Annotated in this window: 161 protein-coding genes, 4 pseudogenes and 4 riboswitches (1 of these 169 cut by a window edge); of the genes and pseudogenes, 112 read left to right on the top strand and 53 right to left on the bottom strand. The window is 38.7% G+C overall.

Annotation, left to right across the window (positions count from 1 at the left end; genetic code table 11):
• A partial coding sequence (locus EPL02_RS21110) for a helix-turn-helix domain-containing protein (protein ID WP_131887122.1) occupies window positions 1–142 on the bottom strand: 142 nt, incomplete at its 3' end.
• Between the two features lie 142 nt (window positions 143–284).
• A complete protein-coding gene (locus EPL02_RS04665; RefSeq protein WP_131887121.1) occupies window positions 285–416 on the bottom strand; it encodes an anti-repressor SinI family protein in 132 nt (43 codons plus the stop codon).
• A 26-nt stretch (window positions 417–442) separates the two neighbouring features.
• A riboswitch (cyclic di-GMP riboswitch) is annotated at window positions 443–529 on the bottom strand.
• 251 nt (window positions 530–780) lie between these two features.
• Between EPL02_RS04665 and EPL02_RS04660 the strand changes: the two genes are divergently transcribed.
• The 3 genes from EPL02_RS04660 to EPL02_RS04650 all read left to right on the top strand — a co-directional run bounded on the left by EPL02_RS04660 (window position 781) and on the right by EPL02_RS04650 (window position 3,781).
• Window positions 781–2,322, top strand: a complete 1,542-nt coding sequence (locus EPL02_RS04660) for a histidine kinase N-terminal 7TM domain-containing diguanylate cyclase (RefSeq protein WP_131887120.1) — start codon at window positions 781–783, stop codon at window positions 2,320–2,322.
• A gap of 69 nt (window positions 2,323–2,391) precedes the next feature.
• Window positions 2,392–2,491: riboswitch (purine riboswitch) on the top strand.
• Window positions 2,492–2,536: 45 nt separating this feature from the next.
• Entirely contained in the window at window positions 2,537–3,472 is a 936-nt protein-coding gene (locus EPL02_RS04655; protein ID WP_094912430.1) for a nucleoside hydrolase, read from the top strand.
• 174 nt (window positions 3,473–3,646) lie between these two features.
• A complete protein-coding gene (locus EPL02_RS04650; protein ID WP_076512530.1) occupies window positions 3,647–3,781 on the top strand; it encodes a YjcZ family sporulation protein in 135 nt (44 codons plus the stop codon).
• Between the two features lie 376 nt (window positions 3,782–4,157).
• Here EPL02_RS04650 and katA read toward each other — a convergent pair whose 3' ends face one another.
• Together katA and EPL02_RS04640 are read right to left on the bottom strand one after the other, a co-directional pair.
• Window positions 4,158–5,618, bottom strand: a complete 1,461-nt coding sequence (gene katA / locus EPL02_RS04645) for a catalase KatA (protein WP_094912431.1) — start codon at window positions 5,616–5,618, stop codon at window positions 4,158–4,160.
• Between the two features lie 187 nt (window positions 5,619–5,805).
• On the bottom strand, window positions 5,806–6,099 hold the full coding sequence (locus EPL02_RS04640) for a WXG100 family type VII secretion target (protein WP_025909237.1): 294 nt from the start codon (window positions 6,097–6,099) through the stop codon (window positions 5,806–5,808).
• A 584-nt stretch (window positions 6,100–6,683) separates the two neighbouring features.
• Between EPL02_RS04640 and EPL02_RS04635 the strand changes: the two genes are divergently transcribed.
• From EPL02_RS04635 to EPL02_RS04585, 12 genes are all read left to right on the top strand, one after another.
• Complete coding sequence (locus EPL02_RS04635) at window positions 6,684–8,747, top strand: BglG family transcription antiterminator (protein ID WP_131887119.1); 2,064 nt, start codon at window positions 6,684–6,686, stop codon at window positions 8,745–8,747.
• Entirely contained in the window at window positions 8,748–9,014 is a 267-nt protein-coding gene (locus tag EPL02_RS04630) for a PTS sugar transporter subunit IIB (RefSeq protein ID WP_094912739.1), read from the top strand.
• A 26-nt stretch (window positions 9,015–9,040) separates the two neighbouring features.
• Window positions 9,041–10,309, top strand: a complete 1,269-nt coding sequence (locus EPL02_RS04625) for a PTS ascorbate transporter subunit IIC (RefSeq protein ID WP_131887118.1) — start codon at window positions 9,041–9,043, stop codon at window positions 10,307–10,309.
• 256 nt (window positions 10,310–10,565) lie between these two features.
• Window positions 10,566–12,491 carry a zinc ribbon domain-containing protein gene (locus tag EPL02_RS04620; protein ID WP_131887117.1) on the top strand — a complete coding sequence of 642 codons (1,926 nt, stop codon included), beginning with the start codon at window positions 10,566–10,568 and terminating at the stop codon, window positions 12,489–12,491.
• 52 nt (window positions 12,492–12,543) lie between these two features.
• The gene (locus EPL02_RS04615) at window positions 12,544–13,428 is read left to right on the top strand and encodes a zinc ribbon domain-containing protein (protein ID WP_131887116.1); all 885 of its coding nucleotides are present in this window, start codon (window positions 12,544–12,546) and stop codon (window positions 13,426–13,428) included.
• Between the two features lie 70 nt (window positions 13,429–13,498).
• Complete coding sequence (locus EPL02_RS04610) at window positions 13,499–14,890, top strand: zinc ribbon domain-containing protein (RefSeq protein WP_131887115.1); 1,392 nt, start codon at window positions 13,499–13,501, stop codon at window positions 14,888–14,890.
• Between the two features lie 2 nt (window positions 14,891–14,892).
• Window positions 14,893–16,128, top strand: a complete 1,236-nt coding sequence (nagZ, locus tag EPL02_RS04605) for a beta-N-acetylhexosaminidase (protein ID WP_131887114.1) — start codon at window positions 14,893–14,895, stop codon at window positions 16,126–16,128.
• Window positions 16,129–16,238: 110 nt separating this feature from the next.
• Window positions 16,239–17,588 carry a PepSY-associated TM helix domain-containing protein gene (locus tag EPL02_RS04600; protein ID WP_286175202.1) on the top strand — a complete coding sequence of 450 codons (1,350 nt, stop codon included), beginning with the start codon at window positions 16,239–16,241 and terminating at the stop codon, window positions 17,586–17,588.
• An 18-nt stretch (window positions 17,589–17,606) separates the two neighbouring features.
• Window positions 17,607–18,071, top strand: coding sequence for a FixH family protein (locus EPL02_RS04595; RefSeq protein WP_131887112.1), 465 nt, complete (start codon window positions 17,607–17,609; stop codon window positions 18,069–18,071).
• Between the two features lie 437 nt (window positions 18,072–18,508).
• A complete protein-coding gene (locus EPL02_RS04590) occupies window positions 18,509–20,512 on the top strand; it encodes a sensor domain-containing protein (protein ID WP_094912748.1) in 2,004 nt (667 codons plus the stop codon).
• A gap of 189 nt (window positions 20,513–20,701) precedes the next feature.
• Window positions 20,702–20,827: a hypothetical protein gene (locus EPL02_RS21105; RefSeq protein ID WP_256993394.1), complete on the top strand. Its 126-nt coding sequence runs from the start codon at window positions 20,702–20,704 to the stop codon at window positions 20,825–20,827.
• Between the two features lie 215 nt (window positions 20,828–21,042).
• A complete protein-coding gene (locus EPL02_RS04585) occupies window positions 21,043–21,495 on the top strand; it encodes a GNAT family N-acetyltransferase (protein ID WP_094912823.1) in 453 nt (150 codons plus the stop codon).
• Window positions 21,496–21,597: 102 nt separating this feature from the next.
• Here the strand turns inward: EPL02_RS04585 and EPL02_RS04580 are convergent, their stop codons facing one another.
• From EPL02_RS04580 to EPL02_RS04560, 7 genes and pseudogenes are all read right to left on the bottom strand, one after another.
• The gene (locus EPL02_RS04580; protein ID WP_094912749.1) at window positions 21,598–21,816 is read right to left on the bottom strand and encodes a hypothetical protein; all 219 of its coding nucleotides are present in this window, start codon (window positions 21,814–21,816) and stop codon (window positions 21,598–21,600) included.
• 91 nt (window positions 21,817–21,907) lie between these two features.
• Complete coding sequence (locus tag EPL02_RS04575; RefSeq protein WP_131887111.1) at window positions 21,908–23,161, bottom strand: C40 family peptidase; 1,254 nt, start codon at window positions 23,159–23,161, stop codon at window positions 21,908–21,910.
• A gap of 430 nt (window positions 23,162–23,591) precedes the next feature.
• Complete coding sequence (locus EPL02_RS21340; RefSeq protein WP_483295832.1) at window positions 23,592–24,410, bottom strand: methyl-accepting chemotaxis protein; 819 nt, start codon at window positions 24,408–24,410, stop codon at window positions 23,592–23,594.
• Between the two features lie 123 nt (window positions 24,411–24,533).
• Window positions 24,534–25,304 (bottom strand): annotated as a pseudogene (locus tag EPL02_RS21335) (MCP four helix bundle domain-containing protein); the annotation flags it as partial.
• A gap of 135 nt (window positions 25,305–25,439) precedes the next feature.
• Window positions 25,440–26,258, bottom strand: a complete 819-nt coding sequence (locus EPL02_RS21330) for a methyl-accepting chemotaxis protein (protein WP_483295831.1) — start codon at window positions 26,256–26,258, stop codon at window positions 25,440–25,442.
• 123 nt (window positions 26,259–26,381) lie between these two features.
• Window positions 26,382–27,134: pseudogene (locus tag EPL02_RS21325) on the bottom strand (MCP four helix bundle domain-containing protein); the annotation flags it as partial.
• Window positions 27,135–27,415: 281 nt separating this feature from the next.
• Window positions 27,416–28,267, bottom strand: a complete 852-nt coding sequence (locus tag EPL02_RS04560; RefSeq protein WP_131887108.1) for a TetR/AcrR family transcriptional regulator — start codon at window positions 28,265–28,267, stop codon at window positions 27,416–27,418.
• A gap of 207 nt (window positions 28,268–28,474) precedes the next feature.
• Between EPL02_RS04560 and EPL02_RS04555 the strand changes: the two genes are divergently transcribed.
• Window positions 28,475–31,567, top strand: a complete 3,093-nt coding sequence (locus EPL02_RS04555) for an efflux RND transporter permease subunit (RefSeq protein WP_131887107.1) — start codon at window positions 28,475–28,477, stop codon at window positions 31,565–31,567.
• 161 nt (window positions 31,568–31,728) lie between these two features.
• Window positions 31,729–32,427, top strand: a complete 699-nt coding sequence (locus EPL02_RS04550) for a hypothetical protein (RefSeq protein ID WP_131887106.1) — start codon at window positions 31,729–31,731, stop codon at window positions 32,425–32,427.
• A 57-nt stretch (window positions 32,428–32,484) separates the two neighbouring features.
• On the opposite strand, the gene EPL02_RS04545 is transcribed toward EPL02_RS04550, so the two are convergent.
• Window positions 32,485–33,195, bottom strand: coding sequence for a DUF4261 domain-containing protein (locus EPL02_RS04545; RefSeq protein ID WP_131887105.1), 711 nt, complete (start codon window positions 33,193–33,195; stop codon window positions 32,485–32,487).
• 42 nt (window positions 33,196–33,237) lie between these two features.
• Window positions 33,238–34,389 (bottom strand): hypothetical protein, encoded by a 1,152-nt coding sequence (locus EPL02_RS04540; RefSeq protein ID WP_131887104.1) that lies wholly within the window; start codon window positions 34,387–34,389, stop codon window positions 33,238–33,240.
• A gap of 227 nt (window positions 34,390–34,616) precedes the next feature.
• On the opposite strand from EPL02_RS04540, the gene EPL02_RS04535 reads away from it, so the two are divergent.
• Together EPL02_RS04535 and EPL02_RS04530 are read left to right on the top strand one after the other, a co-directional pair.
• Window positions 34,617–35,213: a hypothetical protein gene (locus EPL02_RS04535; protein ID WP_131887103.1), complete on the top strand. Its 597-nt coding sequence runs from the start codon at window positions 34,617–34,619 to the stop codon at window positions 35,211–35,213.
• 40 nt (window positions 35,214–35,253) lie between these two features.
• On the top strand, window positions 35,254–35,583 hold the full coding sequence (locus EPL02_RS04530; protein ID WP_131887102.1) for a hypothetical protein: 330 nt from the start codon (window positions 35,254–35,256) through the stop codon (window positions 35,581–35,583).
• Between the two features lie 72 nt (window positions 35,584–35,655).
• Here the strand turns inward: EPL02_RS04530 and EPL02_RS20780 are convergent, their stop codons facing one another.
• Complete coding sequence (locus EPL02_RS20780; RefSeq protein ID WP_165932511.1) at window positions 35,656–35,811, bottom strand: hypothetical protein; 156 nt, start codon at window positions 35,809–35,811, stop codon at window positions 35,656–35,658.
• A 314-nt stretch (window positions 35,812–36,125) separates the two neighbouring features.
• Between EPL02_RS20780 and pgaC the strand changes: the two genes are divergently transcribed.
• The 5 genes from pgaC (at window position 36,126) to EPL02_RS21320 (ending at window position 40,831) form a co-directional block, all read left to right on the top strand.
• Entirely contained in the window at window positions 36,126–37,382 is a 1,257-nt protein-coding gene (pgaC, locus tag EPL02_RS04525) for a poly-beta-1,6-N-acetyl-D-glucosamine synthase (RefSeq protein WP_131887101.1), read from the top strand.
• Window positions 37,340–37,801 carry a poly-beta-1,6-N-acetyl-D-glucosamine biosynthesis protein PgaD gene (gene pgaD / locus EPL02_RS04520; protein WP_131887100.1) on the top strand — a complete coding sequence of 154 codons (462 nt, stop codon included), beginning with the start codon at window positions 37,340–37,342 and terminating at the stop codon, window positions 37,799–37,801. Before pgaC ends, pgaD begins: the two co-directional genes overlap by 43 nt.
• Complete coding sequence (locus EPL02_RS04515; protein ID WP_131887099.1) at window positions 37,798–38,664, top strand: polysaccharide deacetylase family protein; 867 nt, start codon at window positions 37,798–37,800, stop codon at window positions 38,662–38,664. The genes pgaD and EPL02_RS04515 overlap by 4 nt, the downstream gene beginning before the upstream one ends.
• Window positions 38,665–38,802: 138 nt before the next feature.
• Entirely contained in the window at window positions 38,803–40,518 is a 1,716-nt protein-coding gene (locus EPL02_RS04510; protein WP_094912763.1) for a putative bifunctional diguanylate cyclase/phosphodiesterase, read from the top strand.
• Between the two features lie 85 nt (window positions 40,519–40,603).
• Window positions 40,604–40,831 carry a YczF family membrane protein gene (locus EPL02_RS21320; protein ID WP_483295830.1) on the top strand — a complete coding sequence of 76 codons (228 nt, stop codon included), beginning with the start codon at window positions 40,604–40,606 and terminating at the stop codon, window positions 40,829–40,831.
• Here EPL02_RS21320 and EPL02_RS04505 read toward each other — a convergent pair.
• The 5 genes from EPL02_RS04505 to EPL02_RS04485 form a co-directional block, all read right to left on the bottom strand.
• Complete coding sequence (locus tag EPL02_RS04505) at window positions 40,826–41,929, bottom strand: GerAB/ArcD/ProY family transporter (RefSeq protein ID WP_131887098.1); 1,104 nt, start codon at window positions 41,927–41,929, stop codon at window positions 40,826–40,828. The genes EPL02_RS21320 and EPL02_RS04505 overlap by 6 nt on opposite strands.
• A 17-nt stretch (window positions 41,930–41,946) precedes the next feature.
• Window positions 41,947–43,137 carry a Ger(x)C family spore germination protein gene (locus tag EPL02_RS04500; RefSeq protein ID WP_094912766.1) on the bottom strand — a complete coding sequence of 397 codons (1,191 nt, stop codon included), beginning with the start codon at window positions 43,135–43,137 and terminating at the stop codon, window positions 41,947–41,949.
• Between the two features lie 24 nt (window positions 43,138–43,161).
• Entirely contained in the window at window positions 43,162–44,676 is a 1,515-nt protein-coding gene (locus tag EPL02_RS04495; RefSeq protein ID WP_131887097.1) for a spore germination protein, read from the bottom strand.
• Between the two features lie 289 nt (window positions 44,677–44,965).
• A complete protein-coding gene (locus EPL02_RS04490) occupies window positions 44,966–45,460 on the bottom strand; it encodes an Imm26 family immunity protein (protein ID WP_094912768.1) in 495 nt (164 codons plus the stop codon).
• 28 nt (window positions 45,461–45,488) lie between these two features.
• Window positions 45,489–45,974 carry a DUF2062 domain-containing protein gene (locus tag EPL02_RS04485; protein ID WP_131887096.1) on the bottom strand — a complete coding sequence of 162 codons (486 nt, stop codon included), beginning with the start codon at window positions 45,972–45,974 and terminating at the stop codon, window positions 45,489–45,491.
• A gap of 213 nt (window positions 45,975–46,187) precedes the next feature.
• Here EPL02_RS04485 and galE point away from each other — a divergent pair, with 213 nt between their 5' ends.
• Window positions 46,188–47,168 (top strand): UDP-glucose 4-epimerase GalE, encoded by a 981-nt coding sequence (gene galE, locus EPL02_RS04480; RefSeq protein ID WP_131887095.1) that lies wholly within the window; start codon window positions 46,188–46,190, stop codon window positions 47,166–47,168.
• Window positions 47,169–47,206: 38 nt separating this feature from the next.
• On the opposite strand, the gene EPL02_RS04475 is transcribed toward galE, so the two are convergent.
• A complete protein-coding gene (locus EPL02_RS04475; protein WP_131887094.1) occupies window positions 47,207–48,241 on the bottom strand; it encodes a LacI family DNA-binding transcriptional regulator in 1,035 nt (344 codons plus the stop codon).
• Between the two features lie 251 nt (window positions 48,242–48,492).
• On the opposite strand from EPL02_RS04475, the gene EPL02_RS04470 reads away from it, so the two are divergent.
• The 12 genes from EPL02_RS04470 to EPL02_RS04415 all read left to right on the top strand — a co-directional run bounded on the left by EPL02_RS04470 (window position 48,493) and on the right by EPL02_RS04415 (window position 61,858).
• On the top strand, window positions 48,493–49,443 hold the full coding sequence (locus EPL02_RS04470) for a sugar kinase (protein ID WP_131887093.1): 951 nt from the start codon (window positions 48,493–48,495) through the stop codon (window positions 49,441–49,443).
• A 9-nt stretch (window positions 49,444–49,452) separates the two neighbouring features.
• The gene (locus tag EPL02_RS04465) at window positions 49,453–50,100 is read left to right on the top strand and encodes a bifunctional 4-hydroxy-2-oxoglutarate aldolase/2-dehydro-3-deoxy-phosphogluconate aldolase (protein WP_131887092.1); all 648 of its coding nucleotides are present in this window, start codon (window positions 49,453–49,455) and stop codon (window positions 50,098–50,100) included.
• Window positions 50,085–51,104 carry a TRAP transporter substrate-binding protein gene (locus tag EPL02_RS04460; RefSeq protein WP_131887091.1) on the top strand — a complete coding sequence of 340 codons (1,020 nt, stop codon included), beginning with the start codon at window positions 50,085–50,087 and terminating at the stop codon, window positions 51,102–51,104. Before EPL02_RS04465 ends, EPL02_RS04460 begins: the two co-directional genes overlap by 16 nt.
• 361 nt (window positions 51,105–51,465) lie before the next feature.
• Window positions 51,466–51,966 (top strand): TRAP transporter small permease, encoded by a 501-nt coding sequence (locus EPL02_RS04455; RefSeq protein ID WP_131887090.1) that lies wholly within the window; start codon window positions 51,466–51,468, stop codon window positions 51,964–51,966.
• A complete protein-coding gene (locus EPL02_RS04450; RefSeq protein ID WP_131887089.1) occupies window positions 51,966–53,264 on the top strand; it encodes a TRAP transporter large permease in 1,299 nt (432 codons plus the stop codon). Before EPL02_RS04455 ends, EPL02_RS04450 begins: the two co-directional genes overlap by 1 nt.
• 26 nt (window positions 53,265–53,290) lie before the next feature.
• Window positions 53,291–55,702, top strand: coding sequence for a glycoside hydrolase family 31 protein (locus EPL02_RS04445; protein WP_131887140.1), 2,412 nt, complete (start codon window positions 53,291–53,293; stop codon window positions 55,700–55,702).
• Window positions 55,703–55,720: 18 nt separating this feature from the next.
• Complete coding sequence (gene uxaC, locus EPL02_RS04440) at window positions 55,721–57,142, top strand: glucuronate isomerase (RefSeq protein ID WP_131887088.1); 1,422 nt, start codon at window positions 55,721–55,723, stop codon at window positions 57,140–57,142.
• A gap of 5 nt (window positions 57,143–57,147) precedes the next feature.
• Entirely contained in the window at window positions 57,148–58,239 is a 1,092-nt protein-coding gene (gene uxuA, locus EPL02_RS04435) for a mannonate dehydratase (RefSeq protein ID WP_131887087.1), read from the top strand.
• Window positions 58,214–59,056, top strand: coding sequence for an SDR family oxidoreductase (locus tag EPL02_RS04430; protein WP_131887086.1), 843 nt, complete (start codon window positions 58,214–58,216; stop codon window positions 59,054–59,056). The genes uxuA and EPL02_RS04430 overlap by 26 nt, the downstream gene beginning before the upstream one ends.
• Before the next feature lie 243 nt (window positions 59,057–59,299).
• A complete protein-coding gene (locus tag EPL02_RS04425) occupies window positions 59,300–59,791 on the top strand; it encodes a sigma-70 family RNA polymerase sigma factor (RefSeq protein ID WP_131887085.1) in 492 nt (163 codons plus the stop codon).
• Window positions 59,792–59,918: 127 nt separating this feature from the next.
• Window positions 59,919–60,386, top strand: coding sequence for a competence protein ComK (locus EPL02_RS04420; protein WP_131887084.1), 468 nt, complete (start codon window positions 59,919–59,921; stop codon window positions 60,384–60,386).
• Window positions 60,387–60,538: 152 nt separating this feature from the next.
• Window positions 60,539–61,858, top strand: coding sequence for a UDP-glucose dehydrogenase family protein (locus EPL02_RS04415; protein WP_131887083.1), 1,320 nt, complete (start codon window positions 60,539–60,541; stop codon window positions 61,856–61,858).
• 19 nt (window positions 61,859–61,877) lie between these two features.
• On the opposite strand, the gene EPL02_RS04410 is transcribed toward EPL02_RS04415, so the two are convergent.
• A complete protein-coding gene (locus EPL02_RS04410; RefSeq protein ID WP_131887082.1) occupies window positions 61,878–62,333 on the bottom strand; it encodes a VanZ family protein in 456 nt (151 codons plus the stop codon).
• Between the two features lie 507 nt (window positions 62,334–62,840).
• Here EPL02_RS04410 and EPL02_RS04405 point away from each other — a divergent pair.
• The 15 genes from EPL02_RS04405 to EPL02_RS04335 all read left to right on the top strand — a co-directional run bounded on the left by EPL02_RS04405 (window position 62,841) and on the right by EPL02_RS04335 (window position 76,578).
• Window positions 62,841–63,611 carry a tyrosine-protein phosphatase gene (locus EPL02_RS04405; protein ID WP_131887081.1) on the top strand — a complete coding sequence of 257 codons (771 nt, stop codon included), beginning with the start codon at window positions 62,841–62,843 and terminating at the stop codon, window positions 63,609–63,611.
• A 231-nt stretch (window positions 63,612–63,842) separates the two neighbouring features.
• A complete protein-coding gene (gene galU / locus EPL02_RS04400; RefSeq protein WP_131887080.1) occupies window positions 63,843–64,730 on the top strand; it encodes a UTP--glucose-1-phosphate uridylyltransferase GalU in 888 nt (295 codons plus the stop codon).
• Window positions 64,727–65,416, top strand: coding sequence for a sugar transferase (locus tag EPL02_RS04395; protein WP_131887079.1), 690 nt, complete (start codon window positions 64,727–64,729; stop codon window positions 65,414–65,416). Before galU ends, EPL02_RS04395 begins: the two co-directional genes overlap by 4 nt.
• 56 nt (window positions 65,417–65,472) lie before the next feature.
• The gene (locus EPL02_RS04390) at window positions 65,473–66,930 is read left to right on the top strand and encodes a lipid II flippase MurJ (RefSeq protein ID WP_131887078.1); all 1,458 of its coding nucleotides are present in this window, start codon (window positions 65,473–65,475) and stop codon (window positions 66,928–66,930) included.
• 25 nt (window positions 66,931–66,955) lie between these two features.
• Window positions 66,956–67,816, top strand: a complete 861-nt coding sequence (locus tag EPL02_RS04385) for a LicD family protein (protein WP_131887077.1) — start codon at window positions 66,956–66,958, stop codon at window positions 67,814–67,816.
• Entirely contained in the window at window positions 67,806–68,240 is a 435-nt protein-coding gene (locus EPL02_RS04380; protein WP_131887076.1) for an FAD synthase family protein, read from the top strand. The genes EPL02_RS04385 and EPL02_RS04380 overlap by 11 nt, the downstream gene beginning before the upstream one ends.
• A gap of 5 nt (window positions 68,241–68,245) precedes the next feature.
• Window positions 68,246–69,607 (top strand): O-antigen polymerase, encoded by a 1,362-nt coding sequence (locus tag EPL02_RS04375; RefSeq protein WP_131887075.1) that lies wholly within the window; start codon window positions 68,246–68,248, stop codon window positions 69,605–69,607.
• 18 nt (window positions 69,608–69,625) lie between these two features.
• A complete protein-coding gene (locus tag EPL02_RS04370; RefSeq protein WP_131887074.1) occupies window positions 69,626–70,750 on the top strand; it encodes a glycosyltransferase family 4 protein in 1,125 nt (374 codons plus the stop codon).
• Entirely contained in the window at window positions 70,728–71,678 is a 951-nt protein-coding gene (locus tag EPL02_RS04365; protein WP_131887073.1) for a glycosyltransferase family 2 protein, read from the top strand. Before EPL02_RS04370 ends, EPL02_RS04365 begins: the two co-directional genes overlap by 23 nt.
• A gap of 3 nt (window positions 71,679–71,681) precedes the next feature.
• Entirely contained in the window at window positions 71,682–72,584 is a 903-nt protein-coding gene (rfbA, locus tag EPL02_RS04360) for a glucose-1-phosphate thymidylyltransferase RfbA (RefSeq protein ID WP_131887072.1), read from the top strand.
• Complete coding sequence (gene rfbC, locus EPL02_RS04355; protein ID WP_131887071.1) at window positions 72,581–73,135, top strand: dTDP-4-dehydrorhamnose 3,5-epimerase; 555 nt, start codon at window positions 72,581–72,583, stop codon at window positions 73,133–73,135. Before rfbA ends, rfbC begins: the two co-directional genes overlap by 4 nt.
• Window positions 73,136–73,141: 6 nt before the next feature.
• A complete protein-coding gene (gene rfbB / locus EPL02_RS04350) occupies window positions 73,142–74,155 on the top strand; it encodes a dTDP-glucose 4,6-dehydratase (RefSeq protein WP_131887070.1) in 1,014 nt (337 codons plus the stop codon).
• Window positions 74,152–75,000 (top strand): dTDP-4-dehydrorhamnose reductase, encoded by an 849-nt coding sequence (rfbD, locus tag EPL02_RS04345; protein ID WP_131887069.1) that lies wholly within the window; start codon window positions 74,152–74,154, stop codon window positions 74,998–75,000. The genes rfbB and rfbD overlap by 4 nt, the downstream gene beginning before the upstream one ends.
• Window positions 75,001–75,122: 122 nt before the next feature.
• Window positions 75,123–75,875, top strand: a complete 753-nt coding sequence (locus EPL02_RS04340) for a YveK family protein (RefSeq protein WP_131887068.1) — start codon at window positions 75,123–75,125, stop codon at window positions 75,873–75,875.
• Complete coding sequence (locus EPL02_RS04335) at window positions 75,865–76,578, top strand: CpsD/CapB family tyrosine-protein kinase (RefSeq protein WP_131887067.1); 714 nt, start codon at window positions 75,865–75,867, stop codon at window positions 76,576–76,578. Before EPL02_RS04340 ends, EPL02_RS04335 begins: the two co-directional genes overlap by 11 nt.
• A gap of 92 nt (window positions 76,579–76,670) precedes the next feature.
• Here the strand turns inward: EPL02_RS04335 and tagU are convergent, their stop codons facing one another.
• Entirely contained in the window at window positions 76,671–77,612 is a 942-nt protein-coding gene (gene tagU, locus EPL02_RS04330) for a polyisoprenyl-teichoic acid--peptidoglycan teichoic acid transferase TagU (protein WP_131887066.1), read from the bottom strand.
• A 180-nt stretch (window positions 77,613–77,792) separates the two neighbouring features.
• Here tagU and EPL02_RS04325 point away from each other — a divergent pair, with 180 nt between their 5' ends.
• The 3 genes from EPL02_RS04325 to EPL02_RS04315 all read left to right on the top strand — a co-directional run bounded on the left by EPL02_RS04325 (window position 77,793) and on the right by EPL02_RS04315 (window position 80,305).
• On the top strand, window positions 77,793–78,572 hold the full coding sequence (locus EPL02_RS04325) for an SGNH/GDSL hydrolase family protein (RefSeq protein WP_131887065.1): 780 nt from the start codon (window positions 77,793–77,795) through the stop codon (window positions 78,570–78,572).
• Between the two features lie 126 nt (window positions 78,573–78,698).
• On the top strand, window positions 78,699–79,466 hold the full coding sequence (locus tag EPL02_RS04320) for a tyrosine-protein phosphatase (protein ID WP_131887064.1): 768 nt from the start codon (window positions 78,699–78,701) through the stop codon (window positions 79,464–79,466).
• A gap of 113 nt (window positions 79,467–79,579) precedes the next feature.
• Window positions 79,580–80,305 carry a CpsB/CapC family capsule biosynthesis tyrosine phosphatase gene (locus EPL02_RS04315; protein ID WP_131887063.1) on the top strand — a complete coding sequence of 242 codons (726 nt, stop codon included), beginning with the start codon at window positions 79,580–79,582 and terminating at the stop codon, window positions 80,303–80,305.
• A gap of 38 nt (window positions 80,306–80,343) precedes the next feature.
• Here the strand turns inward: EPL02_RS04315 and EPL02_RS04310 are convergent, their stop codons facing one another.
• On the bottom strand, window positions 80,344–82,656 hold the full coding sequence (locus tag EPL02_RS04310) for a pre-peptidase C-terminal domain-containing protein (protein WP_131887062.1): 2,313 nt from the start codon (window positions 82,654–82,656) through the stop codon (window positions 80,344–80,346).
• Window positions 82,657–82,898: 242 nt separating this feature from the next.
• On the opposite strand from EPL02_RS04310, the gene EPL02_RS04305 reads away from it, so the two are divergent.
• The 10 genes and pseudogenes from EPL02_RS04305 to EPL02_RS04260 form a co-directional block, all read left to right on the top strand.
• A complete protein-coding gene (locus EPL02_RS04305) occupies window positions 82,899–83,429 on the top strand; it encodes an N-acetylmuramoyl-L-alanine amidase family protein (protein ID WP_131887061.1) in 531 nt (176 codons plus the stop codon).
• Between the two features lie 697 nt (window positions 83,430–84,126).
• Window positions 84,127–84,894, top strand: coding sequence for a tyrosine-protein phosphatase (locus EPL02_RS04300; RefSeq protein WP_131887060.1), 768 nt, complete (start codon window positions 84,127–84,129; stop codon window positions 84,892–84,894).
• A 140-nt stretch (window positions 84,895–85,034) separates the two neighbouring features.
• The gene (locus EPL02_RS04295; RefSeq protein ID WP_131887059.1) at window positions 85,035–85,688 is read left to right on the top strand and encodes a M23 family metallopeptidase; all 654 of its coding nucleotides are present in this window, start codon (window positions 85,035–85,037) and stop codon (window positions 85,686–85,688) included.
• 224 nt (window positions 85,689–85,912) lie between these two features.
• Complete coding sequence (locus EPL02_RS04290; protein WP_131887058.1) at window positions 85,913–86,338, top strand: hypothetical protein; 426 nt, start codon at window positions 85,913–85,915, stop codon at window positions 86,336–86,338.
• Between the two features lie 2 nt (window positions 86,339–86,340).
• Complete coding sequence (locus tag EPL02_RS04285) at window positions 86,341–86,604, top strand: DUF5344 family protein (protein ID WP_131887057.1); 264 nt, start codon at window positions 86,341–86,343, stop codon at window positions 86,602–86,604.
• Between the two features lie 55 nt (window positions 86,605–86,659).
• Complete coding sequence (locus tag EPL02_RS04280; protein WP_131887056.1) at window positions 86,660–88,777, top strand: T7SS effector LXG polymorphic toxin; 2,118 nt, start codon at window positions 86,660–86,662, stop codon at window positions 88,775–88,777.
• A complete protein-coding gene (locus tag EPL02_RS04275) occupies window positions 88,774–89,217 on the top strand; it encodes an SMI1/KNR4 family protein (RefSeq protein ID WP_094913402.1) in 444 nt (147 codons plus the stop codon). Before EPL02_RS04280 ends, EPL02_RS04275 begins: the two co-directional genes overlap by 4 nt.
• Before the next feature lie 715 nt (window positions 89,218–89,932).
• Window positions 89,933–90,799: an HNH/ENDO VII family nuclease gene (locus tag EPL02_RS21100; protein WP_286175189.1), complete on the top strand. Its 867-nt coding sequence runs from the start codon at window positions 89,933–89,935 to the stop codon at window positions 90,797–90,799.
• A 15-nt stretch (window positions 90,800–90,814) separates the two neighbouring features.
• On the top strand, window positions 90,815–91,264 hold the full coding sequence (locus EPL02_RS04265) for an SMI1/KNR4 family protein (protein WP_094913403.1): 450 nt from the start codon (window positions 90,815–90,817) through the stop codon (window positions 91,262–91,264).
• A 724-nt stretch (window positions 91,265–91,988) separates the two neighbouring features.
• A pseudogene (locus tag EPL02_RS04260) lies at window positions 91,989–92,339 on the top strand (MerR family transcriptional regulator); the annotation flags it as partial.
• A gap of 349 nt (window positions 92,340–92,688) precedes the next feature.
• Here EPL02_RS04260 and EPL02_RS04255 read toward each other — a convergent pair.
• Window positions 92,689–93,006, bottom strand: a complete 318-nt coding sequence (locus tag EPL02_RS04255) for a DUF3243 domain-containing protein (RefSeq protein WP_131887054.1) — start codon at window positions 93,004–93,006, stop codon at window positions 92,689–92,691.
• A 224-nt stretch (window positions 93,007–93,230) separates the two neighbouring features.
• Between EPL02_RS04255 and EPL02_RS04250 the strand changes: the two genes are divergently transcribed.
• The 5 genes from EPL02_RS04250 to EPL02_RS04230 all read left to right on the top strand — a co-directional run bounded on the left by EPL02_RS04250 (window position 93,231) and on the right by EPL02_RS04230 (window position 97,376).
• A complete protein-coding gene (locus EPL02_RS04250) occupies window positions 93,231–93,869 on the top strand; it encodes a LysE family transporter (protein ID WP_131887053.1) in 639 nt (212 codons plus the stop codon).
• A 53-nt stretch (window positions 93,870–93,922) separates the two neighbouring features.
• The gene (locus EPL02_RS04245; RefSeq protein ID WP_131887052.1) at window positions 93,923–94,507 is read left to right on the top strand and encodes a DUF2269 domain-containing protein; all 585 of its coding nucleotides are present in this window, start codon (window positions 93,923–93,925) and stop codon (window positions 94,505–94,507) included.
• Between the two features lie 334 nt (window positions 94,508–94,841).
• Window positions 94,842–95,564: a TerC family protein gene (locus EPL02_RS04240; RefSeq protein ID WP_131887051.1), complete on the top strand. Its 723-nt coding sequence runs from the start codon at window positions 94,842–94,844 to the stop codon at window positions 95,562–95,564.
• 200 nt (window positions 95,565–95,764) lie between these two features.
• Window positions 95,765–95,950, top strand: a complete 186-nt coding sequence (locus tag EPL02_RS04235) for a hypothetical protein (RefSeq protein ID WP_062954658.1) — start codon at window positions 95,765–95,767, stop codon at window positions 95,948–95,950.
• 82 nt (window positions 95,951–96,032) lie between these two features.
• Complete coding sequence (locus EPL02_RS04230; protein ID WP_131887050.1) at window positions 96,033–97,376, top strand: NAD(P)/FAD-dependent oxidoreductase; 1,344 nt, start codon at window positions 96,033–96,035, stop codon at window positions 97,374–97,376.
• A 269-nt stretch (window positions 97,377–97,645) separates the two neighbouring features.
• Here EPL02_RS04230 and EPL02_RS20775 read toward each other — a convergent pair whose 3' ends face one another.
• Together EPL02_RS20775 and EPL02_RS04225 are read right to left on the bottom strand one after the other, a co-directional pair.
• On the bottom strand, window positions 97,646–97,795 hold the full coding sequence (locus EPL02_RS20775) for a hypothetical protein (protein WP_165932509.1): 150 nt from the start codon (window positions 97,793–97,795) through the stop codon (window positions 97,646–97,648).
• A gap of 20 nt (window positions 97,796–97,815) precedes the next feature.
• Entirely contained in the window at window positions 97,816–98,475 is a 660-nt protein-coding gene (locus EPL02_RS04225) for a hypothetical protein (protein WP_131887049.1), read from the bottom strand.
• A 238-nt stretch (window positions 98,476–98,713) separates the two neighbouring features.
• Between EPL02_RS04225 and EPL02_RS04220 the strand changes: the two genes are divergently transcribed.
• The 5 genes from EPL02_RS04220 to EPL02_RS04200 are packed head-to-tail and all read left to right on the top strand — an operon-like array spanning window position 98,714 to window position 104,051.
• The gene (locus tag EPL02_RS04220; protein ID WP_131887048.1) at window positions 98,714–99,844 is read left to right on the top strand and encodes an amidohydrolase; all 1,131 of its coding nucleotides are present in this window, start codon (window positions 98,714–98,716) and stop codon (window positions 99,842–99,844) included.
• A 5-nt stretch (window positions 99,845–99,849) separates the two neighbouring features.
• Entirely contained in the window at window positions 99,850–100,680 is an 831-nt protein-coding gene (locus EPL02_RS04215) for a MurR/RpiR family transcriptional regulator (RefSeq protein WP_131887047.1), read from the top strand.
• Window positions 100,681–100,693: 13 nt separating this feature from the next.
• Window positions 100,694–101,518: a GNAT family N-acetyltransferase gene (locus tag EPL02_RS04210; RefSeq protein ID WP_131887046.1), complete on the top strand. Its 825-nt coding sequence runs from the start codon at window positions 100,694–100,696 to the stop codon at window positions 101,516–101,518.
• Between the two features lie 16 nt (window positions 101,519–101,534).
• Window positions 101,535–102,644: an o-succinylbenzoate synthase gene (menC, locus tag EPL02_RS04205; protein ID WP_131887045.1), complete on the top strand. Its 1,110-nt coding sequence runs from the start codon at window positions 101,535–101,537 to the stop codon at window positions 102,642–102,644.
• A gap of 33 nt (window positions 102,645–102,677) precedes the next feature.
• Window positions 102,678–104,051, top strand: coding sequence for a YjiH family protein (locus EPL02_RS04200; protein ID WP_256993354.1), 1,374 nt, complete (start codon window positions 102,678–102,680; stop codon window positions 104,049–104,051).
• Window positions 104,052–104,090: 39 nt separating this feature from the next.
• On the opposite strand, the gene EPL02_RS04195 is transcribed toward EPL02_RS04200, so the two are convergent.
• On the bottom strand, window positions 104,091–104,969 hold the full coding sequence (locus tag EPL02_RS04195; RefSeq protein WP_286175188.1) for an alpha/beta fold hydrolase: 879 nt from the start codon (window positions 104,967–104,969) through the stop codon (window positions 104,091–104,093).
• 269 nt (window positions 104,970–105,238) lie between these two features.
• Between EPL02_RS04195 and EPL02_RS04190 the strand changes: the two genes are divergently transcribed.
• The gene (locus tag EPL02_RS04190) at window positions 105,239–106,714 is read left to right on the top strand and encodes an esterase/lipase family protein (protein WP_131887043.1); all 1,476 of its coding nucleotides are present in this window, start codon (window positions 105,239–105,241) and stop codon (window positions 106,712–106,714) included.
• Window positions 106,715–106,760: 46 nt separating this feature from the next.
• On the opposite strand, the gene EPL02_RS04185 is transcribed toward EPL02_RS04190, so the two are convergent.
• On the bottom strand, window positions 106,761–106,949 hold the full coding sequence (locus EPL02_RS04185) for a hypothetical protein (protein ID WP_131887042.1): 189 nt from the start codon (window positions 106,947–106,949) through the stop codon (window positions 106,761–106,763).
• A gap of 143 nt (window positions 106,950–107,092) precedes the next feature.
• Between EPL02_RS04185 and EPL02_RS04180 the strand changes: the two genes are divergently transcribed.
• Window positions 107,093–108,139, top strand: a complete 1,047-nt coding sequence (locus EPL02_RS04180) for a TcaA NTF2-like domain-containing protein (RefSeq protein WP_131887041.1) — start codon at window positions 107,093–107,095, stop codon at window positions 108,137–108,139.
• Between the two features lie 19 nt (window positions 108,140–108,158).
• On the opposite strand, the gene EPL02_RS04175 is transcribed toward EPL02_RS04180, so the two are convergent.
• Window positions 108,159–108,467: a DUF3784 domain-containing protein gene (locus EPL02_RS04175; RefSeq protein WP_165932508.1), complete on the bottom strand. Its 309-nt coding sequence runs from the start codon at window positions 108,465–108,467 to the stop codon at window positions 108,159–108,161.
• Window positions 108,468–108,617: 150 nt separating this feature from the next.
• Here EPL02_RS04175 and EPL02_RS04170 point away from each other — a divergent pair, with 150 nt between their 5' ends.
• From EPL02_RS04170 to EPL02_RS04160, 3 genes are all read left to right on the top strand, one after another.
• On the top strand, window positions 108,618–108,938 hold the full coding sequence (locus tag EPL02_RS04170; RefSeq protein ID WP_131887039.1) for a DUF1433 domain-containing protein: 321 nt from the start codon (window positions 108,618–108,620) through the stop codon (window positions 108,936–108,938).
• Window positions 108,939–109,093: 155 nt separating this feature from the next.
• The gene (locus EPL02_RS04165; protein WP_131887038.1) at window positions 109,094–110,095 is read left to right on the top strand and encodes a WD40/YVTN/BNR-like repeat-containing protein; all 1,002 of its coding nucleotides are present in this window, start codon (window positions 109,094–109,096) and stop codon (window positions 110,093–110,095) included.
• Between the two features lie 318 nt (window positions 110,096–110,413).
• Window positions 110,414–110,692 carry a DUF4176 domain-containing protein gene (locus EPL02_RS04160; protein WP_025910149.1) on the top strand — a complete coding sequence of 93 codons (279 nt, stop codon included), beginning with the start codon at window positions 110,414–110,416 and terminating at the stop codon, window positions 110,690–110,692.
• A gap of 51 nt (window positions 110,693–110,743) precedes the next feature.
• Here the strand turns inward: EPL02_RS04160 and sstT are convergent, their stop codons facing one another.
• Together sstT and EPL02_RS04150 are read right to left on the bottom strand one after the other, a co-directional pair.
• Window positions 110,744–111,973, bottom strand: a complete 1,230-nt coding sequence (sstT, locus tag EPL02_RS04155) for a serine/threonine transporter SstT (RefSeq protein ID WP_131887037.1) — start codon at window positions 111,971–111,973, stop codon at window positions 110,744–110,746.
• A gap of 285 nt (window positions 111,974–112,258) precedes the next feature.
• Complete coding sequence (locus tag EPL02_RS04150) at window positions 112,259–113,245, bottom strand: LacI family DNA-binding transcriptional regulator (RefSeq protein WP_165932507.1); 987 nt, start codon at window positions 113,243–113,245, stop codon at window positions 112,259–112,261.
• 79 nt (window positions 113,246–113,324) lie between these two features.
• Between EPL02_RS04150 and EPL02_RS04145 the strand changes: the two genes are divergently transcribed.
• A complete protein-coding gene (locus EPL02_RS04145; RefSeq protein WP_131887035.1) occupies window positions 113,325–114,164 on the top strand; it encodes an HAD-IIB family hydrolase in 840 nt (279 codons plus the stop codon).
• 38 nt (window positions 114,165–114,202) lie between these two features.
• Here EPL02_RS04145 and EPL02_RS04140 read toward each other — a convergent pair whose 3' ends face one another.
• Window positions 114,203–114,427 carry a hypothetical protein gene (locus EPL02_RS04140; protein WP_131887034.1) on the bottom strand — a complete coding sequence of 75 codons (225 nt, stop codon included), beginning with the start codon at window positions 114,425–114,427 and terminating at the stop codon, window positions 114,203–114,205.
• Window positions 114,428–114,731: 304 nt separating this feature from the next.
• On the opposite strand from EPL02_RS04140, the gene EPL02_RS04135 reads away from it, so the two are divergent.
• Window positions 114,732–115,475, top strand: a complete 744-nt coding sequence (locus EPL02_RS04135; protein ID WP_131887033.1) for an SGNH/GDSL hydrolase family protein — start codon at window positions 114,732–114,734, stop codon at window positions 115,473–115,475.
• A 26-nt stretch (window positions 115,476–115,501) separates the two neighbouring features.
• On the opposite strand, the gene EPL02_RS04130 is transcribed toward EPL02_RS04135, so the two are convergent.
• From EPL02_RS04130 to EPL02_RS04120, 3 genes are all read right to left on the bottom strand, one after another.
• Window positions 115,502–116,527 carry a DUF3231 family protein gene (locus EPL02_RS04130; protein ID WP_131887032.1) on the bottom strand — a complete coding sequence of 342 codons (1,026 nt, stop codon included), beginning with the start codon at window positions 116,525–116,527 and terminating at the stop codon, window positions 115,502–115,504.
• 196 nt (window positions 116,528–116,723) lie between these two features.
• Window positions 116,724–117,524: an LCP family glycopolymer transferase gene (locus EPL02_RS04125; RefSeq protein WP_131887031.1), complete on the bottom strand. Its 801-nt coding sequence runs from the start codon at window positions 117,522–117,524 to the stop codon at window positions 116,724–116,726.
• A gap of 124 nt (window positions 117,525–117,648) precedes the next feature.
• The gene (locus EPL02_RS04120) at window positions 117,649–118,017 is read right to left on the bottom strand and encodes a PilZ domain-containing protein (protein ID WP_131887030.1); all 369 of its coding nucleotides are present in this window, start codon (window positions 118,015–118,017) and stop codon (window positions 117,649–117,651) included.
• 307 nt (window positions 118,018–118,324) lie between these two features.
• Between EPL02_RS04120 and EPL02_RS04115 the strand changes: the two genes are divergently transcribed.
• Window positions 118,325–118,849, top strand: coding sequence for an SUKH-4 family immunity protein (locus EPL02_RS04115; RefSeq protein ID WP_131887029.1), 525 nt, complete (start codon window positions 118,325–118,327; stop codon window positions 118,847–118,849).
• Window positions 118,850–118,874: 25 nt separating this feature from the next.
• On the opposite strand, the gene EPL02_RS04110 is transcribed toward EPL02_RS04115, so the two are convergent.
• Genes EPL02_RS04110 through nagA form a run of 3 tightly spaced genes read right to left on the bottom strand, consistent with a single transcriptional unit; the run spans window position 118,875 to window position 121,554 of the window.
• Window positions 118,875–119,600, bottom strand: coding sequence for a GntR family transcriptional regulator (locus EPL02_RS04110; RefSeq protein ID WP_131887028.1), 726 nt, complete (start codon window positions 119,598–119,600; stop codon window positions 118,875–118,877).
• A 38-nt stretch (window positions 119,601–119,638) separates the two neighbouring features.
• Window positions 119,639–120,370 carry a glucosamine-6-phosphate deaminase gene (gene nagB / locus EPL02_RS04105; protein WP_131887027.1) on the bottom strand — a complete coding sequence of 244 codons (732 nt, stop codon included), beginning with the start codon at window positions 120,368–120,370 and terminating at the stop codon, window positions 119,639–119,641.
• Entirely contained in the window at window positions 120,367–121,554 is a 1,188-nt protein-coding gene (nagA, locus tag EPL02_RS04100; RefSeq protein ID WP_131887026.1) for an N-acetylglucosamine-6-phosphate deacetylase, read from the bottom strand. Before nagA ends, nagB begins: the two co-directional genes overlap by 4 nt.
• Window positions 121,555–121,758: 204 nt before the next feature.
• Between nagA and nagE the strand changes: the two genes are divergently transcribed.
• The 13 genes from nagE (at window position 121,759) to EPL02_RS04040 (ending at window position 138,722) form a co-directional block, all read left to right on the top strand.
• Window positions 121,759–123,636, top strand: a complete 1,878-nt coding sequence (gene nagE / locus EPL02_RS04095) for an N-acetylglucosamine-specific PTS transporter subunit IIBC (protein WP_131887025.1) — start codon at window positions 121,759–121,761, stop codon at window positions 123,634–123,636.
• Between the two features lie 340 nt (window positions 123,637–123,976).
• Window positions 123,977–124,291 (top strand): hypothetical protein, encoded by a 315-nt coding sequence (locus EPL02_RS04090; RefSeq protein WP_094911687.1) that lies wholly within the window; start codon window positions 123,977–123,979, stop codon window positions 124,289–124,291.
• A 580-nt stretch (window positions 124,292–124,871) separates the two neighbouring features.
• Window positions 124,872–126,560, top strand: a complete 1,689-nt coding sequence (locus tag EPL02_RS04085) for a DUF6583 family protein (protein WP_131887024.1) — start codon at window positions 124,872–124,874, stop codon at window positions 126,558–126,560.
• A gap of 166 nt (window positions 126,561–126,726) precedes the next feature.
• Complete coding sequence (locus EPL02_RS04080; protein WP_131887023.1) at window positions 126,727–127,956, top strand: ABC transporter permease; 1,230 nt, start codon at window positions 126,727–126,729, stop codon at window positions 127,954–127,956.
• The gene (locus tag EPL02_RS04075) at window positions 127,953–129,107 is read left to right on the top strand and encodes an ABC transporter permease (protein ID WP_131887022.1); all 1,155 of its coding nucleotides are present in this window, start codon (window positions 127,953–127,955) and stop codon (window positions 129,105–129,107) included. Before EPL02_RS04080 ends, EPL02_RS04075 begins: the two co-directional genes overlap by 4 nt.
• The gene (locus EPL02_RS04070; protein ID WP_094911683.1) at window positions 129,104–129,832 is read left to right on the top strand and encodes an ABC transporter ATP-binding protein; all 729 of its coding nucleotides are present in this window, start codon (window positions 129,104–129,106) and stop codon (window positions 129,830–129,832) included. Before EPL02_RS04075 ends, EPL02_RS04070 begins: the two co-directional genes overlap by 4 nt.
• A gap of 235 nt (window positions 129,833–130,067) precedes the next feature.
• Window positions 130,068–131,399, top strand: coding sequence for a cytochrome ubiquinol oxidase subunit I (locus EPL02_RS04065; protein ID WP_094911682.1), 1,332 nt, complete (start codon window positions 130,068–130,070; stop codon window positions 131,397–131,399).
• Between the two features lie 11 nt (window positions 131,400–131,410).
• On the top strand, window positions 131,411–132,424 hold the full coding sequence (locus EPL02_RS04060) for a cytochrome d ubiquinol oxidase subunit II (protein ID WP_094911681.1): 1,014 nt from the start codon (window positions 131,411–131,413) through the stop codon (window positions 132,422–132,424).
• 14 nt (window positions 132,425–132,438) lie between these two features.
• A complete protein-coding gene (cydS, locus tag EPL02_RS21315; protein ID WP_373688673.1) occupies window positions 132,439–132,540 on the top strand; it encodes a cytochrome bd oxidase small subunit CydS family protein in 102 nt (33 codons plus the stop codon).
• Between the two features lie 35 nt (window positions 132,541–132,575).
• Complete coding sequence (cydD, locus tag EPL02_RS04055) at window positions 132,576–134,306, top strand: thiol reductant ABC exporter subunit CydD (protein WP_094911680.1); 1,731 nt, start codon at window positions 132,576–132,578, stop codon at window positions 134,304–134,306.
• The gene (gene cydC / locus EPL02_RS04050) at window positions 134,303–136,012 is read left to right on the top strand and encodes a thiol reductant ABC exporter subunit CydC (RefSeq protein WP_094911679.1); all 1,710 of its coding nucleotides are present in this window, start codon (window positions 134,303–134,305) and stop codon (window positions 136,010–136,012) included. The genes cydD and cydC overlap by 4 nt, the downstream gene beginning before the upstream one ends.
• Window positions 136,013–136,130: 118 nt before the next feature.
• Window positions 136,131–137,702, top strand: coding sequence for a bifunctional metallophosphatase/5'-nucleotidase (locus tag EPL02_RS04045; protein WP_165932506.1), 1,572 nt, complete (start codon window positions 136,131–136,133; stop codon window positions 137,700–137,702).
• A 129-nt stretch (window positions 137,703–137,831) separates the two neighbouring features.
• A complete protein-coding gene (locus EPL02_RS04040; RefSeq protein ID WP_131887020.1) occupies window positions 137,832–138,722 on the top strand; it encodes an alpha/beta fold hydrolase in 891 nt (296 codons plus the stop codon).
• A gap of 90 nt (window positions 138,723–138,812) precedes the next feature.
• Here the strand turns inward: EPL02_RS04040 and EPL02_RS04035 are convergent, their stop codons facing one another.
• Entirely contained in the window at window positions 138,813–140,159 is a 1,347-nt protein-coding gene (locus EPL02_RS04035; protein WP_131887019.1) for a hemolysin family protein, read from the bottom strand.
• Between the two features lie 590 nt (window positions 140,160–140,749).
• On the opposite strand from EPL02_RS04035, the gene gloA2 reads away from it, so the two are divergent.
• Window positions 140,750–141,145: an SMU1112c/YaeR family gloxylase I-like metalloprotein gene (gloA2, locus tag EPL02_RS04030; RefSeq protein WP_131887018.1), complete on the top strand. Its 396-nt coding sequence runs from the start codon at window positions 140,750–140,752 to the stop codon at window positions 141,143–141,145.
• A 25-nt stretch (window positions 141,146–141,170) separates the two neighbouring features.
• Here the strand turns inward: gloA2 and lepB are convergent, their stop codons facing one another.
• The 3 genes from lepB to EPL02_RS04015 all read right to left on the bottom strand — a co-directional run bounded on the left by lepB (window position 141,171) and on the right by EPL02_RS04015 (window position 143,758).
• Window positions 141,171–141,725: a signal peptidase I gene (gene lepB, locus EPL02_RS04025; RefSeq protein WP_131887017.1), complete on the bottom strand. Its 555-nt coding sequence runs from the start codon at window positions 141,723–141,725 to the stop codon at window positions 141,171–141,173.
• A gap of 789 nt (window positions 141,726–142,514) precedes the next feature.
• Window positions 142,515–142,838 carry a LapA family protein gene (locus EPL02_RS04020; RefSeq protein ID WP_131887016.1) on the bottom strand — a complete coding sequence of 108 codons (324 nt, stop codon included), beginning with the start codon at window positions 142,836–142,838 and terminating at the stop codon, window positions 142,515–142,517.
• A gap of 191 nt (window positions 142,839–143,029) precedes the next feature.
• On the bottom strand, window positions 143,030–143,758 hold the full coding sequence (locus tag EPL02_RS04015) for a M48 family metallopeptidase (RefSeq protein WP_131887015.1): 729 nt from the start codon (window positions 143,756–143,758) through the stop codon (window positions 143,030–143,032).
• A gap of 265 nt (window positions 143,759–144,023) precedes the next feature.
• Window positions 144,024–144,125: riboswitch (SAM riboswitch) on the top strand.
• A 68-nt stretch (window positions 144,126–144,193) separates the two neighbouring features.
• On the opposite strand from EPL02_RS04015, the gene EPL02_RS04010 reads away from it, so the two are divergent.
• Window positions 144,194–144,442 (top strand): hypothetical protein, encoded by a 249-nt coding sequence (locus EPL02_RS04010; RefSeq protein ID WP_094911670.1) that lies wholly within the window; start codon window positions 144,194–144,196, stop codon window positions 144,440–144,442.
• A 382-nt stretch (window positions 144,443–144,824) separates the two neighbouring features.
• Here the strand turns inward: EPL02_RS04010 and EPL02_RS04005 are convergent, their stop codons facing one another.
• A complete protein-coding gene (locus EPL02_RS04005) occupies window positions 144,825–145,625 on the bottom strand; it encodes a VOC family protein (RefSeq protein WP_131887014.1) in 801 nt (266 codons plus the stop codon).
• A 318-nt stretch (window positions 145,626–145,943) separates the two neighbouring features.
• Here EPL02_RS04005 and EPL02_RS04000 point away from each other — a divergent pair, with 318 nt between their 5' ends.
• Entirely contained in the window at window positions 145,944–146,231 is a 288-nt protein-coding gene (locus EPL02_RS04000) for a hypothetical protein (protein WP_094911668.1), read from the top strand.
• Window positions 146,232–146,383: 152 nt separating this feature from the next.
• Here EPL02_RS04000 and EPL02_RS03995 read toward each other — a convergent pair whose 3' ends face one another.
• From EPL02_RS03995 to EPL02_RS03980, 4 genes are all read right to left on the bottom strand, one after another.
• Window positions 146,384–147,559 (bottom strand): MFS transporter, encoded by a 1,176-nt coding sequence (locus tag EPL02_RS03995; protein WP_094911667.1) that lies wholly within the window; start codon window positions 147,557–147,559, stop codon window positions 146,384–146,386.
• 116 nt (window positions 147,560–147,675) lie between these two features.
• Window positions 147,676–148,977: an NCS2 family permease gene (locus tag EPL02_RS03990; protein WP_094911666.1), complete on the bottom strand. Its 1,302-nt coding sequence runs from the start codon at window positions 148,975–148,977 to the stop codon at window positions 147,676–147,678.
• Between the two features lie 179 nt (window positions 148,978–149,156).
• Window positions 149,157–150,089, bottom strand: a complete 933-nt coding sequence (locus EPL02_RS03985) for a sensor histidine kinase (protein ID WP_131887013.1) — start codon at window positions 150,087–150,089, stop codon at window positions 149,157–149,159.
• 12 nt (window positions 150,090–150,101) lie between these two features.
• Window positions 150,102–150,800, bottom strand: coding sequence for a LytR/AlgR family response regulator transcription factor (locus tag EPL02_RS03980; protein ID WP_094911664.1), 699 nt, complete (start codon window positions 150,798–150,800; stop codon window positions 150,102–150,104).
• Window positions 150,801–150,967: 167 nt separating this feature from the next.
• Here EPL02_RS03980 and EPL02_RS03975 point away from each other — a divergent pair, with 167 nt between their 5' ends.
• From EPL02_RS03975 to msrB, 7 genes and pseudogenes are all read left to right on the top strand, one after another.
• Complete coding sequence (locus EPL02_RS03975; RefSeq protein WP_131887012.1) at window positions 150,968–151,705, top strand: ABC transporter ATP-binding protein; 738 nt, start codon at window positions 150,968–150,970, stop codon at window positions 151,703–151,705.
• Between the two features lies 1 nt (window position 151,706).
• A complete protein-coding gene (locus EPL02_RS03970; protein ID WP_131887011.1) occupies window positions 151,707–152,870 on the top strand; it encodes an ABC transporter permease in 1,164 nt (387 codons plus the stop codon).
• A gap of 422 nt (window positions 152,871–153,292) precedes the next feature.
• Complete coding sequence (locus tag EPL02_RS03965) at window positions 153,293–153,952, top strand: hypothetical protein (RefSeq protein ID WP_094911661.1); 660 nt, start codon at window positions 153,293–153,295, stop codon at window positions 153,950–153,952.
• A gap of 189 nt (window positions 153,953–154,141) precedes the next feature.
• Entirely contained in the window at window positions 154,142–154,582 is a 441-nt protein-coding gene (locus tag EPL02_RS03960; protein WP_094911660.1) for a MarR family winged helix-turn-helix transcriptional regulator, read from the top strand.
• 65 nt (window positions 154,583–154,647) lie between these two features.
• A complete protein-coding gene (locus EPL02_RS03955; RefSeq protein WP_094911659.1) occupies window positions 154,648–156,240 on the top strand; it encodes an MDR family MFS transporter in 1,593 nt (530 codons plus the stop codon).
• Between the two features lie 122 nt (window positions 156,241–156,362).
• Window positions 156,363–156,887: pseudogene (msrA, locus tag EPL02_RS21095) on the top strand (peptide-methionine (S)-S-oxide reductase MsrA); the annotation flags it as partial.
• Window positions 156,888–156,911: 24 nt separating this feature from the next.
• Window positions 156,912–157,325 carry a peptide-methionine (R)-S-oxide reductase MsrB gene (gene msrB / locus EPL02_RS21090; protein WP_286175218.1) on the top strand — a complete coding sequence of 138 codons (414 nt, stop codon included), beginning with the start codon at window positions 156,912–156,914 and terminating at the stop codon, window positions 157,323–157,325.
• A gap of 13 nt (window positions 157,326–157,338) precedes the next feature.
• Here the strand turns inward: msrB and EPL02_RS03945 are convergent, their stop codons facing one another.
• The 3 genes from EPL02_RS03945 to EPL02_RS03935 are packed head-to-tail and all read right to left on the bottom strand — an operon-like array spanning window position 157,339 to window position 161,112.
• Window positions 157,339–158,484 (bottom strand): GerAB/ArcD/ProY family transporter, encoded by a 1,146-nt coding sequence (locus EPL02_RS03945; protein WP_131887009.1) that lies wholly within the window; start codon window positions 158,482–158,484, stop codon window positions 157,339–157,341.
• Window positions 158,485–158,495: 11 nt separating this feature from the next.
• Window positions 158,496–159,581 carry a Ger(x)C family spore germination protein gene (locus EPL02_RS03940; RefSeq protein ID WP_131887008.1) on the bottom strand — a complete coding sequence of 362 codons (1,086 nt, stop codon included), beginning with the start codon at window positions 159,579–159,581 and terminating at the stop codon, window positions 158,496–158,498.
• A 19-nt stretch (window positions 159,582–159,600) separates the two neighbouring features.
• The gene (locus EPL02_RS03935; protein WP_131887007.1) at window positions 159,601–161,112 is read right to left on the bottom strand and encodes a spore germination protein; all 1,512 of its coding nucleotides are present in this window, start codon (window positions 161,110–161,112) and stop codon (window positions 159,601–159,603) included.
• A 236-nt stretch (window positions 161,113–161,348) separates the two neighbouring features.
• Here EPL02_RS03935 and EPL02_RS03930 point away from each other — a divergent pair, with 236 nt between their 5' ends.
• From EPL02_RS03930 to EPL02_RS03915, 4 genes are all read left to right on the top strand, one after another.
• Window positions 161,349–163,004: an alkaline phosphatase gene (locus EPL02_RS03930; protein ID WP_131887006.1), complete on the top strand. Its 1,656-nt coding sequence runs from the start codon at window positions 161,349–161,351 to the stop codon at window positions 163,002–163,004.
• A 355-nt stretch (window positions 163,005–163,359) separates the two neighbouring features.
• Window positions 163,360–164,091, top strand: a complete 732-nt coding sequence (locus tag EPL02_RS03925) for a LytR/AlgR family response regulator transcription factor (RefSeq protein ID WP_256993351.1) — start codon at window positions 163,360–163,362, stop codon at window positions 164,089–164,091.
• A 90-nt stretch (window positions 164,092–164,181) separates the two neighbouring features.
• On the top strand, window positions 164,182–167,202 hold the full coding sequence (locus EPL02_RS03920; RefSeq protein WP_165932505.1) for a PAS domain S-box protein: 3,021 nt from the start codon (window positions 164,182–164,184) through the stop codon (window positions 167,200–167,202).
• A gap of 70 nt (window positions 167,203–167,272) precedes the next feature.
• A riboswitch (yybP-ykoY riboswitch) is annotated at window positions 167,273–167,375 on the top strand.
• Window positions 167,376–167,474: 99 nt separating this feature from the next.
• Entirely contained in the window at window positions 167,475–168,287 is an 813-nt protein-coding gene (locus EPL02_RS03915) for a TerC family protein (RefSeq protein ID WP_094911651.1), read from the top strand.
• A gap of 381 nt (window positions 168,288–168,668) precedes the next feature.
• On the opposite strand, the gene EPL02_RS03910 is transcribed toward EPL02_RS03915, so the two are convergent.
• From EPL02_RS03910 to phaQ, 3 genes are all read right to left on the bottom strand, one after another.
• Window positions 168,669–168,863, bottom strand: coding sequence for an alpha/beta-type small acid-soluble spore protein (locus EPL02_RS03910; RefSeq protein ID WP_094911650.1), 195 nt, complete (start codon window positions 168,861–168,863; stop codon window positions 168,669–168,671).
• A 143-nt stretch (window positions 168,864–169,006) separates the two neighbouring features.
• Entirely contained in the window at window positions 169,007–169,519 is a 513-nt protein-coding gene (phaP, locus tag EPL02_RS03905; RefSeq protein ID WP_094911649.1) for a polyhydroxyalkanoic acid inclusion protein PhaP, read from the bottom strand.
• A gap of 172 nt (window positions 169,520–169,691) precedes the next feature.
• Window positions 169,692–170,120, bottom strand: coding sequence for a poly-beta-hydroxybutyrate-responsive repressor (phaQ, locus tag EPL02_RS03900; protein ID WP_131887004.1), 429 nt, complete (start codon window positions 170,118–170,120; stop codon window positions 169,692–169,694).
• Between the two features lie 382 nt (window positions 170,121–170,502).
• Here phaQ and phaR point away from each other — a divergent pair, with 382 nt between their 5' ends.
• Both phaR and EPL02_RS03890 read left to right on the top strand, forming a co-directional pair.
• Window positions 170,503–171,036, top strand: coding sequence for a polyhydroxyalkanoic acid synthase subunit PhaR (phaR, locus tag EPL02_RS03895; protein ID WP_094911647.1), 534 nt, complete (start codon window positions 170,503–170,505; stop codon window positions 171,034–171,036).
• A 78-nt stretch (window positions 171,037–171,114) separates the two neighbouring features.
• Window positions 171,115–171,230, top strand: the 5' end (the start) of a protein-coding gene (locus EPL02_RS03890) for a 3-oxoacyl-ACP reductase (RefSeq protein WP_094911646.1). The gene runs 628 nt beyond the window's last position; only the first 116 of its 744 coding nucleotides appear in the window; the start codon lies at window positions 171,115–171,117; its stop codon lies off the right edge, out of view.

Raw genomic sequence — 171,230 nt, 5'->3', positions numbered from 1 at the left:
GATACCACTTCATCCACGTTTTTAATTGGGTAGGATTTCGAATGTTTAGTTGTGATAAGACTTCTTTTACAGGTACACCGGCTAATCTCATTTCAATTGCCTTTAACTTTAGTTCGACTGGATAACTGACTCTTGTTCCCATAGAAAAAACACCTCCAAGTGATGGTTAGGTACTACATACCCAGTTTTCAACTTAAAGGTGTTTTTTATTTGTCTCACTTTACGGGGTCAGTCCCAATTTATACCTAAAGGCGCAAGGTGTTATATTGCAATACGAGGACTGTTCATGTGGATTTGTTCTGAAGTAAAAAATCTTTTACCTCTTCAGTTGTGAGACCAATCTTCTTTGCATACTGCATGAGTGAAATCCATTCTTGTACATTTTCTTCTACACTGATTGTTGTTTGGTTTATCATTACTTCAATATCCTCCTCTACCCATTCCAGGGAGCTCAGCCATCATAGTGCTTGTCCACCTTAGATCTGTAGCTTTGCGTCGCTTTCTTTCAAAAGGTTTGCCTTTTTCTGAAGAGAACTATTTTTTAGTATCACTGACAGTATATAATGAGAAAAAAGAAAAAGGTGTCGAAATATGGTATAGTTTTCAATAAAATTGAAAAAATTATCTTATTTATGAGTAAATATACTTATAAAATGTAATATTATAGATTTTTATGGATGGAAAATAGGTAATTTAAACGAAAAATATGTGCTAAGGAAAATGAGCTACGGTATAATAATATAGCGGACGCTAACCTTAACGAAAATGGAGTCATAGGTCATGCATAGTGAACTACTAAAATATGTAGTAATCGTTGGAAGTTCAGGTGTTCTTATTTTAGCTTTAAGTTTATACGGTGCCTTTAAAATTCGCGAGGGCCCCGGTGTTAAGCATTATGTCATTTTAACCTGTATGTCTGCAGTTTTTGCTTTTGGATATATGTTTGAAATGATGAGTACTTCAATTGAAGAAGTGAAGTTTTGGCTAAGCATAGAGTATTTACCGCTTCCGTTTATTCCAGCGTTCATTGTTTTAATGTGCTTTAACTACGTTGGTAAAAAGATTTATCCAGCATTTTATTATCTTTTATTTACTGTTCCAATTATTACAATCTTCACTCACAATACAAATGAGTGGCATCATCTGTATTATAAAAAAGTGGGGTTTCGAAGCGATACGCCTTTTCCAGTAGCAGATTTAGTAGCAGGTCCGTTTCATTATCTCCATTCATTTTATTTGTTTGTCTGCATCATGCTTAGCGTCATTGTACTATTAATGGAACTTCGAAAATCAGCTTTTCAATTTCAAATGCAAATTTTATTAATGGTATTTGGCTTGCTAACGCCTGTTATCGCCAGCTATTTTTATTTAAATAAGCTTAGTCCATACGGCATTGATTTGGGACCTGTTTCCATTGGATTGACCTGCTTGTTTCACGGGGTGGCTATCTTTATGTTCCGTTCTTTTAACGTGGTGCCTATCGCTCGTGATGTGGTATTTGAAACGATGAAAGAAGGCGTTGTTGTACTAAATCAAAAGGGCATAGTGGTAGACTTTAATAATGCCGCTCGTCAAGTTATTCCCATGCTGCATCATAGAATGGTTGGTGAGCATGTTCTATCCATTGTAAAAGAAAATAAAGCACTAGCAACTGTAATTCAAGAAAGGAAAGATTGTGATTACCGTCACGAAACTGGAGTTATTCAGCACTTTCACGTTCAGTTTTCGGAAATATACAGCACGAGCCAAGTATACCTAGGCCAAATGATTACGTTCAGTGACGTAACAGAACGAGTTAACATGCAGGAAGAACTTCGTAAGATTGCCAGTATTGATGGTTTAACGGGAGTGTATAATCGAACATTCTTTGTTCGACAAGCGGAAGAAATGCTCATATCGCTCACGAAACGTGGAGGGTTAGCAGCTGTTATTATGTTTGACATTGACTACTTCAAGACGGTTAATGATACGTACGGGCATGAAATGGGAGACGCTGTGTTAAGAAAAATCAGTGAAGTTGTTCAGAAAAATTTACGACCGACTGATATCGTTGGGCGCTACGGAGGAGAAGAGTTTATTATTTACCTTCCAGCAACTACTCTTTCTGAAGTCTATAGCTTGGCAGAGCAGCTGAGGGGAGCCATTCAGAATACGGTAATCGAAGCTAATGAAGTGAAACAGTATGTAACAGCGAGCTTTGGTATTGCTGCTTTTGATATACAACCAGGAAACACATCATGTACGTTAGATGAATTTGTACGAAAGGCAGATCAGGCACTATATACCGCAAAACGAAAAGGTCGAAATTGTGTAGAGGTTTGATCATTAATTATAGAAGGTTGTTTTGGATAGGGATTTAGGATAAAATAAACTTTAAATACGAACAATTATATAGGGTTTTTTTTTATTTTTCGTATATCCTTAATGATATGGTTTAAGGGCAATACATAGAAACCACAAATTTCTTACTGCGAAAAATATGCTTCTTTAGCATATTTTTCGCAGTTTTTAGTATACCTAGGGGGATGAAAAAGTCATGAAAAAGAAAGTATATTTTAACCACGATGCAGGAATTGACGATTTAGTATCTTTATTTTTACTGTTGCAAATGGATGACGTGGAGCTAACCGGCGTATCGGTTATTCCAGCAGATGGCTATCTCGAACCTGGTATTAGTGCAAGTAGAAAAATTATCGATCGCTTTAGCACTCAACAAGTGGAAGTCGCACGTTCAACGTCAAGAGGGATGTATCCATTTCCAAAAGAGTGGCGCATGCATACGTTTTTCGTTGACGCGCTTCCAATTTTAAATGAGTCAGGCCAAATGAAAGCACCAGTCAGCGATCAACCTGCTCATCGTCATTTAATTGAAAAGGTGCGCGCAGAACAGGAAAAAACAACGCTTTTATTTACAGGGCCACTCACAGACCTTGCTAGAGCGCTTGATGAGGCACCTGATATTGAAAAGAAAATTGAAAAGCTAGTGTGGATGGGCGGAACGTTCCAAGAAGTAGGAAACGTTCAAGAGCCTGAGCACGACGGTACCGCAGAGTGGAATGCATTTTGGGATCCAGAAGCCGTTGATCGCGTGTGGAAAAGTGGATTAACAATTGAGATGGTGGCTCTTGAAAGTACCAATCAAGTGCCGCTAACCATTTCAGTGCGTAACTACTGGGCATCGCTTCGACGCTATACGGGAGTGGATTTCGTCGGTCAGTGCTACGCTGCGTGCCCGCCGCTTGAGCATTTTGAAACCAATTCCACGTACTATTTGTGGGATGTGTTAACAACTGCTTCTGTTGGCAAGCCAGATCTTGTGAAGATGAAAACCGTTTGTAGCGAGGTAGAAACGAAGGTTCCAAGCCAAGGAAGAACGTACGAAACAGCAGAGGGAAGACCGGTTCATGTTGTGTATGACGTTGATTCAGAAGCGTTTTTTCACTACATAACAGAGCTATCTAAAAAGCAATAAATACATGTAAGGTTGAGAAGTCCAAGCCGTCTGGTTTGGGCTTTTTCTTATATGCGCAAGCCTATTAGCCTAAAAGGTGTTCGTGTAAAAGCAAAAGTTTACTTTAGATTTTTTAGGAGCATTTTTTGCATCGGTACATATGATGAGAGTATCAACAAGAGGAGGTGAGACAATATGTACGGTTACGGAAACTGCGGTTACGGTTGTGGTGGTTACGGAGGCGGAAGCGGCTTCGCTTTAATCATCGTCCTTTTCATTCTATTAGTTATTATCGGTTGCGCTTGTTGGGGATACAAAGGCGATTGCTAATAGCAAGTAAATGATTAGTACTTCAACAGTTAAGAGTATGCTCCTCTTCATTCTCCTATTGTAAAGGCCTTAAAGAAGCTAGCGCACCGCTAGCTTTTTTCATGTTTTAATAAGCTGCTTTTCTTCCTTTTTAATCGTACACCGCAGCTGCATAATAACGTATGTTTTAATTGTTTGATTTCAGTCATACATACAGGGCACTGTTTGGCCATTGCTTTTTCATCCTTTCTACATTTGAAAATGACTGCCCACGCCAATTGACGTGGGCAGTAGAGAAATAGAGTTATTGAGAAACGAGAATAATAGTTGAGAATAGGTAGTCTGAATTTTCCTATTCAGTCAAAAGCTCCAATGCCTCTCATGGCTGAACAGTCGCTTACGCTTTTAGGTTAGGAACTTCAAGTCCCAAGCCCCTTGCCACGCCCAAGCCGTATTCTGGATCAGCTTTGTAGAAGTGAGCAATTTGACGAAGTTTAATCTCGTCTTTTTCAACTGGCTTCATCGCTTCTACGATGTTGTTTACTAAGCGCTCACGCTCTTCTGTTGACATTAGGCGGTACAAGTCACCAGCTTGCGTGTAGTGGTCATGATGGTCATACGGTGCATTTTCTGCTACGCCGCTAACAGGGAAAGCTGTCTGCTTGTGTTCAGGCGTTTCAGTTGGACCACCGTAGCTGTTTGGTTCGTAGTAAACGGATCCACCACCGTTGCCGTCAAAGCGCATTTGTCCATCACGCTGATAATGGTGAACGTCTGATTTTGGACGGTTAATTGGCAGGTGATTATGGTTGACACCTACGCGGTAACGATGCGCATCTGCGTAAGCGAATAGACGTCCTTGAAGCATTTTATCTGGAGATGCCTCGATACCAGGAACGAATGCGCCAGGTGAGAACGCTGCTTGTTCAACTTCTGCAAAATAGTTTTCAGGATTGCGATTCAACACCATGCGACCAACTTCAATTAATGGATAGTCTTTTTGAGACCATACTTTTGTTACGTCGAACGGATCGAAGCGGTATGTATCCGCATCTTCAACAGGCATAATTTGTACATATAGCTTCCAAGCAGGGAAGTCGCCTTTTTCAATGGCATTAAATAAATCTTCTGTATGATAATCTGGGTTTTCACCAGCGAGTTTTGCTGCAAGGTCAGTTGGCAAGTTTTTTACGCCTTGCTCTGTCTTGAAGTGATATTTCACCCAAACAGCTTCTCCTTCTTTGTTTACCCATTTAAATGTATGACTGCCGAATCCGTGCATGTGACGGAATGTTGCAGGAATTCCGCGGTCGGACATAAGGATTGTCACTTGATGAAGAGATTCAGGTGATAAAGACCAGAAGTCCCAAACAGCATTAGGATTTTTTAAATGTGTTTGCGGATCTCTTTTTTGGGTATGAATAAAATCAGGGAACTTAATTGCATCGCGGATGAAAAATACCGGCGTGTTGTTCCCAACTAAGTCGTAGTTTCCTTCTTCTGTATAAAACTTTACTGCAAAACCGCGCGGATCACGAACCGTGTCAGCTGAACCACTTTCGCCAGCTACTGTTGAGAAGCGAATGAACATTGGCGTACGTTTTCCAACTTCAGATAGGAAATCTGCTTTTGTATAACTTGAAACGTCGTTTGTTACTTCGAAATAACCATGTGCACCAGCACCTTTGGCATGCACAACACGCTCTGGTACGCGTTCGCGATTAAAGTGAGCTAGTTTTTCTAATAAATGAACGTCTTGAATTAACGTAGGGCCGCGATATCCAGCTGTCATCGAGTTTTGGTTATCACCAACAGGAGCACCCCAGCTAGTCGTCAATTTTTTGTTATTTTCAGTCATAAGATCACCTCGTAAAGTTTTAGTTGATAGTTTGATAATAACATATATCATATAAAAATCAATATTTTTTTATAATAATTATAAATAACTGAAAGTTTTTAATGGGTTTCCTAATTTCATAGATATGGGGAAAGAAGGAAAAACATTAATAAAAAAACGCCCTATCTTTTGATAGGGCGTTTTTTTATTAACCGCGAATTTGGCTAGCGATTTGGTTGTCTGTGTCTTCAAGAACGTTCGCAGAGTCATCAAGCTGCTTAGCGATTTTGTTAAGCAAGTTTGACATTTCAACGAATGATGGTTTTAATTCTTCGTACTGAGCGATGAATGCTTGGCTAGAAGAACCTTCCCACATATCTTGTAATTGGTTTCTCATAGTGTCAAGGCGACCTACTAAATCTTGTACTTGACCACTTTCATTATTATAGCGAGCTGCCATTTCACGAAGTTCAGCAGGCGTTACGCGAATGATTCCTGACATGGAAAAACATCTCCTTTACTATGTATTTTCATTTACTATTTTAAAAAAAAATTCCAGTAACAGTCAAAAGAAATTTGAAAAAATTAGCAAAAACGAATCGATAGTTCTATATAATAGAAGCCCTTATACTTATAAAGAACGATTAAATTTGGTTATTCTGGTCTTTATTCCCACTGGTAAAATAGGTCTAATGTTTCCTGAATTGGAAGAAGTGTGTGCAGGAAGTAAGAGGTAGAACGCACATAAGGAGTGCCTCATCTTGGAAAACTATAAAAACAATTAGTAGTAAGGTTAAGCAAACAACCACAGTTGCTAGACAGCAAACATCTGATTTGCAAACAAATGTTATTCATGACGTGATACGTTTTCAAGAAGTTGTAAATAAAATGAATGCGCAAAGAATGACAATCTACTATGATACTAAATCCAATTCGGATTTTGAATAAAGCAAAGCCCACACAAAAAGTTTGTTACAATAACGGCAGAGTATATTTGTGTGCAGCGGAGAGAACAAGAAAGGGTTTTAGAAAACGTTTTCTTTGTTGATGTTATGGCGTATTGTAGAGATTAAGGAGGAACACAACATGGTTTTAGATGAACGAAGTGCAGCGCTGTTGCAGAACTTGCAGCAGGTAAAAAGCTTAACGATGGCTGAAATTGAAGAAAAGACCAGTCTGACAAGAAGACAAGTTCAGTATGGAATGAAAAAAGCAAATGACTGGTTAGAAGCACACGGCTATGAACCTATTCAGTTTGATCGAAAAGTAGGATACTACTTGATTGCTAGTCTTCCAGTGAAAGATTTACAGGTAAAACTGACAAAGCAGAGCTACGTGTTTTCAGAGAGTGATCGTGAACAAGTTTTCTACCTAATGCTGCTTCTTAGTGAGGAAGAGCTGTCTGTTTATCATTTTCAAAGCGCGGTAGGCGTTTCGCGAAATACCGTGTTGAAGGACCTTCAAAAATTAAAAAAGAAAGCCAAGAGCTACGGTCTAGATATTCACTATTCAAAAGTGAAAGGATATGTCATAAAAGGCGAGCATGAGTCAAAGCTGTATCTTCTTGAGCAAATCATTCATGAGCTTTTGCAAAACGGCAGCAGTCAGCCGGTTGTTACGTGCATTTGGGGAACGAAGCAAGCTCAGCTTGAACATATTCAAAGTGAGCTTGAGGCAGCGGAACATCAGCTTGGCGTGTCTTTTACAGATGAAAGGCTAGATGAGTTATCATTTTTATTTTTAGCACTAGATCAATTAATTTGTAAGGGCGACACCTTGCCATACCAAGAGAGCTGGCGACCTTTAGTTGAAACAAATGAGTACAAGGTAGTAGAAGCACTAACATATAGCCAGACATTTTCACCCGACTGGAGCAAGGATGACAAGCTATATGCAACGCTTCATTTACTTGGAATGAACCGAACAAAAGACGTTTCGCCTTTTCAAGAAAACGAACTGATTGAAACCTGCTTGCTGTCAGTTATTGATGAATTTGAGCGCTTGTCTTGTATTGAACTGCAGGAAAAAGAAGAGCTATATCAACAGTTATTTGTTCACTTTAAGCCTGCATATTATCGCATGAAGTATCAGCTTACGCCTGCTCATACGATGGTTGAACGTATTAAGAATGTGTATCCAGAGCTGTATCACTTAACGAATAAATCGCTTGGGCCGATGAGGAAAGAACTTGACTGCCCGATACCTGAAAGCGAAGTTGCCTACTTTACCGTTTATTTTGGCGGGTGGTTAAGAAAACAAGGAACAACGTTAGATGGTAGGAAGCGAGCAATTGTCGTTTGTCCAAACGGTGTAGGGATTAGTAATATTCTTATCTATACATTGCGCGAACTTTTTCCAGATCTTTTATTTTTGGACGCTTTGTCTGTGCGCGAGATGTCGACGTATTCGTTGAGCTATGATCTTATCTTTTCAACCGTTCATTTACGAACAAACGCACTGCTGTTTGTTGTTCCACCAATTTTAGGCATAGAGGATAAAGAAAAGTTAAAACAGCACGTCATGCAGGAGCTGTACGGATACACTTCCAACCAAGTGAACCTGGAAGCGGTTATGAAGGTCATTGAAAGCTACGCGACGATTCATCAGCGTAAGGAGCTGCAAAGCGCGCTTCAGTCACAGCTGCAGACGCATGTGCAAAAAACAACGAAGTATTCGTTAGAGGAGGTGGAAAAGCCGGTGCTAAAGGAATTATTAACGGCTGAAACGATTCAGCTAAAGCCAAGAGTTTCAAGTTGGCAAGAAAGCATTGAAGAAGCAGCCGCACCGCTTTTGAAGATTGGTGCTATTGAAAAGAGCTATGTGGAAGCTATGGTTACTTCTATAGAAGAAACAGGACCTTATGTTGTTATTACGCCGGGTGTTGCGATTCCACATGCTCGTCCTGAACACGGAGTTCGTTCACTGTCTATGAGCTTATTAAAGTTAGATGAGCCGGTGGATTTTGGAGGGAACAAGCTGGTTCAAATCATCATTGTGCTCGCTGCTACGGACAATGAGTCGCACCTAAAAGCACTCGTGCAGCTGACGCAGCTTTTAGGAGAACCAAGTAACATTGAAGATATCATTGCTAGCTCAAGCGCAGAACATATTTTAACTTATATTAATCAATATTCAGAGGAGGAAATGTAAATGAAAATTATGGTTGTATGTGGAAATGGATTAGGAAGCAGTTTTATTATGGAGATGAACGTAAAGAAAGCGTTAACAGAAATGGGGAAAACAGCAGAGGTAGATCACACAGATCTAGCATCAGCAAAAACGGAAACAGCCGATGTATTCATTGGGGCAGCTGATATTGTTGGGCAATTAAACGACGGTACGCGTCAAATCGTGACGCTGGAAAATATGATGAGCATTCCAGAAATCAAATCAAAGCTAGAGCCAATCGTTTCATAATTCCTGATCAATAAGGGGGTCAGACTATGTTAGACATCATTATGAAAGACATCTTAGGAACACCGTCCATTCTCGTTGGTTTGTTTGCGCTTGTTGGTTTACTTCTTCAGCGCAAGCAAACCGCGGACGTTGTGTCCGGTACGTTAAAAACAGTTATGGGCTTTATCATTATCGGAGCGGGAGCAACCGTATTAACGGGATCGCTTGATATTTTCAGCAATATGTTTGATAAAGCTTTTAACGTGGCAGGCGTTATTCCAAATAACGAAGCGATTGTCGCGGCTGCTCAAAGCAAATTCGGGACATCTACCGCTTTAATTATGGTATTTGGGATGATTGCCAATATTCTATTAGCAAAGTTTACTCGCTTCAAATATATTTTCTTAACAGGACATCACACGCTTTTCATGGCTTGCTTAATTGCAGCAACATTATCAATTGGCGGACTTCAAGGAGTTCCACTCGTGTTAATTGGGTCCATACTTTTAGGGTTATGTATGGTATTATTTCCAGCGCTTCTTCAGCCGTACGTGCGTCAAATTACGGGAAGTGATGATTTTGCCATCGGACATTTTGGAACAATCGGCTATTTCGTATCGGCAAAAGTCGGAAAAATATTCGGGAACAAAGAAAAAACAACGGAACAAATTAAAGTGCCTCAATCTTTAGGATTTTTAAGAGATACGTCCGTTGCGGTTTCGCTGACCATGACAATTTTCTTCTTAGTTGTGGCACTGTTTGCCGGACAAGAGTACATTGAGTCTACTTTATCTGGCGGATCAAACTTTATTGTGTTCTCATTCATTCAAGCTATTACTTTTGCAGCAGGTGTGTACATCATTTTAGCTGGAGTTCGTATGCTGATTGCTGAAATCGTTCCGGCGTTTAAAGGAATTGCGGATAAGGTTGCGCCTGACACGAAGCCAGCCCTTGACTGTCCAACGGTCTTTCCATTCGCACCGAATGCAGTAATTATCGGGTTTTTATTCAGTTTTATTGCAGGATTATTATCCATGTTCTTCTTACCTTTACTAGGTTTAAAAGTCATCGTACCAGGTCTCGTACCGCACTTTTTCACAGGTGCAGCAGCCGGTGTATTTGGAAATGCAACGGGTGGGCGTAGAGGAGCGATGGCAGGAGCGTTCTGTAACGGATTAATCATCAGCTTCATTCCAGCTCTTCTATTAGTATTCATGGGCGACGTTGGGTTTGAAGGAACAACCTTTGGTGACTCTGACTTTGGTGTCGTTGGAATCTTGATTTTAATGATTATGAAACTATTAGGGTTATCGTAAATAAAAAGATACAGACTGAAATATTTTCGGTCTGTATCTTTTTTTGTGCGTTTATATGCTTATATCAAGTATTTAGGGAGTGAAAAGTTCTTTTTTGTTTATGAAAGGTTGTTGACTTGGTTTTTTTAACCTTAAATAGAAAATAAATGATTTAATGTGTGAATATTTATGCTAATATATAAAAATGTGACTCGAAAATAAGTCTTATGTACTGCGTCTTTGTTCTTGGGTCGGAATGGAAAGGGAGGTTATGCGAATGGGATTTTGTAAAGGATGTGGAACAACCAAACAAGAAGGAGCTCAGTTTTGTCAAAACTGTGGAGAACCGTTCGAGCAACAGATAGTTCAGTCTGTGGAGCAAGCAGTAACTACAAACTCACGACGTGAACAAAAGTCACCGATGACGAAAAAGAAAAAGACGGTAGTTATCTCGGTTATTGCTGCCATCGTAGTATTATTCGGTGGGTATCAGTACGGAAAAGCAGTGACTGATAAAAATAAAGTCATCGATGACTTTGAGGGAGCATTGATTAACGAAGACGAGAAGAAAGTTGCTAGTTTTTTAACATCTACAGATCCAAGTTTGAAAATTGGAGAAAAGGATGTCAAAGGCTTTGTAAGCTACTTTAAAAAAAATCCTGATGAACGAAAAGACGTTATTCAGTTTTTAAAGAGACAGTCAGCATCAATGGATGGCTCAGCTGTAAGCGTATTAGGTAATGAACTAGAAGATAGTCCTATTAAGCTAAACAAGAATGGTAAAACAGCTCTTATCTTTGATAAATATTCAGTTCAAGTGGACCCCGTATATGTCAATATTAGCACTAATTATAAAGATACGGACTTATACATAAACGGTAAGAAAATCGACACGGCAACATCGGATGATTTTAAAGACACATACGGTCCTTACTTACCTGGTACTTATAAAATTGAGGGTAAATTAAAAGCTGATTTTGTGGACTTGGTAGCTAAAGAAAATGTAGAGCTTACTAACACAGTAGATACAGAAAACGTCAACCTTTCATTAGACGGCTCCGATGTTACGGTGTATACCGGAATTGAAGAGGCAGAGATTTCATCTAACGTATTGATTGATGGGAAAGACGTTGGCATCAATTTAGCAAAAAACAATACGTTTGGTCCAGTATTAACAGAAGGTTCTATGAAACTTCAAGTAAAAGCAAAACTGCCTTGGGGAGAAGCTACGACTGCTAATCAAGCAATTGATGGGTCAGAGGTGTACGTGAACTTTGGCACCGATAAAAAAACACAAGATACGCTGATTGATACGATTGTAAGTTCAACCAAAGGCTGGTTAAGTGCATACACGGCTCAAGACCCAAGTAAAGCTGTAAATGTAACGGCAAATCAGTTAGCAAGTTTAAAAGAGAACATTAGCTATGATAAAGACATTAGTCGCCTGTATAAAAATAAGTATATTGGCACGACGTTTAACTTAGATGATATGGATATTCGCTATGAAGATGGAGACTGGACGGCAACTGTATACGGGCTTCAAGAATACGAAGAGGATTATTACTATCAAGGTGAAACTCCAGAGATGAGCAAGGAAAATACCTTTATGGAGTACACACTAATTTATGATGAAAAACAAGAAAAGTGGTTAGTCCATGACGCTTCTAGCACATACGGTGAGTTATCGAAAAAAGTAAAAAAAGTCATGGAAGATAAGCCAAAAACGTATCAAACAAGCGTTAGCTCATCATCAAAGGAAGATAGTGAAACAAGCGAAGAAGTAGAGACTGTGACTGAAAGTTCAGAAGAGAAAAATGAAGAAGCGCAAGCAAATTATTCATCTGACGAAATTGCTTCGTTCATGGCCAACTATATGGACGCAACCATTTCTTCTATTAATAACGAAGATTTCTCTATCGCATCACCCTATATTGACCCAAACGGTCCTAAATATAAAGAACAGAAGGATTATACAGCTCATCTAAATGAAAAAGGCATTACAGAAGAGATGCATACGTTTAATGTGAAAGATGTAAAAGAGTTAGGGGATAACTTGTATGAAGTGTCGACATATGAAGAGTATACAATTTCATACGCGGATGGGACTAGTAAACAAGCAAACTTTAATACCGTCCATCAAGTAAAAGATGTAGATGGTGAATTAGCAGTGTATAAGCTGGTTAAAACGACTGAAGCAAAGTAAAAAGAACAATAGCTGATAAATAGCTACTAATATTTAGAGGAGGATTTTATACGTGCAATGTTTAAACTGTGGTCATCAAAATGATGGCGGGAAATTTTGTGTGAAGTGTGGAAAAAAATTAGAAGAGGTGGCTGCTCAACAAGTAGCAGCAGGAGTAGAGACTGTGCCAAATCAACAACAAGCAACACCTAATTATTCACAACAACGAGTGCCACAACAACCGAATCAACACGTCGAAAATGCAAAGAACATTTCAAAAATGTATATCGGCTACTTTATGCAAGGACTAAAAAAACCGACTGCAACGGCTCAAGGAGTACGTGGAGAGCAGTTTATTAATGGACTTATTACAATGATTCTGTTTGCTATCAGCATACCGCTAATGATTTATCTTGGAATTGATTCCATCTTAGATAAAGTGCTTAATAAATTTTCAGTTCTACTATTGCCTTTGCTAGGCTCAGATTTTATAGATCTAAGAGAAGATTTGAAGAATGTAGTTAAGTTGGATTTCACGGATATTGTTATTATTAATGGACTTATTTCTATGTTATGTATTGGTGCAATTGCTCTTGTAACTTTTGGAGCTGTTAAGCTAGCAAAGGTTAATGTTTCTATTCAAGATGTCTTTGCACGTTTTGGTGCATTTTTAATTGCCCCAACAGCGATGATGCTTGTGGGTGTAGTATTCGCTTTATTAAAGATTTCACTATTTTCATATATCTTAGGTTTTGGAATCCTAGGATTATTTCTAACAGTAGCATTTACAATTTTAAGCTTTAAGCACAGTGGCTCAAATGGCTTAGATAGTGTCTATGGTACGCTACTTACTTATATCGTTATGGCAATTTTACTTGTACTTTTTGGACGACACTTAATTGAAGCCGTTGTTTCTAGTCTGGGTTCTAATATTCAGGATACGTTTGGTGACTGGTAACACATTAGAGTAAATCGTAGAAAAAGCATCGTGGCTAGACGGTGCTTTTTCATGTGAAGGAGAATAAAAGATGAGTTATTGTAATAATTGCGGTTATAAAATGAATGAAGAACAAACGTTTTGTCCCGAATGCGGAGAAGTTGTGAATCCTTCCAAAACAGCTACTACTGAAAGTGCACCTCCTGTTCAGAAGAAAGTAATGGGATTAAAAGCAAAAGTTATCACAGCTACTGTTGTGGCTTTAGGTGCGATAGCATTTGGAGGGTTCTACATTGTTGATAAAAAGGTTATGTCACCAACTGCCATTTCAGATACATTCATAGAAGCTGTTCAACATAAAGACATCAAAACGGTTAAAAAGTTTGTGAATGAAGGTCAGATTGAATTAAAAGCTAGTGATCAGCAAGTTGAGCAGTTTGTTAAATATGTACATGACAATCCAAAAATGCTGACAGAAATGTCAAAAGGGTTAAAAAAGGATGCAGATGTATATGAAAATCGTGTGCAAATGGCAACAGGTGATGAAGCTACCTTTTCACACGTTCAAATCGAATCTAACGGCAAGAAATGGATCTTATTTGATCATTATACGATTCGTGTTCAGCCTGCGTATGTGGAAGTAACGTCTAACTTAGAAAAAGCAGATGTTTACATTGATAATCAAAAAGTAGATACTATCAAAAATGCAGATGAATTCCAAACAGTTGGACCATTTTTACCTGGACAACACGAAATGAAATTGTCTACAAAAGGTGATTATGGCACCGTTGAAATGAAACAAACCATTGAATCAACGGATGGCGATGAAGTAACAAGTGCCGATTTTGACTGGGGAAATCATTACGTTTCGTTATACTCTGATTACTTTGACGGAACTGTATTCGTAAACGGGAAAAGTACAGGTAAAACGGTTGAAGAACTTGGATACATTGGTCCGATTAACTTAGATGGATCAGTAAAAATCCATGCTGAACGAAAATTTGGTTCAAAAACAAAGAAAACACCAGCTATCACTCTTGAAGATGATATTGAAGAAGCTGAACTTTACTTTAGCATGAGTGATAATTTTGACGAAGTAAGTATGGAAGATGATGCCTCTGATTCAATTGACGAAGAGACAGATATTGAAGATGCCGTTCGTTCTCACTACGATTATATTACATCGGATAGCTTTGCATCAGCACATGACTTGTTCTCATCAAACCGAAAATCGAAAGTGGATTTAAGCGACTGGAAAAAAGGGCTACAAGCAAACACCGCTGATAATGTAACGAATATCGAGGTTCTTGATGTTAGTGGAAATGAAGCAAGAGCTTACGTTGAAATGACATCTTATGATGATAATGATGACGGAACGGAACTTGTCCAAGAGTGGGAAGGGTATTGGAGCCTTGTTAAGGAAGACGGAGAATGGAAGTTAGATAGCGCTGATCTTGAAAAAGTAGATTCGAGAGTAGAGTAATAATGAAAAAAAAGTATACAGCATTTTTTCTACTTATACTTATTATCGCTGCAGGTGCATTTCTAGCCTTCAACTCTTCCAATGAAAAAGCGAAACCAGCAGTGCAAAAAGAAACAAATCATCAAGTAAAGAAAACAAGTTCCGAACCTAATTCTGAAGAAGCTTTTGGTGCACAAGATGATATTGAACAGCTTGTAGCCAATATGACGGTAGATGAAAAAATTGGTCAGATGCTGGTCGTTGGTTTCCAAAGCGGTGAATTGGATGATCATGCGAAAAAAATGATTGAAGATTACCATGTTGGAGGGATTATTTTATTTGACCGAAACATGGAAAACCCAAAGCAGGTTGCTACGCTCAACCAAAACCTACAGAAGCTCGCTCGAAACCAAGAACATCACATTCCTCTAATTATTAGTGTGGACCAAGAAGGTGGTCAAATTGTACGTATGAAGGAAAAGGTATCTCCTATTCCTGCGCAGCAAGAACTTGGCAAGCAAAGTGATGAAAATAAAGTATATGAATCTGCTTATCATAACGCGCAAGAACTTAAAGCAATGGGGTTCAACGTGAATTTCGCTCCAGTCTTAGATCTGTCTGAAACCGATACAAGATCTTTTGGAACAAATCCACAAAAAGCAGCGGTATTTAGTAAACAAGTGATAAAAGGATTTCATGATGAAAAGATAACGGGAGCGCTTAAGCACTTTCCAGGTCATGGTCGAACGACAGTTGACCCGCATGTGGAAACGTCAGATGTAAAAGCCAGTTCTCAAGAACTTGAAAACCAAGATATTTACCCATTTACAAGTATGATTCATAATGTGGATCATAACCAGTTCTTTGTGATGGTTACCCACGTGAAGTACCCAGCTTATGATAAAGAAAATCCAGCCAGTGTTTCCCCTCTTATCATAACGGATTTACTAAGAAAAAAGCTTGGCTACCAAGGGCTGGTTGTGACAGATGACTTAGAAATGGGCGCTGTAAATAAATACTTTACATATGGAGATTTAGGTGCAAAAGCTGTTGGGGCAGGCGTAGACTTATTGCTTGTGTGTCATACGCTTGAAAACCAAGAAAAAGTGTTTCGCGGAATTAAAAATGCAGTTGAAGCTGGTGAAATTTCCGAGGAGCGATTAGATGAATCAGTTAAAAGGATTTTGAGCTACAAACAACAAGCGATGAATCAAGAAATTGCAAATCCACAAAAAGCAGAGCAGCTCGTTGGGCAGTAACCAAAGAAGAAGTCAGGCCAAATTCGGCCTGACTTCATTTCTTTCTCACAACTTTATGCTATATATGTAAGTACAAAAGAGAGAAAGGGAGAAGGGGCATGGAGGGAAAAATGAAGGCTAGCGAAGATTCCAAGAAGTCAATCTATAAAACAATTTGGCGCTGGCATTTTTATGCGGGGATTTTAATTGCGCCATTTCTTATTGTGTTGGCAATTACGGGCGGCATTTATTTGTTTAAGCCGCAAATTGAACAGGCTTTATACGGTGAATATTATACGGTAGAAGCACAGGGTGAAAAGGTGGCGGCAACTGAACAGATTGATGCCGTAAAAGATGAATACCCGAACGCAATGGTTACAAAGTTTCGTCCTGGAGAGAATAATACGCGCTCAAGCGAGGTGTGGATTTCAACAAACGAAGTGACGAAAACAGTGTTTGTGAATCCTTACGATGGCTCGATCATCGGGGAACTTGACGCAAATGACCGAATTATGGATAAGATTGAAGAGATTCACGGGGAGTTGATGGCAGGAACTGTCGGCGACCGAATTGTGGAGCTTGTTGCCTGTTGGGCGATTGTTCTGCTTGTAACGGGGTTATTTTTATGGTTTCCACGCAAGAAGAAAAAAACGCTCGGAGGCACAGTTATTCCGCGCTTTCATAAAGGAAAGTATACGCTTCGCCGAGACCTTCATGCAGTTCCAGGCTTTTGGATCGCAGGAGGCATGTTTTTCTTAATTATGACTGGGTTACCGTGGTCAGGCTTTTGGGGTACAAACTTTCAGATTTTAGCTACGAATTCAGGAGAAGGTTATCCCCCTTCGGTTTGGGTAGGTAACGCCCCGGCTTCAGATGTAAAAACAAAAGAAATTGCAGAGGTACCTTGGGCTGCTGAGAATTTAGATGTTCCGCTGTCAACTATTAATGGACTTATCCCAGTTTCTATCGATAAAGTGATTGAAACAGCGGACCGGGAAGGTTTGTATCCTGGTTATACGGTTATCATTCCAAGCAAGACAGATGGAGTTTATACTATTTCATCCTTTCCGCCAAAGGCAAAGGATGAAGTTACGATGCATATTGATCAGTATTCAGGTGCCGTATTAGCTGACTATCGCTACGACAACTACGGCTGGCTTGGAAAAACAATTGCATTTGGGATTACGCTTCATAAAGGAACGGAATTTGGACTTATCAATCAGCTCGTTAGCGCACTTATTTGCTTAGGAATTGTATTACTTGCTGTAAGCGGCTTTTATTTGTGGCTGAAGAGAAAGCCGAAAAAAGAACTGGGAGCGCCAAAGGCACCAAGTATTCGTACGATGAAAGCTTTCTTGGCTATCATGATTGTGTTAGGTATTATTTTCCCACTCGTTGGGTTATCACTAATTGTAATTTGGCTTATAGATGTATTAGTTATTCGAAATATTCCAGTGCTCAAAGCGTTTTTAAACGCTTAAGAAAGGAGCAAAAACTCAATGAAAAAGTTAATTTCTGTGCTCATCTTAAGCATAAGCGCACTCAGTGCATGTTCGCTAAAAGAAGATGCAGCTTCTTTATACAAGGCAGAAGAGCCGCTGGCAGCAACAATCACTTTGCCTGAGGAGATGCACCCAAATGAACAACAAATTATTCACGTTTCGTTTACACAAGATAATAAACAAGTTAATGAAGTAGATATGCTTCATGTTCAGATTCAAAAGAAAGATGAGCCAAAACTAAATGATGATGTATTAGTAAAGCCTTTGAGTGATGGTGTCTATAAAGTAAAGAGCACACTGACAGAAAGCGGACTCTATAACATTACAGTTCATGCAGCGAATAACAACTCAACGATTATGCCCACAGAGCAGTTTGTTGTGGGTGAACTGTCTGAAAAAGATCTGAAGTCTATTCAGGAAGGGAAATCGAAATCGTCAGGTCATCATGAACATCACCATTAATTGAGACTCCTATGAGCAGCTTTGTTCATAGGGCTTTTTCGATTGAAGAGATAAAGAATGAAATCTGAAAAAGGTTGTAAAATCCTCTAAATTGAACATCAAATGTGCAGTTGCAATCCTTTTAGGCATTTATTTTGGTACCAATAGATGTGGAAAAATTCGACAAACAGTACATGTTTTTTATATAGTTTTATAGTTTAAGGTAATTAGTATGTAGATAAATCAAGAAGCGGAAAATTGAATTTAAAGGAAAAAACATAGGTATTAAGGATTAAATATATCGTCTAATCGTCTGAAAATCTGTATAATAAGAAAAAAGTATTAGAAACAGAGGCGAGAATTCTAGGCATCTATTGGAACTTTCTTTGTTTTATTGTACTTTAAATTCGACTATTTTTAGAGAAGTGTCACGAATAGACAACTACTGGAGGAACATTATGTATAATGAAGGATCTTTTCGGTTTTTCTTTGATAATATGAAGCAACTTGTATTTTTAATGGAAGTAAGAGAAGACGAATTTTATTATAAAAATATGAACCAATCAGCTATTGAAATTTATGGACGAGAACTGATTGGACAGCCTCTAAAAAAGCTTACCAATAAAGTGTTATATGAGTATATTGTGCATTACTATCAAATTGTCAAAGAAACAAAAGAACCGACTACGTATCGAGATGTGAACATTTTTAACAAGAGTAAAGAAGCATATGAAACAGCATTAACGCCAATATGGGATCAAGAAGAGCAAACGATGTATATACTAGCTGTTACGAGTCACATCAATAACCAGCGTGAAAAAGAAGAAAATTTTGCTTTAATTGAATCATTTCTAGAACACACCTCCGATACCATCATCATCTTTTCAGCGGATGAAACCGTTTTACGTGTTAACGCAGCTTTTGAGCATATGTTTGGTTTCAATAGAAGCGAAGTAATTGGAATGAAGCATTCTGAACTTCCTGTCCTTTCAAAAGACGTTTGTTATCAATCTCAAACGGTTCCAGCAAAAGTTCGAGCAGGACAATCGATGACAATTAATGAAGAAATGAGAATCACAAAGGATGGACAAGCAATTCCTGTTTCGATTAACTATTCACCCATCTATAATTCTAGAGGAGAAGTTGTAGCATATTCGTCGATTTACCGTGACATTACACCTCTAAAGCAACTAGAAGCAGAGGTTGAAAAAGGAAAAGAAAAATATAAATCGCTTTTTACGCACCACAATAGCGGAGTGTGTATTGTTGATTTAAACGGACAGCTAATTAAAGTAAACGAGGCGCTCGAAAAAATGACCGGCCATTCCGCTGAGCAGCTAAAAAGTTTATCTTATCACATGCTTATTAAAAAATTTAGCGTTGTTTTTCATACAGATAAACATTCCAATATTTTTGACGGTGAAACCCATCGAGGCGAAATTACGATGCGCAATGAGGGTGGCGAAAAGATGTTTGTAACCTATAGTATTGTTCCAATCGTAGTGGACGAAAATGTAACCGGATTATTCATTGTTTTACAGGACCATACGAAAGAAACCGAGGCAACAATGCTGTTAACAAAAACGATGAAAGATCTTGAAAATATGAAGCACGCGTTAGATGAATCAGCCATTGTCGTTTCGGTAAATAAAGAAGGATACGTTACGTACGTCAATGATATGTTTGTGGATATATCCGGTTATTCAGAAGATGAGGCTATTGGTTCATACTATGGAGATGTGGGGCTTAACACTGAACACGAAGAGCTTCTTCGTACCATTCGAGGAGGAAGCGTGTGGCGCGGGGAAGTGGCTAATCGGAATAAATATGGTCAGATTTATTGGGTGTATAAAGCCGTGGTACCGTTGAAAAACCTTGAGGGTGATATCGTTGAGTATATTTCTGTGCATACGGATATTACTGAGCGCAAGCATATGGAAAACCAGCTCCATTTTGAAGCATTTCACGACGGGCTAACGAAACTTCCGAACCGTGAAATGCTTTACCAAAACGTAAACAAAGCCATTAGCAAAGGAACACCAGGATTCGTGTTGCTCTTCTTAGACTGCGATAACTTCAAGCAAATTAATGATACGTATGGCCATCAAGTAGGGGATGAGTTTTTAATTAAGTATTCCCAGCATTTACAAAAAACGATTCGCAGCACAGACGCTATTTATCGACTTGGCGGTGACGAATTTATCATCGTGCTTCAAGATACGAACCCACTAAAAGAAGATCAAGTGCATAAGCTTATCCAGCGTATTCAAGAGAACCTTCAAAAACTTTGGCAAGTAGATAAATATGAGCTTAACGTTACCACGACCATTGGAGTTGCGATGTATCCAACGGATGGTACTACGGTACAAGAGCTGATTGAATGCGCTGATATTGCTCTATACGAAGGAAAACGTGCTGGCAAAAATAACGTTACGCTATACGATGATGAACAGCTAGAATAGAGAATAAAAAGCAAGAAGTACAAGGACTTCTTGCTTTTTTTGTGCTAATGCTGTCGAATGGTGTGAATGTGTCAAGTTTTATATCTTTATAGGAGCTTTTGTAGAAAGCATTTCCCTTTTTTGTTAAAACCTTCATAATAAGTTTAAACAACTAAATATTCGGAAAAAACAGTGAAGGGAGAGAGAAAAATGAAGGAAAAGAATGAGTTAACGTTAGAGGATTTTATTACAGAGGATCAGTTTGATTTGGATATATATTTAGACTATCTCTTAAAGCAATCGCGCTATCAACCGCCAATTGAATCAGTGGGTTGAAAGGGACAGGTTATTAAAAAAGCAGATGAGAATTTAAAATAACTGTTAAAAAATAGTTATCTATGTTACTATTAGTCTGAATATTTAAAATAAATGTAGTTTTGTAAAGGAGGCGTTCATTATGACAAATACGTATATGGTTATTTTTGCAATGAAACAGGAGGGAACGTCTGCCTAAACGTATACGTTCCCTTATTATGAAAGGGGAACAAAGAATGAAGCAATCTATTGAATTAGTCGAAATTAATGAAAAGAATTGGTATGAATGTTGCCAACTAGAAGTGATGGAATCGCAGAAAGAGTTTATGGAAAGCAACGCGGTTTCTATTTTACAGTCTAGGTTTGAGCCAACTTTAAAAGCATATGCTATTCATTTTGAAGATAGAATCGTTGGTTTTCTAATGTATAATTCCGTCATGGAAGAGCTTGATGCCCACTGGGTCTATCGCATTATGATTGACCAGCATTTTCAAGGGCAAGGAATTGGTAGGTTAGCCACTGAACGGATGCTTGAACAGATGAAAGAGCTCTCAAGCGTAACAAAGGTAGTGGTGGGCTATCATCCAAGCAACGAAAGAGCGCATCACCTCTATGCATCGCTTGGGTTCATTGATGAAGGAGACCGCTTTGGACGCGAAATGGCGGTTGTGAAATATATTGCACGTTAGGAATGAGAAGAGGAGTTGGGCACTGGCCTAGCTTCTTTTCTATTATTACGGGTAAATAAACATAAGAAAAAACATGAAGAGAATAGATCTCTTCATGTTTTTTTACAGCATAATCGCTGCTAATATGATGAGCCCAAGCGTCACAGCATTAATACTCATCTTGAATTTATCACCTTTTTTAATAGCTGAAAACAGCTCAAATGCGATAATAACTGCTAGAATGACTAACGCAATCCACAGCGGCAGATTAAAGAAATAAACACTTAAAATAATGACAGCATAAATAATACTTAAAAACATGCTTTTCTTTGCTTCGGTCATAAGAAAGCTCCTTAGTGGTTATGTATAATAGATATTCCTATTAAAAAATTTACCATCTTTAGAGGAATTATTCAAATTTCTAGAAGAACTTTTAACTTTCTCGGATACGCTTTGCTCCGTAGTATTTAGGTGCCCAATAGCTATCTGCCTTGATGTTCGTCACGGTTACGCCTTTTGAGGGTGTGACGTGAACAACGTAGTCATTGCCGATATAAATAGCTGGATTTAAAGTGGATGCTTTAAAAAATACGATGTCACCAGGTTGAAGGTTTTCTTTCTCAACTGGTGTCCCTACGTTCCATTGGCTTGCTCCGTAGCGAGGCAAGTCCACGTTTAACGCTTCTTTATACACATACTGTACAAATCCACCTGTATCAAATCCATCAGGAGTTGTCCCGCCGCTTAAGTAAGGCACTTCTCCGATATATTTTGTAGCGATGGATACAACGGGCCCTTCTTTCGGTAGGGATAATCCTTCAAAACGTCGAACTCCCGCAAATTTAGACGTCCAGTAGCTGTTTGAAACGTAGTCAATTGCGACATTTTCACTGCGCTTAGCGTGAATAAACTGATTGCCTCCAATGTAAATTCCAACGTGTGAGATACCTTCGCGGTACGTATCTTGAAAGAAAATAACGTCTCCAACTTGCATATCTTCTTTAGGAATTTCAGTTCCTATCTTCCACTGCTGGTCAGTTGAGCGTGGCAGGTAAACACCTTTAGCTTGCTCAAACACATACTGAACAAAGCTTGAACAGTCCACACCTTCTTCAATAGAGTCACTGCCAAATACATAAGGTGTTCCGATGAGCTTAAGAGCCTCTGCAACGAGCGGATCTTCTTTAGCAATTTCAGGTGAAGACGTAATTCGTTTTGCGGTCACGAACTTCGGTGACCAAAACGAACTATTTGTGAAATCTTGCTGAATTACGCTTCCTTTAGAAGGGGAAGGGTAAATCATCTCACCATTTCCTACATAAATTCCTACGCTTGTTATGCTTCCATTTTCTTGTGAGCTAAAAAATACTAAGTCACCAGGCTTAATTTCTTCACGAGAAATGGTTTCGCCAAGCTTTGATTGTTCTAGTAATGTACGTGGAAGCTTAACATTAATCGCTTGCTTCCAAACATACTGTACGAGTCCTGAACTATCAAACCCTTCTTCAAGCGATTCGCCTCCTGTTGCATGAGGCGCACCCAGCATTTCTTTTGCTTTTTGTGTAAGTAGAGCTGATGCTGTCTCAGTAGCTTCTACATGTTCGGGTGATGATGAAAGGGAAGAAAGCGGTGTAGTTAAAAGGCCAGCGCTAAGTGTTGCAACTAATAAAGGCTTATAGGGTTTCATTTTGATTCTCTCCTTATCATTCTAAATATCTATATTTCTTATCGGAAGAGAATCGAAAAGGATAATAGACTTATATAAAATGGTTTGTAAAATAAGATAAAAGAACTAGTAAACTGGAAAATAAAAAGAAGGTGAGACATAACAAAATAAATTCCCAAAAAGGCGAACACTCTCGTTTCTCCTTCTCTTTACGGTGTCAGAACCAGTTTGTTCCATTAGGTTACGGCCACTCGCTTTCCTCAGGAAGGAACCTGAACTTCCTCGCTGAACTGCTTGATCTCAGTTTTCCCTCTTTATTCCGCTGGAGTCGAGTGTCCTGCGCGCCATTTCATCCTATTTCCAAAGGTTTTTTTCAATCAACAAAAAACCTGAACTCTCAGCTGTTCAGGTTTATCATTGGCTGGATTGCTTATGTCCGAGCCCTTTTTTGCTAGACTTTGAATCGTTGAATTGATTCTTGAAGTTCTTGTGCAAGGCTTGCTAAAGCGGTGGAAGAAGAAGTGATTTCTTCCATTGAAGCGAGCTGCTCTTCGGTTGCTGCAGCTGCATTTTGCGTACTGCTTGCTGCTTCTTCAGCAACGCCGTTTACTTCGAATATAGCTTGTGTCACCTGGGCAGTACCGATCGATAGTTGTTCGACTGTTGCGGTCACTTCTTTAATTTGAGCTGCTAAGCTGGTTACGGTCTTGTTAATCGTGGCAAACGATGTACCGGCTTTTGTCGTCACGTCCATACCTTCTTTTACTTCTTCTAAAGCGGAGTCAATGGATTCGGTTGTTTGCTGTGTTTCACGCTGGATAAGCGTAATAAGCGATGAAATTTGCTCAGCGGACTGAGCAGATTGTTCTGCTAACTTACGTACCTCAGCGGCAACAACTGCAAATCCTTTCCCATGCTCACCGGCACGAGCAGCTTCAATTGCTGCATTTAACGCCAGAAGATTTGTCTGACCAGCAATATTTGTAATTACTTCGTTGATACGCTCAATTTCGTTTGAGCGCTCAGCTAAGCTTTGAAAAACAGTTGATAAACTAATAACCGTATCGTTAATTGAGTTCATTTGTGTATTAACCGTTTGAATGACTGTACTGCCTTCTGCAGATAGATCTGAGGCTTCTTTAGCTGTTGCAGCTGCTTTGTCTATATGATCATATACAACGCTTGAGGACATTGCCATATTCTCAATAACTTGCAGTGACTGTTCAACAGAGCTTGCTTGTTGCGTTGCACCATCCGCTAATTCTTGCATCACGCTTGAAATGTGCTGACTTGCTGCTGTGCTTTGCTGAGCGCTGGCGCTAAGCTGCTGAGAAGAGGCTGCTACCTGTTCAGACGTCATATTGGTAGTGTGAATGACGCGTTGAGTATTTTGAATCAAATCTGTGAATGCATTTGTCAGAACACCAATTTCATCTTTTGATTTGTAAGTGCTTTCGACAGTAAAGTCGCCGTCCGCTGCTTGTAACGCTAATGTACGCAATTCTCGAATGGGCTGTGCAATTAAACGAGCGATAAAGGTACCGATAGTCATTAACAGAAGGAGAGACACACCTAACACAATTACTGTTAAATTGGTTGCTTCCTTAGCATCTTGTTGATTTTGTTTATAGATAACTTCAGCTTGCTGTGTGTTTAATTCTTGAAGCGTTGCTAAATAGCGGTTGGCAAAACTACGAACAGGGGCTACTTCGCTTGTATATAATTCATATGCTTCATCATTTTTATTTGCAGTGGCGAGCTCAATTGCCTGATTGCGTAATTCACGCAGTTCATTAAGCTTTTCTTCATATGATGCTAATGCTTTTTTTTGTTCTGGTAACATCTTAATCTTTTTAAGCTTTTCTACGTTCTTATCTTGCGTGCGAAGGATGCTAGTAATCTGAGCATTTAGTTCTCCGTTACGCCTTGGTTCCTTTGTAACCATCATTTCTAAAACAAACGTATCAAGAGCACGGTTATTGGTCTGGATTTGTTGAACAAGACTATTTGGAATTAATTGTTCCGAATACATAATTTCAGACCCACGAGCAGTAAATTGGGTGGACAAGTAGCCAATTGTTCCAACAATGATGAGAGAAATAGAGGCTATGGTAAGTAAAATGAAAAATTTCAATGAAAGCTTTAAATTACGAAGAATATTCATCCTTTTTCTCCTTTAGAAAATAAAATTAAATGCATAGTGTAGCTACTATATATATCGGACTATTTGCCTGAGAATTTATAGTCATAAAACATTGTCTGGATAAATAAAAAAACCATCCGCAAAAGCGGGTGGCCGTTATACTTTGAAATGCCGAATGGATTCCTGGAGTTCTCCAGCTAGCTCTGCAAGAGAGTTAGCTGAATCCGTAATCTCTTCCATTGAAGCGAGTTGTTGTTGTGTGGCGGCGGATGCATTTTGCGTGCTACCAGCCGCTTGTTCCGATACGGCTTTCACCTGAATGATAGAGTTTGTTACTGCTGTGGTTCCGTTTGATACTTCTTCAATACTCGCCGTTACTTCTTGAATTTGAGCTGCTAAGTCCATAATTGCATCATTGATTGTGGTAAACGATGTACCTGCTTCAGTTGCAATACTCATTCCTTCTTTTACTTCGTTTGATACCGATTCAATTGATTCGGTTGTTTCAGATGTTTCACGCTGAATAAGTGAAATGAGAGATGAGATTTGTTCAGCAGAATGAGCAGATTGTTCTGCTAATTTTCGGACTTCTGAAGCGACAACTGCAAATCCTTTTCCATGCTCACCCGCACGAGCTGCTTCAATAGCTGCATTTAAAGCAAGCAAATTGGTTTGGCTTGCAATGGTTGTAATTACTTCGTTAATGCGTTCAATTTGCTCTGAGCGTTCTGCTAAACTTTTGAATACGGAATTCAAACCGTTTACCTTTTCATTAATAGACATCATCTGTTCGCTTACTTTTGTGATAGCTGAGCGTCCTTGCAGCGACATAGAAGCCGTCTTTTCTACAGTGCCCACAGCATTTGTCACGTGAGAGTGAACCGTATTGGTTGATGAAATCATATCATTAATAACTTGATTTCCATGTTCAATGTTGCCAACTTGTGAAGCTGCACCGCTTGCAAGTTCCTGCATGAGTGTTGAAATATGCTCGCTGGCGCTTGTACTTTGCTGTGAGCTTGCACTTAATTCTTCAGCGGAAGCTGCCACTTGTTCAGCGGTTGTATTTACTTTCCCAATTACTGCACGCGTATTGTCCATCATTTGATTCACGGCGTTTGTGAGAATACCAATCTCATCTTTTGCTCGATATGTGCTTTTATGAGTGAAATCACCATCTGCCGCTAGTAAGGCAGTATCTTTTAAAGCGTGAATCGGTTTGGTAATAAACAGAGTAATGGCGACACCTACAGAAATTAATAGAATAATAGTTCCAATAGATACAAATAAAAGTAGTTGACTCGTGGATTGAAGATCTTGTTCATTTTGGTCATGAATCACTTTTGCTTGCGTCGCATTTAGATTTTGTAATGTCTCTAATTCTTTGTTTGTTACACTGCGAAGTGGAGAAACCTGAGAGAGAAATAAATTATAGGCTTCCTCATTGCGGTTTTGAATCGCGAAATTAATAGCTTCACTGCGTGCATTGCGAAGCTGTACCATATTGTCTTGTACCGTTTGAAGCTTCTTTTTTTGTTCAGGTGGAAGTTTAGTGTTAGATAACAGATCCAGAGTATTTTCCTGATTTTGTAATGTTCTTTTAATTTGATCATTGAGCTCTCTTTTTCGCGTACCTACAGTAGTCATCATCAGCTCAATTGTATAAGAGTCCAATGCGCGATTATCAGTACGGATTTCATTGATGTACTGATTTGGAATAAGCTGCTCGCTATACATAATTTCCCCGCCGCGGGCTGTTTTCGCTAAGCTATCATATCCAATGTACCCTACAATACCCAATGCTAGAGCTGCTATTACAATTAACGTTGTTAGCTTCATGGACGTTCTCATATTGTGTAGCCAGTTCATTGTCTTTCCTCTTCTCTTATTTAGTTTTAATTCAGTATATTTACTATATCGGTAGAGAAAGAGAAGTGTTTAAAAAGCGATTGAAAAATGTCATATTCTTTGCGAGTAGACTAAACACGAAGCGAAGATAGAGGAGAAACAGATTATTTAATGGGTTCTAAAGATAAATAGAAGAAACCTACAGTAGTGAATAAGGAATACCTATAAAAAAAGAGTAAAGTCCCTTACCTGTGTAAAGGTAGGGGACTAGATGTTCAGATTTATTATTTGTTTGCATAATAGCCTAAAATGACGTTTCGATAATGATGAAGGCTAGGGTAATCATCAAAGTTTGAAAGCATTCCTTGAATGACAGGAATTCGCGGCTTTTCTTTCGTTACTTCTTCTTTAATGACTTGAAGCGTTATGAACAGCTCTTCTTCGTCTAGCTTTTGAATTTCTTCTTCTAAATTGGCTACAATCTTTTCAAGGTTTGTTTCATTATCAAAAAGGAAGCGAGATAATAGTTCGTTTGCTTTGTCATTCGTGAGTAGGGGGGTATCGTTATGAATATCCTTTACGATGCTATCCATCCTGCTTAGAATGAAATTTGCGAGCTTAGTTAAATCTACGTCTTGATTCGACAGCAAGATGACGCGCATATATGAATGAATCATTCCATCAATTAAAAAGGTTAAGTCCCACGAGTAGTCTTCTATATTAGCACCATAAATATCTAACATGCTTTGACGATAATAGCGGTGTGCTTCTATTTGCTTTTCCAAAAGTAATTTCTTAACCGTTTCATTTCGCGGTATAGCTTGCTCTTTTGCAAGCATAATAAAAAATTCTCGGTGATTAATAAAGTGAGAAAACCATGCAGCCTGCTGGTGAATAAACTTTTCGCGAGGGCTCTGGTTGGTCGCTGTTTGCTTATCGAATGCTTCGCTAATTATCGCAAATTGGTGCTGTAAGATTGCTAATAATAAATCATCTTTGGATTTGAAATGTAAGTAAAATGATCCTTTTGAAATACCGCTTTCTGTTGCGATCTCTTGAACAGAGGTTGCTGAAAATCCTTTAGTTGCAAATAACTTCATTCCAGCTTCAATAATTTGTGTATCTTTCTCATTCATGAAAGAACCCTCCTTAAACACTTAGTTTTCCCGGATTTTAAGAGACCAAAACCTCTTAATTCGTCATGGATAATTTTTCATTCCTTATCAAAATAGTTGACAGATAATCACTAGGACAATTATAGTTGATTTTGTGCTGACTGACCAGTCAGTTTAAAAAATTATACCGAATGCATAACACTTAAGCAAAAAGGAAGGTGCTATTTATTGAAGGGGTTAGTTAATTTCGTTTTAAAGAATAAGTTAGCCGTATGGTTGTTAACGATTATTGTCACCGTATCAGGTATTTATGCTGGAACGAGAATGAAAATGGAAAGCATACCTGATATTTCTGTTCCTTACTTAATCGTAATGGACGTGTATCCAGGAGCGACGGCAGAACAGGTCATGGAAGACATATCAAGACCGATGGAACAGAACATCGAAGGCTTGGAAGATGTGAAGGCTGTTTACTCAAACTCATCTGCAAACGTATCTCAGGTTCAAATCGAATATGAGTACGGGGTGGATATGGATGAGAAAAAGCGTGAGCTAGAAGCAGCTCTTGATAACGTCACGCTGCCGGAAGATGCGGAAGAGCCATCTGTTATGGCGATCAGCATGAACATGATGCCGGTTGTTGCGTTATCAATTAGCAGCGATAAGGAAGACATTGTTGATTTATCTTCAACAGTACAAGATACAGTTCTTCCTAAAATTGAAAACATTGACGGTGTAGCGGGCGCAACGCTCACAGGTCAACACATTGAAGAAGTAAACCTTGTCTACAATCAAGAGAAAATGAAAGAGCTTGGCTTAACAGAAGATAAAGTCAAAGAAATGGTTCAAGCAAGCGACATGTCACTATCACTCGGCTTAAAAGAATTTGAAACAGGGAAAGAAGCTGTTTCACTCGATGGTGATATCATAACGATTGAAGACTTAAAAGAAGTGTTAATCCCAGTTACACCAACTGCTCAAAATCAAAGTCCGTTTGTGAAACTAGGGGATATTGCAACCATTGAAACAGTTGGTAAAGTACCATCTATCTCGCGTACAAATGGAAAAGATGCGATTTCAATTCAAATTACGAAAACGCAGGAAGCAAATACCGTAGAAGTCGTTAATGCGGTGAAAGATTTAATTAAAGATCAAGAAAAAGAGATTGACGGTTTAGCGATTGATGTAACGCTAGATCAAGGTGAACCGATTGAAGAATCCGTATTTACGATGGTAGAGAAAGCACTATTCGGTGGTTTATTCGCAGTTATCATCATCCTGCTGTTCTTGCGCAGCATCAAATCTACGATTATCTCAATTATCTCAATTCCAGTTTCAATCTTTATGGCACTACTGCTGCTAAACTGGCTTGATATTACATTAAACATTATGACGCTAGGAGCTATCACGGTAGCCATTGGTCGTGTTATTGACGACTCTATTGTTGTAGTGGAAAACATTTATCGACGCATGAATCTGTCCGATGAAAAACTTCGCGGCCGGGCGTTAATCCGTGAAGCAACGATTGAAATGTTTAAACCAATTCTTTCGTCTACGCTTGTAACGATTGCTGTATTCGCACCGCTTATGTTTGTTGGCGGTATGGTTGGTGAATTATTTAGACCGTTTGCTTTAACAATGGCATTCGCATTAGGCGCATCCCTACTCGTTGCCATTACAATTGTACCTGCGCTATCTCACTTCTTATTCCGTAAGAACTTATCAGGTGAAAAAGAAGTAAAAGCGCATAAAGAAGGCGGGAAGCTAGCAAACTGGTATAAAGGTTTCCTAGGTAAAGTTTTAAATCATAAGATCATTGCATCTCTAGTCGCGGTTGTTCTGCTTGCAGGATCACTTGCTTTAACACCGCTCATTGGTTTTAGTTTCTTAGGATCAGAAGAAGAAAAAGTAGTGTACTTAACGTATACGCCAGCAGCTGGTGAGCTCAAAGAAGAAACGCTCAAAAACGTTGAAAAAGTTGAAGAGCATTTCATGAAGCGTGATGATTTAGAAACAATTCAGTTCTCAATTAATGACGAAACAAGCACAGACGCATCAGCAGTCATGATGGGGGGCGGAAGCGGAGCGTTAATGTACTTATTCTTTGACGAAGATGTGAAGAACTTTGCTGACGTAAAAGAAGAAGTCCTTGACTACGCAACAAACCTTGACCAGTCAGGTGAATGGAAATCACAAGACTTTGGTATGGGCGGCATGTCGTCTGATGAAGTAAGCTATACGCTATACGGTAAGAACTTAGACGATTTAAATAAAGCAGCTTCAGATGTTGAAAAAGCATTAAAAGACGTAAAAGAATTAGAAAACGTCAAGTCTGATTTTGAAAATCCATATGTTGAGCACATGATGAAAGTGAATCAACAAGAGCTTCTACAATATGGATTAACAACGGCACAAATTGCAGGAGCACTGTCGGCCCAAAACGCTGGTGACGTGCTGACAACCGTTAACAAAGACGGAGAAGAAGTGAACGTTACGGTTCAAAGCGATGCAAAAAAAGAGCCAAAATCAATGGATGAATTATTGGAGAAACAAGTTCCAACGGCTCAAGGAACACCAATGCCTCTATCTGAAATTGTGGAGGTAGAAGAAGGAACAACCTATACGACGCTTGCTCGTAATAAAGGGGAATTCTATACGACAATTTCAGGTAAAGTTGTCGGTGACGACGTATCAAAAGCAACAGCTGAAGCCGATAAAAAGATTGACGACATCGACTTACCAAGCGGTGTAAAAGTAGACGTTGCGGGAGTGGCAGCGGATATGCAGGAATCCTTTACGCAGCTAGGCGTAGCGATGCTTGCAGCGATTCTGATCGTTTACTTTATTCTTGTGGTAACGTTTGGTGAAGGTTTAGCACCGTTTGCAATCTTGTTTTCACTACCGTTCGCGGTTATCGGTTCGTTTGTTGGACTGTGGATTGCAGGTGAAACCATTTCCGTATCCGTTATGATGGGACTACTGATGTTAATTGGTATCGTGGTAACTAACGCCATTGTGCTTGTAGACCGCATCATTGAAATGGAACGCGCGGGCATGTCTATTCGTGACGCGATTCTTGAAGCAGGATCAACGCGACTGCGTCCAATTCTAATGACGGCAATCGCGACGATTGGCGCAATGGCTCCAATGGTATTTGGCGCAGGTGGAGCGGGTCTAATTTCAAAAGGTTTAGCTATCACCGTAATCGGTGGTTTAACATCCTCAACGCTGTTAACGCTTGTGATTGTACCAATTGTATATGAAGCATTATCAAAGCTATTGAAGAAAAACCGTCAAGCAGCTGAAGAAGAAGCAATGTAACAGAAAGCGTCCCTGTCCGAGGGGCGCTTTTTTGTTGGAACGTTAACTCAAAAACTACTATCTTTCTAGTAATTTAGATTGTATAATTTTCCCTTAAGAAGAGGGTCGTTTGTTTATTTGACTATCTCTAAAGCCGGTAGCAAGAAGCGGAGCGTGATTACATGGAACCAATCGAAACAAAGCTTTTAAACAATGATCGTTTAAATGAGTATCCTCTGTTTAAGAAGTTTTGTATGTTAAAAGAAAAAGGCCTGAGAAGAGAGAGCTTCAAAGAGCTTACTTTGTTCATTGAGGAAGCAAACAAGTGGAATGATGAAGATCAAATGGACTTTGCGTTGTGGCTGTTTACTTTGCTGGAAGACTCAGATGACGTTCACTTCGTACTCGTTCATCCTTTAGAAGAACATCTTTTAAAGCCCATTCTCTCCAAATGGATAGAGCATTTTCCTAGTGACTCAAGACCGTATAGGTGGCACGGGTTATTTTGTCAGAGCGAAGAAAGTAGAGAGTATTTACAGAAAGCATGGGAACTTGGTGGAAGTAGTGAACAGCTGTGCTTAGTGAAATTAATCGACTTCAACATCGACTCGCTTTGGTATTCTACTCACCACCTATCAGAAGATCTATACCTTGGAGATGTACAAGAAGATACTAACACAATTATGGAAACGTATGAGCTAAATGCTAGCGTTCAAGACCTACAAGTTAAACAGAATGTGAAGCTTGAACTGCAGCACTATAAAGAGTTACTAAAGAATTGGACTGCTTTTACGAAGGAACGAAAAGAAGGGTTTGTCCAGTGGTGCGAAGAAAAAGGAAAAAACTATCCAGGAGTAAAAGCGTATTATTACGAACAATAGTTAAACATTACATTGTGAATAACAAAAAATGGAGGTGCACCGAACACCTCCATTTTTTTATTCTGCTACTAATTCAACTAGACCAAACGGATTAAAGAAAAGGTCGTCTTCTTCATATCGAAAATCCTCTAGACACTGAATGCGGTAGAGGGCGGAACCTTCTTCAACGCTAAACGTTTGCCCGCTCTTAAACGCTGGCTTTTCTATCAAACTATATAAATTAAAGTTATTGAGAAGGTCAGCTGCCTCTTCAGGCGGAAGAACAGAAGAAGTGATGACATCCGGGCATCCAAAGGCTTTCATCCCACATGAAAAGTAGCTTTCCTCATTGCCAACTAACATGACGAAATGGGAGTATATAGGGAAATATTCTTGGTTACGAGCGAGTTCTTTCCATTCTTCTTTTGTATGTATAGTTCCGGATGTTTCAATTTTAACAGCTAAACCACCGGCTTTTACTAATCCTGCACCTACGTCTACAACATTTTTAAGTTCTTCAAAGTCACTCACCGTAGCAATTACGTAAACGGTAAATGTATGATTAGTTATTTGCTTCATTAGCTGATCATCGTTTACATACGAAAATGCTTCTACTAGCTGTGGATCATGTTCATATACTTCCACTTGGAAGCCAACGTTCTTTTTCGCACAATGAATAATATCACCAGCTAGTAAGTAGCCATCGCTTTTAGAAGCAACAGCTTGTATTAACTCCGTTCGATTTTTCCACGTTCCGGGAACGCCAAGAATGACCTGTATCTCAGTCATAACAACACTTCCTTATCCATTCGTAATAGCGTTCTAAAAAAGCTAAGCAGAAAAATCTCCTTTTTTCTTTCGCTTTCTAACAACGCGGAACAATCCAATTCCACTCAGCAAGACACCGAGGGCAATCAACACGTCGTAAACCGTCTTTTCTTGCTTTTCTTGTCCAAGCTGATAGTATTCTTTGTACGCTGTCACCGCCGCTTTGTTTTTCTTATAGGCAGCAGGGACATCCATTTTGGTGCCTAACTTCCAGCCGTCTTGGTACGCTTGTTTTTTGAACTTGGCAGCTTTTTTATTAGAAACGAAGCCTTGTTGGTAGACTTCTAGAAGCTGAACGTTCGATTCATACACTTTTGGTGCTTTGTACTTTTCATTCAGAAAAGCAGCATTAAACCCTTCCATCTTCACATCTTCTAAGCGTTTCTTTTCACCTTTTTTGTAGCCTTGTGTAAATGATTCAGTGGCTGCAGGCGTAAGTCCATCAGGAACGACGAGCGGCTCCATGCTGTATCCAAGCTTGTATCCGTCTTTTTCATGCTGCGCGTTTTCAGCCGCTTCTTTTTCGCTCATGGCTTTTTGAAACCCTTCTTCAAATGCTTTTTGCGTCATAGGATCTTCGGCATACAGTTCTGGTACTGACATCGCTTCATCCTGTAAGCCTTGCTGGTAACCTTCTTCTTTTGCTTTGACGGAAAGATTCATCGTTTCAATCGCTTTTTCATAGCCAAACGTGAAGCCTTCGTTCCAGTCAGCCGACTTGCTTTTCATAGTAGGAGGCGTATAAGCGACTGTCGCGTTCTCATAGTCTTGGATTCCAACTTCGTATCCTATTTTTTCACCAGCGCTATAGTCAGCTTCTTTTTCAGCTTTTTCTTCGTCTGTTTTGCTTCGCTTTCCGCTTTCAAAGCCAACCGAATAGCCTAGCATGAACCACTGGGCAGCTTCTGAGGGGTAAGCTGCAAGCTGGTTATTCCCGTCAAGGCTTATGTATTTTTCACCGCTATACCCGTCGCTTTCTCCCAGCGCATAGCCATCATCATATACACGTTCATACAGTACGTCCAAGTCCTCTTCAGGAGCGGTGTTTTCATTTGGCTCAACGGCAGTTGTAGCCAGCACCTTGGTCGGTATAAACGTATTTGTGGACAATAATCCGAACATTGACAAGCTCAGTATAAGCACCTTTTTTTTCATGTCTTCACCTTTTATGTGAGTTTATAGTTTGATTGTTTTGTTTCATTAAATGAGCATGGAGATAAATTTACAACTTACTAGAAAAAATGTGTTTAATTTCAATAAATATTACAGTAATATTACAATTGTAATGAAAAAAATGGTGTTTGTCATCAACTAAAAGATGTGAATTTTCAAACTCAAATAATAAAAAATCACCAAAATCTATCATTCGTCTAGGAGGCTCTATGTTAAAAAATCTATTTAAGCGAAATATTACAGCAGCGGAATTTTGGTCTTGGTTTGAAAAAAATCGTGAAGCATATTTTGAGCTGGATGAAAACAGCTACGAAATATTGTTTAATAAGCTAGGCGTACAGCTGTCAAAGTATCATAAAGAAGTAACGTTTGAGTTCGGTGTCGAGTTAAAAGAAGGAAAAAGAGAGTTTATCATCAGTGCAGACGGTATGCTTCCGGCGTTCCCAGCCGTACAGCAGCTTGTAGAAGCAGCTCCTTCACTTGATCAATTCGAAATCGTTGCATTCAGGCAGAGGGGATCCAGTGAACAAGAGGTGTGTTTTGAAGATGTAGTTCTTGAAACAAAAGACGTCTTCTTTACGTCTGAACATAACTCAGAACTAGATTGTTTAGATATTGTGATGTATATCAAAGGCTACAGAGAAGAGGACGATAACTTTATCGGTGCTGCCTTCATTATGCTTGATAGCTTAATCGGTGAGTTTGATGTCGGAACAAAACTTGGAGATATCCAGTTTGAAGCTTACGAAGGACAGAATGATGTGAAGCCAATTTTGGAATTGGTTACGTTAGTTGACGACATGTAGATAAATAGGTTTCATTTTGTAGTGAATAAGGGGGCATAACATGGTGGGAAAATTAAAAAGCAGTAAACCAACTGTAGAGTGGAAAAAGCGAATGGAAGAAGACGAGCTATTCACGGTAGAGAATATTCAAGCGACAGACGAAGTCCTAGACCTTTATTTAAACCAATTAAAAGATGCTAAAGGTGTAGAACAAGACATCTTACGCTGCGTGAAAGAAGTAGTGCTAAGCTTAAATGATTTAAATGAAGAGTTTGATTATTTCATTGAGACGATAGAAAGAGAAGAGTTGTATGAGTTTATTACTGAAGCGGCTAATTTAGCTGGTTTAGAAACGGAAGAAGATATAACTGAAGAGTGGAGAGAATGGTAACAAAATAACTTTCATTCAAGCAGCTTAAAAATCTAAAGACGTGAAATTTTTAGGCTGTTTTTTGAATTGTTTTTAAACTGCTAATACAAATCCTCCAACCGAAGCCGTTAGGTTAAACTTTGTTTTGGTTAAATACGCTAATGATATATAGCCGAAAGCTATTATTGAGGTAACGCCCGATAGGGCTATAAGTAATCTCTTCTTCAAAAAGGCTTGAGTAATACTCAAGTACCCCCTTCTGTCCATAACTACCATTCAATGATTTTATGTAAATAAACCCATTGTCGTTATTATTACATAACAATATAGTAGCCGAAATAAGTACTGCCAAGCAAACTTTCTCCCTTTAGCATAAGTTCTTAATCATTCACCTCTTGATAACCAACTTGGAGTCTTCATTCTTTTACTATTTGATTCTTTTGTACTATAATTCTCTTTGACTCAATTATTGCAACAACCGTTTTTTGTATGTTCCACTAAACTAATTTAGTGTTACAATAGTCAACATGTGCAATTTTTACTAGTCAAAAGGAGTTAAGGGAATGAATATACAACACGTATTGGTACCTGGATTTGAGAAGCTGGCAAGCTTTGTTTTCTGGTATCCATTTATCATGTCTTTATTTTGGATTGCGGGTACGCTTATTTACATACGCTATCGTGACCGAGATCCTGAATTTGATGTGTCAACAATAGATTGGCCTTTGGTTAGCTTTCTAGTGCCGTGCTATAACGAAGAAGAAACGATTAGCGAAACGCTGCATCATCTTTTAGCATTGGATTACCCATCCAAAGAAATTATTCTGATTAATGATGGAAGTACCGACAGAACAGCCGATATTTTAAAAGAAATCAGTAAAAAACATCCTGAGGTTCGCGTCATTCAGCTCTACGAAAATAAAGGGAAAGCCAACGCGCTGCACTTGGGTGCGCACGCATCAAAAGCTGAGTTTTTGATTTGTTTAGACTCTGACGCTATTTTAGATAAAGATGCTCCTTATTATTTAATGTATCATTTTCTTCATAAAGGAGAGCGCTTAGGTGCCGTTACTGGAAATCCACGTATTCGAAACCGCAATACGCTGCTAAGTCGAATTCAGCTAGTTGAGTATTCTTCTATTATTGGTTCGATTAAACGAACTCAGCGTATTTTAGGGAAAATCATGACTGTTTCCGGCGTAGTCGTAGCCTTTCGAAAGAAAGCACTGGTAGATGTTGGACTGTGGGATCGAGATATGATTACCGAAGATATTGCAATAAGCTGGAAGCTCCAGCAGCGTTTTTGGGATATTCGCTATGAGCCACGAGCATTGTGCTGGATGCTTGTGCCTGAAACCTTGCAAGGGATTTGGAAACAGCGTGTTCGCTGGGCTCAAGGTGGACAAGAGGTTATGCTTCGCCATTGGAGAGCACTGTTTCAATGGAAACAACGCAGAATTTGGATTGTATATTTAGAGCAGTGGATAAGTACAATCTGGTCCTTCTCGTGGCTTTTTGTAACGCTAGTGCTTCTATTTACAGCAAGCAGTCCGCAAGAGATGTTTCTTTGGTTTACATTTACTTCGTTTGCCTTGGTGTTTATGAGTTTAATTCAACTGCTTATTGCGCTAAAAATTGATTCGAAGTATGACAACGTTAAGCGATATTATGCATGGGCAGCTTGGTATCCAGCTCTTTACTGGATTGTGAATACTATTGTAGTAGTAAGCGCGTTTCCTCGTGCTATAAAATCTCGCGTGAAGGGAGGTTATGCTACATGGAGCAGTCCAGACCGAGGTTTGACGAAGAGCAAATCATAATTCAAGCTAAGCAGCCGCTTCCTCGATTTGTAATAAGCGTAATTATTTCATCTGTTTTTTGGTTGTATTGTGGAGGGGTTGTTTGGTTCTTTCTTTCAGCTATTATCGGTGTAAATGACCGTTACAGTAGCGTAATGAAAATTGCGTTTAAAACAACGAACAGCGAAGTTCGAACATTTTTAGTCCTTGGCCTTATCGTTTTTGCCTTCTTTTTCTTATCTTTATTTTTATGGAGAATTTACAATAAAAAAAAGTTTGGTCCTTTAACTCGGCGAAAAATGCCGTCAAATACAAGTCTAAAAGACTTAGAAAATCTTCAATTACTGTCTAAAGATCAAATTCGAGCTCTTCAGAATGCGCATTACATTGAGTTTGATGTAAATCCGTTAAAACATACTGAAGAGAGGAAACATGCATGAAGAAATATTTGTTTCTAATGTCTATCTTTGCGGTGATAATTGGCTTTCTTTCTTTCAAAGCCCTTAAGTGGGAAGCAGAGGCGACGTCATCAACCACTTTAGAGAACAAGCTCGAAACAAATGGATGTTTAGGACTGAACTATCATCGTGTACGTAAGCATAATTGGTTTAATCGAGCCGCTAAATCGATGACAAAGTCTGACGAGTTGACCAAGTACAGCGTCTTTAGTACCGAATTTGAGGCACAGTTAGAAAAGCTTAAGCAATTAGATGCGACGTTTGTAAGTCCCGCAGATATTGAAGAGTATCAGCAAAAAGGTACGTTTCCAAAACGATGCGTATGGATTTCTTTTGATGATATTGACCGTACGGTGTATGAAAATGCGTTTCCAATTTTGAAGAAGGAAAACATTCCGTTTACGCTGTATGTCATTGCAGGGCAGGTCGGAGCGAAAGACTTTCAAAACTTAAATATGGCTTCATGGAATCAGTTAAAAGAAATGACGGACAGTGGCCTTGCGACTATTGGTTCCCATACGTATGATATGCATCGCTTAGAAGGGGATAAGCCTTTATTTCTGACCCCTAGTAAATACAGTGCATTTGGTGAAGATTTACGTAAAAGTAAAGAAACCATTAAGCAGCATCTAGGAATTGATCCGGTTTACTTTGCGTATCCGTACGGTAATACAAATGATGACGTAGCGAAGGTCGTAAAAGATGCAGGGTTTAAGCATGCGGCTATTCTTGCACCGCGCGTGATTACGAAAGAGAACGATCCGTATTATCTAAATAGAATTGTAGTATACAACAAGACCTTTCAAGATCTTATTGTTCCGTGGCTACTTCGTCAAGAGTCCTAGAATAAAACGTATGCTTGTTTCGACAAGTAGTAGAGACTGAAGGTAAGACAGTTGTTCTTTATAAATTAAATTATATAAGGCCCACGATTCTCGTGGGTTTTATTGTATTAATCTAATTTTAAGAAGGGTGTACAAGTGATGGAAAACAACAATTTTGAACGTAAGTTTAAAGAAACGTTAAAAAAAGTGAATGATATTGAGCTGGCGTTAAATGAATCATCCATCGTAGCAATTACAGATAGCCAAGGCTTTATTAACCACGTAAACGATAAATTCTGCAAAACTTCCCAATATGAAAGGCATGAACTCCTCGGCCAGAACCATCGTATTATTAATTCTGATTATCACCCAAAGCAGTTTTTTAAAGAGTTATGGCAAACCATCCGCTCGGGTAATGTATGGCATGGAGAGATAAGAAACAAAGCAAAGGACGGCTCATTCTACTGGGTAGATACAACCATCGTTCCTTTTTTAGACGAAAATGGAGAGCCGTATCAGTACGTGTCTATCCGAAATGATATTACGAAGCGTAAGCTGTATGAAGAAAAAATTAAGCAGCTGGCTTATTATGATTCGTTAACGAATTTGCCTAATCGCTACTGGTTGAATAAACAGCTAAAAAAGCTTTTCATCGCCGATGAGTTTCCTGAACTTGTAGCAGTTTTATTTCTAGATTTGGATCGTTTTAAATCAATTAACGATACGCTTGGTCATTATTATGGAGATGTACTGCTTAGACGCGTCGCCGAAAGATTAGAAAACTGTGTTCCTTCTTCCAGCTTTGTCTCAAGGCATGGAGGAGATGAGTTTATACTGGTTCTGCAAGACCTGCATACAGTCGAAGAAATTAAGAAAATGGCTGAAAAAATTGTCAAGGAAATGGCGCTACCATTTTTCTTGAATGGCCATAAGTTTTTTACCTCGACAAGTATTGGCATTAGCTTGTTGTCAAAAGAATGCAAAAAGCAAGCTGCTTTTGAAGAGGTAGATGAACTAATTGAACAGCTCATTAAGCAAGCAGATATGGCAATGTATGTAGCAAAACGAAATGGACGAAATACATATGAGCTAAGTTCATCTTCATCCAACCAACGAATGATGAAGGCGCTAAATATGGAAAATGAACTGAAGCATGCGCTAGAAAAAAATGAGTTTCAGCTCGCTTATCAGCCTTTAATCGATTTGAAAACATCTGAAGTCATCGGAGCAGAAGCTTTAATTCGTTGGAACAGTGAAAAATATGGAGTGATTCCACCTAACGAATTTTTACCTATTTTAGAAGAGGGAGGTTTGATTGTCCCTGTTGGGAAGTGGGTGTTAGAAGAAGCTTGTAAGCAAATGAAAATCTGGACTGACATGAGCTCACAAATGAAGAAGATAGCCGTAAACGTATCGCCCATTCAGCTGAAAACACCTGAATTTGTGAAGGAAGTTGAAGCTATTTTAAGAGAAACGGGGCTTAGTCCAGGCTTTCTTGAAATGGAAATTACGGAAAACGTCATTCAGCATAGTGAAGAGTTAAATAAAGTACTTATTCCTTTACGAGAACTAGGCGTAAAATTAGCAATGGACGATTTTGGCACTTGCTATTCTTCACTTAGCTACATTAAATATTTGCCAATTAATACGCTGAAAATTGATAAATCATTTATTGATGAATTGGATGAAGTGGGAAAAGTGCTTGTTCAAACCATTATTCAAATGGGAAAGCAGCTTAACTTTGAATTAACGATTGAAGGAATTGAAAGGCAGGAACAGCTGGAGTTTGTAACGAAACAAGACTGTCAGATTGGGCAAGGGTACATCTTTTATAAGCCTCTAACACCAGGAGAGATTTGCGAGTTATTAAGATAAGTGTAACTTATGCTAGAGTGAATGAGAGTTGCATATTCCTTAGCTATCTTTCACATGTTATATAAAAAAGATAGGTCGTGATTATATGGCTAAACTACTTTCCTTTCCATTAATTTGCCTTGGGGTGCTTTTAATGAGTTCATGGATTGATATTCTTCAAGGTAATAGTATCTTTCAATTCCTTCATAATCTTAGGTATCATTTAAAAACATGCATAGGGGAAGATTATTTGCTCATCTTTTTACTTCTCTTTCTCTTTGTTATTGTTAGTGTAGTCACAACGATGAAACGCCAGCAGCCACCCGAATTATAAAGCTGCTGGCTTTATTTTTTGCTTGATATAAGCCGTAACTAATAGTAGGAGTGGGATTCCAATATGAAAAGGCAAATGGAAAAAGTAAGGCACCACTTTCAACCCTTCCGCTATATGAGCCTGATAACTAGGGGCAATCATTAGCGAAGAGAAAAAAATAATAATACCAATAAAGTAAATAAATGGAGGAGAAGCTTTTATTCGAAATAAGCCACTGGCCCCAATGACCGCACAAAAGAAATAAATGGCGATCTTAACAAAGCCCAACATCACCATCAGAACAATAATGAACGTGTCTAGGCGCTGAATAAAATTGCCGATATTAATATGGCTAGCAGCTGTAAATGCAGGAAAGGTAGATCTAAGAGTCGTATCTGCTCCTAATACAGATGTAAGGACAAGTCCATTAAAGGATAACCAAAGACCGCTGATTACAATTGCGAACAGGCCAACTTTTAGAGCTTTACTTGTTTTATTTAAATAAGGGAGAATCATTGTAAACGTAATGAGCTCTCCAAAAGGCACCGTCACGCCAAGAGGAAATAGCTCTTTCCACACTTTCTTAATTCCACCTCCAAGTACAGGCTGAAGGTTTTCAACTTTTATATAACCGCCTATTATATATAGGCTATTTAACGTTAAAAAAGTAATTAAAATAATAGAAAAGCAGAGGCACGTTACTCTGGAGAATCCTTCTATCCCTACGCAGATGGCGTAAATTAAGGCAAAAATCATACAAATTCCTACTGTCACGATAGAAGTGCGATAATAGGTGGTGCTCGTTAATAACTCTTCAAAGTCCCTTAGTACTCTGGAAGCAATATAAATAAAATAAATAACGTAACAGAAGCTTATAATGCTTCCTACATACTTCCCGAAAATTTTAATTGTGTACTCTGTTAGTGGGCTTTCAGGATATTTCTTATATAAATAAATATACACTAGAAACAAAAGGCATCCAAAAAAAGACGCTGATAAAGGGACGAGCCAAGCATCCTGTTTAGCTCCTTTTCCAATGTCTAACAAAAGAGCGCTACCTAGCATAAAAACCACCATTAGACAAAAGAGCTGGATGCCATCAATTTTTGTTTTTATCAATGTTTTCTCATCTCCTTTTACTCTGCCTCATAGGAATTCGTTCGCATTCCTGTATTTGTGATATTGACGTTAACTTTAATTGACGTTTTGGCATTCGAAAATAAGTTGCGCCAATTATCTTGATGTTTGTGCCAGTATGTTGGGTGTGTACGAGCCAAACTATCACCAAATCCAAAAATATCGGACTTTTCTTTTTGGGCAATTGCAATAGTCTGCTTAATTTGTTTTGTTATTTCTTTTTCAAATTCCTTTTCATAACGATTTAATAAGTGATGATCCGTTAAATCGGCTGCACATGATGATTCTAAAATCTCACCGGTCATCGTTGAGTTTAGATGAATAATGGGTTCGTTTTGACGTACGTCTGTTTTTATTTCGCTTTTCACTCGATTGATCCCCAGACCTATATTTCCTTGCTTGCATTGAATTGAAACTACTGTACTATTTATGTCTGAAGTAATGAATTGAACCGCTCGAGCTTTTTCACCGTCTAACCACCTGACTAGTTTTCCTTCTTTAAACATAGCTAATCCATTTACTTCTATAACGGAAGGGTTGGTTGTTTCTAAGTTACTTGCTCGACTGCTTTCCGGAGAATCATTGTGTATGTTGAGACCTGGAATTGCTAAATCCTTTCCTTTACTTGAAAGGGCAGATATGGCATCGTATACGAGCATATTATTAGAGACTCCGTACAGTTTTTGGTTATTTTCACTGGTACTGATAATGCTTTTCACTGGATTGATTTCAAAAGGTTCAACACCATTAAGCACATGTTCAGCCGTACTATCTCGAGCAATAAACACGGGTAAACTTGTTCGTCCCTGTTTGCTTCTATCTAACGTATCAAAGAGAGAGTCAAGATTATTTCGTGCTAGTTTCTCACTGACGACAACGAGTGACATGTGAGTTAGGGTGCTTCTTCTAGGAATGATGGCAGATGCTTTTCGCGAGGTTTCAAGCAAGGTTTCTCCCGTCACCGTATAATTCACAACGGCCAAGCCTGTGTCTGCACTAGAAAGCCCTTGAGCTAAACCACTTGGATTAAGAACTTGATACGTTACTCGATAAGGCTCATTAGGGTCATCATTTTGGTCAAGGCCAACGCCTATAATTACTCCAACTTGATTTAGTTCTAAATAGTTTGAGCAGCCTGAAGTCAGGAATAAAATTATGGTAATCAATAAAAATAAATGGTTTTTTTTCATATGAAAACTTCCTTTAAGCAAGCGTTACTTAATCGGCTTAGGTTTATTTGGTTTTTTTAACAGAAATGGCAAAGGGAAACGAAGTAGGCCATCTTTTTGTTTTTGTAAGTTAAAAGGAGCAAACGGATTAAAATACAGAATACCAAATGATCGCAATGTGCTCATGTGAAGCCAGATACACAGCGTCACGAGCAGAATGCCATATAGCCCAATAAATGAAGCCGCTAAAATTAACATAAATCGAAAGCCACGAGCTACGCTAGAGATGCTGATGTTTGGAAGAGTGAAGCTACTAATGGAAGAAATGGCTACGATAATAACGACAGCTGCTGATACAAACCCTGCGTCTACGGCTGCTTGACCTAGGATTAGTGCTCCTACAATTGAAACGGCTGGGCCGATCGCCCTTGGCATTCGAATACCAGCTTCTCTAAGTGTTTCAAATGCCAATTCCATCAGGATAATTTCCACGATTGCCGGAAAGGGAACAATTTCTCTTTGAGCCATTAAGCTTACCAGCAGCGTAGTAGGAATAAGTCCGTGATGATGAGTTATTAACGCCAAGTAAATAGACGAAACGTACATCGACAAAAAGAAGGCAACAAATCTTAGTAATCGTATAAAAGAGCTAATATAGTAATTTTGATAGTAATCCTCAGGTGATTGAAAGAACTGAGAAAAAACAACGGGTGTGATTAACACATAAGGCGTTCCTTGGATAATAACGGCGACGCGACCTTCGAGTAAATTTCCTACTACCGCATCAGGCCGTTCTGTGCTTAGGACTAAAGGAAAGATGGTTTTGCTGTCATCTTTAATAAATTCTTCAATATAGTTTGATTCAAGAATACTATTTACATCAATTCTTTTTAGTCGCTTCTCAACTTCTTGTTGAATGGCTTTATCTACTATTCCTTCTATGTACATAATAGCCACTTCCGTTTGCGTCACTTTCCCAATCTTCATGCTTTTTAATCGTAAACAAGGGTTTTGGATCTTAGCTCGAATTAAGGACGTATTGGTTCTTAGACTTTCAGTAAAACAATCTTTTGGTCCTTTCACAACCGTTTGCGTCGTTGGCTCCGTTATTGCGCGAGACTGTAGCTTTTGTGTATTGGTAATGAACAGCTTAGAACATCCATCTAACAAGACAACTGCATCTCCTGAGACAACTGCTGAAAGAAAGCTATCCCAGTCTTCTTTTATAGTTAGCTGAGAAACAGCCAAAGTGCCTTTTACGCTTTCTTCTAACTCCAACGAATTAGCTTCCTTAGTTGCGTTTGCCCATTGAATTAAAGGATTAATAACATGTTCGTTTACAATCGCATCATCAGCCAATCCATCAAGGTGGAGCACCGCTATTTTTATTTTTTCGTTGTGAGGTGAATGTATAAAGCGAATAAATAAGTCTGAGCTGTCTCCGAGCGCTATTTTTAACTTCTCTACGTTCTCATCTAAACGATTATGTAAAGGTTGTAGCGCTGGTGCCTCTGGCAAAGTTTGCTCTTTAGTTCGTTTAAAAAAGCGTCCGTAAGGCATTTTCTCTACCTTCCCAATTAATAAATTTGTTCGTATTTCTAGTTTTTTCTTATGAACCAATAATATGTATAAAAAGAAAATGTTTATTGTTTATAGGTAAAGGAATAGGTGGAGGAAGTAAAGCGGAAGGAGACAGGGGAAGTTAGTGTTCAATCTGGTCTGCGCTATTTGCTATTAGTTGCATAGAAGCTATGAAGAAAATGACATTGATTATTGTAATATTTGTGGATCTATAGCCATACAGCAAACATAAATAAAAGAGCCTAACACTTTAAGGAAGTTAGGCTCTTTAGTATAGATATTTACTTTTTGTTACAAAGCGATCTTCTGCACGAAATTTAATGACTTCATATCCCCACGTCGAAAACGTAAGATATTGTTCATATTCTTTTTTTGTGATGGGACGAATTTCCGTATACCCTTTTTGGAGCATACAATCATCGGCAAACATCTCTTGAGATCGAAAATAAGCTACTTCTAATTCATCTAAGGTTAAGTCTCGATAGCCTAAAATCATGCCGTTTAAGGCGGTTTCCACAATCATTTTAACGTGGCCATCACCTTGCTTGAGAATAGCACATCCTTTTAGATCTTCAGAAGTAGGTGGCTCAGGCCCGCACCAGTCCATAAGCCCAGCAATGAAATGCTTCGTGTGCTCAGCGCTAATCTCGAGTACTCTTCCGCAGGAAAATTGTCCATTGCTTAAAGGGATAGCCCAAAACTGCCCAGGGATAAGATAACGATTGGATTTTGGTTGAAACGGATAGGAAATGGTCTTTAGCATGCGTAGTACCTCTCTTATTGTTAAGAAATTAAACAACCCATTTTTTATAAACGTAGTATAAAATCTCAGCTCGATACTGATTAATCATATAATAAACGCCAGCGTAAAGCAGACCGCCAAACAGCACCATATTCACGGTCATTCCGGCTAGAAATATCTTGCCGATATGTGCACCTGTTTCCAGATGATCGGCCAAATCATCATCGGGGACTTCCAGTAACGTATGATCTAGATTGATGGGCACGAGATATTCACCGACTACGGTGTTTAAGTAAAACATGAGGGGGGAAGCCCACATAAACAGCATTCCGCCAATGAGACCAGCCATGCTGTTGCCTTTACATAATTTGGCTAAGCCCACAGAAAGGATCAGTCCAAACCCAAAGGTAGGAACAAAGTTTACAATTGAACCAAGGCTAAAGCCAAGTGCAACTTTATGAGAATGATCTTTTAGTCGCAATAGTTTGATAATAAGGTATTTAAAACGGCGCTTGAGAATTGTTAGTTTGGTCACGTCATTCTTTCCTTTCTGTAGTCAACCGTGTATGTATAGGGATGAGAACTATATTCTTATTTTACATCATGAAAATGCTGGAAGGAGCACTTTTTTTAGCATATTCAATGAAAATAAAGAAAAGTAGTCATCTTCAGTTCACAAAACTCATTTACAATATCAGGGTAAAAGTGTACGATAAAACTAGTCAAAATGGACTAAAGGAGAGATTTTATGATTTTAGTAGTTGGAGGAGCTGGCTATATCGGTAGCCACCTCGTGAAAGAGTTAGTGAAAACAAGTGAAGTCGTTGTCTTAGATAACCTCTCAACGGGGCACCGCTGGGCGATTGATGAGCGCGCGCAGTTTGTAGAAGGAAATTTAGGGAGCGAAGCGGACTTAGAGCATGTATTTTCTACTTATCAAATCGAAGCAGTGATGCATTTTGCGGCGAACAGCTTAGTAGGAGAGTCGGTTGTTGACCCTGTGAAGTACTATGAAAACAACGTCGCAGCGACTCTTACGTTATTAAAAACGATGATGAAACATAACGTAAAAAAGTTCATCTTTTCATCCACAGCGGCAACGTACGGCATTCCGTCTGTTGACATCATTACGGAAGAAACAAGCACGAATCCAATTAATCCGTACGGCCGTTCGAAGCTGATGATTGAACACATCTTAGCGGACTACGCGCATGCATATGGTATGGAATACGTGGTGCTTCGCTACTTTAACGCAGCGGGCGCGTACGAAACTGCAGAAATCGGCGAATCGCATGATCCAGAAACGCACCTCATCCCGATTATCCTTGAACACTTACTAGGCGAAAGAGAGCACATTTCCGTGTTTGGCTCTGACTACGACACGGAAGACGGCACGTGCATTCGCGATTACATTCACGTAACGGACCTTGCTAACGCACATATCGCTGCGCTTCAGTCACTTTTAGCAAGCGAAACAAAAACAGCGACGTACAATCTAGGAAACGGCCTTGGCTATTCGGTAAAAGAAGTCATCGATACGTGCGAGCGCGTAACGGGTAAAAAAGCGAACGTCGTGATGGCGGACCGCCGTCCTGGAGACCCAGCTCGACTTGTTGCGTCCTCTGATAAAATCCATCGTGATCTTGGTTGGAAAGCGGAACGTTCGCTAGAAGAGATTATCGCATCTGCATGGAAATGGCATCAAAGTCAAGTGAAGGTAGTGAAGTAATAAAGAAGCCGAGACGTGAGGTCTCGGCTTTTTGACTTTTAACACGACTCTCTGTCCATAAGAGTTGGCGGGAAGCGATACAGTAAAGGAAGTGAACCTTCTGGTGTACCTGAGTTATTCAGCCTTTCAAGCAGAATCGTTGCGGCCATTTCACCCATTTGCTGCGTGGGCTGTGCGACGGTCGTTAAGGTTGGGTTATAGACTTTGGCATAAGGCACATCGTCAATGCTAAGGATGGACAAATCGCTTGGAATGGATAAGTTATGGTTCTTCACGAATGTTAACACAGTTTCCAAGACTAGATCGTTCCCTGCAATAATCGCATCAGGCATTTCCTTATTCGATAACCATTCGGCTAGCCTAGTTTGTATATCAAGCAAAGTACCAGAGAAAACAAAATCAGAAATAACCTCTTGCTGAGACCGCTTCATAGCAGAATAAAAACCTTCTATCCGCTCGATCCTTGGCGTAATATGCTGCTCGACAGGCAGCGTCATCATCGCAATTCTCTTTCGTTTCTTTTCTAAAAGGTGAGATACAGCTAAATAAAGAGCCGTTTCATTGTCGAGAATGACTGTGTCTGCTTTTAATCCTTCAAGCTTTCGGTCAATTAAGACAAGGGGGATTTGATCAACTAAAATCTTTTCATAAAGCGTCACGTCAGCGTTCGTTGGAAAAATGATTAACCCATCGATTTGCCTAGCGGTTAATAGTTCAATAAACTGTTTTTCTTTTTCTGGATTATCATCAGAATTACAAATAATGGCCTGCAGCCCGTGAGCACTTAGCTTTTTTTCAACGGCACTGATGATGTCAGTTGAAAACACATGTTTAATATTAGCCACGATGATGCCGATCATTTTGGTTTTCTTTGTTTTTAAGTTTCGAGCAAAATCGTTTGGGCGATAGTTTAGCTCAAGAATGGTTTGCTCAATTTTTTTCTTCGTATCATCACTCATGTACTTAAAGCGTTTATTAATAAACTGTGAAACGGTGCTTTTACTAACACCAGCAGCGTTTGCCACATCTTGGATCGTCACGTTCTTTTGGGAAGGCGCTTCTTTTTTCATCATGGATGCTTCCTTTCAGCAGGTTTAAAGATTGATATAAATCTATAGTATAAAAACCGGTTTATAAAAACAAGATGTATGACAAGCATACTTATAGTGCAAGAGACTCTCTAATGATGCTTAAATAAAGAGAAGTAACGACTTTATTTATAACTAAAGTAATAAAAATTTTCAAAAAGTTGTTGTAAACGATTACAACAATGTGTAATATAATACTAAACCGGTTTATCAAAAAAGTGAAGGATGAGATATGAATGTTAGATGTACTAACGATTGGAGATGCTTTAATTAGCATGCATCCCCGAAAAAAGGGGCCATTACGATTCTCTCATTCTTTTGAAAGAGGAATGGGGGGAGCGGAGCTTAACTTTGCGATTGGCTGTGCTAGGTTAGGTTTAAAGCCTGGCTGGATCTCAAAATTAGGGGACGATGAATTTGGAAAATATGTCTTTGACCAAGTGAGAGGAGAAGGCATTGATTTATCACACGTAACGTTTACCAATAACTATCCGACTTCCGTTTATTTTAGAGAAATTCACGCAAATGGAGAGAGCCGTTCATTCTTTTATCGAAACGATTCTCCTACCTTAGAGCTTTCTCAGCGTGACATCGTTGAGGAATACGTTAAGAACTTCAAGATTTTACATATCACAGGAGTATTTCCTTCAATTCATCATCAAAATATTGAATTAACTAAATCCATCATTTCAATGGCGAAAAAGCAAGGGCTGAAGATTTCATTTGATCCAAACGTTCGCTTGAAAATGTGGAGCGCAGAAGAAGCCGTAGCATTTATTTTATCGATTCTAAAAGACGTAGATATTATTTTAACTTCAAAAGAAGAAGCTGATTTAATTTTTGGCCTTCAGTCTGAGCGCAATCATATCGAAGCGTTTAAAAAATACGGAATTGAAACCGTTGTCATTAAAAAAGGTTCTGACGGAGCCGTTGGGGAGCATAACGGTGAATACCTAGAGCAGCCCGCTGTTCATGTGCCGTTAGTCGTTGATACGGTTGGGGCTGGAGATGGCTTTGACGCTGGTTTCATCAGTGCCCGTATAAAGGGAAAAACGTTTAAAGAATGCTTGGAATATGGAAGCATCGTTGGAGCCATGGTCGTTAGCGTTGAAGGCGATAACGAAGGGTTACCCACTTTGGATCAAGTGAGATGCGCAATGGGAGAATATAACTATGTTGAAAGGTGAGTCTCGTTTATGAAAATCATTGATCAGTTAATTTCCGCAAAATTTATTCCTGTTATTCGAACGGATAGTTTTCAAGAAGCTGAACAGATTTGCGATATCTTAGTTGAAGAAGGAATCAATACGATTGAGTTGACGCTATCAATCCCGGAAGCTACTAAGCTCGTAACGAAGCTGAAAAATCGATACGGAAACAATGTGACGGTTGGAATGGGAACTGTTCAAACAGTCGAGGAGCTTCAAGAATCAATTGATGCCGGCAGTGAATTTATTGTTACGCCGTATGCAGAAAATGAAGTGGTTGATCAGGTAACGGAAGTTCCGATTATTCCTGGTTGCATGACTGTAAGTGAAATTGCAAAGCTAAAAAGCAAAGGGTTTAAAATGATTAAAGTGTTTCCTGCATCGGTAGTAGGGCAGTCATTTATAAAATCATCACTAAGTATTTTCCCTGATGTAAAGCTAATGCCTACTGGGGGAATTAGCGGAACGACAGGAATTGAGTGGATTGAAAATGGAGCTAGCTGTGTAGGAATAGGAAGCGATCTTAATAAAACGTATCAGACCAAAGGAGAACAAGGGCTACGTCAATATATCAAGCAAATCTTACAAGTGAAAGAAAGCTTAAATAAGGGGGAGACGTTATGTTCAAAAAGATAAAGTTAGGCCTATTGGTGAGTGTATCTTCTTTAGTGTTACTGTCAGCTTGTGGAGGGGGAGGAACAGCTACTACCAGCTCCGGTGAGAAGTCTGTTAGCATGAGGCTCGCGCATAATCAGGGTACTGATCACCCTGTGCATAAATCGCTGGAAGAGTTTACGAAACTAGCAAAAGAAGAATCTGATAATAGCGTAAATGTTCAAGTGTTTCCAAGCGGGCAGTTAGGGCAAGAGCGCGATGTCATTGAGCTCGTGCAATCAGGCACATTAGATTTAGCCAAAGTCAGCGCTAGCGCATTGGAATCGTTTGAAGACAGCTACTCAATTTTTTCTCTACCGTACGTTTTTAAAAGCCAAGAACATTACTATAACGTAATGGATAACAGCAAATCCGTACAAGACATTTATAAGCTTTCAAAAGACAAAGGTTTTATTGCTCTTGGCTGGTATGATGCTGGGCAGCGAAATATTTATACAGGTGATAAAGAAGTGAAGTCACCAAAAGATTTAGCAGGCATGAAGATTCGCGTACAGGAAAGTCAAACGTCTATTGCTATGATCAAAGCAATGGGTGGTTCACCGACACCTATGGCGTTCGGAGAAGTATACACGTCACTGCAGCAAGGAATTATTGACGGAGCGGAAAACAACATCACTGCTTTAACGGTAAACAAACACGGGGAAGTAGCGAAAGCGTATACGTTAACGGAGCACCAATACGTGCCAGACATTTTAATCATCAGCACAAAAACGTGGGATAAGTTATCAGATAGCCAAAAAGACACATTAGCAAACGCTGTGAAAGAATCATCGGAAAGTCATAAAAAAGTATGGGCAGATGCTGTGAAGTCAGAAGAAGAAGCGGCTGAAAAGCTAGGTGTTAAAATGTATGAAATCGATAAAGAGCCATTCATTAAAGCTGCTGAGCCGTTACATGAAGAGTTCGTGAAGAAAAACGAAAGCTACAAAAAGTATTTTGAAGATTTTCAAGCACAGAACAAATAATTGAAGAGATAGGGACGGTAAATGAGGATTTCAATCAATCGTCTATCAAACTTGTGGAGAGTTAACCTTTTTATGGTTTGAATATTTTGTTTATTTAGAAAAACAGTTCGAAAAAGAGTGGAATGAAGCGTAAGACACTCGACTCCTGCGGGAGATAAAGGAAGAGCTGAGACCCCGCAGCGCAGCGAGGAGGCTCAGCTTCCTCCCAGCAGAAAGCGAGAGTCTGTAGCGTAATGGAACAAACATATTCTAACAAATCTACTTGTTTTAAAAGAAACCATTTCATTATGTCTCAGCCTCTATCTCAAATCAATAAAACGACATTATCAACATCATTACCTAATGAAGTAGGAGGTTAACAATGAAAAAAATTGTTGATCGTATTACAGAATTTCTTACATGTTCCTTAATCGTTTTAATGGTATTGGCAGCTATCTGGCAGGTGTTTAGCCGATTTATTTTAAATACACCCAGTGCATTTACGGAAGAATTTTTACGCTATTCGCTCATCTGGTTAACGATGGTAGGCGGAGCTTATGCATTTGGAAAAAAAGAGCACTTAGCGATTGTGTTTATCGTACGAAAGTTTTCCAAAAGTGTACAAAAAGTCATTGCGGTTGCGACAGATGTTCTAGTTGTTCTGTTTGTGCTATCGATCTTCATGTACGGCGGCTCTTTGGCAATGAATAACGCGGTGGGGCAGATTTCTTCAGCGCTGCAAATGCCCATTCAATATTTATATTTAAGCTTAGTTGTATCGGGATGCTTGTTTTTATTTTATGCAATCTTTCATCTTCAAAACACGTTAGGCTTTGGCGTTAAAGAGAAAAACAAATCCAATAATTCAGAGGTGAATTATTAATGGCCTTACAAGCGAGTCTCGTCTTAGTCTTTGTATTTACGTTATTACTTCTATTTAGCGTTCCAATTTCGTTTAGTATTGTGATTGCCTCTTTAGTTACGATTATTACGATTATGCCAGCGGATATGGCGATTTTTACAGCAGCTCAGAAAATGGTTACCGGCATTGACAGCTTTTCTTTACTAGCCGTTCCCTTTTTTATTCTAGCTGGAATCTTAATGAACAACGGAGGAATTGCTTACCGGCTTGTGAATTTCGCTAAAGTGTTAGTCGGGAAAGCTCCGGGAGCATTAGCTCACTCTAATATTATTGGAAACATGATGTTTGGTTCTTTATCAGGATCATCCGTAGCGGCAGCAGCAGCAATCGGCGGCGTAATGGGTCCGCTGCAGAAAAAAGAAGGATATGATCCGCGATTTTCAGCAGCAGCGAATATTGCTTCCGCTCCTACGGGCTTAATTATTCCACCAAGCGGCACGCTCATTATCTACTCGTTAGTCAGCGGTGGAACGTCAATTGCAGCATTATTTATTGCAGGATACATACCTGGAATTCTATGGGGAATCGCGTGTATGGTCGTTGCGTTTCTTATCGCTCGAAAAAAAGGATACCGCGTAAACGAAAAAGTGACGGTAAAACTATTTTTCAAAACGTTCCTAGACGCTATACCGAGTCTACTGATGATTGTCGTTGTGATAGGAGGAATCGTTGCAGGAATTTTCACCGCTACGGAAGCCTCAGCGATAGCCGTGTTGTATACGTTTATTCTATCTTTTGCGATTTACCGTACGGTGAAGTTAAAAGATATGCCAGGCATTCTCTTAAACACGGTTTCAATTACGTCGGTTATTATGTTTCTCGTTGCGGCATCTTCCGTTATGTCGTGGGTGATGGCATTTACAGGGTTACCGGCTTTAATTAGCGACGCCATCTTAAGCATCTCCACGAATATGTACGTGATTTTAATTGTTTTAAACATCATTTTATTAGCTATTGGTACCTTTATGGATATCACAGCAGCTGTTTTAATCTTTACACCTATTTTCCTGCCAATCGTACAGCAGTTTGGAATGGATCCGGTTCATTTTGGAATTATGATGGTGCTGAACTTAAGTATCGGAAACATCACGCCGCCAGTTGGCAGCGCTTTATTTGTCGGTGCTAGCATTGCAAAGCTTGATTTAGAAGACGTTATAAAACCGCTTTTACCTTTTTATCTGGCGATTATCGTCGTTCTTATTCTTGTTACGTTTTTACCGGAAATCTCATTGTTTTTACCTAAAGTACTAGGTTACTAACACATAAAATGAAGGAGGCTTACATGATGACGTTAACAAAGACGTATCATTTTACATTAATAAAAGAAAAAAGCAATCAGCTTATGTTTAAGCTAGGGGACTCTCATCACTATGCATCTCTTTTCATTTTAGAAGAAGATCTGTTTCGAGTAATGGTGAGTAAGGGAGAAGAGTTTTCACCAGCAAAGACGTGGCTTGTGGCACCTGATATGGAAGATATTCCGTTTGAGGGTCGAAGCAGATTTGACCTTACGGGGTTTACCTTACCTGCTTACCATGTTGAAAAGAGTGAGGATGTCGTAACCGTTTACACAAAGCTCTTAAAAGCAGTAATAAAACTGGACGGCTTTAAAATTACGTGGCTAATGAGACGCAGTGAACAAGATAGCTGGCGACAGGTTGCGATGGACCGAAACACGCAGGCCTATAACTTTGACGGAGCGCTCGGAACCTCTACGTATCATTATTTACAGCGAACGTACGAAGAGTCGTATTATGGATTAGGTGAAAAAGCCGGTGAAACCAATCGATACGGAAGAAGGTTTCGCATGCTGAACCTTGATCCGATGGGATATGATGCGGAGTGGACCGATCCGCTTTATAAGCATATCCCGTTTTATATAACAAGAAATGAAAAAGAACAAATGTCCTACGGGTTGTTTTATGACAGCACGTCAGAATCCATTTTTGATATGGGAAATGAAATGGATAACTACCACGGCTTGTATCGTTACTATGAGCAAAAAGCCGGTGATTTAGACTATTACTTTATCGCTGGTCCAGAAGTGAGCAGCGTTGTAAAGCGCTATACGTGGTTAACAGGAAAAACGATTTTTCCACCAAAATGGAGCTTAGGTTATTCTGGTTCCACGATGACGTACACGGATGCGCCAAATGCTCAGGAGCAGCTGGAACAATTTTTAGCGGACTGCGAGAAGAATGACATTTTGTGTGATTCCTTCCAGCTGTCGTCTGGCTATACGTCCATTGACGATAAGCGGTACGTTTTCAATTGGAACCACGATAAGTTTCCGGATATCAAAGGATTTGTTCAGTCTTTTGCTGATAAAGGAGTTCGCTTATGTGCCAATATTAAACCTTGCTTGCTGCAGGACCATCCCATGTTTGAAGAGCTTAAAAAAGAAAACATGTTCATTATGAACGCAGCAGGAGATGGACCGGAAATGGTTCAGTTCTGGGATGATATCGGTGCGTATCTTGATTTTACAAACCCTAAAACCGTTAAGTGGTGGAAAGCGCAAGTCGAAGACAAGCTATTAAAATACGGCATTCAATCTACTTGGAACGATAACAATGAGTTTGAAATTTGGTCTGAAACAGCTCAAGTGAACGGCTTTGGCAATCCGCTTGCGTTCAATTATATAAGAAGCTTACAGCCAATCTTAATGATGAAAGCTTCGTATGAAGCGCAAAAAGAGAATAATCCAAACGAGAGACCGTATTTAATTTCAAGATCAGGTGCACCGGGCATGCAGCGCTATGTGCAAACATGGACGGGTGATAACTACACGAGCTGGAAAACGTTAAAGTATAACAACAAGATGGCGGTTGGATTAAGCCTTTCTGGAATCTACAACATCGGACACGACGTGGGAGGATTTGCTGGTCCTGCTCCAGAGTCAGAGCTGTTAGTTCGCTGGGTGCAAAACGGAATTTTCTATCCGCGCTTCACGATTCATTCGTGGAACGAGGACAAAACGGTAAACGTTCCTTGGATGTATGAAGAAACAACAGAAGCCATTGCCAATTTAATTAAGTTTCGCTATACCTTACAGCCGTATTTATATACAGCGCTGTATCGCGCGCACGCATACTACGAGCCAATGATTAAATCGACGTTCTATGATTTCGAAGGAGATCAAAATACGTTTAAAGAAAACGATGACTTCTTGTTAGGTGAGTTTATGCTGGTTCCTTCAGTTGTCGAAAAGGGAGCGACAGTGCGAGAAGTGTATCTGCCTCATCACAAAGACGGCTGGTTTGATTTCCATACGGGTGACTACTATGAAGGAGGTCAATCCGTTACGTTACCAGCAGCGTTAGAAGAGAAACCGCCACTTCTTGTAAAAGGCGGCGCAATCATTCCGATTAATTGTAACGAACCATCGTTTAATGAAACGTCAGGCGAACAGCGCGCTATTTTACTGTTTCCTTCTAAGGGGAATCAGTCATCTCACTATGAACTATATGAAGATGACGGCATTACGGCGCACTATGAAGAGCAGTGTAAGAAAATCAACATTAATATGGAAACGACAAAAGAACGCATTAACGTTTCTCTTCATTTAAAAGGTGACTATGAGGTACCGTATGAAGAACTGATTTTCACAGTACCCGCTGGAGAAACGAGAGAAGTCTACGTTAATAATGAATGGACTAAGATAGAAGATGGACGTTTCAGCGTACGAGTTCGGTAAGAAGGAAGGAGACAAAAGATGGGATTCTTAAAAGAAGATTTTATGTTGCGTACACCAGCAGCTTTCAAGCTATACGAGCAATTTGCCAAAAACATGCCAATCTATGACTACCATTGTCACCTAAGCGCAAAAGAAATCGCTGAAAATAGAAGATTTACTTCTGCTACGGAAGCGTGGTTAGAAGGAGATCACTATAAGTGGCGAGCGATGCGTACGTTAGGTATTGAAGAATACTATATTACGGGAGAAGCTTCTGCTAAGGAAAAATTCATCGCGTGGATTAAAGCCGTTCCGCTTCTCATCGGCAATCCGCTGTACCACTGGACGCATTTAGAATTAGCGCGCTACTTTGACTATCACGAAGTCGTGAAAGAAAAAGATGCGGAAAAGATATGGAATCACTGTGAAGAAATCGTTCGTTCAACAGAATTCACAACGCAATCGCTGATTAAGCAGTCAAACGTTTCCGTTATTTGTACCATTAACGATCCGTTAGAAGACTTATCGTATCACGTGGAGCTGCAGCAAAATGATGAGTTTCCAGTAAAGGTATTGCCAACCTTTCGACCGGACGCCATTCTTCACATACAAAGTCAGAACTTTTCTTCTTACATCCAGTCGTTTCTGAACGTATCGTCTGATGAAGTGACGGTGGAGTCTTTAATAGCGAACATTGATGCGTACGTAGACAAATTTCACGAAGCGGGCTGCTGCTTAGCTGACCACGGACTAACGACGTTTACGTACGTAGATGCAAAGCCGGATGAAGTGAATGAAATCATAAAGAAAAGGCTAGACGGAGCAGCGCTTTCTTTAGAAGAAGAACATAAGTATGTATCGCTTATCATGCAGCACCTAAGTGGAATGTACGCTCGTAAGGATTGGGCGATGCAGCTTCACCTGGGGCCAATTCGAAATAATAATACGCTAGCATTTAAAACAAGCGGTCCTGACGCAGGCTATGATTCTATTTCCAACCAGCAGTTTGCCGAAGAGCTGAACAAATTTTTCGACGCGCTGAACGTAAAGGGAGAATTACCAAGAACCATTGTCTTTCCGTTAAACCCTACTGAACAAGAAGCGATTGCTTCAACGCTTGGCAACTTTCAGCAAGCCGGAATTAAAGGAAAAATGCAGCTCGGTACCGCTTGGTGGTTTAACGATCACAAAGAAGGCATGCTGCGTCAAATGAACGTGTTAGCCAACTATGGCGTAATCAGTACGTTTATCGGCATGCTGACGGACTCGAGAAGCTTCTTATCTTACGCACGACACGAGTATTTCCGCCGAATTTTATGCGACTTATTTGGTCAGTGGATGGAAGAGGGAGAAATTCCAAACGACGTAAACGAAGTCGGTGGAATCATTGAAGATATTTGCTATAACAACGCAGCGAACTACTTTACTATTAGCAATACAAAACTGAAGGTGGGAGTGTAAGCAAAATGAAAATGTCATTTAGATGGTACGGCAAAAGCGATACGATTCCATTAACATATATTAAGCAGATTCCAAGTATGAGAGGAATTGTTTCCGCTATTTATGATATACCGGTCGGTGAAGTGTGGCCTGAAAGCAGAATTCAAACGTTAAAAAAAGACATTGAAGACGCAGGTCTTGAGCTAACGGTTATTGAAAGCGTGCCTGTTCATGAAGATATCAAACTAGGCTTGCCAACGCGTGATCAATATATTGCTAGTTTCCAGCAAACGCTAAAAAACCTAAGTGCAAGCGGCATTACGACGGTGTGCTATAACTTCATGCCGGTTTTTGACTGGACGAGGTCGTCACTGGAGCACCGTTTAGAAGATGATTCCACGTGCCTTAGCTATGATAACAGCGTCATTGAGCTAATGGATCCGGTGAAAGGAAATCTATCGCTGCCGGGTTGGGATACAAGCTATGAGAAAGAAGAGCTGGCTCAGCTTTTTGAACAATATCGCTCAGTAGGAACAGAAGAACTTTGGGATAACCTTTCCTACTTTTTAGAACAGGTTATTCCTATTGCTGAACAGGTAGGCATTAACCTGGCTATGCATCCGGATGATCCACCTTGGTCCATCTTTGGACTGCCTCGCATCATCACAAATGAACAAAATATCGAGCGCCTTCTTTCTTTATATGAAAGTCCAAATCACGGACTGTGTTTTTGCACAGGCTCTTTAGGAGCGCTTGAAACCAATAATTTACCACAGATGGTTCGGAAATTTGGCTCACAGGGGAGAATTCACTTTGTTCATGCGAGAAACGTGAAGCGAACAGGTGAAAAGTCATTTAATGAAACGGCTCATCCTTCTGAGTACGGTTCTGTGGATATGTATGAAGTGTTAAAAGCGCTTCATGACGTTTCGTATAACGGTCCAATTCGTCCGGATCACGGGCGTATGATTTGGGGAGAAACAGGTAAGCCTGGCTACGGCTTGTTTGACCGTGCGTTAGGTGCAACGTACTTAACGGGGCTATGGGAAGCTATTCAAAAAGACCAACAAAGCGTAAACGGAGGGAAAACACATGACGTCGCTGCCGTTAGAAAATAAAGTCGCTGTTGTAACCGGTGGAGCGGGCGTGTTAGGAGCTGCGTTCAGCGCAGCTCTAGCTAAAGCGGGTGCTAAAGTGGCCATCTTAAACCGAACGTTAGAAAAAGCAGAAGCACTAGCGAATCAGCTCAATCAAGAGGGAGGTCAAGCGCTTGCTGTCAGCGCAGACGTTACGAATGAAGCATCCCTAAAAGCAGCAAAGGAAATCATCAATCGCCACTGGGGTGAAATTGACCTCTTGGTAAACGGAGCAGGAGGGAATCATCCTAAGGCAACAACAACTCAAGAATATTTCAGCCGTGACGCTGAACTCAGTGATAATACGGTTACTTTCTTCAATCTTGAGCCGGATGACGTCCGCTTTGTGATGGACTTGAACTTCATGGGCACGCTTCTTCCTACGCAGGTGTTTGCTGCGGATATGATTCAAAAAGAAGCGGGAACCATCATTAATATCTCGTCTATGAACGGCTTTACGCCCCTTACGAAAATTCCGGCATACAGCGGTTCAAAAGCAGCCATCAACAACTTGACGCAGTGGTTAGCGGTGCACTTTGCGACTTCCAATATACGAGTAAACGCCATTGCACCAGGCTTCTTTTTAACGGCTCAAAATGAAAAGCTGTTATTAAAAGAAGACGGTACGCCAACGGATCGAGCAAAAAAAATCGTTGACCATACGCCAATGGGTCGCTTTGGAGACAAAGAAGACCTGGTCGGCACGCTCCTATACTTAGCAGACGACAGCATGTCTCGCTTCGTAACGGGCGCTGTTATTCCGGTTGACGGTGGATTTTCAGCGTATTCTGGTGTTTGATTTGAAGCTTTTATCATAGAAATAGCCGATCGCTGCGTGCGCATCGGCTATTTTTGATTTTATCGCTAAAAACCACGTATCATCACCATTTCTGTAGAATAAGATCACTATTTCCCAGGAAAGTTCGAATCGTGTCTAATCTTCACCATCAAATTAGCTCAGTGTTCTTCATCTCTTACTTTCGGTAAAGTAAACGTACCGGCGGAATACAAGAAAAAGCGCGCTTTTCAAAAGGACAAATCCATGAAATCTCTATCGTTTGAACAAGTCGCAGAATCGTTTCACCCTCTCATTGTCTCGATGATTCAAAAGCACCATATCTACAAAGAACAAGAAGAATACTATCAGCTCGCCTTAATTAACCTGTGGAAAGCCTACCAAAAGTTTGATGAAAGCAAAGGCTCGTTTTCAGCCTATGCCTATAGCACCGTGCGCGGCACCATTTTAATGGAGCTAAAAGCAAGCGTGAAACGAGACGAGCGAGAAGCATTAACGGAAGACACGCTGTTGGTGACGCACCCAGACGATTCGCTTCCCGTGGCCCTTCAGTCGTCTATTATTCATGACATGATCGAGCACCTCACGCCAAGAGAAAAGATTTATATTCTGGAATATCTATTAGGAGGTTACTCCTATAGGGAGCTTGCTGATAAGTACGGCGTCTCAACAGGAGCGGTGAAAAACTGGGGCAAGACCGCTCGGAAAAAGCTCAAAGAAACACTTTCACATTCATAGAACTAAGAAGCAGAAGGTTATCACCTTCTGCTTTTTAAGAAATAAACTAAAAATTTTGAATTATAGGTAAAAACTACTAGAAATTCAAAACTCTTTTTTGTAAAATAGTAATAAAGGGGTTGATAAAATGGAAGTAAATGAAAATTACGTTATAAACGTTGATACAAAAGCATTGAAGCCAGTTCAACACTTTCAGTACCAAACAAAAATTCTGGATGCAAAAGGAGAGTATTATTCCACAAAAACATGTAAGGAGCTACTCATGGAGTCTTGCATAGAGAACCTCACAACCTTTGATGGCGCACTGACAGCCGTCAGAAAACGATTTGGCTTCACGAAAGAACCTCCGCTTGTCATTGATAAAGTCAATGAACTCATTGTCATTCCTACCAAGTCTCCAACATCACATCGCTGCAGCTGGTATTTTTTATCCCATATTGACGTTACGCAGACGCTATCTTCTTCAAAAGAAACTTCGCAGGCCCAGACTATCTACTTCCACGACCAAACGCATCTTCCAACGTCACTTTCCCGGCATAGCTTAAAAGAGAAGTTAAGTAAGGCTTTAACGGTGCAGCATGATATTCGTCGGTAGATGGTACATAGCTGATTGTAGGATTATTGAATAGGTACTAATTGCTAAGATTTTGTAAAATTGCTTTCTAGACAGGAATGAGCATGGTTCATGATGCATTATATAAAGGGAACAATACGAGCAGTTAATTCATGAACGAAAGGGTGTTAAAGGTGAAAATCGCGGTAGCAGGCACTGGTTATGTGGGGCTTGTCACGGGTGTATGTCTTGCCAAATACGGTCATTCAGTTGTGTGTGTCGATGTTGATTCAGAGAAAATCCTTTTACTGCAAACAGGGGTATCGCCCATCTATGAGCCTGAGCTACAGGAACTACTGACAGACTATAAAGACAAGCTGACGTTCACAACAAGCTATGAAGCAGCCTACAAAGACGCAGACGTCATTTTCATCGGAGTGGGAACACCAGAGAGAATGGACGGTTCCGCAGACTTAACATACGTATACGAAGCAGCCAAGCAAATCTCAAGAAGTGTAACAAGAGACTGCGTAGTCGTCGTCAAATCGACGGTTCCAATCGGAACGACCGATAAGCTAGATGAATGGATTCAATCTCACCGAAAGCATCCTGTCGAAGTGAAGATCGCATCGAACCCGGAGTTTCTTTCACAAGGAAGAGCGGTGCAAGATACGCTCTTCCCGTCAAGGATTGTAATTGGAATAGAGGATGAAAAAGCAGAAAAAGTACTAAGAGAAGTCTATCAAGACTTTCATGCACCGCTTGTTATTACAAATCGAAAAAGCGCAGAAATGATTAAGTATGCATCGAACGATTTTTTAGCGTTGAAAATTTCATTTATTAACGAGATTGCGAACCTATGTGAACGCATCGGGGCAGACGTAGAGGACGTAGCAAAAGGCATGGGCTTTGACTCTCGTATAAGCCCGGAGTTTCTACAAGCAGGTATCGGATACGGAGGGTCTTGCTTTCCAAAAGATACAAAAGCCCTTCACTGGCTGGCAAACTTTCACGACTATGAATTTAAAACGGTAAAAGCAGCAATCGACGTAAACGAAGCGCAAAAAATCAAGCTTCTAAAAAAAGCGCGCCGCTATTTTCCCAGCTTAAGAGGACTGACCGTTGCCATACTAGGTCTTACTTTTAAGCCTGAAACAGATGACCTGCGAGAAGCGCCTGCTCTTGTAAACATTCCGCTTATGCTAGAAGACGGTGCAGAGATAAAAGCGTGGGATCCCGTAGCCATTCCACATGTTAAAAAGCGATACCCAACCGAAATCACCTACTGTTCAAGTATCGATGAAGCGCTTAGCGGATCTGATATCTGTTTTATTTTCACCGAATGGAACGCAGTGCAAGAATTTCCGCTAAAGCGCTATGATGAGCTCATGAGAACCCCAATTGTGCTAGACGGACGAAATTGCTATTGCTTAGAAGATGTGAAGAAAGAGAAGATGATTTACGATTCGATTGGAAGAGACGTTGTTCAGAATGTGGAGAGTATGTTTGTTTAACCGAAAAAGCGCAGCAAGACTACTCTTGCTGCGCTTTTTTCGGTTTTTTAAATCGGTAACACAAATATAAAAACAACGCTCCGCCAACCGAATCAATGATCACATCAATAATGCGCCCATCGCGCCCTACGATAAATGCCTGATGCACTTCATCTATAAACGCAAACCCCGCAAGTAAGAACCAAGCAAGTAGAAAGCGTCCTTTCATTTTAGGGAGGTTCCAGTAGATTAAAAGCGCTAATAATCCAAAGAAAGAAAGATGAGCAATCTTTCGTAAAACAAACTCTGCATCAAACCCGTACGTATATTGCGTGAAAAATTCACCGCTTGGATCTAAGACGGATTGAATCGTAGCCTTGTGATCCCATACTGATTCATTTTGCCACGTGCCTGGATCCGTCACTTTTAAGTGCGGGGTATGTGAAAAATTTGAAATGGCTAACAGTAAACCAATTAATAAAACTCGTTTTAACATATAACTACGTCCTATTCTTTACCAGATTCTTATATAGTAGGGAAAACAACCGTTAAATGCAAGAAAAATGGCGAGGATTCATATACGGATAGAACTATATCGAAAGACTTAATTATATAAGTTATAAAGAAATGGTTCTTTTTATTTATAAATAACTTTCTTCTATTATAAATATGTAAACGCTACCATTTTGATTCACAGAAAAAATATAGAGATACCTTGTTAAAACCTATAACGAAGCCGTTTTTATTTGCATAATTCTTTTAGTAAAGGAATTTTTATGTAAAAACAGGTTGTTAGGACTATTTAAATAGACTATAATTTAGCCGTAGAGTTCGACAGTAATAGTAAAGCGTAAGACCTATTTTAAGGACGAAAAAAGACATGAAATGACATAAAAGATGTATTCGATATTTTTCGACAAAATAATTCATTGAACCTATTTTATTGCTATGATAACATTAAAAAAGATTTTTGGGACTTTGGAAGGATTGAAGGTGCAAAGAAATGATTGACATACATTGCCATATACTGCCTGGAGTGGACGACGGTGCACAAACGATGGATGACAGTCTTGAAATGGCAAAACAAGCGGTTTCAGAAGGCATTCGTACTATTGTGGCAACACCTCATCATCAGAACGGAAAGTACATAAATGAAAAGCAAAATATTCTAGAACTTATACAGCAGCTGAACAACTCGCTGTTAAATGAAAATATACCTTTAACTATTTTACCAGGACAAGAGTCTCGTATATATGGAGAACTAGTGGAAGACTATCAGGCTGGTAAAATACTAACCCTAAACGACACGTCGAAATACGTCTTCGTAGAGTTTCCTTCTAGCCAAGTGCCGCGTTATACAGAACGTTTACTATATGACATTCAATCAGAAGGCTTAACGCCAATTATCGTTCATCCTGAACGAAACAGTCGGTTAATTGAAGAGCCAGATTTACTTTATAACTTTGTTAACAAAGGAGCTCTCACTCAAGTAACCGCAGGAAGCCTAACGGGACGATTCGGAAAGAAAATCAAAAAATTCTCACTAGATTTAATAGAAGCAAACCTGACGCACGTCATCGCTTCAGATGCCCATAACGTATCGGGGCGTAACTTCTACATGGAGCAAGCAAATGATGTGATTGAGTCTGAGTTTGGTGTGGACATGCTGTACTTGTTCCAAGACAACGCAGATGCGATTGTGAAGGGAAATGCATGTTTTAAAGATTCGCCTGAGAAGGTGAAGGTGAAGAAGAAATTTTTAGGAATATTTTAATGATTATATTAATTAAAACACACCAATGTTAATTTTAAGTAAAGTAAATTTGTTATTTTTGAAAAAAATAACAAATTTACTTACTGTTCTCACAATTTTATGGATGATTTTAGTATTAGAGACTATATTTACTTTCATTATTTCTAAAGTTAATTAGGAATAGTTTTGATTTGATAAGTCTATTTCAGTATCAAATAAATTTATAAATAATAAGGGAAGAGGAAAAGAGTTATGAAAAAAGTACGTAAAGCCATTATTCCAGCAGCTGGTCTTGGAACACGTTTCTTACCAGCTACAAAAGCAATGCCAAAAGAAATGCTTCCAATCGTAGACAAGCCAACAATTCAATATATTGTAGAAGAAGCAATTGAGTCAGGGGTCGAAGATATTATTATCGTAACAGGTAAAGGAAAGCGCGCCATCGAGGATCATTTTGACTACGCGCCAGAGCTTGAAAATAACTTAATTGAAAAAGAGAAATTTGAGCTGCTTGAAAAAGTACGTCAATCATCAAACGTTGATATTCATTATATTCGTCAAAAAGAGCCAAAAGGTTTAGGTCATGCGGTATGGTGTGCACGTAACTTCATCGGTAACGAGCCGTTCGCAGTCCTACTAGGAGACGATATTGTCCAAGCTGAGACGCCATCACTACGCCAATTAATGAACGAATATGAAAACACATTGTCATCGGTTATTGGTGTTCAAACAGTAGGTGATGATCAAACTCATCGTTATGGAATCGTTGATCCAATCTCAAACGAGGGTCGCCGCTACCAAGTTAATACATTTGTAGAAAAACCAGCTCCAGGCACAGCGCCATCAAATCTAGCGATTATGGGGCGTTATGTGTTTACCCCTGAAATCTTTATGTTCCTAGAGCAGCAAGAAATTGGTGCAGGGGGAGAAATTCAATTAACAGATGCAATTCAAAAGTTAAATGAAATTCAGCGTGTGTTTGCTTATGATTTTGAAGGTAAGCGCTATGATGTTGGAGAAAGACTAGGTTTTATTCAAACTAGTATCGAGTTTGCATTACAACATGAAGATTTGAAATATGATTTACTTAATTTTCTCCAAGATATTTTAAATTCACAAGAAGTGAAGGTGTTTAAATGAACCAAGGATTTGTAAAAAAAAGGAATGTCTCTATAAACTCCAACAGCTTCTTGAACAAAAAAAGTGTGGGAAGAGCTTATAGCTTTACAAAAAGGCTTATCGATATATTAGGAGCGTTAATAGGACTAATTTTAACGTCTCCAATTTTTCTAAGTATAGCTTTTGCTTATGCCTTTGGTAATAATAAGGGACCAATATTTTTTAAACAGTTGAGAGTTGGTAAAAATGGAAAATTATTTTATATGTATAAATTTCGTTCTATGATTGTCAATGCTGAAAAGATATTAAGAGACGATAGGGTATTATATGCTAAATACATAAAAAATAATTACAAGTTAGAACAAGAAGAAGATCCTAGGATTACGAAATTGGGTAAATTCTTGCGAAGAACTAGTCTAGATGAGCTTCCACAATTAATAAATGTTCTTAAAGGAGAAATGAGTCTTACAGGGCCTAGACCAGTTATTCAAGAAGAATTGAAAGAGTATGAAGCACGTATAGAAGATTTTTTATCTGTAAAGCCTGGAGTAACTGGATATTGGCAAATTTGTGGAAGAAGTAATGTCGGATATCCAGAACGAGCTGATATTGAATTCTATTACGTGGACAATCAATCGTTTAAATTAGATGCCCTAATATTATTTAAAACAGTTTGGTTAGTTCTTAGCAAAAAAGGTGCTTATTAATTTGAAGGTAGATTCATAAGAGATTTATATTTTTTATAGAATAGGTAGATAAATTCATGAAGATTTTTAAATTTACTGTAATTGTTGCAACTATATCATTACTTAGTAGGGTAGTTGGTTTTTTTAGAGAAGCTATTATTGCTTCTAGATTAGGCGCAACACAGTTAGCAGACTCTGTATTTTTATCTTTAACAGTACCACATATTTTCCAATTCGTTTTAGGGGCAGCTGTAGCAAATTCTATTATTCCATTAATTAGTGAAAAAGATGGTATTAGAGAAAAATCTCGCCTATTTAATGGAGTTTTAGATAATTTTGTGAAATTCTTAAGTTTACTTGCTCTACTGGTACTGATAATTGTAATAGTATTGCTGAACTGGCCGGATTTACTTAGTGAAAACGAGAAAACTATGTTAAAGTTGATTAGTTTTTCGCTACCTGCAGCGATATTAATTGCTATTAGTATGCTGTATAAACAACTATTGCAGTTTAATGATAGGGTAGTTTCTTCCAATATTGGACAATTGATTTTGAATGTAATAGTAATAGTTTATATGTATTTAACCTATTCTGTCATACCAACAGAACATTCGCTATTTCAAGGAATGGCATTGGGTGCACTTATTAGTTTAGTTTTCCAATATTATTTTGTTAAAAATGAAGGTTATGCATATTCCAGGAAATATATAGGGGGCATCTCTAAAGAAGCTATATATATGTCATTCACTATCATGTTGGGACTTTTAATGAACCAGTTATATTTAATAACTAATCGTTTATTTGCTGCTTCTCTTAGTGATGGAAGTGTAGCTAGCCTAAGTTATGCTGAAAAGGTTATTCAATTACCTTTAGGTATAGTAGCACAGTCTTTAGGTATCGTTATCTATCCTTTAATAGCTAAAAAAGTAGCTAACGATGCAAAAAGTGATACCCAAAAGATAATCCAGTTTTCAATAGAAATCATATACGTGACGTCGTTACCCCTGGCGCTATTTATTTATTTTAGAAGTAAGAGTATTGTAGAGCTATTATTTCTTCGAGGAGAATTTGATTACGCTGCCCTCGAATTAACTTCAAGTGCGCTTCAAATGTTTGCAATGATGCTACTAGGCCAAAGTTTAATAATGATTTTAACAAGATATTTTTATTCGGTAAAGCAAGCTAAGATACCACTATACACGATGGCAGTAACAGTAGTTGTAAATATAATATTATGTGTCATGTTTAAAAATTATATGGGTGCCAGTGGTATCGCATTATCTAATTCAATTTCTACTGTTATAAATGCGATATTATTAATATTTTATATGAAAAGAGACGGTATCAATATAAACTTTAAATTTAGCTATATTATTTTTACCATCGGTTGTTTTAGTTCTTTCTATATAAGTAATTCAATTATTAATTTTTCAAGCATTATTATGGACCTTTTAATATTTTTCATTTTTAACATTATAATAGCTTTCCTTTTAGGAAGGGTTTTGAGAATTTTTAATGTTTCTTTATTTACATAAAAAGAAGTAGAAATGAGGGTGGAAATTGCCAAATGTTTATGGGAATCAAGGGTTATTGAGGAAAGTTCAAAAGGAGCAAATTAATATTTTAAATGAATTTGATCGCATTTGTAAAAAGCATAATTTAAAATATCAGTTGTTTGCAGGTACTCTATTAGGTGCAGTTAGACACAAAGGTTTTATTCCTTGGGATGATGATATAGATGTTTGTATGCTGCGAGAGGATTTTGAAAAATTTAAATCTATTGCATTTACAGAACTCACTAATAAATATTTTTTACAAACTTATGAAACTGATAAAGAATATAACCGCCAATTTATAAAGATAAGAAAAAATGATACTGAATTTGTTGAAAAGACCTTTATCGAATCGAATATCCATCATGGTATATATATAGATGTTTTTGCATTAGATAATGTACACCACGATGGGGTGCGAAGTAAGATACATAGATTTCTACTATATGTTTTTTCGAGGATTCAACTTTTGAGAGTAAATGGCTTTATAAAAAAGGTTAATAACCCAATAAAGAAAGGCATAGCTATTTTATTATCTTCCATGTTAATGCTTGTGCCTAAAATATTTACCGATAGACTTAATGATCGTGTAATAAAGATGTATAACAGAAAAACAAAATATATCAGTCATCTGCAAAACGGAGTTAATAAGCAAAGGTATTACAAATATATGATGAATATAAATGACTTTTTAGAAATGGAAAATATAGAATTTGAAAATAACTTTTATCCTGCTCCAAAACAATATGATAAAATTCTTACTCGTTTATTTGGTGATTATATGAAATTGCCGCCAGCAGATAAAAGAGAACCTCATCATGGAGTAGTAAAGGTAACTATTAATAAGGAGAGATACTATGAAATCTAATAGAGTTATTGGTTATACAACCGGTGTTTATGACCTTTTTCATATAGGACATTTAAATCTTTTAAAAAGAGCCAAAGAAAACTGTGATTATTTAATTGTGGGAGTAAGCACAGATGAGTTAGTACAACAATATAAAAATAAAACACCCATTATTCCTTTTGAAGAAAGAAAAACTATTGTTAGTGCTATTAAATATGTGGATGAAGTAGTTACGCAAACGACCCGTGATAAATTTGAAGCTTATAAGCATAACCCTTTTGATATTATGTTTGTGGGTGATGATTGGAAAGGCACCCAAAAGTGGAATGAACTTGAAAAGCAATTCGGAGAGTACGGGGTTAAGATTCATTATTTCCCTTATACACAAGGAACCTCATCGACTTATTTAACAGAAGTTTTAAACCAATTTAGACTTCAGGTATAAATATTATGAAGAGAGTTAATTTTTTATTTTTTCTATTTTTTTATTTGATTAATTCATTGCTTGTCTTATATCTATTAGATTCAGTAACTATGTGGATAACTTTTCAAACTCATTTTACACTTATAACTTTGGGATTAATAAAAGCTACTAAAAGAAAAATAATGAGCTTAGATTTAATTGTATGGTCATTTAAATATTTATTTTTTATATTTGCACCCATAATACAAATATATTCTAATGACTTTCCAAATAATTTAAATATTAATACAAATGAAATAAATTTAGTTAATTTATTTCTTATAGTATGGTCTACATTGTTCATGATTTTCAGGAGAAATACAAATTATGAAGAAATAGACAATGAAACAATTTTAATTAACAATAAGGCTGTCTCGTTTGTATTTTTTGTCACTTCTCTACTTATAACGTTAGCAACATTTAATTTATTTGGAATGGAATTCTTTTTGGGGCTTTCATTTTGGGACTCATATATAACAAACTCTTCTATTTTATTAATAATAACTATTGCTACTAGAGCTTTTGTATATGGAAATTTAGTTTATAGAATTGTAAATTTAAACAAAAGCAGTTTCTTATCTTGGTGGCTTCTAATCTTTTCTCTAGCAATGTTTTTCTACTTTATTAGCCCATTTAATGTTGCTAGATATTACCTAGCGTTCATAATAATAGCTTCAGCTTATATTTTCTTTAGAAAAAAGATCAGTTCTCTGATAGTATTTATAGCTCTAAATGTAGGTGTTTTTATTATATTTCCATTCTTGAACTTTTTTAGATATGGTATTAATGAAGTTGGACAAATTGACTTATTTAATTTAGCGTTTTCTCAAATGCTTGAGTTACATTTTGATGCGTATGCTAATATCATTGCAACTATTCAATTTACTGATCATATTGGTTTTCAACATGGAAAGCAATTATTGGGTTCGCTCTTCTTTTTTGTACCTAGAGAGCTTTGGAGTACAAAACCTCCTCATACAGGCGAGTTGGTAGGAAATTATTTAATTGATAATGGATATATGAACTTTAATAATTTAGCCAATGCTTTACCAAGTGAATTATATGTTGACTTTGGTTTTTTAGGAATAATTATAGGTCCTGTGGTAATGGCGTTAATTATTAATTATATGGAAGGGAAAGTAAAGTTTAATAATAAATTATCTTATGCTGTATTATTAGGTTTTATTTTTTATATTTATAGAGGAGCTTTAATGAGTGGATTCGCTTATTATATCGGAACATTTGTAATTTTAATACTGTTACCGAAAACGATTCAAATAATTGTACAGGCATTCACTTCTAAGGAAAAGATTAAAAGAAAAAGTAAACCTAAATTTGTTCAGCTATAAATTAGGAGCGGTTTATGAATGAAAGTTGTTTTTTTAATGCGTATAGATGCTTATTCCAAAAAAGGGGGAGATACTGTTCAAATAGAGAATTATGTAAAAGAGTTAACATTTTTAGGAATTGATGCTCGTATATCAGTTGATTTAAATGAGGATTTAATAGATGCAGATATTGTACACTTAGTAAATATTGATAGACCCTTAGAAACATATTATTTCTTTAAAAATGCTAAAAGGTTAGGAAAGAAAATTGTTCTCTCACCGATTCATCACAGTTATCAGCATATCGACCTTCATGAGACTTATGGTAGGTATGGGGTATTAAAATCTTTTAACCTTATATTAAAAGATTATTGGACCCGGGAGAAAATGAAAAATGTTCTAAGAGTAGTTTTAAATAAAAAATTAAGAAGTATTCGAAAAGATATTAAAGAACCGGTATTTGAACAGCAGCAACTAATCCTTAATAATGTAGATGGAATTGCTTTAATCGCTGAAGGTGAAGGAAAAGCAATTGAAGAAGATTTTAATATAAAAATAAAAAATTCTATTATTGTACCAAATGGCGTGAGTTTTAATAATACAACGGTTAATAACAAGATTGAAAAAGAAATTGATGTACTAGTGGTTGGAAGGATAGAGTCAAGAAAGAATCAAATTAATATAATAAAAGCTTTAAAAGATACAGAAAAAAAAGTAACTTTTGTTGGAAAGGCAAATCCTAACCATAAGAAGTATTATAAAGAGTTTATTAAATTAGTTAATAAACATTCGAATATAGAATACATTACAGAGGTTAGTCATGATGAAATTAATAAGCTGTATAAGAAATCTAAGGTGCATTTATCTGCTAGCTGGTTTGAAGTTTCTCCACTAGTTGATATAGAAGCTTTATATAATGGATGTACAGTCGTGGCTAGTGAACATAGCTTTTCTAAAAGCTATTTAGGAAAGAATGTATATTATGTTGCACCAAACGATTTAAAAGATATAAAAACAAAGGTGCTACTTGCCTTAAAACAACCTATAAATGAAATGAGTAATGATAAATTACATCAAACCTTTAATTGGAGAAATTCAGCTTTAATTTTAAAGGAATTTTATACTTCATTAGTAAAGGTTAATGGGGGAGATCAAAATAGTTAATTATTCAGTGTTAATTCCAACTTTAAATGGACTAAAGTATCTTAAGAAGAATATTGAAATTTTAAAAACAATTAATGCAAAAAATCATACTGAAGTAATTGTTATAGACTCAGAATCTACAGATGGTACCGTAACTTTTTTAGAAGAGAACAATATAAGAGTTATCAAAGCTTTGAGAAGAGATTTCAATCATGGATCAACGAGAAATATGCTAGCTAATGAATCTAAAGGTTCTTACCTTGTATTTCTTACCCAAGATGCGATATTAACTTCTGAAGATTCTATTTATAAGTTAGTCGAACCGATGGAAAATAATAAAGAAATTGCAGTTACCTATGGAAGACAACTCCCTATCGAAGGAGCAAAGTTTCCAGGTGCATTTGCTAGAGACTTTAACTATCCTAATTATTCACAAGTTAAATCGCTGGATGATAAAAGTAAATATGGTATTAAGACTGTATTTTGCTCTAACTCTTATGCAGCATATAGAAAAACCGATTTTGTAAATGTAGGTGGGTTTCCTCATCACGTCATACTAGCAGAGGATACTTATACTACTGCGAAGATTGTGTTAAGTGGTAAAAGAGTAGCCTATGTTGCTGATGCATGCGTCTATCACTCGCATGATTATACAATAATGCAGGAGTTTAAAAGGTATTTTGATATAGGTGTTTTCTATGGTAGAGAGTCATGGATTACCGAAAACTTCAACCAAGCTGAAGGGGAAGGTTTAAAATTTTTAATAGCTAATGCAAAATATATTTTTAAAAAAGGAAAGTATTTATACCTTCTTGACTTGTTTCTACGAAATTTTGCCAAGTTAAGTGCCTATAGGTTAGGGAAGATGGAGCAAAAGATTCCACAAAGAATCAAATTTAAAATAAGTATGCATAATTATTATTGGTCGAAAGAAGGAGTGGATAAATAGCTTATGAGAGGAATTATATTAGCCGGGGGAAGCGGCACACGGCTTTATCCAATAACACGTTCAATCTCGAAACAACTAATTCCTATTTATGACAAGCCAATGATCTATTATCCACTATCAGTTTTAATGTTGGCAGGAATCAAAGATATTTTAATTATTTCTACTCCAACAGATACACCACGTTTTGAGCAATTGCTAGGTAATGGAAATGATTTAGGTATTAATTTAAGTTATGAAGTTCAAGAGTCACCAGATGGATTGGCACAAGCCTTTATCATTGGAGAAGAATTTATTGGTGATGATTCCGTTGCATTGATTTTAGGGGACAATATCTTCTATGGTCACGGGTTTACGAGTACTTTAGAACGTGCAGCTAGTCGTACAGAAGGAGCTACAGTTTTTGGTTACAACGTAAAAGATCCAGAGCGGTTTGGGGTGGTTGAATTTGATCAAGCAGGCAAAGCTGTTTCAATTGAAGAGAAGCCACTTCATCCAAAGTCAACTTATGCAGTGACTGGTTTATATTTTTATGACAATGAAGTAGTAGAAATAGCAAAATCGATTAAGCCTTCTGCTCGTGGAGAGTTAGAAATTACATCAGTGAATGAAGAGTATTTACGTCGTGGTAAACTTCAGGTTGAGTTATTAGGGCGTGGTTTTGCCTGGTTAGATACAGGAACACATGAATCTTTATTAGAAGCATCTACGTTTATTGAAACTGTAGAAAAGCGCCAAAGTTTAAAAGTTGCTTGCTTAGAAGAAATTGCTTTCCGCAAAGGATATATTACAAAAGCACAACTCATTGAACTGGCATCACCATTAAGCAAAAATGAATATGGGCAGTATATGTTACGCTTAGCAAATCAGTATGAGTTAGAAGAGGCATTAGTAGGTGGAAGAGTATGAAAATTATAAAAACAAAGTTTGACGATGCGGTAGTAATTGAACCTAAAGTTTTTGGCGATCATCGAGGATTCTTTACTGAAAGTTATAATAAAACATTATTTGTGCAACATGGTATCGATATGGATTTTATTCAAGATAATCATTCTTTATCTCAGCAATCGGGAACACTACGTGGAATGCACTACCAATTAGCTCCTAAAGCCCAAACTAAACTTGTACGTGTGACACGAGGAGCTATTTATGATGTAATTATTGACATTCGTAAAGGGTCACCTACATATGGACAATGGCAGGGATTTATTTTATCTGCAGATAATAAGCGTCAGCTATTGGTTCCAAAAGGATTTGCACATGGTTTTTGTACATTGGTAGAGAATACTGAAGTTCAGTATAAAGTAGATGAGCTGTATTCACCAGAACATGATAGAGGAATTGCTTGGAACGACCCAGTATTAAAAATTGATTGGCCGGTAAATGAGCCTGTTCTTTCAGAGAAAGATACAAAACATCCAACATTAGCTGAAGCTGATAACAACTTTGAGTGGGAGTGACTTTGAATGAATATTTTAGTAACAGGTGGAGCAGGATTTATTGGAAGTAATTTTGTGCGTCATATGATTGAAACTTATCCTGAGTATGGCATCGTAAACTATGATTTGTTGACGTATGCAGGTAACCTAGAAAACTTAAAAGATATTGAAAGTCATGAAAATTATACATTCGTTAAAGGTGATATTAACAACCGTGAGCTCGTAGATCATCTTGTTAAGTATCATAATATTGATGTAATCGTGAATTTTGCTGCTGAATCTCATGTAGACCGCAGTATTACTGAACCAGATATTTTTGTGAAAAGTAACGTATTAGGCACTCAAGCTTTACTAGACGTAGCAAAAGCAAATAATTTAGCAAAATACGTACAAGTCTCAACAGACGAAGTATATGGCTCTTTAGGTGAAACAGGTTACTTTACAGAAGACACACCTTTAGCCCCAAGCAGCCCATATTCAGCAAGTAAAGCTGGCGGAGATATGCTCGTAAGTGCATATCATGAAACGTTTGGTATGAACGTGAACATCACGCGTTGTTCTAATAACTATGGTCCATATCATTTCCCTGAAAAGCTTATTCCTCTTATGGTGACAAATGCTTTAGAAGGAAAAGAATTACCTATCTATGGTGATGGGAAAAATGTGCGTGATTGGTTACATGTAAAAGATCACTGTGCAGCTATTGATTTGGTTATTCATAAAGGAAAATCTGGGGAAGTTTATAACGTTGGTGGTCATAACGAACGCACAAATAACGAAATTGTTCATTTAATTGTAGAAAAATTAGGTGCTTCACCAGAACTAATTAAGTTTGTAGAGGACCGTCTTGGTCATGATCGTCGTTATGCAATTGATCCAGCAAAACTAGAAACAGAGTTAGGTTGGAAACCTCAGTATACATTTGATACAGGAATTGTTGAAACAATCCAATGGTATGTTGAAAACCAAGAATGGTGGAAAAATATTAAGTCGGGTGATTATTTAAACTACTACGCGAAACAGTATGGTGACCAAAAATGAGTCAAAAAGTTCTTATTACAGGAGCTAACGGACAATTAGGAAAAGAGTTAGTTGAGTTATTTAATAACGAAGGATTTGAAGTATATAGATTTGGTAGAGACGAAATGGATATTACAAATCAAAGTCAGGTTAAAGAAATCATTCACCGTGTTCAACCTGATATCGTTATTCATTCAGCAGCACATACCAAAGTGGATTTAGCAGAGTCTGAGCCTGAAAAAGCATTTGCTATTAATGCATATGGTACAAGAAATGTGGCTGTTGCAGCAGAGCAAATCAAAGCAAAATTAGTATATGTAAGTACTGATTATGTTTTTGATGGCACTGGAACAGAACCTTATGATGAGTTCTCACCTACTTCTCCTTTAGGTGTATACGGCAAATCAAAGTTAGCAGGAGAGCAATTTGTTCGTGATCTGCATTCTCAATTTTTTATTGTTCGTACATCTTGGGTATACGGCAAACATGGAGCTAATTTTGTGAAAACAATGTTAAAGCTAGGTAGTGAAAAAAAAGAACTATCGGTTGTAGCTGATCAAGTGGGATGCCCAACGTATACATTAGATTTAGCTACAACAATTCTAGAGTTGGTAAGCACTGAAAAATATGGTGTTTATCATGTGTCAAATAGTGGACAATGTTCTTGGTATGAATTTGCCAAAGCAATATTCGATGAAGCAGGAATAGAAGTACAGGTAAATCCTTGTACCACTGAAGAATTTCCACGTCCGGCAGAGCGTCCAGCATATTCCGTATTTAAACATCAAAGCTTAGCAATTAACAATATAACTATTCCTAGGCAGTGGAGAGATGGGCTAGTTCATTTCTTAAAAGGTGTGAATTAATTTATTAGACCTATTTTTGTAAAAATAACTATTTATATGAAAATAGTATAGATAAATATATCTATGTCTATTATAATAGAATTTGTATTATTTTTGATTCTATTAAGCATTCGGAGGTCATCATGGAAGAAACAATTAGTATAAAAGAATTGTTTCAGACATTGAAAAAGCGTCTTTGGTTAATTGCGTTAATTACAATGATTGCGGCTATCGTTAGTGCAGTTTTCAGCTTCTTTGTAATGACGCCAATTTACGAATCAAAAACGCAAATTCTTGTAAACCAAGCAAAGTCTGATGAGCAATTATATAACACCAACCAAGTACAAACCAATATTCAGTTGATTAATACGTATAATCAAATTATTACAAGTCCTGTTATTTTAGATACGGTAAGAGAAGAACTAAATTTAGATCGTTCTGTTACAGCGTTAAAAGGACAAATTCAGGTGAGTAGTGCTAAAGACTCTCAAGTAGTTGATTTGATAGTACAAGATGACTCACCACATATGGCTGCTAAAATTGCCAATACGACAGCTGAAGTATTTCAAAGCAAGATTTCGAAACTAATGAACGTGGATAATGTGAATATTCTCTCAAAAGCTGAAATAGGAGAAGATATTGCTCCTGTAAAGCCACAGCCATTACTAAACATTGCGATTGCAATCGTTGTTGGATTAATGCTTGGTGTAGGCGTAGCCTTCTTACTTGAATACTTAGACAACACATTAAAAACAGAGCAAGATATCGAACAAATTCTTGAACTCCCTGTTATTGGTGTTATCACTAACATAAAAGATGTGCCAAAAGCAACGGTCCGTCAGACTCAGCCTTTGGGACGTGCTCAAAGAACGCGAGGTGAGACGTTTGGCTCGTAAAGCAAAAGATGCAAAGAATGATAAGCTATTAACGCTAAAACGTCGTTTACTTGCTCATAATAGTCCGAAAGACCCTGTCTCTGAGCAGTATCGTACAATTCGTACAAACGTTCAGTTTTCTAATGCAGACGAGAATATTAAATCCATTCTTTTAACGTCAACAGGACCTGGAGAAGGAAAGTCGACAACGTCTGCCAACCTGGCAACCGTTTACGCTCAGCAAGGCTTAAAAGTATTGCTAATTGATGCAGATTTACGTAAGCCCACGGCTCACTACACGTTTCGCTTAGAAAATCACATTGGTTTTACCAACGTATTAACGAAGCAATCTACGTTAGAGCAAGCTGTACAAGAATGTGAGGTACCTAACTTACATATTTTAACGAGTGGTCCCATTCCACCGAACCCATCTGAGCTTTTAGGCTCTAAGTATATGGGAGAAGTGTTAGCTCACATGAAGCGTGAGTTTGATATGGTAATCTTTGATACGCCTCCAGCTCTTGCGGTAACTGATTCACAAATTTTAGCTAACCAGGTTGATGGTACAATTCTTGTGGTCAGCAGTGGCAAAACGGACAAGGAAGCTGCGCAAAAAGCAAAAGAGCTTTTGGTTAATGCGAACGGTAAGCTACTTGGCGTTGTGTTAAACAACCGTAAAGTGGATGAAGGAAATAACTACTACTATTACTACGGTACCAATTAATGTATTTATACCCACGCCGCTATGTTTACAAACATAGCGGCGTGGGTATTTTTATATAATAAAGAAGGAAGCTGACTCTTGTCAGCTTCCTTCTAGTTTAGATTTAAATGTTCTTTTAATAGATTCGATACTTGTGTACGATTTTCTTCAGATACGTGGTAGTAGTAAACTCCGTTGCTTGCTTTTCCACCCGTTCCTTCAAGCTGAATCTGTTCTAGGTTATGACGAGCATCTTTGTAGTTCGCTTGAACATCTTTCATTTCCTCAAACGTTAAGTTTGTTTTTACGTTATCGCCAATCGCATCTAAAATGCTTCCGTAGTTCGCAAGAGATTTCATGCTTGCACCTTCATCAATAACGGCTTGAATAATTTGACGCTGACGTTCTTGGCGTCCAAAGTCGCCTCTTGGATCTTCATAGCGCATACGTGAATACTTTAATGCTTCTTCTCCGTTTAAATCAAGCGTTCCTTTTGTAAAATGGTGACCTTCGTACGTGAAGTCTAAGTTATTATTCACAGTTACCCCACCAACAGCATCTACAATATCTTTAAACCCCTCCATATTAACCTGCACGTAGTAATCAATTGGTACATCTAAAAAGTTCTCAACGGTTTTAATTGACATATCGACACCGCCGAAAGCATAAGCGTGATTAATTTTATCTTCTTTTCCTTTTCCGATAATTTCTGTTTTTGTATCACGCGGGATGCTGACCATCTTGACTGATTGCTTGTCTGGGTTTACCGTCATGAGAATCAGTGAATCTGAACGTCCGCGTTCTGTACCACGAGGATCTGTTCCTAGTAGTAAAACTGAGATTGGCTCACGGTTGTCTAGGTTTACTTGCTGGCCACGCTTTTCTGATTTATCACGAGATAACGGTTCATGCGTTCTGTTTAATGTGTTAGTTACGGAGCTATATACTGAGAAAGCGTAAACTCCAATACCGATAATTAATAATAGAATGATAGAAAGAGCGATTTTAAATCCCTTTTTGGATTTACGCTTTCTGCGTCTGCGTTCTTGTTCCATATGAATGTATCTTCCTTTTCTTATTTATTATTACGTCTTTTGTTCTGTGACAAAATACACACGTATTCTTTTATTTTACCAAAAAAAATGACAAATTTAATCATTTTTTATAAAAATTCGTCAAAATTTATATTATAATAGAAAGGAAAAGGAAGAAAGAATTAGCAAGGGAGTTAGAATATGAAAGTATTTGTGAATATTTTAGCAATCATTGTGCTTATTGCAACGATTGTAGCTGGAAAGATTTATTGGGACTCCAATACGTCCGCAGCGCCGACTTCTCAGGAAAAAAGTACGTCAAGTAGTAGTGAGTCAAAAGTCGCTTTAGGAGGGAGTTGGGAGTCATATGCGTCCAATTTACCAGATTCGATTGTGAATAAACTAGCAACAGCATCTGAAACAGGAGAGCCGATGAATCTTGTGATTGTTGGTTCACAAGCAACGTCAAAGGCTGAAAATAGCTGGCCAACGCTGTTAAAAGCAGAGCTTGATAAAACGTATGGTTCGTCGTTAATTGATGTGACGGTATATGAATATGAGGGAATGAATACGCTTGAGTTTGTTCGTGGTAATACATATGAAGATATCGTAAAAGCTGATCCTGATGTGTTATTGTTTGAACCGTTCTTGTTAAATGATAACGGCGTAGTAGGCATTAAAAACACGCTTGATAATTTAAGCGTAATTATGTCTCATATTACAAAAGAAGTTGACGGTGTCGTGACAATCCTTCAGCCATCACAGCCAATCTACAACGCAACGAATTATCCGAAAGAAGCAAAAGAGTTAGAATCATTCTCTAAAAAGAACGGATATGAATACGTAAATCACTGGGAATCATGGCCAGATTACACGAGCGAAGACATCTTGAATTACCTATCAGAAGATCAACGTACGCCAACTGACAAAGGTCATAAGGCATGGGCAGAAGCATTAATTAACTATTTTGTTGCTTCATAGCAGATAGCAGGGTTATCCTGCTGTCTTTTTTTGTTGTAAAATGTCTATTTATAGTTATTGTTATTGCTTGATTTAGACTATAAAATGGTACTATATGCTTATAAAAACTGTATAGGGGCTGTTTGAGTGATTGACTTACATGTAATTCTGTTGCCTAATGTAGAAAAAGGTCCCACCGACACCGAGACGTTCTTAAAGATGAGCCGAAAGCTCGTTTCTGAGGGGATAACGACCATTATGACAAGTCCGTTTTATGACGGCAAAGATTTTGGATTCGAGAGAAATACGATTTTAGACCGGGTTCATGCAGCTAACTGTTCTTTAAAAGAAACAAAAATTCCATTAAATGTTGTTCCAGGACAGCGAGTATTACTTCAACCAACGCTCCACCATTCGTATAATATCAATGATAGTTTAACTGTTGACGATAACCGAACCTATTTATTACTGCAACTTCCAAGAACAAGCTTTATTGCATATATCGATCAAGTCATGTATGAGCTGCAGCTGAAAAAGATTATTCCTATCATTAATGAACCTGAATGTCATCCGTATTTTAGGAACAATCCAAATGCAGTGTACGAATTGGTAAAGAAAGGAGCGGTTATGCAGATTTCATCTCAAAGTCTGATGGGATATAACGGAGCACAGGAGAAACGGTTTGCTTATTTACTTTTGCGTCATGGACTTGTTCATTTAATGGCATCGGGCTGTCATGCGACTAACTACCAGAAGTATGCACTTCCAAAAGCGTATGATGTTATCCAACGACGTTTCGGTGTAAGAAGCGTCTATCTGTTAATGGAAAACGCAGAATCGGTCATGGGAGGACAGGGTATCCAAAAAGAGCAACCTGAAAGAATTCGAAAAGAAAAGTTCCTTGGTATCTTTTAAGTTTATTAATCTGAAAAATAAAAAAATATATGAATATTATTTTCGTTTGAGTGGCACAGTGCGGTTATGATAAACTTATTTAAATAAAGCGTGTCACTGAGGAGAAGATAAAGATGATAGATTTATACACGGATATCGTACCGAAGAAGGTTGGGAGCTCAAAAGTTTTTCAAGAAGCAGCGTTGCTTTTAACGGACAATGGTGTTCACACCATTATTGCCAATGAACAAGGGTTAGAGCCTGGTTATCTGGATGATATGAATCATATGCTAGAGTCACGTGTTATTCCGCTCCGTGTGATGCCAGGAGGTAGAGTACCGATTAGCGAGCGTTTTATTCAAGAGTCTCGGGGTAACTTCCAAACGATTAATGACAACAACAAGTATATGCTTCTACATATCTCACATCAAGAAAAGCCTGTTTATATGGAGTCATTGATTTATGAGCTACAGCTTGATCAACTTGTTCCTGTTATCAGTGAGCCTGAACGCCATCCTTATTTCTTAGAGCATAAAGAAGAATTATATAAATTGGTGAAGCAGGGCGCACTTGTGCAAGTATCATCTGATAGTATTATCGGCATACATGGGAAAAAAGTGAAGCAAGCGGCCTTTGAATTTTTAGAACATAATCTAGCTCACGTCGTTGCATCAGGTGTGACGCTGACAAACTATAAAAAATACTCGCTTCCAAAAGCGTATAAGCTAATCGAAAAAGCATACGGTGACAGCAAAGTAGACATGCTGATGGAAAACGCCGTGGCGATTGTGGATGGCAGAGGTGTACAGACCTTGCCTCCTGAGCGAGTGAAGAAAGCGAAGTTTTTGGGGTTGTTTTAAGTGAAAAGCACCTTACCATTGTTGGTAAGATGCTTTTTTTATTTCTCAGCTCCGTAATTTACCGCAATTCGTCCGCTTTCTGTCATTTCTGAACGCGTAATAGATACATATGTTTTCCCAGCTTTTGTGCCTAACTGCTTCACAGATAGGCTAACAGAAGATCCTGCTGCTTGCTTGCTTACCAGCAGAGTACCTCTAGAGCTAGCGTTATATATTTTAATCGTATCTCCTTTAGCAATACCAGTTACGGTAACAACATCTGCTTTTCCTTTATTATTTGTAACTTTAATTTGAGATGCTTTTAATAAATCAGACTGTTCACCATTAAAAGAAATAGCTACAGGTACACTTTCTGTCATTCCAGAGCGTGTGATTGTTACGTAGGTTTTTCCAGCTTTCGTTCCCAACTGGTTGATTGATAGACTAACAGAAGAAGTAGTTGCTTGTTTTGTAGCCAACACCTTTGATTTGGAACTTGTGTTGTATACTTTGATTGCATCACTTTTTGAAATGCCAGTTACCGTCATGGTATCTGCTTTCCCTTTGTTGTTTGTGACTTTAACCTGATTTGTTTTTAGTGAATCCGATTGTTCACCGCTATAGCTCACTGCAACTCGATCACTCTCACCCATGCCTGAACGAGTGATACTTACATAAACTTTCCCAGCCTTTGTGCCCAGCTGCTTTACTGATAAATTTGCGGAAGTAGTCGTTGCTTTTGTAGACGCTAGCAAGGTACCTTTTGAGCTGGCATTATATATTTTAATCGTATCGTTTTTATTAATGCCTGTTACAGTAATGGTGTCGTTTTTGCCTTTGTTGTTTGCCGCCTTTACTTGTGTTACTTTTAACGGTGATGATTTCATAGAAAGGGTAAAGTTATAAGGTACATCATTGGCATCATAGTTGTCTTCCAAGACAAAATAATAAGTACCTTTTTTTAGATAGAGAGCTGTACTTTCTAAGCCGTTCACAGTAGCGTAACTCGTACTTAATGATTTATAAATATGCTTAGATGCATTTTGTATCGAAGCCCTCCAAGACACATCTTCCATCTTTGTTGTAGATAAAGTAATGTTCCCATCAACTGGAACAGTAAACTTATAGATATCATAGTCCGAGCTAGTTTGTAACATACCTGTATACGTTTGATTTAAATTAATTGTATTAGCTGTTGCAATTGTATTATTGAATTCTTTTTCAAAGTTATTTCCAGACGTGAAAGCAGCTTTGAATTCATAAGGAACATCTGAACTATCATAATAATCTTCAATTTTAATGTAGTAGGTTCCTTTTGCTAAACCGACTTTCATCGTTTCATAACCTTCAACAAGTTCACTGCCATCAGTAATAAACTGATTAAATACTTGTCCTTCGCTATTTAAAATAGTAACAGTCCATCGAGAATCATATTGTTGTTTCATAGATAGAGAAACTTGACCATCGTTTGGTAAGATAAGCTTATAGAAATCTAAGTCGGAAGAAGTTTGTAACATACCTTTGTACGTTTGGTTGATATTTATTGAGTTAGCAGAAGTAAGGTTGTTGTTAAACTCTTTTTCGTAATTAGCACTTGCTGCAAACCCCACTTTAAATTCATACGAGACGTTTTTCCCATTATAGCTATCTTGAATTTTAATATAATAAGTACCTTTTGGTAGACCTACCTCTACTTTTTCATCGCCCTCAACAAATTCACTGGCGTCAGTAGTAAATTCATTAAACACTTTTCCCTGGCTATCAAAAATTGTTGCGTTCCAACTTGTACCGTGTTTGCGTTTCATTGATAAAGTTACGTTGCCATCGTTAGGAACGTTTACTTTATAGAAGTCTAAATCAGATCTTGTTTGTAAAACACCTCTATACGTTTGATTAAGATTTATAAGATTCGCTAAACTAAGGTTATTATTAAATTCTTTCTCATAATTAGTACTTGAAGCAAAGTTTACTTTGAATTCATAAGGAACATCTATACTACCATAATAATCTTCAATTTTAATATAATAGGTACCTTTTGCTAAACCAACTTCAGTTGTTTCATTACCCGTAGCAAATTCATTATAATCGGTATCAAAATCATCTAATAATTCACCTTTGCTGTTTAAAATAGCTGCTGACCAACTTGCGTTATGTACACGTTTCATAGCTAAGGTAATATTTCCGTCACTTGGTAAGGTAAATTTATAAAAATCTTGACTGCTATAATCTTTAAGCTTTCCTTTTTGAACCTGATTTAATTTCACTTCAGATGCGTTGCTAAAGTTTGCGTAAACGAACTGATCTTTTCCAACTAGGAAAAAGCAAAACATTAACAAAGTGAGCAAAAATGAGGCTCTTAGTAATTTCTTCATTAAAAATCAACCCTTTCTAATTATAAATACCTAATAATATTACATTTTTTATTTTATTTTGTATATATTTTCTTTTATCTTGAGTTTTTTTAGGTTCTTTATAAATATAAATACCTATACAGATGTGAAGAAATGATGAAAATAAAAGGAAGAAACGCAGCAGCAGCCAATCCAAAAGTCGTTTATTATTTGTATAGATTGTGATCATCAAGCGCAAGTCGCCTCGTTCGAGCGAAACGAAAATGAAGGTCACGGGCGGAAAAACAGGCGTTGCCACAGGAAAGCCTGAGTATGTGCTGAATTTAGAAGCGGCTTTTTTGCTTGAAGAGCTTCTAACAGAAAAAGGGTTTGAGGTGTATCTTACACGTTCTACTCATGACGTTGATATCAGCAACAAAGAGCGAGCAGAAATGGCAAATGAAAAGAAAGCAGACCTTGTGATTCGGCTTCACGCAGACGGAGCCGAGAATCCAAACGTTAGCGGCTTTGGGGTTCTCGTTCCAAGCAAAGAGCAAGCAATCTCCAAACAAAGTGAAAGCGCAGCAACTCTCATTGTAAGTGAAGTGAAAAAGCAAAGTGGTATGAAAGTAAACGGCATTCGCTACCGCAGTGACTTAACGGGCTTTAACTGGTCTACGGTGCCGGTTGTACTTCTTGAAATGGGGTATATGACCAATCCAGAAGAAGATCAAAAGCTGTCTGATCCCATGTATTTAGAAGGAATGCTTGAAGCGGTCACGACCGGAGTGGAGAGATACACAGCATTACAATAGGAAGGAAAAGAATGGCTTCTTGCCATTCTTTTTGTTTAGGTCTAATTTCCTGAGTGTCAATTCGTTCTATGCAGGCGTTTCTACAATATGTAAAATATATGAAGATACGAAAAGATGGAGGGTTTCTATGCAGGCAGAACAAAAAAGAAAAGAGTCGAAGTTGAGTGTTGTTTTTGATTTCATCTTTTCAGGTTCCATTATTATAGCAATCTTAGTTCTAATTTATAGTTCGTTATTTACGGGTTCATGGTGGATTGGCCTTATTTTTATGATTTTGTATTCAAGGTTTTATAAAAAATGCAACGACCAAATTATTTGGGTTATAATCTTTGGCACAGCCTTCCTTATACTCGGAGCGCTCTTTTTTGGGTAAGGAAGCTAAGAGCTGTGAAACAAGATAGAAATATAGTCAACAGGACTCACCGTTTCGGACATTAATGTAGTACTCTCTCGTTCGTTACAGCTTTTGTCTTTTCATGTTGAACCTCTTTTAAAGAGAGGGTTGAGCCTGTTTTCAGCTATATTTGTTTCTTTAAAGCGATTAATAAGCGAATTTGGTGGATTTTGTTAGGACTTTTCGTATTTCTTGTAATTGTACGAATGATTGTTGGATAAGTTGTCGAGCGAATTCCATAGAGAATCTCCGTGAAACATCGTATGATAAAGATAGACAATTTGTGGAGGAGGGCATTGTTCAATGATTGATCTTCAAACCTTTATTTTGCCGAACATTGATAATGGACCAAGAGATGTGCAGACGTTTACGAATATGGCGCGTTCGCTTGTGAAAAAAGGCGTTCACTCCGTCGTCGCCACTCCGCTGTTTTGGGAAGAGTCCGACGTGACGCGCCATGAGCTTATTTTGTATGCGAGCGCCGCCAACGATTGGTTAGAAGAAGCGCTTATTCCACTTCGCGTTTTGCCAGGACAGCTCGTACCTGCCTCGCCTCAGCTACTTAAACACTATGAAAAACAAAAGCTTCTTACACTGAACCATACGGACAAATATCTACTAATGTCCCTACCTTATCATACGCTACCAGCGAATCTCGACAGCTTACTCTACGACCTGCAGCTTCAAGGAATTGTACCAATCTTACAAGCACCTGAACGTCATCCAGTCTTTCAACAACACCCAGATAAACTCTACGACCTTGTCAAAAAAGGCTTTGTAACGCAGCTTAGCGCTGGAAGTATTCTTGGACTTAACGGAAAGCAAGCGCGCAAATCTGCTTCAACTTTTATCAAGCACAGACTCGCTCACGTTATCGCATCAGGCGTAGACGAGCGAACGTATTGGGATTATTCTCTTTCAAAAGCCTACGACGTTATTTCCGATCAGTATGGAACGGGCCAGCTCTATACGTTTATGGAAAACGCGGAAGCAGTTATTGAAGGCATGGCTCTTGCGATGGAGGAGCCAGAAGCGGTGAAGAGAGGGAAGATTTTTAAGCTTTGGGCATAATAGATGACTACTAGAAGAGGGGCGGTGCTATTATAAGCACTGCTTTTTTCTTTTGTTTATTTTGTTAAATAATTGTAAAATATAACAATTATTTCTTTTTATCTGTTAATATAAGGATAAAAGGAGGAATCTAGTAATCTATGAAAAAAATCTTAAGTTTAGTCACATTGTTTATTTTTGCGATGGGAATTGCGGTCCCAACCTTTGCTGAAGCAGCTTCACAAAAGCTAATCCAACCGATTAATAATGCAAGAATTACCGCTGGATACTTAAATACGAACTACTATCAAAAATTTGGATTTAAGCATTATGGTTGGGATTTAGTATCAGCGACCACTGATCGTACGGTTTGGGGAAGTGGAAAAGGAACTGTTTTAGCAACAGGATATGACAACATTTTAGGTAATACGGTTATCGTGAAATATCCGCAAGCATATATTCACGGTACAAAAACGACGAAAGATGTTGTGATTCGTTATAATCACTTAGCTTCGATTAAAGTATCCAAAGGACAAAGCGTTACAAAGGATACAACGTTAGGAATTTACGGAAACACAGGTAAATACTCAACGGGTGCTCACCTGCATTTTGAAATTGATACAGACACAGCATACTATCAGTATTCACCAACTTTAGGGACAAGCTCAAATATCATTAAAGCTGGTACAGCAGGCACGGTTCTTTCACCAAAGAATGTTTTATACACGAAAAACTCTTCACCAGATAACCAACAAATATGGATCGTTGGTGACGGTTACCAGTCATCTACAGAAGATGATCTTCCAATCTTCTAATTCCTATTTGTCTACGAGGCTGCCTAGTAAAAGGCAGTCTTTTTTATGTGTAGTGAAATAGAGGTTCAGATGGTTTTATCTTACATATACATAGGTCTTTTATCTATTTTATCCCATTTTCCTCACAAATATTAGTAGAAAAAGAGAGGTTCTTCCTATTCAGAACCAATATTCGTTATTTTATACTATAAAATATGGAAAAATACTGTGCGGAGGTGCGGTCAGTGGATTACGCAAAGATTATTGCTGGGCTATCAAGTACGATTTCTCATCAAGCAGCGGAAGTGAATGAAAAAATTCGGCTGTTGGAGTCTGCCAAGCAACAAGTGACGTCAGAGAGAGCGCTCTCCATGAACGATATGAGCTTAGTAACCAATCCAGAGCTTGGAGAAGGATGGAAAGGAAAGCGGTCGATTCGATTTGATGAACAGCGTGAAAACGCCAAAGAAGAGCTGAAGCGAATTTTACACGATGAGTATGAAGACTACTTATCGGATATTGAATCGGCAATTGTGAAGCTTGAAAGTCAACAGCTTCTATTAAATGGGCTGAGCTTCGTGGCAACGGAAGCAAGTTCGCTTGTACATAAAGGAGAAGAAGCAGCGGAGGAGCTGCATCGAAAGATTAGTCACATCAGAGGGAGGCTGTAAGCATGGGAAACACCATTAAATTAAACTATGAATCGGTCATGAATGAGCTAAACGCGTTAAAGGTAGCGAAAGATGACATCGTCGTAAAGGAAATGAAGAGCGTTGGAGACAATCGTTTGCAAATTACGGAGATGATGAAAAACCAAGAGATGGAAATCCAGCAGCTTATGACGAATTATATTCAGCTTCTCACTAAGCAAATAGCGGATACGGAAAGCAACCTCAAACAGCTAAAAGAGCAGGATGAGATGATAGCGCGCAGCTAGGACGTGAGATGAAAGATAGATAGAAAACGTATATAATAGAGAGGAGCTTTTTGGAGTGCAAAACGCTGTATATGATGCGAGCGCGCTGCTAGAGACAGCAAAAGAGCGCATCAGTTCATATAACGAAATGGAAAAGCAACTACTAACGTTACAAAAAGCGTTTAAGCGAATCGCCGCTTTAGATGAAGATCTTCAAGGAAAAGGCGCAGACAATATTAAAGCTTTTTATCAAAGCCACGCAGACATTGCCAATCAGTGGCTGAACTTGATTGAAACAAACCGAGCTTTTTTTGAAACCATTGAAGCGAAAATGGGAACTTCAGAGCTTGAAGGAAGTACATTTGTAGCGGAAGCGTTTCTAGACCAAAACGTTCATCAAGGAAACATGCAAGCTAAGCAAATGATCATCCAGCAGCAAAACGCCCTGCAGGATATTTTTAATACAATCGACCATATCTTACCGCTCAACGTCTTTTCAAGTGCTAAGTACAATCAGTACCTAGAAGAAGCGGAACAAGAGCGAAAGGATACGCTCCAAGCCGTGAATCAGCTAGACGCGGATCTCGTTCAAGAATACCAAGGGCTGTCATTCTTCTATAATATGGTCACCCAAAACATTCAAGCCGTCACAAGTTCCACAAGCCAAGCAGGAAACGCGACGCCTCTTTACTTTGACCTTGATGCCTATAAAGCAAGCCCAGTGTATGGCATGCAGGGAGAAGCCAACAGCCGCGCCGTTTCGTATGTGGAAGCCAAAGAAGTCGAGCGAAAAGCCTACGAAAATCAAAAGAACATTCAAGCGCGAGAAAGCTTCACGCTTGAAGTATGCGAAAACCCACATGCCAAGAAGAAAGAAGAAAAAGGATTTTGGGGTGCGGCTTGGGGAAGCGTCACAAGTGGCGTTGAACATGCATGGGATAAGACAACGGATGGCTTTCACGCAGGCGTTGACCAAGTCACCCACGGAGCAGAAGCTGCTTGGACCGTGACAAAAACAGGGTGGAACACCGGCGTACAAGCTGTTTCAGACGGCGTAAAGGAACTGAAGCACACAGCTCACGAAACGTGGGCAGATGTCCAATCCCAAGCAGCAGCTGGGCTTGCAAAAGCGAAAGTGAGCACAAAGCTTGCCATCGAAGTGTCCAAAGAAAGCTGGAAAGTTGGCGCTGAAAACATCAAGCAAGGAACAAAAACCGCGCTAGACGTCACAAAACGAAGCTGGGATGGCGTCGCTGGCGGAGCGACAGATGCCGTTGTCGATACGTGGAATGATCTCGTACATATGGTCCAGCATCCAGTCGAAACAGCAGAAAGCATCGGTGAAGGAGTCAAAGCCGTTTGGGATGACCCAAAAGGCGTAGCTAAAACCATCGGTAACGAAATTAAAGCCTCTTGGAATGAACAGGTTATAAACGGCGATGCAAAAAGCAGAGGCCACTACTTTTCCTACCTAACCGCTAACGTTGCCATGAGCATAGTCGGCACAAAAGGAGCGGACAAGCTCGCAAAAACGACGAAGCTTGAACAACTCAGCGGTGCCGCCAAGAAGAAACTGAATGAAGGTGCCGCAGCCATTAACGTGCGTACGCAGTCAGCTCTGCAGAACTTGGGCCTGAATGGGCTGGATAATCGTTTAGCGTATCCAGGTGTTGGATCTGTGAAGGGGAATGGCGGGTATCAGTTTATTGAGCGTGTGGATGGTGGTAATGGGGTTGGGACGAAGGTTAGGGATGAGAGTGGTAAAGGCACGGGTAAGTCTAATTTAACAAATGACATTTATAAAGTAACGTCTAAAGATGTTCAACAAGCAATTCAAGGTTATGAACAAACGGGTAAATTTACAGCACAATTTAAAGGTTTTGAAGTGAAAGCACAACGTTCATTATCAAATATGTCAGATAAACAGTTGATATATTCATTTAAAAAAGGGTATGCACCAAAAGATGGAGTTTATGATACTATTATACTTCACCATCATGAACAAAGAGTTGAGGGACCAATAATTGAGATGCCTAGTAGGTACCATGATTTAGGAAACAAAAGACAGCATCCATTTGGAAATAAAGGTGGAGTTGGCAGTGGAGAAGCTAGGCAGGAATTCAATAAATGGCGTAAAGAATATTGGAAAGCAAGATATGCTAATGAAATGATTAAAAGGGGGATAATTGAATGAAAATAGAATTGTTAAATGCAATTGATGAAGAGCTTGAAATGTGCCCAGAAGCATTTGGAGGGACTGTTAATATTGAGGAAGTAATGCAAGCTGAAGTTGAGCTAAAAGTGAAATTACCTGAGGACTTTAAAATGTTTCTTTTGAAGTATGGTTCAGGAGCAGTTGGTGAAGCTATTGTTTTAGGATTGAGAGAAGCAGAGTTTGTTGCTACACCATCATTTGTAGAGAAATCTCTACAGTTTAGAAATATTCTTCCTGAAGGGTATGAGAAATTTATTGTTATTGGAGTAGACAGTGCAGGGAATCCAGTAGGTTTTAATTCACCTAATACAGAAATCATTACATTTGATTTTGATTTTGGTGGAAAAGAGATTATAGCAAGCAGTTTTGAAGAGTATTTAGAAAAGGCTCTTAAAGAAGAGATAAATATACATTTTTAATGAATTAGATGGCTACTTAGAAAATTAATGGGACCTTCAATAATTTTGTGTAAATACGAATTTGTTGTTCTTATAGATATTATTCACTAGTTTGTTTTAAACATCATTTGTAGCTCTGCTCGAGCTTGAACAAGATCTGTTGTAAATTGATTCATAGGAAGACCTTCTTTATTTGAATTGGTTGTGGTGATTTAATTCTAAAAGAAAAGGTCTTCCTTTTTGTATTTGTTCATTTATTCAAAATATTTTATTCTCTTTTACTAATTCAAATTATTTAAAAGAATTTGAATTATAAGGAGAATGATAGATGAGTAATGTAGCAATTAAAATAAGCTCTGATGGTCCATACCTGACGAAGTATAATTTGCAAGATTAAGTGAAAATAGAATTAGTTTTAAAAATAATTAAGCGGGCGCTTAGTAGTGTTAAGGAAGTAAATAAAGCAAAAAAACTAAAAGAATTAAAATTTAACTAAAAGCACTTGCCTTTTAAAAAGACAACGAGTGCTTTTTTATTTGAATAAATAATCTATGGCTAATCTTTACATTACATATATAAGTTATAGGGTGTTCAAGCTCAAGCGTGTTGGGAAGTCAGCATTGAAAACATCAAGCAAGGAACAAAAACCGCGCTAGACGTCACAAAACGAAGCTGGGATGGCGTCGCTGGCGGAGCGACAGATGCCGGTGTCGATACGTGGAATGACCTCGTACATATGGTAGAAGACCCAAAAGGAACGTTACAAAGCATTGGAGAAGGAGCACAAGCCGTTTGGGATGATCCAAAAGGTGTAGCTAAAACCATCGGTAACGAAATTAAAGACTCCTGGAACGAACAGGTTATAAATGGCGATGCCGAAAGCAGAGGCCACTACTTTTCCTACCTAACCGCTAACGTTGCCATGAGCATAGTCGGCACAAAGGGAGCGGACAAGCTCGCAAAAACGACGAAGCTTGAACAACTCAGTGGTGCCGCCACGAAGAAACTGAATGAAGGTGCCGCAGCTATTAACGTGCGTACGCAGTCAGCTCTGCAGAACTTGGGACTGGATAACCGTTTAGCATATCCAGGTGTTGGATCTGTGAAGGGGAATGGCGGGTATCAGTTTATTGAGTGTGTGGATGGTGGTCATGGGGTTGGGACGAAGGTTAGGGATGAGAAGGTTGCTGAGGGTACGGGTAAAGAATATAAAAACTATAAGGATGTAGAATATACTGGAACAACTAAAGTTAATGGAGAAGTAAGGGATATTAGCAGACGGGTTTTTCAAAGGTTAGATATTGATTATATGAGAATTGACCCTAAAACTGGTATGACAAATCTCCAATTAATGAAAAAAGGAAGAGCACCAATTTGGCAAGATGGGACTGCTATAGAACTTCATCATTTAATTCAAAGAGAGCCCGGATCAATGGTGGAGCTCCCGGATAGTATGCATAAGGAGTATGATAAAATATTGCATCGCTTAGTGGAGAATGGTGGAAGCTTTAGAAACGACCCTGTGTTAAAAAAGCAATATGAAAATTTCAGGTCGAAATATTGGAGATGGAGAGCTAAGCAAATAGATAAAGCTGAATTATAAAAGGAGGAATTTTGAATGAATAAAGAGGAATTAACCAATTTTATTAAGATAAATATGGAATCAGATGACTTTACTGGTGGAGTAGATAAAAAACAAGTTGATTATGTTCAAGATACCCTACAGTTAAAATTGCCAGAAAGTTATAAGTGGTTTTTAACTAATTATGGCTCCGGTGGGTTATTTGGTGTTGATATTTTAGGGGTTGCTAAGTCTAATATAGCTTCTGTTGTTATTGAAACAGAGAGTTATAGGGATTTAGGAATGAGTGAGAATTTAGTAGTTATTGAAGATATTGGGGAATATGCTTATTGTCTAGACACTAGTAATATGGAAAACAAGGAGTGTCCAGTAATAGCATGGGATAGACAAGGTGGACTTGATGACTACAATACAGCAAAGAATTTTTATGAGTTTTTATCACAAAGGTTATTGAATGCAAAAGAAGCATGGGAAGAAGAGTTTTAATATAGATAAATAGAAAGAAATTATAAATGAGATTGCTGAAAATCACAAACTTTTGATGGTTGTACCATTAAGAGTTTGTATAATGATATTTTTTATAAAAAATTGCCATATAATTATGCGGGATGCCGTTTTAATCTAATGGAGTATTTTATATAGCTAACTATAAAGCACTTGGTTTTCTGATAGGCAACAAGTGCTTTTTGTAAATAAGGATTGTAATAGAGTATGAAGTAATGAAGATGGTTTTAAAGTTCGTTACTCAAGTAGATAAACAATCAGCATAATGTAAAAGACATGACGCACACAGTTAACGAGACGTAGAATGACCTCGTACATATGATCCAGCATCCAGTCGAAACAGCAGAAAGCATCGGTGAAGGAGTCAAAGCCGTTTGGGATGACCCAAAAGGCGTAGCCAAAACTATCTGTAACGAGATAAAAAACTCCTGAAACTAACAGGTTATAAACGGCGATGCAAAAAGCAGAGGCCACTATTTTTCTTACCTAACTGCTAACGTTGCCATGAGCATAGTCGGCACAAAGGGAGCGGACAAGCTCGCAAAAACGACGAAGTTTTAACAACTCAGGGGTACCGCCACCATTAACGTGCGTACACAGTCAGCTCTGCAGAATTTAGGTCTGAATGGGTTAGATAACCATTTAACGTATCCAGGTGTTGGATCTGTGAAGGGGAATGGTGGGTTATTAGTTTAAAGATGTAGCTGATCTTATAGATGAAAGTCCACACACCATGCGGAACTGGTTAAAAGAGCTAGAAGGATATATCCCGTTTGAACGTAAGAAAAACGGATACCATGTATTTAAAAACGAAGGTTTAGAAAGGTTTAATCTAATTAAGTATTTAAACCGCAATCAAGACTACACATTAAAAAGGATCTTTGAGAAATTAATAAAGCAAAACCTCTACATAGAACACAGTCTGAAAGAAAGAGATGAGGATGTAACTGGTACAATGAGAGCGATGCTAGAAGGTGAAAAGTTAATAGCGGCTGCTGAGGAACATGAGAAGCAACCTGAGAAAAAAGGTTGGTTACGAAGTCTATTAGGTAGATAATTAACTTCTAATCCTATTAAATGAGGTTAATTATAAATTATCACGTTTACATTATAAAAAACAGAGCATCATTTTAGGATGCTCTGTTACAATCAATTTTAAAATACTTTACAAGCTGTTGGTACACCTTTTATGTGCTTAAATTTCTTATAAGTAGCATCAATACCATTATGAATAGCATCTAAAAATTTTCCTTTTTATACGTAGGTTGAAAGGATGTAAACATGTCTTTTGAAACGTCTTTTTAAAGCACATTAAGAGAAACTGAAGTATAAAAAAAGAAGAATGAACTATCCATTCTTCTTTCAAATGAAAAGGTATCTATTTAAAACGGTACACCAAGTGCGCGTTACTCTTTAACCAATTTAACAAGCATATGAGCAAGGTGGCGTTGTTCCTCATCATTACCAACTTTCCATAGCTCTTGTAGTAAGTATTCTTCTGCGTTTTGTGGTTCCTCGTGTTTTGCTAGGTAATCCCCGATTTTTTTAGCTGCTAAAGCCAGCTGATCATCACTTAACCCTAGTTTCTCACCTTTTGAAACTTTATCTCCTAAGTACGTTTGGAATTCGGTAAAGCTAGCAAGAATTCTGTCTTTCTTTTCTTGGCTCATTTCGTTTAGCTTATTCTCTACCTTGTTTTCAACTGTTTTCGTATTATTGTTCATTTTCAACTCTCCTCCTAATAAAGTAATGTCGTTCTTATAAGTTAAGTCCCCCAATTATTGGTATGTAAACCTATTATTTCATTTAAATGTGCTAGATAAGTATTTAGTCATAATAGTTCAATCTTTTACCGAGCTGTTATGCAGCAATTCGCAGCTAAGTAGACTATCTCAAAAGGTACGGTCATATCTTATAGAAAGACAAGCTATGGAGTTGGAGGGATAACGTGACTATTCTAATTATTCACCTAGTGGTATTAGGAATCAGTCTTGCAGCACCATTAGGGCCGATTAAAGTAGAGATGATCAAGCGAGGAATTGCAGGTGGTTTTTGGCCTTCTTGGCTTATCGGCCTGGGAGGAGTTACGGGAGATTTCCTGTTTCTAGTCGTCATTTATTTAGGAGCTGAACATTTATTTCAACATCACTTGGTGGTTGTGTTTACATACTTGTTAGGCGGTTTTTTTCTCATTAAACTCGGAATAAGCAGCCTATCGAAACAGCATTCGTTCAAACAGGAAGACATGAAAACCACTTCGGCTCCGTGGTATAAAACGTTTTCTGTTGGCTTTTTAATTGCGTTATTGAATCCTTTAAATATTGTATTTTGGTTTGGTGTTTATGGCTCTACCTTACAGGAAATGACGCAGACGATGTCTCATTCTCTTTCTTTTCTCTACAGCTTATTTATTTTAGGAGGAATTATCCTTTGGAATCTGAACGTGGCTTTCACGGTACACTTCGGTCGAAATCTTTTGACAGATAAATTTTTGAAAAATATCTCGGTGGTTGCTGGGGGTGTTTTGATTTTGTATGGCGTGCGGTTTATCGTTCGGTTTGGTAAGGAAATGCTAGATTTTATTTAATGCAGTAGTGTTTTTTAAATATTCAAAACTAGGAATAGAGGAGTGATTATCTATTGCTTATTTTTATTATTACGCTACTAGCAACACTTCTCTTGCTAACTTTTCTGTGCGTATTTCTGTCTAAAAACCTTCGTAAAAAGTTAGCTAAAACAAATAAGCAATGTTGGCTGATTGCGCATGTTCTTGCGGTAATCATTTATTTTAGCGGGGTGTTTGGGCAGCTTTTAGTCACAATTTCAATGACCTTCTTTACTGAACAATCAGAGATCTATACGGGAATTTTATTCATTAGCTATTTTGACCATTACTTAACTATTCCTGGGGCATTAGCTTCTTTCTTCACGGGAATATGGTTAGCTCTACGTACACACTGGGGAGGACTAACAAAATATTATTGGGTTCTGATAAAATGGGTAGGAAATATGCTTGCAATATTCTTTGGAGCGTTAATTACTGGTAATGTAGTATATAATTTATTTCCAAAAATACTTTCTAGTGGATTACACCCTTTGCAAAATCCTCTCTATCTTCAAAGTCGGAGAATGCTGTTTTTGGGTATTGGAGTAAGCATGAGTCTTTTAACTTTTTTAGTTATTATTTCTTATCTAAAGCCCTGGGGGAAGAGAAAGAATACATAAAAACCCTTTTCTCATCACTGTAGAGTAGCATTTATGTATTAGAAATCAGAAAGATAACTGTTCATTAATATAATATTTTTATTATATAAACTTTTACTTTGATATACTATTTAGAATGTAGTAAAATTATTCTATTAACAAAGTCAAGCGTGCTTCAAAGCACATTGAGTGATCGACGTTTGGTTTTTGAGGTTTCGAACGCTTAGGCTCGGAGCCTTTTTGTTGTTTGAACGAACGATTGCAGCGCTTGCTTCGTTTAAGAATAGCTTCTTGGTTCTAAACAGTATATCTTACAGGCAGTGTTCCTGTAAGTAAAAAGGAGAAGACGATAAGCATGGAAAATGAGCTTTTCACTTTAGGCGTCGCGATTTCATCAACAGCTATTATTGCGTTATTAAAAATCATTCTTATTGACATTATCTTATCTGGAGATAATGCAGTCGTAATTGCGATGGCTACACGGAATTTACCAAAAGAGCTGCAAAACAAAGCGATTTTTTGGGGAACGTTTGGAGCGGTCGTTCTACGCATTGGGTTTGCGGCAGTTATCGTATACCTACTGAAAATTCCATTTGTGACAATCATCGGCGGCGTGTTGCTTCTGTGGATTGCGTACAAAGTACTGGTGGAAGAAGAAGATAGTTCAAATATTAAGTCTTATAACGGCTTAGGAAAAGCGATTCAAACAATTATTATCGCAGACGCAGTGATGAGTCTTGATAACGTAGTAGCGGTTGCTGGGGCTGCAAATGGTCATATTGGAATGGTTGCTCTTGGCGTATTGATTAGTATTCCAATTATGATTTTTGGTTCAAAAGCAATCGTGAAAGCAATGGACAAGTATCTGTGGATTGCATACGTTGGAGCTGGAATTTTAGCTTGGACGGCAGCTGAAATGATTTTAAAAGACAAAAGCGTTGGCGAGCTGTTTCACATTCATCACGGGATTGCGACCTATCTGATTCAAGCAGTCGTAGTTGTTCTCATTTTGTTTGCTGGCTACAGCAAGAACAAAAGAATTAAAGAGAAAAACGATAGGGTTAAACAATCAGCATAATACGCAAAAGGGAGCGAGTGGTATTCGCTCTCTTTTTTTAGTATCTGTATCTTTGATAGAATGTAGTACATGGATCAGGAGAGAAGCATCATACGTGAAGACGTAGGAGAAAGCAGAAAGTAGAAAATAATGGTCATAAACTCTTTCATATTGCGAAGTGCTGCGATTCTTTGTAAAGTTGTACTATAGGAGTGATGAACATGAGTGAACGATGGCTTTCAAAGCAGTTTATTCCCATCTATTTTACTGCGACAGTGCTTGTGTTTGTATTGTTCAAAGTATTAGGTTCTACGTGGCTGCAATCCTTCGTGATCAGCTTGCCATTTTTAATTGCAGGGATGGCTGCGGTTGGTGAAAACCGCGATCGTCGTAAAAACAGCAAATAGATTGCTAGAGCGAGAAGCTACGCTGTTCGGTATTTAACCAGCGTAGCTTCTACGTATATAAAAGAGTATGGGGTGAAGCGATGTGTATGATGTTGTCATTATTGGAGCAGGCGTAAGCGGGGTGTTTTTAGCGTACACGCTGGCAAGCCAAAGCCAAAACGTACTGCTTATTGATAAGGGAAAACAGCTCCATAAAAGGTCATGTCCTCTTGATGAAGGGAAGCTTTGCAGTTGTGACGTGTGTGGAAAATATTACGGTTTTGCAGGACTCGGAAAGTCAGAAGGAAAGTTTAACTACACCAATGATTTTGGCGGAGATTTAGAGCAAAAAGTAGGTCCAGAAGAAGCGCTTCGTCTCATGAAAGAAGTAGACAATGTGCTTTGTTCGTTCGGAGGGGATGAAGTAGAGCTGTATTCCACAGTGAATCCAGCACTTGTAAAGAATGCAAAAGTACATGGTCTCCAGCTTCTTTCAACGGAAGTCCGACACTTAGGAACAGCTCGTTCGACTGCTATTTTCCAGCGCATATACGACGTATTGAAGTCACGAATTGACATGTGGTTTGAAGTAGACGTCCAGCGCATTGAGAAACAAGAAAATGAGTTTAAAATTGTTTCAAATAAAGGGGATGTACAAGCACGTCGCGTCGTGGTCGCAACAGGTAGGTCAGGGAACGACTGGGCTGAAGAACAATTCTCAGCTCTCGGTGTGAAGAAAGGATTAACTCGCTTAGATTTAGGAATACGTGTTGAAATGCATGGTCGCCAGCTCAATCGTTTGTTAGAGCATACGTTTGAAACAAAGCTTGCCTCCCAACATGAAGGCGTCATTTCTTATACATATTGTATGAATCCAAAGGGGCGCATTATTAGAAAATATCAAGAGGGATTGGTCATGCCAGATGGTCAAAATTACCGAGAAGAAGGAAGCGGTACGGCAAATTTAAACTTCACTCTTTTTACACCTGCTTATTTTAATACGCTACAAGAAGCGAATACCTATGCGCAAAATGTGATTGGTGAACTAAACGCCGGTGGAGATCAGATTGTCGTTCAGCGTTTGTCCGACTTGCGACGTCAAAAAGCAACGTCCAAGGAAGACATGAGCGGTAATCGAATTCAGCCAACGCTTAGCGCTACCGCGGGGAATTTATTGAACTATGTTCCAACTAATTATATTTCTGCATTAGAAGCCTTTTTAAGAAAGCTCGAAGGATTGCTTGGAGAAAGCATTCACGAAGATACGCTTCTTTATGGAATGGACGGGAAGTTTTATTCGCCGGTTGTGGAAACGGATGAATACTTCGAAACCAATGTGAAAGGGCTATACGTTATTGGAGATAGTTCTGGCGTTACGCATTCGCTCTCTCAAGCAGCGGCGAGCGGGATGTATGTAGGTGAAGTGTTCAATGAAAAGATTTTGTAATGGTTTATTAAGAAGCTAGTATTCTAGTACGGTAAATCTAATATTTGACTATCATAAACAAACGCTCAAAATGCTTTGAGCGTTTGTAGGAAAGAAGTATACCGTTAATGTAAAATGAAAATAGAGATAAGACCGGCAATGAAAATGATGATAAATAGAAATAAGTTTGTATCTGTGAAGTCTTTTTTCTTGCTGTGGTTAGTTGGTGTCGATTTTTTCAATGATTATTGAACCTCTTTCTTAATTTTAATTTGTCCTTATGGATATTCTTACTTGCCAAAAGCTTGAAGCACAAAAACAATCACATAAAGGGGAATAGCAACAATCAATACTCCAGCCAAGAAATAGCATAAGCTTCGTATAAGAAACTTCATGACGTCATACAGAGAACCAGCAATGTCGTCAATGAACTTCAACATGTCTACCACCTGCTTTTGTTTTAGTGAAAACGGCATTTTAAAACGTAGATGCTGTCGTATTCTTTTAGCTCTTTTTCGTGAGCTTTTGGATCTTTTAAATAGTTTAGCTGAATGCTTGATATGGAATCTTCAGAAGAATAAGCCATGTAGCCTAGTGGCATTTCTCCATCAATTTTTTGTACGTCTTGATAGAAGCCTTCCCACGTGCCAGCTAAGTTCTCTTTTTCTTCAATGTTCCTTTTTTCTGTGAAGCTTAACCCGGCGCTGCCCGTTTGATTTCCAACCTTTAAGTTAAACATAGTAATTACTTCTTCTCCGTCTTCATCTTCCGGATAAATATCGCTAGAAGTGAAAATAATCAGTCCTTCTTTGTCCACTTCTGTAGATAACTCATTTAGCTTTTCTACAAATAGCCCCTTTTCATACTTTTCAACCCAAACGTCGACTTCTTTCTTCTTGCTACCAGAGTCATATTCAAAGACAAACGCTTGATTAGTATTAAGCAGCATATCCTCTCTTGCCGTTAGAGAATGCGTGACGTTTTTAATGGTTTCGTTTTTTAACGTTGGACCTTTGCTACTAGTGACTTGGTCAGAGCTGTTTGAAAAAAACATTGTCATGAAGCCTCCAACCGCTAATAGGGAAAGAACTAATAAAAAAGCAATTTTTCCTTTTGACATGGTTTGTCCCCTCCTTTTTGATCAATGTTGTTTCACTATATTTTTACTATTTTAACATTTATTTCATTATTTTTGAAGAGGTTATATATTTGCATAGTATTTTAGTTCATATTCCAATATTTCATAGTGCTCTAAAGCTATTGTGCATTGTCAGAAAGTTATGATAGTATAAGAATCAAGTGAAGGAAAAACTTCATTTATGAATAAATATGAAGTTTTGAGTGCGAAGGAGGATGGAATGAACCAGTCATACGTAGAAAAGATGAAAAATGACATTTATAAAACTTATGAACATCTGCATACATATCCAGAACCAAGCGGTGAGGAAAAAGAAACGTCAGCTTATATTCAAAAGAAGCTAGAGGATGCTGGATACAGCGTTCGCACATTCTCAGAACATTATGGCTTAACTGCTGAGCTTCAAGGTGCTTCTTCCGAAGTGGTAGCGTTCCGATCTGATTTAGATGCGGTCGTGCAATGGATGGACGGAGAGCTAAAAGCCAATCACTCGTGCGGGCACGATGCTCATAGCACCATGCTTTTGTACACGGCTCTTGCGCTCAAGAAAATGAACATCAAGTCGCAAAAAACAATTCGCTTTTTGTTTCAACCAGCAGAAGAAACGGGTGCGGGAGCGAAGCAAATGATTGACTCGGGATGCTTGCAAAACGTGACGGAGCTTTACGGTATGCATGTAAGACCTGAGTGGGAAGTAGAAGATAAAAAAGCATCTCCAGTGATTTTACACGGCTCAGCCTGTGCGGTTCATGGCATTATCCACGGTGTTCAAGCTCATGCGTCACGACCTGAGCTTGGCAAAAATGCGGTTGAAATCGCAGCAGACCTTGTACAGATGCTGAGGGGGATACGCTTAACAAAAACGAATGATTATTCAGTCAAAATGACGAAGCTCCAAGCTGGAGGAGACAGCACCAATGTCATTCCTGATGAAGGTGTGTTTGCGCTAGATTTGCGAGCCAATACAAACGAAGGGATGGATGAATTGAAATCGCGAGTGGAACACATCATCTCTCATTTGACTGTAATGTACGAAATAGCAATCGACTATCATTTTGAAGGGCGTACATACGCTGCGGTTCCAAACGTGGAGACCATTAAAAGAGCTACCCAAGCTATTCAAGCTGTCATCGGCAATGAAGGAGTCGCGTCAGCTTGCGAAACGAAGGGGGCTGAAGACTTTCACGTGTACACGAAAGAAACGGGCGTTGCTTCGACGATGGTAGGTCTTGGATGTGGATTAAAGCACGGCCTTCATCATCCTGACATGACGTTTAATAAAGAAGCACTCTTGACCGGAACAAACATTTATCTTAACCTTGCTCTTTTGGCATCCAAAGCAGAGGTGTAAGGAGAATGAGTGCACAGCGGTTTGAACACGTGGTAAAAGAAGCGTTTCCTCGTTTGTCATCTGGACAGAAGAAGGTTGCTCAGTATTTACTTGACTCTCTGCAAGAAGCGTCGTTTCAAACGGCGGCAGAAATTGGGCGTGCCTCGGGAGTCAGCGAAACAACGGTCATTCGCCTTTCGTATTCTCTTGGCTTTCAAAGCTTTTCCCAAATGCAAGATGCGATTCAGCAGCGCGTAATGGGACACGAAAAAACAGTTGAAAAAGAAGAGAATCAAAACGTTCTTAAGCGCGTATTAGAAAGTGAACTGAGCATCATTCGCCGCTTGGAAAACGAGGAAAACACTCAGAGAATTTGGGAGGTGGTAGACAGGCTGATTCATGCAGATCAAGTGCTCATTGCCGGCTACCGAACTTCATACGGGGCAGCACACTGGTTTTCAATGATGCTTTCGACGCTTCGTGAACGTGTGCGATTAATCAATCAGCCGGGAGATATTCAAGAAAGCCTTTGCGATTTAACGTCTGAGTCAGTGGTCATTGTTCTTTCGTTTCCACGCTATGCAAAAGAAGCGACAAAGCTTGCCGCTTACGCGAAAAAAGTTGGGGTGACGGTAATTGCCGTTACGGATCGTGTTTTATCACCGATTGGAGAGCTAGCTGACATTACGCTTTTAACAGAGACAAATGTACAGTCAGGATGCAACTCGATTGCTCCGGTCATTACGCTTTTAGACTTGGTGCTTACGGCATACCAAGAAAAAAATCCTGCTGGCGTTCAAAAGCGTCAGCAAAAGCTTGAAGGCTTATATACGCATCAAGATACATACATGGAATAAGCGAGGAGATAATATGGCGGATTTACGTATGGACGAGCTCATCATTCGGCGAGTGGAGCATCCCGAAGAGCTGCGAAAAGTAGGGGATTTAGAGCGAACAGTTTGGCAGGGAGAAGATCCTGTTCCAGTTGAAATGATGGTTGCAACGATTCGAAACGGGGGGCTGGTATTAGGTGCTTTTCATGAAGGCAAGCTCATTGGGTTTCAGTATTCATTTCCGGGCTTTGATGGCAAGCAACCTTACTTATGCTCTCATAGCTTGGGCATTTTAAAAGAATATCGTAGCTACGGTATTGGACAAAAACTGAAATGGGCGCAGCGCCAAGAAGCCAAGAAACTAGGCTATGAGCTGCTTGCGTGGACATATGACCCACTTGAAACGGCAAATGCTAACTTGAATTTACGAAAGCTTGGCGGGGTTGGAGCAGCTTATAAAGAAAACTATTACGGTGAACTAAACGACATTCTAAATACTGGAATACCGTCAGACCGCTTTGTGGTGCATTGGTGGATTCAAAGCGAGCGCGTACAGGAGCGAGAAGAAAAGAAGTACGAAGAGTGGGACGTTCACGAAGAAAATATTTTATTGAACTATGTGCTAAATAATCAAGAATTGCCAACCCCGGCAGCCATAAGCTCTGCGTTAATACATGACGTGTTATTCGTAGCGGTACCTGCTCGCTATCAAGAGGTAAAGGCAAAAAATCAAGACCTGGCGCTACAGTGGCGCTTAAAAACAAGAGAAGCATTTAGCAAAGCTCTAGACGGTGGCTATGAAGTCACGGATTTTGTGAAAACAAACGGAGATATTCATTACTACGTAGTGACAAAAAAATAAGGTAGGGGGAAACGAGATGGAGATTCAGCACATTATTTTGCGCCACGTGAAAATGGAACTTTTAGAACCGTTCACAACAAGCATTTTCACCGAAACGCATAAAGAGTTTATTCTAGTAGAAATTCTAGGGAAAAACGGCTTATCGGGGTGGGCAGAGTCTGTTGCTTCACCAGAGCCTTACTATAAAGAAGAAACGCTCAAAACAAATTGGCATATCATGGAGGATTATTTAATTCCGCTTTTGCTTCAACATCCTGTTTCCCATCCTAGCGAACTCCAAAAGTTGTTTGAACCGATTCGGGGTAACTCCATGGCGAAAGCAGCGCTTGAAGGTGCAATGTGGGACTTATATGCAAGAAGCAATAATCAGCCGCTTTGGAAAGCACTTGGGGGTACGAAAGAAACCATTGATGTTGGCGTTAGTTTAGGAATTAAAGATTCAGAGTATGAGCTGTTAAAAGCGGTGGAAAAAAACTGTGAAGAAGGATATAAGCGAATTAAGCTAAAGGTAAAGCCAGGCTGGGATCTCGATATTTTAAAAGCAGTTCGCACGCGCTTCCCGGATATTTCCTTGATGGCAGATGCGAACTCAGCGTATACCCTAGGTGACATTGATCACTTAAAAGCGTTTGATGAATTTAACCTCACGATGATTGAACAGCCGCTTGCTTATGACGATATCATTGACCATGCGAAGCTGCAGCGCGAGCTTCAAACGCCGCTCTGCTTAGATGAAAGCATTTATACGCTTGATGATGCAAGGCATGCTATTGAGTTAGGAAGCTGTAAAATTATTAATATTAAAATTGGCCGCGTCGGTGGACTCTATGAATCGAAGCAGATTCATGACCTTTGTAAAGAGCACGGCATACCTGTCTGGTGTGGGGGGATGCTAGAAGCTGGTGTAGGACGTGCTCATAACGTTGCAATTACGACGCTTGATAATTTTACGCTTCCTGGCGACACATCGGCGTCTTCACGCTACTTTTCAAGCGATATCACAGACCCTGCGATTACAGTTGAAAATGGAGTGATTACCGTACCAACCACACCGGGGATTGGTTTTGAACCAAATCGTCAGCGAATTGAAGAGCGTACGTACTACAGTAAGCTTTATAGACTTTAAGGGTTATAACTTTTAAGGGGGGAGGGAGCGCCAGTGAGTAGCGTTCCAGCAAAGAAGGTACAGGACAAGGGGTATAGTAGAGGAGATTATGTTCGATTTATTGTTCCATCCGTATTAGGAATTTTATTATTTATGATTCCGATACCGTTGGAAGAAGGAACGACCGTTTTCGTCGCATTTGTTGCAAACTGGCTTGGCGATGTATTTGCATCAACGATTCCAATGATTGCTGCTATTTTAATGGGAGTTACGTTTATTGGAACATGCGTTGCCAAGTGGGGAAAACCTAACTTTATCATGAACTCGCCGTTTTTAAAGAATTTGTTTGATGTCAGCATTCCGTTTTTTCTAGCGCGTACGCTTGGCTTTTTATTTGCGGCAATGGTTGTGTTAGGGGTAGGTCCTGCTTTTATTACTTCGGATGACACGGGAGGCTTTTTGTTAACAGGCCTGGTGCCAGTACTGCTAACCACGTTTTTACTTGCTGGCTTTTTCTTACCACTGCTTTTAGATTTTGGCTTACTTGACTTATGTGGAGTTTTATTTGCTAAGCTGATGCGTCCGCTCTTTAAGCTGCCAGGACGTTCTTCGATGGACTGTTTAGCATCTTGGATTGGAGACGGGACAATCGGTGTGTTTCTAACAAGCAAGCAGTATGAAGACGGGCATTATACGGAGCGAGAAGCAGCGGTTATTAGCACAACGTTCTCGGTTGTATCGATTACGTTTTCAATCGTTGTCATCACTGAAATTGGTCTTGCTCACATGTTCGTTCCATACTATTTAACAATTGTTGCCGTAGGGTTAGCGCTAGCGTTTATCATGCCGCGCATTCCACCATTATCACTGAAGAAAAACACGTATTTTAAAGAGATTGAGCGTGAAGATGAATCGTTTATTCCAAATGGTCAAACGCCGTTTCAATGGGGAACGGAAAAAGCAATCGAGCAAGCGCGCAAAAATGGAAGCGTGTCCACGTTCTTTAGAAACGGTACAAAAAACGTATTGGATATGTGGCTTGCTGTTATTCCAGTTGTTATGACAATCGGGACGATTTCGGTTATTGTGGCGGAATATACACCGTTTTTTGAGTGGATTGGAAAACCGTTCGTGCCGCTTTTAGGGTTGATGGGCGTACCGGAAGCAGCTGAAGCATCTGTGTCTATTTTAGTTGGCTTTGCAGATATGTTTTTACCAGCTATTCTAAGCAGTGGGATTGAAAGTGAAATGACGCGCTTTATCATCGCATGCTTATCAGTGACGCAGCTTGTGTACATGTCTGAGGTTGGAGGATTAATTCTAGGATCTAAGCTTCCGATTCGCTTTAAAGATCTTGTGCTCGTTTTTATCCTTCGCACAGTAATTGCTCTTCCGCTTATCGTGCTGATTGCACACTTCATATTCTAATTGCGACTAGCCTGCTTCTGGAAGCAGGCTAGCTTTTTTTTAGCTTGTTTTTGTCAAAAACTCTCTTATTAAACGATTAACTTCTTTTGGCTTTTCATGCTGAGGGGCATGTCCAACTCCGTCAAAGCGGTGAATGGTTACGTCGCGCACATATTCTTCAATGCCGTCTAAGTTGCTGTTTTCAAAAGCAGAATCCGCATTTCCCCATAGGATAAGCGTTGGCGATTCAAACATGGTATGAGGCAGGTTCAGCGGTTTTTTTACACTTTCTTCAAACGGATAGAATCCTGCTGCTCGGTAGTAGTGAAGCATGGACTTAAGCGCTTTTGGTTGCTGCCAAGCTTTCATATATTTTTCCGCGTCTTCGTTTGACAGGTAGCCTTTTTCTAGGCCCGGTGCAATTAAGAGCTGCTTTAGTTTCTCGCAGTCATTTGCTAAAAAATAATCATGGGAATCAGGCTGTTGAAATTTTTCCATATAGCTGCTTGCTTGGCGCTGTGCTGGGTTTTCAGAAAGCTCTCGTCTGAACGTATAAGGGTGAGGCGCATCAAACATAATTAAACGCTTCACATATTCTGGGTATGTGTATGCGAATGCCCAAGCAATTGCGCCACCCCAGTCGTGTGCTACAAGTGTACACGTCTTTTCACCGAATGCTTCAATTAATTGGCGGACATCTTCCATTAAAATTGGCATTTTGTAGGCTGAGACGTCTTCTGGTTTATCCGATAAGTTATAGCCTCTCATATCCACTGCTACAACCCGGTAATCCTTTGAGAACTCTTCTAATTGATGATGCCAGTTATACCAAAAATAAGGAAAGCCGTGCAGAAATAACATAAGCTCTCCTTCACCCTTTGTCACATAGTGCAGGTTTACGTCGTTTACATTTACATAATTAGATTGAAACAAATTCATCATCTCCCTCTTACAAGTAGTTCAACAGTGAGATATTTTACTCCTGGTTATTTATTTTAGCAATTAAATAGACATAGTCTTTAAATAATTAAGACTTCTAGAAGGTTATCGAATAAGAGATAAGTAGACAACGCTGGACCATTGACTCATTTTACTAGGACTTCATACGTATTTATGGAAAATACTATTCTTTTTTCTATAATAATCCTGCTATTTTAAAATCGGGAGGTCTGCTTCCTCCTAGACAATTGAAGATAGGGGAGAACGGTATGAGGCGTTTGTTCATGTTGATGATGGTTTTCTGGCTTGTTGTTCCGCTGGGTGCGCAGGCAGGAGGATTCGGAGGAAAAGATGATCCATCCGGCGTGCCTGGTCAATGGTACGTAGGAAATACACCTGCTTTTGTAGATCCCGCTAAACCTGTCGTTGTATTTGTTCATGGTTTTAACAGCTCTTCAAATACATGGTGGGAAGGAAATGATATGTACAACACGGCTTATCAAAATGGCTATCAAACTGCTTTTATCGATGTGCATCCGGATAAAAACATGTGGACAAACGGTCCGATTTTAAAACAGAAGTTTGAAGAAATCTATCGTCACTTTGGGAACAAAAAGCTCGTTGTGGTTGCGCATAGTAAAGGCGGCATTGATACGCAAAATGCACTTGTACACCAAGGAGCATATCCTTATGTATCCAATCTGATTACACTATCTAGTCCGCATCATGGATCTCAGCTTGCAGACCTAGCCTACAGCAGCTGGACAAGCTGGTTGACAGGTATTCTCGGCAGTCAAAACGACGCAACGTACTCTCTTCAAACAGGCTATATGAAGAATTACCGTACCCAAACGGATTCACATGCTAATCGCTTGAAAAACCCAATTTATACGTTTGGTGGCACGAGTTGGGGCAGCTTTGGTTCAGCGCTTTATTTTGGGGGCGTTTATTTGAACTCCTACGGCTCTAACGACGGAGCTGTAACGGTGACAAGTTCTCGTTTACCGTACGGTCGTGAAGTTCGCGTGGGTTCATGGGATCACTCAACTGTTAAATCTAGCGCTACCTTCAATTTGTTTAAACCATACTTAACGACGACACAAGCACTTTCCGCTTCAAAAGTCAGCTCATTAGAAACTACGCAGCATGAAGAAAGCAGCAACATTTACCGAGGTGGAGAATTTACAAGCTCTGCTGTACAAGAGTTTACGGTAGAAGAAAGCGCAACAAAGATTGAAGTAGACTGGCTTAGCGAGCAAAAAATGAATGACCTTGAGCTTGTTAGTCCAACTGGAAAGGTGTACAAAAACGCGATTCGCACCGTTGATGAAGGCGTATTTAAGGGCGCAAATCATCACATGTTCCAAGTAGCATCTCCTGAAGCAGGAAAATGGAAAGTACAAGCAAAGCATCAGAAAGCAACATACTTTTTAAATGTAAGTGTAAAAAGTAGCTTAAACGATGACATTGAACTTCAAAACGTAACTCCTTCTTCTGTCGACGTAGTTCATTCAGGTGACGTTGCAAAAGCAGACGCAACGCTACACATTAAGAAAAATGGCAAAGTGATAAAGAAGCAACACAAAGATATAAAGAAAAACCAGCAGTTTAACGCTTCCTTTGCTGAAGAAGGCGTCTACAATATCACTGCCGACATCAAAGGCAAAACAAAAGACGGAAAGCCGTTTGAGCGTACCATTGTGAAATCAATTTATGTAGATGCTAAAGGGAAGGTTTTTCAATAAGAAAAGAAGCCGGAGCACTTTTGTGCTCTGGCTTTTATGTGTCATTTTATGCTTCGTGTTTGTCTTGTCTATCGGGCAGAATCTTTTCAATAATAAATGAAATAAGAAGGTAGGATAAAGGACAGATTACGACGAGCAAATATATTTTGTCTTCAGGTAAGTGATAGAAAAGAAACACGTTTAACGTTCCAAAAAGCAAAGGAGGTAATAGTTCTTTTGTAAGCCTTCGAATCATTTGTCAGATCTCCTTATTGATAGAGTAAGTATTATTAGTTTAACTCTTTTTGGTATAATTGTATAATTTATGAAAAAATATCAAACTTTTATTTTTTAGTGCTAAAATACTATTATAACTATCAAGAAGGAGTGTATATAGTAGTGCGAAAGATTTACTTCATGATGTCTTTGCTGTTGCTTTGTTTTCTAGCTGCCTGTCAAGAGAGTAACAATACAGAGCAGGTTACTCAGTCAAAACAAGTGAGTGAAGAAGAAAAACAGCTAAAAACCAACAGCAGTGACAAAGAGGAAAGCGAAGATAACGATGAGAAAGAACAACACAAAAAAAATGAAGAGAAACAAGAAAAAATTCCTGAAACATCTCTACATAAAAAGGAGCTTCTAACAAGCAGTAGCCAGCCAAACGTATTAGAGAATTATCAAGTGGATTCCATAATAAACGGCTATGTTAATGGATTAGTAGAAGGCATTAACACTAACTCATTTTCAAAAGTAGAGCCGTATTTGCAACCTGGAAGTTCTTTATATGATCAACAAAAAGCACTCGTCTCAGATTTATATAGCAGCGGGATAAGAGAAGAAGTTGTTTCAGTTAGCGTTGATTCAACAAGCGGAAGTGGAGAAAACTATCACATTCAAACAACCGAGCGCATCAAGATTACTAAACCGGATGGTTCGACGCGAACAGCTGACTTTTCATGGAAGTATAGCGCGGTTTTAAAAAACGGCGAGCTAAAGCTAGCGGATATTAAAGAGGTAAAATCAAGCCAAACGGTTGCTTCCTCCGAAGCACCAATTGTCTCTAATAAAGAGGAGTCTCTAAGCGCATACAACGGAACGTGGGGAACAGGTGAAAATGATGGGTCTCCTTTTATTACCCTTGAAGCTGTTAAGGGGAATATCGCTTCTGTTTCCATTGAATCGTGTCAACCGCCTAACTGTTTGAGATTGACAGACGCTTTGAATGAAAACGCTGAGTTTATCAATGGAAAAACATCGTTTACTTATGACGAAGACGGTCAAGGCAATCAAGGGGCTGTTCACGTTACATTGCGAGGTGACAGCATTGTGTTAACCGTCCAAGAAACTTACCGTGCTTCCGATGCTTTTTGGTTTATACCCGAAGGAACGTTTACGCTTCATCATATTGAAGACATAACGGCTATTGTAGATCCGGAAAATAGCTGAAGCATAAAGAACCAACCTGTTACGACAGGTTGGTTTTTGCAGTAGAACCTAATTTCTTATGCGTATAAATGACCAAGAAGAAGTAACCAGCAATAAGAATGAAAATGACAATCTCAGGCCGGATGGCTAAGATAAAGCCGGCAGTGAGAGTAAGGAGTCCCCCAACTAAGCTGGATAAGCCGACTAGTTTGCTTGCTTTTTCTTTGTTTCGTATGCGGCGCTCGTTAAATCCAGGAAGCAGCCAGATTTGTTTTTTAATGCCGATGAAGTAGGATAGGATGAAGAGAACGAAGCTAATCAAAATCAGATTATAATTAATGAAAAACAAAATGAACACGCCCTTTTTACAACTAATGTATGGTGAAGTCAGTCGAAGTAGTACAAGGGAATAGAGGAAGTTCATATATGTTTTACCCAAAAGGTAATCCCACGTTGCTATAATAGAAACTAAGAATAAGAGAATAAAGGGGAGCGGTCGATGAAAAAAGTAATTCTTACGCTTTTTGGTTTAGCTATTGTCGCTGCAGGAGTGATGGTGTATACGCTTCAACATCACGAAGCAAAGGCTTATGCAAAGGAAATAAAGCCTCAGGTAGTTACGCATTTAAAAGAAGAGTTTCATGATGTTTCATCCGTCACTTTTACGGAAGAAAAGCTGTTATCTAAGAAAAGAGTCCATATAAGCGGTTACGTGAATAACAATAAAGCATTTGGCTTTTCCGTGACGGCATCGTATCCAGCAGGAGACATTGAAAGTGAGCTCGTGGTCGATCAAGCGCTTTTTGATCAGTTAAAATAAGAGAAACCATTCTTTTGGATAAAAAACATCTAAAACAATAGCGAATCATTCACAAAAGGCTTAAACTTTTTAAAAAGACGGCAAATGTCCGTGGACAAGCAGAGGAGAGGAGCATATACATATATAGCAATTATTTTTTTAAAGTGGTGAAAATAATGAATGACTATATATATCGATGGATTCAAATGAGAAGTAGTAGCGAAGGATGGCTTGCAGTTCAGCAAAAAGCCAGTAAAAGTCTCTCTCTTTTTTATACAAGTACGGGCGGACAAGCTTGGAAGGAAGTCACGCCAACATCTGCTCCGATTTTGACTGCTTTTGCTTTTACGAGCACAACGGCATACGCAATCAGCGAGAAAAGAAACAGTCCTTCTTCACTTATAGTATGGGGAACGATGAATCGAGGCAGGAACTGGAGTTCTGCTGTCATTGTGCTCCCTTTAAAAGCACAGGAACACATTCAAAAGGTTGTCATAGAGTTTCATAATGAGGCACATGGCTCGCTTTGCATCATGACCAGTGAACAAAAACATCTGTATAAAACTTTCGACCGCGGATTGACGTGGAATAAGGTTTCTTCTTTTTTAATAAATGGAATGGTAACGGGCCTGACGTTTGTCAATGACCAAGTTGGTTTTTTAACGGTAAAGGGGAACAAGCTGTATCGATCACTTTATCAAACAAATGACTTTGGAAAAACGTGGAGTCCAGCGCACTTTGTAAGCGTAGCGGCTCTTCTCTACCCATTAACAACTGACGCCACGGCGTACAAGCCTCTTTATGTGGATGGAAATATCTTTGTTCCGTTTAAGGTTACTGGTCCCGTTTTACACTCCCTTTTTTACTATTACTCTAACAATTTCGGTAAAACATGGCGTATGACGCCAGCAGTTCCGTACCGCGGGGGAGCTTTTTCATTTCCAACCTCAAAGAGCTGCTTAATTGCCAATGGAAGTAGTGGCGCTTTGTATGAGCAGCAAAGTCCACTTTATGTTGGGAAAATATATGCACAAAACGAAGCGTTAAAAAATATGCACTGCTTGCATTTTGTTGACCGAAGCACTGGATTTGGCTGTACGAAAGAAAAGCTTTATACGACTAAAGACGGCGGTAAAACATGGAGTTCCCTAAGCTTTAAACTTTTGTTTCATCAGTAATAAAGAAAGAAAGCCCATCGTAACCTGATAGGCTTTCTTCGTTATAGCAGGCATTCATATACATCTACTATGCTACGACATCTACAGATAGCAGAGTCGTTGATAAACACCATTTTCTTGTTCTCTAACCATATCTTTGTGCTTAGTTAGACTTTAGGTCTGAATACTCATTGGATGATAGGTAATTTAAGGTAATTTCCCTATTTACCTTTCAATCTTACATGTTAACCTAATTGTAAGTATATATCTGTAAAAAAATTTACTAAAAGCTAGGCGTACGTGTAAATCAACTACATCATCTTGTCAGGAGGAATACTCATGGATCAAGCACTATTACCAAACGGATCTGTTGTCTTGTTAAAAGGTGGAGACAAAAAGCTGGTCATTTATGGACGTAAGCAAATGTCTCTTGGAGAAGAGCAACAAATTTATGATTATATTGGCGTTCCGTATCCAGAAGGATTCATCAATGAGCAGTATACATACGTGTTTAATCACGCAGCGGTTGAGCAAGTAGTGTTTGAAGGGTATCGTGATGAAGATGAAGTCAAGTTTCAAGATGTACTACAGCAAGTACCAAAACAAAAGCCAGAATAATAGAGATAAGAGAAAAGCCTTCTTCACGGTGTGAAGAAGGCTTCTGTTGTTTTATAGACTAATTTCTTTCCCTTCTTTACGCATTTTTCCATACTCGGCAGTTGCCGTGAAAAGTACGTCTGAAGAAGAGTTAAGCGCTGTTTCACATGAGTCTTGTAAAACACCGATGATGAAGCCAACCGCAACGACTTGCATCGCTACATCATTTGGAATTCCGAATAAGCTACATGCTAGTGGAATTAATAGAAGCGAACCGCCTGCAACACCTGATGCTCCACATGCTGATATTGCAGCTACGATGCTAAGAATAAGTGCTGTACCAAAGTCTACTTCAATGCCAAGCGTGTTAACGGCTGCAAGCGTTAATACAGAAATTGTAACGGCTGCACCTGCCATGTTTATTGTTGCGCCTAGCGGAATGGATACTGAATACGTATCTTTATCTAAATCTAGCTTCTTGCATAGATTCATATTCACTGGGATATTGGCAGCAGAGCTACGTGTAAAGAATGCCGTAAGCCCGCTTTCTCTTAAGCATTGTAAAACAAGCGGATATGGATTTTTACGAATGTTAATAAAGACGATAATAGGATTCACAACAAGAGCAATAAAGAACATGCATCCTAATAAAACTAATAAAAGCTTTCCATAATCAAGCAATGCTGATAATCCATTTGTAACAAGGGCTTCAAATACAAGGCCCATAATACCAAGCGGTGCTAAGTTAATGACCCAGCGAACAATTGTAGAAATGGCATCTGAAAAGTTGCCAATCATATTCTTCGTTGTATCAGGTGCATGGCGAAGTGCAATACCAAGTACGATCGCCCACGCTAAAATACCGATATAGTTTGCGTTCATTAGTGCATTTATAGGGTTGTCCACGATATTGAACAATAGCTTTTGGAGTACTTCACTTAACCCACCTGGAGGCTCAAAACCTTCAGCACCGCTTTCTTTTAGTTTTAGCGTTACTGGAAAAATAAAGCTTGCAATGACGGCAACAAGTCCAGCTAAGAACGTGCCGATAAGGTATAAGCCAATAATAGGCTTCATATTTGTTTGCTGACCATTTCTGTGCTGTGCGATTGCGTACATAACTAAAAATAATACCAATACAGGTGCAACCGCTTTTAATGCACCAACAAATAGCGCACCAAAGATTGTAACGAATTCAGCGCCTTCAGGAACCATTAATGCTAGAATAACACCGACAATAATCCCGATTACAATGCGAGTAACTAGACTAATTTGATTCCATTTGTGTAATAAATTTTTCATCATATGTTCCTCCGATTAATGCTTTATATCCTACATATTGCTCATACGTAAAAGTAAGTTTATCATGAAAAATATTGCTTGTGAATGAGAAGAGAAAAAATCTTTATAATTTTTAGAAAGTTTTTTCTTTGTACAAATGTCCACTCCACTAAAACAACCGCTTGCATGATTATATGTTATAAAAGAGAAAAATGCTAGTGTAAAATTTTATAAAACACAGAAAATTATTTTTTTGAAATAAAGAAAAAGCACAAAATCAGGCGTGTACGCACCCTGTCTTTTGTGCTACGTTGTTTCTCGTAGAATCAGTGTGGCTTTATAAAGGTTACGACGAGGAAGCACTTCATTCTGATTTACGCGGAGAGCAAGCGCTTTTGCTACGTCATCTGCAATGCTTTGCAAAGGGTAATCAATCGTTGTGAGTAAAGGGATGCTCGCGCGTCCAATGGAGTGGTTGTCAAAGCCGATAATTGAGACATCACTCGGAATGTTGATGCTATGTTTTTGGGCACTATGAAGCAAACCCATGGCAACAAAATCACTTCCTGTCAACAGCCCATCTGGATAGCTTTCAGCTTGAAAGAGCTGATCTCCAAGCCTGAGTCCATCGTCAATCGTCATGATTTTATTTCTTTTCATATTGGTTGAGTAGGAGATTTCTGCATTTTTTAAAGCACGTTTAAATCCAGATAACCTTTTTTGTTGAAGCGGCGTTTGTTCATAATCCATACAAAGTAAAAGGCGTGTTCGACCTTGTTGGAGTAAATAGGTCGTTGCATCAAATATTGCTTGTTCTTCATCTACTGAAAAGACGTCAAATAGAACTCCAGGAGTTTGCTCATTACAAATGATGACAATTCTGTTGCCTACCAACTCTTTAATTTCTTGTTCAGATAACAAAGTATGTGTCACAACAAGAGCGTCCATTTCTTGCTGTGCGAGTTTGTTATAGACATAGCGCTCTTCTTTTGGTTGAAAACCACTTTGATAAATGACCGTTTCATAGCCAGACTTGCGACAGGCTTCTGATAGCGCACTGATTAACTGGCTAAAGTAGGGGTGGTTGACGGTAGGCACTAATAAGCCGATGAGCTGATTTTGCTTTTTGCGCAAGTGAACGCCTCTTGCATTTCGCTTGTAACCAATTTGCTCAATGGCTTTTTCTACTTTTTCTTTGCTTTCTTGTGAAACATGTGGGTGCTGATTTAACACACGCGAAACGGTAGATTTTGATAGACCGCTTATACGAGCAAGATCAAGAATTGTTGTCATAAAAAAACCTCCATTTAAGCGTTGACCTGGGAACGTTCCCAGCGTGTATGCTGAAAAAAAAGCAAAAGGAGAGGGAAACATGAATAAAAAAACATATCCTCACAGAAAAGAGACGCGCGCACTTATTTTTTTTGATTTTGATGAAACCTATTTTCCTCATGCGTGCACGGTTGAACAGCTTGGGATGTTGCAACAAATGGAGATGTATTTACACGACGTATGTCATCAGTATCACGTGAAGATTGGCTGGGTAACCGGTAGCAGCATGGCACATATTGAGTCAAAAATGCAGAAAGCGAACTTAACCTATTGGCCTCATTTTATTTCCAGTAATCTTGGCACAGAGCTATATATGATTGATGAAGAAGGAAATACAAATCGTTTATCAGAATGGGAAGCCAAAATTGAAGCTTCCGGATTTTCAAAGGAAGCTGTTCAGTCGCTTTTACATCAGCTTTGCACTGATTATCAGGTTGTTTTAACGCCTCAAACGCAGTTTGGTCAACAAGGATATAAAATGAACTATTACTATTATACAAAATCAGAGCAAGATACTCATTCAGCCTTGGGGATTATTAGGAAGTTAGCTGATAAATATGAAGTGGAAGTAAATATTAACCGATGTAATCCAAAAGCAGGGGACCCGGAAAATGCGTATGATGTCGATTTTATTCCAAAAGGAACCGGAAAAGCAGCAACCGTTCATTTCATGAAAGCGTATTATGACGTTTCCCATCATCAGACGCTTGCTTTTGGAGATAGCGGAAATGATATTGACATGTTAAAAGCAGTGAAGCACGGCTATTTGCTGTTTAATGCAACTGATGAGGCAAAAAGCCTTCATGCTCAACATACATCAGCTGCTTATGGAGAGGGTATTATGGAAGTATGTCAACAGATTTTTAGTTCGATAAAATAACAACAGCACCGGCTGCAGGTTCGCAGTCGGTGCTGTTGTTATTTTAAAAACTTTTTTACATACGGTGTAACCATTGGCTTAAAGTTTGTGTACAAATCTTTTGCCTGCTGGGCGCCGCCGGCAATCTTTGCATAATCCATATTGCCCTGATCGTCTTGAAAATAAGACATCCATTCAGCTACTTGAGATCGTCTTTGGGGACGTCTTCTTGCAAATCCAGAGAATGGGAAACCCGGTCTACGACGAGGTCTGTTTGAAAACATTTTTTTCACCTTCTTTTGCTTGTTATAACGTATTGTATGAAAACAAAGAGAAGAATGGAAAGGTTCCTGTCCTAAACTTTTTAAAATAAGTGAAAAGGTTTAAAAAATACTACAATAAGAGCGTCGACAAATCCATCAGCTTGTTAGACAAAACATGACGCTTTCTGGATGGAAAAGCGTTATTTCCCCAGGAATTGTTGCAAACGACCTCTTTATTTGTAGAGATTTTACGTACGAAAGTCCCGTTTTCTAGGCATAATTCCCTTTATAATAAAGGGTAGTGAATGCTGAAAGGAGCGGTTGAATGAAATGGACAAGCGGTGTTGTAGTAGGAGCGTTGGCGGCATGTAGCGCAGTTATGGTAGCAGGTGTTCAGCATTGGGAAACAAAGATAGAGAGGCAAGCGCAGGCGGCGGTGGTAGAAACAGCACAGCCTCACCAAAAGCAGTTTTCCGATGTATCAAGCTACACAAAGCATTTACCGCCATTTTTAGTTAGTGCGATTGAAGATACATTTATAAAAGGCAAGCCCATCTCGCTTGTGCTGGTAGCGAGTGAAGAGGACGAGTGGGCATCTTTCGTAAAGAAATCTTTAGAAGCTACATACGGGCAAGAGGTTTTTCACATCCAAATCTATTCGTACCATGATCAAACAACAAAAGAGCTCGTTCATTCTTCTTTTCAACAAGACTTACAAAAGCTAAAGCCGAGCCTTGTTTTGGCTGAGATTCCAATGGTTGAAGATCAGAAAGAAATGCCAATTGATGATGCGTTGCCTGAACTTCAAGCATTCATTTCCCAAGTGAAAGAATTAAAAACAGCACTTATCCTTCAACCGTCATCACCGTATGCCTCTCAATATGAATCATACGAAGAAGCGGTAGCAGCCGTCGGGGGAAAGGCAAAGGAAAATCACGTTTACTATCTTAATCACGCTCCGTTATGGCCTTATGAAATCGCTCCTTATGTCACAAAAGAAAGTGAGCTAACAGAGGAAGGAAAGAAGCTGTGGGGAAAACATTTAAGCAGCTGGTTTACAGGAAAATAAACGGGTAACAAAAAGCATGAATGTCTTCATTCATGCTTTTTGTTTGGAGAAAGAATCAGCTGTTCTTTGTTGATGGTTCCAGGAGGTTGTTCAAGCCACTGGTTTTTAATCATAATATCCACTCCAGCTTTTGCATAACGCCCAATTTCAAGCGACATTCTTTCATAGTTAAACGCAAGATCGCTCCGTTGGCTAGCTGCAGCTGCCGTTGCGTAATTCCCCGTACCTGTAGCGCTTAATAAGCTCATGTGAAACATCATCAGCTTTTCAGAGAACACAGGCGTTGTTGAATTTGTAATACAAAGATCTGGGCTCATTGGAGCAGGGATATGATCGTTCAAAAGGGTATCTGCAAATAGCTTAATATGCTTTTTAGAGATCTCGTTTCCTCTCATCATAAACTGTTTTACTTCTTTAGACGTAGCTGTTTGAGCAAAGCTTAAGCAAATTTTATAGCCAATTAAGTTTGTTTGGATATTTAAAAATAAGTGTGAAATCTCCACGGCATTTACAGGCCGATTTTTGCTAAACAAATGAAAGCCGCTTATGTATTTCTTACTGTCGATGTAATCGACTTCACTTGGCATGCAGATGTAAGGTGGACGTGTGAGAATTCCTTTTTCAAGTGCTAATTTCGTCGTCTTTTCATAAAGAGAGGCCGTTTTATGCAGAGCAGTTGAAAAATAATCAATTAAGTCATATCGTGTACTCATCGCTAATGATCCGCTGTAGCCAATCATTCCAGCCTTTGACATGTGGTTAAGATAGCTAAGACAAAATGTATCCGTATATAAGCGAGGTGCATTTACATTGACGTCTTGCTTGCCAAATCCATTTGGAATTGCAAACTTTTCTTGGTGAAATAACTTTTGCAAACTGCTTATGTGCTCAGAAGACATTGTTAGAGCCTCTTTTACAAGCACGTGAATATCTTTATCTTCAATATGAGTTAACATATAAGCTAAAATACATGTCGCCATGCTGTCATTTACATAAGCTGTCCATAAAGATGCAATTTCAGCTGACGTTAAGTTGGGTAAGTGTTTTTCCATTCCTATTCCTCCAGTATCATTAGTTTTTCTCAAAGAGCAAAAGATTATGAGAAGCATTTCATAAGAATATGCCCTGCAAGAAAGATCTGGTCTTATGAACGGTAGAGAAAGATGGATATTTATAGTAGGGTGAACAAGGCACGTAGAAGATTTTGTATTTAAGCAAATGGAGAACCAAGTATCTCTACTTGGTTCTTTAAGATAACTGAAGTTTTTGTTGAAGCTTGCTTGTCAGCTGTTGAACCTCTGCTTCTGTTTTGGGGAATTCTTGTTTTGTAACGCTAGCAAATGCTGCTTTATAGTGCTTGCGCATAAGTGAAAGGTCATCGAAAGTTAAATTTGTTTGTACAGTATTTGATAGCTCATTTAAAATAGGCTTTGCTTTTGTGAATGTCGGAATGGTAGCCACTTGTTTTACAATAGCTTTAGCAACTAGTATCTGACGATCATGAGCAGAGAGTACATCTTGTTCATGAACAGGCTGAAGATAAGCTAGCGTCTCTTCACCGTTTAACCTTACTTCACCTGCTGGAAATGTGCGTTCATCGTGCGTGAAGAGAGTTGGATTATTCACAATGATACCATCAAGCTTATCAACAATTGTTTTCAGGTTTTTTTGATTAATCATGACATAGTAGTCAATGGGAACACCAAGCGTTTGCTCCGCATTGTTCACCAGCTGCTCGGTAGATTGTGTGCGCTCTTTTAGGATAGAAGCTGTTGGAATGTTCGTCATATGAACATCTGAATCATCTTTGTTAACGGTCATATGAACAAATGAGATATGCTCTTGGTTTTCCGTAATAAGAAGTGCAGAAAGAGGCTTTCCTTCCTTTAATGCTTCTTCTGACATTTGTTCCTTATGAGATAGAGGTACGTATGCAGCGTTCATAGCAGCTTTAACCGTTTCATATCCAAACATGCTTGTTCCAACAAATCCAATTAATAAAAGCAAAACAAGGCCACCAATCCATTCTTTTTTTGCTTTACTACTCATTGTGTCACCTTTTCTTTTTACAGTTTCGTTTTTATTATTTCCACGGAGGGTATAACCTTAAACAAGAATAGAATGTTGAAGCGAAAGGAAGGTGGTTGCACAAAAAAAAGATAGCCATAATCTGCTATCTTTTCCGATACTCTTTTGCATATTGTTTTAATGTATTTAATAATAATTGCTGCTGTTTTTCATTTGTAAATGCTTCAATTCCGTATAAAAATTCATGATTCGCTTTTTCTTTCCAAACAGCTAAACCAGTAATTGTAAGGCTCTCATCCAATAAAGAAAAATTAACAGTAAGCTCAATAGGCTTTTGAAATACTGGAAGATCTAGTGGAGTAATTAGCTTCATTCCTCTTGGAGATAAATCAATAACGGCAAGTGGACCAGGTTTGCTTTCGATCTCTTTTCCATCGAATTTTTTAATAAAAAACGTGCCAACAATAGGTTGTGTAAATGTAAAACGAAAAGGCTCTTCACGCTTATATTGCATAAAACAGCTCGCTCCTTTTAAGTAGGGAATAAATGGAGAAAAATGCATCCTTCAGCTGATGTATTCCTTGCTTTCTTCACATATAGTAAGAGAGAGGAGAGGCTTCTTTTGCTACTATTTCTCACTCCACTATATCGGTCAGTTACATTAAATCTATAGAAAAAGAAAAGGTGTTGTCAATATTTTATGAAATTTATGCATTCTTTTGTATCAAAATATACAGAAATGTTATGACTGAAACGAATAGGTGACAGTGTAAATAAAATAGTAGACAATAAGCATAGTAGGGTAGAGGGAGTGACAGAGGTTGAAGAAAGTAAAACAACGCAAAGAAAAGCGAATACTGTTTGACAAAAGTCAATTAGCACCGCTTAAAGTTGATTTGGAGACTAAAAGGCTGCTAGCTGAAGTTGGGCTACCGCGAGATGTTGCTCCATTGTTTGAATTCATGTCCTCTAAAAATCAGCTATGCACTTTGTGTGAGACGCTTCATTTATCTGCTCGCTATCAGCTTTATTGGTTTTTAGGGATGACAAAGCTAGGCGATCCTATCTGTTTACATGGTGACAATGGTAACATTGTACTTTTAGATGTTTCAAATGATGACTGTGAGCGTCTAATCAACTCATCGCTTGTACAGTTTTTGCAGTTTGTTGAACTATTTTACGACTATATCCAGCCTTTCGTATTACGAGATGAACGTCCTGAAGTGGATGGTCATGTTCCGAACGTATTAATTCGGGAAATGCACGAGCGGTTTGAAGAAATTGATAAAGAAGCGATGAAACCGCATAGCTTTTGGAAATCCGAATTGGATTCGCTTTCAAAATAAACCTCGCCTTGCGGCGAGGCTTTTTCTATGTCCGGTTCATGCTAACGGTAAACTTGTAGCGATCTGCTCTGTAAGCGGATCTTACAACTTCTAATGGCGTTCCATCTTCTAAAAATGTATAGCGCTTAATAAGAAGGATAGGAGCGCCTTTTGCTACCTGCAGGTGCTCTGTTTCATTTTCTGTTGCCACGATTGCTTCTAGGGTTTGAGTGGCATGTCCAATCTTAAGTTCACTTTGTTGTTCTACATGATTATAAAGCGACTGTTGGATAATAGCTTCCGTGACGCCTTTAATTAGATTGGCGGACATATAGACCGTTTCGATGGCCATAGGAATTTGATCTGCCAGTCGAATGCGTCTAATTTCATAGATGGGGTGGTGCACTGGAATCGAAAGCTGAGATGCAATTTTTGCTGGAGCCGGAACAATTTCAAAATGAAGCAAGCGGCTACTTGGCATGTAGCCTCTTGCTTTCATATCTTCTGTAAAGCTCGTTAAGCCAACGAGCTGTTGCTCAATTTTTTGTTCTGAGACAAACGTTCCTCTTCCTTTTTCACGGTATAAAAGGCCTTCGTTTACAAGGTTTGTAATTGCTTGTCTTACTGTCATACGGCTGATTTGAAACTGTGTTGCATACTCTCGTTCGGATGGAATCGCATCGTGGGGCTTAAGGTCGCCACTTTCGACTTGAGCGCGGATTCCATCTTCAATCTGTGTGTAAATCGGCAGAGGTGAATTTTTGTCAATCATGTGCAATTCCTCCTTTACATCGATCATACTACAATCTGTTATAAGTTTGTACGAGATAATGCTTTCTCATCAGCAATAATTGTAACATTTTGATGATTTTTTAAGATGGAAGCAGGGAATTCTTCCGTTATTTTTCCTTCAAGTAAATGATAAATAGCATCTGCTTTATCTTCTCCCGATACTAATAATAAAATTTCATTGCTGTTCATAATTGATGAAATGCCCATAGTCATAGCATGAGTCGGTACTTCATCAATAGACGAGAAGTAGCGAGCGTTTGCTTCGCGCGTAGAAGAAGCAAGGGTCACCACATGAGTTTTAGATGAAAAAGGCGTACCAGGTTCGTTAAACCCAATGTGTCCGTTATGACCGATTCCTAAGATTTGTAGGTCGATACCGCCATGTTGTTCAATCAGCGTTTCGTAACGCTCGCATTCTGCTTGTGCATTCTCTGCAGTACCGTTAGGAATAAACGTTTGAGTAAGATCTACGTCTAAATGGTCTAGGAGAGTCTCGACCATGTAATAACGATAGCTGTTTGGGTTATCAGCAGCAAGGCCTACATACTCATCTAAATTAAAAGTGTGTACCTGCGCATAAGAAGTTCCATTTGTTTGGTGATCTTGAATCAACTCTTCATACAAACCTTTAGGTGTCCCACCAGTTGCTAAACCGAGATTAATTGAAGGATTAGCTTTTACTTTATTAATAATAATAGTAGCTGCCATTTTGCTCATTTCTTTGTAGTCTTTTACTGAGATGATGTTCATGATTGTTCCTCCTGTTTATATGCAATATGACCGCGACACACGGTTAGCTGTACGTCGAAATGCTTGTTCATGACAACGCAATCGCCATCTTTTCCTACTTTAAGACTTCCTTTACGATCGAAAACGCCAATTTGCTTAGCCGGATTAACAGAAGCCATCTGAATGATTTCCGGTATGCTACAGCCCGTAAACTCCATCATGTTTTTCATTGCTTCATTCATTTTTAAAATGCTTCCTGCAAGAGTTCCATCTGCCAATGTAGCCATCGTTTCGTTAACCTGAACTGACTGACCTCCAAGATCATAAATCCCGCTTTTTAACCATTTGGCACGTAATGAATCTGTGATTAAAATCAAGCGCTCGCTGGAAATTTGCTCATAAGCAAGCTTTACCATCTCTTTACGCGAATGAATGCCATCTACGATAAGCTCGGTGTATAACTCTTTACGTAAATAAGAAGCACCTAAAACGCCTGGCTCACGGTGATGAATACCACGCATGCCGTTGTAGAGGTGAGTGACGTGCGACGCTCCTGCTTGAATCGCTGCATCTACTTCTTCATACGTAGCGTCGGAATGTCCAATTGAAGCCACTACGTTTGTTTCTTTTAAATGCTTCACAAGATCTGTGCCTCCGGACTCTTCAGGAGCAAGCGTCACAAGTCGAATGTGGTTTTGAGCTAATTCTTGCCAGCGTTTAAACTGCTCGACGCTTGGCTGTTGAATGTGATGAAGAGGCTGAGCGCCTGCTCGTTTTGCCGAAATGAAAGGACCTTCTAAGTGAATGCCTATCGCTTCTGCTTGAGCGTCATTTTGGTTATTTGTAACAAAATCACCACATACTATGAGAGCGTCGTTAATGGCTTCCACTGATTGCGTCATTGTAGTGGGAAGGAAGCTTGTTGTTCCTTCTTTTGGAAGAGTAGCAGCCATTGTTTGCAGCGCTTGTTCTGCAGCATCCATAGCATCTGCATTTGCAGCGCCGTGAATGTGTATATCAATCGCCCCTGGAACAACGATGAAATCAGGGGAATACTCAATAACTTGGTCGTCTGAACTTCTTTGATAATCGTGAATACTACCTAACTCTGTTATTGAGCCGTTTTCTATTTTAAGGTATCCGTTTGGATAGACGATTGTTTCGCCGTAAACCGTTACGTTGTATATGACCAGCGGTTTGTTCATAACATAGGTCTCTCCTTTGCTTTTATCAAATTTATATGATTAGTGTAGCGCGTTTAGGGTAAGTTGTCTAGACCAGTTGTAAAAATTTATGCTGTAAGTGTTTTCTTTATTTATAAATAAGCAATGTAAGCGCATAATTGGTATAGACAACTAGAACACCTCGTGGTAGGATGTTAGTAAATATAGAGATAAGGGGATGAAGAAATGTTTCAATTTTTACAACGCATTGGGAAGTCGCTTATGCTACCCATTGCCGTCTTGCCTGCTGCGGCATTATTGCTGCGATTAGGTCAACCTGATTTATTAGATATTCCATTTATGGCGCAAGCGGGAGATGCAATCTTTGCTAACTTAGCCCTTTTGTTTGCTCTTGGTATTGCAGTAGGGTTATCAAAAGACGGAAGTGGAGCAGCTGCTCTTGCAGGTGTTATTGGTTATTTTGTTTTAACAAAAGGTGCTGTCGCACTTGATGAGACCATCGATATGGGGGTACTCGGTGGGATTGTAGCCGGTACCGTAGCGGGACTTCTATACAATCGTTTTTCAGATATAAAATTGCCGGAATGGCTAGGCTTTTTTGCAGGTAAACGCTTTGTACCAATTGTTACGTCCGTTGTCATGCTTGCTATCGCCGGTTTGTTTGGCGTGATTTGGCCTCCGATTCAAGATCAAATTAATAACATCGGTGAATGGCTAACCGGTGCTGGTGCTCTTGGTGCAGGTATTTTTGGCTTTTTAAACCGTTTGCTAATTCCACTAGGGCTACACCATATTTTGAACAGTTTAGTATGGTTTGTATTCGGAGAATTTAACGGAGCGACAGGTGATTTAAACCGTTTCTTTAAAGGAGACCCAACAGCTGGAACGTTTATGACAGGTTTCTTTCCAGTAATGATGTTTGGTCTTCCAGCAGCAGCTCTTGCGATGGTAGCGGCTGCTAAAAAAGAAAAGCGAAAGCTCGTATCAGGAATGCTTATTGGACTAGCATTTACGTCATTTTTAACAGGAATTACAGAACCGATTGAGTTTTTATTTATGTTTATTGCTCCTGTTTTATATGTAGTACATGCTTTGCTAACGGGAATTTCAATGGGACTTGCTGTTATGCTTGATATTCATCATGGCTTTGGTTTTTCAGCGGGGGCCATTGATTATTTCTTAAACTTTGGGATTGCGCAAAAGCCGCTTTTACTTGGAGGAATTGGCCTCATTTATGCAGCCATTTACTTTGTGTTATTTTATTGGCTGATTAAAGCGCTTAATTTAAAAACACCTGGTCGTGAAGATGATGAAATCGATGGTGAAGAAGCGGTGGTATTATCAGAAGATAAATATGTGAACATGGCTGCGCACTTTATTGAAGGTTTAGGTGGAAAAGAAAATCTTGTTGAAATTGATAACTGTGCAACACGCTTGCGCCTACAGGTAAAAGATTCAGGTGCAGTTAACGAAGGACAGCTTAAGAAGAACGGTGCTCGCGGTGTGATGAAGGTTGCAAAAACGAGTGTTCAAGTCATTGTTGGAACGGAAGTCGAATTTGTAGCGAATGCGATGAAGCAACTTGTTCGAGGTGAAAAAGTAACGGCAAGTACATCGGTGAAAACTGAGCAAAAGCCAAACGAAGGTATACTTGAAGAATTCAGCTTACCGTTTGAAGGACTTGTTATGCCGCTTGAAAAAGTACCTGACCAAGTGTTTTCTGCTAAGCTTATGGGCGATGGGTTTGCGATTGAACCTGTTAATGATACGCTTTATTCACCAATTTCAGGTGAAGTCATGAGTATTTTCCCAACGAAGCACGCGTTTGGTTTGAAAACGGATACTGGGCTGGAACTACTAATCCATGTTGGAATCGATACGGTTGAGCTAAAAGGTGAAGGATTTACAACACTCGTGAACGAAGGCGAACGTATTGAGCCTGGCACACCGTTATTACAAATCAATCTCGATTATCTGAAGAAGAATGCGACGTCACTTGTTACACCTGTTGTGTTTACTAATTTACCGGAAGGAAAAGAAGTAGAGATTAAAAAGACAGGTTATCAGAAACAAGGTACGAAAGGCGTTATCAAACTATTATAATGAAAGAAGCTGGGACATAAGCCTTTCAGCTAATGATCAATCCGAACTAGTGAGAGTTAATTACTCTTTTGTAGTTCGGATTTTTTATTGATTGTGAAATCACTGTTAGAGAGTTAGGAGAATGGAGCGTAAGACACGCAGCTTCTGCGAAGCGAGAAGGACTAGATGGGAGTCTCTGCAGCGAAATAAAAAGACTGGTTACTATAGCCTAAGTTCTTTAGAAAAGGCATAATTCGTTTTTGAGAAAAAACATTTCGCTTTGTTTCAGCTTCTTTAGTATAAGCGATAAAAAGAGCTATGATATACTACAAGAAGTAAGTACAGATAAGGGAGAAATTGTATGAACGAAACGTCAGTTACAAACATTATTCTTATGCAAACAGAAAAGTTAGCTCGTCAGTACGGCTATGATTTCTTATATGAACCGCAGGGAGATAAAACGCTTTGTCAAATTATTCAACGAGATGAAGATGGCTCAATTTTAGGAACGCCGCTTAGCTTTCATATCGACATGAACGAGGAAAAAGGAACTGGTCAAATTAGCTATTATCATGAGCAAGGTGAATTCAAAAAGCAAGATGTGAGTGTATTTGAAGAAAACAGTTTAGTTAACGTATTTCTATTTATTCAACAGCGACTTCAAATTAATTCGTAAGAGAGCTGGGCATAAGTAATTCAGTCAATAATAAACCTGAACGGTTGAGAGTTCGTCACTTTTAATCGTTCAGGTTTTTTGTTGGTTGGAAAAAATCAGTTTGGCAATAGAATAAAAAGCGAGTGGTCTTAGTGCAATGGAACGAACGCGTTCATCTTCTTTGAAATTTGTTTTGTTATGTCTCGTTCGCTTTTTATTGTGAAAAAAGGCTCGTTTTCCTTTCTTTTAACATGATGCCAAATCAATGTTCATATACATATCATCGTTGAGCTTTTGGAAGATCGAAAAAAATGAAGCAAAAAGGAGGAGAAGGGATAGCCTTCTATCGAACTATAAAAACATCTACTTCGTTAGGGTTTTGTATATTCATATTTTTGGTAAAAAGTGATGAAAATGGTTTTAAACTAGTTATGTAGGGTACTAGAAAATGAGTCTTTGTATCTGTTGATGGGTCTCTTTTTATCAGCTAAACGAACTAAAAATTGTCTTTTTTTGTCGAACGACTAGAAATACTGGTAATGATTCCTTATCATGTACAAGGGACCAAACAAACAATTATTTACAGGAGGGTGTAAAACACATGAGCGATGAAAACAAAACAAGACAAGAAACTGCTGCTTCCTTAGAAACAGCTCCAGCTCCGAAAAAAGCACCGACAAAACTGATTATCGGATTGGTAATTTTATTCGTGCTTATCGGCGCAGCAGTTACGTTTGGCTATGTATTCATGAAATCACCAAAGCAATTATATTTAATATCTGAAGTGAATACATACAACAAAATGACAGAAGAAATTGAAACGAAATATGGCGAAAGCTTAGCATTCCAGGAAAAAGCACTAGAGCAACCATCAAGCTCAGCTGCTTCTATCAGCGGTGATTTTTCAATGAACTCACTTGCTGCTGATCCATCTTATCAAATGATTCAAGATATGATTAGCAAGTCGACGATTAATGTGAAAACAGAACAAGATCCTAAAAAACAAGAAACATACGGCTCATTAACGCTTGATATCGGGAACACAAAAGCACTTGATGTAGAGGGTTACCAAACAAAAGAACAAATTGGTTTTAAAGCACCGATTTTAGCAAATCAATTTTTCTACTTAAATCTTGATGAGTATGGTCAAGTTATGCGTATGTTTGACCCATCGTATACAGGTCCAGATAAGTTAGAACTAAATCAAATTAAGTTAGAAGATTTAGAGCTGACGGAGAAAGAAAAGAAAGCAATTGCAACAAAATACGGAAAGTTCTTCTATGATAACTTAGATGAAGACTACTTCACAAAGGAAAAGAACGCGGAGTATAAACAAGGCGATGAAACGTTAAAATTCACGCGTCTAACTCTTGAAATGAATCAAGAACAAACTGAAAAATTTGTTCAAAAGCTAGTAGCTGAAATGGCAAAAGACGATGAGCTACAAACAATCATTGCAAAGCGCGTTGCAACGATTGCTGAATCATCTGCTGCAACAGACCCAGAGATGGCTGAACTAACAGATGAAAAAGAAGTGAAGAAGCAACTAAAAGAAGGCTTGGATGAATTTAAAACAGATGTGAAAGACCTTAAGTTCCCTAAGGGCTTCAAATCAACAGTTTACATCAACGATGATGAAGTAATTGTGGATCGTAACGTAGAGTTTGCTGCAACTTCAGCTGATGACGAAGACAACGTAGGAAATGTAAAAGTGGCTACAAAAGATGTAGAGTATGGGGATAACAAGCGTGCTCAACAGCTAGCTCTTACAATTGGAAATGACAACAATGATAGCAAAGTAGCACTTGATGTAACAAACGATATTACAGCTGACGGAGATAAGAGCTCTGAAAAGTTAGTTGCTAGCATTGACGCTTCTGATTCAACAACAGAAGACCTAAACTTAAAGTTCACAATGGATTCAGTTGTGAATGGTAAAACGGATGCAAAACAAACGGCAGATCGCAAATTCACGCTTGACTTGGGCGACCAAGCTCCTGGCTACACATTCAGCGGTGATCTTAAGCAAGATCAAAACATCGATGCTTCAAAAGGAAAGTCAGATTACAAGTTTGATATTAACTTAAAAGTTGGTATGCCGACAGATTCAGCTGATATCAACTTAAAGATCAACTCAAATTCTGAACTAAAAGACGCGGCGGATATTCCAGCGGTTGATTCTAAGAACGGTAAAAACGTAAAAGATATTACGCCAGTTGATTTAATGAAGATTCAAGAAGAGTTCTACACAAACTTACAAGGGTTAATGATGGATCTTGATATTTCTTAATCTTAACGGTTAATAGTTCTTACAAAAGCGGATGACGTGTAGCATGTCATCCGCTTTGTTAAATTTATCCGATTTGCAGTAGGTCTGAATCTACTTGTACAACCATATAGTAAACTATCATATCTAGTTACAATTCTAATGTAATCATGCAGGGAGAGAAGAGCAGGTGAAGATATTCTTTTATTTATGCTCATTCACATGGAAGTCGATGCTAAAAAACTGGAAGTCTTTTAGCCTGCTTCTACTTGCTCCTGTTCTATTTTTAATAGGAGCAGGAGTCATATTAACAGAAACAATGAAGGATGAAGCACGGATACAAAAGTTTCCGGTGGCAATTGTTGATGAAGATGATACGCTTCAAACAGAATACGTCATCAAACAGTTAACGGAAAGTGAACAGCTAAGCTCACTTATCAATCCTGTGTATCCAACAAAAGCAGAAGCACAACAAATGCTGTCCAAAAACGATATTGCAGCGCTTGTTGTGTTACCAGATGGATTTAGTCATTCAATTGCAACGGGAGAAAACATGCCTCTTGTTGTAGTGGGGAATAAAAACAAGCCGCTTCAAGCTCAGCTGTTTCGCTATGTGATGGATAGCGCAGCTGACTATACATCAGCTGCTCAAAGCGGAATTAATACAATTGATCACTTTCTACAAGAAGAAGGAGCCAGCACGGCAGAGAGACAAGCTGAATTTCGTCGTAGCCTTCTTTCGTTTGGGCTTCATGTTCTTGATCGAGGAAGCGTGTTTGAAGAACGAATAGCAACATCTTTGTTTCAGCAAGATATGAAGCAGTATTATATTCTATCATTCTTTTTATTACTGCTTATGATTTGGACCTACAGCAGCATGCTTTTTGTAAAGGGACTTCATTCACATGCAGTGCTTAAGCGCATGCAGACTCACGGAGTATCCTCACTACACGTTCACCTCGCCCAGTTTAGCTGTATGTTCTTACTCGTTTTCGTTTTATCGCTAGGATTATACGCAGTAGGAATAGAGAAGCTTGGCTTGTCACTATCGTACACGTGGGGTCAACTGGTTGGCAGCGTTGCCGCTAGTGCATTCGCTTTTTTAGCAACGTTTGCGCTCTTACAAGCTATCTTTACGAGTGAAAAGATGTATCAGCTAGTAGGCATTCTTTTGCTTGCTGCAGCCTCTCTTGTAGGCGGGCATATTTTACCTAGCGTTTATTTACCAGAGTGGTTGCTACCCCTTCAGGCCTGGTCGGTTAACGCTTGGTCGCTGCAAATGATGTTTGGTTTATTCGGAGGTTATGAGTCGGTAGACTGGTCGGAATCCATGACTTGGCTTGTGGTTTACGGGCTCACTGCTTTTAGTTTGTCTCTCCTCTGGACGGCACTGTTTCAAAAAAGGAGAGTGAGCCTATGAATCTCATGATGGAAAAGCTAAAGGGGATTATCCGAAAGCCATTTTTACTTATACTTCTTCTGGTGGTGCCTGCTGCAGGTGCTTATGTAGGCCAAATGTTTCTTCAAAACGTTGAGAACGATGTGAAAATTCCAGTTGCCATTGCAGATGAAGATCAAAGTGAGTTTTCCAAACAAGTAATTCAGCGGGTTGCTACGAATGAGAGAATCAAATTGACAGCTACAACGGCGGATGAAGGAGAGAAACAGCTGCTTCGAAACGAAGTTGATAGTTTATTTATCATTCGAGAAGGCTTTATGGACAATATTAAAAAAGAAGATTATGAAGAAACGATTGAGCTGGTGAAAATGCCAGCATCAGTTGCTACGAGCGTTGTAGAAGAAGTGATTGCCAGTGAGGTAACGCGCTTATCAAGTAACAGTAAAGCAGCTATTCAAGTAGAACGCCTGTATGAACGCTATCGTTGGAAAAAGCCCGCGACTCTATGGGAAGATGCGTATCGCTATACGGACGAGCAGTGGAAGCCGGAACCGTTAATGACCATTCAATATGTGACTGATGGACAAGAAGGTGCACAACCAGATCAAAAACAACAGATTATAAATCGCTCTGTTCCGCTGTGGGGCTTTTTGACACTTATTGTTTCGCTTATGGCAATGGAATGGGTTCTAAAGGAAAAAGGGCCTATTTTTAAGCGAATGAAGACCGTTCCAAAAGGTGTTATGTCTTATGTAAATCAATCGGTAGCAGCATACGGGTTTATTTTGATTATCCAAACAATCCTGAGCTTTTTCTTCTTTTTGAAAATCGGAGCGGTGACAGATAGCAGAGTGCTGTTGCTAATGCTCCTATATCTCTGCTTTTGCTTAGCTTTTAGCTTTTGGTTAGCTACGGAATCGCGTCATATCGGTCGCTACTACATCGCAGGATTGTTACTTGCCATGATGTTCAGTATTATCGGGGGAGTATTTTTTCCAATCAGTGACATAGCGGAGCAGCTAAGCACAATTGCTACATGGCTTCCTCAGCATCTATTGGTTACGCAGCAGCTTGTACTTGCTAAAGAGCTTTGGATGCAGCTTGGAACAATACTAGTCATCACCATTTTATTGTGGTTAAAAGCAGTGTGGAATGTGAGGTCGATTACATGATTTCAATTGAAAAAGTAAGTAAGCGTTACGGAAGAAAAAAATCATTAAATAAAGTATCTTTGCATGTGAAAAAAGGTGAGGTGCTTGGGCTATTAGGACCAAACGGTGCTGGTAAGTCTACGCTTTTATCTATTTTAGCAACGCTTACTAAGCCTTCTAGCGGCGAAGTGGTCATCAACGGTCAGCGATTAAAAAAAGCTAAAAAGCACATTCGTAATCAAATTGGCTACGTCCCGCAAGATATTGCGCTGTGGGAAGAGCTAACGGTAAAAGAAAACATGCGACTGTGGAGCAAAATGACGGGGCGATCGGTATCAGATGATGAGCTCAAAACGCTTTGTAAGTCCGTACAGCTAGAGGGGAAATGGAGCGAAAAAGTTCAAAGCCTATCAGGGGGAATGAAGCGAAAGCTCAATATTGCTGTTGCGCTCATTCATAAACCGGCGATTTTACTTATGGACGAGCCGACGGTTGGAATTGATTTGCAGTCGAAAATGGAGATTGGCAGATACATTCAAAAGCTTACGAGAGAAGGAAAAACAGTCATTTATATTACGCATGACTTAAATGAAATTCTCGGTTTATGTCACCGGTTTGCTGTGTTAAAAGAAGGAGAAATACAGTTTATCGGTACGATGGAAGAAGCGAGAAGCGCAACAAGACAAAACAGTGACGAAGCGGTTATCTATCAGCTCCTTCATCCAGCGGTGCAGCGCGGTTATTAGAACCACTACCTAATAAAAAAGAGAAATGAAGAGTAAAAGTGTCTAAGTGAAAAACTTAGGCACTTTTTTTACAGAACCTTCTAAAATTGTGTCGAAATTAAGATTGTGAAATTGTGAACAAACTTTAACAAAATGGTGAACTGTATGGTCAACTATAAAAGAAGTTTTTATACTAAGGGCTACAATCTGCTAAGAGAAGGGAGAATTCTCTTCATACATAAAGGAGGAAATGTTTGTGTTTGAGTATGATCCGGTCTTGTATAGTCGAATCTTAACCGGTTTAACACTAGCTGTGCATACGATTTTCTCAACATTAGGAGTCGGAGTTCCGCTCTTGATTGCACTTGCTGAATGGATAGGAATTAAACGAAACGATGAGCACTACCACTTACTTGCTAGAAGATGGGCACGCGGATATATCATCACGGTAGCTGTTGGTGTTGTGACAGGTACAGCAATTGCGCTGCAGCTAAGTTTACTATGGCCAAACTTTATGCAGGTAGCTGGTCAAACGATTAGCTTTCCGCTTTTTTTAGAAACATTTGCTTTCTTCTTTGAAGCTATTTTCCTCGGAATTTATTTATATACGTGGGATCGCTTCAAAAACAAAATGTACCACTTGCTGCTGCTAATTCCAGCTGCGCTTGGTGCAACGGCATCAGGTTTCTTTATTACAACGGTAAACTCATTTATGAACGCACCGCTTGGCTTCACGTATGAAAACGGCGTGTTGTCAAATATTAACCCGATCGCAGCGATGTTTAACCCGGCGACGCCGACAAAAGTGTCGCACGTTTTATCATCCGCGTATTTAACGTCTGCGTTTGTGCTTGCAGCTATTGCAGCTTTTGCGATTTTACGAGGACGAGATCACGTTTATCATAAAAAAGCGCTGCATTTATCAATGGTCGTGGCGTTTGTATTTGCCATTGTAACGGCACTTGTTGGAGATTTATCAGGTAAATATTTAGCAAACTACCAGCCTGAAAAACTCGCAGCAGCTGAATGGCATTTTGAAACAATGGAAGAAGCTTCATTAATTCTAGGTGGTATTTTAACCGAAGATAACGAAGTGAAGTACGCGCTTGAAATTCCGTATGCGCTCAGTATTTTAGCACACGGAACTCCAGGAGCTGAAGTTATTGGGCTTGAAGAATATCCTGAAGAAGATTGGCCTCCACTTGTTGTTCACTATATGTTCGACTTGATGGTTGCAATTGGAATGGGACTTGCGCTTATTTCATTTATTTACATTGTAATGAAAAAGAAAAAATCATGGAATCCGCTTAACAAACCGCTTCTTAGCTTAATTGTAGCCGGTGGACCGCTAGCGATGCTTGCGATTGAAGCAGGATGGTTCTTTACAGAAGAAGGCCGTCAGCCTTGGATCATTCGAGGCGTTATGCGCACAGCAGAAGGAGCGACAACGTCTCAGCACGTTGATATTATGCTTTATTTGTTCGCTGCTTTATACGTTATTTTAATTGTATCGGCTGTGACGGTTCTGATTCGTACCTTTAGAGCAAATCCTGTTGAAAAAGAATTAAAAAAACGCGGGATTGAATAGGGAGGACTACTATGAGCTATGAAGTAATTGGTATCACCGTACTATGGACATTTTTATATGGCTATTTAATCGTTGCTTCCATTGACTTTGGAGCAGGTTTCTTTAACTACTATGCGTCGGTGACGGGAAAAGGACATGTTGTACAAAAAGTCATCAACCGTTACTTGTCTCCAGTATGGGAAGTGACTAACGTATTCTTAATTTTCTTCTATGTTGGACTCGTTGGTTTTTTCCCGTCGCTTGCGTATTATTACGGAACGGCATTGTTGGTTCCTGGAAGCATCGCCATCATCTTAATTGCGCTTCGTGGTTCTTACTATGCGTTTCATCATTATGGAAACAAAGGGCGCTTAGGCTACCAGCTTTTATACGGAGCAACGGGACTTTTGATTCCTGCTTCGCTTTCCATCGTCTTGACAATTTCAGAGGGTGGTTATATTAAGCTAAACGGTACAAGTGTCTCGCTTGACTACGGGGCGCTGTTCACCAGCTTTTATTCATGGGCTGTTGTGCTTCTTGCAGTAGTGAGCGTTCTGTATATTTCCGCTTGTTTTTTAACCTTTTACGCGCACAAAGCAGGAGATGAAGGGGCGTTTCGTATCTTGCGTAAATATGCATTGTTTTGGAGCACACCTACGATTTTGGCTAGCTTCCTTGTATTTTGGTCCATGTCAGATCATAACAGCGAACACTTTGCGAAAATGTTAGATGTATCGTGGTTATTTGCTTTGTCATTCTTGTTCTTTGTGGGAGCTGTTTATTTTATTTGGAAGAAAAAGCGTCTCGGTTTATCGTTTATCTTTGTTATGCTGCAGTTTGCCACAGCGTTTTACGGATACGGAGCGGCGCATTTGCCGTATTTACTCTATCCGCACGTAACAATCTATGATAGCTTCACAAACGATACAATGGCCATCACGCTTATCATTTCCTTTGTTGCAGGGCTTTGCTTACTCGTTCCATCATTATACTTATTGATGCGACTGTTTCTATTTGATAACGAGTATGTGCAGGGTAAGAAGTGAAGGAGGGACGGAATGTGAATACGTTTTTAATTATGATAGCACCTGTTTTGCTTGTGGTTGGTGCAATTGTATTTTTGTTCATCTGGGGGGCAAAAGGAAAAAGCCCTTATCAGTAAGTACTGCTAACTAAATGTAAGGAGACCGATTGTGTATGGAGCTGCTGAGAAAACGAGCATTTGCACATAAAAGAATGATGGTTCCGCTCATCCTATCATCGGTGTTAAACGGTGTGATGTTAGTTGGCCAAGCGTATTTCTTTGTGTACATCGTCGACCAAATCTTCTTGAAGGACGCGTCGTTTCAAGACGTGCTTCCTTCTTTTGTTTATTTACTAATTGTCTTAATTGCTCGTGTGCTGTTTATCTACCTATCAAGAAAACTAGGAATTAAGCTGGGTGAAAAAGTGAAGGGGGAAATCCGAGAAGAGCTTTTGGAAAAATACGCAAACAACCCTCTGCAAGCGTCGTTGAGCGGCCAAACAGGTAAAAAAGCGAGCATAGCGATGGATGCGATTGATGAAGTGGATAATTACTTTAGTTTCTATATTCCACAGGTCATCCAAACGAGCATTTTGCCGTTGATTATCTTGCTTGCCGTGTTTACGCAGCATTGGTTTTCAGGGTTACTCATGATGATAACCGCACCATTTTTCCCGATTTATATGATTGTAATCGGGTTAAAAACGCAAAAAAAAGCGGATGTTCAAATGGAAAAAATGACGGCTTTTTCAGGTCATTTCCTCGATGTCTTGCAAGGATTAACAACGCTGAAACTCATGCGAAAAGCAAAGTTACAAAAAGACAAGATGAAAGAGAAGAGTTTTGAATTTCGTGATGCGACAATGGATGTTTTAAAAACGGCATTTTCATCCTCGCTGGCACTTGAATTTATTGCGATGCTAAGCGTTGGTCTCATTGCTTTTGAGCTTGGGTTACGTCTTGTGGTATTTGAAAACATTACGTTTTTCGCATCGTTCTTTATCTTAATTCTAGCACCGGATTTTTATCTATCGCTTCGAGATTTAGGTAGTGCATTTCACGCTGGAAGAGGTAGCATCGGAGCAACGAATAAAATCAAAGAAGAGCTTGCTGCTTCCGCACGCGGAGTAAAGTGGGGGAATAATAAATTAAAACAAGATCAGCCTGCTCCTATCTTGCTGAATGATGTTCATTTTTCGTATCAAGAAGGAACATTTTCATTAAGAGACGTTTCGTTAACCATTAAACCGTTTGAAAAAGTAGCGATTATCGGCCCGAACGGATCGGGAAAAACAACGCTACTTCGATTGATTTCAGGCTTAATTGATCCAACACAAGGACAAGTAATCATTAACGGAAAACAGCGAGCTGACATTAGTGAAAGCAGTTGGTTTGAAGCCATCAGCTATATTTCTCAGCATCCTTATTTGTTTTCTGGAACGATTAAAGAAAATATCTGCCTTGGTACACAAACGCCAGTGACGGAAGCAGAACTTATAAAAGCAGCCGAAAAAGCGGGGCTCCTACCTCTTATTCAGTCAATGGAAGCGGGCTTTGATACGTTGATAGGTGAAGGGGGAAGAGGTTTATCTGGCGGTGAGAAACAGCGCCTTGCGTTGGCTAGAGCCTTTATTAAACAACCTTCTATTATTGTATTTGATGAACCAACAACCGGTCTGGATTTAGTAACCGAACAAATTCTACAATCTTCGATTAAAGAACTAAGTGAACGAGCAACCATGATTACCGTTGCTCACCGACTTTATACGATTCGAAATGCAGATCAAATCGTTTATTTGCAAGAGGGAAAAGTGATTGATTCAGGAACGCATCATGAATTAATGACGCGCGTTGCCAGCTACCGTCACATGATGCAAGCACAGCAAGGAGAGAGTGTTAGATGAGAAACTTACTGACCATCAGCACAATTGTACTGAAAGAAAAAAAGGATATTGTATATACGACGATATTCGGTGTATTAGCAGGGATTATCGGCATCTCTTTATTCGGTGCAAGCGGGTATGTTATCTCCAAAGCAGCCCTTATTCCACCGCTGTATACGTTAACGGTTATGCTTGCGCTTTTAAAGTTGTTTGGCATTGCAAAAGCTGTGACCAAATATGCGGAGCGCTATTATTCACACCGAGCAACTTTTACAATTCTCGGAAATCTGCGCGTGCGCTTTTTTGAAAAATTAGAACCGCTCATGCCAAGCGTACTTCATCAATATCGGAGCGGAGATTTATTGGCACGAATTGTGGGAGACGTAGAAAATTTACAAAACTTTTTCCTGCGCGTATTTTACCCGCCAGTTGTTTTTTTCTTTGTATTCATTAGCACGATTTTCTTTACATCATTTTACTCCGTTTGGATTAGCCTGACTCTTGCTGCGGGAATGCTCCTAACAGGACTTGTTGTACCAGTGCTTGCAGCGTGGAGGCAGCAGCGCTTAAAAGCCTCTACTCAAGAGTTAAGAAGTGAGCTATCGGCAGAAACAGCGGAGTTTTTATACGGATTTAGAGATTTAAAAGTTCACCAAAAAGTAAAGGAAAAGCAAGAAAGGCTCACGGGATTATCTACGCGTTATTTGCGCGCTCAAGCACGAAAGCAAGAAGCAGAAAACGCAAGCCAATCGTGGAGCTTAGTCATTTCCATGTTTGTGTGCTGGGCTGTAACCTTAGTAGGTGTTTATGACGTCACGCGAGGGGAACTGGACGGGTTATTTTTAGCGATGCTTATTATGATCGGTCTGAATGTATTTGAGTATGCCGTTCCAATGTCTGCATTTCCGACTCACTTTGAAGATAGCCGCCGCTCTTCGGCGCAGCTGTTTTCCGTGACGGGCAACGTGAAAGAAGTAGAGAAGCCCAGTTCATCAGTTCTTCAAGATGAACCGATGGACATAGAGGTGAGAAATCTATCATTTGCTTATGGAAATCGCAACGTACTGAATGATGTTTCTGCTACGTTTCCAGCTCGCTCAAAAACAGCAATTGTGGGACCGAGTGGTTGTGGCAAATCTACTTTATTTCAGCTACTCGTCAAGCTGTACGAGCCTACCTCAGGCACCATAGCTATTAATCAAGAGTGCTTAGCGAATGTTGAACAAGAGGATTTGTGGAACTATACGAATGTCGTGATGCAGGAAAACCACTTTTTTTACGGAACGGTTCGTGAAAACCTCCTGCTCGCAAATGATGACGCGTCTGATATTGAGTTACAAGCAGCGTTACAAGCAGTGGAGCTACATGCGTATGAGCTTGATGATCGTATATTAGAAAAAGGTGAAAATCTATCTGGAGGCGAGCGTCAAAAGTTAGCAATGGCTAGAGCCTTTTTGAAAAAAGGTCGAATTTGGCTATTGGATGAGCCATTCTCATCAATGGATTTGCTAACGGAACAAAAAGTGGTTGGTGAACTAACACAAAAAGCAAAGGACGCAACGCTTATCTTCATTAGTCACCGTCTTGCTGGTTTAGAACATATGGATCAAATTATGGTTATGGATGAAGGAAAAGTAGTTGAAGTTGGGTCATTCTCTGAGCTGATGAGTAAGAAAGGTTACTTTTATCAGTTAAAGCAAGTCGAAAAAAGTATTTTATTTTCATGATAAAAGCGTGTCAGGTTAGCTGATGCGCTTTTTGTTATGTTCGTCTTTACATATGGTTCATATTTCCTTAATGCTTTTATGATAGCCTAACGGTAACAGCATGAGGAGGGGATATGAAATGATGTTATTTCAGCGAGTAGCGATGCTTTTACTTGTAGGCATCTTATTGTTTACTACGTATCACCATGCTTTTCAAACGCATTTTACAGCCTCATCTAATGATTTAATCCACGTACAGCTTTTAGGTATAAACGATCTTCACGGTCAGTTAGATCAATACCAGCAGCTCCAAGGCAAGAAAGTAGGAGGAGCTGAATATCTCGCTTCTCATTTACAAGCATACCAAGAAAAAAACCCGAACACGCTTCTCGTTCACATCGGTGATATGGTCGGTGGGAGTCCTCCTATTTCTTCGTTATTTAATGATGAACCAACAATTGAATTCTTGAATTTGCTAAACGTTAATATTGGTACTCCAGGCAACCATGAATTTGATCGTGGAGTAGCAGAAATGAAACGCTTAATTCATGGTGGATATCATGAAAAAACCGGGCGCTTTAAAGGAGCGACGGCAAAGTACATTTCGTCCAACGTTTTAGATAAAAAAACCGGAAAAACTGTGTTTCCCCCATATATCATTAAGAAAATAAATGGAATCAAGATTGGCTTTATTGGAGTTGTCACGACGGATACAAACGATTTTGTACTGTCAAATAGCCGCCAAGAAGTCGTAATTACAGATGAAGTAAATGCCATTAATAAAAGTGCACAGCAACTGAAAGAGCAGGGGGTACGTTCCATTGTAGTTCTAGCACATATTGCAGTAAACTCAGATCAAAACGGTGGTAATCCAAAGGAAGATTTAGCTGAAATGGCATATAAAGTAGATGATGAAGTAGACGTCATGTTTGGAGCTCACAATCACCAGTATGCTAATACCATTGTTGATGATAAACTTCTCGTTCAGGCTTACTCCTATGGAAAAGCTTTTTCACAAGTTGAGCTGGGGATTGATAAGCGTACTGAAGAGATTACCTACAAACAAGCGGAAATTGTACCTGTAGAACATAAATCTGTAAAGCCAGACCCAAAGGTAATGACGCTTTTACAAACGTATAAGGATCAGCTTGGTACGCATGCAGGTAAAACTATCGGAACGCTTCCTTATAAGCTGACACGTAAAAAAAATGAGAGGGCTGAGTCGCCTCTTGCTCAGCTTGTGGCAGAAGCAAGCAGAAAAGAAATGCAGGCGGATATCGCACTTGTCCATCATGGAGGAATTCGAGCAAGCCTTCCTAAGGGAGACGTGACGAAAAAAGAGTTGTATACGGCTTTTCCCTTTGAGCATCACCTGGTCAAAATTGAGCTAACAGGTAAGGAGCTATATGAAGTATTAGAGCAGCAGTGGAGTGAAAAATATGATGCAGCTTTACAAACAGCTGGCATTACAGTGGAATGGAATGAATTAGCGCCGTTTGGTGAGCGGATTGAAGAAATTAAAGCAGAAAGCGGTGAGCCGATTGAACTGACTCAAACGTATACGATTGCTTTATCAAACTACTTACAAGAAGGTGGAGATGGCTTTTCAAAATTCAAAAGTACAAAAGTGTTACAGAAAGGTCCCCTTGTAGTAGACGCTGTAGCTACGCATTTTGAAGAGGTTAATTTAAAGAGCTTTACGAATCAATAAAAACAATATAAAAAGAGGATTGGTGCTAAACCCAACATGTAGCATGCTTTTACTGATGAAAAGAAATAATCTACGGGGACATATCATAAATTGAAAAGGTGGAGAAAGTCAAGGTGAAAGGAGTAAGAGATGAGCACCTTATATGAACCCCTTTGTTTGTCGATTCCAAGAAATTTTTTAGGTGGGGAAGAAAAGAAATTTAAAAGCAATGTAGGAGAGTTGTATTATATTGTAAGAGGAGAAGGCAAGCCTCTATTGCTCATACATAGCGTAAGCTTAGGGGCATCAAATGCTACTTGGAGAGAAAATATAGATGTATTGGCTAAGCATTTTAAAGTATATGCATTAGAGCTACCCGGTTTTGGACGCTCAGAAAAGTTGCCTATCGTCTATAAGCCAACCGTGTTCATACAGGCAATTGCTGAATTTATACAGCAAGTTATTCAAAAGCCAGCCTATGTGTTAAGCCGGGACTTACCTGCTGCGTATTGTTTATACGTGGCTTACTATTATCCAAAGTTAATTCGAAAGATTGCTCTTATTACGCCTTCTGGAATAGGGAGTAATGATACCGAACCGTGTGAATCCAGTCTAACAACGTTTAATACGTTTACACAGCCTTTTGTAGGAAATGGTGTCTACAATGCTTTTTCTTCTAAAGAAAGTATTGAATATCAGTTGAAAACATTGTTTTACACAAAGCCAGAGCTTGTCACTGAAGAAGTATTAGAAGATTTTTACCGAGCATCTCACCAGTGTCCAAATGCTAACTATGCTCCTGCTTCATTCGTAGCTGGTTTTGCTAATATTAATATTCAAGCGATTTTTCCGTTTATTACTCAATCAGTTCTTATTTTATGGGGACAAAAAGCACGCTTTAATCCCATTAGCAATTTGCAAAAGTTTGTTCAGCTAAATCCGAGCGTAAAGGTATCAATTTTTAAAGACAGCGGGTTGCTTTTACAAGAGGAAGAAAAAGATAAGTTTAATCAAACGATTGTTAATTATTTCAGGCAATAATCGTTAAATAGAAAAAAGGGTTTAAATCAGTTTATTTTCATGATTTAAACCCTTTTCTATTAGTCAAAGCTCTATTTACTTAATGCTTTCTTACATTTCAACCTCTGTAGTTTCCGGTTGTGCTGTTTCACTTTCTTCCCGAGCTAATTGACGAACTTCTACTTCTTTCATTTGATGTCCATCCATTTCTTTTGCTGTGAATTCATACCCGTATAAAGTTAAGGATTCATTTTCTTGAATATCAATGTTTTGAACAAGCATCCAGCCACCAAGCGTATCGATATCTTCATGTTCAAGTTCAATGTCTAACAGCTGATTTACTTCATCAAGCAGTACTTTTGAATTGAAGATAAAGTGTTGTTCACTAACCTTTTGAACATATGGCTTTTCATCTGTATCAAACTCATCGCGGATTTCGCCAACAATCTCCTCTAAGATATCTTCAACCGTTACAATCCCAGCCGTACCGCCGTATTCATCAATTAGCACTGCCATATGAGTACGCTGTTTCTGCATGGATAGTAGTAAATCATGAATTGGGACCGATTCAATGACTTGAATAATTGGTTTCATATATGCTTTGACAGGCTGATTGCGCACAGCATCATTTAAAACCACATCGTTTAGAATTTCTTTGATGTTCACAAGTCCGATAATATTATCTTTATCTCCATCAATGGTAATCGGATAACGAGTATAGCGATCTTCTACGGCTACTTTTAAAAATTCTTCAATCGTATCGTCTTCAGAAACAACGGCCATTTCGGTTCGTGGTACCATGATTTCACGAGCAACACGATTGTCAAATTCAAAAATGTTGTTTACATATTTGTATTCAGATTGATTAATTTCGCCACCTTTGTAGCTTTCTGACAAGATGATGCGAAGCTCTTCTTCACTGTGTGCTAGCTCGTGCTCTGAGGCTGGTTTTAACCCGAATAAGCCTGTTAATAAGCGAGCTGAGCCGTTAAGTAACCAAATAAAAGGAAACATGACCTTATAAAAGGCAATTAACGGTGGTGCAAATAGAAGCGTCACCGTTTCAGCTTTTTGAATTGCTGCCGTTTTCGGTGCTAATTCTCCGACAACGACGTGGAAAAACGTAACTGACGCAAAAGCAATTACAAACGAAAGCACGTGTGAAACGGAAGACGGTACCCCAAGGTCAGCAAACACAGGGTTCAGAATGCGCTCAACCGTTGGTTCACCCAGCCACCCTAACCCGAGTGCTGTAATGGTAATACCGAGCTGACATGCTGATAAGTACTCATCTAAGTGAGTTGTTACGGTTTTTACTGCAGCCGCTCCTTTTCGACCTTCTGCTACGAGCTGATCGACACGAGAGCTACGAAGTTTTACAATCGCAAACTCTGTCGCAACAAAATAAGCAGTTAAAGCAATTAAAAAGGCAACTAAAATTAAATTAATGGTTATCAATGAACATACTTACTCTGCAAGAGCAAAGTAAGTAAACACCTCCTGTAAATAATCAAAATTACGCCGAGAGCATGATAAACGAGTACGTGAGAATGTTTTTGACAAACATTGCCCAACACACCTTTTTCACCTGCGCTCTTCATGACGTTGTTTGTGCGTAAGCTCGTCGTTATGAAGGAGGACTTGTTTTCTATAGGGGATGTATTTTCTAATTGTTGCTTACTGTTTCTAAAGAAACGTCCTCTTTGTTTCAAAGCTTCAACAAGACGAAAATGTACGAGTAATTCTTCTGTGTAATAATTCATCGTGCGCTTTGTTATAAATGCCATCTCTGCAAGTTTGCTAACTTTATGCATCGCAACCCCATCAGAAAACCACCTCCTTTCAAGTAGTAATAGAAATAAATAGTATAGTCGCTCAAAAATTGATTTAAAAAATAGTATACTATAAAACTATGTTTGATGACAAAAAAACAATTTAATGAGTAAAAGGTTAAGAAGGAAGTGGATTTCCTAAAAAAGTAAATGATTCTTTTCTTTTTATAGATGCTCGGTTATCATGAAAGCATTGATTACATAGGAGGGGTAAGAATGGAGTTTAAGAGAATTCACCATGTAGCAATTATTGCAAGTGACTATGAGCAATCGAAAGTTTTTTATGTAGAAAAGCTAGGAGCACGTATTTTAGAAGAGACATATAGAGAGCATCGTGACTCGTATAAGCTAGACTTAGAGCTAGCGCCAGGAGTGCAAATTGAGTTGTTTTCGTTTCCAAATCCTCCGTCTCGTCCATCACAACCAGAGGCCTGTGGTCTTCGACATTTGGCGTTTGCCGTTGAAGATGTTCAAGCAGCAAAAATAGAGTTAGAGAGCAGAGGCATTGAAGTAGAAGTGATTCGAGTGGATGAATTAACTGGAAGATTATTTACGTTTTTTGCAGATCCAGACGGCCTTCCACTTGAGCTGTACGAAGAGAAGGGGAATTAAAAAAGGAGCGGATACCGCTCCTTTTTTAGTGCATTAGTTTGATATCAGTGAGAGGCCAATATTTCACGTTGACTTCACCCACAATGTCCGAGACAGGTGTTAATCCGAAGTGTCGGCCATCACGGCTTATTCGACGGTTGTCTCCAAGTACAAGTACGAAACCGTGAGGAATGGTGCCGTCATTTACGAGTTCTTCGGTAGAGAAGTTTTCGGTGAAGCGTTCGTATGTTGGGATATGCTGTAGGTATTTATGTAAGTGGGGTTCACTTACTTCTTGGTTATTAATATAGAGCTGGTCATCAATGTATTCAATCTTTTCGCCTGCAACACCGATTATTCGTTTAACGAGATACTCGTCCTGGTCATGGGGAGAGTGAAGAACGACGAGATCGAAGCGTTGATAGTTGCTTAGTTTATTAATAATAATGCGGTTGCCTTCTTGAAGCGTAGGATTCATAGAGTCTCCTTTAACGGTATAAGGCTGAAAGAAATACTGTTGCACAATAAGAGAAAAGAGAAGCGTTCCGAGAATGATAGAGCAATAGATTATGATTTCTCGTTTTATGCGAGTTTTTCTCAATATAAGAGCACCTTCTTTGTTAAGTAAATCGTTTGGTTAAATGATATTAGAAGAATAAAGAACAGAATTGATTGTACCATTGTTGGCTAAAGATTTCCATTTGTATATGGGGTTATTTATATTTTCATAGAAGGAAAGAACGCACGCGACGAGTTGTGATTTCCCCTGCGGCTTATTCGCTTTCCGCAGGGCTCGGTCTGAGCGTTCTCGTAAACTGCGGGGTCTCAGAGCGCTCGCTAGTCCTGCAGGAGTCTCACATCCTCCGTTCCACTCACGGGCTTTTGGAATAGAACACGAGCAGTCTCTATGTGTTGTTTGGGTGTGGAAGAGGGAAAGAACGCACGCAATGAGTCGTGGTTTCCACTTCGGCGTGTTCGCTTTCCGCAGGGCTCGGTCTAAGCCTCCTCGTAAACTGCGGGGTCTCAGAGCGCTCGCTAGTCCTGCAGGAGTCTCACATCCTCCGTTCCACTCACGGGCTTTTGGAATAGAACACGAGCAGTCTCTATGTGTTGTTTGGGTGTGGAAGAGGGAAAGAACGCACTGAATGAGTCGTGATTTCCACTTCGGCGTGTTCGCTTTCCGCAGGGCTCGGTCTAAGCCTCCTCGTAAACTGCGGGGTCTCAGAGCGCTCGCTAGTCCTGCAGGAGTCACGCATTTCCCGTTTCACTCACAGGCTACTGACATAGCTGATACATCCTTTAGTTAATGAATGATCATAAGGGGGAAGAAAAGCCAAAAACCCCTGCCTTCCCGTAGTGCTGGGAAGGCAGGGGGGTGTATACTTATATATTAAGCTGATGGTTCCCCTTGCGTTGATAGAGGCTTTTCTGGATCAGCTTGTGGTTCTGAGTGAGCGGCTATTTGCGTTTCTAGTTCTGCAATTCGTTTTGTTTGTTGCTTGTTTTTGCTTTTAAGCTGAGTTATTTTAACAAAACTTAGCGAAGCAGCGACGACACCACCGAATACAGCAGATGTTAAAATAATTAAAATAAGTGGCCAGTCTTGTGAGCCGAAGACGTAGTTAAATTGAACTGGCTCATTGTTAATGACAGCTAAGATAGCAATAATAAGAGCGAAAATAAGACCTAAAATGAAAAAGCTTTGTCCTTTCATTAGGTGCACATCCTTTCTGAAGATAGATAAAGGAGCAAAATTAAATTTTATACTGCCTTTACATATACTTAACCTATATTATTCAACTATAAACATTTTTTATTATCATTAAGTTTTAATAAAACACAAATTGCAAAAAAAAAACACCCATCCTTTGTTTGGTTTAGGATGGGTGTTTTTCTGTTAGCTGATTAGAATGCTTGTAAGCTGTTTTCTTCTAACCATTGTTTACGCTCTGCTGCATCTTCAAATAATGAGTCTGCATCTGTAAATTGTGAAGCAATCACATATTCAATTGTTGTTAATGGTGCTAGAAGTAGACGCCAGTTTAATACTAGCTCACCGTTTTCCATCGTTGCATATGTATCTTGCAGTTCCTTCCACGCTACAGAGTCAGGTGCATCTGCTGCTTGCTTTTTCACTGCTTTTAATGCTTCGTTGAATTTTTCACCTGCTCGTCCTTGGTACCATTCTGTTAAAAGGCTTTGAATTCCTTCGTTTGTTTCTTGTTCAGACCAAGATGATGGCACTGTTGCGATAAATTTAGCGCGGAACGTCATCTCAGGTTGCTCAACATCATCACGAACAATGTTTAAGCGATACTGACGGCCTAAATATGAAAATTTGTCATCGTTTTCAAAAGATGCCGTTTTTGCTTTAGGTGCAGCTGTAGGTTTGTTCTCAGCTTTTTTTGCAGCCGGTTTTTTTGTTTCAGTTGGTTGGTTACCACCGTTGAGTTGTTTTAAAATCCAAGTCGCTTTACGAGAAATAACAGAGCGAACGTTGTGCTCGTTTAGGCCTCGTGGGATAATTACGGTTACCCCTTCATTGTCACAAATTTGGACCGTAATATCGGTTTTATTTGGAACGACTTTAATTTTGTAGTCAATTGTTTGATTGCCAATTTGATACGTATACATATAGTTTTTCGTGCTCCTTTCTACAAATCTTCATTTTATAAGCAAAGGTAGAGTTTGGTCAAATGAAAGAATAATCAGAAAAAAAGGCTGAGAGCTTAATTAATGACTTACATCACGTTTTTTATTAGTTTTTACTTAAAGAAAAGAAAATATTCTTGCTTTACTACGCATAGATTAAAAAGAGTGACAAAACTGAAAAAAAGAAAAATTTAAAAAATAATCTTGCTAAACAGGAGATATTTGGTATAATGAAATCTAATTTAAAAAGTTATCACGAGTGGACGAGAGATCTGGCTCTACGACTCCACAGCAACCTACCAATGTAAGGTGCTCCTACCAGCAAAGCATTAGCTTTGGGTGATAAGACGGGTGAAAGCTCATTTTGCATCTAAAGCAAAATGAGCTTTTTTAATTTTAGTAGAAGGAGAGATACGGATGACACAAACAATTATAAAGAATCATGAAGAAGTACTAAACGATGTTTTAAAGCAAGTGAGGGAAATTAATGATTTTACCTGTAGAAAGCTTGAGACGTTTTACGAAATTGTCGTGAAGAGCGAGAAAGATACGTACGCTATTGGAATTGATTGCAAAGTAGTGGAGAGCTACACAGAAGAAGACTTAAAAGAAGCTTGCATAGCAAAATTGAAGCGAGTTGGATGGCTAAAAGGTACATACGCTTAAAGCTGTATTCATATCAATTGCAGTCATGTCTACAATCATGGTAAGATGCTTATCTTCTTTCTTTTCGTTTTTCGTTGAAAAGGGAGGGTATTTGTCGAAATTTTTACACAAAATAACCGTTACAACTTGGTTGAAATTGTGGTAAGGTATAAAACAAGAATATTCGAACAATTTAAAAAGGAGGTTTAGCATGGAGCTGTTGATTGAACATGGAAATGATGAAGGTAGCGAACAATTTATTGATCGCGTACTGGACTTCTTAGAGGACGATGAATAAAAGCGTAGGAGCTCGTTTCTACGCTTTTTCTTATGTACTGAAGGAATAAGTCGCCAAAGAAAAAAGAGCTTATATCGAGCGAGAAACGCGATATAAGCTCTTTCGTTATTTTCTGAACCAAAACGTCCCGCCTTGAACCTTACAGTTAGTTTCCACGTTGCTATTTGTGCATTTTACAATAAAAGGTCGCTCGCCGACTTTATATAACGTATCGTTTACAATGCCTTGGTTTGCTTGGGAAAAAATGAATGTTACATCATTTGTATATAGCTTTAGGCAGGTAGCTTGAAGCGATGGGTCGTTGTAACTCTCCCCCATGTTAGCATCCAATAAGTGAGCCCACTTCCTAGCAGTGGCCTTGACATCGTGTACAGCGCAGTATATAGCATCCATATGAAGGTAGCCTAATGGATGAGCAAATGCAGATTGCAGGGATTTTATGCGCTCTTGATCGCTTTGCTCCCACTCGATAAAAAAGGGCAAAGGAAGAGAGGTTGGGTTAGGATCTTTTAGAAAGCCCATTTTCCACTTCAAGAGCTCTCCATTTTTTGTTTTACGAGAAGCATCAATAATCGTATCCATGTGAAACCCTTTTTCATAAAGCTGTTGTTGAAGCATGTGTAGATTTGAGGTGCGAAATGCCAAGTGTCCAAATTGTCCTGTAGAAGTTTGTTCTTGGTGTAAGCGATGAATCAGTGGAGTATTGGTGGCACCAGGTGGTGTATTTAGTGAATGAAAACTTAACCATTCAATGTAAGAAAGTTGAAAGTAAGCGAGGGTATTATATGTTCCCCAGCTTTCGTGCTGCCCTCCTTCAATTACTTGTATGCCATGTGCTTTCATATCACGCTGAGCTTGATGAGGGTCTGGGGAGAAATGAACGAGATGATCAAAGTAAATATCCATCAAAAAACCTCCTTTGTGCTATGACGTTAGTATAAATCTTTTATGAACAAAGGCCAAAGAAGTTCTTCCATTTTCAGCGTATAAAAGTTATATAAAAAACATATTTTTTAATTTATGTAAAAATATTGTTATTAAGGTAATTAAAAGTGGAGGTTTCGTCTCAAAAAGCTATTTGGACGTTTGTTCACCCTCTCTCTTCTATGTCTATCAGCATGCAGTAACCAACAAGAGCAATTAACGGAGGAATTTAATGAATATAAAAAATCAGAAAAATTAAACGTGCTTCTGTAAACAACGCCGCAACCTAGTGAAAGCGTATTGCTAGCTTTTTACGAAACAGCCAATCACACATTTGGCGTTATTGAATTTGACGGTCACGCCAATCTGAAATTCGAAAAGGGAATGGAAGATAGTATAATTAATACATTGGAAGGAAAGCAAGGTAACTACATAGGAGTAATGCGCTCCTTAGAAAAAGTACCTCATGTAAAAAAAGTGAACTTATACGGAGACAAAGGCGAACTACTTGATTCTCTTGAATTAGCAAAAGATGAATCGCTCAATTCTTTTCAATTGAAGAAGCATTGGATAGTAAGTATATGGTGAAAATATTCGATAAGAACAAAGAGGTCGTATACACTGAAGCAGTTACGTTTTAAAAAGCAGTGTCGAAATGAAAGATTGGCGCTGGTTTTAGTTTTGCTTATATGTTCTTAAAAAGAAAAGACTTTAGCCAATAAGACTAAAGTCTTTTCTTTTTAAGAGCTAGGCGTTATTTCATTGGGTGAATAATCCAGTGTAATATGACGCTGAAGCAGAAGGAGCGCACTAAATGTTAATATCGCTCCAATTAAAAATGGATACATGCTGTTTAGTTCAAAAGCGAAAGCTCCCATCAGAGGCCCGAAAATCCTTCCTAAGCTATCCATTGATGAATTAATACCTGAAGCTGACCCGTAGCCAATATTCGTTTTAAGGGTAATCAGAGCGAGTACACAAGGGCGAATAAGGGCATTACCAGCCGTAAAGATGCAAAGAAAAACCGTTGCGTTAAATAAATTGGATGAAAATAAAATGGACGCAAATCCGACAGCTGAGACAATTAACCCAACAGCAATTAATTTTTTTTCATTTCCTTGCTTAAAGCGCTGTAAAACGCCGCCTTGAATAACAGCTTGCGTAAGTCCACTCGCCATAAACATCCAGCCGATCATTGTAGGGGTTACATCAATTCGTTCAATTTGAAAAAATTGAAAAGTTGCTTCAAGGCCAGCAAGCGTAAACGTTCCAAAAAAGGAGAGTAAATATAAATACTTCATTGCGCCTTTAAAATCCGTATTGAAATCTTGCAGCGTAGTTTTCTTTTCCTGAGAAATCTTTTCTCGCTGCAGTGATTCTGGCAGTGCGAAAAAAGCAAAGGTTGTCATAATCAGTGCTAATATCCCCGAAATGGTAAACGGGAAAAATAAGCTAACGGACGATAGCAATCCACCTAACGCCGGTCCAAAAATAAAGCCAAGCCCAATCGTCATTCCTAAAAGCCCCATTGCTTTTGTACGATTTTCTTCCGTAGTAATATCAGAAGCGTAAGCAAATGCACATGGAATAACCGCTCCGGCAAATAAACCTCCAAGAATACGTGATATGTACATCAGAACGAGTGAGTCATTAGCAAATGAAAAAATAAAGAAACTAGCGCTAAATCCAACTAAGCCCGTCAGAAGAACGGGTCTTCTACCTTTTCGGTCAGATAGACTCCCCCAAAATGGAGCGGTTAGAAAAGATGCGATGGAATAGCTTGCCATTAAAAGTCCAAGGTTAACCGAGCTAGCTCCAGTTGTGCGAATGACTTCTGGCACAATCGGAATAATGATGCCGAATCCGACAAAGATCATAAATAGGACAAACATAAGCGTGCCAAGCTGTTTTTTCATGTGAAGCTCCTTTCAATGAAGACGTTTTCTGTATATTCAGTATACCAAATAACGAAAGAGATGCCACTTAAATCCAATGGATCTCAAAATAAAAAAGCGATGCATAAGCACCGCTTTTAATGTGGTAAAAACACAAGTTGATATAAGAATAAGACAGCAAATACATAAACAAGTGGATGAACCTCTTTTGCTTTACCTTTTACAATCTTCATTAGTGGATGTGAGATAAATCCTAGCGCAATTCCAGTTGCAATGCTTGATGTCAGAGGCATTGTTAAGATGACAAGAAAAGCAGGAAATGCTTCATCAAACTCACTCCAGTTAATCTTTGCAATAGAGCCCATCATTAAGCTACCTACAATGATTAAAGCCGGAGACGTAATCGCTGCAATACCTGAAACGGCGCTTACAAGCGGACTGAAGAATGCAGCAACAATGAATAAAAGAGCTACGGTTACGCCAGTTAAACCTGTACGTCCACCTGCAGCAACACCAGCTGAAGATTCAATGAAAGCAGTTGTTGGGCTTGTTCCAAACATTGCACCAATTGATGTACCGAAAGAATCTGCAAGAAGAGCTTGACGTGCTTTTGGCATATGGTTATCTTTCATTAATCCTGCTTGCTGTGCTACACCAATCATTGTACCTGTCGTATCAAAAATGGTTACTAGTAAGAAAGAAAATACAACAGCATACAAACCATGCTGAATAACGTCACCAAACGCAGTTAGCGGGTTTGTAATTAAAAGTCCTTCTGGTAGAGAAGGGGCAGATACAAATCCTTGGTCAAAAGAAAGTTGACCTGTGAAAAGGGCGATAACGGCTGTAATGAGCATACCGAAAAACAACGCGCCGTTGATATTCATTGCATATAACGCAATCGTAATAGCCAATCCAACTAAAGTAAGTACAACGCCAGGAGATTGAAGATCTCCTAAGCCAACAAGATTGGATTCGTTTGCGACAATAATACCTGCTGAACGAAGGCCGACAAAGGCGATGAAAAGACCAATACCAGCTGTAATTCCATGCTTTAAGTTTCCTGGAATGGCTTCAATTAATTTCTCACGAAACGGCGTGAGCGACAAAATAACGAAAATAAGACCTGCGACAAACACGGCCGCAAAAGCAATTCTATAATCGATGTTACCGTGTGAACCGACAACAGAGTATGCAAAATATGCGTTTAATCCCATACCTGGCGCAATTGCAATTGGATAATTAGCGGCAAGTGCCATCCACAGTGTACCAATCACAGCTGAAATGATGGTTGCCATAAATACTTGATCAAATGGTACACCTGCATCTGATAAAATTACAGGATTTACAACCACGATATAAACCATTGTTAAAAATGTAGTAATTCCAGCTAAAACCTCTGTTTTAGCATTCGTGTTAGCTTCTCGTAACTTAAACATAAGTACCTCCAAAAATAACGAACATTAAAAGCAACATGATATATAATATTCGTTTTTAGAGATAAATGCAAGACATTTAATTAAAAAAGAATATTATTTTACATAGGATTTCATAGGATGAATCTTTTCTAGTATGCATCATTAGTTTGTACCATTAATAGCAAATTCATTGAAGAAAATTAAACAACAATTGGAAATTTAACTTTAATGGTTAATCGTTGGTTTTGATAAAGGTAATCTAAGTAACCGTTATATTGCTGAACTAGTTCATGAATGACAAATGTACCAAGACCTTCGTGGCTACCTAGCTTGGTGGTTTGATTAAACTGTTTAAAGAGTTGGTCCTGAAGTTCATTAGAGAGTGATGGGGTTGAATTGGTCACTTCCAGTATGTAAATACCACTTTTTACAAATGATGTGATTTTAATCTGCTTTTTATCAGTACAGACAGCTGCATCAAAGGCGTTTTCTAGAAGATTGATTAGCAAGTTCATTTGATCAAGCTTTGAAATAGGAAGTTGTGACAGTGGGTAATCAAGCTGAAATACTAGCTCGATGTTATGTTGAACTGCCTGCTGCTTCCATTGATATAGAACTGAAGCGATATGTCCGCTTTCCCCTTTCATGTATGTATTTGTGTTATACAGTGCGTCGACATAGTGTTTAATATACTCATTAGCTTTTTCATATTGGTTGCTATCGATAAGATAGGATACAGCGCTTATATGTTTCATAAAATCATGTCGCTCTCCTCGTATTTGTTGAAACGAGTCGTTCGTCTTTGAAAGCTCAGAGCTTGCTGCCATTTCACGCTTATTCGTCAGGTATATTTGTTTATGGAGTTTCGCCGTTTCGAAATAGTAAATTAATAAAACAGCTAACAGCAGCAGCGACACAATAGAGGAATCAGAAATCCATATACCGCTTACTATACAAATTGACAAAGTAAATGCTACCAATGAAATAGAAATCTCAAACGTAACTTGTTTTATATAGATATACACGCTGGTCCAAACTACTGTCCATATAAATGCAAGAGCGATAGCAGGTAGGGGCTTGCTAAGCAAAATAACAGTGGAGCATAGAGTAGTTATCGATAAGAGGTACTTCATAAAAAAGCTCCTTTAGAAAAAATTCCGCTGTAAACGATCTAAATTGCTTTTAGTGATTAGGGCGGTTTGGTTCGTTTGTTGAAATGAAATTGAATAAGAGTGCTTCGTATAGAGAGAAAAATTTTTTACATATTGAACATTAATAATAAAAGCACGATGTGAACGCATGAAATGAGACTTGTTGAGCTCTTTTTCTAAATCATTTAGCGATAGATAAGTAGAATAGTCTCCTGTTGTTGTAAAAATTGTAGTTGATCTTCCCGTTCGTTCAGCAAAAATAATATCTTTTTTATCAATGATTTGCATTTCATTTTTTTGTTTTAAGACAAGCTTATCCTTCCTACCTTGAGGTTCGTTAATTTGTAAAAATCGATTAATGCCTTTAAATAATCGCTCTTTCGAGTAAGGTTTCATGATGTAGTCTAAAACGTTCAATTCAAAAGCGTGTACCGCAAAGCCTGTATGGCCCGTAACAAAAATGACTTTAATATTTAGCGCGTAGCTATTTATAAAATCGGCTAATTCATATCCTGAAAGCAAAGGCATTTCAATATCTGTAATGAGCAAGTCAATTTCGTCTTTTTTAATTTCTTCGTACGCTTCTTCAGCATCACTTGTTGCAAAAATAATTTCAAGATTATCTGCGTTTTTTAACGATAATTTTAACTTTTCTAAATCGTACTTTTCATCATCTACTAATCCAACCTTCATATCAGACCCTCACATGCATTAAAAGTTTCTTCATTATTTTACCATGTCTGAGAAGTGAAAAGGTACGCTTCGTGACAGGAAATGACCTTTTAATGACAGGTTCGGTGTTTTGTTCCATATTCTTTTGTAAAATGAAACCAATCAACAGAACGGAAAGGGGTATAAAGGTGATTGAACTGAAGGGTGTATCTAAACTTTTTGTTGAAAAAAAAGAAAAAATTCAAGCGGTTCAAAGTGTAAACGTCAAGATAAAAAAAGGAGAGGTTGTGGGCCTTTTAGGTGAAAATGGAGCGGGGAAAACGACGCTTTTGCGAATGATTTCAACCGTTATGGAACCATCTGAAGGTAGCATTTTCATTGAAGGTATTAACATTCATAGAGATCCTAACAAAGTAAAAAAAAGAATGGGTGTATTGTTCGGAGGGGAAACGGGATTGTACGACCGCTTGACGGCAAGGGAAAACTTATCTTATTTTGCAAAGTTTTATGGAATGAGTAAACATGAAACAAAAGTAAGGATTGAAGAGTTAGCGAAGCGATTCGGCATGCGCGACTATTTGGATCGAAAAGTAGGAGGATTTTCAAAAGGAATGCGTCAAAAGGTAGCAATTGCAAGGACGCTTCTACATAATCCAGACGTTATCTTGTTTGACGAACCAACGACCGGTCTTGATATTACGGCTGCTAATATGTTTCGTGAGCTGGTGCGAAGTTTGAAAAAAGAAGGAAGGACTATTATCTTTTCCAGTCACATAATGGAGGAAGTTGAACAGCTCTGTGAATCTGTCATTATGATACACAAAGGAAAAATGGTATATCACGGGACAAATGAATCTCTATATGAAGAAGAAGAAAGCAGAGATTTAAACTATATCTTTATGTCTCGTATTATAAGGGGGGCTTAACATGATTTGGCATGTATATATAAAAGAATTACTGGATTCGTTACGCGATAAGAAAACCATTTATCTCAGTGTATTGATTCCAATGGTCATGAATATAGGAATGTTACATTTTGTAGACTCGTATGGTTCAGGTAAAGAAGATAAATCAATTACAGTGGCCATTGGTGAACAAGCTGACGGGCATGTTACTAGTTGGTTAAAGCAGGATAAAAGTATTGAAGTTATGAAAGTTGAAAATCCAGTACAAGCGGTTGAAGAAGGAGAAGCTTCTATTGCAATAAGGGCCAGTCAAAATTTCTCTGAGCAAATGACAAACTTAAATTCTCCCGAAATTACGTTATACAGTGATCTTACAAGTGGGAAAGGAGATGCTGCGAATGCCTATGTAAGTGCACTATTAGAACAGCAGCAAAAAGGCTTAGTAAATGAACAGCTACTGGAATTAGAGGTGGATAAACGAACGCTCTCGCCGTTTGTAATCAAAGCAAAAAATGTAAATGGTGAAGATAGTTCACTTGGAATGGTTTCTATGTTTGCTCCTCTTCTTATTATTATGACGATTATAGCAGGATGTCTCCCTTCAGCAAATGATATGTTTGCTGGTGAAAAAGAAAAAAATACGATGGAAGCTTTATTAATGACACCAGTAAAAAAAATTCATCTAATTATAGGAAAGTGGCTAGCTATTTCAACACTTGGCATGGTAAGTGGTATTCTGTCTTTAGTGACATTTATCGTATTTATTCAATATTTTACGAAAAATTTGGGAAATGCATTAGATCTGTCCAGTCATTTGGGGATATTTAGCCTTTCATTATTTCTTGGCATTGTATTATTTTCCTTACTAGTAGGCATGATACTATCTATTTTCAGCCTATTAGCAAATACGGTTAAGGAAGCGCAAAACTATGCTTCACCTGTTCTTATGCTTGCATTCATTCCATACTTTCTATTGGTGGGTACATCCATTAACGAATTTACTAACATTGATTTTCTTATACCGGTTTATAACGTATATGCGCTTATTAAACAGCTACTATACGGTGTATTCGACATAACAAGTATAGGGCTTGTCACGATTAGTATTGGAGTAGTAATTGCCTGTTTGTTTGCGGTTGCGAATATTTTATTTTCAAAGAGTAAATGGGTGCTTGGTAAATCTTAATAAAGTCTAGGACATAAGTGTTTCAGTCAATGATATATGGGAACTGTTAGAGGTGAAATCCAAGCAATTCAGTTTTTTATTCAGAAAACAAAATTAAAAAAGAATGCAATGGAGCGTAAGACACTCGACTCCTGCGGGAATTAGAGGAAAGGCTGAGACCCCGCAGCGAAGCGAGGAGGCTCAGGTTCCTCCCCGCGGAAAGCGAGTGGCTGTAGCGCAATGAAATGCACTTACTCTTACACCTAACTTGTTTAGAAACTTCATGCTTCATCTTTCTAAAGGAATCATTTCGTGATGTCTTATTCTCTATTTTGTTGAATTCCCACTTTCTTTGCCGAATCCCTTCTAGTTTTGTCACGAATGAAGGGAATCTTTGTTTCGTAGCGAAGTTGCTAGTATAACAAGAAGATGGAGGGATTACGATGGCAATAAAAACGCTTGACGTGGCCAAACAGTTAGGAATTCATCCGAGTACGGTTTTAAAATGGGCAAAGCTTGCAGAAATTGATATTCAACGAAATGATGCTGGACACTGGGAGTTTACGGAAGAAAATGTTATAAAGCTTGAGGAGTTTAAGAATAATCGGAATCGACAAGCGATCGTGAAAGTAGTTGATGCAAGCGATGATCGTATTGAGCAGCTTCAAAAGCAAATGGATGAACTTTACGATAAGTGGTCAGCTCATGAAGAAGTAGCAGCTTCAATAGCAGCTGATGATACGGACAATCAAAAGCTACAAGATGTAGAAGCTCAGGTAGCTGTACTGCAAGAAACGCTTAAAGCCTATCAGTCCGTGAAGAATAAAGTAGTGGAAGAGCCTAATCAAGAAATGCAGCGTCAAATTGACCAGCTATTAATGCGCTTGATTGAAAATGAAAAAAGAACTGAAGAAAAGGCAGGAGAAGTGGTAACGTTTCAGCTTCTTGAGCACCGAAAAGAGATTGATCAGTTAACGAAAAAGATGACAAAGCTCCAAGCAAAAGTAGAGGAGTTGGAAACACGCTTAAAAGACAGTCAGTTTGCAGCTGCGAAAAAGCCTCCCAAATGGCGAACGTTTTTAACAGGATTATTCACGTATTAGACATGCTTACGCTTATTGCAAGCATGTTTTTTTATGGCTTTTTTTCTGAAAAAAGAAAATACTATGTTTTAAGAAGTTTTATCTTGACGATATGCATGTTTATTTGATAAAACTATTTTAGTTAACTAAGTGAAATAAATATTTTATTAACTTTTTAATCATATAACAATAAAGAAAGGAGCGTGCGTAGTGAAAGAACGTCATGAGCTTCTCCATGAAATGGAGTTGTTGTTCCGCAGCGTATTTCGTCAGCTTCGACAAGAAATTAACAGCGTATTTGATTCGGAGTTATCAACTAATGCCTTTATGATTCTTCGCATGTTAAGAAATGGAGGTCCTCAAAAATCAACCGATATTTCAAAGCACCTACAGGTATCAGCTAGTCACATTACAGCTTTGACGGATTTGCTTTTATCTAAAGGGTACGTGGAACGAAAGAAGTCAGAGGCGGATCGAAGAATTGTTGAAATTGTCATTACTGAAAAAGGGCATGCTATATTTGAGGAAATTGAAGCAAAAAAAAGAGCGTACTTTTTTGAGCGGTTTAACGATTTTACAAATGAGGAAATTCAAATTATGAACACATTATTTCAAAAAATTGATCGTTCTTCGGAACGACAGTCAAACTAAGAGATACGTATGCCATAAAAATGATTCACTAGGTGAATTATTTGGTTGCCGAAAGGAGTAGACATATGGAACATTTAGAACATCGAAAAAAAGTAGCCATTATGATTGCAATTATGTCAGCAATGCTGTTTACAGCCGTAAACCAAACGATTGTAGGTACTGCATTGCCACGTATTATTGCTGAGCTACAGGGAATTGAATATTATAGCTGGGTATTTACAAGCTTTATGTTAGCTTCCAGTATTACAGCTATTCTAGTAGGGAAACTTTCAGATATTTACGGGCGTAAGCCGTTTATTTTAACAGGGATCGGTATTTTCATTATCGGTTCACTATGTGCAGGGTTTTCAAACACGATGATTCAATTAATTATCTTCCGCGCTGTTCAAGGTCTTGGTGGAGGTTTAATTATGTCGACTGCATTTACAGCAGTTGGAGATTTATTTACGCCGCGTGAGCGCGGTCGTTGGCAAGGGTTACTAAGCTCAGTATTTGGTTTAGCCAGCGTATTTGGTCCAACGCTTGGAGGTTGGATTGTTGATAATGCAAACTGGCACTGGGTTTTCTGGGTATTCTTACCGTTTGGTATCGTTGCATTTGTTTTAATTTGGATGCTGTTTCCAAGTGTTGAAAAACGAGAAGGTGAAAAGGTCGACTATGCCGGTTCACTATTCTTAACAACAACAATTGTACCGCTACTATTAGCGTTCTCATGGGCTGGTTCTAAGTATGATTGGGTGTCAACACCAATCATTAGCTTATTTATTGGAACAATTGTTTCACTAGCTGTTTTCATTATGGTTGAACGAAAAGCAAAAAGTCCGGTATTACCGCTGCACTTATTCCGTAACAATATCTTTACGCTATCAAACGTTGTTGGATTTATCTTAGGTGCTGGAATGTTTGGAGCAGCGATGTACATTCCGTTCTTCATTCAAGGTGTTATTGGTCGTTCTGCAACGGCGTCTGGGTTAATTATGATGCCAATGACGCTTGCAATGGTACTTGCAAGTACGCTCGGCGGACAGTATATTACGAAAACAGGTAAGTATAAAGGGTTAGCAATCATTGGTTTAGCCATCATGTCAGCTGGAATGTTCTCACTTTCAGCAATGAATCAAGATTCAACGTCAACAAATGTAATCATTAACAATATTCTAGTTGGTTTAGGATTAGGAATGAGCTTCCCAGTGTTTACGCTAATTATTCAAAATGCTGTTGAACAGCGCTATCTAGGTGTAGCAACAGCATCTAGTCAATTGTTCCGTCAGCTTGGTGGTACCGTTGGAGTTGCGATTATGGGAACAATGATGAACTCACGTATGTCTAGTCACATGACAGAAGAAGTAAGCGGAGCATCTGTACCTCCTGAATTAGCTTCCAAGCTTCAGGGGTTAGATCCACAGGTACTAATGGACCCTGCGCGTTTAGCAGAAATTCAAAAGCAGGTACCGGCATCTATGCAACAAGCATTTGATGGCTTTGTATCTATTCTTCGTGAAACATTAAGCTATTCACTAACAGGTGTTTATCTAACTGCTGGTTTTATTGTTGTGACGGGTGTAGTTCTAACGTTCTTTATTAAAGCTATTCCGCTTCGAATGAGTCAGCGCACAGATGAAAAAGAAAACGAAGGACATGAAAATAAAGCAGGATAACCGAAGAGGAAGCTTCATAGCTTCCTTTTTTTCTGTACATAATAGTCGTTGAAGCAAGATAGTTGGTGTCTTAATTAATCAGTCGTATAATAAACATAAATACTTAAGAGGAGGTCTTCTCGTTGACACAATCTAACCATCAATTAGCCACGTTTGCTGGAGGCTGCTTTTGGTGCATGGTAAAGCCGTTTGACGAACAGCCAGGCATTCTGAAAGTCGTATCGGGCTACACTGGAGGCCATACTGAAAATCCAACGTATAAAGAAGTATGTTCAGAAACAACAGGGCACTATGAAGCGGTTCAAATTACGTTTGATCCCCAAGTGTTTTCATATGAAAAATTATTGGAGCTTTACTGGCCTCAAATTGATCCAACCGATCCAGGAGGGCAATTTGCTGACCGCGGAGACTCTTATCGTACGGCTATCTTTTATCATAACGATGAGCAAAAGCAGCTAGCCGAAGCTTCAAAGCAACAGCTAGAAAAGAGCGGCCGTTTTTCAAGCCCTATCGTAACTCAAATTTTACCTGCAAAGCCGTTTTATGAAGCGGAAGAGTATCATCAAGATTACTACAAAAAGAATAAATTTCGCTATTCAATGTACCGTCGAGGTTCCGGACGCGATCGGTTTATTAAAGAGAACTGGAAAGATACCGGTCGAGATGAAGAGTTGAAAAAACGCTTGACGCCAATTCAATACGAGGTAACACAAAACGATGCAACCGAACCTCCATTTCGAAATGAATTCTGGAATCATACAGAAGAAGGAATCTATGTAGACATTGTTTCTGGAGAACCACTCTTTAGCTCACGAGATAAATATGACGCGGGGTGCGGATGGCCTTCCTTTACCAAGCCTATTAACAAGGAAGAAGTAAAGGAAAATATGGATGTTAGTCATAATATGGTTCGTACGGAAGTGCGGAGCAAAGCTGCAAATTCACATTTAGGCCATGTTTTTGAAGATGGTCCGACAGAAGCTGGAGGGTTACGCTACTGCATCAACTCAGCGGCTCTTCGATTTGTCCCTAAAGATAAGCTAGAAGAAGAGGGATACGGTGAGTATGTAGCGCTATTTAACTAATAAAAAGAGTGGGTCACGATGAAGGTGACTCACTCTTTTTTTGAGGTTCTTGCCGTGGTTCAGGTGTTCGTTTGCTTCCTTTTATTTTCGAACGAATAATGCTGAAAATAAATAGAAAAGGAATATAAAGATAAATAACGTATGTTCCTACTTGGGAAACGGTGTTATTTAAAATATCAATGTTTTTTCGATTGTCAAAGAAAATTGAAAAAGCTAATAGCATTATCATAAATGCTAATAAATAAATAGTAGATTTTCCGCGAAACGTCCGTCTCATCCCTCGAACGCTGCACCATAAGGTTGTACAAATTGCTGGTAAAACAACAAGAAGCCATAACGAAATTACGATGTATTCAAATCGTTGGATAAAGGGAATCTCGATTATTTTAGCCATTGTAAGCGTCGGCCAAATCGTTTTTAATAGCTGTCCTTGACTAAAATAAACAAATGTTACAATCGTTAAAAATGTATAGAGAATCGTTGTAAATAAAAGACCAGCTTGCCCCCACTTGTGACTAGAGGGCCCATTTTTAATATAGGGATAAAAAAATAAAATCGATTCAAACCCCAAGTAGCTAAATGTCATTGTTTTAAAAGAAGTAAACAACTCACCAAAGCTATGATCTAAAATCGGTAAGATATTGTTTACTTCACCTAACGACAGTGGATAAAATAATGAAAAAAATAAAGGTAATGGAAGAATCACCCCAAAGAATGCAATACCTGTAATGACGCGAAAACCACCTGAAATAATGTAATAAATCAGGGGAAGATAGATCAGTGAAATACTCCAAGTGGTTAGCTGCGGGAACATCCAGACCTGTAAAACTTCAATATATGTTCGATAAATTGTGATTGCAAAAGAGAAAAAGTATAGGCATAAAATGATATTAAAGAGATTGCCAATCCATTTTCCGAAATACAGGCGGTGGATTTCGATGACATCCGTATTTTCACGTTTTAGTACATAAAAGCACATCCAAAACAGAATAGAAACGGCTAAGCCAGAGGCAATGACTGAAATCCAAGCGTCATGTCCGGCACCTTTCACGATGTATCTTTGAAACCCTAGCAGTCCAACCCCTACTTGAACAGAATGAATTAAAAAGAACAGAAAGGACGGAGAGACTTGAAATTGTTCTTTCACGTTGTTTTCCACTTTGTTCCCTCCTATTGACTGATACCTGTTTGAACTAAATTTACATGCGCTTTTACATGGATATCCATATCTGAATAGTTTTCTCTAAAGCGTTGGCTGTTAAAGTTGCGCGTACGGCTGCGAACGTAATCTGTAAAGCAAATTGGGTCAACGCCTAATTTTTGAAGCTTTTTAATTAGATTATTGCTATCCTTCTCTAAGTTTGAGGTTAACTTTTCTTCAAGCATATTGATATTAGAGGGTGTTGTTAAACTGAGCCACTGTGGAAACTCTTTTACAAGGCCATCAATGTGTAAATGTACAACAATGGTAGGGTTCTGGCGGTTCCCTTTTAATGTATACTTTGTTTTAGTTCGGAGATTTTCCAAAATGACTTCTCCTGAATGTCCCTCGTGTTTGATATTCATTGTATAGCGACCGTGTTTTGTCCCATCCAAGAGTAGCTTCAGTAAAAAGGTCTCTTTCATATCAATTGAAGAAATGTATTTTTCATTTTTAAACAATGCAATTCCTTCTAATTTGATTGCATCTTTTTCTTGGGATAACAGCGGTAAAAAAGGATCGCGATCGTCGCTGAAAAAGCTAAATAAGAATGTTTGTAAGTTAGTTCGTGGCAGGTTTTCAGTTTCAATATTCTGGTCAATTAGATTTGAGATAAACTGATAATCCTTAATTTTCTTTCGCGTAACAGAGCTTAACATTTCATGTGCCTCACCATCTGTGATGGCTACTTTAATAGTACGTCCTAAGTCGGGATTTCGAGCGAGCGTATTGACTAAATCTCGCATTCCATGTTTGGCATAGTCTTCACCAATTATGACGCTACGTAGCTGACCAAATGCCAAAGGAAGTGAAGACTTTATGTTTAAGTGAAGAGGGATATCAAAAGAACTATCACCTTTGGCTGCAATGATGCTTGGTTCCTCCGTTGGTCCATATTTAAAAATAGGGTATAAAACGGTTCCTCGAATCTTGTCTTTGTCCTCATCGTAATCGTATCCAATTGCATTCACTACTTGGATTTCATCAATTATTTCTCGGTCGGCACAGCTGATTAGAAAGAGGCTACAACAAGCTATGACTATTAATTTTTTCATTGTTGTATATCCTCCTTGGTTACTCTCGGTCTAGATTTTGTTTCTTTTTTGATTTTTCAGGATTGTAGCGGAACCAGCTTAAAGGTCTTAAGTATCCAGGGCGCTTTGCCGTTTTGCTATATGGAAGTCTAAGGAACGTATCACGTTGGCTTTTTGTCCGAAATGGATAGACGGGAACCAAATAAGGCATACCAAGGGATTGTAAACGAAGTAAATGAACAATTAGGTAACAAAAGCCAAAGATAATACCGACAAGTCCATACAAGGCTGCAAACAGTACAAAAGGGAAGCGCAAAAGTCGAATCGTATTAGACATTTTAAAAATTGGGGTTGTAAACGATGCGAGCGCAGTTAAAGAAACAATGATGAGCAAGACGTTACTCGTTAAAGCAGCTTCAACGGTTGCTTGCCCAATAACAATTCCCCCAACAATCCCAAGCGTTTGACCAACCTTAGAAGGTAGTCTTGCTCCCGCTTCTCTAAGCAGTTCGATAGTAATTTCTAAAAATAACACTTCTACCACAGGGGGGAAAGGGACATTCGTTCGTGAAAAAATAATCGGTCCCAGTAAATCCTTTGGCAACATTTCGTAATGATAGGTAACAACTGCAACATATAGCGGCGTTGCAAAGATAGAAAAGAATACGCCAAACATTCGAATTAAGCGAAAGAATGAGCCTAGCACCCACGGTAAATAATAGTCTTCAGGTGAAATAAAAAAATCAAGCAGCGTGGATGGTCCCGTCACTGCGTAAGGAGAACCGCTTGAGAAAAAGGCAACTTGGCCATTTAGCAAGGTAAACAATACGCGGTCTACTCGCTCGGTTGTTAGAAACAAAGGAAAGGGCGTATTCGAATTATCTGAAATGAGCTGTTCGAGCATGGTGCTGTCAAAGATCACGTCAAAGTCAAGAGATTCTAAACGCTGTGTCATGGTATCCACGTGCTGGGGATTCGTTACGTTTTCTAGGTAAACAATTACTACCCGTGTTTTGGACTTTTGCCCGACCGTAATCTCTTTGAACACTAAATGCTCAGAAATCAACGTTTTTCGCATGAGATATAAATTAACATCAAGATCTTCTACAAATCCGAGCTTTGGACCTACGACGCTAAATTCATTTTCAGTTTCATTCTCTGTGCGAAATCCCGTATCAAAACTTTGAACCTTAATTAAAGCAACTTCTCTGTCGTTTGTATGAAGCTGAAACATAACGTATCCTCGAAGCATTTTTTCCAAAATTTCTTGAGTATCTTTAGTGATAGAGATATCTTCAATCGGTAATACGTTTTCGACTTCGTTGACGTTTGTTAACGTAAAGTCAATGAGCTGAATAGGCTTTATAATTTTATCTTCAACGCTTTGCATCTGGACGAGCTGTTTAAAGTACGTAATGACGTATTTCTTATGCTGAGCTCCAATAGCGAGCGTTGTAAAATCACTGGATTTACTAAATTGCTCAATAATTTCATTTAGCGTTTTCTGTGGTTGTTGATCAGCATTTCTCTTTTTAAATAAACTCTTGAACATAAGTATGCTCCTTATCATCAGTCCTCATCTGTTATTGGTAGTTTGTTCATGTATTTCCTTTTTATGCGATGAAACTTTTCTTCTGAAGGATTAGTGCATTTGTAGGGTTTATGGGCTTGTAAACAGGTATTTACGCGATTTTAACGAATCTTTACATTGCCATAAAAGTGCATTTACAAAAAATTGTTAGATTTAAGCATGTAGAAAAAAGAGCGATACGAAGGGAGCACGATGAAATGAAAAAGAAATTATTAGGGGCAACGCTTGCTGGTGCTGTAGCACTCGGTTCTTTTGGATTAGGAAATGCATTAATGGAAACTGAAGCGAAGGGGCCAAAAGAGCAGGAGAAAAAACCAAAAAACGTTATTATGATGGTAACGGACGGAACAAGCTCAAGCACAACAACATTAGCAAGATGGTATAAAGGTGCACCTCTACATATGGATCAGTTAATGGCTGGAGGGGTTCGCGCTTATTCAGCTGAATCAGCAATTACGGATTCAGCACCAGCAGGAACAGCATTGGCTACTGGTAATAAATCTAACTCTGGATATGTAGGAGTGCTTCCTTCACTTGTTACAACACCTGGTGTTGAACAAATAAAAGAAGAAGACAAGTACCGCCCAGTAGCAAATGTTCTAGAAGGAGCAAAGCTATCTGGAAAAGCAACAGGAATTGTAGCAACTTCTGAAATTCAACACGCAACGCCAGCTGGTTTTTCAGCCCATCATCACGATCGTAATAACTTTGATGTACTAGGTGAGCAGCAAGTGTACCAAGGCATAGACGTTGTACTCGGTGGTGGTAAGCAATCACTTGTCACAGGAGAAGGTAGTAAAAATCGTAAAGACGGTGAAAACTTAGTTGAAGTAATTGACGAAAAGGGCTATGATTTTGTAGAAAATCGCGATGAGTTATTAAAATCAAAATCAGATAAAATTTGGGGTTCATTCTCAGATTCAGCGCTTGCTTACGAAATGGACCGTAAACAAACAAAGCCTCAAGAGCCGACAATTTCAGAAATGACGGATAAAGCACTTACTACGCTTTCAAAGGACAAGGATGGATTTTTCTTATTCGTTGAAGGCAGTAAGCCAGACTGGGCGGCACATGCAAACGATCCTGTTGGAATGGTAAGCGACGTGTTAGCTTTTGATAACGCAGTAGGAAAAGCAGTCGAGTTTGCGAAAAAAGATAAAAATACAATGGTTATTGTTGTATCAGATCACGGTAATAGCGGTATTTCAATCGGAAGTAAAAATACAGATAAAAACTATGATACAACGCCTGTTTCAGCGTACATTGACCCGTTGAAAAAAGCGAAAATGACGTTAGAAGGCGCAATGGGCTCTCTAAATAAAGACTTATCAAACAAAGAAGAAGTGGCTGCTTTATACGGTCTAGACAACTTAACGGATGATGAAAAGAAACAGTTAGATGCAGCGAAAGATAAAAATGCAATTGGAGTAACATTATCTAAACTGCTGGCAAATCGTGCAAACCTAGGCTTTACGACAGGTGGTCATACGGGTGAAGACATGTTCTTGTATTCATACGGAGTAGATCGTCCTGTGGGGCATTACGATAATACTGATCTTGCTAAGCATATGGCAAAAGCAATGAATTTCGACTTAGATAAACTAACAGATGAGCTGTTTATTGAAGCTACAAAAGCATTTAAAGGTGCTAACGTAACAGTAAATAAACAAGATCCACAAAACCCTGTATTAGTTGTAAAATCAAACAAGCGTACGGTAGAGTTTCCTGTTAACAAAAATATTGCGATTGTGGATGGGAAAGAAATTGAAATGAATAGCGTGGTCGTGCAAGATAAAAACGGTCGCTTCTTCGTATCAAAACAAGCAGAAGATATTGTGAAAAAAGGGAAATAAGCGTTTGAAATATATAGCTCACCGGAAGTGAATTCTTCTGGTGGGCTTATTTGTTTTTGTTTCATCTCTTGTTAATGGTTAAAAAGACCTATATAAAAATACAGTTTTTAGGCATTCCTTTATGCATAAGTGGAAGAAGTGTAGTATGATAGACTTGGTGTATGAATTGATTAGTTCATTTCTCATATATATGTTGTTACGGTTATATGCTACACTTTTGATATCCAAATACTTACTAAATTTGAGAGAAACTAGCGAGGTTTTTCTCCTTAGCATAAATGTTCATTTTTGTTTTTAATTTAACGGAATAGATAATGTAAAAGGATTAGAAAGAATGTTAGAAGGAGCGACGTTTGTGAAAGTATTAATTGCAGATGATAATATAGATTCAATTGAAATCTTAGAATATTTTATTTCTCAGGTACCTGGCTTTGATGTCATTGGCTCTTGCAGGGATGGTGAAGAGTTAATTCAGCAAGTAATGGTACAAAGTCCAGAGCTTATTTTGGTAGATATTAATATGCCGAGCATGAGCGGATTAGAAGCTGTGAAAGAATGTTTGAAGATTAAACCAGATTTACGCTTTATCTTTATAACAGGGTATGATCAGTTTGCGGTTGAAGCTTTCGAATTATCTGCTCTTGACTATATTGTTAAACCGATTGAAAAGCAACGGTTATATGTAGCATTAGAGCGCGCTAAAAAAACGCTTGCTAAACAAGAAAAAGACAATTCAACTAAATCAAGAGCAAAGCGATTACCTGTTAAATTTAACGGATCTACTTACTATATACCAATTAACGAGATTGTTTTTATTGAAAAATCAGGAAAGAAATGTTTAATATTCACACAGTTGAGAACATATGAAACATATGAAAACATCAGTGATATTTATATGTATTTAGATCCAAACGTTTTTAGCCAAACGCATCGATCTTATATTGTTAATCTGGAAAAGGTCTCTCATATTACTCCTAGAAATGAAACGTACCTAGTCTACTTTTTGAATTTTGATGAATATGCTCATATCTCGAAATTGAAAATTCAAGAAGTGCAAAAGCAGCTCCATGATCTAATGGTCAATTAACAGTTGAATTAAATACACTTGCACGTAACAGCAGGCGAGCCTTTGAAACGGTTCGTCTGTTTTTACGTCTTGCTTATGAGAGAGGAGAGAATGACTCTGGAAGGTAATTACAATTTATTTACCGTTTTCCTGGCAATAGTAGTAGGCATTTTATCTGCCTATACAGCCTTAGATTTAATTGAGAGAAGCAGTAGCTCACCGCGTCCTCAAAAAAAATGGGTATTGATGTCAGCTTTGTCCTTTGGGTTAGGTGTGTGGGCGGTACAAGTTATTGGCTTACTCTCTTACTATACGCCTATCACGTTTCAAATTAATATGTGGATGTTGATTGCTTCATTATTAGTAGCCTTTCTAGGAAGCTTATTATCCTCTTGGTTATACATGATAAAAAAAATGTCCATCATTTCAGGTATATTAATCGGCATAACACTTTTGATGACGCACTATATACTTCTTTTTTCATTAAAAAGCAACATAGCACTTCAAGTTCAACCATGGGCCAGCTTGCTCAGTGCCACTATTTCATTTGTGCTAGGTGCGTATATTGTTCATGCTTGGTTTTATGTGAAAACGTTGGAACAAAACCAAATGATGAAGGTAATGAGCTCAATCGTTACGGGCTGTGGACTTGCAGCTATGCATTACATTCACTTAGCGGGTTATTCATTAAAGGAAGGTACGTTTATTATTAGGCGATGGGGGCAGTTTTTGCCATACCAAGAACCGTTTGCCGGGTTGGTGGCAAGTGTTACCCTTACAATTCTTATTTTATTTTTGTTAATTGCAGCTTATAAAAAACATGCTGAGTCGCACACAAATATGATAAAAGAAGCATCGTACCGTTCACTATTTAACTATAATCCAGATATCGTATGCTCTATTAGTGTTAATGGATTTATTAACGTAATGAACACAAAGGGAAAAGACGTCACTGGGTATGCTATGCATGAAATGGAACACTTACCTTTTCTGATGCTTTTTCCACCTGATGATGCAGAGCGAATTCAACACTTTTTTCAACAATCGCTCGATGGAACGTCTGTTCATTATGACGCAACGTTGATTAAGCAAAATGGAGAAAATATTTATGTAGAAGTTACTCAAATGCCCATTATCGTAAACGGTGAAAGCCACGGTATATATGTGATTTTAAAAGATATTACAGAAAGAAAAGTCGCTCAAGAAGCATTGTGTACTTTACAAAGTGAATTAGCATTAACAATGAACCAGCATGATGGGGTCATTTTTAAGCTAAAAAAAGTAAATGGTAAGTTTCTATATACCATGTCTGAAGGAAAATTGAAAAAGGGATTCGGCTTGGATACTGATGAGATGGTAGGCAAAGCAATAGACATGTTTTTAGAGGGAAAACAGCTACAAGAAAAGCATAACCTATATGAAAAAGTATGGAATGGCCAGGCACTATCATATGAAGGATTTTTCAGAGGGATCCCGTATTATGAAACACTCACACCCGTTATAAAGGGCGATCAAGTTGTTGAAATAATTGGTAACATGATTGATATTACCAATTTGCATCGTGCACAAGTACAGCTTGAAAGAAGTGAAGCTATGTATAGATCCGTGCTTTCCACTATGACAGAAGGAGTTGTGTTTCATAATTGTGAGGGAGATATTGTTGCGGCGAATGAACATGCAGCAAGTATCTTAGGGATGAGTTATGATGAATTTTATCAAATAAACACAATGAATTTAGCATGGAGAATGATTCACCCAAATGGTGAAATCTTTCAAAAAGAGGATATTCCATCTGTACGATGTTTAAAAACTGGAAAGGCAGTTGAAAACGTTGTAATGGGAATATGGGTGACACCGCATAAGCTTATTTGGCTTTCAATTAATGCGCAGCGTTTGTCTGAAAATGAATACCATGAGGGCGTTGTAGTAACATTTAAAGATATTACTAAGCAGCGACAGCAAGAAGTAGAACTGTTGCAAATAAATAAGCGGTTAACAATTGCAAAAGAAGAAGCAGAAAAAGCTAACCAAACTAAAACCGAATTTTTGTCAAAAGTGAGTCATGAGCTAAGAACACCCCTCAATAGTATTATGGGCTATACGCAAATTTTAGGTGATCAGGAATTGCCTCCTATACAAACAGGGCATGTTCAAAAAATTATGAGGGCAAGTCAGCATTTGTTAAATTTAATTAATGAAACAATGGACCTGTCTAAAATTGAAGGTGGGCACGTTTCATTAAATATGGAGTCTCTATCTGTTCAGCAGGTGTTAGAAGAAGCTTATAAAACAATGCATCCTATTGCCTTAGAGCATAATATGAACCTGACGCTTTTACAACAGCAGCCAGATGTATACGTGTATGGAGATAATCTGCGCTTACAGCAAATCCTGCTTAATTTGCTCACTAACGCAGTTCGCTATTCTAAGCCTTATGGGAGTATTAAATTGGCTTTCAAGTCTGATGAGCATGTTGTAACGATTTATGTAGAAGATGAAGGCATCGGCATTTCATCATCAGAAATTCAAGATATTTTCAAACCTTTTTATCGCTCCAAATCTGTTATGATTGACGGAACAGGTATCGGCTTATCACTAGTTAAACAACTGGTGCTAATTATGGACGGAACATATGGAGTAGAAAGTGTAGAAGGAATAGGTAGTACGTTTTGGGTTCAATTTCCCGTTGTAAAAGCTTCTGACAAGAGCCCTTCAATAAAAGAGAAGTCAGTGTTACAAAGCATAGCTTCCATAGAGAAGGCTAGCGTGCTGTATATCGAAGATTACGATGAGAATATTGAACTCATGCAGTCAGTACTAGCTCCTTATAACAACGTTGAGCTATTTATTGCAAAAAATGGACGTCAAGGAATTGAAGCTATCCAAACGATACATCCAAAGGTAATTTTACTTGATATGAACTTACCAGATATATCAGGTGAAGAAGTAGTAAAAGCAATCAAAAGCCAAGATCAGTTAAAAGACATACCTGTGATCGCAGTTACCGCTAATGCCCTACAGGGTGATGTTGAAAAAGCAGTAAGTATGGGGATTGAAGAGTATATTACCAAACCTATTCATATTGAGACATTTTTACACAAGTTAGCACGTATACTGAATGTAAAGAAATAAATAACTGTTTTTCATTGACAAGTTGGAAAAAGTTACGTATTATGATAATAACTTAATACACTTACTTCATCTAAGGAGTAAAGGGGAGTAGCGTCAGGGAAACCTGAAACAAAGTCGTCATTCCATGGATTGTATCCATCGGCTTTGTTGGCATAACGAATTTATTTATGCTTAGCAAGACCTTTGCCATATTTGGCAAAGGTCTTTTTGTGTTTTCTTTGCCGAATTAGGGAAAAAGATTAGTAAGAGAGAGAAAAGAGAGGAGAATGTTTATGGATGCATCATTGTTATTAGAATATGGGTGGGTGCTGCTTGTTCTCATCGCCTTAGAAGGAATTTTAGCTGCTGATAATGCGCTTGTAATGGCGATTATGGTAAAGCACTTACCGGAAGAGCAGCGTAAAAAAGCATTGTTTTACGGGTTAGCGGGAGCATTTATTTTCCGCTTTGGTTCACTATTTGCGATCTCATTCTTAGTAGATGTTTGGCAAGTGCAGGCAATCGGAGCAGTGTACTTATTGTTTATTGCAATAAATCATCTCGTAAAACGCTATTTGAAAAAGTCAAAACATGATGAAACAGTTACAAAGGAAAAAAAGGGTTCAGGTTTTTGGATGACTGTTTTAAAAGTAGAGTTAGCAGACATTGCGTTTGCAGTTGATTCAATTCTTGCAGCGGTTGCTCTAGCCGTCACGCTTCCTAATACGCCACTACCTAAAATTGGTGGATTAGATGGTGGACAGTTCGCCGTTATTTTTGCAGGTGGATTAATTGGATTAATCATTATGCGTTTTGCAGCAACGTGGTTTGTGAAATTATTAAATCAACGACCAGGCTTAGAAACAGCTGCTTTCTTAATTGTTGGTTGGGTAGGGGTCAAATTAGCAGTCTATACGCTTGCTCACCCTGAATTAGCAATTATTGATGAGCATTTCCCAGAATCAAAAGGATGGAAGCTTTTCTTCTGGATCGTACTGATTGCAATTGCTGTTGGCGGTTGGTTCTTATCCAAGGGTAAAAACCAGAGTGAAATTGAAGGTTCAGATGATGCACAGGATGCGTTGAAAAAAGTAGATCATCAATAATAAAATAGGCTGAGACATAAGTGTTTCAGGTCATAATCAATCCGAACTATTGGGAGTTAACGACTCTTTTATAGTTCGGATTTTTTTCTAATTAGGAAATTCATTTTAGACGATTAGTGAAGTGCAGCGTAAGACACATAACTTCCGGGGAAAACAGAGGAAAGACTGAGGCCTCTCGTAGCGAAGAGGCTCAGAATCCTTCCCATGGAAAGCGAATTTTTGGAGCGCAATGGAACGAACTGGTCATAAAAACCTGATTACTTTAGAAAAGTGATAATTGGTCTTTTGGAAAAAAACATTGCGTTTTGTTTCAGTTTTTTTGCATTAGAAAAGCAGGTGCCTAAAACACCTGCTTTTAGCCATATTATGAAGTTGTTAAAATTATTTGTGTTGCCCGCTTAAATGAGCTTGAGCTTGTTGTACTAGACGTTTTGTAATTTCGCCACCAACTGATCCGTTGCTACGAGCAACCGTATCAGAACCTAACGTTACTCCAAATTCTTGAGCAATTTCTGCTTTGTATTGATCTAAAAATTGTCCAACGCCAGGAACTAACAATTTATTTGATTTAGCCATGGTTTCATTCTCTCCTTTTGTTAAAGTTCAACGAATAATCATCGTTGTAATCGTAGTATGTACTCTTGGTTTATTAGCATACTGGTAATGGTTTGAAGGAGATTAAAAAAAGCCCAACTTCAGAAGAAGTTAGGCTTTTTGTTTTATTTTACAACTGCATATTGGTCAACTGATTGAGCAAATGACTTTTGTAGAGATTTTACTTGCTCTACGTATGCATCAGATACTTGTTGAAGCTCTTCACGCGTTTTCTTTTGCTCTTCTAGTAGCTGTGTAATAACTTGGTGGTATTGCTCTTGAGCTTGTTTCACCATTGTATAACCAGTTTTGCTTTGGTTTACAGATAATGATTGTAGCTTGCTTAATGCTTCACTCATACGATTTGTCCACTCTTCGTATGAGTCTGCCACTGCATTGCCTGCAGTTCTGCGTAAGTTTTCAACTGTTCTTTGCTGAAGATTTTCAAGCTCAGCCTTCCATTGCTTATCAACTTCTTGAAGTTGTTCAACGGCTTTTGACACAAACTCTTGTTGTTGCTCTAAAGTTTTTAACGTCCATAGCTCAACTTGTTTATTTCCTTCAGCGATGTTTTCTAGTCCTTTTGTCCATTGATCCCACATTGCATCGATTACTGTTTCATACTTTACTGTTGCCATAATCAAATTCCTCCTCGGTTGATTGGCTTGCGAACAGAATAGATTTATGAAACGTTAGAGATGTTTGTCGTAGATGTAAGGCTTAACATTTCAGCTAGCTCGCGAAATAGCCGTTATTTTTATATAAGGAAACGTAGCGTCAAACTACGTGACTCCTTTTGTACATGTAAAATTACTTTTGATTCTCATCTTTTTTTGTACTTGAGCTGAATGGGAAAAACATGTCAGTATACATAGAAAAGAATGAATCCAGCATATTTTGATATTGCTCTAATGATGAAGCCCACATCGTTAAGTATTGCTCGCCAGCTTCCGTTAACGAATAGATACGTCGAGCTGGCCCTTCAGCAGATGTATCCCACTGTGAAGTAATGAGATTATCTTTTTCAAGCTGTCTTAAGGTACGATATACGTTCCCTTGATCGACTGATGTAAAGCCGAAACTCATCAGCTGCTGAATTAGCTTATAACCATGTAAATTCCAACCCCGAAGGCTCAGTAATAAAAAAGGAACCATAAAGTTTTTTGGTGCACCACTAATGGATTTTTCAAGATTAGCGGAGTTTGAAGCAGAGGCGTTATCTTCTTTACTTGTACTCAAGTTAATCACCCCTTTTTGGTAATTTGTCTCTATATGTGTAATTTACACCTAGGTGAGATAAAAGTCAATCATTCCCTTGGTTTTTTTTAGAAAACGACAAAAAAACCAAGAGTTTCGACAATTTCTGTCAAAACTTTTCAAAAATCATCAAAGATTGGGAATTGTTTATCATATCAAACAACTCTATAATAGTATACGTAAGATATTTTTAACACTTTTACATTTTGTTGGCGCAAGTAGAAAACAAATCAAACAATAGTAAGCGTTCTTATTGATGATAATGATTGCGTTTACTTCGTGCTTCCTAATATGTACACAGGCGTTTTCGCCATGAACATATTGAAAGCCATCACTTTTAATTACGTGGAAAGGAGATGGAAAATTGGAACAGCAAAAGATGTTAGATCCGTTTCAAGCATGGAAAGACGTATATGACAAAACTGAATCTTACTGGGGAAAAGTGATTGGAGACAACATGAACAGAGAAGAGTTCTCTCAAATGATGGGAAACGTTCTGAACATGAACCTTCAGTATCAACAAGCTATTAACGAAGTAACAGGGCGCTATTTCCAACAAGTAAACATTCCAACAAAAGAAGACGTAGCAAACGTAGCTACACTTGTCATTAACGTAGAAGAAAAAGTAGAGGCGTTAGAAGATCGTTTCGATGATCTTGAAGACAAGCAAGATAGCCCAGCTTTCAAGCGTGAAGTAACTAAGCTGAAGTCAGATGTGAAGTCATTAGACAAAAAGCTAGATAAGGTATTATCACTGCTTGAAGAGCAGCAAGACACGCAAACTGTGCTTCAAGAGTTAATTCAAGAACAAATTAAAGAGCAAGGTGAACAGCTAAAAGCAGAGCTTTTAGACCAAGTAAAAGCAGAGAAACAAAGTGAGCAACAGGCTCAAAAGTAAGACAAGGGGACAAGTAAACACATCATACTACTGTTTATGTAGAACAATTACAATTGATGAGACCAGGGGGAATTTTTGATGACAGAATTACAAGGTAAAGTAGCAATCGTAACAGGTGGATCTAAAGGAATTGGAGCGGCTATTACACGTGAATTAGCATCACAAGGTGTTAAGGTAGCTGTAAACTATAACAG

It is taken from the genome of Bacillus sp. CBEL-1 (assembly GCF_004348885.1).
In the GTDB taxonomy this organism is placed as follows: domain Bacteria; phylum Bacillota; class Bacilli; order Bacillales; family Bacillaceae_H; genus Priestia; species Priestia aryabhattai_A.
This window is presented reverse-complemented; position numbering and strand designations above follow the sequence as displayed.

Bases quoted from the DNA above. Each gene is read 5' to 3' on its own strand.
- EPL02_RS04665 (WP_131887121.1), bottom strand. From the start codon at position 416: ATGATAAACCAAACAACAATCAGTGTAGAAGAAAATGTACAAGAATGG.
- EPL02_RS04660 (WP_131887120.1), top strand. From the start codon at position 781: ATGCATAGTGAACTACTAAAATATGTAGTAATCGTTGGAAGTTCAGGT.
- EPL02_RS04655 (WP_094912430.1), top strand. From the start codon at position 2,537: ATGAAAAAGAAAGTATATTTTAACCACGATGCAGGAATTGACGATTTA.
- EPL02_RS04650 (WP_076512530.1), top strand. From the start codon at position 3,647: ATGTACGGTTACGGAAACTGCGGTTACGGTTGTGGTGGTTACGGAGGC.
- katA (WP_094912431.1), bottom strand. From the start codon at position 5,618: ATGACTGAAAATAACAAAAAATTGACGACTAGCTGGGGTGCTCCTGTT.
- EPL02_RS04640 (WP_025909237.1), bottom strand. From the start codon at position 6,099: ATGTCAGGAATCATTCGCGTAACGCCTGCTGAACTTCGTGAAATGGCA.
- EPL02_RS04635 (WP_131887119.1), top strand. From the start codon at position 6,684: ATGGTTTTAGATGAACGAAGTGCAGCGCTGTTGCAGAACTTGCAGCAG.
- EPL02_RS04630 (WP_094912739.1), top strand. From the start codon at position 8,748: ATGAAAATTATGGTTGTATGTGGAAATGGATTAGGAAGCAGTTTTATT.
- EPL02_RS04625 (WP_131887118.1), top strand. From the start codon at position 9,041: ATGTTAGACATCATTATGAAAGACATCTTAGGAACACCGTCCATTCTC.
- EPL02_RS04620 (WP_131887117.1), top strand. From the start codon at position 10,566: ATGGGATTTTGTAAAGGATGTGGAACAACCAAACAAGAAGGAGCTCAG.
- EPL02_RS04610 (WP_131887115.1), top strand. From the start codon at position 13,499: ATGAGTTATTGTAATAATTGCGGTTATAAAATGAATGAAGAACAAACG.
- nagZ (WP_131887114.1), top strand. From the start codon at position 14,893: ATGAAAAAAAAGTATACAGCATTTTTTCTACTTATACTTATTATCGCT.
- EPL02_RS04600 (WP_286175202.1), top strand. From the start codon at position 16,239: ATGAAGGCTAGCGAAGATTCCAAGAAGTCAATCTATAAAACAATTTGG.
- EPL02_RS04595 (WP_131887112.1), top strand. From the start codon at position 17,607: ATGAAAAAGTTAATTTCTGTGCTCATCTTAAGCATAAGCGCACTCAGT.
- EPL02_RS04590 (WP_094912748.1), top strand. From the start codon at position 18,509: ATGTATAATGAAGGATCTTTTCGGTTTTTCTTTGATAATATGAAGCAA.
- EPL02_RS21105 (WP_256993394.1), top strand. From the start codon at position 20,702: ATGAAGGAAAAGAATGAGTTAACGTTAGAGGATTTTATTACAGAGGAT.
- EPL02_RS04585 (WP_094912823.1), top strand. From the start codon at position 21,043: ATGAAGCAATCTATTGAATTAGTCGAAATTAATGAAAAGAATTGGTAT.
- EPL02_RS04580 (WP_094912749.1), bottom strand. From the start codon at position 21,816: ATGACCGAAGCAAAGAAAAGCATGTTTTTAAGTATTATTTATGCTGTC.
- EPL02_RS04575 (WP_131887111.1), bottom strand. From the start codon at position 23,161: ATGAAACCCTATAAGCCTTTATTAGTTGCAACACTTAGCGCTGGCCTT.
- EPL02_RS21340 (WP_483295832.1), bottom strand. From the start codon at position 24,410: ATGCAAGAATTAGCGGATGGTGCAACGCAACAAGCAAGCTCTGTTGAA.
- EPL02_RS21330 (WP_483295831.1), bottom strand. From the start codon at position 26,258: ATGCAGGAACTTGCAAGCGGTGCAGCTTCACAAGTTGGCAACATTGAA.
- EPL02_RS04560 (WP_131887108.1), bottom strand. From the start codon at position 28,267: ATGAATGAGAAAGATACACAAATTATTGAAGCTGGAATGAAGTTATTT.
- EPL02_RS04550 (WP_131887106.1), top strand. From the start codon at position 31,729: ATGGAACCAATCGAAACAAAGCTTTTAAACAATGATCGTTTAAATGAG.
- EPL02_RS04545 (WP_131887105.1), bottom strand. From the start codon at position 33,195: ATGACTGAGATACAGGTCATTCTTGGCGTTCCCGGAACGTGGAAAAAT.
- EPL02_RS04540 (WP_131887104.1), bottom strand. From the start codon at position 34,389: ATGAAAAAAAAGGTGCTTATACTGAGCTTGTCAATGTTCGGATTATTG.
- EPL02_RS04535 (WP_131887103.1), top strand. From the start codon at position 34,617: ATGTTAAAAAATCTATTTAAGCGAAATATTACAGCAGCGGAATTTTGG.
- EPL02_RS04530 (WP_131887102.1), top strand. From the start codon at position 35,254: ATGGTGGGAAAATTAAAAAGCAGTAAACCAACTGTAGAGTGGAAAAAG.
- pgaC (WP_131887101.1), top strand. From the start codon at position 36,126: ATGAATATACAACACGTATTGGTACCTGGATTTGAGAAGCTGGCAAGC.
- pgaD (WP_131887100.1), top strand. From the start codon at position 37,340: ATGGAGCAGTCCAGACCGAGGTTTGACGAAGAGCAAATCATAATTCAA.
- EPL02_RS04515 (WP_131887099.1), top strand. From the start codon at position 37,798: ATGAAGAAATATTTGTTTCTAATGTCTATCTTTGCGGTGATAATTGGC.
- EPL02_RS04510 (WP_094912763.1), top strand. From the start codon at position 38,803: ATGGAAAACAACAATTTTGAACGTAAGTTTAAAGAAACGTTAAAAAAA.
- EPL02_RS21320 (WP_483295830.1), top strand. From the start codon at position 40,604: ATGGCTAAACTACTTTCCTTTCCATTAATTTGCCTTGGGGTGCTTTTA.
- EPL02_RS04500 (WP_094912766.1), bottom strand. From the start codon at position 43,137: ATGAAAAAAAACCATTTATTTTTATTGATTACCATAATTTTATTCCTG.
- EPL02_RS04495 (WP_131887097.1), bottom strand. From the start codon at position 44,676: ATGCCTTACGGACGCTTTTTTAAACGAACTAAAGAGCAAACTTTGCCA.
- EPL02_RS04490 (WP_094912768.1), bottom strand. From the start codon at position 45,460: ATGCTAAAGACCATTTCCTATCCGTTTCAACCAAAATCCAATCGTTAT.
- galE (WP_131887095.1), top strand. From the start codon at position 46,188: ATGATTTTAGTAGTTGGAGGAGCTGGCTATATCGGTAGCCACCTCGTG.
- EPL02_RS04475 (WP_131887094.1), bottom strand. From the start codon at position 48,241: ATGATGAAAAAAGAAGCGCCTTCCCAAAAGAACGTGACGATCCAAGAT.
- EPL02_RS04470 (WP_131887093.1), top strand. From the start codon at position 48,493: ATGTTAGATGTACTAACGATTGGAGATGCTTTAATTAGCATGCATCCC.
- EPL02_RS04465 (WP_131887092.1), top strand. From the start codon at position 49,453: ATGAAAATCATTGATCAGTTAATTTCCGCAAAATTTATTCCTGTTATT.
- EPL02_RS04460 (WP_131887091.1), top strand. From the start codon at position 50,085: ATGTTCAAAAAGATAAAGTTAGGCCTATTGGTGAGTGTATCTTCTTTA.
- EPL02_RS04455 (WP_131887090.1), top strand. From the start codon at position 51,466: ATGAAAAAAATTGTTGATCGTATTACAGAATTTCTTACATGTTCCTTA.
- EPL02_RS04450 (WP_131887089.1), top strand. From the start codon at position 51,966: ATGGCCTTACAAGCGAGTCTCGTCTTAGTCTTTGTATTTACGTTATTA.
- EPL02_RS04445 (WP_131887140.1), top strand. From the start codon at position 53,291: ATGACGTTAACAAAGACGTATCATTTTACATTAATAAAAGAAAAAAGC.
- uxaC (WP_131887088.1), top strand. From the start codon at position 55,721: ATGGGATTCTTAAAAGAAGATTTTATGTTGCGTACACCAGCAGCTTTC.
- uxuA (WP_131887087.1), top strand. From the start codon at position 57,148: ATGAAAATGTCATTTAGATGGTACGGCAAAAGCGATACGATTCCATTA.
- EPL02_RS04430 (WP_131887086.1), top strand. From the start codon at position 58,214: ATGACGTCGCTGCCGTTAGAAAATAAAGTCGCTGTTGTAACCGGTGGA.
- EPL02_RS04425 (WP_131887085.1), top strand. From the start codon at position 59,300: ATGAAATCTCTATCGTTTGAACAAGTCGCAGAATCGTTTCACCCTCTC.
- EPL02_RS04420 (WP_131887084.1), top strand. From the start codon at position 59,919: ATGGAAGTAAATGAAAATTACGTTATAAACGTTGATACAAAAGCATTG.
- EPL02_RS04410 (WP_131887082.1), bottom strand. From the start codon at position 62,333: ATGTTAAAACGAGTTTTATTAATTGGTTTACTGTTAGCCATTTCAAAT.
- EPL02_RS04405 (WP_131887081.1), top strand. From the start codon at position 62,841: ATGATTGACATACATTGCCATATACTGCCTGGAGTGGACGACGGTGCA.
- galU (WP_131887080.1), top strand. From the start codon at position 63,843: ATGAAAAAAGTACGTAAAGCCATTATTCCAGCAGCTGGTCTTGGAACA.
- EPL02_RS04395 (WP_131887079.1), top strand. From the start codon at position 64,727: ATGAACCAAGGATTTGTAAAAAAAAGGAATGTCTCTATAAACTCCAAC.
- EPL02_RS04390 (WP_131887078.1), top strand. From the start codon at position 65,473: ATGAAGATTTTTAAATTTACTGTAATTGTTGCAACTATATCATTACTT.
- EPL02_RS04380 (WP_131887076.1), top strand. From the start codon at position 67,806: ATGAAATCTAATAGAGTTATTGGTTATACAACCGGTGTTTATGACCTT.
- EPL02_RS04375 (WP_131887075.1), top strand. From the start codon at position 68,246: ATGAAGAGAGTTAATTTTTTATTTTTTCTATTTTTTTATTTGATTAAT.
- EPL02_RS04370 (WP_131887074.1), top strand. From the start codon at position 69,626: ATGAAAGTTGTTTTTTTAATGCGTATAGATGCTTATTCCAAAAAAGGG.
- EPL02_RS04365 (WP_131887073.1), top strand. From the start codon at position 70,728: ATGGGGGAGATCAAAATAGTTAATTATTCAGTGTTAATTCCAACTTTA.
- rfbA (WP_131887072.1), top strand. From the start codon at position 71,682: ATGAGAGGAATTATATTAGCCGGGGGAAGCGGCACACGGCTTTATCCA.
- rfbC (WP_131887071.1), top strand. From the start codon at position 72,581: ATGAAAATTATAAAAACAAAGTTTGACGATGCGGTAGTAATTGAACCT.
- rfbB (WP_131887070.1), top strand. From the start codon at position 73,142: ATGAATATTTTAGTAACAGGTGGAGCAGGATTTATTGGAAGTAATTTT.
- rfbD (WP_131887069.1), top strand. From the start codon at position 74,152: ATGAGTCAAAAAGTTCTTATTACAGGAGCTAACGGACAATTAGGAAAA.
- EPL02_RS04340 (WP_131887068.1), top strand. From the start codon at position 75,123: ATGGAAGAAACAATTAGTATAAAAGAATTGTTTCAGACATTGAAAAAG.
- tagU (WP_131887066.1), bottom strand. From the start codon at position 77,612: ATGGAACAAGAACGCAGACGCAGAAAGCGTAAATCCAAAAAGGGATTT.
- EPL02_RS04325 (WP_131887065.1), top strand. From the start codon at position 77,793: ATGAAAGTATTTGTGAATATTTTAGCAATCATTGTGCTTATTGCAACG.
- EPL02_RS04315 (WP_131887063.1), top strand. From the start codon at position 79,580: ATGATAGATTTATACACGGATATCGTACCGAAGAAGGTTGGGAGCTCA.
- EPL02_RS04310 (WP_131887062.1), bottom strand. From the start codon at position 82,656: ATGAAGAAATTACTAAGAGCCTCATTTTTGCTCACTTTGTTAATGTTT.
- EPL02_RS04305 (WP_131887061.1), top strand. From the start codon at position 82,899: ATGAAGGTCACGGGCGGAAAAACAGGCGTTGCCACAGGAAAGCCTGAG.
- EPL02_RS04300 (WP_131887060.1), top strand. From the start codon at position 84,127: ATGATTGATCTTCAAACCTTTATTTTGCCGAACATTGATAATGGACCA.
- EPL02_RS04295 (WP_131887059.1), top strand. From the start codon at position 85,035: ATGAAAAAAATCTTAAGTTTAGTCACATTGTTTATTTTTGCGATGGGA.
- EPL02_RS04285 (WP_131887057.1), top strand. From the start codon at position 86,341: ATGGGAAACACCATTAAATTAAACTATGAATCGGTCATGAATGAGCTA.
- EPL02_RS04275 (WP_094913402.1), top strand. From the start codon at position 88,774: ATGAAAATAGAATTGTTAAATGCAATTGATGAAGAGCTTGAAATGTGC.
- EPL02_RS21100 (WP_286175189.1), top strand. From the start codon at position 89,933: ATGGTAGAAGACCCAAAAGGAACGTTACAAAGCATTGGAGAAGGAGCA.
- EPL02_RS04265 (WP_094913403.1), top strand. From the start codon at position 90,815: ATGAATAAAGAGGAATTAACCAATTTTATTAAGATAAATATGGAATCA.
- EPL02_RS04255 (WP_131887054.1), bottom strand. From the start codon at position 93,006: ATGAACAATAATACGAAAACAGTTGAAAACAAGGTAGAGAATAAGCTA.
- EPL02_RS04240 (WP_131887051.1), top strand. From the start codon at position 94,842: ATGGAAAATGAGCTTTTCACTTTAGGCGTCGCGATTTCATCAACAGCT.
- EPL02_RS04235 (WP_062954658.1), top strand. From the start codon at position 95,765: ATGAGTGAACGATGGCTTTCAAAGCAGTTTATTCCCATCTATTTTACT.
- EPL02_RS20775 (WP_165932509.1), bottom strand. From the start codon at position 97,795: ATGTTGAAGTTCATTGACGACATTGCTGGTTCTCTGTATGACGTCATG.
- EPL02_RS04225 (WP_131887049.1), bottom strand. From the start codon at position 98,475: ATGTCAAAAGGAAAAATTGCTTTTTTATTAGTTCTTTCCCTATTAGCG.
- EPL02_RS04220 (WP_131887048.1), top strand. From the start codon at position 98,714: ATGAACCAGTCATACGTAGAAAAGATGAAAAATGACATTTATAAAACT.
- EPL02_RS04215 (WP_131887047.1), top strand. From the start codon at position 99,850: ATGAGTGCACAGCGGTTTGAACACGTGGTAAAAGAAGCGTTTCCTCGT.
- EPL02_RS04210 (WP_131887046.1), top strand. From the start codon at position 100,694: ATGGCGGATTTACGTATGGACGAGCTCATCATTCGGCGAGTGGAGCAT.
- menC (WP_131887045.1), top strand. From the start codon at position 101,535: ATGGAGATTCAGCACATTATTTTGCGCCACGTGAAAATGGAACTTTTA.
- EPL02_RS04195 (WP_286175188.1), bottom strand. From the start codon at position 104,969: ATGAATTTGTTTCAATCTAATTATGTAAATGTAAACGACGTAAACCTG.
- EPL02_RS04190 (WP_131887043.1), top strand. From the start codon at position 105,239: ATGAGGCGTTTGTTCATGTTGATGATGGTTTTCTGGCTTGTTGTTCCG.
- EPL02_RS04185 (WP_131887042.1), bottom strand. From the start codon at position 106,949: ATGATTCGAAGGCTTACAAAAGAACTATTACCTCCTTTGCTTTTTGGA.
- EPL02_RS04170 (WP_131887039.1), top strand. From the start codon at position 108,618: ATGAAAAAAGTAATTCTTACGCTTTTTGGTTTAGCTATTGTCGCTGCA.
- EPL02_RS04165 (WP_131887038.1), top strand. From the start codon at position 109,094: ATGAATGACTATATATATCGATGGATTCAAATGAGAAGTAGTAGCGAA.
- EPL02_RS04160 (WP_025910149.1), top strand. From the start codon at position 110,414: ATGGATCAAGCACTATTACCAAACGGATCTGTTGTCTTGTTAAAAGGT.
- sstT (WP_131887037.1), bottom strand. From the start codon at position 111,973: ATGAAAAATTTATTACACAAATGGAATCAAATTAGTCTAGTTACTCGC.
- EPL02_RS04150 (WP_165932507.1), bottom strand. From the start codon at position 113,245: ATGACAACAATTCTTGATCTTGCTCGTATAAGCGGTCTATCAAAATCT.
- EPL02_RS04145 (WP_131887035.1), top strand. From the start codon at position 113,325: ATGAATAAAAAAACATATCCTCACAGAAAAGAGACGCGCGCACTTATT.
- EPL02_RS04140 (WP_131887034.1), bottom strand. From the start codon at position 114,427: ATGTTTTCAAACAGACCTCGTCGTAGACCGGGTTTCCCATTCTCTGGA.
- EPL02_RS04135 (WP_131887033.1), top strand. From the start codon at position 114,732: ATGAAATGGACAAGCGGTGTTGTAGTAGGAGCGTTGGCGGCATGTAGC.
- EPL02_RS04130 (WP_131887032.1), bottom strand. From the start codon at position 116,527: ATGGAAAAACACTTACCCAACTTAACGTCAGCTGAAATTGCATCTTTA.
- EPL02_RS04125 (WP_131887031.1), bottom strand. From the start codon at position 117,524: ATGAGTAGTAAAGCAAAAAAAGAATGGATTGGTGGCCTTGTTTTGCTT.
- EPL02_RS04120 (WP_131887030.1), bottom strand. From the start codon at position 118,017: ATGCAATATAAGCGTGAAGAGCCTTTTCGTTTTACATTTACACAACCT.
- EPL02_RS04110 (WP_131887028.1), bottom strand. From the start codon at position 119,600: ATGATTGACAAAAATTCACCTCTGCCGATTTACACACAGATTGAAGAT.
- nagB (WP_131887027.1), bottom strand. From the start codon at position 120,370: ATGAACATCATCTCAGTAAAAGACTACAAAGAAATGAGCAAAATGGCA.
- nagA (WP_131887026.1), bottom strand. From the start codon at position 121,554: ATGAACAAACCGCTGGTCATATACAACGTAACGGTTTACGGCGAAACA.
- nagE (WP_131887025.1), top strand. From the start codon at position 121,759: ATGTTTCAATTTTTACAACGCATTGGGAAGTCGCTTATGCTACCCATT.
- EPL02_RS04090 (WP_094911687.1), top strand. From the start codon at position 123,977: ATGAACGAAACGTCAGTTACAAACATTATTCTTATGCAAACAGAAAAG.
- EPL02_RS04085 (WP_131887024.1), top strand. From the start codon at position 124,872: ATGAGCGATGAAAACAAAACAAGACAAGAAACTGCTGCTTCCTTAGAA.
- EPL02_RS04075 (WP_131887022.1), top strand. From the start codon at position 127,953: ATGAATCTCATGATGGAAAAGCTAAAGGGGATTATCCGAAAGCCATTT.
- EPL02_RS04070 (WP_094911683.1), top strand. From the start codon at position 129,104: ATGATTTCAATTGAAAAAGTAAGTAAGCGTTACGGAAGAAAAAAATCA.
- EPL02_RS04060 (WP_094911681.1), top strand. From the start codon at position 131,411: ATGAGCTATGAAGTAATTGGTATCACCGTACTATGGACATTTTTATAT.
- cydD (WP_094911680.1), top strand. From the start codon at position 132,576: ATGGAGCTGCTGAGAAAACGAGCATTTGCACATAAAAGAATGATGGTT.
- cydC (WP_094911679.1), top strand. From the start codon at position 134,303: ATGAGAAACTTACTGACCATCAGCACAATTGTACTGAAAGAAAAAAAG.
- EPL02_RS04045 (WP_165932506.1), top strand. From the start codon at position 136,131: ATGATGTTATTTCAGCGAGTAGCGATGCTTTTACTTGTAGGCATCTTA.
- EPL02_RS04040 (WP_131887020.1), top strand. From the start codon at position 137,832: ATGAGCACCTTATATGAACCCCTTTGTTTGTCGATTCCAAGAAATTTT.
- gloA2 (WP_131887018.1), top strand. From the start codon at position 140,750: ATGGAGTTTAAGAGAATTCACCATGTAGCAATTATTGCAAGTGACTAT.
- EPL02_RS04020 (WP_131887016.1), bottom strand. From the start codon at position 142,838: ATGAAAGGACAAAGCTTTTTCATTTTAGGTCTTATTTTCGCTCTTATT.
- EPL02_RS04015 (WP_131887015.1), bottom strand. From the start codon at position 143,758: ATGTATACGTATCAAATTGGCAATCAAACAATTGACTACAAAATTAAA.
- EPL02_RS04010 (WP_094911670.1), top strand. From the start codon at position 144,194: ATGACACAAACAATTATAAAGAATCATGAAGAAGTACTAAACGATGTT.
- EPL02_RS04005 (WP_131887014.1), bottom strand. From the start codon at position 145,625: ATGGATATTTACTTTGATCATCTCGTTCATTTCTCCCCAGACCCTCAT.
- EPL02_RS03995 (WP_094911667.1), bottom strand. From the start codon at position 147,559: ATGAAAAAACAGCTTGGCACGCTTATGTTTGTCCTATTTATGATCTTT.
- EPL02_RS03990 (WP_094911666.1), bottom strand. From the start codon at position 148,977: ATGTTTAAGTTACGAGAAGCTAACACGAATGCTAAAACAGAGGTTTTA.
- EPL02_RS03985 (WP_131887013.1), bottom strand. From the start codon at position 150,089: ATGAAGTACCTCTTATCGATAACTACTCTATGCTCCACTGTTATTTTG.
- EPL02_RS03980 (WP_094911664.1), bottom strand. From the start codon at position 150,800: ATGAAGGTTGGATTAGTAGATGATGAAAAGTACGATTTAGAAAAGTTA.
- EPL02_RS03970 (WP_131887011.1), top strand. From the start codon at position 151,707: ATGATTTGGCATGTATATATAAAAGAATTACTGGATTCGTTACGCGAT.
- EPL02_RS03965 (WP_094911661.1), top strand. From the start codon at position 153,293: ATGGCAATAAAAACGCTTGACGTGGCCAAACAGTTAGGAATTCATCCG.
- EPL02_RS03955 (WP_094911659.1), top strand. From the start codon at position 154,648: ATGGAACATTTAGAACATCGAAAAAAAGTAGCCATTATGATTGCAATT.
- EPL02_RS03940 (WP_131887008.1), bottom strand. From the start codon at position 159,581: ATGAAAAAATTAATAGTCATAGCTTGTTGTAGCCTCTTTCTAATCAGC.
- EPL02_RS03935 (WP_131887007.1), bottom strand. From the start codon at position 161,112: ATGTTCAAGAGTTTATTTAAAAAGAGAAATGCTGATCAACAACCACAG.
- EPL02_RS03930 (WP_131887006.1), top strand. From the start codon at position 161,349: ATGAAAAAGAAATTATTAGGGGCAACGCTTGCTGGTGCTGTAGCACTC.
- EPL02_RS03920 (WP_165932505.1), top strand. From the start codon at position 164,182: ATGACTCTGGAAGGTAATTACAATTTATTTACCGTTTTCCTGGCAATA.
- EPL02_RS03915 (WP_094911651.1), top strand. From the start codon at position 167,475: ATGGATGCATCATTGTTATTAGAATATGGGTGGGTGCTGCTTGTTCTC.
- EPL02_RS03910 (WP_094911650.1), bottom strand. From the start codon at position 168,863: ATGGCTAAATCAAATAAATTGTTAGTTCCTGGCGTTGGACAATTTTTA.
- phaP (WP_094911649.1), bottom strand. From the start codon at position 169,519: ATGGCAACAGTAAAGTATGAAACAGTAATCGATGCAATGTGGGATCAA.